Here is a 223,319-nt window from a genome sequence, read left to right on the forward strand (position 1 = left end):
TATCCGTGCAAGAGGCCGCTAATGGGCAAGAAGCGATCGCAATTTGGCAAGCATGGCAACCTCATCTTATCTGGATGGACATGAGAATGCCAGTGAAAGACGGTTACGAAGCAACTAGGGAAATTCGGCAGTTAGAGGCTGATAATCGCGGAAAAACGGTAATAATGGCCCTAACTGCCAGCGCTTTTGAAGAGGATCGCGCCTTGGTTATTGCCGCCGGTTGTGATGATTTCGTGCGTAAACCTTTCCGAGAGGAAGTTATTTGGCAAAAAATGGGCGAATATTTGGGATTAAAATATATTTATGCCGACAATGAGCCAAATCAACCCAATTATTCGCCAGTTTTCCTCGATTCCCTGCAATCCCTATTAAAATTAATCAATCCCGACTGGATTAGACAATTGCAACAAGCGGCGCGAGAATGTGATGATGAAAAAATTATCGCCCTAACCGCAGAAATTCCCCCCGATTATGCTACCCTTGCCCAAGGTTTACAACAGTTAGCCAGAGAATTTTCCTTTGATGCGATCGAAACCATAATTAGAGATTTAAACATATCTTAAGAGAGTATTTTATCTATATCTCAAAAACGTGATATTCTAAAGGCATAAATCCCTAAATATGGCAATTTTAAAGGATGAAACTGTTAAAAATGCTCATCGGTACTTTCTTAATACTACCGATTTTTTCCGTTCATGCTCAAGTTCCCTCGCTTCCCCCAATTAAGCAAAATTCCCCCAATCTTGGTGATCTACCCAATGATCCCACCCAGCAGAAAAATTGGCTTTGTAACCGAGGAGATCAACGCATTGCTGTGGCTGCCAAAGAAGAGAAAGGTTGGAAAGAATTAATTGAAAAACAAGGTTGGCAATGTGGTGAAGGAAATACCGATATACCCGATCAAACTCTCGGTTTTTCCTGTGAACCAGAACAAACCCTCGGCCTCTTGACAGTTTATTGGTTAAATGGTAGTAATGGTCAACAACAATTAAGCCAATGGCGAGATAAATTAGCGGCACAACAGGGGATGGTTTGTACCATTAATAACGTGCGGTTATTCGATACTCAAGAAAATATACCCAATCCATTACAACCATGATTAAATTAGCAGTTTTACCTCAATCTATCCTCCTGGGTATCAGTTTATTATTAAACAATTCTCTGCCCTTACTTGCCCAATCTACACCCCTGAGCGTCGATAATTTAAGAAACACCGTCTATAACATTCCCAATCGGGGTTCCGTAATTGTCAGCGATGGTATTTTTCAATCCAATGAGGGACAGATTTTAGGAGTGCAAGTCAGTCGAGAAGCTTTGATGGGGGACTATAATAATGATCAAAGGACTGATGGGATTGCCGTATTAAGAGTGATTACCAGAGAGCAACAGCAATTACATTATTTAGCCCTAGTGATCGATAATAACGGTACTGCCACTAACACCGATACTGTCCTGTTAGCAGATCGAGTAATTGTCGATAATCTGAGTGCCAAAGATGGTATGATCACCGTCAATATGAGAAGATTTCTCCCCCGGGATCCTTCCTGTTGTCCGTCGGGAGTTATCACCCAACAATTTGCGATTAATCCTAGTATTAATCAATTGACTTTACTGAGTACCAACGAAAGTCAACCCACCACCCCAAATGTGCAGGTAGTACCCGCTTCTCCCCTGAGAATTAATAATAATAATCTCCCCTTTCAACCTCCTGCTGGGGCCATCCAAATCCGCTTTTAACCCTGTTTTTGGTGCGTTACGCTGCCCTAACGCACCCTAGCTTTTTACTTAACAAAAAATGGCCTACAAATATCCCATCCAACGCTGGTATATTGCCGCAACTAATCCCGAAAAAATCGAGGGGTTAGCGCGAGAAATGGGACTATCATTCTTATTAGCAACTATCTTAATTAATCGCGGTATTGATACCCCCGAATTAGCTAAAACTTATATAGATCCTGAAGTGGATATCCTACCCTCTCCCCTAGGAGAATTTCCCGACTTAGAAAAAAGTGTTAATTTATTAGTAAAAGCGATCGCTAGACGCGATAAAATTGCTATCTGTGGGGACTACGATGCCGATGGCATGACCAGTACATCTTTACTGTTAAGAGCCTTGAGACATCTCGGTGCGGACGTGAATCATGCAATTCCCAGTCGCATGAAAGAGGGATACGGAATTAATCAGCGCATTGTCGAAGAATTTGCCGAATCGGGAGTCGGATTGATTCTCACCGTTGATAATGGTATTTCCGCTCACGAACCGATCGCCCTAGCGATAGAATTAGGATTAAAAGTTATTATCACCGATCATCACGATCTGCCGCCAATTTTACCAAATGCCTCCGCTATTCTCAACCCAAAATTATTAACCCCGAACTCTCCCTATCAGGGATTAGCGGGGGTGGGAGTCGCCTATATTTTAGCGGTGACAACTGCCCAAAAAATGGGTAAATTACAGGGATTAACCGAGTCATTATTAGCATTATTTACCCTAGGCACTATCGCAGATTTAGCCCCATTAATTGGGGTAAATCGTCGCTGGTTAAAACGGGGTTTAAGAAAATTACCCAAATCCCAATTAGTTGGCATTCAATCCCTGATGCAAATAGCGGGAATTAGCGAGGAACAAAAGCAATTACAACCGGATGATATTGGCTTTAAATTGGGACCGAGAATTAATGCCATTGGCAGAATTGGTGATCCCCAGATAGTTATTGAATTATTAACCACCGATGACGCAGGAATTGCCTTAGAAAGGGCGATGCAGTGCGAACAAATTAATCGTACTCGTCAAGAATTGTGCGAAAAAATTGAAGAAGAAGCGATTAAATTAGTGGAAAAAACGCCGATTCTTTGGCAACAAGATCGAGTTTTAGTGTTAGTCGAAAAAGATTGGCATCATGGGGTAATTGGTATTGTGGCCTCCCGTCTAGTGGAACGCTACGGAGTGCCAGTTTTTATCGGTACTTACGAGGAAGAAGATGCGGGTAAAATTCGCGGTTCTGCCAGAGGAATTGAAGAATTTCACGTTTTTGAAGCCCTGCAATTTTGCCAAGATTTACTAGGAAAATTTGGCGGTCATAAAATGGCGGGGGGTTTTAGTTTACCCACAGCTAATTTACTAGCATTTAAACAAAGATTAAGTCAATTTTCTCACAAAATTTTACAAATAGAACAATTAAAACCTTTAATTAAAATTGATACTATCATTGACTTTAAACAAATTACTCTCGAACTTTTTCAACAAATTGATAGTTTGCAACCCTGGGGAATTGGCAATGAATTACCCGTTTTTTGGACTCCTAACGTGCGGGTAGTGGAACAGAAAACTATCGGAAAAAATCATTTAAAATTATTACTAGCTCAAACCGATGATACCAGAATTAAGGCATTAGCTTGGCGTTGGGGCGAATATTGTCCTTTGCCAAATCGTTTAGATGTTGCCTATAAACTAAAAGAAAATACTTGGAACGGCAATACAACTATAGAAATTGAATTAGTGGGAGTGCGATTACCCCAAGAAAATAATAATATTAAAAAAGCAATTTTTATGCACGCCGAAAAAATGTATCAATGTAGTTTTTGGGGTGATTTAAACGAGATTCGCATCAAAAATGAACAGGGCGATATTTTAGTCGTGCAGAAAGGGCAACGCATTGGTTTATTAGGCAAAAATCGGCAACAAGCTAGAGAAGTCAACGTGACTGAACCCCGTTTTTATACTTTAATTAAAGTTGCCATCAAAGCTTTGGCTATCTAATCTCTAAATCAATAATAGCCGAAATTAGACTGACTGATTTAACCAGAGTAATTGAAATCCATTTGAGCGCCTGAATATTGGGAACATCAATTATTCTACACCAATAAAATTAGTCCTTCTCAGTGAACAGAATCAGTAACGGGTTTCCCCCCTCCAACCGACAGAATGAGCGGGTGCAGCCTATCTTGTCCTCAAGGGTTTGGAGACCAAGCTTTTACGTTTTTATGGCAATATATTCGTGTTTAATTTGGTTAGCGATCGCGTTGAGGGGCAGTCAAGGGAGAACGCAAAGGCGAATCCGACATACCGCGCCACAATCCCTCTTTTGTTTTATGATGGTTAATGAAAGCAAGAAAAACAATAAGGAAGTAAAGGCAGTAGCATGAAGAACCAGAGTGCTGTAGATATTGAGCAATTCCTAGAGTATTTAGAAACTTCTGAGACGGCTGATGACGTGCTTCCCGAAGAAATTAAAGCGGCAGAGAAAGCCTATCAGGAGTATCTAGAAGGGCGCGATCCTGGCAAATCCTTAGTAAAGTTAAAGGCTGAATTAGGATGTGGCGTTACATCATCTTAAAACCAGCCGAGCGTTACCTAAAACGGTTACAGCCTCGTAGCCAAGAGCGTATCTTAAATGAACTGGATCAATTGCTGGTTAGTCCTACTCAGACAGATTTCAAGAAACTCCAAGGGCGAGAGAGTTATCGTCTGCGAGTTGGTAATTATCGGGTATTAATGCAAGTCAATCGAGAAGAACGGCTTTTCATTATCACTGAGATCGGTTCTCGTGGTGATATTTATAAATAATACCGAATCCGACGTGCCGCGCCACAATCCCTCACGGAAGAGGATAGTTTGCCTGAGAAGGAGTAAAGCAGGGAAAACCACCTGAGACTCCTTCTCCTGTGAATCACTGCGATCGCACTGTTAGGATGCACTTATAAATGTGGTAAAATTTAAAATGAAATAATTAATGGCTACATATCTCAATTGACTTCTCCTATCAAAATAAAGAGCGACTGGTTATACAGCTTATGAATGTTAATGAAATTTTGAACACTATCTCTTGCCTTCCTGAAGAGGAGCAATATTTCATTGCTGATACTCTCAATAAAAGAATTCGTGAGCTAAGACGTTCCCAACTTGCTGCTAGAGGTAAACAAGCTGAGGAAAATTATGAGCAAGGTCATGTTACATCTGGTACGGTGGCTGACTTAATGAGTGCTTTGGATAGTGATGATTAATATTGTCTGGGATGAGCCATTTTTAAAAATTCTCAAGAAATGGAAGAAGAAACATCCAGATTTGATTGCAAAATTTGAGAATAAATTAACCTTATTTTGTTCTGAGCCATTTCACTCTTCATTAAAAACTCATAGATTAAGTGGAAATTTAAAAGGCTATTTGGCTTTTAGTATTACCTATGAATATCGGCTTATCTTCAAATTTATGGCTGAAAATAAGGTATTACTCGTAGATATAGGAACACACGATGAAGTTTACTAAATTCCATTGTCCCAGGTGAATCGCTGGTTGGGAGAGAAATATAAAGATTTTATTAAATTGTATCGTAGGATACAGTGCGGGGGGGGGTAATGTGTATTGTTGTTTTCAATCCCCTTTGGTGTTGGGTTGCGCTGTTGTTTGACCTGAGATATGAGGGGGGCGATCGCACTAAAATCTGGAACAGCTAAAATGAAAAACTCGACTTGTGCCTTGGTAGCGACAGCAAAAACTACATCAATAGTAACTGGAGTTTTAGCTTTTGGATGTTTTCTTTCTTCTTCCGTAAATGCTGCTACGCCTATATTAGGTTCTCCGGGAGATTTTCTTACTGGAATTGACAGAAATATTTTTAGTTTTTACAGTGGCACTGTCAATAATTTAGATTTAGATATAGGTTCTGGAATTATAAATACTGGAGAACTTAGTATTAGTTTAGATCCAGACTTGGAGTCATTCTTCGAATTTAATTATGATACGGGCACAGTTACTGCTGAATATAATTTATTAGCAACTGCTGTTGGATTTAGTGACCCTCTTACTATAACTCTTCAAGAAAACGGGAATATCTTATCTGCGACTAAGATAGGCGATGAAACATCAGGTGATCGTATATGGAACGATACATTTAAGGGAATATTCAGACAAGACGGACTACCAAACCAAAATTTTCAAGGAATAGGTACAGGGACGACAAACAGTAGTTATGTGTATCCTGCAACAATAGCGATATCTAATTTCACTACAGGGAACTTTAGCGTTAGTTCAAAAAAGAAACCAAAACCTCCAAAACCTTCGGGTGGTGGAGATATTTACAATTGCAATTTTTGTACTGTTAATAATAACAAGAAAACACTTCAAGATTTATTGCTGAATACACCAAGTAAAAATGTAGCCTTAGTGTCATTTAATGAAAGCAATGGTTTACCATGTGTTCCTGAACCCTCCTCCATCCTCAGTCTCCTAGCCCTCGGCACCCTCGGAGCAGCCTCAACCCTCAAACGCAAACTCAAGTCGTCCAAATCCTCAGAAAAGGAAACTACAAAAGTAGGCTAAATTGCTTCTAAAAATACCATAAATGCCCCTTCAATCAATCTTGAGGGGGTTTATTGTATAATTGAGGGATGATTAAACTAGATCAACTTACGCAATCTTGAGCTATAATCGGCAATGATGGAACATCCCAACAACGCTCAGAAAAAACTCCTGATTGCTGAACTTAACAAAGCAGGAATCAAACATACCCCAGAAAATATTATCAGAATTACTCAAGACCCTAAGGGGAAAATTATTTTTCTAGAAACCGGAAAAGGAGGAGAGAGAGGTTCTGGATTACTGCATATTCTAGAAAATCATCGAGAAGATTTTCTCCAGAGAGGTATTACCGAAGCACAAATTCCTGATTTAATTATAACAGCTATTAGTGAGGGGACAATTATTGGCATACAAGGAAAAAGTCGCATAATTTATCAAGTAGAAATCAATGGAATTATTCAGTATGTTTCTCTAGAAATTAGTCCTAATGGTTACTTAGTGAGTGCTAATCCAACTCCAACGCGATTAATTAATAAACTTATTCAGGAATGATAGTTATGGCAATCAGAATCAAACTTTGGGCAGATTATGGAAGTTACCCACTTTGGGGAGTAGATGAAATTGATAACATTGCTCCTGAAGAATTACCATTAAGTCAAGCAACCATTCAACGTTTAAACGCATGGCAGGATACTTACGATAAGACTTTAAATCAAGACTATCCACCTTTATCAGATTTTCCTAATCAGCAAGCTGAAATGGATTTTAAACAAGAAGGAATTAGTTTATGGAAACAGTTACTTCTTGAACTGGCACCAGATTATGAAGTTTTCTACCAAAATGAAGGTCAATTGTTCAGACATCCCAAGGAAATAACCAAAAAATATACAGTACAAAAAATAACAGTTTGAGTATCATCACCTTCGGCTCCGGCGCAGCTTCAACCCTTAAGCGCCAAATAAAACCCTCCCAATCCGAAGAAAAAGAGACCACAAAAGTAGGCTAAATTGCTTCTAAAAATACCATAAATGCCCCTTCAATCAATCTTGAGGGGGTTTATTTTTTTGCCCGTGTTTCCATTCATTAATTTTTATTAATTGATTGATCACAAGTAGTTTTGGCTCTTCTAGGTTCTGTGTGAGCATGGTATAATAGTAACACAGAACAGGAGGTGGGTTATGTGGATAAATTTTGATCAACTCCTCGATTTACCAAATGTAACAGTGGTCAATTATCAAAAAATTGAGCAGACAATTTTCCTAAAGCTCGCTCTTTTAAATGAAACAATTGAATGTCCGAATTGCCATGAAACCTTGGACAGAATCAATCAGACAGAGTATAATCTAGTCAGAGATTTGTCAATATTAGGCAATCGAGTATATTTAGAAGTACCACGCCGCCAGTTTCATTGTCAAAAGTGCCAAAAGTATATCAGCGAAAGACTGAGTTTTATGAGATTAAGACAGCATCATACAGTTCGCTATGAATCGATGATTTATGAGAGAGTAAAAAATTGTAGTATCGAAGAAATAAGTCGAGAAGAAGGGTTGGGATGGGAAGAAGTTGAGTTAATATTTAATCACTCTGCTAAAGAACTAGAAAAGGAAGAGTGGGAAGCACCAGAACGAATAAGCTTAGATGAGTTTAGTAACTTAAAAGGACATAAAGATTTCATAACAACGGTCGTAGATCTAGACAAGAAAATTTTACTAGATGTGATTAAAGGACATAAGCAAGAAGAATTAATGGAAGCCTTAAAAGCACAGCCAGACGCAGTTCGGGAGAAAGTGAAAGAAGTGAGCGTCGATATGTGGTCAGGATTTACAGCAGTGATCAAGGAATTATTTCCCAATGCTAAAATCATCTATGACCGTTTTCATGTAATGGCTATCATCAATGACGAGCTTAATAAATTGAGAAAGTTAATGGGGGTGCATGAAAAAGGATTACCTCATTTATTATGGAAGAATAAAGAGGACTTAAAGGACGAGCAAAAACAACAACTAGAAGTTATCTTAAAAGAACATCCCTGCTTGGGAATAGCCTGGGAAATGAAAGAAGAAATTAGACAAATTTATCAAAGTAGTAGAACGTTCAGAGGTGCTGAGAGAAAATTGGAAAAATGGATAAGAATAGGCGGAATATTATATCAAAGTAGTGCCAGTATGATCCAGAAGCATTTGCCTGGTATTTGTAATTACTTTGAAAATCAGACAACCAACGGATTAATTGAGGGAATGAATACCAAAATAAAGCTTATTAAAAGAATAAGTTATGGATTTACCAATTTTGAACATCTTCGACTTAAGCTGTTTGCTTGCTTTAATTCATAACAAAAATTAACACACGAAAACCAGAAGAGCCTAGTTTTTTGTGGTATGATAGCAACTCTCATATAAATATCGTAAAATTTCATGAGCATTTTGATTCCCAACGAAATTATACAAGCAACAGGAAAAAACGAGCAACTGTTGCGACTAGAACTGGCAATCATTATGTTTAGAGATTATCATATCAGTAGCGCAAAAGCGGCTGATTTTGCCAACTTATCTTTAATTGAATTTCGTCAAGAACTCGCTCAGAGAAATATTTGCGTAAATTATGATAGTGTAGATTGGCAACAAGAATTACAAACTCTAAAAACATTAGGCGATCTGTGATTGTTGTCAGTAACACCTCTCCGATTACCAGTTTAGCTGCTATCGGCTATCTTAACTTGCTCCATGATATTTATGGAACAATTATTATTCCCCTAGCTGTTTATGAAGAACTGACGGGATTAGGTTATGCTGTTCCTGGAACTATTGAAGTTCAAACCCTATCCTGGATAGAAAAGCGAGAGTTAGAAGATCGGTTATTATTGAAAGAGTTACAAAAAGAATTACATCGGGGAGAATCAGAAACGATAGCTTTAGCAATTTCTTTAAATGCTGATAGAGTCATTATAGACGAGAACCCTGGCAGAAAGAAAGCTATTAGTTTAGGATTAAATGTTATTGGGATTTTAGGTGTTTTATTAATTGCCAAAAAAAGAAGATTGATTTCTACCATTCAGCCGTTAATAGATGATTTGATTATTAAAGCAGGTTTTCGCGTTAATCAAAGATTGTATTTAGACATATTAAAATCAGCGCAAGAAATTGAGGAAAACCAATAACTAAAGCTCTCAAAACCTTTGGCTAATTTGTGTCCAAAAACACAACAAATTCCCCCTTCATTCAGTCAGATGAGTTTTTTTTGGATCAGCACAAGGCGACTATCCTGGGGCAATTTGTAAAGCAGGTTGAGGGGAACGGCGCACTAATCGCTCAGAATATTGATATTGAACTCGATATAAATATTCAGAGAGAATTTGGGGATTATCCTGGCAATCTTTTTCGATTTGATACCGAATTTGACGAATCTCTTCAAGGATAGGGTCTAACATTATACTTCTCCTACATTAATTCTTCAGGAGTACAAATAATCGGTGTCCAAAATCCCAATTGAGCATTAATTTCCTCAAGGGTTCTTCTCACTCTAGCACTAACAGTGTGGGTACAGTTCCAAGAAACCAAAAAATCCTGACTATACCAAGTCGCTAAGGCTAAATGATAAGCATCTAATCTCGCTTTTTCAGGAATTTGTAACCTAGAGAAATAAGTTTCAGCCAAATTAACTACTTCAGGAACAATTTCCACCAGTGGGAATTGGTCAACTTCTGCCAATCTCAATTGCGTTGTCGATAGACCTCGCATTTAGCTTTCACTGCGGTCAGAGTAAAGATGGGGGCAAAAACGGGTTAGGCTGAATAATATGGCTATGCTCGATAATTTGGCCAGACATATTTCTAGAGACGATGAACCAAACCATAGTGATCAAAATCGGTACTTCCAGTTTGACCGATAATGAAACCGGCCAATTATCCCTCTCCACGATCGCCGCTTTAGTGGAAGTCCTCACCCGATTGCGCGCTGCCGGTCATCGGGTGGTATTAGTATCTTCCGGGGCCGTGGGAGTGGGCTGCCGTCGTCTGGGAATACAGGAAAGACCGAAAAAAATCGCCCTCAAACAAGCGATCGCTGCCGTCGGTCAAGGTCGTCTGATGCGGATCTATGATGACCTCTTTACCAGTCTTGGTCAACCGATCGCCCAAATTTTGCTGACCCGTCCCGAATTGATGGAACGCACCTGTTATGTCAACGCCTATAATACTTTTCAGGCTTTGTTTGAATTAGGGGTGATTGCCATTGTCAACGAAAATGACACCGTGGCGATCGATGAGTTAAAATTCGGCGATAATGACACTTTATCAGCCCTTGTTGCCAGTTTAATCGAGGCTGACTGGTTATTTATCCTTACCGATGTGGATCGCCTCTACAGTGCCGATCCGCGACTATTTCCCGAAGCAGAAGCCATTGCCCGAGTTACTCCCGCAGAATTAGCGCAACTATCGATCGATGCCGGTAGTAGTGGCAGTCAGTGGGGGACCGGGGGTATGGCGACTAAATTGGCAGCGGCCCGGATTGCCACCAGTGCCGGTGTAGAAATGGCGATTACTAGGGGACGGCAGCCCAGCAATATCTTAAAAATTATGGCAGGAGAGGCGATTGGAACCCGTTTTGAGGCACAAAAACGCAGCGATAACGCCCGCAAACGCTGGATCGCCTACGGACTAATGCCCATGGGTAAAATCTATCTCGATGCTGGAGCGATTCAAGCCATTTGTCAGGGGGGAAAATCTCTCCTAGCGGCCGGGATTACCAAAGTGGAGGGGGAATTTAGCGCCTCGGAATCGGTGCAATTGTGCGATCGAGAAGGCCGGGAAATTGCCAGGGGAATTGTTAATTATAGTAGTGAGGAGATCGATCGAGTTAAAGGTGAACATTCCGGGCGTATTGCCAGTTTATTAGGTTATATGGCTGCAGAAACCATCATTCATCGCGATAATCTCGTTATTTTGAGCGCTTCGTCCACCACCTCGACTAATAAGGGATAATTCCGCGACTCAGAGCAAGTCCACCCAATGCCTTAAATGTAAAGAAATGTCTCAAAAAAACAACAAATTGTTAGACAAACAAGAGAGTTAGACTAGGGATGTCCCCCGAAGTTCAACCCTGTGAGATTATAAATAAAGCGAAACTCAAAAATGTCTTTATTGCTGTTGGGAGAAACTTAATAATGCGAGACGCGGTAACTAGCCTGATTAGAAAATACGATGTCACCGGACGTTATCTTGATCGAGATGCGATCGACAATCTTAAACAATATTTTGCCTCGGGAACTGCCCGTCTAGCTGCCGCCGCCCTAATTAACGCTAATTCGGCGGCGCTCGTGCGTGGGGCGGCGATTCGTCTATTTGAAGAAGTTCCCGAATTGATCCGCGCCGGGGGTAATGCCTATACCACCCGTCGTTATTCTGCCTGTCTGCGGGATATGGATTACTATCTCCGCTATGCCAGTTATGCCCTAGTAGCGGCTGATACTAATGTTCTAGATGAGCGGGTGCTGCAAGGACTGCGGGAAACCTATAATTCCCTCGGTGTTCCCATCGGTCCGACGGTGCGCGGTATCCAAATCATGAGCGAAATGATTCAAACCATGGCTACTGAGGCGGGTATTGCCGACACCTCTTTGATCGCTGAACCCTTTGATCATCTCACCCGCGAATTAAGCGAAGTCTCTATCTAAATTCAGTTATCAGTTATCAGTTTTGTTCGTTCAATCAATGAGTTGATTTTTTGCTTGCTAGAATTGAGTAAAGTCTTCCGTTGCCACGGTCAGATGACCGAGTTTCTTAGAGAATTACAGAGAATGATTGATCCTATAATAACGGGAAAATCCTCAGAGTGAGGAACTCGCATGAAACCAGCATCCCTGATCCAACTAACCGATAGTCTGAAAGCCCTTTATATCAAAACTGCCCAAAAGCTGAAAGGCAGTGACCGACGACAATTTATGGCAGAAGTGGTGCGCTCATTAGGGATTGGAGGGCAAACCTTTGCCGAACGAGAATTGGGATGGAATCGGCGAACAATCCGCAAAGGGATGGGGGAATTGACCAGTGGACAAGCACTCGAAGATGGTTATCATCGCAGTGGACGCAAGCGAGTAGAAGAAAAATTACCTAATTTGCTCGAAGACAGACGAGCCTTGGTAGAACCCCAGGCACAGACCGATCCTAGTTTCACCCAGCACCCGTTTATACAGCCGGATAAGTGCATCGCAAGTGCGTCGTCAATTGATAGAGCAGAAAGGCTACCATCCGGAGGAATTACCCAGTGAGGAGACAATTCGTTGCCGATTAAACGAGATGGGATATAGATTAAAACGAGTAGTCAAGGCGAAACCGCAAAAGAAAATACCGGAAACGGATGCCATCTTTGAGCAAATCCACTCGGTTAATCAACAAGCCGATGCTGACCCGCAGACCTTACGTATCTCAATGGATGCCAAAGTAGCGGTCAAAGTTGGAGAGTTTGACCTCGGAGGCAAAACGCGAGTGACCACTATTGCCTTAGATCATGATTTTGATGCGAGCACCTCTGTGACCCCCTATGGTATTTTCCTCCCCGAATACAATGAACTGTACTTGTTCTTTGTCAGCTCTAAACTGACCGCAGATTGTATTGTGGACTTGCTGGAGCAGTGGTGGGCGATGGTAAAAGACCGCTTTAGCCACATTCACAAATTGGTGATTAACCAAGACAATGGGCCGGAGAACCATTCTCGTCGTACTCAGTTTATGAACCGGATGGTAGCCTTTGCCCAGCAGTCGCAACTGAACATTGAGTTAGCCTACTATCCCCCCTACCACAGCAAGTACAATGCAGTAGAGCGTACCTTTGGTTGGTTGGAGCAGCATTGGAATGGGAGTTTACTCGATAGTGTGGAAACGGTGCTTCGATGGAGCCGAATCTTTGACCTTCAAAGGAAAAAATCCAGTTGTCAAGCTCATTGACAAGGTTTACCGCAATGGGGTGAAGTTGACCCAGGAGGCAATGGCAGAGTTGGAAAAACAGATTAATCGACTTCCCCATTTGCCAAAGTGGTTTGTGGAAATCCCTTATCAACCCACTTAACTATTGGATCATCTTTTTTATGGAGTTCTCTTAACGAAATCTGATCGAGAAGACCCCGCGCCCGAATCCCTAGCCATCGCCCTGATCCGCACCGACGGCGGTACACAACCGAGAGCGACGATTGATCGACTCACCGTCGCCGAATATGCCAAGGATATGCGTTCTGGTGATCTTTTTCCCCCCGTTTTGGTGTTCTACGACGGCAGCGATTATTGGTTGGCCGATGGGTTTCACCAGCTGCTGGCCGCGCAGTCTTTGGAATTACCCGCAATCGCCGTCGATATCCGTCAGGGAGCCAGACGGGATGCGATCCTCTACTCGGTCGGGGCGAATGCCCACCACGGTCTCAGACGTACTAATGCCAATAAACGAAGGGCGGTGTTGATGCTCTTGCGGGACGGGGAATGGTCACGCTACAGTAACAACCATATTGCCAAATTATGTTTTGTTTCCGCCGATCTGGTCAATCGTTTACGTCTCTCACTTAACGATTCGTTAAGTGAGAGACAAAGAATTTATCAGACCAAACACGGGACCATCTCGACCATGGACACCACTAACATCGGTCGGCATCGAAAATCGTTAAGTGAAATATCCCCTGAAGACGGGAAGTTAACGGAAAATTCGTTAAGTGAGGATGGGTCGGTTAAATCTACTCGGTTGACCGTGGGAAGTTTTGTCACCGTTGTCGGTGAGCATCCCAGAAAAGGACAGACGGGGGAGATAACCGCGTTGCCCAATCCCTACGCGGCCATCATCCTTTTTGACGATGGGAATAGGGAAATGTTAGTTTCGGACTTCCTTTCCCCAAAAACCATCGATGTGGCCGCTAAATTTCAGGTCAGGGAAGGGCTGAATTACAGGGCTGGTAATGGCTGTGAGTGGTATGTCAGGTTAGAACAGGCTACTTGGGAGCGGCTGCTACGATACCGAAATCGCATCGGTACGGCAACCATCGATGGAGCCATCAAACGAATGTTAGAAAGTATCGAGAACTGCCCACTCTAACGGAACCTTAACCCGGTTTGAGCTGCTCACTTAACGAATTTCTCGAATTCTTCACTTAACGATTCGTTAAGTGAGGGGAGTGGAAAATATAGCAAAGACCAAGGTGCTTAGGACAATCTATCGCTGAAACCCTGTTCAGATAAGAGTTTGAAAATTGAAAGCGTCCTAAATAACCCATTATTTGCTATATCTTATCGTTAGGCAGCGATCGATGACGTGGCGATCATCTTTCTGGGGGAGCATTGTGGGGTGGAAAAGGTGAAACACGGAACAATTACAGATTAGAGAAACCAATTTTCAATCACTAAACCCTTAAAATCTTTAAAATCATCAACATTATTTGTAACTAAAGTCAAATTGTTGGTAAAAGCAATAGACGCTATTTGACCATCGACAAAAGCAGGACTCTTGCCGACTTTAGACAACCTTGACCTTTCCCGTGCGTGATATTGGGCTGATTTTAAGTCATAATCGAATAAAGGTAGATTGGCTAAAATAACGTTATTCACATAATCCTCTAAGTCTTGGCGTTTTTTAGACAGAGGAAGTCGAAAACAACCAAATAATAGCTCATGGATTACTAGAGTAGCTGTGGCTATTTCCCGTTTAGATAATCGTAGCTTCGTCATGACCTTCTGATTCGGGTGAGGTCGTTTAGCCTCTGACAAAATATTAGTATCTAGCAAATATTTGAGAGTCATAAACGAACATCTCTCCCCGTTGACTTGTCCCGCAAATTATCAAAAGTATCATCATCAAGACTTGCCAAATCTACTCTTTGTCTAAAATCTTGCAAGGCTGACCAAAAATCATTAACCTTTCTAATTTCCACTAATACCTCTTCATTATCAGGAAAATCAACTTCCTCTAATAACTCAATAGTTTTGCCTTTTTTAATTCCTTTAACTAACATAACATCAACTCCTTCTAAGCTTAACTAGCTACCAGCAAAAATTGTTTCATCAATAAAATTCTAGCACTTAATAGAATAATTGAAGATTTCGGGAGTCACAGCGCTCCGAATTGTGAGAAAGATTGAGTTCAAACCATGTAATCATCCCTACCTAAGGGTACGCGCACCTAAAACGCTATTGACAATTACAATTTTGTGAGGCATTTCAAGTGACGAAGGTTTTTGTTGATACGGCAGCTTGGTTCGTTAAGTGAGGGGAGAATCACTCGGACTAATGTAGCCCCTCTAAATGAAGAAAATCAAGAGCCTGTCCTACTGGATTACTACGGCCAACCTCCTGAACAGCAGGTCGATAAATATGAAGAAAATTATTGAATTTTATTCTATTTTCTGAGTAGATTTTCCCAGAAAAAAGCAGATTTGCTATCATGAAATGCTTTTGATGTCAACTCTTATCAGGAAATTTCTCTTTGAGAGTTTTGCCAAAATAATATTGACACCAAAACTCGGCAATTTCTGCTACTAAAGGAGCGGATTCAGAAGTTAGTCCACTGCCACAACTTGAGTTATAGCGTTCAGCATAATCTCTCGCCATTTGGTAACTCCAATAAGCATAATCTGAACTTGTCATACACCGCAGTCCATCTTCAATTATTAAGGCATATTTGTTATTGATGACACGAATTGGTGTTCCAAATCTTATGTGTTTTTCCCAACCTTGAATTTGTTCTAGTTGGGTTAACAATTTATACAAATCTTGCCGTTTATCTGGAGTTGGTTCTTCTAGGTAATCTTCCATTTTTTCAACAGCATGGTTAATTAGTTGGCAGTGTTCTGTCCAAGCTTCTTCTCCAAGAAAAGACCTAGTAGTTTGATTAGATTCCATCTGTTTGATTACCAATTTAGCTAGGTAAAGCGCAAAATTAGCGGCGGCTTCCTCTTCTTGGCAAAGACTTTTGAGACTGGTGAGCCTTGTGACATTGAGGGCATATTTGGTTTGGTATAGTTCCCTCGCTGTCTCAGCCAATTTACGAATTTTAGGAGCAATATTCTTATTAGTTTTAGTATCCATTATTCGTTTCTCATTATTTTTATCATATCTTCTTAACGGTTCTTCGTTACTTGGTATGGTTCGATAGGGGGGCATAAATCGACTAAATCCTTATCTGGCAAGAGACTTAATTGATTAGTTCGCTCTAGACAAAAATAATTGACAAAAATCGCCAAATGCCTTTCTAAATAAGGGTTCCATCCTCTATAACCCCCGTTCATTGCATAACATAAACCGAAGAGCCAGCAATTGACAAAAATCGCTAAATGCCTTTCCATATAAGGGTTACATCCCTTATAACCCTGTCCGTTGCATAACACAAACTGAAGCACCGTTAATCACGACTATTGGTATAATTTATTGGTCTATTACTACTTTAGCTGATAATCAGCTTTATTTTTAGAGATGAATCTGATTTTATCAAGTAAAGCGGCCGAAAGACTTCAACAGGAAGTGCAGTCAAGAGAAGATTTTATCGCCGATATTAATACTTGGCGAATTGATGTCCTCGATCTCAGGAAGCGAGGTATTTTTCTTATTACTCAGGAAAAGAGTTTATATACCCTAATTTCTTCGTATAAGCAGGGAATTAAGGGGATTATCGCTCAAATTACCGCCATTGATCGGCATGAGGGCGATTCCCCTGAAATTCATTATCTCAAATCCGAGAATAGGAGTCTGGTAAGCTCCATGAATAACATGAAGAATTTAATCACTAAATTAGATCAGTACAATGCGGTTGATAACGAAAGATTTGCAGAATTAATTAATCAGACTTCCTTTAAATATTTATCTTACCGTACCCCGACCGAATGTTACCAAAATCTCTTGAATCAATCGAAGGGAGTACAATAAAACGGTCGCATTTTAATCTGTGGAAGCCCGTTTAAATAGCATACCTGATCGTCCATCACGTCAAATGTTTTCCCTCTATTTTCTGATGCTATTTGACCTCGTTCGTCGTCATTCCCCGACCATCGAGCGTCTGCGACCCCGTCTGACAACGGGACGTTGTCGGGATGTCGAACGTGATAATCTAGGTATCGTAAAGCAAGAATTCCTCTCCCTTGATCGGTTCGCTGCGCTCTCGCTGGTACTGCGCTACAAGGCTCATCTGCGGGATGAACGGGGACTAGCGGAAGCGACAAGAAACCGGCGCTTATCGGCGATCAAGTCCCTGGTGAGATTGGCCAATCAACTGGGGCAATGCGATTTCAATCTGTCCGAGGTATCGGGGGACAAGGTGGTGCGTTACCGCGACACCACCGGGGTGAGCAAGGAAGTGTACCGCGACCTGTTGGCCGTTCCCGACCGCTCGACTCTCAAGGGGAAACGGGACTACGCCATCCTGCGATTGCTCTGGGATAACGCCCTCCGGCGGGGGGAGATCGAGAGTGCGGACATCAAGGATCTCGATACCGAGGGTCGAACGTTGGCCATCTTCGGTAAGGGCCGGGGTCAACAGAAAGAAACCGTCAGCCTGTCGCGTCCGACCCTCGACGCACTTGTGGATTGGTTACAGGCCCGGCGGGAACTCGATATCCGTCAACCTCTCTTTATCGCCCTCGATCGCTGTAGTTGCGGCCATAGACTGACCGGCTCGGCGATCCATAAACTGGTGGCGAAAATCGCTACCGCGGCCGGGGTGAGCAAGAAAATGTCGCCCCACCGGGTACGTCATTCGGGAATAACCGCCGCTCTCGACGCAACGAACGGGGACGTGCGGCGGGTGCAGAAATTGAGCCGTCACGCCGATCTCAATACTTTAATGATCTACGACGATAACCGAAAAGACTTGCAGGGGGAAATATCCGACCTGTTAGCGGGGTTGGTCTGAGCCGGTCGCGAACTGGCTACACCATATCTACCCTATAGGGCTGGCAAAATTCCCGTAAAATGTAACTAAACAGTGGTTACTTGAAATGGTTATGGAAAAAGAATCGGTGACGATCCGATTCCCGTCCGAGTTGATGCGGCAGGCCAAGCGGCTCAAGTCGGGGAAAGAATCGTTTAACGAATTAGTGGTGGAGGCTGTGGAGCGAGAGGTGAGGCGGCGTAAAGCCTTAGAAGCTCACGAGACCATCCAGCGATTACGGGAACAGGTCAAACGGAGAACGGGAGTACACCCCGACCCGCTCCCGTCGCTTCGTCAATTGAGAGAGGGGGAATGGGAGCTTGAGTAGTTACTGCATCGATACCAGCGTTTTCTTGACATCCTCACCGCCGTAAACGGACGGTGATTCCCAAACCTCACGATTTAGGTTTCTGCTTCTTTCCCTTGCGGGGTTTCGCACCTGCCTTAACAGATTTACTCTGTTCTGGTCTTATGGTCGCTCTACAGACTGACACCGCAAGTCCTGCGGCCAAAATGTTTTTACTAGCGTTAATATCTCGGTCATGGTGCGTCCCACAGTCTGGACAATCCCATTCTCGAATATTTAACGGCATTTTCTCAGCAATATACCCGCAATTACTACACCTTTTAGAACTAGGAAACCATCTATCTATTTCGAGGTAATTTCTGCCGTACCAATGGCATTTATAGGCTAATTGTCGAGTGATTTCTCCCCAACTAACGTCAGATATTGCCTGAGATAATTTCGGGTTTCTGACCATATTCTTGACGGCTAAATTCTCAACCACAATCGTTTGGTTTTCACGAACTAATTGAGTGGTTAGCTTGTGTAAATGGTCTTTTCTACTATCGGTGATTTGAGCGTGAATCCTGGCTACTTTGATTCTCGCTTTTTCTCGATTTTTTGACCCTTTCTGTTTTCTAGAAAGATTTTTTGGGTCCTTTCGCAGTCTCCGATAATGCTTTTTAAAATGCTTAGGATTAGATACTTTATCGCCGTCGCTGGTAATCACAAGGCTACTAATTCCTAAGTCAATTCCGATGGCTTTATCTGTTACTGGTAGAGGCTTAATCGTTGGGTCATCAAATCTTATTGAGATATGCCAACGTCCTGAGGGATGTAATCTGACTGTTACTGTGCTTGGTTCACAAGCTTCTGGTATTTGTCTTGACCATCGAATAGGTAAAGGTTCTGTGCATTTGGCTAAATAGATTTGTTTGTCTTTAAATTTAAAAGCTGACTTAGTAAATTCGGCACTTCCTCCCTGATGTTTTTTCTTAAAGTTAGGATACTTAGTACGACCAGCAAAGAAATTAGTGAAAGCTGTTTGTAAATGTCTTAACCCTTGTTGTAAAGGTACACAGCTAACTTCATTGAGAAAGTCTAATTCTTCTTGCTTTTTCCAATCGGTCAACATTGAAGAAGTTTGAGCATATCCTACTCTTTCTTGTCTTTCGTACCATGCTTGTGTTCGTTCGTGGAGAGCTTTATTGTAAACTAATCTTACACAGCCCAAAGTGCGCCGCAATAGCGACTCTTGTTCGGGTGTGGGGTAAAATCGGTAAGAATAGGCTTTTTCCATGTCTCACATTTTAGCATATATTTGGTAAATGCGCTAGTATTTAACGGTAAAGCCGTCGTAGAACGACGGGGTTTCAGACCCAAAATTTTCGATGAAATGTTAGCTTCTGCGGGGCGCGGGGTAGAAGCGATCGAGGTGGAGGTAATCGAGTCTTCGCGACCGTTGAGTGAGGAGGAGGTCAGGGACAGGGAGCGGTTAGAGCGGACGGTAGAACGGGCTTTCTACCAGGCCGGCTCCGCCCTGCAAGAACTGCGAGATCGACGGTTGTACCGGGACGGGTACGACTCCTTCGAGGATTACTGTCGGGGGCGATTCGGTCACAGTCGTCAGAAGGCCAACTATTTAATTATGGGGGCGGCGATCTACCGAACCCTGAGTGCAGCCAACTGTCTGCTGCTGCCACCCTTGCGAGTATCAGGTGCGGCCGCTGGCCGTTCTTGCCCCGCAACGACAGCCGACCGTCTGGAACGAGGCCGTAGCGGAAGCTGGGGGCAAAGCACCCTCTAACCGAGTCGTTCGCGAGACGGTGGGCAAATACCAGGATAAAGGGAAAGCGAATGTTTTCGAGGTGGGGGAAGTGGTCGCTATCCTTGCCAAAGATAACCCGCGTCTGAAGGGGAAAAACAACTGTTGGGCGATCATTACTGCTGTTCACCAGCGCTCCTGCGACTTGCGACTTCACGACGGGGCGATCGATCTGGTTAAAATCGAATACCTCAAGGAGTTGGGCTACACCGAAGGGGACTGTCAGACGGTGCGGCGATTATGCGATCGATTGTCGAGACTGAGGGAACGGGAAGAACTGGAAGATACCGCCCTCGCCTTCTTGGGAATCTTGGGGAAACTGCAGCGACCTTATCTAAGCGAGTTAGAGGAAGAAATGCTGACTATGTTAGAGAAGTATTACGGGTTAGTGACCGAATAATTGCCGACCTTGATGGACTCGAATCGTTGGATCGAGGGTGAGATAACTGTTCAGCACGATATGGTGTTTAAAGCGATAACGCTCTTTTATCACTATGGGGAGATTAGAATTAAAAAAAAGCTCTGAAAGCGAGAGTTGGTATATGGTTAAGCCTCGACCCGCCGTGCCGACGGCGAAATTTATGTTTTCAGATCGGTGTCAAGTGAACGCCTGATATCTACCCTTGATGAGAACGAACTGTTCTTTGGGAATCCTCCGGACTGTAGCCAACATCACCAAAAAAGCAGAATGAACGAACCAAATTAAAGGTTTCTAGATCGAATTGAGCTAGGGTTATTCCACTCAGTAGAATTGTCGCGTCATGGTGTAGTCTTCTATATTCCCTTTGTAAGTGGGGAGCATCTTTCTCTTCTGAAGTATTCAGTAAAGACTCAAGAGTTTTTAACAAAGAATCTAGTAGTTTTAATTTTTGCATTTGTTGCTGCTTTTCTTCCTGTTTTAATCCCTCAAGCTGACTTTCTAATTCCTCGAACTGAATGTCTAAGTCATCAAATACTTCCCGTATTAAATCAGGATAGCACGCTGATAGAGAAAGAACGGACAAAATAGCTTTTGTTTGTTCATTACTTTTTAGCCCCACTTTGTTTGAGAGAACCTCAATGATTTTGAAAATCTTATAAATGTTGACCAACCGTTTAATCATTCTGGGCGGCAGATCGGTGTGTCGGCAACATTCTAGCAATATCTTAAACTCTTCAGACTTAAATTTTATCTTCTCTGGAGTCAGGATAGTAACTGACTTATCCCGATCGGAATCTAATAATTTACCACCAACTTTGTTTTCAGTAAAGTCTGTTTTATTAGATTGGGAATTATCAACGGATATGGTTGAAATATTTTCTGTAGAAACTGCCACATTACTCGTTTCCTCATCGCTTTCTTCTACTTCCATTTGCTGATGCAAGTAATTGGCTAAAGCTGAGTGAGCAACAGGTCGTATTCGGTAGGGAATTTGAATAATTTTTTCCAAGTAATCTGTACCGGAAGGTCGCCCTTGATGGAATAGCACTCCGGCATAGTATTTCTCTAAAGCACGAGTGACATAGCGTTCGTCAATTGCAACTACTGCAATAAATAGAGGAGTTTTAACCAGAAGCTGAACTGCTTCTAAAACTTCAACTACTCGGTCAGGTGGGCAACGATCCAGATCGTCAATAAAGAGAACAATACGTGCCGGACCTCTTGGAAAAGTTTTTTCTAGCTTGCTAAATTGTTCATCATTATCTTTCATTTTTGGATTATAATACAGACAATTAGTAAGCTCGGCGAGCTTGCGCTGCAACTGGTGAAGGTATCCTAGTTTTTTTTCGTATAACTCATTCCTAGAAAGATCCTCAAGAAGGGTATTTAGAGTCGGATAATTACTAACAAGACCAATTTGTTGTTGTAATTGTTCAATTTGGAGTTCATACCGCTTGATTTTGTTGAGATGCTGTTCAATGTCCCGATCTGATTGTAGAAATTCTTGCTGAAGAGTAACCCAAACATCCTTTCCGACTTCAAATTTTTCTTTTGCTTCTCCTGCAATCTGCTTCAAACGAGTAAAAATCTTTTCCTGTTCTTCTTGAGTTTTCTGTAATAAACTGATTCCTGTCCCTAATGCTGTAATAAATCCTCCTGTTTGTATTAAGGTCGTATATGTAGAAAGGACATCACTGAGCTTCTTAGGCAATTGATCTCTTAGTTGATCGGGTAATAGAGGAAAAACGACAATAGACAATCCCGCCAAAAAGGCCACGAGTGACAACCAATTTTTTTGCAAGAAATAACGTGGCACCTTCCGAAGAATTAGCCAGCGCAATTTTTGATTTTCCTTTCTTAGTCTTTCCTTTAAATTCTGTAATTCTGATTTCTCATTTTTACGGATATCACCAATTTTTTCCCACAAGGAACTAGAAAATTCTTGATCTGATTTGATCTTTTCTAGTTCATTGTAGGTTTGTTCTGAAAAGTTTGCTAATTCTCTGAGAGAGGCGGTACGATCAAACTCACTCATAGCATTAAGTGCTTTCCAAAATTTACCGCCTTCAAGCTGTGAGCGATTTACCTTTTTGAGCGATTGTTCAATTTCCTGTTCAAGCGTATATTGACGATTAAATTCATAAAAGATAGTTTGCGTCAAACTGTACCACAGATCTGCTTTCGCATAAGTCCAGGCATCAAACTTTATCTGATAAATATGCCCTACATAAGGAAAAGCTTCCTCCTCTTTACCCCATGTCTGTTTTTTAGTTAGAGATGCGCTACGAATCTCGTTCATTCTCTGCTGCATCAGATTCATGATAAAAGATTTTCCGCTTCCCCATCCCCCCAAGATTCCTACAGCCAATGGCGGTTCTAGATCCCGTAAAAGCAACATATCAGCTAAAGCGTCAGCCTCACTTTTAAGATTAAGGAGATCGTTTCCTTCTGCCAGATCATTCCATAGCTTTTGAGTGCGAACGTTTCTCCCTGTCAATAGAATTGGATTTCCGATATTTTTTATGAGATTTTTTTGCCAGTTGAATGCGTTTATTAGAGCATCTTCAAGGGTATAGTTGGTGATTAAATTTTTAATCTGCTTAACGGGATTCAAGCACGGCAATAAAGCATCTGTAAGAACACCATGAGTGGAGGTTTCTCCAGCATAACTATAATCAGCAGCAATAAAGCAACGATCATATTTTACTTCACTACTTGCTTGGGAAAACAAATCAATAAATAAATTACTGAAATCACTGTCTAGCCAAACAATTTGTTGTTTAACAGGACTTTTTTCAAGTTGATCGTGTAACCATGTCAGCGAAATACTTCTCGATGGGGGTTCAGATGTATGTTCAGATGAAGATTTGTTTAAAGGATTGGGGAAATCAGTTAGTAACAGGTCACCTTTTTGAGTTTCTTTTCCTTCAGCACCATTACCAGAGAAGTAAAATAGTGCCGTTTCCGTATCTCCATCTTGAGGATTAAAGAGTTGCTCTATCAAAATTTTTAATTGATCAGGTTCATAAGGATTTTTCTGACCTTCATCTTGATCTTCAAATTGATTGAGGAATATTTGAACTTGATCAAACTGACCAATTGTCCGCAGTAATTGTGCGATATCCTTAGCATCTTTCAGAGAATGTTGTGGGCAAGGAATACCCCCTTTGTATTGGTTGACTCCAATGACTAATGCTTTTCTTTTCATGATTTCACCTAGTTTCTGAGTTAAAAAAGTTGAACCTGAAAATTTTATTCGCTTGTAACTGATTTAGATAAAGGAGCGATCGTCTTCATATCGGGCTTCAGAATTGCGCTCGCATCTTGCCCTCCGAAGAAGCGAGCGCGAGATTTCAAGGAGACATCCTCAATACATCAACTGTAACGACCATTTCTCTAGTTTGCCCGTATCCAGCCGCTGCAGGTCTTTGACCCGTAAGGACCAGTTGCCTTGAATCTGTTGCCCGACCAAGGCTTCTAGGGCAGGAGTAGATGTCCGGTCGTAGGTCATCTTCAGATCGTCTTTACTGCCGCCTGACATATTATGTAGGGTGACACTCTGACCAGAGGGAGCCACAATTTCCACCAGTAAGTCGCCAATGTAAGTGTGGGGGATGACTACCCCTACAGAGATATCCTTGAGGGTTCCTGACTGGGCAATTGCGATGGCGCTGCTGATTCCTGTGGGAGTATTGTCGGGAATTGACAGGTTCGGACTCACTTCACCTCGGGCAACTTGCCCCGCTGACTCGTACTCAATTTCGATGTTCCAGCGATTGAGCCGGCCGATGTCACGGGAGGCCAAATCTCGCACCTTCAAGAGCCAATCTCCCGCAATCAATTCGCCGTTCAAAGCCGACAATGCAGTCGTGGAGCTTGAACTGTAGGTCTGTTGTAAATCTCGACGAGAGCCACCAGCACGGTCGTGGAGCAGGACTTTCTTGCCAGACGGGGACTGCAACTCCACTTGCAGGTCGCCAATGTAGGTGTGGGTGATGTCTACGCCGACAGACAGGCTTTTGACTTTACCAGCTTGGCTGATGGCGATCGCACTGCTAATTCCTTCAGGCTTGTTATCGGGAATGAGCAGGTCAGCAGTGACCGCTCCTGTCACCACGTTGGCGGGGACTAGCGAACCCACCTTGAGGCGGATCACCTCACCGGGTTCTGAGATATCGGCAAGAGCCAGCCCTGAATCAGAGCTATCCCAGCCCCGGGTCGAAGGGGTTGTGGCGTAAGACAAGGCCACGCCATCCACTCGTTTAAACAGATCGGTGCTATCTCCTTGGTTGCGATTGCTTTCGAGATCCAGATGCCCGTCTGCTTGAAGCAAGCCACATTGGTAGTGGCGCTCGCGGGTTCCCCCCTGCCACTCGTTCGACCCCAGAGTATCGCAGTGATAGACCGCCAGTCCGCTATCGGGGAGGTAGGCATCTAGGCCGCGTTGAGTGCGGTTTTCGATGATGAAGTATTCATTAGCCCGATGGGTTTCATATTTCATCAGGGTGCCGTAGTCCCCCTGTTTGGACTCATAGACACCGGGAGAGTTCAAGCGGACTTGGCGATCACACCACCCGACCAGAGCTCGCAAGTAACCGCAGATGGAAGCGGGGGTGCGGCCGTTGTTGAGGTGGTTGCCAGCGGACATCAGGCAGTAATACCCCATGCCAGCACTCTTCTCAAAATCGCCATCCCGAGAGCCGTAGTCGTATAAGTCTGGGAAGCGGCAGAGAAGGTGGCCGCTTTCATGGCAAAAGGTGCCGATGCTCAGGTCAACTCGCTGGCGGCCTAAGCTCTGGATCGTGTAGTAGCGAACTTTGATGCCGTTGTAGGTCAGGTTCAGTTCTGAGTTATGGGGCCAGAGGTCGCCTTCATAAACGGTGCGCCCGGCATACATGAAGCTCAGTGCATCGACGATGCCTTCACCGCGAGAGTCAAATTGAGACAGATCGATACCCAGTTGGTTGACCACTTTATCGAGGGCTTCCCGACAGAGGAGGTTCTGGACGTAGTAGCGATGGTTCTGGCTCAGTTTAATCGGCCCCACCACCACATTCGAGTAGTCCAATTTGCCGTTGGACATCAGGTGGTAGTATTCGCGCACCGAGCAGAAGTTGCCGTTTTCTCGATAGTTGGGGGCGTTTAACATCGCCTCCACGTCGGCGGCGGTAACTGCACTGGTGAGGTCGGCAAATTCAACCAGCACCGTTAAGCCGCGAATGTGTCCCTCACTGACGCGCCGCCCTTCCAGCAGCCCATTGTTAGGTCCGAGAGTCCTGGCCACGTTAGCAGCCGCACCGGGTTGTGGCGGTCGCAGGTCGGCATAGCGCCCTTCAAACTTTTCGTTGCGAATAGTTTCCGCTTCTTTCAGTCCCCGCCGGATGTCTGAGGGCGGGCGCTTGGAGATGGGAACGCCGCTGGAGGCAAATCGCCCACTCAGTAAGACGGCATAGCAGTAGAGTCCGCGCTCTGGATCGTAAACGGCGGTGTAACCATCCTTGGTTTCATAACGGGCATAGAATTCATCCCCGAAGACGACCAGTTCCACGTCGGGTCCATTGTCTTGTTGGAAGATTAGGGTTTCTCCAAATATGGCACTCATAATTTACTCCTTGTGTTGAGTTTAAATTTTCTCGAAAATCCAAAATCCAAAACGCCATGAGAATCACGATTGAGAAGGCAAGTCGGTATGAGACGGTCTCAGTTGGGTGTAACGCCGGGCAAATTTCTCCCGCCGGATGGGTTCAGCTTCCTCGAGGTGCGGCTGTAGTCCTGGCGATGGCGGTGCTGAGATGGGAATGCCACTGGAAGCAAATTCACCCTCGCACAAGATGGCGTAGCCATATTGCCCCAGTTTGTCGTCGTAGATGACGGTATAACCGTCCTTGGTTTCGCGACGGGAATAGAACTCGTCACCGAAGACCACTAGCTCGACTTCAGGACCGTTTTCCTGGGGGAAGGTTAAGGTTTCTCCAAAGATGGCACTCATGGTTGACTCCTGATTTGAATGGGCGCGGATATCTTCTGAACCTGAAAGGGAGTTTCGCTCCCGTCGCTCAATTCAGCCACGATAGGGATTGCTAGAAGATATGCGTCCCCGCTTGACGCTGACTTGGTAATAATCGGTTGCGGGAATGTTTTTCAGGTCAAAGGTTTGACCATTTCTGACTCGCCAAACGCGGTAATTTGAGAAACTAAGAGGCTTATTTCGCTCGCAGACTTCCGGTTGGTGGTCGCCGAGAATTAAATAAGCTGAACCGTCCCGCTCGTTGGCCATGACCTGAGCCATCCCTTGTTGATTAATTACCAAGGACGTTCCTTCATCGATGCCGATGGCTAGGGCGCGAGGGGTGATACCATCTCTGAGCAAGCGAGCCACAAAGGCCATCGCTCGACCCATGCGATCATCCTGGTAGAAGTGGGTATCGACAATGGTTCCCTTGAGCGCCAGCCATTGGAATAAGTTGTCAGTAAAGAGGATATCTTCATAGGGATCGGCCAGGGCATCATCAGAGATAACGGCATCCGAGCAAGCATTGAAAATCCACTCCCCCTGAATCATCGCCCCCGCGCTAGTTCCCCCGATCGCACCGCCTCTGGCCTGAACTGACTCAATGGCAGTTTCAATCGCCGTTCCTTTAAAGTTGCGGGCATATTTGCATTGATCGCCCCCAGCGAGAAAGACGACTTCGGCCTTCTCAATCGCCTCAGAGACATCGGGCTGTTCAGCCTCTTGGCGGGCGGGATTGGTAAAGACATAAGTTTCGATGGAGTCTAATCCTTGCAGCCGCTGTTGGGGGTCGAGCAAGAGGGAATGATATTTGAGGTAATCGTTTTTAATGTCAGGTTGTTTTTTTGACCGATCCCAGGCTTCCTGATCTTCGTCCGTCAGAAAGCGAAGCACGACTAGATCGACAGTTTTTGAGCAGTCCTGACAGCCTCGAACCTGGTCGATCGCCCATTGGATGGCTCGATCAACATCCGTCCCGCCGCCACCCAGGTCGTAAACCGGACCGACCAATGGCGGATTCACATCTTGACTATTGCCATTTGATTGATGCCAGACTTCAGCCCGGGCGGGGGCCGGGAAAAGCAGCAGCAGGCAACAGAAAACAACAGCCAAGGACATCAATTTTGATTTGGCGGGGAAAAGCTCTAGTACAGGTATCTTCATGGAAAGTTGACCTCCTCCTCAATCTAGGTTTAGGGACTTTCTTAAAGCCAAAAGTCAGGTTTAGAACAGGAGCGTCCATCCCTGCTTCTGAGCTTGTTCCTTGGTATAGGAAACCCCATGAACTTTGATGCTCCGAGCATTTAGCAGCGTGATGATGCCTCCCTCGTTGGACAGTTGTGCGTCCGCCCCGCTCAGTGGTACCGTCACGATGCCTCCTGCTTTGAGGCGGATGTCTTGTAAGCGAGACTTGCGTTTCTGCTTGTCTGCCAATGCCCAGCCTTTGAGATCGACAGCATCTGGCGAAACATTGATCAGTGTCACCGACTCCTTGCCTGGATCTGCTCCCAGGGGATTCACCAGTGCCGCCAGAATCCTCACGGCTGCCTCAACTGGAACCTCTGTAATCGCATCGCCCGTGCGATCATCGGTATGGAAAGATTGGGACTGGAACGCAAGAAAGATGCCGATCCATTGGTTGCGCGAGGGGAAATGAATCAGCAGTGCGCCATCCTGATAAACGCCGTTATCCTTTTGGAATCTGCCCACACTGCCCTGATTCATGTGGAGGTCGTGAATACCGCTGCCGGGGACAAAATCAAAGTATTGGTCGGGGTTTGTCGGTTCCGGCCCCCAAGAGGCTCCGAAGGCGTACAAAATCGCATCTTCAGCTTGAATAGCCCGCTGAAGGTACAAGTCAATCAACTCTTTCAAGTCATTGCCAGGTCCTGGAACGTCCGGGGGCAGTGGCTTCAAGTCTTCGGGACGGAACAAATTCCCGCGAATAAAATCCAGAGCCACACCTCCGGGTTGGCTTTCCAGTTTGTGGAATCCTAAACTGAAGTTCGCTAACTGATTTAAGATTGGGTGTTGAAAGGCATCATTGACTAGATACAGCAAATCCGAAGGGCTTTCTTGGGATTTGACGTTGATGGCGATGCGGTGTTTTTGAAGCCCATCGCTTACCAAAACCTGATAATGGGGCGAAGGATCGGTCTGGGGATCGATTTTGCGTTCCAAAGCCCGACATTTTAATACTCCATAGGTTGCTAGAGACATTTTCTCAATACCTCTCTTTTCTATTTATTTAGGGTTTGCTGAATAAATCTAAAAACCTTGTTGGGTAAAACTTTTAGACCTTTTGGCCATCAAAAAGTAATGGATCTGGGAGTGATCGGGGGAAAAATTCCTGGACTTTTTCCCTGAAAATTAGGTAATTGACCCCCTCAAAATCGGTAAAACCCTACACCCCACACCCCACACCCTACACCCTGCCCCCAGGAAAAACTTTTTCAGCAAACCCTATTTAGTCATAGCGATCGCCAAAGGCACTGCTTCCCAGGGCGCACTCCTGAATCTGACAGGTTGGTTTTGGAGATTTGGGGAGAGTAGCGATCGCTTGCTCTTGTAGGCCAGGTTGAACCTTGTGTAGTCTTTGCCGCCTTATCTAGCGACTTTCCCCTGGGTTACTTCTAGGACACTGGTTATTAATCCCACCACACCAAGAGTGATCGACCCAATCCCTAGGAATGTGACAGCAGGATCTCCAATGTATCCAGGAGCATCAATGGGTACGCCACACTTGATACAAAAAATCCACTTTGGCGTAATCATCAAACCTCCGATAATGATGATCCATGCCCAAGCTAAATAGCGAATAAGGTCAGGGAATCGGAGCGATACTTGTGTGGCACGGTTCAGGGCGCGCAAGACGTTGATGCGTCCATAGCCCATCTCCTGATTCCAGGTGCCGTTAGGATAGCCTGGCGTTTTCGCATAGGGTACTACCCCAACTTTGTCAGCCGTGCCCTCGATAATGTTGCGAACCTGAACGTTCGTCAGCCCAGGATTGACACTGAGGAGTAAGGCGACCAAGCCGGCAACGTGTGGTGTGGCTGCCGATGTCCCATTGAATGCCAAGTAATAATTGCCTGCCGCACCACTGTCTGTGTTGTAGCCATGGCTGCCTTGGCGGTCAGTCGTAGGAATGTGTACCCCAGGTGCAACCACCGATATTTGTGGCCCGTAATTTGATCCCCATTCTTCTCCATCTGGACTATCTGGAGTCTTGCGATTATCTACTTCATCAGACGCACCGCAGGCTATCACCAGAGGGTTCGTAGCCGGGTATGTGATCGCTCCATTGTGGTTGTGGGTTGCTACGCACATTACCAGCCCGTTATCGTAGGCGTTCTGGATGGCGGGATCGATAATGGCCGGCTCCCAAGCATTCCAACCAAAGCTCATGCTAATAACATCGGCGCCATTAGCTGTAGCGTAGTTGATGCCGGCAGCAACCTCGGTGTCCGACCAGGTAGAGAAGGCCAGCGGCATGATCCGACAGTTACCCGCGACTCCGGCGATCCCCTCGGCGTTGTTATCGCCTGCGGCTGCGATACCGGCACAGGCAGTTCCATGATTGTCAGTGGGACTACCGTCTGGCATCATAGTACCGAGATTGATGCCAGGGGTAGAAAATTGAAGATCGGGATGGGTGAGATCGCAGCCCGTATCCAGGACACAGATTACAACTGTATTTTTGCCCGTAGAGATGTCCCAACCAGTTGAGCCAGCACCACCGGCCTGAATTTGAGTCATGTCCCACTGCTGGGCAAATAGAGGATCGTTGGGGATAAACGCTGTCGGCACGACCATCGGCATACTCTCGAACTGAAGTTCCTGCACGAGTTGCGGTTCGGCATCCAGCAGTTGGTTGCGGATGTCGAAAGAGGATGCTGCTAGAGGATCGTCGAGGACAAAGTAGCGGTATTCTCCTAAATACCTTGATTTCTCAGTAACTTCGCTCAAACCGTACCGGCTCAGCAGTGCCGCCAGCTCTCCTCCTGTTTGGCTGGCTGTTGGCGTGGGTTTGACTAGAAGCACGTTGGGTAATGGACAGACAAATGCCCTCAGCCCCTCTTCATTTTCCAGTCGATACACAGGGCCAACCCAGTCCAGATTATCTCTGAAAGACTCTTGGACTCGCTCGACGATGTCTTCGGGTAAAGCTGTGGCGGCTGAACTGCGCATCCAATAACGGAATTCTGTATTGTTGATGACTTGGCTTTGACTTGTATCGGCAGCCCGTGCCGTTTCTCCTCCTTCGGGAACCAAACCTAGTTCTGAGACTGTTGACGACACAGCCAACTCTCTGGCTGGTCTTTCTTTGAAAGCCAACACTAGACGGGTCGGATCGAGAATTAAAGTGACACCCGGTCTTGGATTTAATTGTTGTGGATAGGTACTCATTATTTTTACCTCCTTCTTGTTCGCCAGTAGCACTTCTGTTTGTACTTATTAGCGCCGTCTCAGAGTAGGGCGACCTTACCGCCGAAACCTGCCCTAATTCAACTTCAGCCAACTGCACGGGGTTCAAATTTTCTGAACGAAACCCTCTACGTTTATTCTCAAAATTCGAGAACCTCTTTTGTTCATGGGTTTCGTCTTTTTTTGAAGCTCCTCATAGCAAGATTATACTTTAGACCCTTCAGCCATTTTTTCCTTAATTGCACCAGTATCTATTTCACAATTTGGTAAGGCATTCTGGATTTGTCTTAACCCTCCTTCACTTATTTTTGTATCCCAGAGATATAAAATCTTCAGGCTTTTTAATTTGATTAAAGTTTTAACACTGAGATCAGTTATCTCAAGGATTTTATCAAAAGTGGAACAAGCAATATATAGCTCTTGAAGATTATTTAAAGTTTCAAGATACTGAATTTCTGAGTCATTTTTATCCCAAGCATAGACGATTTCAAGTTTAGGAAAATGCTGCACGTACTCTAGGGATAAAGTTGACATAACCCCTAAATAACGTAGCTCTGATAATCCCTTTAATTGTTCAAGTCCCTTAACCGTAACCAGACTAATCCCATTCAAATTAAGAAACTGAAGTTTCTTTAAATTGAGCAGATACGGCAATCCTGTATCGGTAATTTTGGCGAAATTGCCCAAATCTAAATGTTCTAGATTGACCAATGGCGTGAGATAAAGGAGTCCATTGTCTGTAATCCTCGATGCTTCTGATGCTGCTGGGGCATGAAAGCTTAAACGTTTTAGGTTGACTAACCTTGACAGATAAGCAAGTCGAGCATCTGTCATTTGAGCCAGTTCCAGTTCTATCAAAGTAGTAAGTTTTGACAAAGATTCTAACCCTGTATCAATCACTGTACAGTGGTGTCCCCAACGAACCTTAACAGCATTTCCATGCTCATCTACTTCAACCGATGCGTAAAGCGATCTTAGGTATTCTATGGCTTGAGCTTGCCCCAGTTGAGATGTTGACATGGTAAAACCCTCCTTACAAAGCAAAAGTTATTAACGGTCTCCTTGACTTTCTGTCTGAGAGCTTTGTAGTTGTTCTTAGATGGATAATCGTTCCGATGCTGACGTTGCCACCAGCTTTTATAAACAGCCTTCCATCAGCTACCCCTGATTCTACAAAGTTTAGTCCTGGATTGCCGGCGAAATTTTGGTTGATATGCCACTTTGTTGTTCCTTGTGGATTTTCAAAGCTAATTAATTCTTCCGAGATTCCTTGCGCTCGAATTGCCAGAGGATTCCTCGTCCTTGTCGTTCCGATGCCAACTTTGCCAGATTGAGCGACATATAGTTTGGTTTCCGCCCCCCGGATTTCTCCATCTGCGCCATAAGCAATCTTGAATTGCTCGTCATCATCCATGCCAGCCATCCAGGAATTATTTCCTGTCTCACTGTTCTTGAATCGAAGGTAAACCTCATTACCTGAGCCACTTTGAAGAAGCGCAGAAACGTCGCCACTGGAACGGGTAAACGTGGCAACTGTTTCTATGTTGCCTATTACTGCAAGATTGTCATTAATTGTCTGAGTCATAATATCCTCCTGGATTAAATTGCTTGTTCCTTCTCAACTATTCAAAAATCACCAACCCTGATGCCGGAACGGTAATCAACACCGCTTTCCCATTCCGTGCTTCAACAGTCACCGACTGACCCACCTGCGCTACATCTGTCGAGTAGATGCACTTCAATACATCCCTGGTTTGGTGCAGTTCATTGTCGAGGGTCACCCAAGCCGTTTTGGGCTGGTCATAATCGGTGTTAATCGCCAGTAGCACCTCCTGGCCGTTGAAAATCCGTGACCAAGGCACCATCGATCGCAGTTGTCGATTCACCATCTCCGGCAAGCTGAAGCGGACTCCATCATCGGGTGCTGAAATCGGGCGCAGGTATTGGCGACCACGACGCAGGACGATGTTTTGTCGGCGGATTTCTAGAACTTTAGCGAGTTCTTGGTAAACCCGATTGTCTTCATTGAAGAAATGCAGCCCTCGCGTCCGAAACGCCCCAAATTCACCGCCGAACATCGACTCCCGGATGTAGCGATCGCTTCCTCCGCGCCCATCGAAACATTGTTCGCTGCCGTAGTAGATGCAGGGAATGCCCAAGGTTAAAGCATTCAAGGCTAAAACATTCAGCACTACTTTCGAGGCATGGGCATCGGCACAGAAACGAGCTTTCTGATTGCCTTTGCGTACCTGAATCGTGGTCGTCAAAGGAAGTCACCACCTTATTGCAGAACCAGAGGTGAGAGCCTTTGTTGACCAACTCCGAGTTGCGGAACAGGCTGAAATAGTCGTTCGGATTGCGGTATCCCTTGACCAAGTATTCCAACTTATCGGGTATATCATCAATTCCTAGCGCCGCACTGAGTCCAGTTAATTCCAGGGTTTCGTAGGCTCGTTTGCGCCCGCCGGTAATCTCGCCCAGCAGGAAGAAATTTTCCTTGCCAATGCTTTGGCTGAACTCGCGCATCACTGAGACAAAGTAGCGAGTTGCGCCAATGTCCATGTGCTTGACCGTATCGATGCGGAAACCATCGATGTCAGCGTAGGCGATCCAGTATTTGTAGGCTTCACACAAATGGCGCAGGGCATCAGATACTTGGTAATCATCAGCAGCACCGTACCCGTGATGAATGTCTTTCAGGTCAAAGAAGTCCCCCTCGCGGAATTCGGGGTTGTAGTCCCAATTTTTGATGTATCCTTTACGGGTAAAGGCATTGGGGTCTTGGAATTCAGCAGGAAATATTGCCCCCTCATAATCGGGCAGATTTTGCGGATTGGCTTTGACAAAGGGAATGGTAGGATTGCCCTGTCTGTCGTTGAAGCCATCAACCGAGTAAGTATTGCCAGTCCAAGGGGGATTGCGCTCTCCCGAATATGAAAAGACGTTGCCCGCATGGTTCAAAATGATGTCCAGAATCACATAGATGCCATTGGCATGGGCAATTCGCACCACTTCCCGCAAGTCTTCGCAGCTGCCAAAGTGGGGTTCTACCTCCAGAAAATTCTGGATGCCGTAGCCGTGATAAGTTTCCCGAAACCGAACCTGTTTAAAAATAGGGCTAATCCAGAGCGACGTCACCCCCAATCGTTTCAGATAGCCGATTTTGCTCTCTAACCCCTTGAGCGTCCCTCCCACATATTTGACTGCTGCTTCGCGCCAGCGGGCTGCATCCGCCTCGGTTTTCACGGCATTTTCCGCACCAGCCGGACTGTAGGGTGGGGTTGTCCCGCTCCGGACTAAATTCCCCTCGTTGTCCTTGTACCCGTTTTCACGACCATCGGAGAAGCGATCGAGCATCAAGAAATAGAACGTTTGGTCTTCCCAGGTGATCGGCGACGGGAACAATCCCCCTGCCGGTGATAGGGATGCAAAATTCAGTTCGCTTAAGCGTTGAACGGTTGTCGTCATGGGATTTTTCCTCTCAATCTTTCAAACTACTCATCCTGTCCGCCGCTCTTTTAATTCCTACTTAAAAAGCTTTTTTCTAGGCATGAGGTCGTTGGCTTATTCCCTCCTTGTTGACCGTCTTCATGTATATTTTTTGACTTTTTGATGTTCTTCTTCTAGGGTAAAGTGAAAGTATAGTAAAGTGCAGTTAAATTTTCAAAACTTAATTTTTCCTAGCCTGTCCACTCACTTATTTTTAACAAAAGTTAAGGACTCCCTCTCAAATAGTTTTTGGTAAGTTCGATTCTTTCTTTTGGCTTCCTGGTATCTTTTGAAGCTACACTTTCAGCGATACCGATCTGAAGCAATTCTCTTAAGATCGAATAATCGCAAAATCGGCGCTGCTATTTCCCGTTATCAACCCATCGACCGCCCGAAAATGCTTGTCATAGCTAAATCAAGCCAGATTATATTGTAGAGCGGTCGCCGCAATCCACATATCGTTAGTCGCAATCGGATTGCCCTTTTTCCTCAAGTAATAATAAACTCTAGAGTAATATTCGGCGGTATCGCAATCGATCGCAAAACAGTTAATTTTGGATATTTCCAAAAATTGCTTAAGTTTCCTTCGGTTATATTCTTCTCTAGAAGTCAACGCAAAACCACCATAAATTCTCCTAAAATTACACTATTTAAACCGATTAAAGGCGTGTTTCTAATAACCTCAAATGTTTCAAAAATATTACGTTTAAAAGTGGTATAAGCGTTGGTATCCAGTAGAATCGGTCTTAGCTCCGCAAACTTTCCTCAACTGCTCGAAAGGCTTCTGTATTTTGTAAAAAATCCATCTCATCCGCCTCTGTCCAAGTTCCAGCTAATTGAGATAATAAAGTCTGATCGGAATCGGCATTATTTGTTTCTGAATCCTGCAATAAAAATTTGATCAGTTTCAACTTTTCATGTCTCGATAAATTATGTAATTGCGATAATAAATTTTGGTTTTCGAGACCGTTGACAGGGCTTATGTGCCAATCTATTGCACGTCGGATGATCTCGGCCTCGCTGAGTCCCGTTCGTCGAGCGCTCTCTTTTAGTAAATTATCCTGTTCGGCTTCGATATAAATTTGCTTGCGGATTTTGCTGACCATAGCCGAATTTGATTATTTATATACATTACATTATACATTACTAGAACTATTGTCGCGGTAAAATAAGGAGGCGCGTTTCGATAACGGGATGTCAACGGAAGTGAACTCGTCCCACAATAGAGATGTCCCCGCGACCGATCGATCATGAAATTACATCATCTGTTAATTCCCCTCGGCTTTATCGCCTTAGCCGCCCTTGCGATCGGGGTCTATCAAGCTTCCAGCGCTCCCCTACCCGCAGGATTTCCGACCCCGACTCCGAACGGACGGATCGAGGTGAAGAACTATCCCGCCTATCGCGCCGCTACTTACCGCTATCGGGGTCAACTTTCCGAGGCGGCGAACCGGTCGTTTTATCCCCTGTACCAACACATCAGTTCCAACGAGATCTCGATGACCGCACCCGTTGAAACCCGTTACCCCGCAGACACGGGAGCGACATCGGGAGAGGCCGAAGTTTCCTTTCTCTACCGCGACACCGACACTTACCCGAAAGAGGTGGCCGATAATATTCGGATTGAGGATGTACCACCCATGACGGTGGTGAGCTTGGGATTACAGGGAGGTTACGATTTTGACAGTTACCAACAGGGATTGACCCGACTGAAAGAATGGCTGGCCGAACATCCGAGCTACCGGGCGATCAGTTCCCCCCGTCGCTTTTTCTATGATGGTCCCTACGTTCCCGATCCCCTGAAACGGAGTGAAATTCAAATACCCGTCGAGGCGGTATCGTCGAATCATTGAACTCATGGCCAATCCTGACTGGTATCGCAGAGGAAATGGTCGGCCATGATGTCCTCGAAGGTGAAAAGACAGTGAGAGGGAAAAGTCCGTATCGGTAAATCCGTGTCTCGCAAAGCCAAATCGACTCCGGCCTCGAAAGCATCGGATAAAGCCGTCGGTATCCGGGATAAACTAGGATTGCCCTGTAGATGCCGTCTGATCGCTCGTCTCTGTTCTCTAATCGTCAAAAACCAACTACGAGAACGTTTATCTGGCTGATATTCCCATTTGAGAAGATGTCCTACCAAAACGGTCAGACGGCTCACCAGTTCTCGATATTCTTGTTTACCCAAGGAAATGATTTCCTCCCGTAAGTTTTGCCAGTCCAGTGCTTCTACCTGTCGGTTGGCTAGAACGTTCGCTTGTAGCTCTGTCCAGCCGTAGAAGTCGGATTCATACAGGGCATTCGCTCGATCTGACCTATTGGAACTCATATCTGACCATATTTGTACTGGAACTAGAATAGGAGGATTAACATTTTGATTATGACAAAATGGCTATCCGGCGGGGAATGTCCCCACCGAATAAAGTTTACCAACCGCCGCAGCAGTGACGATACTCGTCATAGATTTCGTGTTGTCGTTCGAGGGCGGCGATTTCCTTCTCTTCTTGCCGTTGCCGAATGGTGCTATCAATGGCGGCCTTCATGATAGCGTTATCGCCGTGAGCGAGTCTGAGGGTGTAGAGTTCGACTGGGGATAGAGGAAAGAGGGTTCGTGTTAGTAGGGTGAGGTCGAGGTTGGGAAGCTGGGGGAATTGCCGGGAGAGGTAGTTCAATAAGGTTTGTTCTGTCATCGTTTTGTTTCTCGAATGATTTGCACCCGATGGCGTTAGCCTTTTCTCCCGTCTTTTTTTTCTTTTTCATCTCTGGCATCGGTTGTCTTCGCGGATATCCCATGAACCATCGACACGGAATAAAAATAAACAGCGTTTGGCGTTTGTTCCCTGGGCGGTCAGTGTCAGTCGGCCTAACTGTCCCCAAGAACCGCCCAGACCGCCTCTCGTGTCTGCCCAACTGACCCGGTAGAATCGTGCCGTTGTTTCCCCCGACACCGCTAACTCTTCTCAGGGTCGAATTAGCGGTGTCAATGCCGACCTCTGCCGTCAGAGACTGCCATTCACTGACCGTCTCGCAATCGTCGCTGGCTATCTTGGCCACCTCGATCCGTCCGTCGTCTTTCATGCAGAGGGTGGTGGGGGTGGTTCCACTTCCTGTTGCATCGAAGCGGGTAAACTTCCAATGTTGGGAGAGTTCAAAGGTGGCGGTGTTGAGACGAATTTCTGCTAGTAATCGGGAGAGCAGAGACAGACCGATGAGCAGCAGGATAGCGATTAGGGTTAAAGTGACGAGCAGTTCGAGAAGGGTGTGGCCGGATTGACGCATGGTGTTAACTCCCGTTGGTTTTCGACCGCACTCGACCGTTTTCTTTGTTTTCTTTTCCTATTTTTTGTATTCGTTGTCTCCCGACCGAGCTTTGTCTGAAAATTACTGGCGATCGTTTCCCTCGGTCAAAAAAGGCGATAGTCGCGACGACCATCGCCCAAGGGCAGAAAAAGTTTGATTTACCGATTAGAAATGAAGAGGATCGTCGCTGGGTTGCCAATTATCCGAAAGTTCTGGCTCATCTGGGTCGGGGTCGTCTTCTATTTCTGGTTCGGGACGGTAGATCGAGGCGTGAATACCTGACGGTAAATCCTCGGTCGGATCGTAATAATTATCGGAAAATTGTTGATATAGACGATAATCACGGAGGGTGTTAAGATAACTATCGAAAGTGTCGTTATCCATCGATTTTCTCGGAATATTTTACACCCCACCCCGAGAGTTTTTGTTATTTAATTTTTCTTTGATTTCTCCCTTCACCGAAGCAAAAAAAAGGAGAGGAAAACTCCTCTCCCATCACGTTAATTAACCTGGGTTCCAGTCTTGGGGAATGCTGTTATAGGAACCATATTTTTCTTCCCAAGCGCGACGGCGTTCCCAACTGCGTTTGTTGGCATCGATCAAGTCCTGCAAGGTCATATTGAATTTGCGAAGTGCATAATCCAGCAGTTGTTCGATCGTATAGGTTGGATTGTTGGGAGTGCCGAACGCTTCAGTGAATTTCTGTTTGAAGTCATCCCAACTGAAATCCTCGCCGTTGCGTTTCCGAGATAGCATACCCTGACGTTCCCGGATGGCATAGTACACTTGGGCATAAACCCGTTCTGAATGATCGGGGACGGCGAAGTTGCCGAGGGCTTCATCGGATACAGAGTTGACGGTTGTTTTCGGGACTGGCATGATTGTTTCTCCAGTTTCTAATGGTTTTCGCCAGTGATACCGTCTTTTTCGGTAATTTATATTGTTTTTATCTGTTTATCTGTCGTTTTTATCTTTTTGAGCGTTTAAACTAGACGGGGCTGGTTTACCTTGAAAAAGTTTAGTCAGTTGATAATGCTCTTTGATCGAGCGAATCGTTCCGAATGCTTCTAAACGGCAAAATAAGGTAGTGAAGTGTTCACCGAGGGAATAACAGGATAAGATTTTCATAGTTTAAGACCTCTGTTTGAATTTTCTCGACTAATACAGAGGTTTTCTTCAATGTTCTCTTTTTTTCTCTTTAAATCGGGTCTTCAAGCGACAAACCGCAAAATTCGCAATGGCGCTCGTTCCATGCCGCACCACAATCGGGACAACGGGGAGCGGTGTATGCGGTCGTGACCCGCCAGCGCCAGTAATTATCGAAAAAAATCGCCTCGATTGCCGTGACGGGTTCAGGTATGCGGTTGCCAATGCGATAAGGACAGTAAATGTGAAAGGTTTTCTGGTCGTCGGCATCGTAACCGACCCATATTCGGGCGTTGTCGGTTGTTCCCGTGACCGTTTGGATGACCCGAACGGTATTCGGTGGTGGTTGTTCGAGAAATTTTTCCGTGAAAGTGTTGTTCATGATTTTTCACAAATCGTTTTCACTTACGCCGGTCGGTTTTTTTGCTGTTTTCACCCTTTTTGTGGATGCCGTCTCCCGATTCTATTGCTATAGCTGGTCCGATTGCGGAAATAGGACGCTCCCGTAAGCGTCCATTGCGTGCTATTTTTCCAGTACCAATAATCTCGTTCTTACTCCCGTCGGTCGATCGCTTTCTAGAAATGCGTTATCAGGTAATACCATTTTTCAAAAAGTATGTCATACTTGGTAAAGGTATAGTTTGTGTGGTAAAAAGGCAATGAGTGGAGTCCCTAATATTAATGTTGCTGAGTCAGTAGAAGAATTAAAATCCTTGTTGAAGCAACAAGTAACCTCTTTAAACTTTGCTAAAGTACAATCCCTGTATCTACTAAAAATTAAGGAGGTAGAAACGGTTCGTCATCTCGCCGTGTTAATAGGACGCTCAGAAAGAACTATTCATCGCTGGTTAAGTTGTTATCGAGAAGGAGGAATAGAAAATCTCTTGTCAGAACCAGAAAAACTGGGAAGAACCAAAAAGATTTCAGTGGAAGAAGCCGCTCTAATTCAGAATGAATTAAAAGACCCAGAAGGATTTCAAAGTTATAAAGAAATTCATTTTTGGGTATCAATTGTTTTAGAAATACCCACCAGTTATAGAACTGTTTACCCTCTCGTAAGAAATGAATTACAAGCTAAATTAAAAGTGGCTCGACCTCACAATTTAAAACAATTACCAGGAGAAGTAAAAATATTCCAAAATAATCTATATGAACAGCTACAAGCTTTACTAGAAAAGGAATCTGAAAAAGTTAGTCAATATTTAAAAGTCCGCTTCTGCTGTCCAGATGAAAGTCGCTTCGGCTGTCCTACCATGGTCAGAAATAAAATAACAATTAAAGGCATAAAGCCCCTTGGTAATTTTCAGTATAATTTTCAATATCTCTGGCTCTATGGTTTAATAGAACCTCGAACAGGTAGCAGTTTTTTTTATGAATTCTCTCATTTAGATGGGGAATGTTTTAATCAATATTTAACGCTTTTTTCTCAAGCTTTTTCTGAGGAATTACATATTATTCAATTAGATAATGCTCCCGCACATACGGCGACCGACCTAGAAATACCTGATAATATTATCCTATTTTATCAACCTCCCTATTGTCCAGAAGTAAATCCAATTGAGAGAGTTTGGCTATATTTGAAAAACCTATTGGCCTGGGGCAATTTTAACTCCCTTGATAACTTAAGAAGTAAACTTTACCATCTTTTAAATTCTCTATCCAATGACACGCTCGGGTATTTGACGGGATGGTCTTGGATTTTAGAAGCTCTATGTCTGTCAGGAATTTAGAAAAATGGTATTACATTGAAATGGCAAACATTCTCTGGAAATATTTGCGGGCAGGACAATTGACGGCAAGCCAAGTTCAAGAGGCCTTGACCTTTCTAGAAGGTTATCCCCTGTGGGTTTTTTCTACTGTCCCTCTCATGAGAGAAGCTGTGAATCTCGGCATCGCCTATAATCTGACCGCCTACGATGGCTCTTATGTCGCCCTTGCCAAGCGACTAGACGCACCCTTGTTGACCTTGGATCGGAAGTTATTCGAGGCTTTGGCTACCAGTTCCCTTGCCGTTTTTTGGTTCGACGATTTCCCTATCCCCTAAAACAACACTATTAACTCGCCGTCGGCGATCGAGCCATTGTTGTAAAATAATCGCCGCCGCTTCCCGATCGATCGCTCCCTTATCCCAAGAGGAAAACTGTTTTTTGGCTTTTAAGAATTCTTCCGCCTCTAGGGACGTGCAGCGCTCATCAATGTATTCGAGGGGTAAATCCAAGGCGATCGCTAGTTTCCGGGCGTATTTTTGTACCTGTTTAGCCTGAAATCCTAGCTCTCCCGCCATGGTATAGGGCAGTCCCGCCACCAAAATCTTAATATTTCTTTTCTTGACAATTGCCTCAAACTGTGCTGTGTCAGCAACAAAGGAAGAACGGATAATCGTGGTCAAACCGGTGGCGATTAAACCTGTGCCGTCACATCCTGCCACTCCTACCCGTTTTTTGCCGATATCTAAGCCTAGGGCGGCGACTCTTTCCATCACACTGGATGCCCCTGATCGGGGGGTTCCGAAGGGGGTTTAGCGGGGGGAATTTCTCCCGGACTGTCGAGGGAGTCTAGGGGGGGATTATTGGGCCATTTTAACCAAGACATCCGACTAGGGATGGGAGTTCGCGGCACCGGTTGTAAACCCTGTAGCATTTCTGCCAGGGCGGAATTTTCTGGCTTAGTTTCGCGGATTTTGTGCCATACCGAGCGCGACATCATCAGGGTGTGGGAACTGCGGATCGCTCCCAATTGTTCCAGATATTCCCGTCTTTCGTGCTGATAATCAGCAGATATCAACTCTAGCGATCGAGGGGGATACTTGCGAGTGATCTGGGCCATCTGGATTAATAACTTAGGATAGAGCCAAGTGTAGGCAGGATGGACAATTAATTTCGCTTGATGGGGTCGCTCATCCTGATTGGATAGGATTAATTCAAAATAACCGATCGCCGCTTTTCGTTGTGGTTCAAAAACGTAACCGCGACTAATTGGCGGACCGCCGCAGCAACTTTGACAGCGATAGAGCAAACTATCAACTAAACTGATTTTAAAATCTTGGATATGGCGATCAAATACCTGACGTAGTAGCGGCGGCATAGACACACAATCTAATTGATAAAGCAATTGAGCGTCAGCATTGCTCACAGGCAGTAAATTCGGTAAATCTGCCTCTTGTTTCCCTAATTCCTGTAATAATTGCGGCGGTAAAGACCAATAGGTTAATTCTGCCAAAGGCTGAAAACCGTGTTGCCGGAAAAGTGCCAAACTGTCCTTTTGATTGATATTAACCTCTAACACCCAGGTGCGCGCTTCCCAAACCGTTTCTAGACAATAACGCAGTAATTGCGCCCCGATGCCCTTGGGTTCGCTTAAAGACTCCGCTGGATGCACCCGCACCTGTTCCACCCGCCAAGTGCTGCGACTACTATTAAAAGGGGTGACTTGGATTGCCCCGCGAATTTTCCCTTCTTCTCCCCGATTGACCAGGGACTCAGCCACATAGACATGAAAACGGTGTTGGAGAGGATTGGGAAAAAGACTGAGAATTTTAAACAACCCAAACCAAGGACGCACCTGTTGCACCTGCGTGCGGAAATTTTGGGCGCGACGATCAATATCCTCATCGAAGTCATCCAGGGTTAAAGCTTCAATGTCTTCCAAATCCCGATATTGTACGGGACGGATCTGGCGATCGCTAAAATCGTCCCCTTGGGGAACAGGAGAAGTGGTCATGGCTCTGGGGTAAATATCGTCTATGCACCTATCTTACAGCAGAATCTAGAGGCACTTCCCCACCAATAACAATTTCTGAGGGATCATAGGGGACCACCACAGAAAGAACACCTCGATGAGCAGCTGGGGTTTTCTGGCCAAATTTCCGATCATGACAATTTGATGCTACAATAACGGACGGTTAATCAGTCCGAATTTGCAGTAAAAGTCTTTGAGTCAATCTGTAGATACCACTAACACCCTAGACACTCTAGCTCAAGAACTAGCCGCCATTCAGCAGACCGGTTCTAAGCGCGTCGCTTTATTGGGTTCCCGTCACGTTCCCATCACGCACCAACAGTTGATCGAAATGATGGCCTATGCCCTCGTGCTGGCGGGCAATCGGATTATGACCTCTGGGGCGACGGGAACCAATTCCGCCGTCATTAAAGGGGCAATGCGGGCAGATCCTAATCTGTTAACCGTGATCTTACCCCAAAGTCTTGATCGCCAGCCCCTGGAATCCCAAGAACAACTCCAGCAGGTTATCCATCTGGTGGAATGTCCCGAAAATGATCATCTATCCCTAGGGGAAGCCAGCAGCCTCTGTAATCGCGAGATTATCAATCGTTGTCAACAGTTAATCTGTTTTGCTTTCCACGACAGTCAGACCCTTTTGCAAACCTGCGCGGAAGCGGAAGATCAACGCAAGCTAGTTACCCTATTTTATTTTGACTAAATTGAGCAATGAATCTCTCCGTCAGCGCCATTCTCCTCTATTCGATCCCGGCTGCGGCGATCTCTGTCTATCTACCTTTTCTTCTGGTCGCTTACGCTAGAGCTAAGGCGGGTTACGATACCTCCGCTCCCCGGGCAATGTTCGATCAACTCCCAGACTATGCTAAACGAGCAACTTGGGCTCATCAAAATGGTTTTGAAACCTTTATGATCTATAGTGCTGCTGCTCTGATCGCCTACGTTACAGGAGTCTCCTCATCCCTGGCTGCTAACTGTGCGATCGCTTTTGTGATCCTCCGGCTTTTATTTTCCCTTTTTTATATCACTAATATCCCGATCGCTCGTTCCCTGATGTTCGGCCTTGGTTCCCTCTGTACCTATACTCTCTTTGGGTTGAGTTTAGGCAAAATTCAGTAAAATTTCCCAAAACCTATGGAGGAGGGACGAGAAACGCTTCGGGAGCGGCGAAAACCCTGACGGGAAATCGGGGCAGAAGTTGCTTAACCCGAACTAGAATTAATGCGGTGAAAATTTTTTAGCCAATGTTTGAGGAACCGTAGAAGTGGATAATTGCGGAAAATTCCCCGGAACCTCTATGATGATCGGTAGCGATGGTAAGGAAATAAATACTGTGAGTAGCGTAACTGTCATTAGCGATCATACCTTTGAACAAGAGGTTTTTGAGGTCGAAAAACCTGTTTTAGTCTATTTTTGGGCCAGTTGGTGCGGTCCGTGTCGTCTGGTATCCCCCTCGATCGATTGGGTGGCGAAAACCTACGGCGAACGGCTAAAAGTAGTTAAACTAGAGGTGGACCCTAACCCCGACTCGGTGGCTAAATATAAGGTGGAAGGTGTTCCCGCTTTACGGATCTTTAAAGATAACAAACTTATTGCCACTCATGAAGGGGCGATCGGCAAACAACAATTACAATCTTTTATCGATACCTATGTCAGCTAATTAGGTATCTGTGGTTATGAATGACTTAACCCTAGCAAACCGCTTACAGGCACTGCAATCCAACGTTTTTGCCGATATGGATCGGGCAAAAGCTGCCAGTAGAGAAGCGGGTAATACCATTATCGATCTTTCGCTCGGTTCCTCCGATCTTGGTGCTGCTCCCCATGTTATCGATGCTATAGAGCGATCTCTCCACGATCCTCACACCCACGGCTATTTACTCCATAATGGTACGCGAGACTTCCGAATAACTGCCGCTAACTGGTATAGCGCTCGCTTTGGTGTCCCCGTCGATCCAGAAACGGAGGTTTTACCCCTAATCGGTTCTCAGGAAGGCACGGCCCATCTACCTTTGGCCCTTCTCAACCCCGGGGATTTTGCCCTACTCCTCGATCCGGGTTATCCCTCCCATTTGGGCGGTGTTGCCCTTGCAGGCGGTCAAATCTACGGAATGCCAATTTTGGCAAAAAATGACTTTCTGCCGGTTTTAGAGGACATTCCTGAGGCAGTGCTGGCACAATCGAAGCTGATGGTCTTGAGTTATCCCCATAATCCGACTACAGCGATCGCACCTTTGGCATTTTTCCAAAAAGCGGTTGATTTTTGCCGTCAGCATAATTTAGTCTTAATCCACGATTTTCCCTATCTAGACATCTTTTTTGCGGGAACATCGCCTCCCCCGTCAATTTTACAGGCCGATCGAGCTAAAACTAATTCGATCGAGTTTTTTACCTTCTCCAAGTCCTATAATATGGGCGGTTTTCGCGTCGGTTTTGCCATTGGCAACCGGCAGTTAATTATGGCTTTGCGACAGATTAAAGCTACGGTTGATTTTAATCAGTATTTGGGCATTCTCAATGGTGCGATCGCTGCTTTAACCGGTAATCAAGATTCAGTCAAAGAAACCGTCGCTATCTTCCAAAAACGCCGGAATGTGTTTATTAATGCCCTAAATCGCATCGGTTGGTCGGTTCCCACTCCGGCTGCCACTATGTACGTTTGGGCGAAAATTCCCCCCAGTTGGCCGGGTAATTCCGTCGATTTTTGTCGGCAATTGGTGGCCCAAACCGGTGTCGCTGTTTCCCCCGGTTCCGGTTTTGGTAAGGGTGGCGAGGGTTATGTGCGTTTTGCCTTAGTTCACGATCCCGATATTCTAGAGGCCGCCGTGGAGAAAATTGCGGCTTTTTTGGGATAAAACCGATATTCTAAGCAGTGGTTATGCTGCAATGGATAACTTTCGCCTTGTTGCTTCTGATATTTCGGGTGATATTGGTAATGTGTCCACGCCCGAACCTTCTGATATGATCGGACTAGGCATACTAGGTAGTGGTTTAGTGGTGTGTCGGTGTGGGGTGGGGAGACGGTGGGAAATTTTCCTAATTCCCCACCCTTTGCGGTTAAAAGCTTTAATTGTGCTGCTGTCTTTGTAATTCCTCGATAGTTGCCGGGGATAAATCGGTAAATCGGGCGATTTCTGAGATAGGAAAACCAGCAGATAGCATTTTCTGGGCAATTTGCCGAGCTTTTTCCTCTTTACCTTTTTGTAGTCCTTTTTCCTCGCCTTCTCGCCGTCCTTTTTCCTCGCCTTCCTCTAAAATATCTTGATAGATGACGGATTCTCTCATAATGTCACTCCGAAGGATTTTTTTAATCGTCTCTCGATTTAATACTAACCCAGCGAGAATACTGGTAGCGGCTGCGAGATTGCTTTGTACCTGTTTTTGGGAGATAGTTTCTAGAGAACGGGACACCAGACTTAACACCTGTTCGGGGTCATCAGTATTGCTGAGGACAGCAAAGGGTAATAAACCGGGATGATGGAAAAATTGTGGTGTCTTTTCTTCCCAAAGACGGATGACTTGGAAGGAATGAAAGGTTTCCCCCAGACGGAAGGTATTTTCTTGTACTAGGGGAGAATCACTACGTCGCAGATAAATTACCACTTGACGCATTGGTGTTTGGGGATGACGACGATAGACGCGAATGCGATAATCAAGCATTCGGAAAGGAATCTTAGAGTTGGGGTCGGTTTGAAATTCGGTATGGAGAATTAATTCCTCTGACTGCAAAAAAATCAGAGAATCAGCACGAATGGGGTCTAGTTGTAATTCCGTCGGGTCGAGGACGGTTAAGGAGAGGGGAGAACCTAATAACCAAGTGGCTAGATCATCGGAGAAGTTTTCGGCAATAAATTTACAAATATTATCAAACATCGTGAGCGTTTTGTCTTTTTAATTCCTCGATTGCGTTGGGGGATAAATCAGTAAATCGGGCGATTTCTGGGATAGAAAAACCAGCAGATAGCATTTTTAGGGCAATTTGCCGAGCTTTTTCGTCTTGACCTTTTTGTCGTCCTTCTTGTCGTCCTTTTTCCTCGCCTTCCTCTAAAATATCTTGATAGATGACGGATTCTCTCATAATGTCACTCCGAAGGATTTTTTTAATCGTCTCTCGATTGTAATTCCTCGATCGCGTCAGGGGATAAATCGGTAAATTGGGCGATTTCTGGGATAGAAAAACCAGCAGATAGCATTTTCAGGGCAATTTGTCGAGCTTTTTCCTCTTTACCCGCTTGCAATCCTTCTTGTCGTCCTTCTTGTCGTCCTTTTTCCTCGCCTTCCTCTCTGCCTTCCTCTAAAATATCTTGATAGATGACGGATTCTCTCATAATGTCACTCCGAAGAATTTTTTTAATCGTCTCTCGATTTAATACTAACCCAGCGAGAATACTGGTAGCGGCTGCGAGATTGCTTTGTACCTGTTTTTGGGAGATAGTTTCTAGAGAACGGGACACCTGACTTAACACCTGTTCGGGGTCATCAGTATTGCTGAGGACAGCAAAGGGTAATAAACCGGGATGATGGAAAAATTGCGGTGTCTTTTCTTCCCAAAGACGGATGACTTGAAAAGAATGAAAGGTTTCCCCCAGACGGAAGGTATTTTCTTGTACTAGGGGAGAATCACTGCGTCGCAGATAAATTACCACTTGACGCATTGGTGTTTGGGGATGACGACGATAGACGCGAATGCGATAATCAAGCATTCGGAAAGGAATCTTAGAGTTGGGGTCGGTTTGAAATTCGGTATGGAGAATTAATTGCTCTGACTGCAAAAAAATCAGAGAATCAGCACGAATGGGGTCTAATTGTAATTCCGTCGGGTCGAGGACGGTTAAGGAGAGGGGAGAACCCAATAACCAAGTGGCTAAATCATCGGAGAAGTTTTCGGCAATAAATTTACAAATATTATCAAACATCTTCAGGGATTACTTTCCGTTTCTCCTAGGATACCCTCGGTCGCTGGTGTTGACACACTGTATTCGCCGTAACTATTGCCGAAGAGAATCGTAGCACGGAATACATTATCGGCAAATCCATCACATCTTAACAGCAAATCTATCACATCTTAACAGCAAATTTATCACATCTTAACCAGAAATTTCTTGACAATTACTAAAGGAAGGACTAAGTTACAAACAGTTTAATTTTATGAAGTTTTATGCTATTAGCCAAACTTATCAATCATGGGGGGGGAGAAGCATAGCTTATCAAAGGCTCGGCTGAAATCCTTTTCTCTAGTCACGGCCACTGCGATCGGATGTATTAGTATCGCCAGCAGTGCCACTGCGGCCAGTTTTTCCTTCGCTTTCGGTAGCCAAGGTTCGGGGAACGGTGAGTTCTTTTTCCCCAACGGTATCGCCGTCGATGGCGGTGGTAATATCTATGTAGCTGATACGTTCAACAATCGCGTACAGGTATTCAACTCCAGTGGTGTCTTCCAGTCCACTTTCGGTAGCAACGGTTCGGGGAACGGTCAGTTCAATGCCCCCAACGGTATCGCCGTCGGTAGCGGTGGTAATATCTATGTAGCTGACACGGACAACAATCGCGTACAGGTATTCAGCCAAAGTCAGCCGCCGGTGTCCACTCCCGAACCTTCTGGTATTATCGGATTGGGCATACTAGGGGGTGGTTTAGTGGTGCGTCGCCTCGCTAAACGTCGTTAATCGGTGTGGGGTGGGGAGATGAGCCTAAATTTCCCTAATTCCCCTCCCTTTGCGGTTAAAAGCTTTAATTGTTGCTGAAATTGTTCAATCTAAGGCTTTTTTTTTAAATTTAACCATTGGTGCAAATCTTCCCAATCCGAAAAGTCCAATAAAGCAAGAGCTAAATTATCCAGTTGATTAGGATTTAACTGTTTAATTTTTTGTTCTACCTTTAAAGGAATAGAACCTAGTTTTAAATTTAGCTGACGCAAAATTAGGCTTTTTTTAGCGGATAATTCTCCTTCCTCTCTACCTCGTTCAATACCTTGTTCAATACCTTGTTCAATACCTTCCTCTAAAGCTTCTTGATAGACTTTAGTTTCTCTTAAATCACTTAAACTAAACATAGCTTCTATCTCCTTACGATTCATTTTCGGCAATTTATAAATGAGAATTGTCTCAATTAATTCTAGAATGTCCCGTCTTTTTAAAGACTCCTGGAATTGTTGTCTAACCTGTTGAATCAGTTCTTTTCCTTGTGCTAAGGTGTTTGGTTCCGATTCGACAATTAATTGTAACACTTTTACCCCCAGAGAATCCCCCTCATCTAACTGATTCAGATAATAACAGTTAACCCGACCTGACTGAAAGAATTCTTGATAACGAGATTTGGGACTGTTTTCAATTTCTGGATAAGGATAAATGATTACCCCTTGCCAATTGTTATTACTCTCACTCTGATGAAAATAGAGAAATATTTCACTAAAAAAGCGCGAGTAAAACCGTTCATCTTTTTGAAATTGTACCTCGACAAAGTAAATCGGGTCATTCAGGTTATCGGGAAGAAAGACCCCATCTAAACGAAAAGCTAGTTGTTTAACTTCTAGGGAGGAAAATTGATAATGATTGACGGTTTCTGGGGGAAGATTTAGCAAATCAAAGAAACTTTCAGGAAAAGTCTGAAAGAGACGATAGAAAATACTGTCCGTTTTCACTCAATTTTGTCCCTCAATGACTTGTTGTACTTGTTCAATTTCTAAGTCTAAAGCTTGGGCAATTTGTTCTCTAGTTAACCCTAAGACCGATAAACGGGGAATGGAGTTTAATTTAGCGGATAATTCTCCCTCTTGTCGGCCCCGTTCAATACCTTGTTCAATACCTTGTTCAATACCTCGTTCAATACCTCGTTCAATACCTTGTTCAATACCTTCCTCTAAAGCTTCTTGATAGACTTTAGTTTCTCTTAAATCACTTAAACTAAACATAGCTTCTATCTCCTTACGATTCATTTTCGGCAATTTATAAATGAGAATTGTCTCGATTAATTCTAGAATGTCCCGTCTTTTTAAAGACTCCTGGAATTGTTGTCTAACTTGTTGAATCAGTTCTTTTCCTTGTGCTAAGGTGTTTGGTTCCGATTCGACAATTAATTGTAACACTTTTACCCCCAGAGAATCCCCCTCATCTAACTGATTCAGATAATAACAGTTAACCCGACCTGACGCAAAGAATTCTTGATAACGAGATTTGGGACTGTTTTCAATTTCTGGATGAGGATAAATTATCACCCCTTGCCAATTGTTATTACTCTCACTCTGATGAAAATAGAGAAATATTTCACTAAAAAAGCGCGAGTAAAACCGTTCATCTTTTTGAAATTGTACCTCAACAAAGTAAATCGGTTCATTCAGGTTATCGGGAAGAAAGACCCCATCTAAACGAAAAGCGAGTTGTTTAACTTCTACGGAGGAAAATTGATAATGATTGACGGTTTCGGGGGGAAGATTGAGCAAATCAAAGAAACTTTCAGGAAAAGTCTGAAAGAGACGATAGAAAATACTGTCCGTTTTCACTCAATTTTGTCCCTCAATGACTTGTTGTACTTGTTCAATTTCTAAGTCTAAAGCTTGGGCAATTTGTTCTACACTTAGTCCTAAGACCGATAAACGGGGAATGGAGTTTAATTTAGCGGATAATTCTCCTTCTTCTCTACCTTCTTCTCTACCTTTTTCTCTACCTTCCTCTCTACCTTCCTCTAAAGCTTCTTGATAGACTTTAGTTTCTCTTAAATCACTTAAACTAAACATAGCTTCTATCTCCTTACGATTCATTTTCGGTAATTTATAAATGAGAATTGTCTCGATTAATTCTAGAATGTCCCGTCTTTTTAAAGACTCCTGGAATTGTTGTCTAACTTGTTGAATCAGTTCTTTTCCTTGTGCTAAGGTGTTTGGTTCCGATTCGACAATTAATTGTAACACTTTTACCCCCAGAGAATCCCCCTCATCTAACTGATTCAGATAATAACAGTTAACCCGACCTGACTGAAAGAATTCTTGATAACGAGATTTGGGACTGTTTTCAATTTCTGGATAAGGGTAAATGATTACCCCTTGCCAATTGTTATTACTCTCACTCTGATGAAAATAGAGAAATATTTCACTAAAAAAGCGCGAGTAAAACCGTTCATCTTTTTGAAATTGTACCTCAACAAAGTAAATCGGTTCATTCAGGTTATCGGGAAGAAAGACCCCATCTAAACGAAAAGCGAGTTGTTTAACTTCTACGGAGGAAAATTGATAATGATTGACGGTTTCGGGGGGAAGATTCAGCAAATCAAAGAAACTTTCAGGAAAAGTCTGAAAGAGACGATAGAAAATACTGTCCGTTTTCACTCAATTTTGTCCCTCAATGACTTGTTGTACTTGTTCAATTTCTAAGTCTAAAGCTTGGGCAATTTGTTCTACACTTAGTCCTAAGACCGATAAACGGGGAATGGAGTTTAATTTAGCGGATAATTCCCCTTGCTCTCTGCCTTCCTCTCTACCTTTTTCTCTACCTTCCTCTCTACCTTCTTCTCTACCTTTTTCTCTACCTTCCTCTCTACCTTCCTCTAAAGCTTCTTGATAGACTTTAGTTTCTCTTAAATCACTTAAACTAAACATAGCTTCTATCTCCTTACGATTCATTTTCGGTAATTTATAAATGAGAATTGTCTCGATTAATTCTAGAATGTCCCGTCTTTTTAAAGACTCCTGGAATTGTTGTCTAACTTGTTGAATCAGTTCTTTTCCTTGTGCTAAGGTGTTTGGTTCCGATTCGACAATTAATTGTAACACTTTTACCCCCAGAGAATCCCCCTCATCTAACTGATTCAGATAATAACAGTTAACCCGACCTGACGCAAAGAATTCTTGATAACGAGATTTGGGACTGTTTTCAATTTCTGGATGAGGATAAATTATCACCCCTTGCCAATTGTTATTACTCTCACTCTGATGAAAATAGAGAAATATTTCACTAAAAAAGCGCGAGTAAAACCGTTCATCTTTTTGAAATTGTACCTCAACAAAGTAAATCGGTTCATTCAGGTTATCGGGAAGAAAGACCCCATCTAAACGAAAAGCGAGTTGTTTAACTTCTACGGAGGAAAATTGATAATGATTGACGGTTTCGGGGGGAAGATTGAGCAAATCAAAGAAACTTTCAGGAAAAGTCTGAAAGAGACGATAGAAAATACTGTCCGTTTTCACTCAATTTTGTCCCTCAATGACTTGTTGTACTTGTTCAATTTCTAAGTCTAAAGCTTGGGCAATTTGTTCTACACTTAGTCCTAAGACCGATAAACGGGGAATGGAGTTTAATTTAGCGGATAATTCCCCTTGCTCTCTGCCTTCCTCTCTGCCTTCCTCTAAAATATCTTGATAGATGACGGATTCTCTCATAATGTCACTCCGAAGGATTTTTTTAATCGTCTCTCGATTGTAATTCCTCGATCGCGTCGGGGGATAAATCGGTAAATCGGGCGATTTCTGGGACAGGAAAACCAGCAGATAGCATTTTCAGGGCAATTTGTCTGGCTTTTTCTTCTTTACCTTTTTGTAGTCCTTTTTCCTCGCCTTCCTCTCTGCCTTCCTCTAAAATATCTTGATAGATGACGGATTCTCTCATAATGTCACTCCGAAGGATTTTTTTAATCGTCTCTCGATTTAATACTAACCCAGCGAGAATACTGGTAGCGGCTGCGAGATTGCTTTGTACCTGTTTTTGGGAGATAGTTTCTAGAGAACGGGACACCAGACTTAACACCTGTTCGGGGTCATCAGTATTGCTGAGGACAGCAAAGGGTAATAAACCGGGATGATGGAAAAATTGTGGTGTCTTTTCTTCCCAAAGACGGATGACTTGGAAGGAATGAAAGGTTTCCCCCAGACGGAAGGTATTTTCTTGTACTAGGGGAGAATCACTACGTCGCAGATAAATTACCACTTGACGCATTGGTGTTTGGGGATGACGACGATAGACGCGAATGCGATAATCAAGCATTCGGAAAGGAATCTTAGAGTTGGGGTCGGTTTGAAATTCGGTATGGAGAATTAATTGCTCTGACTGCAAAAAAATCAGAGAATCAGCACGAATGGGGTCTAATTGTAATTCCGTCGGGTCGAGGACGGTTAAGGAGAGGGGAGAACCCAATAACCAAGTGGCTAAATCATCGGAGAAGTTTTCGGCAATAAATTTACAAATATTATCAAACATCGTCAGGGATTACTTTCCGTTTCTCCTAGGATACCCTCGGTCGCTGGTGTTCACATCCTCCGTAACTATTGCCGAAGAGAATCGTAGCGCAGAATACATTATCGGCAAATTTATCACATCTTAACCAGAAATTTCTTGACAATTACTAGAGGAAGGGGTAGCTTACAATGAGTTAAATTGTATGAAGTTTTATGTCATTAGCCAAACTTATCAATCATGGGGGGGGGAGAAGCAGAGCTTATCAAAGGCTCTGCTGAAATCCTTTTCTTTAGTCACGGCCACTGCGATCGGATGTATTAGTATCGCCACCAGTGCCACTGCAGCCACAGCCACTTTTTCCTTCGCTTTCGGTAGCAACGGTACGGGGAACGGTCAGTTCGCTAACCCCAGAGGTATCGCCGTCGGTAGCGGTGGTAATATCTATGTGGCTGATGCTGGCAACAGTCGCGTACAGATATTCAACTCCAGTGGTGTCTTCCAGTCCACTTTCGGTAGCAACGGTACGGGGGACGGTCAGTTCGCTAGCCCCCTCGGTATCGCCGTCGGTAGCGGTGGTAATATCTATGTGGCTGATACGTTCAACAGTCGCGTACAGGTATTCAACCCTAGTGGTGTCTTCCAGTCCGCTTTCGGTAGCTTCGGTACGGGGAACGGTCAGTTCAGCTCCCCCTTCGGTATCGCCGTCGGTAGCGGTGGTAATATCTATGTGGCTGATACGTTCAACAGTCGCGTACAGGTATTCAACTCCAGTGGTGTCTTCCAGTCCGCTTTCGGTAGCAACGGTACGGGGAACGGTCAGTTCAGGTTCCCCAACGGTATCGCTGTCGATGGCGGTGGTAATATCTATGTAACTGATACTAACAACAATCGCGTACAGATATTCAACTCCAGTGGTGTCTTCCAGTCCACTTTCGGTAGCAACGGTTTGGGGGACGGTGAGTTCTTTAGCCCCGTCGGTATTGCCGTCGATGGCGGTGGTAATATCTATGTGGCTGATGCTGGCAACGATCGGGTACAGGTATTCAACTCCAGTGGTGTCTTCCAGTCCACTTTCGGTAGCTTCGGTTTGGGGGACGGTCAGTTCGCTAGCCCCGTCGGTATTGCCGTCGATGGCGGTGGTAATATCTATGTGGCTGATACGAACAACGGTCGCGTACAGGTATTCAGCCAAAGTCAGCCGCCGGTGTCCACTCCCGAACCTTCTGGTATTATCGGATTAGGGGTACTAGGGGGTGGTTTAGTGGTGCGTCGCCTCGCTAAACGTCGTTAATCGCGCTTGGGGTGGGGAGATGGTCGGAAATTTACCTAATTCCCCACCCTTTGCGGTTAAAAGCTTTAATTGTTGCTGAAATTGTTCAATCTAAGGCTTTTTTTTTAAATTTAACCATTGGTGCAAATCTTCTAAATCCGAAAACGCCAACAACGCAAGAGCTAAATTATCCAGTTGATTAGGATTTAATTGTTTAATTTTTTGTTCTACCTTTAAAGGAATAGAACCTAGTTTTAAATTTAGCTGACGTAAAATTAGGCTTTTTTTAGCGGATAATTCTCCTTCCTCTCTACCTCGTTCAATACCTTGTTCAATACCTTGTTCAATACCTTCCTCTAAAGCTTCTTGATAGACTTTAGTTTCTCTTAAATCACTTAAACTAAACATAGCTTCTATCTCCTTACGATTCATTTTCGGCAATTTATAAATGAGAATTGTCTCAATTAATTCTAGAATGTCCCGTCTTTTTAAAGACTCCTGGAATTGTTGTCTAACTTGTTGAATCAGTTCTTTTCCTTGTGCTAAGGTGTTTGGTTCCGATTCGACAATTAATTGTAACACTTTTACCCCTAGAGAATCCCCCTCATCTAACTGATTCAGATAATAACAGTTAACCCGACCTGACGCAAAGAATTCTTGATAACGAGATTTGGGACTGTTTTCAATTTCTGGATGAGGATAAATTATCACCCCTTGCCAATTGTTATTACTCTCACTCTGATGAAAATAGAGAAATATTTCACTAAAAAAGCGCGAGTAAAACCGTTCATCTTTTTGAAATTGTACCTCAACAAAGTAAATCGGTTCATTCAGGTTATCGGGAAGAAAGACCCCATCTAAACGAAAAGCGAGTTGTTTAACTTCTACGGAGGAAAATTGATAATGATTGACGGTTTCGGGGGGAAGATTCAGCAAATCAAAGAAACTTTCAGGAAAAGTCTGAAAGAGACGATAGAAAATACTGTCCGTTTTCACTCAATTTTGTCCCTCAATGACTTGTTGTACTTGTTCAATTTCTAAGTCTAAAGCTTGGGCAATTTGTTCTACACTTAGTCCTAAGACCGATAAACGGGGAATAGAGTTTAATTTAGCGGATAATTCTCCCTCTTGTCGGCCCCGTTCAATACCTTGTTCAATACCTTGTTCAATACCTCGTTCAATACCTCGTTCAATACCTCGTTCAATACCTCGTTCAATACCTTGTTCAATACCTTCCTCTAAAGCTTCTTGATAGACTTTAGTTTCTCTTAAATCACTTAAACTAAACATAGCTTCTATCTCCTTACGATTCATTTTCGGTAATTTATAAATGAGAATTGTCTCGATTAATTCTAGAATGTCCCGTCTTTTTAAAGACTCCTGGAATTGTTGTCTAACTTGTTGAATCAGTTCTTTTCCTTGTGCTAAGGTGTTTGGTTCCGATTCGACAATTAATTGTAACACTTTTACCCCTAGAGAATCCCCCTCATCTAACTGATTCAGATAATAACAGTTAACCCGACCTGACTGAAAGAATTCTTGATAACGAGATTTGGGACTGTTTTCAATTTCTGGATAAGGGTAAATGATTACCCCTTGCCAATTGTTATTACTCTCACTCTGATGAAAATAGAGAAATATTTCACTAAAAAAGCGCGAGTAAAACCGTTCATCTTTTTGAAATTGTACCTCGACAAAGTAAATCGGGTCATTCAGGTTATCGGGAAGAAAGACCCCATCTAAACGAAAAGCGAGTTGTTTAACTTCTAGGGAGGAAAATTGATAATGATTGACGGTTTCGGGGGGAAGATTGAGCAAATCAAAGAAACTTTCAGGAAAAGTCTGAAAGAGACGATAGAAAATACTGTCCGTTTTCACTCAATTTTGTCCCTCAATGACTTGTTGTACTTGTTCAATTTCTAAGTCTAAAGCTTGGGCAATTTGTTCTACACTTAGTCCTAAGACCGATAAACGGGGAATGGAGTTTAATTTAGCGGATAATTCCCCTTGCTCTCTGCCTTCCTCTCTGCCTTCCTCTAAAATATCTTGATAGATGACGGATTCTCTCATAATGTCACTCCGAAGGATTTTTTTAATCGTCTCTCGATTGTAATTCCTCGATCGCGTCGGGGGATAAATCGGTAAATCGGGCGATTTCTGGGACAGGAAAACCAGCAGATAGCATTTTTAGGGCAATTTGTCGAGCTTTTTCTTCTTTGCCCTTTTGTAGTCCTTTTTCCTCGCCTTCCTCTAAAATATCTTGATAGATGACGGATTCTCTCATAATGTCACTCCGAAGAATTTTTTTAATCGTCTCTCGATTTAATACTAACCCGGCGAGAATACTGGTAGCGGCTGCGAGATTGCTTTGTACCTGTTTTTGGGAGATAGTTTCTAGAGAACGGGACACCAGACTTAACACCTGTTCGGGGTCATCGGTATTGCTGAGAACAGCAAAGGGTAATAAACCGGGATGATGGAAAAATTGTGGTGTATTTTCTTCCCAAAGACGAATAACTTGGAAGGAATGAAAGGTTTCCCCCAGACAGAAGGTATTTTCTTGTACTAGGGGGGAATCACTGCGTCGCAGATAAATTACCACTTGACGCATTGGTTTTTGGGGATGACGACGATAGACGCGAATGCGATAATCAAGCATTCGGAAAGGAATCTTAGAGTTGGGGTCGGTTTGAAATTCGGTATGGAGAATTAATTGCTCTGACTGTAACAAAATCAGAGAATCAGCACGAATGGGGTCTAGTTGTAATTCCGTCGGGTCGAGGACGGTTAAGGAGAGGGGAGAACCTAATAACCAAGTGGCTAGATCATCGGAGAAGTTTTCGGCAATAAATTTACAAATATTATCAAACATCTTCAGGGATTACTTTCCGTTTCTCCTAGGATACCCTCGGTCGCTGGTGTTGACATCCTGTATTTGCCGTAACTATTGCCGAAGAGAATCGTAGCACGGAATACATTATCGGCAAAATTCAATTCTAATCATCGACTAAACTCTATAAATTTCAGCAAATTTATCACATCTTCCCAGAAATTTCTTGACAATTACTAGAGGAAGGGGTATAGTGGGAGCAAATTTTCTGAAGTTTTATGTCCCTATCTAAAGTTATCAATCACGGGGAGGGGGAGAAACATAGCTTATCAAAGGCTCTGCTCAAATCCTTTTCTTTAGTCACGGCCACTGCGATCGGATGTATTAGTATCGCCAGCAGTGCCACTGCGGCCGATTTTAAATTCGCTTTCGGTAGCCAAGGTTCGGGGAACGGTCAGTTCAATAACCCCTTCGGTATCGCCGTCGGTAGCGGTGGTAATATCTATGTAGCCGATACTGCCAACAACCGCGTACAGGTGTTCAACTCTAGTGGAGTCTTCCAGTCCACTTTCGGTAGCTTCGGTACGGGGAGCGGTCAGTTCAGTTCACCCAGTGGTATCGCTGTCGATGGCGCAGGTAATATCTATGTGGCCGATACTCTCAACAACCGCGTACAGGTGTTCGACTCTGGTGGAAACGTCCAGTCCACTTTCGATGGCTCTGCTTCGGTGGCGGGTCCGTTAAATTGGCCCCAAGGTATCGCCGTCGGTAGCGGTGGTAATATCTATGTAGCTGATACGCTCAACGATCGCATACAGGTGTTTAACTCCAGTGGAGTCTTCCAGTCCACTTTCGGGAACAGTTATTTGAGTATGCCCCAAGGTATTGCCGTCGGTAGCGGTGGTAATATCTATGTAGCCGACACTGCCAACAACAGCGTAGAGGTGTTCGACTCCAATGGATTCTTCCAGTCCACTTTCGGTAGCTTAGGTTCGGGGGACGGTGAGTTCATTTCACCCACTGGTATCGCTGTCGATAGCGATGGTAAGATCTATGTGGCCGATACTGTCAACAACCGCGTACAGGTATTCAACCCCAGTGGTGTCTTCCAGTACGCTTTCGGTAGCTCCGGTACGGGGAACGGTCAGTTCAATAACCCCTCCGGTATCGCTGTCGGTGGCGGTGGTAAGATCTATGTAGCTGATACGTTCAACAATCGTGTACAGGTATTCAGAACGCCCGAACCTTCTAGTATTATCGGATTAGGCATACTAGGGGGCGGTTTAGTGGTGCGTCGCCTCGCTAAACGTGGTTAATTGCGCTTGGGGTGGGGAGATGAGCCGAAATTTCCCTAATTCCCCACCCTTTGCGGTTAAAAGCTTTAATTGTGCTGCTGTCTTTGTAATTGCTTGATCGCGTTGGGGGATAAATCGGTAAATTGGGCGATTTCTGGGATAGGAAAACCAGCAGATAGCATTTTTAGAGCAATTTGTCGAGCTTTTTCTTCTTTACCCTTTTCCTCGCCTTCCTCTAAAGCTTCTTGATAGACCTTAGTTTCTCTTAAATCACTTAAACTAAACATTTTTTCAATAGAAATCGTGCAAGTTAATTATATGTTAGAATAGGGGGCTAACTAATTTTCCCAAAAAAATTAGTTATTCATTACGAATGTACTGAATAAGAACTTAAAGTTTAACTTTTAACTCAAAACTCTTTAGATATGCTTGAATTTGGTTCAGGGTAATCGCACGTCGTTTTGTAGAAAACGTAACAGACAGAGGTGACTGAATGTCATGCCTAGCAGGACGAGCTGATATAAGTTAATCTGAGAGGAAGCAAAAAGTTACATGGTGTAGCAGTTGAGCATGGCATCCGGTTTTGGTCTCCTAGTTTTAAACCCCAAGCAAGAGCGAGAGGCAAAGGTTTTAAGAAACAGTGTCTTGAAACATTTTCAGCATCTAGAAGACCCGAGGGCGGACAGGGGGCGCAATCATAGCCTAGTCTCGATAATTACCATAGCTATCTTGGCGGTATTAGCTGGTGCCGATGGGTTTGTCGCCATAGAAGCCTACGGACAAGCCAAGCAATCTTGGTTGGAAACATTTTTAGACCTACCGAATGGCATACCTTCCCACGATACCTTTGGCAGAGTGCTAGGGATGCTAGAACCCAAGCAATTACAGTCAGGATTCCTGGCTTGGATAGAGGAAATCACCGAGAAATTGAACATAGAACTAATCCACATAGATGGGAAAACGGCCAGAAATTCTTATGACCGAGAGGAAAAGCTGAAAGCTTTGCACACCGTCAGTGCTTGGAGTAGCGAACATGGGTTAGTCTTAGCCCAAGAAAAAGTGGACAGTAAATCCAATGAAATTACCGCCGTGCCGCACCTGCTGCAATTGCTCAATCTCAAGGGAGCGATAGTCACCTTGGATGCCATGGGAACCCAGACTGAAATTGCCCAACAAATCAAGTCTGGGGCTGGAGATTACGTCTTAGCCCTCAAAGGCAATCAGGGCAAGCTCTTTCAACAAGTAGAAGGCTGGTTTGACCAAGCTATAGCCGGGGATTGGCAAGGGATTGAATACAGCTACCACGAAAAGGTGGAGTCGGGGCATCACCGGCTCGAAACCCGTCAAATTTGGGTAGTGCCAGTGTCTCAATTACCGCCCCTGCATCGGCAGAGTCTCTGGCCTGGCCTAACCACCCTAGTCATGGTTCGCAGTGTCCGCCAATTATGGAATAAAACTACGACAGAAATTCGCTTCTTCATCAGTAGTTTAGCAGCCGATGCCCAAAAACAGGCCGAGGTGATTCGCAGGCATTGGAGTATCGAAAATAGTCTCCATTGGGTACTCGATGTTACCTTTAATGAAGATGCCAGTCGGATTCGTCTAGGCTATGGAGCGGAAAACCTAGGTCTGTTGCGCCGTTTAAGTGTGAATCTGTTAAAGCGAGAACCCTCAAAAATGAGCCTAAAGATGAAACGGTATAAGGCAGGCATGAACAATGATTTCATGGTGAAAATCTTAGCCGCCAGTGCCGTTGACAGAGAGGGGAGGTAGATGTTAATCTTGCAGTTGATCAGGAGTTTTGGGAATTTAAGGAACTGAGTAGATAAGCTCAGTTCGGGGTTTGTTAGGCCATAATGACTGGCAAAACCAGAGATTCGGTCGCCTTGTGCAGGTCAAAGCCTGAGTTGCCCATCGAATTTTAGACCTAACTCCTCGGAATTTGAGAACTCTATCAACATGCGATTACCCTGGAATTTGGTTATCAAAACCTCTTTATTTAAGCAGCGAAAACTATCTCAATTTTTATAATTGAGAATAAATTCTCCTTGACTTGATTAATGTTTGGCAACTTTTAAGAAGCAGCTATACCTATCCCAGGGTGAGAGCATCTCAAACGCTATTGACAATTGGCCAATTTTGTAATCCGCGCGGGCATTTCAAGTGATACCAGTCAATCAGAATAGTTACGAACTCGACCCATTTGATCGATTTTTGCTTAACAATTGAGATGGCAAATTCTCCTCAAATATGCCTGAATCGTGGGTAAGCAACCCACATAAAGTTCATTTTGTCAAGGATTGTTAAGATGCGCTTACCCTGATTACTTACCCCTCCTTCTCCTTCTAAGGGTAAGTCCGTCGCCATCCGAAATTCACTTTTACTTTCTAGATCACAAAACTCAACGATTCTTACCTCTACTTCTCTTTTTTCTGCTCCTAGTTTGACCATTTTCCAGCATTTCTAGCTTCAGATCATTTTTTACCCTTAAAACAAAGTGCTTGTCTTTTTTCTCTAATAATTTTCTGATTCTTTCATTAGAAGAAAAGCCTCTGTCCATTACCCCAAACCAATTTACAGGAATTTATTCGATAGTTTTTTGCCCTTATGAGCGAGTCATGTCCTTGACCAAAATTGATCACAATCCCCCCTACTTCTGTGGTGATAAGTAGTTGGACAAAAGTAAAGTTAACTGTCGGGTAAGGAGTCAGTAGTCAGGAGTCAGTAGTCAGTAAGAATTGCGGCAATTTACATTTCTTAAGATAGACAACAGAATTTATGTCCGACTACTTAATATTTAGTCCACAGAATAATTTTACTTGATGCGACCCTTTTGTACACAACAGTTTACTTGTCAGTGAGATTATTGTTGAGTCAATTGGAAATAAAGCTTGAGCTGCTTCTTTTCCTTTTTTGCTTACTAACCTTTTATTTAATTCATTTATGATTTTCTCAAATGGTTCTGTCTCTCGGATTTTACTCGCCTTAGAAAACGTTGACGTATTGACATTAATTCCTAGCATTTTTAGGCGTGCGCTTAAGTCTCTCATGCTAACGATACTTTTATCCAGCGCCAAACCTATCCAACAGGACACAAAGGAAATGTACTTAATGCAGGATAGTCGTTTTTGGGGAGTGGCTTGAGAAGCTCTTTCATTAGTTTTGGGAAAATTATCAGCATGGCTTATTCACAATTATTAGAGATTGGATTAAAAAGTTAAAGTAATCAAGCAGAACTATGTTGGTCGGGGTTTCATCCCATCGGTAAAACTGAGGAGCTTCACCCCGACATTTTAAGATAAAAATGTTCTTCCCAAAGAAGTTGTAGCTAACTACTTAACTGAATCTGGTAGGGTGCTATCACAGAATAGAAGACTACATCTATTAATTGCTGAGGTAAACTAAGTTTAACCGCTCTTTTTTAACTACTTCTATCGCTTTCGGGCAAAAAAATTAGGCATTTTCGGTTTACCATAGTCAAAGTGTGCTTTCTAGGCTGATGACTTTGACTAAAACTCCCGTGATCACAAACCGTCGTTTTTCCCTACGCAATCTCTTTGAGACTTGCATGGCCCTGTTGGTATTATGCAATTATATTCTTGTTATTTTCGATTTAACCTATATTCCCCTGCGAGATTTTTGGTTACAGGGACGCTTGCAAATAACCTTATTAAGATTTAATGAACCAATAAAACTCGGGACGATTTCCTTTCAAGAATTACAAATACCTCCCGATCAACCCCTAGAAATTCCCTTTGTTAAAGGAATCGCTAAGTATGATCTGGTGAAAGGGATTAAACCCTATCGCAGTACCAGTGAATATTTATATACGGTTAATAAACTGAATGAACTAATCAATCAAAAGGCATTTAATACAGAAGTTAATCGCCAAGAAGTCGAGAACATTTTGTCCAATTTGCGCCAAAAAAGTGTCGATATGATCGATAATAATCCCTTTGCCTCGGCGGAGAAAACTGGGACTTTAGAGAAGATTAAAAATAAAATGCGCTTGCGGGTTTTTAAAACGGAAAATGTTTCCGCAAAAGCAGCCTTTCAGAAGTTTTGGAGTTGGGATTATCTAAGTCAAAATGGCTGGGAAAAAGAGTTGAAATTTTTTAATCAAGAAATTCAACCTTTAATAGAAACTAATTATTTTCGTCCTCTCGGAGAAGATGGGAGACCGATAGATAACTTTGAGGCGATCGATTTTTTATTTGGTACCATCTTTTTCTGGGAATTTATGCTGAGAACTTGGTGGATTGCTCGCACTCATAAAGGCCTACGTTGGCGCGAGGCTATGTTATGGCGATGGTACGATATTTTTCTCTTTATTCCTATCTGGAGATGGTTGCGATTTATTCCTACCGTTATTCGCCTAGATCAAGTTAAAATTATTAACTTAAGAGTGATTAAAGAACAGGCAGTTCAAGGGTTAGTTGCTCTGATTTCTAAAGATATTACTGAGATAATTGTCCTGAGAATTATTAATCAAATACAGGAATATATTCGACGAGGACAAGTGGAGAAACTTCTCGATCAATCTCTCAATGGCGGCTATAATAATCTCAATGATACTAATGAAGTTGTCGAAATTTTTCGCCTAGTCATTAATAGTACCGTTGACAAGGTTTTACCGCAAGTTAAACCAGAAACAGAAGCTTTAATTAAATACAATATCGAGAAAATTCTCAGTCAAACTCCCGCTTATCAAAGCTTATTGCGATTACCCGGCATGAAAGGGTTAAAAACTGACTTGAGCAATCGCTTATCTAGTCAATTGTATCAATCCTTTGTTAATATAGCTGAAAAGATTACCCAGGAAGACGAAGTTTTTGAGCGTTTAGTGCAGCAATTGGTCCAGCGTTTCGGGCAATCTCTCGCCGGGGAATTACAATCCCGTCACAGTCTAGAAAGAATCGAGATGTTATTAATTATCTTCCTAGAAGAAGTCAAATTAAACTATGTACAAGAATTCTCGGATGAAGACTTAGAAACTATCCTCGAACAAACTCGCTTACTCAACTCTAAAAGTGCAGAAATTACCCCAGGAGAAACCAGAAATCCTCGTCGTCTTCCCTAAAAATTAGTGATCATTGATTAGGTAATATTGCTTGATCTTTTGATCACTTTTATACTAAAATATCCGATGGAATCCCATTACTCAATTAACCTAATTATCTACTCCCATGTTAACAAAAATTATTCTCGGTTTACTTTGGTTAGGCTTCGGATTATACGCTTTTTTACTAGCACCCCCTGACCAACCAGATACAATGAATTTAATTATCGATCTTTCCACTGGCAAATGGCAAGATATTAACCCGTTAATTATCGCTCTTTTTAACCTGATGGGAGTTTGGCCACTTATCTACACTAGCCTTTTAATTATCGATGGTCGTGACCAAAAAATCATCGCTTGGCCCTTTGCTTTTGCCTCCTTTGTCGTGGGAGCTTTCGCTATTTTACCCTATCTAACCCTCCGTCAACCCAACAGCAATTTTACTGGTAAAAAAAATCTGGTCATTAAACTTTTAGACTCTCCTTGGTTGGGAGTAATTGCTCTAATTACTGCGGCAATTTTAATCGCTTACGGATTAATCAACGGCAATTGGTCTGATTATTGGCATCAGTGGCAAACTAGCCGTTTTATTCAGGTTATGAGTTTAGATTTCTGTCTTTTAACCCTATTATGTCCAATTTTGCTGCAAGATGATCTAACCCGACGGGGATTAAAAAATCCTTTCCTGTTGCCAGTAATTTCCCTATTGCCTCTAATCGGTCCGGCAATTTATTTAATTATTCGTCCTCGCTTAGGGGAGAATTAGGGGTAAGGGGAAACTCAGCCTAGTTATCACTTATTTTTTCACTATTTCTTGACAAGAGAAGTTCATATTTAACAGAAATTATGCTGAGGTTCCCCTAAAATACGAACAAAGAGATTAATGTCCAGATTAGAAGGAGTATTTACCCTTGTTAGAGAGTCAAAAACCACCTCAGATTTACTGCTTTCAAGCTGATTATCTTGCCTGCCAACAATTTAACCCCCAAGAGATTCCCGCATGGTTATCCTTAGAAGTAAACTGGCAGGGTTATAGAATTCACACCCTACCCTGGGTAGCAGATGTAGCTAGGGTATTAGGATTATTAGCGATCGAAGATACCCCCCAAGGGTGGCAAGATTATTTAGAAAGCTTGGGATTAGCCAAAATTAGGTTAATGGACAGCGAGGAGTTTTTTGAGGATAAATCTTTATCGGGATGTTAAAAATGCCCTATAATTGGCAATTTAGTGATGATTCTACCGGTCAATTTATGCCCTATAAACTACTCTTCGTCTGTTTAGGAAATATCTGTCGTTCTCCCGCTGCCGAGAATATCATGAACTATCTGATTGAACAAGAAGGATTAGGCAATAAAATCCTCTGTGATTCTGCGGGGACTGCCGGTTATCATATCGGTTCTCCTCCCGATTCTCGCATGAATACGGCGGCCAAAAAACGCGGTATTCCTCTGCAAGGGACAGCTAGACAATTTACCCGCGAGGATTTCGAGAATTTTGATCTAATCTTAGCCATGGATAAAGCCAATTATCAAGATATTTTATCCCTAGATCGGACAGGAAAATATCAAGAAAAGGTCAAGTTAATGTGTGACTATGCTCGTTATCACCCAGAAAAAGAAGTTCCCGATCCCTACTACGGTGGTCGTGAAGGTTTTGACCGCGTAATCGAGCTACTTTTAGACTCCTGTGGCAGTCTTTTGGAGGACGTAAAAAGCAAAATTTAAGTTTTTCTTTCAGCTAATCGATTAATCTATGTTCGAGGGAAAAACGAACCAATTCGGCGCGATTGTTAGTAGTTGTTTTCCTGAGTAAACTGCTAACATATTTCTCGATCGTGCGAGAACTAAGATGCAGTTTTTGCCCAATTTCACTATTAGAAAGTCCCCGGGCTAGATGTTCTAACACTTCCCGTTCGCGATTAGTTAACTTAAAATCGTCCTGTAAAGAAGAAGTTAAAACAGCCGTAGTTTGGGGGCTTTCTTCTGGTTTTAATTTCTGGTATTGACGTTCACTTTGCACCATTTGCGCTCGCTCTAAAAGATTGCGAATAACTGCTTTTAATTCCTCCATCTCAAAAGGTTTAGGGAGATAGATATCACAACCCACTTGATAACCGCGAATTCTTTCCTCTGTTGACCCTCTTTCGGTTAAAAAAATTACCGGCAATAACCTAAATTCTGGCTGTTGCCGCACCTTAGTCACCAAAGAATAACCGTCTAAACGGGGCATTTTGATATCCGATACCAAAAGATGGGGATGATAGGTATCCAATAAAGTCAAAGCTTCCAAACCATTACTCGCCGCTAGCACACTATAACCTGCTAATTCTAAATAGTCTTTGACCGCTAGGCGGACACCGGGGTCATCATCGGCAATTAGAATCAAAAGAGGCATAGAAATTAACAGGACAAGGTTAAAAAAGTATTCATAGCCTACCATCCCCTGAGCTTTGCTATCGTCTAAAAAGCTACAGAGGCCGTTGTCACTGATATTATACTAGCAGTTAGCCGTCAGCTTTTTTCTCCCCATCTCCCCATCTCCCCCAACCCCTATCCCCTTTTTTGCTTTTTACTTAAGATGACAGATTATTTGGTTTCCCTGACAATTTGGGCGGGTATTTATGCGATTTTTGCCCTCGGTTTAAATCTACAATGGGGATTTACTGGCTTAATTAACTTTGGTCACGTTGCTTTTGCCACTTTAGGGGCTTATGCAACGGTTTTATTAACTTTACAGGGTGTACCGATGATTTTTGCCGCCATTGTCGGGGCGCTCCTAGGGGCGTTGTTGGGATTGGCTATCGGTTTTTCCACCCTGAGATTAAGAGCCGATTATCTAGCAATTGTCACCATCGGGGTGTCTGAGTTAATTCGTTTGCTGGTGCTTAACGAGGATTGGTTAACGAAAGGCAGTTTCGGACTACAACGTTATCCCCTACCTTTGGATATAAATGCCAGTTTTCCCGTCAAATTATTAATTATTGCCCTGTTTACCCTGCTTGCTATCTTTGCTCTCTGGCAATTGGGGCGCAATCTGCAACGACAATGGCGCGAAGCTGGGCAAATTAGCGGTAAAAGCTATCAACCGACGCAAAAGAGGGCTTTAATCTTTTGGGGGGCGTTAGGGGCGATAATCCTGCTTTTTCTGTATATAAACGGCGTAATTGCCTTGAATGACTATAATTACAAAGCCGGGCTGATGGTGGTAGTTTTAGTCCTCCTCGCTCTCGTTTATACTGGTTTAGAATTACTTTTGCGATCGCCTTGGGGACGCATCCTCAAAGCTATCCGGGAAGATGAAGAAATTCCCCGGGCTTTAGGAAAAAATGTCTTTTGGTATAAGTTACAATCTTTGATGTTAGGGGGTGCGATCGCTGGTTTGGCCGGGGCTTTTTTAGCATGGCAATTAACCACTATTTACCCAACTAATTTTGAACCATTATTGACTTTTAACGCTTGGATTATTATCATTCTCGGTGGCTCTGGTAGCAATGCCGGCACCTTACTAGGATCAATAATTTTCTGGGCCTACGATTCCCTGACTCGCTTTATTCTACCCCAATTAGAGATTTTTAATGATAGCCAATTAGGGGCTTTACGGATTATGATTATCGGCCTGCTGCTCATGGTTTTAATGATCTGGCGACCCCAGGGTATCCTGGGCAAAAAAGAGGAGTTAACTTTGGGAAAATAATTTCAGTTATCAGTTATCAGTTATCAGTTATCAGTTATCAGTGATTAGATTTGAATATTAAGTGAGCAGTATTAAATAGCAGTTTTCTAAGGACTTAAGCAAAATTAATTACACATTTAAATAACCCTATTGCCTATTGCAAGAGTGCCTATTGCCTGTCTCAACTAAGAAATTTATTTCCCACGACTACTTACTGTCTTTTCACTGATTACTGTTTAATGTTTACTGATAACTGATGTTTATCTGATCAATTATGTTACTTTCTGCCAAAGGATTATCGAAAAGTTTTGGGGGCATTTGCGCCGTCAATAATGCTTCTTTGGACGTGCCGCAGGGCAGCATCACCGGGTTAATCGGACCAAATGGAGCCGGCAAAACCACACTTTTTAACCTTTTATCTAATTTTATTCGCCCAGATAAAGGGGAAGTTTTTCTTGATGGTCAGCCGATTCATCAGCTGCCTCCCTATCAAATTGCCCTGAAAGGATGTGTGAGAACTTTTCAAGTAGCTAGGGTATTATCCCGATTAACAGTGTTAGAAAATATGCTCTTAGCTAGTCCGGGGCAAACGGGAGAAAATTTTCTCAAAGTCTGGTTTCAGGGGGCAAAAATTCGCCAACAGGAACAGGAAAATCGTCTCAAAGCTTTGGACATCTTAGATTCGATCGGTCTAGGGGAAAAAGCGCAGGATTATGCGGGAGCTTTATCGGGAGGACAGCGTAAATTATTAGAGATTGGCCGAGCGCTAATGACCGAGCCAAAATTAATTTTATTAGATGAACCGGCCGCCGGAGTTAACCCCACTTTAATCGCTCAAATCAGCGACCATATTATCGAGTGGAATCGTCAGGGAATTACCTTTTTAATTATCGAGCATAATATGGATGTGATTATGTCCCTTTGTCACTACGTTTGGGTATTAGCAGAAGGGACAAATTTAGCCGATGGCATTCCCAGCGAAATCCAAAAAAACGAGCGGGTTTTAAAGGCTTATTTAGGAGACTAAAGCTAATTTTTGCACCTGTTCAACAAAGTTAGCCAGAATTTTTAAGCCATTAGTCGAGGATTTTTCCGGGTGAAACTGCACCGCTACCAAACGATCACGAGCGATCGCTGCCGTCACCGTTTGACTGCCGTGGGTGACGGTGGCAGCAGTTAGATGACTATCAAGGGGATCGACATAATAGGAATGGACAAAATAGACGTGAGGATGCGGGGGTAATCCCTGCCAAAGAGCATGATCCGGCTGGGTGAAGTCTAACTGATTCCAACCCATGTGGGGAATGGTAATGCCAGGTTCCGAGCGAAAACGGCGCACTGTCCCCGGAATAACCCCTAAACCCGCCTCTTGACCTTCCTCCGATGTCTCAAAGAGAATTTGTAAACCGAGACAGATACCGAGAAAGGGTTTACCATTAGCGATCGCTGCTTTGATCGGTTTTTCGAGATGACGAGCGCGAATTTGCCGGACAGCAGGATCAAAAGAACCGACTCCGGGTAAGACAATAGCGTCAGCTTTTTCGAGATCGAGGGGAGAATCGGTAATTTTCGGCACTGCACCCACGGTTTCGAGTCCTTTACAGGCAGAGTGCAGATTTCCCATGTCGTAATCGATGACAGCGATTAAGGTCATTGCTATATACTGATCAAGCGATAACTTTAGTTTAGAGCAATCACGCCGCTAGATTAGGTCTTGACTCAGAAGTCGCCAGTTCAAAAATGAAACGCACGACTCCTCAAGAGTTGAGGAAGAAAGTCTCATCAGGTAATGTCTGGTCATGATCACAAAGAATCAGACCGACAAATTTCGATGAAGTGTAACCCAATTTGGTATCGACGACCGACTCCCCAAAACGAAAACTTCGTACCTCACCATTAAGATAACTGCTCTAATTATTAGACATAATACACAAAGCATAAAGCTTAAACTGGTATTTGTCTAAAGCCTTCTTGATGGCATCAAGAAATACCTCCCGACATTCCCGCTTCGATAGTTTGAACTCTCGGTTATTGCAGCGTGTGGTGACGTGGTAGGAATAACCAGCTTGAAGATTTCGAGGTTTTCTAGGCATATTTAAATTCTTTAAAACGGAGTAAGTTTTATGTTAATAACAAAACCCCGCTTTCAGACCTTTGCCGAATATCTACAATATGAGGATAATTCAGAGGAATATTATGAATTATTTAACGGAGAATTGGTAGAAATCCCACCCGAATCAGGACTTAACTTTCAAATTGCCAATCGTCTTTTTCTAGTCTTTGCTTTAATGCTAGGAACCGATAGAGTGAGAGGACATGGTTTGGAATTAGAAGTGAGAGGCGAACCGAAAAACCGTTACCCTGACTTAACCATTATTCGAGAAGAACATATTAAACTACTTTCCCAGAGAAATACGATTCTTCTTTCCATGTTACCCCCCTTATTAGTCTTTGAAGTGGTTAGTCCTGGGGAAATCCAAAGAGAGAGAGATTACATCGCTAAAAGAATTCAATATCAAGATTGTGGGATTCCCGAATACTGGATAGTTGATCCTCAAACTCAAACTATTTTAGTCTTAGAATTAAGAGGAAATACTTATACAGAATCTGGTAATTTTAGCAATAATGACTTAGTAAAATTATCTATATTTAATCAACTCAATTTAAAAGTTTCTGAAGTGTTTAATTAGGCAAATTAACCCCCATGATTACCGTCGAACCGATTATCTTAAACTTAAAATCCGTCAATTTAAGCGATGAGCAATTTTATCAACTTTGCCATAATAACGACGATTGGCGAATTGAACAAACTGCCCAAGGAGAATTAATTATTATGCCCCCGATTGGTGCTATTAGTGGGAATCGAGAATCAGATTTAAACGGCTTTGTTTGGTTATGGAATCGTCAAACCAAACTCGGTAAAGTCTTTAGTTATTCCACTATCTTTACCTTACCCAAGGGGGGTAAACGTTCCCCTGATGTCGCTTGGATTGCTAATGAACGCTGGGACGCTTTACCCCGAGAAGAACAATAAAAATTTGCCACAATTTGTCCTGATTTTGTGATAGAATTAAGGTTGCGTACTGATTCTTTAAGTCAACTCCAAGCAAAGATGCAGGAATATCTTGATAGTGGCTTAAGATTGGGTTGGTTAATTGATCCCATTAGTCAACAGGTAGCCATCTATCGCCAGAATCAGGAAGTAGAAATCGTCTCATTACCAACCACCTTATCTGGGGAGTACGTTTTACCCGGATTTACTTTAGAATTACCCATTTTTTGACGACAGGAAATACCAAAATGATAGCAACTGCAACAATTTCTCCTCAATTAACCATTCCACGCCTAGAAAATGGGGACAAGCTTACTCGTCGTGAATTTGAGCGTAGATATAAGGCTATGCCAAATCTAAAAAAAGCAGAACTCATTGAAGGAATTGTTTATATTATGGCTTCTCCCCTCAGAATTAAGAACCATGGTGAACCTCATGCTCAGATTGTTACTTGGCTAGGTTTTTATCAAGCCTTTACTCCCAATCTGCAATTAGGCGATAATTGTACGGTTCGTCTTGATGCTGATAATGAACCTCAACCCGATGCACTATTAAGAATTAAAAATGGTGGACAATCAACGATTAGTGAGGATGGCTATGTCGAAGGTGCGCCAGAGTTAATCGTCGAAATTGCAGCGAGTACCGTCTCCCTTGACTTACATCAAAAACTCAATGTTTATCGCCGTAACCAAGTGCAAGAATATTTAGTCTGGCGAGTCGAAGATGGAGAATTTGATTGGTTTAGATTAACCAATGAAGAATATATTAAACTTGAACAGAACTCAGAAGGGATAATTTGTTCCCAGATATTCCCTGGATTATGGTTAGATAGAGATGCTTTATTAGCCGGTGACTTAGCCCAGGTTTTAGATGTTTTGCAATTAGGAATAGCTACGCTCAAACATCAAGCTAGTTAGAGTAATCTAAATTTAACAAAAACTTCACGAAAATTCATAAAAAAACTATTGACTTGACGACCAAAGAAGGAGTAATGAAAACCGATAAAATCTTTTATACCCTATTTCAAGTCTTTCCCGAACTTCTCTTTCAACTGCTAGGAGAATCTCCCAATCTGGCGCAAAATTATCAATTTAAATCAGTCGAAATCAAAGAATTAGCTTTCCGACTCGATGGGGTATTTATTCCCGATGCAGACCACCCGGATTATCCGCTTTACTTTGTCGAAGTTCAATTTCAAAAAGACGAGGATTTTTATTGGCGATTTATGACTCAAATCTTCCTCTATCTCAAGCAGTATAAGCCTGAACGTACTTGCTGTCCCGTGATTCTGTGGGGAAAGCGCCGCTTGGACATTGGGTTTCCCATCGCTTACCAAAATTTGCTAAACTTAGAGCAGATGCAACGAATATATCTCGATGAAATCGAGGCTGAATCTCCTCCCTCTCTGGGGATAAGTATCCTCCAGTTTATCGTCATCAGCACGAAAAAAGCACCAAAACAGGTTCAATCCTTGATTGAGCAAACCCGCCAACAGATTATTGACCCTAACACTCAACGAAATGTTATCGAGTTAATCGAGAAGATTATTATCTACAAATTTCCGCAGAAAAGTCGCCAGGAGTTAGAAGCTATGTTTAATCTCACGGAATGGAAACAAACCAAGTTTTATCAAGAAGCTAAGGAAGAGGGGAAACTTGAAGGGAAACTTGAAGGGAAACTTGAAGGGAAACTTGAAGGAAAACTTGAAGGGAAAATGGAAACAATTCCCCTTCTGGTTAGGTTGGGACTTAATGAAGAACAAATTGCACGGGAATTAAATCTAAGAGTTGAGATTGTTCATCAATTTATTATCAATCAGAACAATTAAAACTTTTAAGAGATTGCTTCGGGGGGTGAAGAAGCAGGGGAGAGGGGGAGCAGGGGAGTACAGGTTGTTGCTCTCATAGTAGGTTGATTCATGAATCAACTGGCGTTGCTGATTTGAGATATGAATCTTCTTTTGTGGTATTTTTAAAACCTAGACCCAAACTAACTTTTGGATGGGTGCAAGGTTGTCATTCATACCTTGATTCAGCAACGCCCTCTTTCTTAACAAAAATTTACCTAAAAATTATTGACTTGGATTGGCAGTGCTGCTACAGTGTGAAAAACCAGAAGTGTTGAATGTTAAGATTTTGAGGATTTTGTACCTCTGACAGAATTACTTAAGCTATGATTAAGGTAAGATTTACTTACTCATACATCACAAATGACTCGAGTTACTATTGATTTACCAGTCAGTTTAGCTGAAACCGCCCAATGTTTAGGAAAGGCTACGGAACGAGAGTTATCAGAGGTTTTAATTGATACCTTAGAAATCATTTTACCTACCTTTAATAATCTCTCAGCAGTGGGCAATCATGTTGAAATTTCCCATCTGTTAGATACTGAAGTGATTGAATTAGCTAATTCAAAAATGGATGTTGTTCAAAATCAACGCTTGGGAGAGTTACAAGCTAAGGGAAAAAATACGGGTTTAACCGAAGCTGAAGGCTATGAATTATCAGTTTTAATCTCAATTTACCAAATGGGACAATTAAGAAAGTCAATAGCCTTGGCTGAAGCCGTTAAAAGAGGTTTGAGAGATCCTTTAATACCATGAGCTTTCTCACAGAAACTTTGCGCCAAAAAGTTAGACAACGGGCAGGAAATCGCTGTGAATATTGCCTCAGTCACCAGGATTATATTATGGGAAGATTACAAATTTATCATATCCAACCTTTAACTAAAGGTGGTGCTAATACAGAAGATAATTTATGTTTAGCTTGGGAATTATGTAATCAATATAAGTGGACACAAACTGAGGCTATTGATCCTGAATCTGAGCAGTTAGTTTCCTTATTTAATCCTCGCCTTCAAAAATGGCAAGAACATTTTTCTTGGAATCCAGACGGAACAGAAATTAAAGGGATAACGGCTTGTGGTCGTGCCACAGTTGTAGCTTTAAGATTAAACAATAATCTGGCTGTTGTTGTGCGTAAAAATTGGGTTAAAGCTGGTTGGCATCCACCTGATTAGTGAAGCAGGGGAGAGGGGGAACAGGGGAGAAAGTGTGATTCGCAAACTTTACTTTTCCTTAACAATAATTTACCTAAAACCTCTTGACATTGTTGGCACTGTCATAAATTTTTTTATCAAAAATAAACTTATTGGAGGATTTTACCCCATGAAAACCAAGAAACTGACACCCCGTAACTCTGTTCCTGTCCAACGGGAAAATGCCGCTACCGTCTCTCGTGATGGCAATGCGATTGCTCCCCAATGGCTCCGAGGGATTGCGCATCCCTTTGCGGGAGACGACGCGGAGTAATGCTCCCGATTAGAGCATCGAACTTCAAATCATGTCAAAAGTCTTTTTCTGCTTGCCAGGGTGCGCGGTTTGCCCCAACGAATTGACGTACAACCCTTGTTAATTCAGGGCTTTCTGTTACCTGGCACGCGGGAGAAGCTTTTGAGCGAAGTGATTAAAAAAGTCGGGGATTTTCTTAAACTCTGAGAATCAAAATCAAAGATTTACATAAATCCCCGACTTTTGATCTTTAATCTAACACTTGAAATTATGATAGTTGCCGAGATTCAAAAAAACTCTCTCAAAGAGCAAAGAATACAATTTATCCGTAATCATCAACAAGCTTTTGATGTTGAGCCGATTTATCCTCTGGGGCTGTTTGAAGATTTTGTTATGGAAGTTGAAGGCGATTGTAATATTGAAGCCTCCTGTAAGATAGAATTAGATAAACTCATTGCCTCACGGTTTATGCTCTTTTTTAAAGATCAGTCCCAAGAATGGCAAAAATGTCTAACTCAATCTTTAGCTTTTTTTCGGCAAGTTGAAAACCGAGTTGGTGTTCAATTAGATTATTCCTTATTACAGAAATTTTTAGGACATAACTTTGACTTTAGCAAACTAGAAGTTCTCAGTGCTGGACTTGATTTAAGAACTAATTTAGCTGATTCTAGTTTAAAAATACACATTAGAATTAAAGATTATCCTGAAAAGCTACAAACTGCTTTCGTTTTAAGTGATGGTGCTGCTGACAGTGATTATTTAAGTGAATTTGTTGAGTTAATTGGTTTTGATTTTTACTTTAATGGTAAAAGTGAAATCGAAATTTATGCCGAACTTCAAGAAGATGATTTTTTCAGACCAGAAACCATCAATTTAGTCTGGCGACATTTTCCTGATTCAGTCTTAAAACCTCTGCAAGGATCAAGTTTGTTTTTCACGGGTTTATCAAAAGCAAATAATAACCCAGTGCTTTACTACCATCTCAAAGGTCGTCAAGATTTAACCAATTATTTTAAGATTAATGATACAGCCCAAAGAGTTCACAGTTTTTATCAACATCAAGACATTTTACCCAGTATGTGGGTAGGTACTACTCAAAAAGAATTAGAAAAAACGAGAATTGAGAATATTCGGCTTTATTATTACAAATCCTTCAAGATGGAGTAAATTTTATGTTGATGATAGAAGTAAATGAATTAAAACAACTCTATGACGTTGATGATGATCAATGGCTGGAACAAACTATTAACTTACTGAAAAATCATCAATTCCCACAGCTAGATTTAGATAATTTAATTGGGGAGTTAGAGGATTTGGGTAGAGAGAAGAAAAATTGTGCCGCTAGTCTGTTAGAGCAAATTATTCGTCATTTGCTGTTACTGCAATATTGGACAACTGAAGCCGAATATAATGCTGTTCACTGGCAAGAAGAAATCTATAACTTTCGTACTCAACTGAGACGAAAAATCACGACTAATCTCCGCAAGTATTTAGAAGATGAATTAACCTCTATCTATCAAGATGCGCTAGGTTTTGTTAAAATTAAAACAACTAATTTAGTAACTTTTCCTACTGAATGCCCCTACTCCCTAGAACAATTACTTGATCGTTCTTGGTTGCCCAATCAAACCTATTAACTTATAACTAATAACTAAATAATGATTCCAGGATTGCAAGCATTACACAAACTAACCCAGGGTTCCCCAGAGATTACTGTTGCCATTCTTGATGGTGTCGTAGATACTCAGCATCCCTGTTTTCAGGGAGCAAAATTAACTCGACTGCCCACCTTAGTATTACATGGTGCAACCAGTGGGCAGATGTCCACCCATGGGACTCATATTGCTAGTTTAATTTTTGGACAGCCTAATACAGAAATCGAAGGAATTGCCCCTCAGTGTCACGGTTTACTCGTGCCAGTTTTTTCCGATGACCGACGGCGACTATCTCAACTAGATTTAGCCCGTGCGATTGAACAAGCCGCCGAAAATGGAGCGCACATTATTAGTATTAGTGGGGGGCGCTCACCGATATGGGAGAAGCAGAAGACTGGCTAGAGCGTGCCATTGAAATGTGTAGCCAGAGAAATATTCTTGTCGTTGCGGCTGCCGGAAATGATGGTTGCGAGTGCCTCCATGTTCCAGCCGCCCTTCCTGCTGTCCTAGCAGTGGGTGCTGTTGATGCTAGAGGGCATCCCCTCGACTTTAGTAATTGGGGGGAAACCTACCAAAATCAAGGCATCCTTGCCCCTGGAGAAAACATCTTAGGGGCAGAACCCGGCGGCGGGACAATACAAATGAGTGGCACTAGCTTCGCTGCGCCCATCGTAGCAGGAGTAGCGGCTTTATTACTCAGCTTGCAAGTGCAGCGGGGAGAAACACCTAATCCCCACGCAGTCAGGGAAGCATTACTAAAAAGCGCCCTTCCCTGTCCCTTGACAAACAGTGAAAACGAACCAAAATGTTTAGCCGGCCTGTTGAACATTTCGGGGGCAATTAAACACCTAACCGGAGAAACCATGTCCGAAACCATAGAAACCCAAGCAACAGTAGAAGCTTCCGGCTGCGGCTGCGGTGGTACACCTGAAACCACCGAGGTTCAACGCCAAAATCTCGAACTGAGTGCCGCAACCAGCGCACCGTTAATCCCCGTTGTTGCCGCCTAAATTCCCAACCCTGTAACAACCTCTCAAGGAGTATCCATGCCTGAAACTACCACTAAATCTGTTACCCCCAGTCAAGCTGCTGAACCCGCTGGCGGAATCGTCTATACCATTGGCACTTTGGGCTATGAATTCGGTACAGAAGCCCGTCGGGACACATTTAAACAACTGATGCCCACCGCCGTAATTGGTGGGATTGAAGTTCCCTCTAACCCCTACGATGCCCGCCAGATGGTGGATTATTTAGCGGATAACCTCTCAGAAGCCAAATCCTTAATCTGGACACCTTCCATTAATCTTCCGGTTCTATCCCCAAGGCCCTTAACTGTTCCGCTAGGCGCTCGGCTCGTTGTCGTTCCCGCTCGGCTCGTTGTCGCTCCTGTTCGGCTCGTTGTCGTTCCTGTTCAGTAGATTCCTGGGAAGTTAACAACAAGTTACCTTCCCCATCCCACCAGCGAAGCCAGGGAAAGAACTGATTTTGGTATTCCCCTTGCCAAATTCCTAACTCTACATTTAAAGGAGTAATAGGATAATGACCGCGCTGATTAGGAGTCATTTTTTGGTAACGACCATTAACTAACTGGTACATCTCGATCTGGGCCTTGTTAACTTCATAAATTCCATAAAAAGGAATTTGAATCGCTCGCTCATAGATCCAAAATTTACCCTTAACAGGCGTTTTATCCCGTTCTTCTTCACCATTGCCAGAGACAAATTCTAAGGCAATAACCGGTTCAATGGTTTCTTTCCACATCACAAAGGAACGGCGAACTTGACCATCAATAGTCGTGGGGACATGGGGAACATAAAACCAATCGGGAGCAACAGCACCCTTTTCTAGAGATTCTGGATGCTCTGGCAATCGCCAATAAATCCCACAATCTCGACCTAGGCAGTAATTACCGTCAGGATGTAATTGTTCTAAAAGGGGTGTAATAGTATCCGTTAAAAGGTCTGCTTGGGGAGGCTCTTGATAGTTTTTCACAAAACTTCCATCTTTATCGGGGAGTTGGGTGTGGTCGGGTAAAGGGGAAGCACAATACGCTGTGGTCGAAGGTTCCTGAATTGTGGTTGAGGATTGTACCGTTTGGGTCATTGCACTCATCTTTAATTCCCCTATTTTTGCTATCTAGCTTTTATTCTATAACTGTTCTTGAAAACCTGCAAAAACTATGCCTGATCTCAATGCTATCCCCGGAATGACCGCTCTTCGCTCCCATACCAAAGGCGATCCACGCATCAAAATCGCCGTTCTTGATAGACCAGTTGACTTAGATCGCGCCTGTTTTCAAGGAGCAAATATTACCCGTATTAATCCTTATTGGTCCGAAGAATTTCCCATCGATCCCCAACACTTACAATCCTTCTTAGAAATAGAAGCTAGTGGCAAAAGTGATGAAGAAAAAGAGGAAATGTTTAAGGAGGCGATTCCAGATGAAAATATCCGCCACAGTTTGCATTTGCGCTTCCATGCTAACCATATTATCAGCACCATTTGTGGACAGCCAGATTCACCGGTAGAAGGGATTGCTCCTAACGCAACGGTGATTAATATTCCCATTGCTTATGGGAATGACGATTTTATCAATCCTCTCAATCTTTCCCGGGCAATTAGTAACGCGATTGAACAGGGAGTTAATATTATCCATTGTGCCGCTTGTCACCCAACTCAAAGCGGATTAGCTCACGAATTTATTGATAAAGCGATTCGTCAAGCACAGGATAATAATATACTCGTTATTGCTCCTGGTGGTAATGATAAAGGAGAGTGTTGGTGTGTTCCTGCGGTGTTAGAAAATGTCCTGACCGTAGGAGCAATGAAAGATACAGGAGAGCCATTTAAATTCAGTAATTTTGGTGGTAAATATGCGACTCAAGGGATTCTTGCTCCCGGAGAGAATATTCTAGGATCTCAACCCGGAACTGATGACCCTATCCGCAAAAAAGGGACTAGCTGCGCTGCTCCAATTGTGACAGGAACGGCCGCTTTATTAATGAGTTTGCAATTAGAACAGGGTTTATCTCCTGATGCAGAAGCTGTGCGAGCAGCCTTGACTAATAGTGCCATTCCCTGTGATCCCAACGAAATAGAAGAACCAGAACGCTGTCTGTTGGGAAAAATCCACATCTCTGGAGCTTATGAATTGCTGACAGGAGAGAAATTACAAACTGTTGAAGCGGATAACAATTCGTCGAATAATATCATAGAATCGACGGTAACTCCAGTGACAGCGACAACCTCTGTTATTCCCTCTTGTTCAACCAAGATAGCGAATCAGGGAATAACTGCAACTATAGCAGCAACAAGACAACCAGCGATCGCTCCTAGCAATGCTTCAGAAAATATTTCCTCAACTGGATTAATAAAAAATCATCAAGCACATAACAATATTGTACTAAATAATGTTGTTCCTAGTCAACGCTCAAACCTCGTTTATGTGTTAGGAACCTTGGGTTATGATTTCGGTACAGAAGCACGTCGGGATACTTTTAAGCAGTTAATGCCAACCATCACAATCGATAATCTTGAATTACCTCCCAATCCCTACGATGCGCGGCAAATGGTAGATTATTTAGAAAGTAATCTATCAGAAACTAAGTCTTTAATTTGGACAGTGAATTTAGAACTAAATCCCATCTATGCTATTAAACCAGTGGGAGCTTTTGCTGCTGATATTTATCAAGTCATGCAATATATGTTAGCGGGTCAAATATTGCCAGAAGCTGACGAAGATTATATTGAAAGAGTGAGTATTCCGGGCATTCTCACCGATGAGACTGTGAAACTTTTTTCCGGTCAAATCATTCCTGTCCTCAAAGTCAATAGTCCCCGGGGAATGTATGGCTGGAAAGTTAATACTTTGATTGAATCAGCCATAGAAACTGTTAGCGCGGAACATGAAATCGCCGATGAAGCTAGGATGCGGCGTTCTCTGACAAGTTTCTTAAATCGTGTTTATTATGACTTACGCAACGTCGGACAAATAGCACGCGATCGCGCCTTAAATTTCGCTGCTACTAACGCCTTTCAAGCAGTACAAACCTTCTCCCAAGCAGTAGCAATAGGAATGGAATTACACAGTATTGAAGTGGAAAAAAGTCCCTTTTGTCGCTATGGTAGTGAATGTTGGGATGTGAAATTAAAATTCTTCGATCCCGAAAATGGTCTGCGCGCTAAACGAGTTTTTCGCTTTACCATTGATGTCAGCGATCGCACCCCTGTAACTTTAGGTGAAGTGCGTTCTTGGGCTGTTTCTAAATAGCCTGAGTCTGCTAAGTACCTAAGCAAAAAATGATTAATCAATAAGGACAGGGTTAACTTGTCAAAATTGTACCAAATGTACTTAGCAAAAATGTCGATCAAATTCAATTATAATTAACTTCTTATTCAAAATTTTAGTTAATTATGCGTTACAAACTTTTAGGTAATAGTGGTCTGCGAGTTTCCGAACTATGTCTAGGAACGATGACATTCGGGGAAGATTGGGGTTGGGGAGCGGATAAAGAGGAAAGTCGGGCGGTTTTTCAGGCTTTTGCGGAAGCGGGCGGCAATTTTCTCGATACTGCTAATATCTACACTAACGGAACCAGTGAAACATTAGTGGGGGAATTTGTCAAGGGCGATCGAGAAAAATGGGTAATCGCCACGAAATATTCTCTCAACACGCGCCCCGGCGATGTCAATGCCTGCGGAAATCATCGAAAAAACCTCTTTCAGGCGGTAGAAGCTAGTTTAAAGCGTTTAGGCACTGATTACATCGATTTACTCTGGCTTCATATTTGGGACTCTCTCACTCCTATGGAGGAAGTGATGCGTGCTTTCGATGATTTGGTCAGGATGGGAAAAGTGCTTTATATCGGCATTTCTGACAGTCCTGCTTGGATTGTCTCCCAAGCAAACACCCTGGCCACCCTAAGGGGATGGACACCCTTTATCGGACTACAAATAGAATATTCTCTCAAGGAACGCACCCCTGAACGGGAATTATTGCCTATGGCCAAAGCATTAAATATCGGGGTGACAGCTTGGAGTCCCCTAGGAGGAGGCGTTTTAACGGGAAAATATAATCAACCCAACCCCGTCGATGGTCGTTTAAGCATGACCGACCAACCTTTTCAAATTTTTGATCGCGATCTGAAAATTGCCGAGACTGTCCTAGAGATTGCCAGAGAAATCGGCAAATCGCCGGCACAAGTGGCGTTAAATTGGCTCAGAAATCGCCCTAACTCCGTAATTCCTATCATTGGCGCTCGAAAATTGTCCCAATTGCAGGATAATTTAGCCTGTGTGGATTTTAACCTGACTGGGGAACAGCTGCAACGACTCGATAATATCAGCGCCATTTCCCTCGGTTTTCCCCACGAACTTTTAGCCAGTCAATTTGTTGGCGATATCCTATTAGGAGGAGTAGCAGCACAATTGGACCGATGATGGAAGTTTTTGTTTATGGAACCCTGAAACCTAAGGAGAGTAACTATTCTGCCTACTGTGCAGGAAAAGTGATCAACTCTAAAACCGCCTATACAAAGGGGCATTTATACCATCTTACCGCCCTCGGTTATCCCGGACTGACCGAGGGGGATGGCTGGGTGAAGGGAATTTTATTGACTTTTAACGCAGATTATGATATGGGGCTTTTGGATAGTTTGGAAGATTATCAACCAGCAAGACCCCCAGAAGAAAACGAGTATCAGCGTCGCAGAATTCCTATTTATAATTTAGAGCGAGAATTAATCGGCGAAGCTTGGGGATATATGATGACACCGGCAAAAATAGCTTTTCATGGCGGTATTTGGCTGCCTTCCGGTTGCTGGACCAGTAGCGATCGAGAATAGGGATGAGGGGTCCGACTCTGTTAATATATATCAATTAAAAGCTTAATCGTGAAAAAATTATGTATCTACTCCTAGAAGTGGCCAGTGGCAAATTCCCCGTTTATTTTGTGGCAGTTTATGTGGTCGGTTTTCTCGCTGCTGTCAGCATCGGTTCGATCGCTTGGTATAATTCTAAACGCCCGGTCGGTTGGGAAGATGCCCAAAGACCCGATATTATCCCCGAAGTGAAGACCGAGGTAGATTCTGATTCTCAATCCTAGAAAAAGGCAGTTATCAGTCATCTGATGCAAGTTTTCAGTTCACTGTTTACTGTTCACTGATAACTGACAAATCGCCAACAACCCAGAAAATAATCGATATATTCGATCGATTTGGTGAATAAGTCCCCTATAATCACTAACATTGCCCATATCGATCTTCACAGAAGCGGGAACAGTATGCGAATTCTATTTGTGGGTGCCGAGGCCGCCCCAATTGCCAAAGTTGGGGGAATGGGGGACGTAATTGGGGCATTACCGAAAGTCTTGCGTCAGCTAGGTCATGACGTGCGGATTTTTCTGCCCTACTACGGTTTTCTTCAGGAAAAAATGGACATCCCTTCCGAACCCATTTGGTCAGGATTCGCCATGTTTCATGATTTTTTAGTCTATGAGACGGTTTTACCCGATACGGATATTCCTCTCTACCTCTTTGGTCATCTAGCTTTCTCTGGACGCAATATCTACGGAGGCGAAGATGAGGCCTGGCGATTTACCCTATTTGCGAATGGTGCGGCGGAATTCGCATGGAATTACTGGAAACCGCAAGTTATTCACTGTCATGATTGGCATACGGGCATGATTCCCGTCTGGATGCACCAAGACCCCGATATTAGCACCGTTTTTACTATCCATAATCTCGCCTACCAGGGGCCTTGGCGGGAGGCATTAGAAAAAATGACTTGGTGTCCTTGGTATATGCAGGGCGATAATACCATGGCCGCGGCGGTTCAATTTGCTAATCGCGTCACTACCGTTTCTCCCACCTATGCTCGTCAAATACAGACCCCCATTTATGGCGAAAATTTAGAGGGATTATTGTCCTATATTTCCGGCAATCTGGTGGGGATTGTTAACGGCATCGATACGGAGGTGTATAACCCAGCTAAAGATGTTTATCTTAAGCAGAATTTTACCCCAGAAACCATCGAAAAACGTCTGATCAATAAAATTGCCCTGCAAGAAGAAGTGGGGCTACAGGTCAGTAAAAGTGCCTTTGTCATGGCGATGGTGACGCGCTTGGTGGAACAAAAAGGTATTGATCTAGTGATGCAAATTTTAGATCGCTTTCTCACCTATACTGATGCTCAATTGATTATTTTAGGTACAGGCGATCGCTATTATGAAACCCAACTGTGGGAGATGACTTCCCGTTTCCGGGGGCGAATGTCCCTGCATCTTCTCTATAGTGATGCCCTTTCCCGTCGCATCTATGGGGGGGCCGATGCTTTGTTAATGCCTTCCCGTTTTGAACCCTGCGGCATTTCCCAATTAATGGCCATGCGTTATGGTTGTATTCCCATGGTACGCCGCACCGGTGGTTTAGTCGATACGGTATCTTTCCACGACCCGATTCAGGAAAAAGGAACGGGATTTAGTTTCGATCGCTATGAACCTTTAGACCTGTTTACCTGTATGATCCGGACTTGGGAAAGTTTCCGTTATAAACAGGATTGGCAAAAACTGCAGCAACGGGCAATGACTCAAGATTTTAGTTGGCATAAATCCGCTTTGGAATATCTAAAAATCTACAAACAAATCACCGGACAATCGGATCAATTATCCGATGAGGAAAAAGATAAATTGGTCGCCCTGACTAGCAGTTAAATCCTCCTTGAGTAGGGGTGATATATCCTCACCCCTACTCCGGCAGAAATTAACCAGTGATGGCGTTGAGAAGAACTTCCGCTAGGGTCATATCTTCCATATCATCGATAGTAATTGTGTCAACGATATCGAATTTGGCCCCCGCCGTTTCTAGTTGATCGTCTAAAGCTTTAAGAAATTCGGTTGCTTGTCGATCATGGCCTACTTGAATCAGAGAAATGGCCAATTCTTGATCGCTATCAAGTTTTCGAGAAGCTTCGATAATTTGACGCATCACCGCTTTGCGATCATCCGGTTCTCCGTCGGTAATCACCAGAATAGTTTCTCCGTTGGGTTTAGTTTTGCCGGCAGTTTTGCGCTGAAAATAATTATCAAGGGCATCTTGGAGAACAGCTGCTAGGTCTGTCCTCCCCATCGGTTCATTTTCTTGATAAATTCGTGTCACCTTATCGGAAGTAACATTATCATAGCGTCGGAAACGTCCAGAAAAAAGATAGATAGTGATGCCGTCCGGATCGATTTCCTCGCACTTTCTAGCCAAGGCAAGGGTGGATTCTTGGGCAATTTGCCAACGGGTTTTCTCACTGGGTTGATCAGCAGTGGACATACTGCCACTTTTGTCAATAATCAGAGTATAATCTCTGTCTTGTACAACACTTTCACTGGCCATAGGGGCTATACCTCCAAGGGATTTGCGCTCATCCTAGTCTAATAATTATTAAACTCTAGGATGGAAACTCTACCTCGATCGACTAGGGTTTTTTAACTATTGGGGGGGAGACAGCGTAACCAACAGCAGAAACTATCGGCAGAAAGCCGGTCGGGCTAAAATGAAAAAAGTATGAAAATTATTTCCTTAGCCGATGAGTGATAGCCAATCGATCGCCTCAACCGAGAAAAAGCCAGATAATCCACCTTCTTGGAGTTTTTGGACGGTGTTTAGTTCCACCTTCCTAACCATATTTTTGGCTGAAATCGGCGATAAAACCCAATTAGCCACCCTTCTGATCAGTGCTGAATCCCGATCCCCCTGGGTGGTTTTTGCCGGGGCAGCCACCGCTTTAATCACTACCAGTCTCCTCGGTGTCCTGATTGGTTATTGGATTGCCCGTCGTCTTTCCCCGAAAACTTTAGATATCGGTGTCGCTATCCTTCTCCTTTTGATCACCGGTTTACTGATCGGCGATATTCTCTAAGTGATCAGTGATCAGTGATCAGTTATCAGTGATCAGTTATCAGTGATCACTGATCAGTGATCAGTTATCAGTTATGAGTTCACTGTTTACTGTTTACTGTTTACTGAAAAAAAGCTTCCCACTTCCCCACTTCCCCACTTCCCCACCTCCCCACTTCCCCGCTTCCCCACTTCCCCACTTCCTGGAATTTATGAATTGGCAATTATTCGGACTGACATTTATCACGGTTTTTTTGGCAGAAATAGGCGATAAAAGTCAGTTAGTAGCGATCGCTCTCGGTGGCAGTTCCAAATCACCCAAAGCTGTCTTTTTTGGCTCAATTACCGCCTTAATCTGCACCAGTTTCTTAGGAGTGCTTGCGGGGGGCAGTATGGCGCAGTTATTCCCCGCTAAGATATTAAAAGCGATAGCGGCCATTGGTTTTGCGCTGCTTGCTGTCCGGCTGCTTTGGCCAGATTCGGATTGATAATTGGGTTTGCGGCAAAAAGCTTTTCCTGGGGGCAGGGTGTGGGGTGTGGGGTGTGGGGTGTGGGGTGTGGGGTGTGGGGTGTGGGGTGTAGGGTGTAGGGTGTGGGGTGTGGGGTGTCGGAAGAATAAATAGAAATAATCTCCTGCCTCCTGACTCCTGTCTCCCGACTCCTGCCTCCTGTCTCCCGACTCCTGATAGCTAAAAAACTGAGGCAAATTCCCGAAAAATAATTAATTTTTCCGAAAAAAGTAGTAAAATTTACAAAAAACATCGAAAAAGTAGCGAAAATTACAAAAAATCTGCTAACCTAGCCGTAATATCACACAGATATTCGTAGAAAGATTCCCGAAAATCTCCTCAGCAAAAACATCCGTGTGAAGTAGCTAATATTGTCAGCGAGGTTAGTTCAAGATCATCATGTCAAATTTAGGACGACGTAAATTTCTCCTGTACGGTTCTGCCACTTTGGGAACCAGTATTCTGTTAAAAGCTTGTGGTGGCAATCAAAACCAAACCCCCACGGCTAGTCCTAGCCCAGCTGCTAGTCCCGCCCCAACTTCTGGAGAGACAATTAAGGTGGGTATTCTGCACTCCCTCAGTGGCACCATGGCCATCAGTGAAACCAGCGTAGTCGATGCGGAAAAACTGGCGATCGAGGAAATCAATGCCGCCGGTGGTGTTCTTGGTAAACAGATCGAGGCAGTGGTGGAAGATGGTGCTTCCGATTGGCCAACTTTTACCGAAAAAGCCACCAAACTGATCGATCAGGACAAAGTTGTGACCGTCTTCGGTTGTTGGACTTCCGCCAGTCGTCAGGCGGTTTTACCCGTGTTTGAAGCCAAAAACCATATGCTTTGGTATCCCGTCCAGTACGAGGGTCAAGAGTGTTCTAGAAATATTTTCTACACTGGGGCTGCCCCCAACCAACAGATCGAGCCGGCAGTCACTTGGTTACTGGAAAACAAAGGGAAAAAATTCTTCCTTGTCGGTTCCGATTACGTTTTCCCCCGCACTGCCAACACGATTATTAAAGAGCAGTTAAAGGTAAAAGGCGGCGAAACCGTGGGCGAAGACTATCTACCCCTAGGTAACACGGAAGTTACCCCGATTATCACCAAAATTAAGACGGCTTTACCCGATGGCGGCGTTATTTTTAATACCCTCAACGGTGACAGTAACGTGGCTTTCTTTAAACAACTGCAAGCGGCCGGTTTAACTCCCGATAAATATCCAGTCATGTCGGTGAGTGTTGCTGAGGAAGAAGTTAAACAAATTGGTAAGGAATATCTCCTCGGTCAATACGCTTGTTGGAACTATTTCCAAACCGTAGATACCCCCGCTAACAAGAAATTTGTTGAGGCTTTTCGAGCTAAATACGGTCCCGATCGCGTCACTAACGACCCCATGGAAGCGGCCTACATCATGGTCTATCTCTGGAAGCAAGCGGTGGAACAAGCGGCAACCGCCGATGATCTCGACAAAGTTCGCGCCGCCGCCATCGGACAAAAATTCGATGCTCCCGAAGGACCGGTGCAAATGTTCCCCAATCATCATATCTCCAAAACTGTCCGGGTTGGTCAGGTGAGAGATGATGGTCTATTTGACATCATTTGGTCAACTCCGGGGGTGGTGGATCCGCAACCCTGGAACCAATTTGTCCCCGAAACTAAGGGCTTTGCCTGTGACTGGACGGATCCGGCCAAGGGCGGTAAATTCAAAATGGAAAAATCCTAGTTTGAGGAGTTTTTCCAGACAATAACGAGAGTGAGGTGGGCATTACTGCTCACCCCACTTTTTAAAGCTTAAAAATGCACAGGAATAACGAAAAGTGTCAGCATTATTAGAAGGATTATTTAATGGTATTAGCATCGGTTCTGTGCTATTGCTGGCCGCTTTAGGACTAGCGATTGTTTTTGGACTGATGGGGGTGATTAATCTCGCTCACGGTGAGTTAATGATGTTAGGGGCTTATACTACTTTTGTGGTGCAGAATATCTTTAAAGGTTTCGGTTCTCCCCTCTTTGATACGTATGTTTTATTTGCCCTACCGATCGCTTTTTTAGTGTCAGGATTGGCGGGATTATTATTAGAAAGGGGGGTGATTAGGTTCCTCTACGGCAGACCCCTAGAAACGCTGCTGGCCACTTGGGGAGTCAGCTTAATTCTGCAGCAATTTGTCAGAAGTGTCAACGGCTTATTAGTAATTAGTTTAATAGTTTTCTGTCTGTTATTTTTTGGGGCGATGACGGTGTTAAGTCGTCGCTTAGATTGGGAGAGAATTCGCAATTTAGCTATTGGTATCACCCTGCCTTTATCCCTAGCTATCGCTGGATTATTAGGCTATCTTTTATCTTTTAATCCCGTTCTCGCTAAACCCTGGTTTAGTGCCAGAAACGTCGATGTCACCGCTCCGGTTTGGTTACGGGGAGGTTTACCTTTACTGGGGTTTCAGATGCCCTATACCCGGATATTTATTATCATTTTAACTGCCATTTGTTTGTTAGGGACTTATTGGTTTTTAAATAAATCTTCTTGGGGTTTACGCATTCGTGCCGTCACCCAAAATCGCCAGATGAGTTCCTGTTTAGGTATTCCCACGAATCAAGTGGATGCTTTGACTTTTGCTCTCGGTTCGGGATTAGCGGGAGTTGCCGGTTGTGCGATTAGTTTCTTGGGTTCCGTCGGTCCAAATGTGGGACAAAATTATATCGTTGATACTTTTATGGTAGTGGTGGTGGGAGGAGTGGGTAATCTCCTAGGAACTATTATCGCAGCCATGGCGATTGGTGTGGCTAATTATTTAATTGGTTCGGGAACTTTTGCCCTGATGTCTGGTTCCGTGGCAGCACTAAAACCCCTAACGGATTTCTTCACCTTTTTCTCCACCACTAGCATGGCAAAAGTGATGATTTTTGCTTTAATTATTGCTTTCTTGCAATTCAAACCTGCGGGAATTTTTCCTCCTAAAGGACGTACTGCCGAGTTATAGATTATGATTACCGAAACCATCACTAGAAACGAATCCCGACAACGGGAAAAGAAAAAGTTAATCACGGAAATCGCTGTTATTGTTGGATTGGTGGTCATCTTTGCGCTGTTACTTCCCTTAGCTTTGTCGGCTTTCCGTTTGCGTTTATTGGGGCGATTTCTTTCCTTCGCTATTGTCGCTTTGGGGATAGATTTAATCTGGGGTTATACGGGTTTATTAAGTCTTGGTCATGGCATCTTTTTTGCCCTCGGTGGTTACGCTTTGTCCATGTACCTAAATCTTCAGTTACCCCCCGGACAAATGCCCGAATTTTTTACTCTCTACGGGGTGACAGAATTACCTTTTATTTGGCAACCTTTTTATTCCCTACCTTTGACAATTCTAGCCCTAATTATCGTACCAGCGATCGTGGCGGGATTGTTAGGTTATTTAATCTTCCGCAATCGCATTAAAGGGGTTTATTTCTCGATTTTGACCCAAGCGGCTTTACTGGTATTTTTTAACTTTTTTAACGGTCAACAAAAGTTAATTAACGGCACTAATGGCTTAAAAACCGATACCCAAACAATTTTCGGGTTACTGGTGGGTTCCGATGCCGTTCAAGTGGCCTTTTATTTACTCACAATTGTCTGTTTACTGGCTATTTATCTGCTCTGTCGTTGGTTAACCACGGGCAGATTTGGGCGCTTATTAGTCGCCATTCGCGATGATGAGGTGCGGGTGCGTTTTTCCGGTTATGATTCCTACTTGGTTTAAGGTGTTAGTTTTTGCCATTTCTGGGGCGATTGCTGGTGTTGCCGGCGCTCTTTACACCGTGCAAACGGGTATTATCACTCCTAACTCTATGGATGTGGCTTTTTCCATTGAAATGGTGATTTGGGTGGCTGTGGGGGGACGTGCTACCCTTGTGGGGGCAGTTATCGGTACTTTATTAGTACGCATGGCCCAAACTTTTTTAAGCGAACAATTTCCGGAAGTCTGGGTATTTTTCCAAGGGGCCTTATTCCTAATTGTGGTGACAGTGCTTCCCGATGGTATTCTCGGTGGAATTAAACGTTTGCTGACTCATTTTGGTTTCCGCAAAACTTTAATTACCTATCCTAGTATTGAGGAAGATCCAGAAGTGCAACTGGAAAAAGAACAATTAGAGCATAAGTGATCTTATTCTATTAGTATTCTCCGAGTCAGGGGTCGGTCGTCGGTCGTCAGGAGATAGGGTGATAGGGTGATAGGGTGTTGGGGTGATAGGGTGTTGGGGTGGTCACTGCGTACACGTTGCGGGGGGTGTTAGGGTTTTGGGGTGTTAGGGTGTTAGGGTTTTAGTTGAAATTCCCCCACTTCCCCACTTCCCCACTTCCCCACTTCCCCACTTCCCCACTTCCCCACTTCCCCACTTCCCCACTTCCCCACTTCCCCACTTCCCCACTTCCCCACTTCCCCACTTCCCCACTTCCCCACTTCCCCACTTCCCCACTTCCCCACTTCCCCACTTCCCCACTTCCCCACTTCCCCACTTCCCCACTTCCCCACTTCCCCACTTCCCCACTTCCCCACTTCCCCACTTCCCCACTTCCCCACTTCCCCACTTCCCCACTTCCCCACTTCCCCACTTCCCCACTTCCCCTATACCCTGTTCCCTCTTAGAAATTATGACTGGAAAAATCTTAGAAATCGAGAATCTTACCGTTAGTTTTGGGGGTTTTAAAGCTCTTAATAATCTTAATTTTAGTATGGATACGGGAGAATTGCGGGTGATTATCGGTCCCAATGGTGCGGGAAAAACCACTTTTTTAGATGTGATTACGGGGAAAGTGCAACCCACCATCGGACGGGTATTATTTAAAGGTCGAGATCTCCGCAAAATTCCTGAATATGCGATCGCTCGTTTAGGTATTGGTCGCAAATTCCAAACTCCTAGGGTATATTTAAATCTAACTGTGCGAGAAAATCTCGATTTAGTTAGCAACCGGAATAAAAATGTTTTCTCAACTCTTTTCGGTCGTCCTCCGCTAGAAGATAGCAAAAAAGTTATTGGTTTATTGGAAACTATCGGGTTAACTGCTAAAGCTGATTTACCCGCTTCTTTACTGTCCCACGGGGAAAAACAACGCCTAGAAATTGGTCAATTAGTAGCCCAGTCACCAGACTTACTGCTAGTAGATGAACCCGTGGCAGGATTAACCGATGAGGAAACGGAAAACGTGGGTAATTTGTTATTAAATTTAGCGGAAAGTCATTCAATTATTGTCATTGAACACGATATGGAGTTTGTCCGGCAAATTGCCCGTAAAGTCACGGTTTTACACCAAGGAACCGTTCTATGTGAGGGGAATATGGAGCAAATTCAAAATGATCCGAAAGTTATTGAAGTTTATCTAGGTTCCTCGGAAGAATAAAAAGTCAAACAATTAAAATTAGTTAAAAAGGGTTGACAATGTTACACATATCTGAACTCAATGTTTACTACGGAGAAAGTCATATTTTAAGAAATGTTGATCTTAACATTAATGCGGGAGAAATGGTCTGTTTAATCGGACGTAATGGCGTGGGTAAAACTACCCTATTAAAAACCCTAATGGGTATCTTAAAACCGCGAGCGGGAGTAATTAATTATGAGCAACAAAACCTGATTAATAAAACCTCAGATCAAAGAGCCAGATTAGGACTGGGTTATGTGCCGCAGGGTAGGGATATTATTCCCCGTTTAACGGTAAAAGAGAATTTAATTCTCGGTTTAGAAGCTTTACCCACAAGGAGAAAAAATGCCACAATTCCCGAAGAAATCTTTGATTTGTTTCCCGTTTTAAAAACCATGTTATCGCGGATGGGAGGAGATTTAAGCGGTGGACAACAACAGCAATTAGCCATCGCTCGCGCCTTAGTTGGGGAACCAAAATTATTAATTTTAGATGAACCCACGGAAGGAATTCAACCGTCAATTATTCTCGAAATTGAAGCAGCGGTACGGCGTATTGTTGCCAGTAAAGGAATCGCCGTTTTATTAGTAGAACAACACCTGCATTTTGTCCGCCAAGCTGATCGATATTACGCCATGCAGAAAGGGGGAATTGTTGCTTCTGGTTTCACGAGCGAATTAAGTCAAGAAGTCATTCAGCGATTTTTGGCGGTTTAAACTTAACTTTTTCCTTGATATATGACTCAAATAGTCGTAATTGGTGGCGGGGCAGCGGGATTTTTTGGCGCAATTAAAGCGGCAGAATCTCACCCAAAAGCTGGCGTTACTATCCTAGAAGCGGCAAAAGAACCCCTAGTTAAAGTGCGGATTTCGGGAGGGGGACGCTGTAATGTCACCCATTATTGTTTTGATGTTTCCCAATTGGTTAATTATTATCCTCGCGGTGGCAAAGCACTACGGGGTGCTTTTAGTCGGTTTCAACCCCAAGATACTATTAAATGGTTTGAATTGCGGGGGGTAAAACTCAAAACAGAAGCGGATGGACGAATGTTTCCCAGCACCGATAATTCTGAAACTATTGTTAATTGTCTGCGGGAAAGTGCGACTTTTGCTGGGGTTGATTTAAGGCTAAATTGTGCGGTTAAATCGGTAAAAAAACAGGAAGAAAGTTTTTTAATTGAATTAAAAAGAGAGGAGCAAATTAGGGCAGATAAGCTGTTAATTGCGACGGGAAGTAGTCCTTTTGGTTATCGCACCGCTCAAGATTTAGGTCATTCTTTAGTCTCTCCTGTCCCTTCTTTATTTACCTTTCAAATTGCCGATGCTCGTCTGAAAGATTTGTTAGGAGTTACTGTGGATAAAGTGCGAGTTCGTCTTGGGGGAAGCAAATTAGAACAAATCGGACCCTTGTTAATTACCCATTGGGGAGTTAGTGGACCGGCTATTTTAAAACTTTCTGCTTGGGGAGCGCGGTTACTTCATGATCATCATTACCGAATGCCTTTAATAATTAATTGGTTGGAGGATTATCATCCTGAAAAATTGCGAGAAATTATCTTACAAACTAAAAGTGAATATCCCAAAAGAAAACTCTTTAATTATTGTCCCTTTGAGCAGTTACCCAAGCGTCTTTGGCAGAGTTTATTAAGTTACTTGACTGTTAACTCGGAAACTCCCTGGGCCGAATTATCTAAAAATACTCTCAATCGATTAATGACTGAATTACAGCAAGGGGAATATCAAATCAAAGGAAAAGGGGTGTTTAAGGAGGAATTTGTCACCTCTGGGGGAGTGAATCTTCAGGAAGTGGATTTTAAAACTATGGAAAGTAAAATCTGTCCGGGGTTATATTTTGCTGGTGAGGTACTAGATATCGATGGAGTCACGGGGGGATTTAATTTTCAAAGCGCTTGGACCACTGGTTATCTTGCCGGACAAGCTATGGGCAATAGATAGCAGTATTGCCGGTGTATTAGGCAGCCCCAATACACCCGACGGCAATCAAACTCTGAGAAAATCTCACCTTAACTGATAGTTGATAACCGATTCCTTGATGTTGTTATTCCCAAATTGGACCGGCTGCAATGATTTCTTGGGAGGCAGTGGTAAATTGACGGAAATTTTCCACGAAACGATGGGCCAATTCTCGCGCCTGTAGGTCGTAGGATTCGCCATCTTGCCATGCTTGTCGCGGGTCGAGGATTTTTTTGGGAACTCCGGGGACAATTTCGGGGACGAGAACCTGAAAGATGGGATGAGGATGGAAAACCACTTCCTCTAAATCCCCATTTAAAGCAGCGGAAACCATAGCGCGGGTGTGTTTGATCGAAATGCGATCGCCGACTCCGTAGGGACCGCCGGACCAACCAGTATTAATCAGATAAACGGAGGTTTCGGGGTGTTGTTCTAAACGTTCCCCTAACATTTGGGCATAGACGAGGGGTGACAGCGGGAAAAAACATTGACCGAAACAACTGGAAAAAGTCACCTGTGGGGCAGTGATTCCCCGTTCCGTTCCCGCTAATTTGCTAGTATAACCGGAGAGGAAATGATACATCGCCTGGTTTGTGGTTAATTTGGCGATTGGTGGCAGTACCCCAAAAGCATCGGCAGTTAAGAAGATAATAGTTTTCGGGTGGGTTCCCATGCCGGATACGGCACAATTAGGGATATAACGCAGGGGATAGGCGGCGCGGGTGTTTTCGGTCAAACGTCCATCATCGTAGTCGGGAAGGCGATTATCGGGGGAAAGGATAACGTTTTCGAGAATAGTGCCAAATTGAATCGCCGCCCAGATTTGGGGTTCGTATTCGGCACTTAAACGGATGGTTTTAGCGTAACAACCGCCTTCAAAGTTAAAAATGCCGTCTTCTGACCAACCGTGTTCATCATCACCGATGAGGCTGCGTTTAGGATCGGCGGAAAGGGTGGTTTTCCCCGTACCGGAGAGACCGAAAAAGAGGGCTGTATGACCGTGTTTATCGATGTTAGCGGCACCGTGCATCGGTAAAACCCCTTGTTTGGTCATCAGGTAGTTCATCATCGAGAAGACGGATTTTTTGATTTCGCCAGCGTAGCGAGTGCCACCGATGAGAACGATTTTTTTGGCTAGGTTGAGGACGATAAAGGCTTCGCTGTTCAGGTCGTCATCCTCGGGATCTCCCTGTAACCCCGGCAGGGCAATCACGGTAAAATCAGTTTCATGGGCAGCTAGTTCGATCGCACTGGGCCGGAGGAATAACTGATGGGCAAAGAGGTTATGATAGGCGATTTCGGTGACGACGCGCACGCCAAAGCGATAATTAGGATCGGCCCCGACGTAACCATCGAAGATATATAGGTCTTTTCCCTGCACATAGGCGAGGACTTTTCGGTATAATTGCTGGAATTTTTCCTCGCTAATCGGAGCGTTATGCTGATTCCAGTCGATTTCTCCCTCGCTACTGGTTTCTTTGACAATGAATTTATCTTTGGGGGAACGACCGGTATATTTACCCGTTTCCACCACTAAAGCTCCATTATCGGCTAAAACGCCCTCATGACGTTCGATCGCCTGTTCGACTAATTGCGGTACGGAAAGATTGCGATAAACGCGACCGAGATTTTTCATGCCTAGGTTTTCGAGGCCGTAGGTGGAATGAAATTGATTTTCTAATTCGTAGTAGAAATTGACGTTTTCGGCGCGATCGGACAAGGGACAAGAGATACTATCATTGGTCAGCGTGTGTAGAGTCAGCATAATCCCAATTCTCCTGATAATTTAGTTGTCGGTTTAGAGCTAAGTTCCAAGTTTCTGATTAGTGCAGTCATAGAAACTAGAAAAACTCCGTTCTCTGTCTTTTTCACTCCCAGACACCTAAGAAGCTATATTGATTAGTTTATTTGACGATATTTGCCTGATTAATCTGGTCTTTCGCTGTCGGTAAGCCAATTTTAGAGCGGTAATTCAGGATTATTCGTTTATTTACCCTTCATCTCCCAGTCAGGGTTTTTACCTTTTCCCTCTTGCCGATCTAACTGCTTTTTTTAGCTATTTTTAGTCTAGCTGTACAATAGGATACAGACGATGTTTTTTTTACAAAAGTTAACAGCTATAGCGGTTTTCACAGGAACGAGGTAAGTAGGGTCTGCTGAAAAAGTTTGTTGGTGGGGACAGGGTGTGGGGTGTGGGGTGTGGGGTGTAGGGTTTTACCGATTTTGAGGGGGTCAATTACCTAATTTTCAGGGAAAAAGTCCCTGAAATTTCCCCCCGATCTCTCCCAGAACTGGTACTTTTTGATTGACAAAAGGTCTAAAAGTCTTATCCAACAAGGTTTTAAGATTTATTCAGCCAACCCTAGCTAGAGATGGGAAATTCTCTCCTATCGTCTTGGGGACAATCGCTTTGAGGCGTTGCTGATTTTAGATATGAATCTTCTTTTGTGGGATTTTTAAAACCTAGACCCAAACTAACTTTTGGATGGGTGCAAGGTTGTCATTCATACCTTGATTCAGCAACGCCCGCTTTGATGGGGTGAGCGTCGAATTAGGTCAGTTGAATCCCGTTAGTTGATATTAATTGTGTTTATAGCGTTTCCCAATCTCATGAGGTACACCAAAATCTTAACTCCTGACTCCTGAATCCTGAATCCTGACTCCTCAAAACCTAAGACTCTGCACCTCACAACTATGGGAATTGCTATAATTGAGTTTGCGATCGAGTTGAGGGACAGTCAAGGGAGAAGGCAAAGGCGAATGGGACATACTGCGTCACAATATCTCACGGAATGAGGATGGGAATCCCCAGCATGGAGAGATTGAAAGTCGCGACAGTTAAGGGTCAATAGGATGCGATCGGCATTTCTAGCATAGTCCAGAACTATGAAATCTGGCTGACTCATCAGACCAGCTTGGTTAACTGTAATCACTTCATGTCCAGCCTGTCGTAGCAATTTCACCAACACTTTATCTTGGGCATCTTCATCAATGAGTAACTTTAGGCTCAAGGGCTACTCCTCTCGCTTCTAGGTAACGGCGTTCTGCGTCTGCTTCCTGCTGCAACAGTTCTTGATGAGTTTGGCAGTATTCAATTGCTTCGAGAACGGCGGCTAAGGGTAATTCTTTGCTGTCGGCGACTTCTTCAGGAGTCATTTTGTTGGCGATCGCATCTGACCAAACAGTGAAAGCTGTCAGCTTGCTGCCTTTGACGTATAGTTGCTGTCGCCAGGAATGAGGACGTTTCTCTAAATACTGCCATTGAGTTTTCGCTACGTTGGTAGTCATGCTGAGGCCTTGATCAAAGCTGGTATCCCTAGTTTATCAGCTACTGAAGCAGCGCACCGTCGAAGGCGGATCTCTTCGAGATCGCACTAACCCAATGTTGTTTGGTGTTGTAACCCAATCGGATTCACAATAATTCTATCTTCCTGTTTTTTAACCTCAGCAAGATCGTAATTCATCTGGAGGCGCAGCCAGAAAGCAGGGGTACTACCGATTGTCTTTGACAAACGCACAGCCATTTCCGGGGAAATCCCCGCCTTGCCATTGATTAGGTTAGATAGTCTAGAGCGTGACACGTTCAGCATTTTTGCCGCAGCCGTAACGGTCAATTCAAGCTCTTCAATCGAACTTTTGACAATTCTGCCCGGATGTACGGGATTTTTCAGGGTCATCATGTTTTTTCCCTCAATGATAATCTACAAGGTCAATGTCGAGAGCGTTTCCATCTTCAAATCGGAAGACAATGCGCCAGTTACCTGTAACACGGACGCTCCAAAAACCTTTTAACTCTCCCGTCAGGGGGTGTAATCTGTAACCAGGGATATTAGCCTCCTCTACACTTTCCGCTGCCGACAAAATTGAGAGAATTTCCTCGATTTTGGGGATCATGTTGGGGCTTAATCCCCTGCGTTCTCCCCTTTCGTAAAACTGTTTCAGTCCTTTATGTTGAAAACTCTCAATCACTCAATTGTAGCCTGTAGCCTAACACTTTAATTTTGACTATTTGATTCGAGGAAATCAAGGAGATTAGCACAAGCGTACGCCACCACACCCATCACCCATCCTGAAAATCCCCAAATCACTGAAAATCCTGATGCTGACAAGGAAGTAGTGCAGATAGCAGCCTAAGCCATGAGGAAGAGGAATATAAAGATTTATTAAACTGTAGCTTTTGATACAGTTATGGGGGGGGTAATGTGTATGCTTGTTTTTGTTCGCCTTTGGAGTTGGCTTGGGGTGTTGCTTGACTTGGCTGGGAAGGAGGCGATCTAGCGATCTGTACTCGCACTCATTGAGGAGGACTTTACAATGCAAATCCTACGGACTATTACCCTCGTTCTTGGTTTCATGATGGTCACCGTGCCTGCGCTGGGCGCCTCAATCACTTGGAGGCCAGTAGAAGGCATTGCCAATAACTCGGCTGGCGAGGAAATCTTGACTACAGGGACTTACAAATTTGCTTGGAACGCACACGACAGCACGAGTACCACTCCAGGCGATCTCGTGGTGCAGGGTATCACGTTCTACGAAGACCCCGAGGCACTTCGGAGTGGCGGGGGGGTTTTTATCGACAAGTCGAGCTTGACTATTGCATGGACGAGCGGCACTGTTGGAAACTCCGTGAATACAGGATGGAGCGGTAACTTCCGGACACTCATGGACAGCACACTCGCCTCAGGGTCTGGAATTAATGCTGGAGTCAAGATAGCGAATCTGACCCCAGGCAATTCCTACCAAGTCCAGATTCTGCTGCATACAGAAGCTGCGGGAGGACTCACGCAGCCCCGTCCCGTCTGTGACACCGAGCTTTCCACGAATTGCACGCCAGCCATAACGCACTTTACCCTTCCTGCGGAGAGCGTGGTAGGAACCTTCACTGCTGATGCGTCTTTCCAACAGATTGTGTTCCCAAGCGCTGTAGGCCGTGCTGTCTTCAATGCCATAGCAATCTCAGAGGTTACAGCAGTCACCGCGGTTCCTGAACCCACCTCAGCCATCAGCCTCCTCGCTCTCGGCACCCTCGGCGCAGCTTCAACCCTGAAGCGCAAACTAAAATCATCCCAATCCACCGAAAAAGAAACCACAAAAATAGGCTAAATTGCATCTAAAATACCATAAATGCCCCTTCATTCAGTCAATTGAGGGGGTTTATTTTTTTATATCTCTTTTTTGGCAATAGATGCTATAATGAGGGATCAATATTTAAGATTACTTGCTTGATCGTGGACTTTGAGATTATCAGCGCTATCACGAATATCGAGATTATTGCCACAGGAACAGGAATTATTAGGTAAATGGAGAAAATTAAAGGGCATAGCCCAAGTTCAGCTTCCCAATGGTATAGTAAGGTTAGCTGAAGTCCATTGGTAGGAAGCTCATGGCATCGGCAAAAAAGAATTTAAGCTCAAGTTACCGTTTCTAGATTGACCATGAAAATAGAGTCATCTCCAACAAATAAGTTCGCAGTTTGTCTCAATAATGAAGGCTACGAAGCTTCACTAGAAGTTGGCAAAATATACCGCGTTATCCCTGATGAGACAGCAGAAATAAACAGTCTAATTCGGGTTATTGATGAAAGTGGTGAAGATTACGCTTTTTCTGTGAATCGGTTTCATGCTATTGAGTTACCAAAGCCAATAGAAGAAGCTTTATTATCAGTTGCTAACTAGAACTTTCCCAATCCACTGAAAAAGAAACTACAAAAATAGGCTAAATTGCTTCTAAAAATACCATAAATGCCCCTTCATGTTATCTTGAGGGAGCTTATTTTAGGGAATTTATTTTTACAATCCAAATCAATCATTAATGTTACCAGTGTAATACTAAATCTGGTTATTAAAAACTGATTATTTATTCTCCCTATTGCCTTTTGCCTATTGCCTTTTGCCTGTCCTGATATGTAGCCCATACTCAACGGATTTAGTATAAAATAAATAAGAGGGGTTATTCATAATGAGTCCACATCCCTATAACTTTGATAACTTTACTCTTCTGGAATAAACTGATAAACCAAACGATGCTGACAGAACAAATTAAACCTTTAGCCAAGCAAAAATATCCACTGCTGATATTGACCAACGTTCTAAACCTTTAATCACTGCTAAAGACTCATTATTTCCTTCAGTTGCAATATGTACTTTCGGTAATCCTGTTTGAAAAACGGTGACTGACTTTGCTGAAGGATCAATCAACCAACCTAATTCTGTTCCTTGTTGTAAACAGAAAATAATCTTTTCCATCCCTAAGGTAACAGATTGTTCAGGAGACATAATTTCAATAATCCAATCGGGATAACGTAAAAATTGATCGGCCATTTCTCCATCTAGATCTCTTGGCAAATTCTCCCAACGAATCACCGCAATATCTGGCACAATTGAACGTTCTGCAAAAGTACAACGCAATTCAGGTAGAGCATAAGCTAATTTTTGAGGTTTAGTCTGTTGATTAATGGCAGAGGCTAACTCAAATTGTAAGATGCTGTGTTTTCCTTTGGGCATAGGTTTTTGAGTGACAATTCCATGATAATATTCCCTAGCAGGCTTAGTTTCTGGAAGGGCAAGAAATACTTCGAGGGAAAGGGCTTGTTTATCTTCTATTGTGGCAAACATTAGATTGATTTCTCCGATCTTGAGTTATTTTCTATTATAAGCTCCTGACTCCTGACTCTCAGGACAATTTTTTATTCTTACCATAAGTCTAATCTAAAAATACGGGTTTTTCTTTAAGCTCTAGCATGAAAAATTTGATTAGCAGTGAGGTTTAACTCTGGAAAAACCCCTGAAATAAGACGTTGATCCTGTTTAAATAAATTACTTTGATATTCTCCATCGATTAATTGATAGATAGAAATGGTGGGTTCTTTGGGGCTGCCGATATATCGGGCCGAACCTTTAGCTAAATAATCGATAATCCAATATTCGGGAATTCCTAATTGTTCGTAGTCGTCGAATTTTTTCAGATAATCATCTCGCCAATTGGAACTGACAATTTCAATAATTAATTTAGCTGATGTTGCCAGAGAAATTGAGGAAGCGGTTTCCCAATAGGGATCATTAACTAGATTTTCTCTGTCTAAGACAATAATATCGGGTAGATAACCTGTATGGGGGCGAAGGGGTTTTACAGCGGCAGTATTGGGGATAAAATAGGGCAATTGCTGCCGATTTATCTCTAAGAATAGGGTTCCAGAAACAAATCCGCCAATTTCTTCGTGTTTTCCGATCGGTCGCATCATGGCCAATAATTTTCCTGCGATTAATTCGTATTGTTGTCCATCATCGGGATATTGGTTGATATAGTCATCAAAAGTCAACAATTCCGGGATAGTTTGGGTTGTGGTCATGGCAGTTAGGGTAAATAAGAGAGATGATTTTTCTAGATTATAACTCGATTAACGACGTTGCCACCAAGTCAATCCAGCTAGGGTAAATCCCACTAAAGGCATCACTACCATCCCTATCCAAAAAATAGCGTTAGCTTGCAGGGGATTTAAATTAATTCTTCTATTTTCTGGTTCCTTAGCCCGGATAGATAAGGTGGCTGTTTCACCACTGGCTAACCACTGCACAGAATTTAAAAATATATCTCCGTTTAACTGTTGTTCAAATAGTCCATCGCTGGCAAAGCTGGCATTACCAATCACGATTAATTTACCTTTTTTTCCCGTTAGAGCAACTCCTAGATCAAAGGGGCCAGCTAAATCTTTTTCAGGGTTAAACTGGAGATTCTGATCATTTAAATCACTCTCAGCCCACATTTTATCATTAGTAATCATTAAAGATACGGCTTCAATTCCTTCGATGGGAACGGTAGCGATGGGACGAGCAAAGGGAAAGATAGAAATACCGTTAGCAAAATCGCGAGTAATCGGATGATTACCGTAATTGGTAATAATGGGACTAGCCGGACCTAAACCGATGATTTCCCCCGCACCGGAAGCATCAATAATAATTCGATTATCTAGTTTCACACCCCAAGGGGTTAATAAGGGTTCTAATCCGGTTTCGGTTTGGGGGTCAATCAGTAATAAAATTTTGCCCCCTTGATTGAGATAGTTTTTTAAAGCGGTGACTTCCTGGGGAAATATTTTTCTTTTGGGACTGGCAATAATAATGACATCGGCATTATTGGGAATGGTGGAACGTTCCACTAGATTAAGTGGTTCTACTTGATAACCTTTTGCTTCTAAACTCTTGACTGCTTGTCCTAAACCTCCTTGAGGTTCTTTGATGGCATTTTCTCCATGACCTTGCAGAAAATAAGCGGTTAAAGTGCGATTGGTTTTAGCGGTTTCGATGGCATTACTCAGTTTCGCTTCCGTGAGACTTTCCTGTTCACTAATAGTTTTTAGGGGTTGTTTTTTGTCACCATACTGTAGATAGACTCTGGACAGATTATCATCAGCTAGTTTTTTAAATTCTTGGACAATATTGGGTTTTTTCTCCGGGTTAACTATCTCGTACTGAAATTGGGGATTTTTGCGTTGATAATTGGCTAAAAGTTCCTGTTCATTGCTACTGATTCCCCGGGTTGAAAAAATCCAGACTTTGACTGGTTTTGACAGATTGGTTAATAGTCTTTCGGTTTGGGGGGATAAACTAAAGATTTGGTTTTCGGTTAAATCAACTCGATAGGGATAACGGAGGGCGAGAAAGTTAATTAAACCGATAACGCTGAGGACAATAATAGTAGTAATGAGGGTTTGAGTGCCGGTGCGGGTACTTCTTTTTTGCCAAAAGTCTTTGTGAGTGATTACTAATAACAACAGCCACCCTAGAATCAGAATAGCCCCAGCAATTAATAACCCCAGAGAGAGGGATGACCATTGACCGGAGATTAACCCCACGGTTAAGCCGGCACTACCCAGAAAGAGGGCGGGTATATAGAGAAATTTACTGTATTTTTGCCAGTATCTCATAGTTAGTTTCTTTGATAACGGTCTGCTTCGATCGCTTGAGTAGTTAGGAAGATTCCCAGCAGAATATAACTGAGCAGGATGACTAAACTACTACTGTCAAAAATTCCCCGCACGAAATTGTTAAAGGGTTGATACCAAGATAGATGGGAGAGCAATTCTTTCAGGAAAAATCCGATCTGTTCTCCCACTTCTCCTCCGATACGATCTCGAAAGAAGGTTTCGGCATTGTTAGCAATTACATCCAGTATCCAGATAAATAAGATGGTGATAAAGGTGATGATGTAAGCAAGGATAGAACTATTGGTGAGGGAAGATATAAACATCCCGATGGCTAGGATGGCCGCTGCCAGTAAAATTAATCCTAGATGAGCTAGTAAAATACTGGCTATATTCACCGGGGGAACTGCGGCACTAAAAACTACTATTTCATAAATCCAAAAGGGGGTAATCATCACGGTAAAAAAGGCCAGCACTCCCAATAATTTACCGATGGCTATACTCCAATTAGTCAGGGGGGAAGTGGCTAAAAGTTCTAGGGTTCCCTGTTTTTTTTCCTCTGCGTATAATCCCATAGACAGGGCTGGCAAAATTACCAACAATAAAGAGGATAAAATCATGCCTATGAAAGTGGTCATAAATTCAGACACCGTATCTCTGGCTACCAGAAATCCCGATTGTTCCTGAATACCAATATCGAGAATAATGCCGTAGAGAAGGGAGTTAAAGAAAAATCCTGCTACTAACCAAAATATCCCCATAATTATATAGGCATTGGCGGCGGTAAAATAGCTTTGAAATTCCTTGCGAAAAATCGCCCAGATATTATTGATCATGTCTCTCCTCTTGCTGGTTACTTTCCCCGCTGCCGATTACTTCCAGAAAGATATCTTCTAGGGTTTTACGGGTGCGACGCATTTCTAATAGGTTATAACCATTGTTGACAACTATTCTAGCAAGTTCTGCCCCCAGGTTTGTTCCCGCTTGACCAACAATTTTGAGCAGGTTATCGCCGACTTTTGCCGCTTGTTCGACTTGGGGCATTTGTTGCAGGATTTCTAGCAGGGAATCCCTATCACCTTCGATCTCAATTTCATAACTGGAACCAGCAGGGGTAGCGGTAGTAATATTATTGGCTACGATGCGACCCCGATTAATAATTGTCGCTCGATCGCAGGTAATACTCACTTCTGGCAAAATATGAGTGGAGAGAATAATTGTATGTTCTCCCGCTAAACTTTTAATCAGATTTCTCACCTCGATAATCTGTTTCGGATCCAATCCTACTGTCGGTTCATCTAAAATAATTACCGGTGGATCGTGTACGATCGCTTGGGCAATTCCCACACGCTGTTTATAACCCTTGGACAACTTGCGGATAATAACTTTTCTTTTTTCTAGTAACTGACATTTGCTTAAAACTAAATCTACCCGCGCTTTTCTATCCCCCGATGAGATACCTTTGATCCGTGCGACAAAATCCAGAAAACTTTCTACGGTCATCTCTGGATACAAGGGGGGATTTTCGGGAAGATAACCAATGCGACGACGCACTTCTAAGGATTGTTGATGTACATCGTATCCTGCTATCCTTGCTGTTCCTGTTGTGGCAGGAATATAACCGGATAAAATCCTCATAGTGGTGGTTTTTCCGGCTCCATTGGGTCCCAAGAAACCGAGTATTTCTCCTTTTTCTACGGTAAAATCCACGTCACTAATTGCCGTGGTCGAACCATAAATTTTACTCAGATGTTCCACTTCAATCATAAGCTTTATCAGTTATCAGTTATCAGTTATCAGTTACCAGTTATCAGATGTGAGTTTTCAGTCAATAGTGTTAAGTGACAAGTTCGGAGCTTTCTTTTCACTGATTACTGCTCACTGATAACTGATTTTTCCCAGACTATGATCCTGATTAATTTCTACCACTAGCTCTGCTTGTTTGAGCAGGGGTGGGAGAAATAATTGCGGATGTAAACTTTTCCAAAAATACTTGACAAATTCCTCGATTTCTGATGGGTTCATACCTCCTTTTGTTTCGGCCGCCTGTCGCCATTGTAAACTGTAACGGTAGTCAAGGGGATAAAGAATCAGTAAGCGATCGATTTTTGACCAGAGGGGTAGATATTCTCGCAATCTTTGATTATTATCCCTGGCGAATTGTCGGTCTTCTTCGCTATTAATCGGATCGGGGGCATGATCAAAGACTGTTTCCTCTATTGGATTCATGCCCACAAACCAACCCTCGAAAAAAAGAATATCGACTCGTTCCACTTGTTCCGGTGCAATTCTATCTCCTTGTCCTCGATGCAGGGACTTGTCAAAACGCGGGATTAAAATCGGACTTTCCTGCTGACAAACCTGTTCTAAAACTTTAATTCCTAATTCTATATCATGAGTACCCGGTGGACCACGCCAGCGCAATCTTTTATCCTTTTGACGCAATTTTATTCGCTCATTATAGGTCTTATAAATATCATCTAAAGAGAGATTATTTACTTTTAAATCAAAATAGGCTAAAATAATCGACATTATAGATGTTATGGTGGTCTTTCCCGTGCCTTGGGGAGCTAAAATGCCTTGAATCAACGGTTTTGCGTGGTTGCGTAGCTCTAGCGCCCAGGGAATCCAGAAGCGCCAACAGCTGATCAAAATCTGATTTGGCTGATTTATCCCTAACTCCTGACATTTTTGCCAGACTCGCGGCCAGAGAATCGTTAATAGTTCCGCCCTTTCCTGTAGGATGAGAGGGTTAGTCTCCCTAAAATTTAAGGATTCGATCTCTAGTAAATCTTCTAGATCCGCCTGACTTAAGGGATTTTCGTCGATTAATCCCCGTAAAATCGTCAAAATCTTCATAGCTATTATCGGAATTAGGAAAAAACTGTCCCAGTGATTCAGGAGTAATTCTCTGGGTTATGGGTTCGCTCAAGATTTTTTTGTAAGAGTGTTTTTTAGGATTATTTGCCCAAAAATGAAGGGTTTGCAGGCAGGCACGGATTCCCATTATACATATAAGTATATGTCAAGTCCCGTTTTCAGTCAAGGGGTTTGGTCAAAAATCTCTAGCTTTGTCTCCAGTTTCTCAATCGGTTAGACTAAGAATTATTCACATTACTTAACAAAACAGCAGATGAATACAGCTGCTCTGACGACAAGGCAAAATTGGCAATGGCAAGGAAATTCTATACACTATGTGCAAGCGGGTACTAGAGTTGCGGGAAAACCCCCATTACTATTAGTCCACGGTTTTGGCGCTTCTACCGACCATTGGCGAAAAAATCTGCAAGGTTTAGCCTCAGAATGGGAGGTATGGGCGATCGATCTGTTAGGATTTGGTAGATCAGCTAAACCGGATCTGGTCTATAGTGGCAGTCTTTGGCAGCAACAATTAAAAGATTTTATCAAGGAAGTTGTGGGCCAACCGACGGTTTTAGCGGGTAATTCTCTGGGGGGTTACGCTTCTCTCTGTGTGGCTGCTAATCACTCTGAGAATGTTCGGGGATTAATTCTCCTCAATAGCGCAGGTCCCTTTAGCGATACAGAAAGCAATCGTCAGCCTAACTTAGCACAAAAATTACTGCGATCGATCTTGCTGCAACCTTGGGCCAGTTATCTCTTATTTCTCTATACCCGTCAACCAAAAACTATCCGCAAAACCCTAGAGAAAGTATATCTCGATCGCAGTGCCATTACTGAGCAGTTAATAGAAGATATCCGTCGTCCTTCCCTGGATGCGGGAGCAGCCAAAGTTTTTGCTTCTGTGTTTAAATCTCCCCGGGGGGAAAATGTGGATATTCTCCTGCAAAAGTTAAGTTGTCCCCTGTTGATGTTATGGGGTGAAGGGGACCCTTGGATGAATACTAGGGAACGCGGGGCCAAATTCCGTCAATACTATCCTTCTCTGACAGAATATTATCTCACTGCTGGTCATTGTCCCCACGATGAAATTCCCACAGAGGTTAACCGGTTGATTAGTGATTGGTTGAAAAGCTTATAGGTAGTTAGGGATCGGTTATCAGGTTTTTATTTTTTTGACGCTTATTTGACCTGAAAAAAGAGGGTTCGCAGGCAGGCACGGATTCCCATTCTATATATAAGAATCTGTCAAGTGCGGAGATTTGTCAAGGGTTTTTTGGGAAAAAATCTGCTGGAATTTGACCAGTAGAAAAGACAAGTGATCGCCAGATATTGGATAGGTGTAGAAACGCGGGATAAGAGATTGTTTCACTTTTCCCCGTGAGCTGCGGTAAGCAGATGAGCAAGAGGATAGGATTACAGGAGTTTTAACAATGCGGTTACTACGGGTTCAGGTTCCTGACTTTCGAGTGTTAAAGAATATTGATCTTAGTTTCGAGAAAGACTTTTTTCCTCAGATATTCCCTATCGGTAGTTTGGTATCTCGTAGGTTGGGTTAAGGAACGCAACCCAACTATGGGAAATGATCACCTCATTGTGGGTTACTGCGTGCCAACCTAAGTTCGATAGCCGATCACGATATAAACATTGTAACTGCTTTTTGGCCAATTGTCAAGTTACTGCGATCGTCTAAATTTCTACGGGAAATTTTTGTAAAATCCTTCTCGACTCTCTATTTTGAGAATTTCGATAACTTCGCCATCCCAAAAAATTCCAATACGATAGCTGTAGTCAAATTTAATGCGATAATATCCTGAGAAGCCTTTTAGTGCTTCAAGATCGGGTATTTCGGATAGTGATTGAGAATTTCCAATTGCTTCAATACATTTTCTAACTTTTGCAAGAATTTTTTGGTCGTTAATTTTATCTAAATCTTTTTTGAAGCGTTTGGCAATTTGATATTTCATTGAGGCAAACTCTCCAAGAGAGATTGAGACTCTAATTCAGATAAAAATCCTTCTTTTCGAGAATCTTCACAAGCTAAATAAAGGATAAAGTCTTCTAATTCAGAGGAATTATTTTGAAATAAAAGTTGTAGAAAGCCTTGTCGGATTTCTAGTGGTAAGGTTTGAAAGAGGTTATAGAAACCTGTGCTAGTTAGCAAAGAATCTGTAATTTCTGTTTGACTCACGGCTGTTTTTTCCTTTTTTACGCAGTCTTTATTTAAATTATATCACCATCAAGCTTTCTAAAAAATCAGCGTTGCCGAAGGCACTGCGAAGCAGACCGCACTTTCAAAAGCTAAAGCGATCGCAATTTTCAAGTTTAATCAACAAGATGACAGCGATCGCACTATTTAATTATCTATGGAATAATCAATACTAATGATTAAACCTGCCAATAATTCTCCCATAACTTGATTGGAAACAACTCCAATTTTATCGATAAATCGTTGCGTTGATAGGCTACGAATCTGTAAAACATTCCCCGCAGAATCTTGATTTAAGCCGTTGATTTTATCTTGCACAATTTTGACCATAAAAGGACGATTAACAAATTTATTTTGCCAAGTTGTTAATGGAATCACAATTCTTAAAGCAATCGGACTATATAAATCTGAACTAATAACAACAACAGGACGTTTTTTCCTAATTTCTTGTCCGATGGTTGGCTCAAGGTTAACTTGCCAGATTTCGCCTCGTTTTGGGTTAATCGTCATCGTTTTCTAATCCTTCTCCCTCAATTTCTGAAAAGAAATCTAGTTCAGGATCATTATTGACATCTTCAGCCATTTCTTGAATAAGAGGACGTAAAAGTTTATGTCTTTCTGATAGAGAAAGTTTAGCAATTTCTTGTAATGAAGGCAAAGAAGATTGAGCAATATTTTCATTAATAGTATCAATACTTAACATTTTGATTACCCCTAAAATCTTCATTTACCTATTGTACAACAAATCCCGCACTATGAAGACGGTAATATGAGATCGCATTAATAAACATCGCAAAAATCAGATGATTACGGTGAATAACAATTAATTTGGTGCGTTACATTTCATTAACGCACCCTACACGATCACCGACCATACTAACTGGTTGCTTGTCGAGAGCAATTTCAAATAAAAATTCAGGGGCAAAGTCTGCTCCGTTTGGCCATTCTATTGTCCGACTATTTACATATACTTTTTGAAATAAGCTTTGATCTTTTAAGGGTTCAAAGATTTCTCCATACAATTCTTTTTCTAAATCTACAATCCCTTCTATTCCATTATTAAAGGTTAGCTTTAATTGATACTTATCCAGATATTCCACACAGATAACGTGAAGAAATAGCTCCTTTTTAGGGAAGGGGATCGATTCTGTTAAGAGGTTTTCTTTGACGCGCATTTTCCCAGTTCTCCAATAGTTCAGATTGATGTAGATCAAGCCACTCCCATATTAAATTTAGTCCTCTTTTGGGCATTTGACCACAAACTTCACCTGTGTGAATCATTATAACCGCTTCATAATCTTGATACTCGGCATGGATAGGAGGCGGATTGTGATCGTTATAGTTCATGGTGATTTTTATTCCATAGAAGCTTGATAGAGTGGGCATGAGTAAGAATAGTAATAAAGGTTGCTTTCTAAAAGTTTGCCCCCTATTGTAAGCGATCGCCCTTGGTGTTCCTATCCCAAGCAATGACAATTTTAAAGTTTAATCAACAAGATAACAGCGATTACATTGAGCCTAGTCATAATGAAATTTACAACTAATAATAATAATTTTTGTCTCTGTTGGTTCCCCAATCCAATACATCTGTATGTCTTTGTCGCAGTTGTTTGGCCGTTTCTTCTAACCAAGCAAGATAGTCCTGTTCGTATAAGTCTTTAGTAGTGGTCAGGTATCAGGTTTTTATTTTCTTGACGCTTATTTAACCTGAAAAAAGAGGGGTCGCAGGCAGGCACGGATTTCCATTCTATATATAAGTATCTGTCAAGGGCGGGGATTTGTCAAGGGTTTTTCTGAAAAAATCTGCCAGAATTTGGCCGGTAGAAAAGACAAGTGATCGCCAGATATTGGATAGGTATAGAAACGCGGGATAAGAGATTGTTTCACTTTTCCCTGTGAGCTACAATAAGCAGATGAGCAAGAGGATAGGATTACGGGAGTTTTGACAATGCGGTTACTACGGGTTCAAGTTCCTGACTTTCGAGTGTTAAAGAATATTGATCTTAGTTTCGGGAAAGACTTTTTTCCTCAGATATTCCCTATCCGTAGTTTGGTAGGTTGGGTTGAGGCACGAAACCCAACGCCAGTTGCGTAAACACCAATCCAATAAATGTTATCCTAACTTGATGCAATACCGTAGAGCAAAAACACCACGAGCCACTTATTTTTTTACAGTTGTGACATACAATCGCCACAGAATTTTGTGTGAACCTGAAAATGTGGATTTACTACGAAATGCTTTTAAATATGTTATGCGACAACATCATTTTAAGATTGATGCTATTGTCATTTTACCAGATCACATTCATGCTCTTTGGATATTGCCTGAAACGGATGCAGATTTTTCAACTGGTTGGTGATTAATTAAAAGTTATTTTAGCCGTCAATGTCATTCTCAATATCAGGGTAAAATTTCAACATCTCGACAACATAAAGGAGAAAAAGCTATTTGGCAACGTCGCTTTTGGGAGCATCAAGTTCGAGATGGTCGCCAAGGGCGCGCCTACGGCGATCGAGATTTTGTTACTCATCTCGAATACCGTGCATCATGGATTAGTAAACGCTCCGAAAGATTGGCAATATTCCAGTTTTCACCGTTATATTGTTATGGAATAAAATGTAGAAGTGAAACCCAAAAAATTAAGGTAAGAAATAAAAGCAATGTTGGGTTTCGTCACCTCAACCCAACCTACAAGATCAGCGATCGCACTTTCAAGCCAAAATGATCGCGGTTTTCAAGTTTAATCAACAAGATGACGGCAATCGCATTATTTTTTTAGATATTTTGAGAAGAGGCCGTTCTCTCAGCAAAAAAATAGATTAAAATGAGTGTGTCAGCCTGATTAACAAAATGAGTTATGCCAACACCGACTATCATCGAAACGGATTTGCGCGAAGTTCTAGCAGAAATGAATCAGAAGCTAGATACAATTTCTAAAGATGTGAATCAAGTACAGATTCGATTGGCTACTGTAGAAACCAAAGTTGATAATGTAGAGAAACGATTGGATTCAATGGATAAGCGATTCGATAAAATGGAATTACAGATAGAAAAGGTAGACAGCAATCAGGGCAAGCAGGTTTGGGCTTCGATTGGGGTTTTGTTTACGGCGGTAGTGGCAACGTCTATCCGTTTTGTTTTAACAGCTTTACCCTAGATTTCAAAAGAAAACCTGATCGCGTTTTTAAGATTTAATCAACAAGAAAACAGCGATCACCGTTATCTCAAGTCATCTTCGGTCAGATCAGCATCTTTCAAAATACTCTTAAGAGTACCAATTGGTAAATCTTTATTGCCATGAACAGGAACGGATAAAATAACTTTCATTCCCTGTTTTGTATAAATATGATGACTACTACTAATGCGTTTTAACTGCCAACCATAACGTTCAATAATTTTACAAAGGGCTTTGCCAGAAATAGATTTCATAATGATAATTCGACTAGCTCTTTTTCTGCTTCAATTTCTGTTTCTTGACTTGCAACTTCAAGCCATCCTTGAACTGCATCTTGCAACATTTCTAATAATTGTTCGTAGCTTTCTCCCCAGGTATGACAGCCTGGCAATGCCGGTACGGAACCGCACCAAATACCATCTTCTTGCCAGATTAGAGCTTTAATTTTCATGTTATTTTCAAAATATTTGCCTAGTTTTACTATGATAATAGAAAAATACGATATGTGATCGCCATTCCCACATCACCCAAAAATGATCGCCTCTCCTCATCCAAATCGCCATTCCCAAAAAATTGACTCTCCAAAAACGATCGCCCCTCCTTATCCCCAAAAACGATCGCACTATTCCCAAAAAATTGCTCCTTCCAAAAACGACCACCCCTCCCCATCACAAAAAAAACGATCGCACTCCGTTACGTCGCAACGATATCGTTATTAGTCATCAATAATCCTGTGTTTAAAAGAGCGATTTGAACTTGGGCAGTACCTCCCAAACCGTCGGAATCGAAGAATAATGCACCGTTAACACTATCGTAAATAAAACGATGGGATGCAGTAGTAGCAGATGAGCCGATGCTGAATTGATTGCTTAGAATTGCACCACTGGAAGACAAACCGAATGCCGTCTTGTACACTAGAATGGTATCGTCAATGACAGAAAAATCGGTAATCCAGTCAACCCCATAAGTGGGGGAATAAAAATCAAAGAAATCAGCATTCGCCCCGCCTGTCAGAGTATCATTCCCTTGTCCTCCAGCTAGAACATCGATTCCCAAACCACCGATTAAAACGTCATTTCCCCAACCGCCCCCCAAAACATCATTTCCTGCGTCTCCGATGAGATAATCATCTCCCAGTCCACCAGTCAGGGTGTCGTCTCCAGCCCCCCCGCTCAAATAATCCTGACCGTCATCGCCGAAAAGTTTGTCATTTCCGTCCTCCCCATACAACCAATCATCTCCAATCCCCCCATAGGCATTATCACTTCCTGTTCCACCGTAAATAACATCATTTCCACCATTACCGTAAAGGTTGTCATGGCCAGCCTGTCCGTAAATTGTATCGCTGGACGAAGTTCCATTCAACGAATTGTTAGAATTGTTACCATAAATTGTAGCCATCGTTGTTTACTCCGCTATATTTCAAGAAATTGTTTATAGAGTCCATTTGGTATCTTTCCCAAAATCATTACCCAGTATGGATTAGAGCGAATTAGCCAAAATACCTGTAATTCTTACCCGTGAAGCGTCACAAGAGAGATACCAAATAGGTTCTATAGAGCTTCTCGCATCTGTGCGGCACAGTTAAACCCTTGCCGATCGCGATTATGCTGTTCAGGATTGGGAATGTACCTCTTGTGAATCAGAAACTCTATATTCCGAATTGTATTTTTAAACAAAGGAGTTGTCAAGTCCAGTTGCACAGGAGATAAGAGCTATCTAAGTCAACACGGCAATTAGCGATCGCCCCTCCTCATCAACAAGCGATCACACCATGAGAAGAAAACCTGATCGCACTAAAGTCCAAAATAATCGCAAATCAGATAATTATTGTTAAGAAAACAATTTGGTACGTTACATTTCATTAGCGTACCCTACACGATCACCGACCATCCTAACTGGTTGCTTGTCGAGAGCAATTTCAAATAAAAATTCAGGGGCAAAGTCTGCTCCGTTTGGCCATTCTATTGTCCGACTATTTACATATACTTTTTGAAATAAGCTTTGATCTTTTAAGGGTTCAAAGATTTCTCCATACAATTCTTGTTCTAAATCTACAATCCCTTCTATTCCATTATTAAAGGTTAGCTTTAATTGATACTTATCCAGATATTCCACACAGATAACGTGAAGAAATAGCTCCTTTTTAGGGAAGGGGATCGATTCTGTTAAGAGGTTTTCTTTGACGCGCATTTTCCCAGTTCTCCAATAGTTCAGATTGATGTAGATCAAGCCACTCCCATATTAAATTTAGTCCTCTTTTGGGCATTTGACCACAAACTTCACCTGTGTGAATCATTATAACCGCTTCATAATCTTGATACTCGGCATGGATAGGAGGCGGATTGTGATCGTTATAGTTCATGGTGATTTTTATTCCATAGAAGCTTGATAGAGTGGGCATGAGTAAGAATAGTAATAAAGGTTGCTTTCTAAAAGTTTGCCCCCTATTGTAAGCGATCGCCCTTGGTGTTCCTATCCCAAGCAATGACAATTTTAAAGTTTAATCAACAAGATAACAGCGATTACATTGAGCCTAGTCATAATGAAATTTACAACTAATAATAATAATTTTTGTCTCTGTTGGTTCCCCAATCCAATACATCTGTATGTCTTTGTCGCAGTTGTTTGGCCGTTTCTTCTAACCAAGCAAGATAGTCCTGTTCGTATAAGTCTTTAGTAGTGGTCAGGTATCAGGTTTTTATTTTCTTGACGCTTATTTAACCTGAAAAAAGAGGGGTCGCAGGCAGGCACGGATTTCCATTCTATATATAAGTATCTGTCAAGGGCGGGGATTTGTCAAGGGTTTTTCTGAAAAAATCTGCCAGAATTTGGCCGGTAGAAAAGACAAGTGATCGCCAGATATTGGATAGGTATAGAAACGCGGGATAAGAGATTGTTTCACTTTTCCCTGTGAGCTACAATAAGCAGATGAGCAAGAGGATAGGATTACGGGAGTTTTGACAATGCGGTTACTACGGGTTCAAGTTCCTGATTTTCGAGTGTTAAAGAATATTGATATTAGTTTTGAGAAAGACTTTTTTCCCCAGATCTTCCCTATCGGTAGTCAAAATGGCGGTGGCAAAAGTACCCTTCTACAATTAATTTTTATCCTGCTTCATTGTTCTGGTGATCCAGAAAAGATAGAATACGTTGTAAATTTACTGCATCGATGTCAACTAGAAGATGAGTTAGACCAGAAACCCTTGGCTATTTTTGAAATTTTAACCGACAATCGGGAAGAAGTGAAACTAGAATTTTTTATTTGCAGCGATGCCTATGTAAAAAATTTACTATCTAACCTTGACGGACAAAAAGAAGATTTAGATACTGTTAACGTTGATGATCGTCTTCTAGCAATGTTCAAAAATATTTTGGAAAGAAATGGGTTGGTATATCTTTGTCAAGCAAACAACCAGAAGAATGAAAAAATATTTTTGCTGTATAAATTTAGTCAAGCCATCCAAGAAGAATTTCAATTATTCATGAAAGAATTATCCTCAAAAATATTTTTAGCAGCACCTTCAACGCAAGTTTTTATCTTTTTACCTAAAGCTACAAACAAGAGTCTTTTTCAGATAAATCAAGGGAATACAGACTCTAGTAACTATTATTTAGCCATGGCAGATATTAAAAAGAAACTTAGCAACTTATTTACCTACGATTTTCTGCCCGTTGAGCTATTGATTAATTACTTTATCATGGCTCGTGATCAAGATTTTGCTCAAGCTATAGAAACGGGTGAATATGGAAATAATTATCAACTAATACGGCAAAACTTAAATTCAATTTTATCCGACAAAGAAATTAATTTAGATAAAGATATATCGGGGATTACCTTTAAATTCAAAGGAGATATAAACGGAGAAGAATTATATCCAGAGGATTTGAGTCATGGGGAACTGAAGCGATTAAGTATCTATCTGTGGCTAAAGTATCGTAGGATAAAAGATGCGATTGTATTGATGGATGAAATTGAGATTGCTCTCCATCCCGACTGGCAATATAAAATTATTGAGGACTTGCAGGAATGGGAACCTAGCAATCAATATATCTTAGCCACTCATTCCTATGAACTCTGTCAAGCTTTAACTCCCGCTCATGTTAAAGAGATAGAACCGAAACTATTTAAATAAAGATTGAGAAACTAACCCATGAGTCTTAGAGAAACGGAACTTTTAGAACATTGTCAATTTATTCTGGCAAACCGTCAAATTCGTAATAAATTTGTCATCCTCTGTGAAGGGGAAATCAAAAAAACTGCCGGCAGGTTATCTCCTCAATCCTATCGAGCTATGGAAGATTTTCCCGATGCTAATTTTTATAAAGCTTGTGTTCCTAGGGATTGGAGACAAAAGATACCGACTTTTTTTAACTGTGGTGATAGAAATGATGTTTTAAATACTTACTTTCATCTTTTGCGTTTGCATGAACAGAACCCAGAAGCTTCTTATTTAAATCCCCAGCAGCTTTTCGCTATCGTCGATTTGGACTTACAAAATAAAAGTTTAGATGATTCCTACCCATTTAAGTATTTAGAGGAAATTTTTGAGGACTTATATGAAAAATCACTGATTAAAGTCAATCAGGTTGGACAGCATAGAATCTGGGTAACGGGATTGATTCATAAAGAGTCCTATTTTATTTTCCCCGATATTCAATCAATTCTTAGCGAACATTCGGCTGTTTATCGAGATTCCGCTGCTAGACTAGAAAAGATTTATCTTGATATGGCAGATAAAATTAAGGATGATGCCGATTTAAAAAATAATTTTTCCAGAGTTAAAGGGAGAATCTCTCATTGTCAAAACCTAGAGCTATCGGAAGTGGAGAAATTACAGCTATCTTGGCAAAAACAATATCAAGTTAGCCACGACAATAGCCAATCGGAATTAGTGCTGGCTCTGTTGACTATCAAAAAAGCGAAGCAATACTGGTTACAAGTTGAACCTCCAGGGGACTATACATCACCCCCAGAAAGATATAGAGAACAACTGGCATTACAAATAGGAAGATTCTATTCCGACAATAGCGATAATCCCAGCTGCCATATTTCCCATCTCCTAAAACTGCTGAAGCTAGAATTAAACCCCAGGGAGCAGGAATAAATCTAATCGCATTATTTAACCTGAAAAAAGAGGGGTCGCAGGCAGGCACGGATTTCCATTCTATATATAAGTATCTGTCAAGGGCGGGGATTTGTCAAGGGTTTTTCTGAAAAAATCTGCCGGAATTTCAGGGGAGAAAATCGGAATCGAGGATTTGTTCGGGACTATAGGGGCAGCTTTCGGCAAAGATAGCGGCCGGCAATTCGCTTTTTTGTCGGACTCGCTTCACTGCTTTGGGGTAAATAACCGCAATTCTGGTTAAAAAATAGTTATAAAGGGTTTTTGACTCCAATAAAAGTTCTAATTCCACCCGAAAGTTACCGATTTCGTCCTGCCATCCCTTCGCACATCTTTCTCGTTCCCCCGGCCAGTATTGGTAGAGAAGCAGATGAATGAGTAATTGCAGGAGATAACTATCTACTTTATGTCTCTGTTCATTCCCCAAAGCTTCGATTTCTTCCCTGAGATGTTCCCAATCTAATACATCTGTCTGTCTTTGTCGCAGTTGTTTGGCCGTTTCTTCTAACCAAGCAGGATAATCTTGTTCGTATAAGTCTTTAATTGTCATCCCCTGTCTTCTTTATTCCTTGCGCTTATTTGACCTGAAAAAAGAGGGTTTGCAGGCAGGCACGGATTCCCATTCTATATATAACCGTATGTCAAGTGCGGGGATTTGTCAAGGGTTTTGACAGTAGAAAGGGAGAAACCTTTTAGCAATACACTTGTTCTAACATAGCGGCAGTGAGAGATTTTTGGCCGTGATAATAGAGACGACGATTGAGACAACCGATCGATTTAACATAGGTAGATAGGGTTCCCAGATCATGGGAAATAATTAAAATAGTCATCCACTCATTCAATTCTTGCAACAGGGAAAAAATACTAGCACGCATCTGGGGATCGACACTGGCAGTGGGTTCATCTAAAATCAAGAGACGGGGTTCTACTGCTAAAGCGCGAGCGATATAAACTCGTTGGCGCTGTCCTCCCGAAAGTTCAGCAATCGACCTTTTTTTCAACGCTAACATTCCCACACTATCTAAAGCTTTATCTACCCTTACCTCATCTTTTTTACTATAGCCTTGCCAGAGTTTTTTGCTGCTCAATCTCCCCATTTTCACCACCTCACCCACAGTGATGGGAAATGAGCGATCGCATTCGACAAACTGCGGCACATAACCGACTAATTCCCGACCTTTTTGGACACTTTGCCCCAAAATACTGACTTCTCCGCGCCAAGGTTTAATTAATCCCAGTAAAACCTTTAGGAGGGTAGTTTTTCCTCCTCCATTCGGGCCGATAATTCCCAGAAAATCCAGTTCTTGAATGGTTAAATTAATATCTTCGAGGATGGGTTCCTGTTCGTAGCCGGCCCAGAGATTACTAATGGTAATGATCGTTGACATATACAAACAATTACTGATTTAAAACTGTGGCCATTTTTTGGGAAACTTGTCGCAGGTTTTCACTCCAATTTTCAGCAAAGGCACTAATAGGGATTACCTGTCCCCCAATTTCCCTCGCAATAGTTTCGGCACTTTTTTGGCTAAATTCTGGTTGAGTAAAAATAACTTTTATATTCTCTTTTTTTGCCTGTTGGATTAGTTGACTCAACTGGGCAGCACTGGGTTCATTGCCTTCGATTTGGATTGCAATCATCTCTAAACCGTAATCTTGGGCAAAATAGCCCCATTCGGGATGAAATACCAGAAATTTTTTGTTTTTAATCCCTGCCAAGTTTTGCCGAATTTCTTGATCTAATGCGTCTAACTCCTGACGGAATTTTTCCAAGTTAGCCCGATAGATGGCTGCCTGACCCGGATCGAGTTGTGCTAGGGTTTGATAAATAGTCTCTGCTTGTGCTTTGACTCGTTTTGGGGATAACCAAATATGGGGATCTAGGGTGTTTTTTCCGGCTTGATGTTTTTCTTCCTTGCTGTGATCATGATCGTGATTATGTTCTGCTGTCAAAGGGATTTTATCTACCCCTTGACTGGTATCGACGATTAACATCTGTTGGTTAACACTGTTTAAGCGATCTTTCCAAGCATCTTCTAAGGATACACCGATTTTAAAGTAGGCTTGCGATCGGGCTGTGGTTTTTAATTGTTCGGGTTTTGGTTCATAGGTGTGGGGATCTGTCCCGGGTTGAATCATGGCATTAACACTGACTCTATCACCGCCGATGCGTTTGACGAAATATTCCTGCGGTAAGATACTCACTGTCACCTGTAGGGGTGTCTTTGCTTCCTTTTCCTTGACCGAGGGACCACTACAAGCGGTTAAGCTGGCTATAGTCATTGTTAAAGCAATCGCTGTTAACTGGAAATTTTTACCCATCGGAGTTAACTGAGTCTGATTATGATTCTCATCTTATCACAGTCGGTGAGAATCGTTATCATTCTGAAAATATTGCCAGTATAGATATACTATCTTTGCCATCAATTAAAAAATTTTTTCTTGCCAACCAACGCTTGACATGATATTATATAGATAATGGAAAATCCGTGCGCCTGCGACCCCCTCTGGTCAAGTCAAATAAAGCCCAAAAAAATTAGCCCCAAAAAGTAGTCGCTGAACTGAAAACTCACAACTGATACTCGTTAAGACTGCACCGGAGTGCCAGAGTTGGGAGAGGAAGCCTGAGCATTTGTACTAAAACTCCCAAGAGGCAGTGTAAATTCAGGAGAGCTTAACTAAAAACCGAGCGCCGATCACTAAAAAATGACTTTTGCCTCCGTTATTCGCAACATTGAAAAATCGCCTCTAACTGCCGAACTTATCCAAAAACTGGAGAAAAACGGCAATTTAACCCTAACTGGCCTTGCCCGCTTACCGAAAGGATTAATAAGCACAGCTTTTGCCCGTTGTCAAGGAAAAAATCTTGTAATTATCTGTGCCAATCTAGAAGAAGCGGCACGTTGGGCTGCCCAATTAGAAGCGATGACGTGGAAAGGTGTTTTCTTTTATCCCACCTCGGAAGCTTGCCCCTACGAGACATTTAATCGGGAATCCGAGATGATTTGGGGACAGATGCAGGTATTATCGGCAATCAGTCATCAAGATGCCGGAATTGCGATCGTTACCACCGAAAAGGCCCTGCAGCCCCATTTACCCCCTAGAGAGGTTTTCGAGCAATATAGCGATAATTTTGCGGTAGGAAGGGTTATAGAAGCCAAAAACCTCGATCTAACCCTAGCTAGATTAGGATATGAACGGGTTTCACTGGTAGAAACCGAAGGGCAATGGAGTCGTCGCGGCGATATCGTTGATATTTTCCCAGTTTCGGCAGAATTACCGGTCAGGTTAGAATTTTTCGGCGATGAATTGGAAAAATTGCGAGAATTTGACCCTGCAACCCAAAGATCGCTGGATTCTATCCCCAATCTGCTTCTTACTCCCACTAGCTTTGCGGCGATGATTGCCCCTTCTCTTCCCCCGACAGTGGCCGATTATCTGGGGGCCGAAGAGCGAGAAAAATTGGCTAATGGCATTTATCCAGAGGGAATTGAGCGATTTTTAGGCTTGTCCTTCAGTCAATCTGCTTCTTTATTGGATTATCTCCCTGAAAATAGTCTTATTGCCTTTGATGAACTAGAAAGCTGTCAAGCTAGAAGCGATCGCTGGATAGAATATATTGAGGAACGCTGGCAAGAGATAGAACCAGCTTTACCGAAAATTCACCGTTCTTTTGGCGAATCTCTGCAAATATCGGCCAAATTTACCCATCTCTACCTCTCGGAAATAGACGATCACCTGTCCGAAAATAGCCTTAATCTCTCCAGTCGTCCGATTCCCACCAATGCGGGACAATTCGCCAAACTAGCGGAAATTTTACGGGGAAAAAGAGAGATTTATAGCGGTATTAAAGTAAATAAGTATGCTACATGGTTAATATCTGCCCAACCCTCCCGCACAGTCTCGTTATTACAGGAACACGACTGTCCAGCCCAATTTATCCCCAATCCCCTCGATTTTGGGGCGATCGAGCGCTTAATCATTCAAAACACCGCTACAGCCCTAAAATACTCAGGATTAGCGGAATTAGAAGGTTTTATCCTCCCCACCTATCGCATAGTCGTCGTTACTGATCGAGAGTTCTTCGGACAACATCTTTTAAATACTGCCGGTTACGTCCGCAAACGTCGGCAAGCAGCCTCGGTACAGGTGGACGTGAATAAACTCCGTCCCCTGGATTTTGTAGTACATAAACACCATGGAGTCGGACAGTTTATCAAACTAGAAAAGCAGGAAAGCACAATTGGCGGAGTAGTGCAAGGTCGAGATTATCTAGTTATTAAGTATGCCGATGGATTATTGCGGGTTCCTGCCGATTCTCTTGATAATCTCTCCCGTTATCGTCATACAGGTAGTCAAGCACCCGAATTACATAAAATCTCTGGCAAAGCGTGGGAAGCGACGAAAGCCCGCGTTAGGAAGTCGGTTAAGAAGTTAGCGGTTGATTTAATCAATATTTACGCCCAACGCGCCCAAAAATCGGGTTTTGCCTATCCGATGGATAATCCCTGGCAGCGGGAGTTAGAGGATGCTTTTCCCTACCAACCCACTGCGGATCAACTGAAAGCGATACAGGATGTGAAACGGGATTTAGAAAGCGATCGCCCAATGGATCGCTTAGTCTGTGGGGATGTGGGTTTTGGTAAGACAGAAGTGGCCATTCGTGCTATTTTTAAAGCTGTCACCACGGGTCATAAACAGGTGGCTTTATTAGCACCAACAACGATTTTAACCCAACAACATTATCACACCCTGAAAGAACGTTTTGCTCCCTATCCCATTAATGTGGGTTTATTAAATCGTTTTCGCACCAATTCCGAGAAAAAAGATATCGTCCAGCGCTTGAAAACGGGGGAATTGGATATAGTGGTGGGGACGCAGTTGTTATTGAGTAAAGCGGTGGAGTTTAAAGATTTAGGATTATTGGTAATTGATGAAGAACAGCGTTTTGGGGTCAATCAAAAGGAGAAAATTAAGGCTTTTAAAAGTAATATTGATGTGTTAACTTTGAGTGCGACACCGATTCCCCGGACTCTTTATATGTCCCTTTCTGGGGTGCGAGAAATGAGTTTAATTACCACACCTCCCCCCTCTCGTCGTCCCATCCAAACCCACCTTTCTAGTTATAATTCTGATGTGATTAGAACGGCAATTCGCAATGAATTGGATCGGGGGGGACAGATTTTTTATGTAGTACCCAGAATCGAGGGAATTGAAGAAAAAGCGGCAGCAATTCAAGGGATGATTCCTGGTGCGAGAATTGCCATCGGCCATGGTCGTATGGATGAGTCCGAATTAGAGACCACCATGTTAGCATTTAATAATGGGGAAGCGGATATCTTAGTTTGTACGACTATTGTGGAGTCAGGGTTAGATATTCCCAGAGTTAACACGATTATCATTGAAGATGCCCAAAAATTCGGTTTAGCGCAACTCTATCAACTGCGAGGACGGGTGGGGCGATCGGGAGTACAAGCGCACGCTTGGTTACTTTATCCAGCTAAGGGAGAACTAACAGAAACCGCTCGGGAAAGATTAAAGGCAATTCAAGAATTTACCCAGTTAGGATCGGGGTATCAATTAGCGACTAGGGATCTGGAAATTCGCGGTGCGGGTAACTTATTGGGTGCGGAACAATCGGGACAAATGGAAGCGATCGGTTTTGATCTATATATGGAAATGTTACAGGAAGCTTTGCGGGAAATTCAAGGTCAAGAAATTCCTCAAGTGGAGGATACCCAAATCGATCTGAAATTAACGGCATTTATTCCTAATGATTATATATCCGATCTGGAACAGAAAATGGATGTTTATCGGGCGATCGCTACTGCCAATTCTCAGAAAACTTTAGGACAAATTGCTGCCGATTTAGTCGATAGATACGGGGCAATTCCTTCCCCAGTGGCACAATTATTTAAGGTAATCGAGTTAAAACATCTGGCTAAATCCCTCGGTTTTTCGCGCATTAAACCCGATGGAAAACAGCATATTATCCTAGAAACTCCCATGGAGGAACCAGCTTGGAAATTATTACAAGAACACCTACCCCAACATATACAATCACGCTTTGTTTATAGTCCCAAACAGGTGACGGTTAGGGGTCTAGGATTGGTAAAACCACCACAGCAGTTAGACAGTTTATTGGAGTGGTTAGCTAAGTGTAAAGATGGTTTACCGACGAGGAATTAGACTAAATCCTGTTTAAAAAGTATAGGAGAGTGGGTGATGGGGAAAAGATAATCAATAAGAGTAATCTCCTGACTCCTATACTCTAACTGCTATAAAAAGCACCTCATATCTAGGAGGTGCTTTGGGGACGGAGAGAGAGGGATTCGAACCCTCGTTAAAGTTACCCCTAAACAGCATTTCCAGTGCTGCGCCTTCAACCGCTCGGCCATCTCTCCAATTAAGGTCACGATTATCAATCCTACAGCAAATGCTGCCGATCTGTCAAATTATTTTTCTTTTTCCGACGATGACCGATCAGGTTAGGGACTTGCGCTTTGATAATGTACCTTTTGGGCGAACGCAGTTCGCCCCTACATTGTGGACAAAATCCGTTACTGTAGGGGCGCAAAGCTTGCGCCCTCCGATCGATTGGGATATTATTCCCACGCAAGTCCCTAAGCACATCCTAGATATTGATTTAAGATTGCGGCCGTAGCTAGACCGGTTTTTTGCCAACTAAACTCATTAGCTCGTTTTTTGCCTAGATAACTTAATTTTGACTGTAATTGTCGATCTTGAGCGATAATTTTTAGGGCATCGGCTATGCACTCGACTCGATAGGGATCGATTAAAATTGCCGCTGTTGCCGTAACTTCGGGCAAAGATGACAAATTTGAGGTAATGACGGGTGTACCGCAGGCCATAGCCTCTAAAACGGGCAATCCAAAGCCTTCCCAGAGACTAGGGAAGACTAAAGCAGTGGCTTGACTGATAACTTTGGGTAGGTGATCGTAGGGGATATAATCGAGAAATTTAATGCGATCGCTAACTGCCAATTCTCGCGCTTGTTGTTGTAAATTGGGGGTATAACGGCGATCAAAGCTGCCGGCAATCCAAAGATGATAATCTGTTAAATCTGGGGGCAGTTGGGCAAAAGCGGCGATTAAACGCGGTAAATTTTTATAGGGATTGGGACGACCGAGATAGAGAAAATAGGGATGTTCTGGCTTATTATCTTCCATAGGGTGAAAGTGATAATTATCGTAGGCTAGGGGAATAGAAGTAATTTTATTGGCGGGAATTTGATAATATTCAGTGATATCTTTGGCCGTTGCCTGAGAGTTACAGATAATATGTTTTGCCTGTTGTAATACCTGCGGCACATAATAACGGAAATAGTGGGTTAAGGGGGAAGTAAAACTGGGAAACCGCAGGGGAATTAAATCGTGTACCATGACGACAAAGCGACAGGGAGAATTTATCGGCGCTTCCGGAAGGGGAGAAAAGAGTAAATTCGCCTTTAATTGTCGGTAAATTGACGGTAACTGCCACTGAGTCCAGAGTAAGCGTTTTAAATGACCTTTCGCTCCTCGATCAGGGCCGAGACCTTTGGGGATAGAATAACAGTTAAAGTCGGGATAACTATTAGCTGTTAGTAGGGTTGGTTCTAAATTTTTCAGGTAGGGTAAGAGGTTAAGAATGTAGGTACTGATTCCCGTGGGTTGGGGAAAAAGTACCGAGAGATTAATTAATAGGTTATGCTTTGTATTCACTAATTACCCTGTTGATATTTGCTGAGGATTTCTGAGATATATTGGTAGCCTTCCAGTCCAATAGATTTAATCAGGGAGGAACGTTCCTGACTGAAAGTCTGTTCAAAAGCTGCGATATTTTTGCCACGAATAACCGTTAATAGACTAGCAGCTTGTCGCCATTCTACTGCACCGATTTCGTGGAGCCAATACATTCCTAGAGAACCCATATAAATTGCCTGTTCAAAATTTTTGTCTTGATAGTAAGCTTCGCCTAAATAAGTTAGTAATAAACCTTGCAGATATACATCTCCGTAGTATTTGGCCGATTCCAATCCTTGTAGGAGAATATTAATCGCCTCTTGGGGTCTTTCAAGGACAAGATATGCTAAACCTAAACTGCTACAACAAAGGGATTTACTCTGCCAATCTTGGAGACTTTCCGCTAACTTTAATCCCTGCTGTAAATACTCGATCGAACTTTGATAAATTTCGGGATCATATCTCTCTAACTGTTGCGCTTCCTGTACCTGACTATAACCCAAATTAGCTAAAGCGTTAGCCTGTCCTAAACTATTACCCTGTTGACGACTTAAAATTAAAGCTCTCTGACTTAAATTAATCGCTTCTGTATAGTTTTTCTGGATAGCATTGAGACGAGATAAATGGTTTAAATTAGCTATTTCACAAGCAGAATCCTGTTGTTGACGAGCAATTTCTAAAGCTTGTTGATGACATTCTCTGGCCTGTGGATAGTCGCCACGAATGCGATTAGAATAGGCAATTAAAGTTAAAATTCTCGCCTTTTCTCCCGTGCCTTCCACATAACGCAGAGGAATTGATAAATAATCTAATGCTTCCTTGAGATAACTGCCAGAAAAGGAGGCAAAAATTCCTCCGTATAAAGGAAAATAGTCCCGTTGAGCAAAGGTTCTCAGAATTTGTAAAGCCATCTGAAAACAGCCGCGACTATAGAGGGAATTTTTACTAACTTGCTCGAAACTATTGGTTAACAGCGACCAAATTAAAGCAAAGGTGAGAAAGGTAGAAATGGATAATTTGGCTCCCAGTTTTTCGCTATAGATGCGCTGATCAAAAAAGTTAATTAGTCCTCTTTGGATATATTGAAAAACAATGGCAGTTTCTACCCAATCGGTTAAAGTTAAATCCTGAGTAATAGAATCAAAAGCTTGTTGATTAGCTAAACTTTCTAAGACTCGTTTTAACCAAGAGGGATTAACTTTACTTGCCCAAATTTGCCAGGGAGTCACTCGCTTATTATCATTAGTAAAACCAAGATTGCGATTTTGTTCGTAGAGCCAACTGGTGAGATCATTCGATAAATTTGACCAAGTATTTAACCCCAGATTAATCCCTGTGGCAATTTGCCATAAATCCGCTTCTCCCCGCTGCTGAGAAACTGTCTGTAAATGCTTGGCTAACTGTTGTAATTGTTCTAGGGTTAAAGCATTATTTTGATTGGGATCAATTAAATTTACTAACGTCAGTAAACGATCCTCTTGATCGATTTTCACCAGATTATCGATCGCCGCTGCAGTGAGAGAATTTTGCTGATTGGTTTTTTGATATTTTTCCCATTCACTTTCGATCGTTTCCAAGGCCCGCAAAACCCTAGTTGCTTTAATTTTTGTTTCTAACTGTGAGCGAGTAACGATGATTTTTTCAGTTAAACAACGCTCAAAAATTTCTCCTGTGCCGTTTTTTACTCCCTCGGCCAAAAGGTTATAAACCTGTGATTTAGCTCTAATTTTTCCTTCTAAAGTTAGATTGACAATGCGCTCAATTAGTGCATTATAAGTTTCCTTGAAGTTATCTCTATTTTCTGTCATAAGTGGTTTTTTCAGTTATCAGTAAACAGTAAACAGTGAAAAGACAGTAGGAAACCTCTAAGCTGTACTGAATTTAAACTGCATATTAGAAATTTTAGTACAAATGCTCATGCTTGTTCTCCCTGCTCCCAACTCCGGCACTCCAGTGCAGTCTTAACGAGTAATTTAGATAGTCAACAGCTGATTTAATGCTGCACACTTAAAACTTAAATCTGATCACTGCTCACTGATAACTGATAACTGATCACTGATCACTGATCACTGATCACTGATAACTGATTCAAGACTGACTGCTGTTGACCAAAGTAATTACCGTCACTTCGGGGGGACAAAAAAGACGACCGGGAAAATAGGTTCCTAAGCCGCGATTCACATATAATTGATTTTCCCCGACTCGATGAAATCCCTCGGACCATTGCCAGTATCGGACTACCCTGCTAAACTGCCGAGGAAAGGGGACCCATTGACCATAGGGTTCGGGCAGCGATCGCATAAGTTTCTCTAAAACTATCGGTAGAGAACCGATACCGGGGATAGTCACTTGACCTCCGTGGGTATGACCGGATAACTGCAAATCCACGCGCCAATCTTTTAAAATCATGGCTGTATCGGGATTGTGGGAAAGGACGAGTCTGGGTATATCGGGGGAAATTTGCTCGAGGATTTGCGGTAAAAATTCCCCAGACCAATAATCGGCCAATCCGACGATGGGAAAATTTTCGCCGTAGGGTGTGGCGATTTCATTCCAGAGTACCCGAATTCCCACGCTAGTTAAGGCTGATCTGACCGTTTCCCTTGCTTGCGGAAGATAACTGTCATGATTTCCTAAACAAGCATAAATACCCCCTTGACTTTTGAGAGCTTTCATGCTTTCGACTAGGGCAAAAATTGGACTGGGACTATCGGTAATAAAATCCCCCGTCAGGAAGATGAGATCGGGTTTTTCCTGATTAGTAATGGCGATCGCTTCTTGCAGGACAGCTACAGGCAAATGCTGTGCATCGCAGTGCAGATCTGACCACTGCACTAACTTGATCCCTTGCAGATGTGCCGGTAGGCCAGCAACTGCGATCGTTAATCTTTCTACCTGTAAGGATTCTAACCAAAAGGGTCGCATCGGTGAGCCGTTGTCGGTGAGTAGTTAAGTAGTCTATCAATTCCCGATGGGGTTGTTGGGGGATGCTTCCGCAAACATCCCTCTCTTAACGATTAGCCTTGAAATTTACTGATAATTCTCTCCATAGCGGCCTCGACGTTGGCACGACTATTAAAAGCCGATAGTCGGAAATAACCCTCTCCGGCAGCCCCAAAGCCGGATCCAGGGGTTCCCACCACATTACAGGTATGTAGCAGTTTATCGAAGAAATCCCAACTCGATAGACCCTGGGGCGTTTTTACCCAAACGTAGGGCGCATTTACGCCACCATGGACTTCTAAACCGGCAGCGGTTAATTTTTCTCGGATAATTGTTGCATTTTGTAAATAAAACTTGACAAGTTCTTCTACTTGTGCTTGTCCTTCCGGGGAATAAACCGCCTCGGCCCCCCGTTGGACAATGTAGGAAACGCCGTTAAATTTGGTCGATTGCCGACGATTCCACAGTTTCCAGAGTTGCACATCAGTGCCGTCGGCCGCTTTGGCCGTGAGACTTTGGGGAACCACGGTTAAAGCGCAACGGGTCCCGGTAAAACCGGCATTTTTAGAAAAAGAGCGAAATTCGATCGCACATTGCCGCGCCCCCTCGATTTCGTAGATGGAATGGGGTAAACTGGCATCGGTGATAAAGGCCTCGTAGGCCGCATCAAAAAAGATAATCGCTCCGTTTGCCCTAGCATAATTGACCCAAGCTGTCAAGTGTTCTTTGGTAGCCGTGGCCCCAGTGGGATTGTTGGGAAAACAGAGATAGATTAAATCGACTTTTTCGGTTGGAATCTCGGCAGTAAAGTTATTTTCGGCGGTAATTGGCAGATAAATCAGTCCCTCGTATTCACCGCGGTCGTTGGCCTCTCCCGTGTGTCCGGCCATAACGTTAGTATCGACGTAAACGGGATATACTGGGTCAGTTACGGCGATCGAGTTATTATGCCCAAAAATATCGAGAATATTGCCCGTATCGCACTTAGAACCGTCAGAAATAAAGATTTCATCGGCACTTATATCACAACCGCGAGCCTGAAAATCATGAACGGCGATTTTCTCCCTTAACCAAGCATAACCCTGTTCGGGCCCGTAACCCTTAAAGCTAGAGCGATCGCCCATTTCCTCCACCGCTTTAATCATGGCCTCGCGACAAGCTTGGGGCAAAGGTTCGGTGACATCCCCAATCCCCAGACGGATAATATTAGCATCGGGATTGGCTGCCGCAAAAGCTTGGACTCGTCGGGCAATTTCCGGAAAAAGATAACCCGCTTTTAGTTTTAAGTAATTACTGTTAATGGTTGCCATAATTATTATTCTTGTTTCAGTCGCAACCTTTAATTCTATAATAGTCGGTCATCGGCCGTCAGTTTCGATCGCCCTCCTTCAGGGACTAGGATTGGGTGTGGTCTGTTGTCTTTCGATATACAATCAGAGAAAAACCTCTTAATAACTGACATTAGTATGGGTGAATCAAAACGTCGTCAATCGGCCCTGGGTGATAAATATGGACAGGAAGAAAATATCCTGCCTTGGCTACCGATTACCAAAAGTCAAGCGGCCCAAGCTTACAAGTTAACCACTAGGGGTGCCTGGATTGGTATAGGAGTTTTAGCCGGGGTTTGGGTGGTTATTCGCTTTGTCGGGCCGGCTTTCGGTTGGTGGAATGTCCAATGACTGGTTAAGGCTGCATCAGTTATCAGTTAGCTGAGTATCACTTAATTCTCTGCCATTATTATCGAAAATTGTCTCAAAGCTCTCATTTTTAAGCTTTTCTTTCAGTTGCTCTGGGTCATTGCGATCGCCGTAGATCTGTCGTACTCCGGCAACTGGAGCGGGTTTATTGCCACGAATGAACATCGGATTTTAGCAGGTCAAAAGCCTTATTTTAAAAGGTTTTTACCATTATTCAGCAACCCCTAATTAGTCAACAGAGGAGGTCAAAATTATGACTTTAGCAAAGGTAAAAAATCTGTATGATCAAGATTTTGCTTTGTGGATAGAGAAGACGGTTAAGCAATTAAAATCTGGGGATTTATCTCAGGTTGATTTAGAGAATTTGATCGAGGAGGTGGAATCTTTGGGAAGACGAGACAAAAGGGAACTAAAAAACCGTCTAATTACATTATTTGAACACGCTTTAAAACGCCGTTATCTTCCTTTATCCGACTGTTATCGAGGTTGGGAAGTAACAATTAAACGCTGTCAATCGAAGTTAAAAGATATCCTTAAAGATTCGCCTAGTTTATGCAGTTTTTTAACCGATATTTGTGATGATTGTTATCAGGAAGCGGTGGAGAATATGCGAATTAAATATGATGCTATTTTCCCCGATGTTTGTCCTTTTTCTAAGGATATTGATGGTTTATTAAATCATAAGTTTTGGAAAAGTTAAACTTTGATACTAAATCCGTTGAGTAGAGGCAATAGGCAATAGGGGGAATAAATAATCAGTCTTTAATAACCAGATTTAGTGTGATTTTCAAGGAATAAATTTAAGTTTAACAGGGAGAAAAATTATGACTTTAGCAAAGGTAAAAAATCTTTATGATCAAGATTTTGCTTTGTGGGTAGAGAAGACGGTCAAACAATTAAAATCTGGGGATTTATCTCAAGTTGATTTAGAGAATTTGATCGAGGAGGTGGAATCTTTGGGGAAAAGTCAACGCAAAGCGGTTGATAATTTTTTAACTCGTTTATTAGAACATTTATTAAAACGTTGTTATGTGGTTCTTCCCGATTGTTATCGGGGGTGGGAAATTGAAATTAGAAATTTTCGCAACGATTTAAAGAAGGAATTTAAGTATTCTCCTAGTTTGAAAAGGTTTATGATAGAGATTTTAGAAGAATGTTATCGAGAAGCTTTAGAAGCGGTGAAAGAGGATTATCCAGACTCTAATTTTCCCGATGTTTGTCCTTTTTCTAAGGATATTGATGGCTTATTAAATCAGAAGTTTTGGCAAGATGAAAAATATGCCAGTTCCTAATCCTTGGGGGGAATTGCCATCACTTGATTCTCATTAACCACAACCAATTTACCGCCCAATTTTTCGATATTTTCCTTGGCTAACTTGCGGGTTTCTTCTTCTTTGCTATTCAGCCAGACTAACATCCATGCACCGACTCTAGGGGCGCGACTATCAGGATTAGTTTCTAAAAATTTTACCGTTCCCCTAGCGGATTTTTCGATAAATTCATTACCGGCAATTTTCGCCCAATCGGCGGCCATTTGATTCGAGTTTTTTGCCGCGGGAATATCGCCTAAAAATAATAGTTCATCGACTCCTTTATATAGCCAAAGAAAATAGGCATCAGTAACATCAGGAGTGAGTTTTGATAAACCTTTATTCATAATCTCAATCGTTCTTTCGGGTTTGCCAGCATTCACGGAAGAAGCCACGGACATCATCAAATAGGCGCGGATAAATTTGGGGTCATTTTTGGTGACAATCTCCATAAAATCGGGACTTAAACCGTAACCAGTTTCCCGGCGAGCATCCACATCGCCATAATATTGAATAAACTGCAACATTGACCAATTAGCCAACATATTGCCAAAGCCAAAAGAAGGCATATTTTTTAATAACTGAACCTGAGTATTTTCTAGGCGAGATTCTTGACTATAATTTCTTTCTGATAACTTTTCTTTTGTCAAGGTTTTCACCTTTTCCTGTTGCATTTCGACAATGGCCACCATTAGCCCACCGATAACAGCGACTAAACCAAGAGTTTTAAGTAAGGATAGATTGAGAGATTTTTTTGTATTTAGCATAGCTTTAAAGAAAAGTTGTAACTACCGAGGTCTTGACAAATTAGGAAAAAACCAGAACTTCCCCCTTGAGAACTTGAGTTAAAACTTGTAGGATGTTTTGACCTTGTTTTCTGGTTGTAGAAATTAGAGAACAAATCAGGGTAAAATGCTCCACACCCGGCCAAGAACGGAAACCTCCACTGATTTTTTGACGACACTTCATCTTTAGGAGAAACACTGTAGCATTTAATTTAACAAATATTACCGAGTATGGCAATTAAAGTTAACTCTATTTCTGGAAAGGATTCAATAAAAATACTTTCACCTCGATAATATTTCTGAATAGCTTGATAACTACCATGCAGCGGATGGCGATAAACTTCTAAACATTCTTCCTTGAGATTGACAATCCAAACCTCTTGAATATTTGCCTCCGCATAAAGAGGGATTTTAGTATAGCGATCATAATCGAGGGTAGAATCGGAAACCTCAATAATTAAATAGATATCTTGGGGACAAGGATGGGCCAAAGCATAGAAATCTTCACGAGGTATTAGTAAACTTAAATCTGGTTCTGGTTGAGAATTATTATTTAATCTAATCGGATTTTGTACTCCTAAGAGAATAAGATCGCCAAATTTTCGATAAAATAACTGAGTTAATCGATAAATACCAGCAGCATGACGGGTTCCCATCGGTGACATTTTGATAATTTCTCCTCGAATTAATTCCACTTTTTCATCGGGTTTGATTATTCCCTGGGTTGTCATTTTTTCGTATTCTTCCACCGTAAACTTACGGGTAATCAGTGATAAAGACATTTCAACTAAACTCCTACTTTCTCTTTATTCTATCTGGACAGCCTTCCAACGGGTGAATTATCGGCATCTAAACCATTAATCGGGGGGATAAACTAACTTTTTGGGGACTTACTACTGATTGTTCGGGGAAAATCAGCGGTTGCCATGGTGACAAAACCGCTAAATCTAACGTCTAGAAAGCTGGGGTCGGATCGAAACTGCCCCAAAAAAGCTACTATAGGTCAGTTGTCGATGTTAAAAAAAATAGCCGTTCCCCTCAGGAACATTAAGTCGAGAAGTTTTATGGTTAAGCGAAAACAGCCTTATAGTTTAATTTATCTGCTCACTCTGGCGATCGGTTTAGTGATTGCGATCGCACCTGACGGACAAGCACAAACCCCCGACTCAAACACTCCTGCTAGTGATCCTAACGAATTAAAACCCTTAAATCAAGCCGATAGTGTCCTGAGTCTTCAGGGGGGACAACGTTTAGTGGAAGAAGCGAACGCCGCTATTAATGCCGCTAAATACGATGTCGCTGTGGACAAACTCAATCAAGCGCGCCGGATTTTTAACCAACTATCTAACTATCATCTGCAATTAGCTAATAGTTTCTCAGGAATTGACCCGAAAGTATTCGATTCTCAGCGTCAAAGTGCTTTAAACACCGGACAAATGCGGGATGAAGCCACCTATAAGCTTGCTTTGGTCCATAGGGCGCAAAATCAGCCAGAATTGGCGGTTCCTTTGTTAATTCAGGTGATTCAATCCCAAAACCCCACCAGTGAATTAGGACAAAAAAGCTATCAACAACTCTACGAAATGGGATTTGTCAGCACACCCATCTCTGCACCGACTCCCACCTCCGCAACTCCTAGCAATCCCCCCCCACAGCAGTGAATTTTGTCCCCATTGACGAGCTTTCGGTAACAATGGGATCAGAGTATCTTTAATTGTTTTGAGGAGTTAAGATGGTTGACTTTCGCCAAGTAGAAGCGATGATTCAAGAACAAATCCCCGATGCACAGGTGATGATTCGGGATTTAACGGGAGGTGGCGATCATTTGGAAGCGGTGGTTATTTCTGGCGAATTTGCCGGCAAAACCCGCGTTAAACAGCATCAAATGGTTTATGGCGCTTTACAATCGGCACTGGCTACCGAAGCCATCCATGCTTTGGCATTAAAAACCTACACTCCCGACAGTTGGGCAGCAGAAAAATAACAGTTATCAGTTATCAGTTATCAGTTAATTTTTTTCTGGTTTTGTTTGTGGCTAATTATCTTCACGCAACACAGTCTAATTTAATTACTTATGGTTAGTCCTTTACTAGAACCCTTTCGAGAAGCCTATCGCAATTTGGAACTTTTACCCCTGCGCTCGGATAAAGAATTAGAGCGTTTTGCTGTCAAATACGGCACAGAAATTATCGACGAATTAGAACAATTGGTAGAAGATAGTCCTTCGGAAGACGGAAAAATTATTCTAGCAGGACATCGGGGTTGTGGTAAATCAACCCTACTCTACGAATTTAAAAGAAAGTTAGATGATCGCTATTTTGTTGTTTTCTTCTCGATCTCAGACACGATCGAAATGTCAGACGTAAATCATGTTAATATTTTATTCTCGATCGCCGTTCAGATGATGTCAGAAGCGGAAGCCCAAAATTTAACTATTAAAGATTCTATTAAAAAAAGCTTTTATCAATGGTTTACTGAACAAATTCGCACCGAAACTAATCAAGCGGATGCCACTGTCGAAACAGGTTTTAACTTTTCTTCTTTACTAGCTCACATTAAAGGAATTCTCAAGATTAATTCGACTATTCGCGAGGAAATCAAACAAAAATATGAGCGGAGAATTACTGATTTAGTTGCCCAAATTAACATTATAGCTAGTGCGATCGAGTCCCAAAGTCAGAAAAAAATCTTGGTAATTGTTGATGACATTGATAAAATTGACTTAGCACAGGTAAGGGATATTTTTCAATCCCATATTAAAGCGATTATGTTGCCTAGTTTTCGGATTATTATGACTATTCCGATCGCCGCTTTAAGAGAAGTAGCTTTAAAGGCAACTCTCCAAACAGAAACTAATGATCAGATCGTACAAATGCCTGTATATAAACTCTTTGAAACAGGGAGAAATTAATTCACCTAATGCTATACCCGATCCGCAAATTATTGCTACTTTAACCGAGATTATTACTAAGCGCATCGATCCCGATTTAATCGATCCTGACACCCTCGAAAAAATTTGTCTTTATAGTGGGGGAGTGTTACGAGAGTTAATTCGCATTACTAATGCTTGCTGTCGGATTTGTTTGCGATCAGTTCGTCGTTATCCTGATGATAATACTCTAAAAATTAATCAAGCTGTTTTAGAACAATCAATCACAGAAATTAGTCTCGATTTTGCTGAAAGTATCGGTACAGCAGATGAGGAAATTATTAAAACTGTTTATGAAAAGTCAAAACCCACGGATCTCAAGGATCAAAATTTTCTAGATCTGTTGCAGGGTTTATATATTTTGGAATACCGCAATGGCGATCTCTGGTATAATGTGCATCCGATTGTGGTTGAGTTAATGAAAAAAAGAGGAACAATTTGAATGGGATATTATGAATAATGAAACATCTTCAATTATCGACCAAAATGAAAGAGAATACGAAGGTTTAATCGTGTCTCTAGAGGCAAATCAAAAGAGATTAAATATATTGATTTGTGTGTGTGATCAGGAAAAATTGCGAGAAGAAATTATTGATCGCTATAGCAAAGAATTAGAACCAGTAATCCCTTGTTATCGGATTGATTTAGATCAAAAAGAACCGAGTTTAAGAGCAGCAATTGCTAGTTTAGTCTCCAGAAAACCAGAGTTACTACAAAACAAAAACTCCGTGATCACAACCACAGGAGTGGAAAAATTACACTCGATCGAATGGCAACGGGAAAAATCGGAACTAGATAAATTTTTTGGTTATCTGCAATGGACAAGGGAAGGATTGCGAGAATTTCCCTATTCCATTGTTCTTTGGGTAACAAGCACAGTGGAAGTAAATTTACGCAAAAAGTCCCCCGATTTTTGGAGTTGGAGAAAAGGAGTTTTTCGCTTTATTTCTCCTCCAAGTAACTTTTTACCTTGTCAGGAATTTTTACCAATTTTACAATCTTTTGACGAAATTACTATAGATAAAGATATTCCTTTTATCTCTAAAGAAGACCTGTTAGAATTAATCGAGCAAATCGAGGTAAATAAAGGCAAAAAAGAGCCAAGATTAGCCAGTTTATATGCCAGTTTAGCTAAGATTTATAACCATCGTTTATTAGATTTGCCATTGTCAGATTATCGTCAGGAACAAGATTTAACGATCGAGTATTATCAAAAAGCGATCGATTTACAAAAAGAGTTAAATCTAGAACTTGATTTAGTTGCGAGTCTCGACTCATTAGCAGGTATTTACTATTCCCTAGGAGAAGACCAAAAAGCGATCGAGTTTTATCAACAGTCCTTAGCAATCTTTCAGAGAATCGGAGATCGCTGGAGAGAAGCAGATTCTTACAATAATTTAGGCAATGCTTATCATTCCCTAGGAGAATACCAAAAAGCGATCGAGTTTTATCAACAGTCCTTAGCAATCTTTCAGGAAATTGATGATATAAAGGGAGTAGCGTATTGTTACAATAATTTGGGCAATATTTACAATTCTCTAGGAGAATACCAAAAAGCGATCGAGTTTCATCAACAGTCTTTAGCGATCAAACGGGAAATCTCTGATATAACAGGAGAAGCTTATTCCTATCTAGGTTTGGGGAATGTTTACGGTTCCCTAAGAGAATACCAAAAAGCGATCGAGTTTTATCAACAGTCTTTAGAAATCTTTCAGGAAATGGAGTCTATCATAGGAGAACCAAAGACTCTGTTTAATCTGGGAGTTACCTACTATAAACTCAAACGTATAGCGGAAGCGAAAGAAGCATATCTTCAAGCGCGGAAATTATTTCAAGCATTGGGGTTAGCAGGATATGTTCAATATTGTGATCAGGCAATTCGGCAATTATAATTAACCAGTTGCGATCGAGTAAAAATTTGTTGCTTACCCCTTGACTTTTGCTTGTTTTAATGATAAGAATTAGCGGACTTGATTGCTTATCTCACCCGATTTTAAGCCAAAACTGGTTAAAAACCGCCATAACGTTCCTCTAACCAGGGATCACCTCGTCGATGGTAGCCATTAAGTTCCCAGAAACCCAATTGCTCTCGATCGAGAAATTCTAAGCCATTAATCCATTTAGAACTTTTCCAAGCGTAGAGATGGGGGACAACTAAGCGCAGCGGACCACCGTGGTCGGGGGGTAAAGGTTGACCAAACAGTTGAAAAGCGAAAAAATTATCCTCGTGCAGGAACTCCTCTAGGGTGAGGTTAGTCGTATAACCCCCATAACAGTGTTGCATGACGTGGGTAGCTTCCGGCAGCAGGTCAATTAAGGTCATCAAATCCAATACCTTAACTCCCGTCCAAGTCACATCTAATTTTGACCAACGGGTGACACAGTGAAAATCCTTGGTAAATTCCGACTGCGGTAGGGCCATAAAATCCGACCAGTTAAAAGTTTTAGTCGTGGCCACCTTTCCCCAAACCTTGAATAACCAGTTCTCGGTCTTGATTTGGGGAGTATCCCCGTAGGTAAGCACAGGAAAACCAGTAGCGAGATATTGGCCCGGGGGAACTCGGTCTTGATCGGGAGATGCTGGTTTTTTAAAGAATTTGCCTAACATTAGTTGAGACTCGCGACGAAAATTTTAAACAAATCTTAAAATATTAGGGAGCGAAAAGGTTTTCTCTACCTCACTCCCCACCATCAAGTTATTCCTCGTCTTCCCCTTCTTCTTCCTCTTTAGTGGGATAGACAAAGCTGTTAGAACGACCAGAAAGGACAGATTTACCCAAAGATAAGGCTTTTTGCGCTTCCCGAGCCGCTTGCTTTCTCCAGTGCGCTCTCCGTTGGTCGCGCTTGGCATTTGAGGTTTTCTTCTTGGGACAAGCCATAGTATTTTAACGATAGTTATAGACTCACAACCTTTCTATTCTACTCCCTATTTCCCTAAACGGAAAATTTATCCTGAATGATTTCCCCTTCGGGAGTAAAAGCAATATCTCCCAGGACAGTGACATACTTACCCGCTAAAATTTCCTGATTTAATTGTTGGCGAATTTGTTCGAGGGAAAGTGTACTGAGTTTATTTTTATCATCCACCCGTTTTAAGGCCTCGACAAAAACTTGAATTCCCGTAAAAGCTTGAGCGGTAAATTGGGGCGGTGCTTTTTGGTTTCAGACCCAAATTTTCGATGAGAAAATCGAGGGATTAATGGTACGGGTTGGTTATCAGGAATTTACCAACCGGGGGATTCTCTTCGCTGTGGTTGCCGTCTTGGGAGGTGCTGCTAAACTTTTTGGTTTTTTCCCCAATCCCTAAAAGTGGCTCCTAGAAACAGTTCCTTCCCTTATGATTATAATAAATGGCCGCTCAAAAACCCGAAAACCCCATAAAAGTATAGCAAAATGTCTAACGAAACTGTCAGCTATTCCCTTGAATCCGTCCTTAAGGAAATTAAAGACAGCATCAAGGAAGTCAACCAGAAAATGGACACCTTGCAACAGGATGTCAACCAAAAAATCGATACCCTGCAAAAAGATGTCAATCAAAAAATCGATACCCTGCAAAGAGATGTGAGTGATTTAAAGGTAGGACAAGCTAAACTAACCGAGAAAGTCGAAGGGATGGATAAAAGACTAGAAAAAGTAGAAAACGAGCAATACACTCTAGTTAAAGCTATTTCTGACCTACAGGGTTTTCGCGGTCTGATTGTTCCTATCCTTATAGGGGCCATGAGTGCCGCTATCGGTGCAATTATCACTGTTGCTATCCGAATTCTTTTCCTCGGTAACAATCCCTAAAATTCCCCAGTCTCACACCCCGAAAACTATTGATAACTTTGGGAGTCTAGCAAAATGTCTAACGAAACTGTCACCTATTCCCTAGAAGCTGTCCTAACTAGGATTGAGAGTAAAATCGACTCTCTGGAAAAACGGATGAATGAGAGATTTGACAAGGTAGAGGACCGGCTAACCAAAGTAGAAATCGGACAGGCCGAACTCAAGGCCGAGTTAAAAGGCGATATTAAAGTATTAGATGAGAAAATCGAGGGATTAACGGCACGGGTTGGTTATCAGGAGTTCACCAACCGGGGGATTCTGATAGCTTTGGTGGTCGCTGTCTTGGGAGGCGCTGCTAAACTTTTTGGTTTTTTCCCCAATCCCTAGAACTGGCTACTAGGCAAGGCTAGAGGCCTTATGATCATAATAAATGGCCGCTCAAAAACCCGAAAACCCCATAGGAGTATAGCAAAATGTCTAACGAAACTGTAACTTATTCCCTAGAATCCGTCCTCAAGGAAATTAAAGACAGCATCAAGGAAGTCAACCAAAAAATCGATACCCTGCAAAAAGATGTCACCGAGATAAAAATAGCCCAAGCAGAAATCAAAAGCGAAGTTAAAGACTTAAAAGAACAGGTTAGAGACATGAAAGGCGCTCAAAAAAATCAAATTTGGGCGTTAATTACCCTCTTGGGGGGTTCTTTAATCACCGTCAGTTTGCGAGTGCTATTTAGCAATAATCCCTGAAATTCCCAATTTTATCTTAGCCAATAACCCTAGGAGTCTAGCAAAATGTCTAACGAAACTGTCACCTATTCCCTTGAATCCGTCCTCAAGGAAATTAAAGACAGCATCAAGGAGGTCAACCAAAAAATCGATACCCTGCAAAAAGATGTCAATCAGAAAATCGATACCCTGCAAAAAGATGTCACCGAGATAAAAATAGCCCAAGCAGAAATCAAAAGCGAAGTTAAAGACTTAAAAGAACAGGTTAGAGACATGAAAGGCGCTCAAAAAAATCAAATTTGGGCGTTAATTACCCTCTTGGGTGGTTCTTTAATCACCGTCAGTTTGCGAGCGCTATTTAGCAATAATCCCTGAAATTCCCAATTTTATCTTAGCCAATAACCCTAGGAGTCTAGCAAAATGTCTAACGAAACTGTCACCTATTCCCTTGAATCCGTCCTCAAGGAAATTAAAGACAGCATCAAGGAAGTCAACCAAAAAATCGATACCCTGCAAAAAGATGTCACCGAGATAAAAATAGCCCAAGCAGAAATCAAAAGCGAAGTTAAAGACTTAAAAGAACAGGTTAGAGACATGAAAGGCGCTCAAAAAAATCAAATTTGGGCGTTAATTACCCTCTTGGGTGGTTCTTTAATCACCGTCAGTTTGCGAGCGCTATTTAGCAATAATCCCTGAAATTCCCAATTTTATCTTAGCCAATAACCCTAGGAGTCTAGCAAAATGTCTAACGAAACTGTCACCTATTCCCTTGAATCCGTCCTCAAGGAAATTAAAGACAGCATCAAGGAAGTCAACCAGAAAATGGACACCCTGCAAAAAGATGTCAACCAGAAAATCGATACCCTGCAAAGAGATGTGAGTGATTTAAAGGTAGGACAAGCTAAACTAACCGAGAAAGTCGAAGGGATGGATAAAAGACTAGAAAAAGTAGAAAACGAGCAATACACTCTAGTTAAAGCTATTTCTGACCTACAGGGTTTTCGCGGTCTGATTGTTCCTATCCTTATAGGGGCCATGAGTGCCGCTATCGGTGCAATTATCACTGTTGCTATCCGAATTCTTTTCCTCGGTAACAATCCCTAAAATTCCCCAGTCTCACACCCTGAAAACTATTGATAACCCTAGGAGTTTGGCAAAATGTCTAACGAAACCGTCACCTATTCCCTAGAAGCTGTCCTAACTAGGATTGAGAGTAAAATCGACTCCCTTGAAAAACGGATGGATGAGAAAATCGACTCCCTTGAAAAGCGGATGAATGAGAGATTTGACAAGGTAGATGAGAGATTTGACAAGGTAGAGGACCGGCTAACCAAAGTAGAAATCGGACAGGCCGAACTCAAGGCCGAGTTAAAAGGCGATATTAAAGTATTAGATGAGAAAATCGAGGGATTAACGGTACGGGTTGGTTATCAGGAGTTCACCAACCGGGGGATTCTGATAGCTTTGGTGGTCGCTGTCTTGGGAGGCGCTGCTAAACTTTTTGGTTTTTTCCCCAATCCCTAGAACTGGCTCCTAGAAACAGTTACTTCCCTTATGATCATAATAAATGGCCGCTCAAAAACCCGAAAAACCCCATAGGAGTATAGCAAAATGTCTAACGAAACTGTAACTTATTCCCTAGAAGCTGTCCTAACCAGAATTGAGAGTAAAATCGACTCCCTTGAAAAGCGGATGAATGAGAGATTTGACAAGGTAGATGAGAGATTTGACAAGGTAGAGGACCGGCTAACCAAAGTAGAAATCGGACAGGCCGAACTCAAGGCCGAGTTAAAAGGCGATATTAAAGTATTAGATGAGAAAATCGAGGGGTTAACGGTACGGGTTGCTTATCAGGAATTTACCAACCGGGGGATTCTCATCGCTTTGGTGGTCGCTGTCCTGGGAGGTGCTGCTAAACTTTTTGGTTTTTTCCCTAATCCCTAGAAGTGGCTCCTAGAAACAGTTACTTCCCTTATGATCATAATAAATAGCTGCTCGAAAAACTCAAAAATCTATAGGAGTTTAGCAAATGTCCAACGAAACCGTCACCTATTCCCTAGAATCCGTCCTGACAAGAATTGAGAGTAAAATCGACTCCCTTGAAAAACGGATGGATGAGAAAATCGACTCCCTTGAAAAACGGATGGGTGAGAGATTTGACAAGGTAGATGAGAGATTTGAGAAGGTAGATGAGAGATTTGACAAGGTAGATGAAAGATTTGACAAGGTGGACGACTGGCTAACCAAAGTAGAAATCGGACAGGCCGAACTCAAGGCCGAGTTAAAAGGCGATATTAAAGTATTAGACGAGAAAATCGAGGGATTAAAGGGAGAGTTAAAAGGAGATATTAAAGTATTAGATGAGAAAATCGAGGGATTAACGGTACGGGTTGCTTATCAGGAATTTACTAACCGGGGGATTCTGATAGCTTTGGTGGTCGCTGTCTTGGGAGGTGCTGCTAAACTTTTTGGTTTTTTCCCTAATCCCTAGAAGTTACCCCCGATACTTAAACCTAACCTGAAATGGGAACTTGGGGTTTTGGGGAATTAGGGTTTTGGGGATTTTGGGGTTTTTAGTAGCCATTTATCGGCATTATTAGTAATGATGACGATCAGTCCTAAAACCTTATTATACTGACCATAAAGTTTTCTACCAGTCTCAATATCTAAATATTGGCATTTAACAGCAAATTTTAACCATACTTGGCTTTCTGCCGCTTCTGCTTCCGCATCATTTAATCTCAGCAAAAATGAACCCTTATATCGTCTTCTACGCCATGCCTCCGCTAAATTAGCACAGACAGAACGAGAAGAACGTCGAATTTGGTCAATTAATGCATATTTTTCCGACCCAGGAAACTTTTTAGATAGTTCAAAGATTTCCATAGCCAGATTAAAGGCGATTTGATAAACTTCTAGGTCTTCATGGGTGTTCAGCAATTTCTTAGGTTTTTGCACCATAATTCCCCTTTCCTGATGGATGATTCTTACTTTCCCTTATAAATACCTCTTGTCAAACCTAAATTCAGGAAAATTCCCCACCACCCCATTCCCCCATTCCCCCATCACCCCATCACCCCATCACCCCACCACCCCACCACCCCATTCCCCCACCACCCCACCACCCCATTCCCCCATTCCCCCACCACCCCATCACCCCATCACCCCACCCCCCCACCACCCCATCACCCCATCACCCCACCCCCCCCACCACCCCATCACCCCATCACCCCACCACCCCATCACCCCACCCCCCCACCACCCCATCACCCCATCACCCCATTCCCCACCACCCCATTCCCCCAAAAAAAATTTTTCCAAGGGTGATAGGTTTCCTGAAACGGGTGGGTAAGTTGTTTGTAGGAAAAACAAAACACCTACCCACCACAAAGATACATCCATGAACTCTACTTTCAAATTCAAACTCATCCAAGCTCTCAACAAAAAGAACGGTAACAAAGGTTTCACCCTCATCGAACTCTTAGTTGTCGTTATCATCATCGGTGTACTCGCTGCTATCGCTCTCCCCAACCTCCTCGGTCAGGTAGCCAAAGGTAGACAAGCGGAAGCTCGCAACAACTTGGGTACTGTTAACCGCGCTCAACAGGCCTACCGCTTGGAAAACGCTATCTTTACCACTATGTCTAACTTGCCTGTCACCGTCACTAGCACCTACTATCAAGCCATTGCCACTCAGGGGACTCCCGATAGACTGTCGGCTGTTCAGAATGCGGTGGCTCTCGATGATTACACCAACGATATTCGCGACTACTCTTCTGCTGTTGGTCAAACTGCCGCTGGTGCTTTTGAAGCTGTTATCTGTGAAACAACTCACCCCACTACTGGTACTGTCACTGCGACTGTCACCGATGGTAACGTAAATGACTGTCCAACCGACAGCAAAGCTGTTAAATAGATATTTCTCCCAGATTGCCTAAAAGCTTTCTGGCATAACAACTCAAATCATACTCTAGCGGAAGGTGGCGGGGAAATATTCTCTTTGAAACCTTGCGCTTTTGCTTTTTTTGGGGAATGGGGATTTTTCAGTGAACAGTGAACAGTAAACAGTAATCAGTGAAAAGACCCGTTGCATAATAGAGATATGAATGGAGGAAATCAAAATGCAATGCCTTCAGCAACCCCTGAAAAGAAAGTTCCGAAGTTTTCACCTAACACTGTCTACTTAAAACTGCAATCTGATAACTGATAACTGATAACTGATAACTGATAACTGAAATCCCCCAACACCCAGAATATAGTCAATATTGCCAAGTCCTCACCATGAGATACCTTCTTTTTTTAGCAATCAAATCACAGGGAAAAAAAGCGAGGGGTTTTACTCTAATAGAATTGTTGATAGTGGTGATTTTATTTGGGGTTCTCGCTGCCATCAGTTTACCGAATCTCTTGGGACAAATCGCCAAAGGTAGGCAAGCAGAGGCGCGCTCGGCACTGGGATTGATCAATCGCGCCCAACAGGGTTATCGTTATGAAAAAGGGACTTTTGGTAGTTTATCCGACCTATCTCTGGAAGCTGCCACTATTTCCCTAACATTCTATACTATCAGCCCAGGAGGAATTCCCAATGCTTTTGGAGCCGCCTATAAAGCGAATGCAGTGCCTGAATTTGATAACGATATTAAAAATTATGCAGGAGCGGCCGGACAAACGGCAGCCGGGGCCTATACTGGCATTGTTTGTGAGGATGAAACTCCTTTAGAAGATAATGTTTCTACCAGTAATACCGACGGCAATCCTAGCTGTGTTAATGGCGTTAGAATTAATTAGGGTTTGCTGAAAAAGTTTTTCGTGGGGGTAGGGTGGAGGGTTTAGAACCTGCGTTCGTAACTTAACAGTGTATTTGTTAATAACATTGCCACCGTCATGGGACCGACACCCCCAGGGACAGGAGTAAGATAACTAGCTACTTCTAAAACCCCAGCATAGTCCACATCTCCCACCAAACGGTCAGCGACGCGATTAATCCCCACATCCACCACTACTGCACCAGGTTTTACCATATCCGGGGTGATTAAATTAGCTTTACCGACAGCAGGTAATAAAATATCGGCATTTCTGGTTATTTCTGCCAGATTTTCCGTGCGTGAGTGAGCAATAGTTACCGTAGCGTTTTCCTCCAATAACATTAAAGCTAAAGGTTTCCCCACTAGAATACTGCGACCCACCACCACCGCGTGCTTACCGGCTATGGGAATATTATATTCTTTCAGCAGTGCCATGACCCCCGCAGGAGTACAACTGCGGATACAGGACTCACCCCGCACTAAACCGCCTAAATTGAGAGGATGTAAGCCATCAGCATCTTTTTTCGGGTCAATTTGGTAGAGAAGGGAAACCGCGTCTAAATGCTTGGGTAAGGGTAATTGAATTAAAATCCCGTCCACCCGCTCATCTTGATTGAGACGGACAATTTCCGCTGAAATTTCTAGTTCACTTGTATCGGTAGGAAAATGACGACCAAAAGAGGCCATACCAATTTTAGTACAAGCTTTCTCCTTATTGCGGACATAAACGGCACTAGCGGGATTATCCCCCACCATCAACACCGCTAACCCCGGAGGTCTTCCCATTGAAGATTTTAGCGTCTGGATGCGCTCTCCTAGTCCAAGTTGGATTTTTTGAGCTAAGGCTTTCCCGTCGAGAATTTGGCAAGTAGTTACGGACATTCTATCTCAAGGTCGCAAGAGGACTCCCGTTAAATTTCTCCTTAATTAAAAATATACCAGAAATTAACGGGAGATGAATTGCCACCAGAATCTAAACTAACGCGACAGCGTTTCCTTATTGGGAAAAGCTTAATTCTCAAGGTATGTATAAGCTTGACATATTTAAGCGGTAAGTGTTATACTGAAAAATAACACAGATAGGGTCAGGCTGATGTTAAATGTTTTGAAAGTGAGAATATGCCCAAACAAAGAACAAGAACTAGCCCTAGCTAAAAACTTTGGTTGCGTTCGTTTTGTCTGGAATTACTACTTAAATAAAACTAACAATCAGTACCTAGAGACGGGTAAAGGAATGACCTACTGTGACATGGCAAAAGACCTCACCCAACTCAAGAAACAACCAGATTTTGAATGGTTAGCTGAGGCTACTGCCGCCACCTTGCAGCAATCATTGAAAAACTTAGAATCTGCTTTTAAGAACTTCTTCTCAAAAAGAACAAAATTCCCTAAGTTTAAAAGTAAGCACAAAAAACAATCAATCCGTTATCCTGAAAGTTGTTCAATTAGAAATAAGGGAATTAAGCTACCTAAATTAGGGGTAGTAAAAGCTAAGATTTCTCGAGGGATAAACGGCAAAATTAAATCCGTAACTGTTTCTCAAACCAGTACAGGTAAGTATTTTGCTGCTATCTTGTTGGAAATGGATGACTCACCCACCATTGAAAAACTAAAAATATCAGGGATAGACCTAGGTTTATCTACTTTGGTTACGGTTTTTGATGGTGAAACAACCTACAAGATTGACCCAATCAAACCTACCAGAAAATACGCTAAACGTTTAAAGCGGAGACAACAAGCATTGTCTCGTAAAGCCAAGGGTTCTAATAATCGCAAAAAAGCCATTAAGGAGGTAGCCAAAGTTCACGAAAAGATAGCAAATACTAGACAAGATTTTCTTCATAAACTATCCAGAAAGTTATGCGATGAAAACCAAATCGTTGTAGCCGAGAATCTGAATATTAAAGGGTTAGCAAGGACTAAATTAGCCAAATCAATACATGACGCTGGATTTGGTATGTTGCTTAATTTCTTGGATTACAAGCTAGAAAGAGAGGGAGGAAAACTTGTAGAAGTCGACAGGTTTTATCCGAGTACAAAACTCTGTTCTTGCTGTGGATTTAAAAATGATTTGTTGACTCTCAATATTCGTGAATGGATTTGTCCAGAATGTAAGAGTCATCACGATAGAGATGAAAACGCCGCCAAGAATTTAAGGGAAGAGGGTATGAGAATACTGTCAACAAATACCGATGGACAGTCGGAATTTCAAGCTTGGGGAGAAACTGTAAGACTCGTTGGTACTTGTACCCAAAAGCGGGTTTCTGCGAATCAAGAATCCCCTGTCACAGCGTCAGCTTGACGGGGGAGTGTCAAGATAATACCGAGAACAAAAATCTTTCGGATCCATTCTACGGTCAAAAAGATTGGCTAATCGCACTCGTTAAGGTTAAAGCAAGAATGTCTATCCAGACTCGTGTAGGGCGCATCGGCAGTTTATTATTATTGCTAGGGTTATTCGGTTGTAGTACCCTTGCTGACCTCGGTATTGCCGTTCCCTACACCGGTGATCCTCCCCTAACAGCGATCGAGCAATTACAGGAAAAACCAAAAGGCGCTTTAGTTTATCTTAGGGGAACCGTGAGCAATTATGCCCCTTTTTTAACTGGAGGAGCCTATCTTTTGCAGGATAGGTCGGGTAGGATTTGGATTCGCACCAATAGCAATAAATTACCCCGTCAAGGCGAGGAAATCGTCATTAAGGGCAAAATTGACTTTGAAGCTATTCCCCAGGGTTCTCAAACCGTTAACGAAATGTATGTGCTGGAATTAGAACAGATGGCAGTAGCGGTTAATTCGGTTCCCACTCCTTCCCCGTCCCCAGAAATTAAACCTTCCCCCACCTCAGAAGTTAAACCCCCAGAAAATAATTCTCCCCCAGTCTCCACTAAACCCCTGGAAAATCCCCGACAGGTGACAATTCCGGGCGCAGCTGAAACGAAACCCCCAGAAACTCCCGTCCTTACCCCCGTTAAACCCAATCCACCCGTGCAACCCGTCGCAGAAGCGATTCCCCCCAAACCCCCCACAGTGATTAAACCCGTCCAAGATCCCCTCGATGCTTTCTTTTTACCCCATAAACAAAGGGAGAAATAGCTAGGGTGTGGGGAAGTGGGGAAGTGGGGAAGTGGGGAAGTGGGGAGAAAATACAAATAATCTCCTGTCTCCTGTCTCCTGTCTCCTGTTTCCTGTCTCCCGATAACTAAAAAACTGATAACTGATGATATTTGTTGCTTTGGCGATTTTAGAACAGGACGGTCGCTTTTTAATGCAGTTGCGCGACGACATCCCGACGATTCTCTATCCGGGGGTGTGGGGTTTGTTTGGTGGTCACTTGGAAGCGGGTGAAAATCCAGAAATAGGGTTAAAACGAGAGTTACAAGAAGAAATTAACTACGAAGCACCTAGTTTACGCCATTTTCGCTGTTATAACGATGATAATCTCTCTCGTTATCTTTATCATGTACCCCTGACCCTGGAATTAGAAAAATTAGTGCAAACGGAAGGACAAGATTTAGCATTATTACCCCCGGCTGCCATCCGTCAAGGGGAATACTATTCCCAGAAGATTAATCAGACTCGTCCTTTAGGAAAAATTCATCGCCAGATATTGCTCGATTTTATAGAACTAGAATTATAGTGGATATTAGAGCCAGACAAGGAACTCCCTTATCTATACAGAAGTCGTAGTTAACACTGCTCCTCACCTCCCTCAAAGGCAAAATGCTCCCGCTTTTTGAATGGCTTTATCGAAACGTCAATCTTATTTTGGCTTTGTCTTTATGAACCAGTCGCGTCCCTCGTTCGTTTCCGTACAGAAACTCCTATCTGGAGGTGCGATCGCTACCCTAGCAGTTAGTTCCCTGATGGTCCTTACCCCCGCAGCCAAAGGGGAAAAACCCTTAGAAGATAACCCGAAAGCAGTCATCGACCAGGTTTGGCAAATTGTTAATAATGAATTTGTAGACCGTAGTTTTCATCAAATTGATTGGCAAAAAAAACGTCAAGAATTGTTAAGCAGAAATTATACTAATCCCCAACAAGCTTACACAGCAATTCGCGAAGCTTTAAAGGATTTGGGCGATACTTATACCCGTTTTTTAACTCCTAGTGAATTTTCTGTCCTCACCAGTCAAACTTCTGGGGAATTATCGGGAATTGGGGTACGTTTAGCCCTCGATAAACGCACTAGCGATCTGGTCGTTGTCGATACGGTGAAAAAATCCCCCGCTAGGGAAGCGGGAGTGAAAAGCGGCGATCGCCTGATCAGAATTAACGGCAAACCCACCGCTTTAATGACCTTAGAACAGGCAATGGAGGCACTACAGGGAGAAGTGGGTACTAGCGTTAGTTTACAGCTTGCCCGTCCCGATCAAGGGGTATTTGAAGTGACTTTGACCCGGGTAGATATCGAAATCCCCTCCGTTAGCTATACCCTTAAACAGGAAGGTGGGGTGAAAGTTGGTTATATCAAACTGGATGAATTTAGTTCCCACGCAGCCGAACAAATGAAACAGGCGATCGAGGAATTAAGTCAACAACAGATATCCGGCTATGTTCTCGACCTGCGGGGCAACCCCGGCGGTTTACTATTTGCTAGTGTCGATATCGCTCGCATGTGGATGAAACAGGGTAAAATCGTTAGCACCATTGATCGACGGGGCGGCGATCGTCAATTTATCGCCAATAACACCGCTATTACCGATTTACCCCTCGTGGTCTTGGTGAATAAAGGTTCAGCGAGTGCCAGCGAAATCCTCGCTGGGGCGCTAAAAGAAAATGGCCGGGCGACTTTAGTAGGTACATCGACCTATGGCAAGAGTACCGTCCAATCGGTACACACCCTCTCCGATGGTTCCGGTTTAGCGGTGACAATTGCCCGTTATTATCCCCCCAACGGCGAAAATATCTACAAAAAAGGCATTAAACCCGATGTGCAGATCGAGTTAACCCAAGAACAACAGCTGCGCTTCCGCGATGATCCTTCTTTGCTGGGAACTAAGGATGATCCCCAGTACCAACAAGCGATCTCACTGCTACAATCCCATAGTGTTAAACGTCCAGGCACTGGCAATCTCAATAATCCTTTGAGTAGTCGGGCCGAATAATTGTTCTAGTAAATCTGGGGAAACGGCGACTGTTTCGGCGAAATGGCGATTCTAGAACAGCCTTTAAAGCCTTTAACAGCGCTCTCTCTCGCTCCCGTGCAGTTGCTCGTGATTCCCCCCAAAGATTTCTGCAGCTACAAATTCTGAGACCAATCATAAGACGAAGTATAAAACTGTATCTTCGGATACGAATACTCGATTATTCGCCAAAAAGTCAACTGATCAAAACCTCATACTAAATCCGTTGAGTAACGCACAGAAAACGGGTTTCTCCGAGAAACCCGTTTTCTACTCATGCACTCATGCAAAACGGAGAATAAATAATCAGTTTTTAATAACTGGATTTAGTATCACACCCTGCTCTATAACTCCCGACGACCTTCTAAAGCTCTCGCTAAGGTTACTTCATCAGCGTATTCTAGATCGCCGCCCATGGGCAACCCGAAAGCGATCCGGGTAACTTTAGTGAAGGGTTTCAGTAAACCCCCGATATACAAAGTCGTGGTTTCCCCTTCGACACTGGGACTGATAGCTAAGATAACTTCCTGAATTTTTTTCTGGCTGACTCTGGTGACTAAAGACTGTATATTTAATTGATCCGGTCCAATGCCATCCATAGGTGAGATAACACCCCCTAAAACGTGATATTTGCCCGAATATTCCCTTGTTTTCTCCAAAGCAATCACATCTCTGGAGTCAGCTACCACACAGATAGTCCCCGTTTCTCGGTTAGGATTGCGGCAAATTTCACAAATCGGTTCGGCCGAAAGATGAAAACAAACCTGACATAATCCTACTTGTTTTTTGGCTGCCACGATCGCCTGGGCCAATTCTATCGCATCTTGTTCCGGTCGTTTGAGAATATACAGAGCCAGACGTTGAGCGCTTTTTGGTCCCACCCCGGGTAATTTTTGTAACTGCTCGATCAAACGAGCTAAAGGTGGTGTATAAATAGCAGTTAATCCTCTTATCAGTTATCAGTTATCAGTTATCAGTTATCAGTTATCAGATTTGAGTTTTCAAGTGAGCAGTGTTAAATAGAAGTTTCCTACTGTCTTTTCACTGTTTACTGATTACTGCTCACTGATTACTGTTTACTGGTCACTGTTTACTGCTCACTGTTTACTAACTAAGACCTTTTTGATAAACGGACATCGATAACACTGGTGTTGAAATTATAATTATCTCCTTCCAACTCGATTAAAGTGCCAATTTTCACCTTTTGACCGCCAACAACCGCACCGGTATCGGTAACTTCCGCTTGACCACTGAGAGTCATAATCATATCTTGAGAATAGTTTTCTGTGCGGGGATCGGGTAGGACTTTCACACTACCATCCGGCTGCGGAACTAAGACATTTCTCGATAAAGGTTTAACATTTTTTATATCCACTTGACCGGCTGGTTGATTACGAATAACAATATTAGTTTTCTTCTCGGTATTGAATTGATTAATCAAAGCGTTGGGATTGAGAACACTTAAACCCCGGACAATAACATCCACTTCTATGGGTTCTTTGGTGACTTGAGCGATCGTACTTTTACCACTCGTTCCAGGAACAACAAAAATACCGATAATTGTCAATAAAATTACTAAGGCCGCTCCAATATCAAGCAAGCTAAATTTACCGAATAAACGTCCTTTTGAGTCTAATAATTTCATAAGCGGTTCACTATAAAATTTCTGGTAGCAGGGAGAAGATAGTAATCAGTAATCATTGGGGAAGTGGGGAAGTGGGGAAGTGGGGAAGTGGGGAAGTGGGAAGAATAAATAAAAATAATCTCCTGACGACCGACTCCTGTTTCCTGTCTCCTGTCTCCTGTCTCCTGTCTCCTGTCTCCTGTCTCCTGACCCCTGACTGCCTCCTGTCTCCTGATGGCTAATAGATTCTATCACGATCGGAATCTTGGTCGCAGACAGGAAGTCTGACTTAAGATAGAAGATCGGAGTCTCACACGGAGCGATCGATAGACAATGGCCGGTAAAACTCAACTTAAGAAACAAGAAAAGCAATTATCTCCAGTCGATCTGACCCCTTCTGACGGTAACAACCTCGAAAAAGTTGCCCCCGTTAAACATTGGTCGATCGAAGATAGCGAAAATCTCTATCGCATCCGAGGATGGGGAGAACCCTATTTCTCGATCAATGCCGTAGGAAATATTACCGTTTCGCCCCAGGGAGAAAGGGGCGGTTCTTTGGACTTATACGAGTTAGTTTCGGCGATTAAGCGGCGAAATATCGGTTTACCCTTACTAATTCGGTTTAGTGATATTTTGGAGGATCGGATCGAGCGCCTGAATGCCTGTTTTAGCCGAGCGATCGCCCGTTATAATTATGCCAATGTCTATCGCGGTGTCTATCCGATCAAGTGCAATCAACACCGTCACATCGTCGAGTCTTTAGTGCGTTTTGGCAAACCCTATCAATTTGGGTTGGAGGCTGGTTCAAAACCAGAGCTAATGATTGCTTTAGCTACCCTAGAACCTGCCTTAAACAGCAAAAATGACAAAACACAACCATTGCTAATTTGTAACGGCTATAAGGACAAAGAATACATCGAAACCGCTCTTTTGACCACTCGTCTCGGTCATCGGCCTTTGATTGTGATCGAACAATTGGAAGAATTATATTTAACCCTGCGCGTCAGTCGTCAGTTAGGAATTGCCCCTCATTTGGGAGTGCGTGCGAAACTGGGGACAAAAGGGGTGGGTCGTTGGGGATGTTCCACGGGAGACCGGGCCAAATTCGGTTTAACTGTCCCGGAAATCCTAACGGTAGTGACGGAATTAGAAAAAGCGGGGATGTTAGATTGTCTGCAACTGCTGCACTATCATATCGGGTCGCAAATCTCCGCTATTAGCGTCATTAAGGATGCCATTCGCGAAGCTAGTCAGATTTATGTGGAATTAGCGAAATTAGGGGCAAATATGACCTATCTCGATGTGGGGGGTGGTTTAGGGGTTGATTACGATGGCTCAAAAACTAACTTCTACGCCTCGAAAAACTACAATATGCAGAATTATGCCAATGATATCGTGGCCGAGGTCAAGGAAGCTTGTGAGGATGCCCAGATTTCACCCCCAATTCTCATCAGTGAAAGTGGACGGGCGATCGCTTCTCATCAATCGGTGTTAGTCTTTGATATCTTGGGAAGTAGCGAGGTTCCCCAAAATCCCCCCGATCCCTGCAATGGGAAAGAACATCTTATCCTCCGTAATCTCTGGGAAACCTATACGGGTATCGATGAGCGCAATTATCAGGAAGCTTATCACGATGCGGGACAGTTCAAAGAGGAGGCAATTAGTCTGTTTAATTTCGGTTATCTCAGTCTCAAAGAACGAGCTAGAGCCGAACAATTGTACTGGGCTTCTTGTCACAAAATTCTGCAAGTGGCCCGACAACAGGATTATGTTCCCGATGACTTGGAAGACTTAGAGCAAATTATGGCCTCAATTTATTATGCCAATCTCTCGGTTTTTCAGTCAGTTCCCGATAGTTGGGCGATCGATCAACTATTTCCAATTATGCCGATCCATCGTCTCGATCGAGAACCTACCCAAAGAGGGATTCTCGCCGATTTAACCTGTGATAGTGACGGGAAAATTGCCCAGTTTATCGATTTGCGCGGGGACGTAAAATCAGTTTTAGAATTGCATCCGTTGGAGTACAAAAACGGGAAACATTCTCCAGAACCCTATTATCTAGGAATGTTTCTGGTGGGTGCTTATCAAGAGATTATGGGCAATTTACATAATCTTTTTGGCGATACTAACGTGGTACATATTCAGATGAGTCCCAAGGGGTACGATATCGAGTATCTAGTCAAAGGAGATACGATCACGGAAGTATTAAGTTATGTACAATATTCTGCGGAAGACTTGTTAGAAAGAATTCGTCTTCGTTGTGAACAAGCTTTACAGGAAAATCGCATGACTGTGGAAGAATCCCAATTACTACTACAGGATTATGAACGCAGTTTGCGACGTTATACCTATCTAGTGGGTGGTGATTGATAATTGCTCTTGCCGATCGAGTAATCGATCGAGGATGATGGAAAATAGACAAAATAGATAGGCAGTAAGGGGAAGCAGTGGAAAAGGGAACGCTGGTAGAATTTCGAGTGCAAGGAGAAAGGCGCTTAGGGGTGATCGATCGCCCAGAAGGTAAAAAAGATTGGATCGTCATCGATCAAGGGGGAAACCCGCATAAACTGCGTCCCCAACGCTTCGATTACATTGTCAAAGCAGGTCCATCCAACTATAAAGAGATTGGCAATTTTCTGCGGGAAGTCCAACCCTATCTAGATGCTAGTGGTTTAGAAGTGGCCTGGGAATTATTAGCCGGGGAAAATCAGTTAGTCACCCCCGAAACCATGGCCGAGATTCTCTTTTCCGATCGCAGTCCGCAGTTTTGCTATGCGGCCCATTGTCTCTTGAGTGATGATAAAGTTTATTTTAAAAATAAAGGGGATGGTTACGAGGCCCGCTCGGAAAATCAGGTAGAGGAAATCAAACACCAGCTAGAGGTGGAACAACAGCGTCAACGGGAAAAAAGCCAATTTCTCCAACGTCTCCAACAGTCCTTGGCCGGTGAAACGGTAGAATGGTCAGAAAGCGATCGAATTCGTCTGGAGTCTCTGGAAAAATATATCCTCCAACCCGAACAAAAATATCCGGCAGCCATGGACATACTCTCCCTGCTGGGCCGTTCCCAAACCCCCGAGGCTGCTTTTGAATTGTTAGTCGATTTGAAATGGTGGAGTAGTCACGAAAACCTTTTCCTGCGACGCAGTTCCTACCCTGTTCAATTCTCGAAAAAGGTACTTGATGTGGCGCGTCTTAATTTACTCAATCCCCCTGCGGATGCGGATGTCAACAATCGTCTCGATTTAACCCACCAAAAAATTTATACCATCGACGATGAAAGTACCGAGGAAATCGATGACGGATTATCGGTGGAAATGCTCGCGGATGGTGGCCATCGTCTCTGGATCCATATTGCCGATCCTAGCCGTTTAGTGCTTCCCGATGATGAATTAGACCTAGAAGCGCGTCGTCGCAGTACCAGTCTCTATCTTCCCACGGGAATGGTTCCCATGTTTCCCCTAGAATTGGCCGCAGGTCCGATGAGTTTGGTACAGGGTAAACTTTGTCCCGCATTGAGTTTTGGGGTAATCCTCGATGAAACAGGGGCGATCGCCGATTATCGTATCCATCCTAGTACAATTAAACCCACCTATCGCCTCACCTACGAAGATGTGGACGAAATGTTACATCTGGACCTGCAGCATGAACCGGAAGTGAGGATTCTCAACCGTTGGGCCAAACAACGCCACGCATGGCGTAAATCTCAGGGATCGATTAACATCCAAATGCCAGAATCATCCATTAAGGTGAAGGCTAACGACGAAATTATCGTAGAATTGCAGGAAGTTTCCCCATCTCGGCAATTAGTGGCGGAAATGATGATTTTAGCCGGAGAAATCGCCGGTCGCTACTGTCAGGAACACGAGATACCCGTGCCTTTCCGCGGACAACCACAACCGGAATTACCCCCCGATGAGGAGTTAATTTTACTACCCGCAGGCCCAGTGCGTTCCTGTGCCTTGCGTCGCTGTATGCCGCGCAGTGAGATGACGACGATTCCTAACCGTCATGCTAGTCTGGGATTGAATACCTATTCCCAAGTAACTTCGCCAATTCGCCGTTATACTGACCTTTTGACCCATTTTCAACTAAAAGCCCATCTCCGGGGCGATCAACTGCCTTTTACCCGGGATAGAATGCAGGAAATTCTCTATAGTGTCGCTAGTTCGGCCCAAGAGGCCACCTCGGTGGAACGACAAACTAATCGTTATTGGAGTTTGGAATTTTTGCGACGACAGGGAGATCAAGTCTGGCAAGCTTTGGTGTTACGCTGGCTGCGGGAAGAGGAAAATTTAGGCTTGATTTTATTGGAGGAATTGGGGTTAGAATTACCCCATCGTTTTGAGCGCTCGGTATCTTTAGGCGATCGCTTTCAAGTGCAAGTTAGTCGCTCTGATCCCCACCGGGATGAGATCCGTTTTCGCGAGTTATCGGGTTTTGTCTCCTCCCAAGCAAGTTAATCTCTCGCACAGACAGAATTCAGAAGTCGGGAGATAGGGTGATAGGGATTTAGGGGTTTAGGGAAATTTCAGCCAAATGCTCCACTACCCCACTACCCCGCACCCCTCTGATAGATCAAATCAACCTACGGGCGCAAATCTGCTGTAAAATGTTATTATCTAGCAGTTAAAAGAGCCAAAAACTTCTGCATAATCCCAACGTATGACCATAACAATACGATTTGATTTGCCTATTAATATCTCGGAATCTCTCCATTCACAAGCAGAGGAACAGGCTAAGATAGCATATATCATGACTTTGTTACAACATGGAGAAATTAGTAGTGGGATAGCCGGCAGGTTATTGGGAGTCTCTCGTTTAGAAGTTCTCGAACTTATGGGTCAATATGGGGTTGCCATCTTTCCCGACCAAAATCGAGAAGAGTTAGAACAAGAAATTACAGAAACCCTGCAATTATTGGAAGATTCTCCCCCGTGATTATTGTCTCTAATACCACTCCGTTAAGTGAGTTAGCTAAAGTTGGTCAACTTAACTTAGGGACTTGCGTGGGAATAATATCCCAGCTTTGAAAATCGCTCTGTAGAAGAATCAGACTAGCCAGATGGCACATTATCAAAGCGCAAGTCCCTTAGCTGCAGGGGTTCTCGAAGGCTCTCCCCCTACTTAGGGTGATCAGCAAACCCCCTCCGCGCGGAGGGCGCAAGCTTTGCGCCCCTACAGTAACGGATTTTGTCCACAATGTAGGGGCGAACTGCGTTCGCCCAAAAGGTACATTATCAAAGCGCAAGTCCCTTACTCCAAAAACTCTTTGGTAAAATTATCATTCCCCAAGAAGTTTATAATGAAGTCACCACGGGAAATCATCGCGCTGCTTCGGTTGTTCCTACTGCTCAGTGGGTTGAGGTATTTACCATTCAATCTCCCGCTCAATTATTACAATTGCAAATTCAGTTTAAACTCGATTTAGGTGAAGCGGCTACAATTATCTTGGCAGAATAATTAAAAGCGAATCGAGTCTTAATAGACGAAAAATTAGGACAAAAAGTCGCTCGGTCCAGAAATTTGCCTGTAACTGGAACAATTGGACTTTTATTAATTGCCAAGAAGAAAGGAATTATTATTGAAGTTAAACCCATTTTAGATCAGTTTTTGAGTCAAGGCAAAAGAATTAGCCCAATTCTTTATCAAGAAATATTAGGAATGGCTGAAGAAAGCTAGAAATTAATTCCAGACAGAAACCAGAAGAGCAAAACGTGACGGGAAAGCTAACTTAGATTTCGCTCCCCCTTGTTCTATCGATCGCATCCCCTAGCGATTTTTTCCCGGTCGAACCAGCGATCGATACTGCTCCGAATGCAACTGTTAGGGATTCGGGAAGTGATCGCTGTCCGGTTAGTAGATGTGTTCGGCAATGATGCCAGTGCCACGGTTGAGGTGAGGTAAAATTGAGAAACTTTTTCAGAAAGATGAGGTATAACCTGATTGGCTGTTGACAAGGATTTTCTGTGGCGTTAGATTTATTGGGGGTTTCTTTATTTTGTACCCAGTAACGGGCTGGCGGAAATTCTCTTAATCCCTCCTACAGCATAGGTTATGGCCTTTTGTCAACGGGGAAGTCTAGGTATAACCCAAGTTCGGTGGATTTAACCGTTATAAAATTTGCAATTGTATAATCATTGTCTTTGTGTTTTTGCTACTCTAAAAATTTCTTGAGCTGTTGCTGAACCGACAAAACGCCAATGCCAAGGTTCATAACTGACTCCTTGAGGGTTATTTTTCGGAAATGATAGTTCAAAGCCAAATTCCTTAGCATGAAGGGTTAACCATTTAAAAGCGTCAGTTTCAGCAAATTTGTAGGTAATATCATCTCTAGCCTTCAGATTCCCATCGGTTAAATCAAGGGCGTATCCTGTATGGTGTTCACTATAACCTGGTGGTGCGCTGATTTTGGCGGCAGCTTCCGGTGAACCTTGGCGCTGAATTTGAGATTGCCAGAGTTGATCTTGATGGGCAATAGTACGAAAACCAGAGACAGGAATAATCCATACTCGATCCTCTCTAGCTGCATAGATCAACTTCATTAAGGCTAAGGCTGTTTCTGGCGCAATCCTTTCAAATCTTTGATACTCATCCTGAGCGTAGCTGGCAATAATCATCATTTGTTGGGAGTCACCTTCTTGATAAGGCAAATGTCCCAATTTGGTTTGATTGACTGCTATCTGAATGGGTATTTTTGGTGACGGATTGACTAGAGATGTGGGAGAATTAATTGTTGTTGGTGGCGATGGGAGAATGAGAGTTGGCGATTGAGAAGATGTTATCGGTCGTGTCTGGTGAGTAGAAATTAATTGAGGTGTTTTCTGGCTGAAGAAGTGCAGGACTGCATAGCTATTGAGGGCGATACCTATAACGATTAGGATGATAGGTAGAGCAACAATTAATTTTTTCATTAATTTATTTCCTCACTATTAGCTACTTTCCAAATGCCATCATCTAACTGCAAAGTGAACCTATATGTTCCAGAGAGAGAGCGAGTATAATTAGGGTCTAAAACGCCTCCTTGATAACGTGTAACGGATTCCCTAGCTTGGATATTAATCACCACTTCGTTTCCTCGATCTAATACATCTCCCAAAGGCTCAACTGATGGTGTTACCCAAATTTCATAAGCATTATTTCGACGCAGCCATCCAACCTTGCCTAACTGCTTGTCTCTATAACCGTCTGTTGTGTATTGATAAACAACTTGCTCATTATATGTATTGCCAAAAGCTTGTGCTTTAACCTTTAACCAAGATTCGACAGCATTGACTGCTTGTTGTTTAGTCAGGCGTTGAATATTGGGTTGATCTGGATAAGGTGTTGGAGTAGTAGGGGAAATCTCTCGATCAGGTGGCTTATTTGGACTTGAACCAAGTTGAGAACGACTGAGTTGTGGATGATCATTAAGCGGCTCGATATTAATATTAATAACCTTACTGTCAGTCTGGTAATTTAAAGCACCAGGAGGATAAATAATTGCTTCCGGATTACTGGCTGATTTCCCGTTATCATTGATAGTTACAGTAAGAGTATCAATCCCATTGAAATCAGTCTGAGTCTGATAAGTGAGCGCCTGTTTATCTTTGAGAGTATTGTTAATTTGACTGACAGTACCATTCAGAATAATTACTCCTGGTTTATCTTCCCTAATATCTCTCCAAGTCAATCCATTATTGACATTATCTTTGACTGTTATAGAGCCATTATTTGTTTGGAGAGTAACCGTAATATTGTTGTCACCAGCATCATCATCTTTAACGCTAATTCCTGTGATGATTATCTGGCCATCTTCCTTAACTGTTTTAGTTTTAGGAACAGTGAGGAGCGGAACACTGTTAACTTTGTTAACGCTGATGATCTGAGTGAGGACTTTGCTAGTTCCTCCATCCCCATCAGTAATCTTAAATTCTACGATGCGCTCTCCTGGTTGTGAAGTCTCGGAAGTATTCTTATAAAGAATATTACTCAAGAGAATTCTGACTTTCTCAGCATCAGCATTTTTGTTGAAGGTTATTTCTAATGGTTGTGTTCCTATTCCCCCCGTAAAGTTACCGATGACTTGATTGTCAACCAAAACATCATTGCTGGTGGAGTTATTATTATTAGCTCCACTCTCATTAGCACTAATAAGTTGCTCAGAAATGAACAGGCGATCATTAGCAGTCGCTTTTCCTTTTAACTTAACTGTTAATTTACCTTGCTCGAAATTAAAGGAATCAATATCTGTGACTTCAACACCGCAGGCGATCGCCACAAAACCTGATCCTTCAGGACATTGAAGAACATTAGAAGACGAAGGAGAACCACCATCAATCTTCGGCGGTGAAGAAATCCATAATCTTCTTACACCTATTACAATGAATGAAATACCAATAACAATACCTAGAACGGCTATATACAAGTAACGTGGTATAGAAAAATCAAGAGTTTTAACAGGAAGAAAAACAGCATTCAATGCTGACAAAACTTCTTCTATATTATTGAATCTTTGCCCAGAACCTAACATTCGTGTCAGGACATCTTTACGCTGATCGCTAATTTGCTTAGATTTAGTCCAATCCCAACTATTACTCTCGCTATCGTAGAAATATTGTCCCGTTAGCAGTATCAGTGCAGTCAGCGCCAGATCGTGCAAATCATTTTGAAGATTTGTTACTTCTCCATCGTTGAGAGCAGGCAAAACTTGATTGAGTAACTGAACCACTACATACTCATTCAGAGGAAGTAGCGATCGCTGCAATTCTTGGGTCGGAGTTCCCTCGAAAGTCTTCTGCAAGATCAAAAGTCTTCCCCCCTCACCAAAAAGCTCTTCAGGTGGGGCAATACCTCCAAATTGACCTTGATTGATACTAGGAGGAAATTTCTTCTCAAGTTCGTATAGTACAATTTCTCTTTGTCCTGCATTTCTAAAGATAAATTGTGTTAGAAAGCAGGGTTTCTGACAGGACAAGTCTTTGACTGAGTAAACTTGCACAAAACTGCCACGATCAATAACTGTCTCGATGACGTATCGATGATCTAATACTAAGCCTGGTTGCAGATCGTCCTGATTTGTTACATTACTTAACATTATTGATAGTCTCTTCAGAAGATAAACAGATATTTTTACGGTACAATCCATATTATCTTAGTTGTTAAAATCTGATCGCTCAAAATGGGGAACTTAATGCTTGCGCTAGAGCAAACGGGTCATACTTGGACACTCGAAGCTGAAAACGGACGCAGCTACCAAGTTGGCAATCGTCCCAACTGTGACGTGTTCCTTCCCTATGTTAATTTTGCCTCTGACGTTAACCTAGAACTGAGCTACGACTCTCTGTGGTACGTCAGGGACTTAGGTAGTTTGAATGGTGCTTTGCTCAACAAAGTGCGCCTCAACCAAGAGCGAATTCCGATTGAAGAGGAGGCTCGAATCAGCTTCGGTGGAGGGATGGTTCTTGTAGCCAGACTAGATTCTAGTCCTATACCATCAAGAAAACCGGATGCTCTTATTACCCCTACTCGCTTACTATCGGGCTATGTCTATCTAGAAGGTTTAACCCAAGCGTTAGAAATACTTAATCAGTTACGCAGCGATCCCTACAAGGCTACTACTCCAGAAGACCCTAGCTTAGATTTAGACCAGGTAACTACTCATGCTGCTCAATCAGTAGTCATTTCATTAACATTTGCTGGTCTGGCTTTGATAATATTTTTAGTTGAATATTTGCTTATTCTAGCTCTTCAAGCGAAATTAGATTTAATGGCTTGGCTAATTATGGGAATTTTTCCTAGCTTTCTTATAGCTTTTGAATCTATTTATCTTCGCTGGTTCATGGCTCATCGTTTTCTGAGAAAGAAGTATGAAGATACTTATTATTATCCTAAATGGCTACCGAAATTTTTAAAAAACGCAGTCAACTTGTTGAAGAATTCAATTGTCAAAACTGCACAATTACAAAACATTATTACCTTTGCTGGATCTAACCCTTTTATTGGTTCTGGAGAAATCATTCCTGGCTCTAGCTGGACGGTTTCCATTACTCGCAAGAAGAAACATCAAGAAAAATCTGAAGAAGGAGAAAATTTTGAAGAAGGGGAAACTTCTCAAGAATACATTGAGATTGCCGTTGATCAGTTTTATCAAGTCACTGATCGAGAAATTGACAAGCTAAATTTACCAAATCTAGAAATATTGAGTCGCTTATATATTGATGGCTTTGAGCTAGAGCCTGATGGTAAGCTGCTGATGAACACCACTTCCCGTCCAGCCGTAATGTTTTTAGACGACCCACTTTTAATTAAAGAACAGAGTAATTTGGCTAGTAAAAAAAGAGCCTATCGTATTTATCGATATATTGACAGGGAAAGAGATTACATTCTCTCCTACTTTCTGCGCTTTTATAATGCAGGGAAAGTCACTTTTGTTGAGTCATCAGCCTATATCTTAACTGGAATTGATCGGCAAAGATTTAGTTTGAGTTCGCTTCTTGAAGATGATCAATTATCTCGGATACTAAAGATGCTATTAGGTACTATTATTTTTGCCTCTGGCATCTATTTAGGGTTGGCATTATGGTATGTCGTTGTATTTTCCTTCTACTTTTTTTACTGGAAGTCTAATGATGCTCGACAACAGCGGGCAGCAGAGTTTCAAGAAGAGTATAATTATGGATTAGAACAAACTTTTCGTGAGTTCATTGCAGAGCCTTTAGATTTAAGCCAAAGAGCTAGGAGACAACAAACAGTAAACTTGGCAAAAAATCCTCTAAGTCGTTCAATTAAAAACTTTAACAATCAACTTAGAACGACTCCTTTGGGCATCCTTATTCTGATTATTCTCATTTTATTTTTCTTGCCTTTATTCATTACTTTAGCTATTTTTAGCTTTTTTGCTAATCGTTACCGCCAATTAAATACTGATTTAAAAGTTAGTTTTGACTACTATGGTACTCAAGATGTACTGATGTACTGGAAATCGATACAAAATACGATTTTTTCCAGTACCATTAAACTGCTAAAGAGTCAGGGGATTGACTCATCTGAATTTGAAAGATCGGTCATAAGTATTATTAATAATGTTACGAGAATTACGGCAGGAAATATTACCAACAGCCAAATCGCTGTGGGATCTAGCTCTACTTTTTCCCAAAGTACAGGAACATCACAAACACAAAGCTCATGAGCATGAAAGGAGGTTATTATGAACCAGCGTAAAGACTATAAATTCGGTGATATTCATGGAAGCCAAGTTGCCATTGGTGATAATAGCAAAACAAGTCAGTATATGGAAACTAATGCTTCTGAAAAAAAGCAAACCCTAGCTGAAGCAGCAGCAGAGATCCAATCTTTACTAAAACAATTAGAGTCAACTTATCCTACTGATACCTATAAGGGTAAAGTCGCATTAGCTGATGCGGTTGTCGAGCAGATAGACAAAACCCCAAGTTTGACAAGAATATTTAGTGCTTTAAAAGCGGGTAGTATTAGTGCTTTAGATTCATTGCTAGACCATCCAGCTGCTAGTTTTGTTATCGGGGCTTTAGAAGACTGGCAAAATAACAATAGATCGAAAACAATTGACGAAAATCACTAAATTTTTGGTTCTTCGTTACTTGGTATGGTTTGAGCGGGGGGCATAAATCGACTAAATCCTTCACTCAGAGGCTGGCCAATTATCCCCCAGTTGAGAGATTGGGGAATAGAACTCTTGCAAATTAATTATATGTTATAATCGGAGATTGACTAATTTTCCCAAAAAAATTAGGGCTCTTCTGGTTTCTGTGTGGAAACGAGGTCTATACTGATAGAATATCCGCAAAATAGCGCTAAAAGTCTTGCCTGATAAGTATTTCACGATTCCATAAGCAAAAATTATAGCAAATAATGGGTTATTTAGGACGCTTTCAATTTTTCAACTCTTATCTGAACAGGGTTTCAGCGATGGATTGTCCTAAGTACCTTGGTCTTTGCTATATCACACAAAGTCGAGAAGAGCCCTAATTTGGGTTCTTCGTTACTTGGTATGGTTCGATCAGGGGGCATAAATCGGCTAAATCCTTATCCGGCAAGAGACTTAATTGATTAGCTCGTTCTAGATCGAAAACAATTGGCAAAAATCGAAGCAATGTCTTTCTATATAAGGGTTTCATCCCTTATAACCCCCCTCCATTGCATAACACAAACCGAAGAACCAAATTAGTTCATTAGTGCATTTGTTTTGGATGAAAACCTGAAGTTTAACTTTTAACCCAAAACTCTTTAGATATGCTTTAATTTGGTTGTCAAAACCTCTTTATTTCTGGACTTTCCTCGTATAAACATAATAGCTATGGCTAAAAGTCTTACAGAGCCTGACTTAAGTTCTTGGGCAGATAGGGCTTTAGTCAAAAATTTTCAAATTTGAACCTTCGATTATAGCTTGTTTCGGGGCAGAAAACCAGCAAAAAGAGGGAATCGCTGACTCTAGAGATTGATGACACTATCTGTTACGATCAAGTTAGCGATCGCTATACAGCGAACTCTAGGGAATCGCTCCACTCCAGATACAGTCAACGGTACAGCCATTTTCAAGCGAAAAATGTACCCAGTAGCCTCTTTTCAATTTTTTCTGAGAAGCTCCATAAGGGTTTTGTTAATTTTTTAGTATGTCTGTATGGGGGAAGTCCAGTTATTACAGGATTCAACGTTTCTGACCCTGATGTTCTCTATTCTCTGGTTACTCATCAACCCATTCAACTCTTACAAAAAAACCAGAATCAAGATTCTCTAAGTCAGGCAAATGTTTAGATTAACTTTATTGACTGGGAATTCAGATTGGGATGACTAATTAACGTAAGTTCGGGATAAGCTGAAACCCTTATTCTGTCATTGGCTGGAACACTGATTCCCTCGTTGAGGAAGTCTCAAAATAGCCTTAACGCGAACATCAGATTAATTTAACTACGAGTTGAGATCGCAAAAAAAGTGATTTTTTAATTATCGATACTTATCAAGGGATTCCAATTATCAATCCAGCCGAGTTTCTCGCTTTTTTCTAAGGTCGCTGAGATTTTTTTTAGGTTTAAAAAAGATGGCAAAAATAAGCCCCTTCAAGTGACTGAATAAAGAGGTAATTGTGAATTTTTAATTTATGGTTTTTAGGAGACTTTCGTGATTTCCTTTTCTGAGGCTTTGGATGGTTTTAGTTTGCGCTTGAGGGTTGAGGCTGCTCCGAGGGTGCCGAGAGCGAGGAGGCTGAGGTTTGATGTGGGTTCGGGAACTTTAACCGTAAAAAACTCTAGATTTAGGATCTTTTTAAGTTCATTATCTTTATTTCTAATCGTAGCTGTTTTCTTATCTATATCTAGGAGACCCACAGCATTGGCTCCTAATAATCCAGCAATACCTTTTGGAAAGTTGTTAGGTGTAGTTTGAACAAATGTTATAGTACCAATATCATCAAGTGTTCCCTGTACAATTGGAGCAGTCCCTGATGCAGCTCCACCTACTTTAGTCTCTTTTCCTGTGGATGTAAGACCTAGTTCAGTCGCTAATTCTGGTGTAATTGTACTTCCCCATCCCGCACCAGGATCTATTATAAATTTAACATCCTTCATCCCTTTGCCACCTTGAACTTTTATAGTTCCCACTAAATGTCCTGAAGGTAATTGTTCCAGTACAATATCAGGGTTTATTGTTAATAAGAGGTTGTCTATGTCAATAACAGTAGTATTTCCTATAAAAAATTCATTGCCAAGCATTCCCTGAACCCCAGCAGGTAAGGAAAGGTCTGCTACATTGAAATCAATAGGAATTGTTAATGGGTTTATAAGGATAGAAGCCCCAGTAAAAACTTCACCTCGAATAGATTGACCGTAAGTGAATAAAGCTTGGCTCGTCCCTGTTGGCGTTAATCCTACTTCATTGGCGACTTCAGGAGTAATGGAGGAATAATCTAAAGATGTATCTATTATAAATTTAAAGTTTTTTCCGTTTAATGGCACTTCAACTGTAGAGAAAGTATTTGTTTCGCCAGATGTATTTATTAGATATGCATTGGCAGGATTGACATGAAATCCAATCGTAGTAGCGATAGTAAGACTGACAAGTCCTACACCCTCTATTATTTTTTCAATGACTTTTGTTGATGGATTCATTTGCTTGTTTCTCCTTAAAAACTCAAAATTTTTCACTTTAAACCCCAACCAGTTAGAGAACTGGATTTTTGGGCAATCCACTAAGCATCAAAACCCTTACTGTCCAAGGATTACAGACCAATAATCAAAACTACAGGTTTCATCGTGGTTGGGGTTTAATAAGTACAACGTAACTTTTATCTTGTAGCCTAGGTCAAGCAACAGCCCAGCCCAACCCAACAACAAAGACGGACAACAGAACAATACACGCTCCCCCCCTAATAAAGTATCAAAAACTACAATTTTAACAAATCTTTATATTTCTCTCCCTAGCAGCGACTCCCAAAGAAAGGAGTCTCAGGTGGTTTCCCCTGTTTTACTCCTTCTCAGGCAAATCATCGTCTTCCGTAAGGGATTGTAGCGCGGTATGTCGGATTCGCCTTTGCGTTCCCCCTTGACTGCCCCTCAACGCGATCGCTAACCCAAATTAAGCACGATTATATTGCCATAAAGCCGAAGAGGCTTGGTCTCCAACCCCTTGAGGACAAGATAGACTGCACCTGCTCATTCTGTCGGCTGGAGAGGGGAAACCCGTTACTGATTCTGCTCACAGAGAAGGACTAATTTCATTGGTGTAGAATAGAGACAATTATTGAGAGAGAAAGAAAATGAGCACTATTTCCCTTGAAATCCCTGAAGAAATCTTAATTAGTCTCAAAGAAACTCCTGAAAATCTATCGAGAGAATTAAAAATATTGGCAGCCGTTAAACTCTTTGAACTTGACAAGTTATCTTCAGGACGTGCAGCACAATTAGCCGGAATGTCACGAGTAGAATTTTTAACTATTTTGGGGCGTTATCAAGTCTCCCCTTTTTCTTTAACGACTGAACAATTAGAACAAGATATTGTCAATGCCTAATCCTCAAGTCATTGTCAACACCTCTCCTCTACTGTACTTACATCAAGTGGGCTACTTGGAATTGCTCCAACGCTTGTATTCTCAAATCTTGACTCCTCCAGCAGTAATCGAAGAATTAGCAATCGGTAAAAATAAAGGAATTGATGTTCCCAATATTCAGGCGATTGAATGGATTTCAATTACTTCAGTCAAATCAGTCAGTCTAATTCCAGCTATTATTGATTTAGGGCAAGGAGAAGCAGAGGTCTTAGCTTTAGGATTAGAAAATCCAGGTAGTTTACTGATTTTTGACGATCAATTAGCCCGACGTATTGCCAATTTATATCGCTTAAAATATTCAGGAACGCTTGGTGTTTTAGTTAAAGCGAAGCAGCAGGGCTATCTATCTTCTGTTGCTCCCGTTATTGCTAAGTTACGCCATCAAGGAATGTGGCTAACTGATAAAGTTGTCAATGATGTTCTTCGATTAGCTGGAGAGTAAGTATGCTTAAAAAAAAGGCTCTTCGTTACTTGGTATGGTTCGATAGGGGAGCATAAATCGACTAAATCCTTATCTGGCAAGAGACTTAATTGATTAGTTCGCTCTAGACAAAAATAATTGACAAAAATCGCCAAATGTCTTTCTCTATAAGAGTTTCATTCCTTATAATCCTGTACGTTGCATAAGACAAACCGAAGAACCATCTGGGTTGTAATAAACCTACACCTGTCAGCATCCCACACCCCATCTTCCCACTTCCCCCGGTTGAGTTAGCGGGTTCGGCTTCGATCTGTCAGAATACAAGTATTGAAACAACCCTTTTAAGAGGCTTCATGGTGGAAGTTAAAGTCGTTCCCCCGAAACGCAATTGGGTTCAGACGTGGTGGCAATCCCTGAATTCCCTATCTCGCTTACTGGTGATTGCTCTAGCTGCACCACTTATAGTTCTGAATGCCTGGGCATTATCGGCAATTTTTGGCTATTTTGAATCTTTATTTGTTATTTTACTGATAGCGGCCGTTCTATCTTTTCTCTTGGGTTATCCGGTGACTTGGTTGGAACGTCAGGGATTAAAACGGGGTTTAGCTGCGATCGTGGTTTCCCTGATCACGATTTTAATTTTTGTGGCTGTGGGAATCACCCTAGTTCCCTTAGTCTTCACCCAAGCACAGCAATTTGTCAACAGATTGCCAGAATGGTTAGACTCGGGACAGCGCCAACTGATGCAACTAGATACCAAAATCGATATGATGAATCTACCGATTCCGATCAGTTTCGATGGTGTTATCGCTCAGTTTAACAGTCGTTTAGGGGCAGAATTGCAAATTCTAGCGGGAAGAAGCGTTAATTTAGCCCTTAATCTCACCGTTTTTACCGTGGTGCGAGTGCTTGATGTGCTGCTAACCATTATCCTCACCTTTTATCTACTTCTCCACAGTCCCGATATCTGGAGGAGTATTATCCAATGGTTGCCCAAACCCGTCCAACAACCCTTTTCCCTAACCCTACGCTTAAGTTTTCAGAATTACTTTGTCGGCCAGGTAATTTGTGCCACTTGCATGGCCCTGGGATTAGTCACGGCATTTTTATCGATTAAAGTCCCTTTTGGTCTCCTATTCGGCCTCTTGATTGGTACCATGGCCTTAATCCCTTTTGGGGGAACTGTAGGCATTGTCACGGTGACAGCTTTACTAGCTTTGCGCGATATTGGTTTAGCTCTGCAAGTTTTAGCCGTAGCTGTAGTGGTGCAGCAAATTGTCGAAAATGGCATTGCTCCCCGGATTTTGGGCAGTGTCACTGGGTTAAATCCCTTTTGGGTGTTAGTCTCGGTCTTGACCGGGGCGCGAGTGGGCGGTTTACTGGGGGTGATTATCGCGGTTCCCATGGCAGTAATGATCAAGGAAGCTTTGGAGGTTATCCGTCAAGTGACTCCAGAGGAGACAAAATACGGGATAATTAAACCCTCTCTCCCCCTAGAATCAGAATCCTCTAGCGAGGTGGTTTCTCGCTGAAGAATGACTGACGGCATCATCTGGGGCGATCTGAGCAGTAATCTTGGCTGGGAGAAATCGGCATTTTTCTCGCAGGTTCTTGGTTTTTCTCCCTCGATCGAGTTATGATATTTATATTGGTAGATTAATCCCACTTGCCCTGATCGCTGTCCCTGCGGGGGGCTGATTGGGAGATTATTACTAACCAATTGTCTCCAAACTCGGATAATTTCTGAGAAAAGGTGATTGTCTATCCCGATAAATAAGCAAAAAATCGATGTTTTGGTTAAATAGGCTACATTAACAGCCAGCTTTCTATCGTAAGCTCGAAGTTAAGACATAAAGTCAATATCACCCTCCGATTGCAATGAAAAAATGTTTGAATCGCTTAATATTTAAGCCTTTCAGACATTTTTTTTGTGGATTGAGTAGTAAACAACCTCAGTTCGGGATCAGACGACGAACACCAACAGACCATGATCTGGAGAGATCGTCAAGAAAAGTATCAGAGTGAACTGCTGGAAAAAAATGGGTAAAATATAATTAGTAGGGAGAGTATTGCTGTTAATGTTTCGCTTTTTAACGGGACATTAACCAAGCCCAAAAGCAAAAAAACAGCAGTAATTTGCTAAAAGCTCAAGGCCGATAGCTGACTGCTCTATATATCTCTCGTATTCTTTACTTGTCGAGTTCAACACGACCCCTTTATGGAATCAAGCAACCCGTCAGGGAAGACTTCCGAACCTCCTAGTCATAGGTGGGCCAATTTACTCGGAACCATGATCGCAATTCTGACCCTAACGTTACCCTTGTTAGCGATTGGATATAACTCCACGCCTAACTATACCGAAGAACCCCTTACCGGTAACACATCCTACTCCCTAACGAGGCAAATGAGGTGACAGAATTGAGATAGACGATTGCCAAAGTAAAATTTTTTTTCTTCGTCCCGATCCCCCTTATGGGTAAAATTTGGATCGGAGTCAATCGAAGTGTGTTTTAATTTTGCTTGCGCTTTTAGGTGACTCTAAAGGCGCTATTGTCTTGTATTTGGAGAAAGCTTGTGGATTTATCGCGCATTCCTGCCCAACCGAAACCCGGTTTAATTAACGTTTTAGTGGAAATTACGGCCGGTAGTAAGAATAAATACGAGTTTGATAAGGATTTAAACGCCTTTGCTCTCGATCGCGTTCTCTATTCTTCGGTACAATATCCCTGTGATTATGGTTTTGTTCCCAATACCCTCGCCGATGACGGCGATCCTTTAGATGGTATGGTGATCATGGATCAGCCTACTTTCCCCGGCTGTGTGATTACGGCGCGTCCTATTGGTATGTTAGAAATGATCGATGGTGGTGATCGCGATGAAAAAATTCTCTGTGTTCCCGCTAAAGATCCCCGTTATGCAGAGGTAAAATCTCTTAAAGATGTCTCTCCCCATCGCTTGGAGGAAATCGCCGAGTTTTTCAAAACCTATAAGAATCTAGAGAAAAAAGTCACAGAAATTCTCGGTTGGAAAGATGTGGACGCAGTAACCGCTTTAGTTGAACAGTGTATCGCTGCTTATAAGTAAGGTTTACTGAAAAAGTTTGTTGGTGGGGTTAGTTATCAGTTATCAGTTATCAGTTATCAGTTATCAGATGTGAGTTTTCAGTTCACTGATTACTGTTTACTGTTTACTGATCACTGAAAAAAGCTTCTCCCCACACCCCACACCCCACACCCCACACCCCACACCCCACACCCCAATTTATGCGAATAGAAACCTTAAAATCGGGTTTAATCGTCTCCTGTCAAGCACCAGTGGAGTCATCTCTGCACGATCCTGTAATTATTGCCGCCATGGCTCATGCTTGCGTGGATAGGGGTGCTTGTGGGGTCAGAATTGATAGTCCCGCTCATCTGAAAGCTACCCGTCAACAATTGCCGGATATACCGATAATTGGACTCTGGAAACGCAATTATCGCGATTGTTCGGTATACATTACTCCCAAATATCAAGATGCTCTCGCTATTGCCGATGCGGGTGCCGATATAATTGCCTTGGATGCTACCCCGAGAAAGCGTCCTAAGGATGAAAATTTAGCCACAATTATCGATCGTATTCATCGGGAAACTGGTAAATTAGTCATGGCAGATATAGACTCGATCGAAAGTGCTATTTATGCCGTGGCAGCCGGTGCTGATATTGTCGGTACAACTCTTTACGGTTACACAGAAGCCACTAAACATCTGCCACCGCCAAGTTTTTCTTTCCTAGAAGAATTAGTTAATAAGTTGTCAGTTCCTGTTATCTGTGAAGGAGGAATATCGACGCCAACAGAAGCTAAAAAAGCCCTAGAAGTTGGTGCATATTCGGTAGTTGTTGGCACGGCAATTACAGGGATTGATTTAAAAACTACTGCTTTTTTACAAGGAATTGTATCAAAAGATTAATGGTAGGAAAAAAAAAGTTTAGCTGCACCTCCTAAAAATAGCGACAAACAAAGCGATTATTCAGTTATCAGTTATCAGTTATCAGATTTGAATTTTAAGTGAGCGGTATGGATTAAGAGAGCAGTATTAAATGGCAGTTTTCTACTTTCTTTTCACCGATTACTGTTTACTGATCAGTGATCACTGATTACTGATTACTTTTAACTGGCTGTTAACTTAGTCATAACTTGGATAATATATAATCCCTATGTCAAGTGTCTGTAATAAAATTTAACCTAATCAAGGTCTGAACATCAGTTTTGACTTTATTAATGAAAATATGAGTATTTCTCGCCGTAATTTCCTCACCTTTTTAACTGCCACTGCCGGTGTCTCTTTTTTCAGTCTGCAAGAGAAAAAATATTCCTCTCTGGTGAGCAGTCCTGCGAGCGCTGCTAATAGTTTTGGGTTAAACTTTGCTGCAGTCAAACTGCCGATTCCGCTAAAAATTGACGGCATGAGCGATGAAAGCCAAAAAAATGCCTATCAAACCTATACAGTCCTAGATGATCTCGTTCTTCCGCAAGGATTCACCTATTATGTGGTAGCGCAGTGGGGAGATCAAGTAGGTGATTCCCGTTTCGGTTATAACAATGATTATCTATCTTTTATCGAAACCAGTCCGGGTCAAGGTTATCTAACCGTTAATTTTGAATATATCAGTGGTCGTACTTGGCTACAAACCTTTGAACAGGTGATTGGTAAAACCCTACCCGTCAAGGAAGTACGGGAAAAAACCAACGAAAAGGGCGAAATTGCCGCCTATAACCTGCAAGATGCCAGCTTAAAGGCAAAAATCGAGGAAATCTCCCTAGAAGGCTTAATTGATCAGGGAATTGGCGTAATTTCCCTCGCTAAAGATCAAACGGGAAAATGGCAACGTACCTATAGTAAAGCCGATCGCCGCATTACCGGTATCTCTGGACTAAAGGACGGTCATTACCTGAAAGCGACCGGTCCTGCTGTAGCAATTTTTACCAAAACCGATAAACTTGGCTACGATGACGGATTAGGGTCAAAAATTATCGGAACATTGCAAAATTGTGCCGGGGGAACAACTCCTTGGGGAACCGTATTTAGTGCCGAGGAAAACTTTCAAGACCAAGTGACCGAGGTAGTGTTAAAAGACGGTTCCTCTTTGCATCCCGATACTACTCCCTTTATTCTCAATAGTTCGGAAGTGGATGGCCGGGGTAATGTTTTCGGGTTAGCGGGAAATAAATACGGTTGGATGGTGGAGGTGGATCCGGCCAATCCCGACGATTACGGCACAAAACACACTTGGTTAGGGCGTTTTCGCCATGAAGCGGTCGCTTTTCTCGCTCAAACGGGGCAACCCTTGGCGGTTTATTCAGGATGCGATCGCAGAGGAGGTCATGTCTATAAATTCGTTTCCGAGGGCAAAATTAGCGATATTAAGCAGAAAAATAACTCAAAACTCCTAGAAAAAGGAATGCTCTACGGGGCCAAATTCAACCCCGATAAAACCGGTTATTGGATACCCCTAAATCCCGACACGGAGATAAATCCCGTCCTACCGAGTCAAATTGCCGCTAGTCGCGGGGATGGGGTAGTAGCTTTGCCAAATCCCGAAAGAACGGTCAATGAGACTAAATTACTGCTATTTAAGGACGATGAGGAGATTCTAGCCTACAAAGCTAAATATAAGACCCTCGCGGACCTGTATGAAGGTAATCCGACGGAAAAACAGGGAGCAATTCTCATCGATGCTCATTTTGCCGCTAACGCCGTTGGGGTCACTTGTACTGGTCGGCCAGAAGATACGGAAGTGGACGAGAATGGCACTTTATATATAACCTTTACCTCTGGTAGTCCCAGTGAAGCGGAGGGAGGAGCCGATAAGGAGATATTTAAGGGACCAAATGGCGAAATACCCTACGAATTTGGTTGGATTATCAGTTTAAGGGAAGATAATAATGATGCTGCTTCCTTAAGTTTTCGTTGGGATGTGGTCGCTTATGGAGGGGAACCGACAGAGAAAGGTCAGGGTTTTTCTAATCCCGATAACCTCGCTTTCGATCAACAGGGAAATCTCTGGATGGTTAGCGATATTTCCACGGGTGGGTTAAATCGAGAGATGAAAACTCGTTATCCCCAAGGGGTTCCGGTTAGTCAACGGGATTTATTGGGGATTTTTGGCAATAATAGTGCTTGGGTGTTTGCCAAGGGTCAAGAGCATCCCTATCCTTTTGCTATCGCTCCCATGGATGCGGAATTAACGGGATTGTACTTTACTCCCGACCAAGAGACGTTATTTTTGGCAGTACAACATCCGGGGGAAGCGGGGGGAATTCGTCGGGATTTGGCCTTTGAAAACCGCAAATTTGCCCTGAAAACCACTAATGGGCAGGAATTTGAACAAATGCGACAAGTACCCCTAGGGTCGAATTGGCCCAGTGGTCAAGTTAATCAACCTCCCCGGCCGGCAGTGGTGGCAATTCGGCGAATTGAGTCAAAATAGGAGAAGGGAGAGGGAAGTGGGGAAGTGGGAATTATGAATTATGAATTATGAATTATGAATTATGAATTGGGGAAGTGGGGGAAGTGGTAATTATGAATTATGAATTGGGGAATTGGGGAAGTGGGGAAGTGGGGAAGTGGGGAAGTGGGGAAGTTTCGGGAAAAATCGTTAAATTAAGGATTTTAAGAGCAAGGTTGCCATTAATATCTCACTTTTGCCGGAGATATATTGTGATTTTATCCTTGAGTTTCCCAAAGATGAGCGTACTATGAGAGTAGGGGGAAAAAGATAATTTTAGCGATCGATTAACAATGACTAGGGATCTCTGTAGGATTTTATTGATAGAGGATGAGCCGACGACTGTTAAACTAATCCAGAGATTGCTGTTAAAGGCCCCCCAATGTTCCTTGGCCAAGGGGTTGACTTTTACCCTCACCCAAGCTCAGGATCTACAGGAAACTGGCGAAAAACTAGCAGGGGAGAAATTTGATCTCATCCTCTTAAGCTTGGAAATCTCTGTCCCCCCCGGTTTAAATATCCTAGTCAAAACCAGAGAATTAGCCTCTGATCTACCGATAGTGGTTCAAACTACTAGCAATGATGAGAAATTAGTCGTTAAAGCCTTTCAACTGGGTGCTGATGGTTATATTCAGTTAAATAATATCGATAGTAGTCTTTTAGTCTATCAAATTCGTGTGGCGATCGAGCGTCAGCAATATATCCTCAATCTTAAACATCAACAACAGGAAGAGGAATTTCGCGAACTGGAACAGTTAATCAAGGGAGGACAAACTAGCATCACGGCGAAAATGTTCGGTTCTGAGGCAATAAGGCAAAGTATTCCCGATATTTTTCAAGAATTAGTCCAAAATTACGGAGAGTTGTTAGATTTAGCTTTAGAAGAACAAGCATATAAAGTGGAACATAATCTATCGGAACGACTGCGAAGCTTGGCCGATAAGTTAGGATTCTTAAAAGCTAGTCCTCGCGATGTGGTGGATATTCATACCACCACCCTACGCCAAAAAAATCAGGATGTCACCCTGGCCAAAGCGCAGGCCTACGTTAGCGAAGGTCGTCTTATGGTCTTGGAATTGATGGGTTATCTCGTCTCTTTCTATCGTAAATACTATATCGGTCTCAGCAACATTAAACTGTTCAATAACACGCAATCATGAGTCAATATCTTCTCAAACTCTACATTATGGGTGATTCAAGTAAATCCCAGAGGGCGATCGCCAATATTTTTCGGATCTGTCGCGAGGAGTTATCTGATCTTTATACGGTAGAAATAATTGATGTTCTCGAACAGCCGCAATTAGCGGAACAGGATAAAATTCTCGTAACTCCTACTTTAGTCAAACAACTTCCCCCACCCCTACAAAGAATTATCGGCGATATGTCCAATACCCAAAAGGTTCTCCTCGGTTTGGATGTTATACCCAAAGATTCCCATCTCAATTAGGATTTTTCCTCGCTAATAAGCTCTAATCTTGATTTTATTCGATCGCCTCAGCGATGTGTTTTAAAATCTGCAAAACTCTATATAGTTCTTCTCTGGAAATAAAGGGAGCAAATACCCTAGATAGGGCATAATGATGGGCATTAGCTCTCAATTTGACCAATAAAATATCATCTCCATTGGTGACGAGGGCAAAGCTAGGTTTTTCCGGCCGGGGATTAGCCATCAAATAGGCTAAGGTTTGCGGTAAGGCAGTCCAAACCGATAGGGCGGTTTTTTTTGATTCTACAATTACCACCCAAAACTGATTTAACCAGACTAAAACATCGATTCTACCCGATAGTATTTCTTCCCCATCATCGACGGTTAAGCTTACCGATTCCTCTGCGCGTACTCGAAAAGGCGGATCGTAAAAACCCGCAATCGCTAGTAACGGAGAAACTAACAATAAAGTCACGGTTCCTTCTAATAACTGTCCCGCCGATCTTTGGTATAAATACCTTTGTCTTAGTTCATCCAAACTCTTTTTTTCATGGCTAGATAGAGACAGTAAATCACTTTGCCATTCGGGAAAAAACGCCCCATCTTCTGTTAAGGAGAGATTAAATCTTGTCTCGGCCATGGCAATAGTCGTGATCGCTTCGGTAATAGCACTCGACATAAAAATTAGCTCACCAATCTAAACAAAATTTCTCGATGAATTAAAGCTCGATCGATTAAAAAATGTTTGCGATCGCTGGTTAATCCTTCTCCATTGGCATAAAAATCAATCCAAGCATTACTAATATCATTAACTGCCTCTGGTAACTGATCTAATTCCCAACCCTGCATCGGGACTTCGGCAATTAACCGCGAGACTTTCGGATCATAACTAAGGGCAAAACAACGACAATCTTCTGCCGCGGCCATAATTAAACTATGAAAGCGCATTCCGATCACCATTTCTACCCCGCGAAATAAGCCTTTTAACTGTCTTGGATCCTCTAAGCTAATGATTTGATAATTTTCTCTTAATTGACGGGCTACAGCTTCACAGAGGGGCAAATCCCGCAACTTTTGAAAAGGGACTAAGAGAATAAACGCCCCCGTACTGGTTTGCAAATGAATTAAAGCTTGGGTTAATTTATCTAATTTTGCTGGGGTTAATAGGGGATGGGGACGTAAATTGACGGCGATTCTTGGGGCAGGTAAATCCGATAATCCCTTGACGGATTGAGCGTCTAAAGCCCATACTGGATCGGGGGCAACAATGGGACTAATACCCCAATCAGCGACTAAATGAGCCGATACATCATCGCGCACAGTAACTAAACTACATTGTTTTAAGACTTTTTTGGTTAACCAACGAGTAAAAGGTCTATTTAATGGTCCAATTCCCTGGCCCCAAGCCATAGTTTTTAAGCCCAATAATTGAGCAAGAGCCATTAAACCACCGTAATAAATTGGACTGGCAAAACTGGTGACATCCTGCATTAAACTGCCGCCACCCCAGATAAATATATCGGCTTTTTTAAGAGTTTTAAAAACTTGCCACCAATCCCGACTAGGACAGGTTTCTACTCCATAACGTTGACTGGTTTCTCTGGGATTATTTGACAAAACAATAGGTTTAATTTCTGAGGGCAACATCTGCAATAGAGACACTAATAATGCCTCATCTCCTCCGTTTCCTCTCCCATAATATCCACAAATTACTGCACGCATATATCAGTTATCAGTTATCAGTTATCAGTTATCAGTCAACATTTGCCTGTTGTCTGTTCCAGTGTTTTCTTGAAAGTAGGGTTTCCCTTTTGGCTTTTTCCTTGAAAAATGTCTCTTAGTTTCTTAAGTTATGCCGTCAGCTACAAGTTAGCAATGACCAGTTTTATTGGATTCAGTGATCAGTTTATCTATTGTCTTATTCCCCCTCATAACTAATAACTTAAACCTGATCACTGTTTACTGATAACTGATCACTGATTTAGTCATCCATTTGCCAGGGTTCGGTGATGTTTTTTTCATCAAGGATATTTTTAGCCCTTAAAATCAAGACTAATTGACCTAAGATGGTGACATTGGGGGGACTATCAAACCATTGTAAAAAGACGGAATTATCTCTCTCTACTAGATAATAATTGTTCACGTCCCATTCGGCAAAAACTCGATCGATCACTAATAACACTTCCTCGGATCTGGTGGCAATCGATCGAGGTAATTGATCGCTAGGCCATAAAATAGCTATAGGATCGATCGCTTTGAGAATTGCTTGCCAACCGGGGAGAGGCACAATTGTTTGTTTATCCCCCACCGTTACCAGTCGAAAAGGTTCCTCGACGCTCAAACTTTCTGTGTGTTTTATATCAGTTACCGTCACCGGAAATCTTCCTACTAAAGGAATAATTCTGGCTAATTCGTCCTCATCCTGTAAACGATGGACGGGTAGCAGGGGAGCGCTACGGGTGGGAGTAACGGTAAAATCTTGTAGTAAAGACTCGATCGCCTGTCTGGCCGAGTCAGAATGGGCAAATTTCAAACCTTTAGCGATTAATTTCGCTCTTTCGGCTAAATCTCGCTTTTGTTTACCCCGTTTCCAACACTGGTAAGCGATCGCATCTCCAGGATGACGGGTAAATTCACTGGGAATCTGGGATAAACGGGAAAAATCTTGGATAGCTTTGGCGATATCGTGTGCTTCAGCCACCTCAATCCTTTTTTCTGCCGCTAATTTCGCTGCCCCCAATCTTTGTTCTTGGTTGAGAATTCGCAATTCGTATAGCACATCACTGCGCGGCCCGATGTAGTAACTTAACAAATCTTCAGCTGCTCCCGCTTTGATTAAACTCTCAAAAACTTGGGCAGCGACAATAATTAAATTTTGTTGGGCATTTTGAAACCCGGTTTGTTCAAAGATTAACTGGGAATCGTAGCCAGCTTTTTGCAGTTTTTGACATTTTTGCCCCCAATTCACCCAATTTCCTTCCTTATGAAGCAGCGATCGCATTAATTCGGTCGCTTCCGTTTCGCTGATTCGATCATCTGTACTGCGAGGCTGTTCTGTCATCGAAAATTTGGGTCTGAAACCCCGTCGTTCTACGACGGCTTTACCGTTAAATATTAGCACATTTACGAAATATATGCTAAAATGTGAGGCATGGAAAAAGCCTATTCGTTTCGATTTTACCCCACACCCGAACAAGAGTCGCTATTGCGGCGCACTTTGGGCTGTGTAAGATTGGTTTACAATAAAGCTCTCCATCTCAGAACACAAGCATGGTACGAAAAGCAAGAAAGAGTAGGATATACTGAAACCTCTTCAATGCTAACCGAGTGGAAAAAGCAAGAAGAATTAGACTTTCTCAACGAAGTAAGCTGTGTACCTTTGCAACAAGGGTTAAGACACCTACAAACAGCTTTCACTAACTTCTTTGCTGGTCGTACTAAGTATCCTAACTTTAAGAAAAAACATCAAGGAGGAAGTGCCGAATTTACTAAGTCAGCTTTTAAATTTAAAGACAGACAAATCTATTTAGCTAAATGCACAGAACCTTTACCTATTCGATGGTCAAGACAAATCCCAGAAGCTTGTGAACCAAGCACAGTAACAGTCAGATTACATCCCTCAGGACGCTGGCATATCTCAATTAGATTTGATGACCCAACAATTAAGCCATTACCAGTAACAGATAAAGCCATCGGAATTGACTTAGGAATTAGTAGCCTAGTAATTACCAGCGATGGTGACAAAGTGTCTAATCCTAAGCATTTTAAAAAGCATTATCAGAGACTGCGAAGAGCATCGAAAAGCCTTTCTCGAAAACAGAAAGGGTCAAAGAATCGAGAAAAAGCGAGAATCAAAGTAGCCAAAATTCACGCCCAAATTACTGATAGTAGAAAAGACCATTTACACAAGCTAACCACTCAATTAGTTCGTGAAAACCAAACGATTGTAGTTGAGAATTTAGCCGTCAAGAATCTGGTCAAAAACCCGAAATTATCTCAGGCAATATCTGACGTTAGTTGGGGAGAAATTACCCGACAATTAGCTTATAAATGCCGTTGGTATGGGAGAAATTACCTCGAAATAGATAGATGGTTTCCTAGTTCTAAGCGGTGTAGTAATTGCGGGTATATTGCTGAGAAAATGCCGTTAAATATTCGAGAATGGGATTGTCCAGACTGTGGGACGCACCATGACCGAGATGTTAACGCAAGTAAAAATATTTTGGCCGCAGGGCTTGCGGTGTCAGTCTGTAGAGCGACCATAAGACCAGAACAGAGTAAAACTGGGGCGGCAGGTGCGAAAAATCCTTCGGGACAGAAGCAGAAACCCAAATCGTGAGGTTTGGGAATCGCCGTCCGTTTTACGGCGGCGAGGATGTCAAAGACAACTTGATCAAGCTACAATAACTAAAATTTATCTAATCCCTCAAAAATCTTCAATAGCAATTAAGGTTAACAGGATAGACTAGATAGTAACAGGATAGCTGACAATCACCCCCTTCGTACCTGTTAGGGCAAGTTTATCTTCAATGTCTAGATTAAGAGTTAATGGAAGCACTCCCCCCTCGTCCACAACTAACCCCAGTCAAAGGACGATGAAAACCAAGCGTCACCCCAAAGATAGCGCCTTGGGTTTGGTCTCTACCCTCAGCTTTCCGGCGATCGTCGGGACGGCGGATATGATGCTAAAATCAGCAGAAGTTACCCTCGTGGGTTACGAAAAAATTGGCGGTGGTCACTGTACGGCGATCGTGCGTGGTAATATTGCCGATGTGCGGTTAGCAGTGGAAGAAGGGGCAAAAACCGCCGCACAGTTCGGACAATTGGTATCTAAATCCGTTATTCCCCGACCGATGCCCAATTTAGAGGTAATTTTCCCAATTGGTAGCCGTTTAGCCGAAATTGCCCAAAGTCAACGGGGGTTCAGCAAACTGAGCAATATGTCGATCGGTCTCTTGGAAACCCGCGGTTTTCCTGCTATGGTGGGGGCAGCCGATGCCATGTTAAAATCGGCCGATGTGCAGTTAGCTTCCTACGAAACAATTGGGGATGGTTTGTGTACGGCCATTATCCGGGGTTCCGTCGCTAATGTGGCCGTGGCCATTGATGCGGGAATGCGGGAAGCGGAGAAAATCGGTGAACTGCACGCGGTGATGATTATTCCCCGTTTATTGGAAGATTTAGAACATACCCTACCGGTGGCCAGCTACTGGTTAGAAACCCCCGAACCTCTACCGATGTTGTTACCCAATACTGTCCGGGAAAAACAACGGGAATTGGTCGCTTTACCGGAATTGGAAAAAACCAAAATACCGATTCGTCGCCAAGAAATGCAGGAAAAAGTGTTAGAAGAAGTGATTCCCGTGGAAGTTATCACCGATGAGGACAGTTATTAATTTTTATTTTCAACTTTGCTCCTGTGCTGCTAAAAGTACAGGACCAAAGGTTGAATTAGGGTTTGCATCAAAAAGTTTGTTGGTGGGTGTGGATTTCCCAGTAAAAAATCTTTACAGAGTCCCCCGACAATTGAACGAATCGAATAATTATAAATTTTTGTCAAGGGGTGCGGTCAGATCGAATAATCGTCGCTAGAATTAGCCTAGTTGTCAGGAATTTAGTTAAACAAGGTTTTTGGCAATATGCTAATCTGGCTAAACACGCTTTTGGGCGTGATATAGGGAAAAGTTCTGGCGATTGCGCCTAAATAGAGTGATATGCCGAAAGTTGACTCATACCGTTACTCTGGAGAGTGTTATACAGAAAGTTGACCTATAATATGTGGTTAGCCGCGTCCGAGGTAGAACAATGGCGGATCCGAAACGACTGATTGATATCCAATTGGAGATGCTTAACGCTGAACTGAACCATGTCGGTGAGGCGATCCGTCAACACGATGAGATCACCAAGTCGGTTAAGAACTGGGCTGTCGTGACATGGACAGCTAGCATTGGCTTGTCCCTCAAGGACCCAAATTTGCACTCACTCATCTGGTGGACAGCCATCCTGCCTTTGGTGTTTTGGATTGTGGATGGTTCCTTTCGCAGAATTCAGAGGAGTCTCATTAGTCGCATGCGGGAGATTTCAGACTACGTAAACTCGCCGATGTTCAGAACAGCAGCCGAGAACGGGTCTGCCTTGCAGTTCCCGCTGCTACTGATGCGAAGGAAGACCAAAGATTTCAAAAACACGCTTCCAGGCACGATGTTGTTTAAATCGGTATCGCTGCTCTATCTGGGTTTGGCGTTTTGCAGTTCGCTGCTCTGGCTGACTGTGAAGTGAGAATGAGGGGGCTAACCAAACGCTCCAGCCGACCGCTACGGCGGCGGCTGAGCGTTGACGTTAGGTTTCAAACCAACAGTGCAATCGCCTTTAGATTTATGCCAACCCTCTATAGTGAGATCGCAATCTTGTAGGGTGCGTTCCCTAAGGTGGTTCCTACTGCTCCAGCGATCGATTTTGGGGAACGCACCATGCACATTGATTGAAGCTGTGGGTTTAAGTGCGATAGCGAAGACACTGGATAGCACTCCTAGATGTCGTTAGGCATTCAATCTACTTACAGATCAGAGGCAGGCATTGACAATTAATGTAGGATTAGTTAGTATGATGGTCTAATCCTACCAAGCTGTCGTAAACAGTTTATGGCAATGAGTAAGAAAGTTAGCATAACCTTAGATGACGAAGTTTTGGACTTTGTAGATCAACTAGCAAGCAATCGTAGCAGCTTTATAAATGATGTTCTCTGGCAAGAGAAAAGAAGGGTTTTTATGAAAGAGCTAGAAGACGCTTATAAAGATCAGGCCAATGATCCAGAGATACAAGCAGAAATCTCTGTCTGGGATATTGCAGTGGGCGACGGTCTAAATGCCTAATGGAAGACTAACCTATAAGCGAGGAGAGATCTGGTGGATCGATCTGAAACCCGTTGTTGGTTATGAAACCGATAAAGAACGTCCTTGCCTGATTTTACAAAACGATATTGGCAATCAAAATGGAACAACGACAGTAGTTGCTCCATTGTTGCCCGGGAAAAGGACTTATCCTTTTGTTGTCAATATTACCCCGACAGTGCAGAATGGACTAGACGGAGATCGACACATCAACTTAAGTCAAATGAGGGCTGTAGATTCTCAAAGAATTAAGAATAAACAGGGTGTTTTAGAAGACGTTTATTGGGAAGAAATAGAGAAAGCAATATGTATTGAGCTCGGTTTCAGCAAATCCCTATCGCCGTAGGGTGCGTTCCCTAATGTAAGTCCTACTACTCCACTAATAGATTTTTGGGGAACGCACCATGCACATTGATTGAAGCTGTGGGTTAAAGTGCGATGTGGGCTAATCTGGCTAACACGCTTTTGGGCGTGATATAGGGAAAAGTTCTGGCGATTGCGCCTAAATAGAATAGCGAAAGTTGACCCATATCGTTACTCTGGAGAGTGTTATAGTCATTTCAGATAAGTCTGATACAGTCTAGACCGACAAAACCCTTATGAAATCTGGGATTGATATTCTCAATCTTAATTGAAATGACTATATATATAAAGTTTCCGTATAATTTTTAGTTATACATACATTATCTGTAACAGAAAGTGGCAGATTTAAGTAAAGAAAAGGCACAATATGACTAAAAAGAATCAATCAAAAAGATTAACGAATCAACATAAAGAGTCTAAAGGTGTGGTTGGTATATTTGGAGATGAAGCAAAATCACACGACATAACTGTTGGAAAAATTTCACTTTTTGTAATTGAACAGCTTGAAAAGGAGTTTCCTCAATATAGGTTAAAAATGGCAAGAAATGCAACAAACGAATTATTACAAAAAGCTAAAAAATCAAAAAGTGACGAGTTTTATACACAGCTTTCAGATATAGAAAGCGAATTACAGCATTATAAAAGTCATTTTGAAAATCAAGTAGTTTATTGCAATTGCGATGACCACCGAATTAGTAACTTTTTTAATTATTTTACCTCAAATTTCAATGAATTAGGTCTTAAAAAAATAATAACATCTTGTTATAGAGAGCAAGTAAAAAATTTATTTAATACAGAAGAAGATGAAAAAGGTTTTTTCTTTGAATATACAGGTACAGAAGGCGAAAAAAACAAACCAACGTCAACTGACCTAGTTTACTTTAATGGAGATGGTGATTTTCGTAGTTCGGAAAGCATTGAACTATTAAAGCAGTCCGATATTGTTGTTACCAATCCCCCATTTTCATTATTCAGAGAGTATGTAGCTCAATTGGTTAAATACGATAAAAAGTTTTTGATAATTGGAAATATTAATGCAATAACCTATAAAGAAATTTTCAAACTTATTAAAGAAAACAAGGCGTGGTTAGGAATAAATCTTGGTAGAGGTATTTCAGGTTTTATTGTACCTGAACACTATGAACTATATGGAACAGAAACTCGAATAGATAACTCTGGTAATAGAATAATCTCACCAAACAATTGTTTATGGCTTACTAATTTAGATAATTTTAAGCGGCACGAAGATATAGAACTTACAAAAAAATATTTTGGCAACGAAGTTCAATATCCAAAATATGACAATTATGATGGAATTAATATTAATAAAACACAAGACATACCAATAGACTATAAGGGATATATGGGAGTGCCAATAACATTTTTACATAAATTTAATTCCGACCAATTTGAAATAATTAAATTCAGGAAAGGGAATGATGATAAAGATTTATCAGTAAATGGGAAATGTCCGTATTTTAGAATAATAATCAAGAATAAACGAATACAAACTGAATATATTGATTTAACTGACAAAGAAAGATAATGTATAACAAATCGTTGTACCTGACATTTTTCCGCTACGATCCAAAATGTAGCGGTCGCAACGCGCTCGCTACGCGAGATCGCAATCTTGTAGGGTGCGCTCCCTAATGCAAGTCCTACTGCTCCAGCGATCGATTTTGGGGAACGCACCATGTACATTGATTGAAGTTGTGGGTTAAAGTGCGGTCGCCGATCTTAATAAGCTACATTAACAACAATACTTAAAGAGAAGGCTTAAAATGGTTAAATCAACTTTGTACACGACAGCAAAAGTCCTACCGGGAAATAGAATTGAAATTGAATCTCCAGATCTGACTGTAGGACAAACTGTTGAGGTAGTTATTTTGCTTGAAGAAGTTAGTTCTGATTCTTCTACCACCGAAGATATATCTCCATCCTTAAAACAGCGTCTTGCTTTTCTGAAGTTACCAATGACTGAACGGAGGAATATTCTCAAAAGTCAAGCCGATATAATGCTCTCTCACTATCAACAAGATTCTGAATGGCAGCAGTTAATGGCAGGTGACATCATTGACTATTAACCCTGAGCTGCCAAAACGTGGAGAAATTTGGTTAGTCAACTTCGATCCTACTGTGGGTGCAGAAATCAAAAAAGTGCGTCCTGCTGTCGTCATCAGTTCGGATGCAGTAGGAAAGCTTCCTATCAAGCTTATTGCTCCTATTACAGACTGGAAAACATATTTTTCCGCAAATTTCTGGCCCGTTAAAATTGAACCTAACAGTATCAATGGATTGAATAAAGATTCGGCAATTGATACCCTTCAACTAAGAGGGGTGGATTTACAAAGGTTTATTCGTAAATTAGGAGGCGTTTCTGAAATTACAATGCTGGAAATTGTAGCCGCCATTGCTACTGTAATCGAATTTGAGGTCTAACAAATCTTGCACCCGACCAACAAAAAGCCACTGATGCTGGAAAATAGACCAAAATGGCGGGGGAATTCAGCTGGTAGGGTGCGTTCCCTAATGTGGCTCCTACTGCTCCACTAATAGATTTTTGGGGAACGCACCATGTGTGATGTCGAAGGCACTGCGTAGAAGTACGCTGACGAGTGTAGGGTACGCTAATCAAATGTAATGCGCCATATTTTCATTGGTGAGGCCAGCAGAGTTGGGGGTGACATCTGGACTTCCCCCATACATAAATACTAAAAAATCAACAAAACCCTTACTGCATGGGGCTTCTCAGAAAAAGTTGACAAGCCACCACTGGGGACATTTTCCCGTTGAAAATGGCTGTACCGTTGACTGTATCTGGAGTAGAGCGATGACCTAGAGTTGGCTGTGTAGCGATCGCTAACCTAATTGCAACAGATAGTGTCATTAATCTCTAGAGTAAGCGATTTCCTCTCTTGTTTTTGCCAGTTTTCCGCCACAAAACGAGCTATAGGTCAGATGGAAAATTTTTGCCTCAAACCCTATCTGCCTAAGAACTTAAGTCAGGCTCTGTAAGACTTTTAGTCATTGCCAGTATATTTGTACGAGTAAGTCCAATTATACTAAATCCTGTTTAGAAGGTATAGGGGAGGGGGGAGCGGGTTTTTTAAAGTTCGATTGAGAGTTAGTTATACTATTAAAAGCAGATTTAGTATTATGCAACTCAGCAATATAAGTTAGGAATTTTGGGCTAATGTCACCTACTTTTACACCAATAAGACTCACGATTATCGATTTCCTTGGGGTTTTCCTTCCTGGAATGGTGTGGACTGTCTTATTTTTTACTCTCCGAGAGATGGTTTCTCCTCAATGGAATATAAAACCTACCGATCCTCTTAAAGTTGCTTTTTTTATTGCAACTCTTCCCAAAGAATTATCAGGGCATGAATACGGCGCACCCTTTTATGTTGGTCTAGCCTTATTATCAATTCTTATCGGCTATTTCAACATGGCTTTATCTACATATCCAGCAGAATGGATTTCTATTCGAGTTCCTAGTTTCATAATTATCATTATAATGATAATTAAGGTCTTATTTGTCTATTTATTTAAATGTCCATGCAAAATCCAAAAAATTCATCAAGAAATTCAGAAAAAAATAGATAATCGAGAAAATAAACCTAGAATTCTAGAATTTTTTCCCTTTAAGGATTATTACGAAAAAGAACAAAAATTTCTCTATTCAAGTATCAAAAAAATTGTAACCTCAGAGTTGCAAATTCAGGAAGAATCAGACAATGTTAAGATAGAGAAACTAGCTTCTTATCAACCTTTTGAAATCTGTAAGCGCCTTCTCAAGATTCGTCAGCCTGTTTTGTGGGAAGAAGCACAGTACAGGGAAGCTCAGGTGCGAATGTTAGCGTCTCTGTTTCTTGCTTCATTATTTAATCTTATACTATCTACACTGGCTATCAAAGAAGAACCAAGCTGGATATTCACATCCCTTGTCATCACGATCATTGTGGGACAAACTTTTAGAAAAAGGAGGTTCCGGGAGGTAGAGGATGTTTACATCTCAACCCTGCTCGTTAGGAATTCTGTACCTCCTTCATCGAATTCTAATTCTGATAAAATTAAGTAACCGATCCTGAGATATACTTTAGATGGTCATAATCTGAGATTTATTAAACTTGTGAAATCAGAAGGTGAGCAGGGAATCAAGTTCTTTTTTATGTTTCAGATGGGCATCATTCAGACATCCATAAATAGCCGAAAAAACTCGGAAAATTTTTCATAATATCTGGCTTTCCCATTGACAAAAAGCCATAACCTGTGCTGTAGGAGGGATTAAGAGAATTTCCGATCCCCCCTTACTGGGTACAAATTAAGGAAACCCCTAATAAATCCAACGCCGTACAAACTCCTCGTCAATAGCAAATCAGGTTATACTTCATCTTTCTGGGAAACGTCGGAGATTTTACCTCACCTCAACTGTAGCACTGGCATCATTGCCCAACACATCGACTAAGCAGACAGCGATCGCTGTCCGAATCCCTAACGGCTGCATTCGTGGCAAGATCGATCGCCGGTTCGACTGGGAAAAAATCGCTAGGGGATGCGATCAATAGAACAAGGGCAAGCGAAATCTAGGTTAGCTTTCCCGTCACGTTTTGCTCTTAGTTTTAAAGGGCTATACTCTACTGTATCAACGGGCATTACATCGCTCCAAAAACTCCAATAACTTTTCTTCCCACATTAATGACGGCTTTTTCTGTATTTTTCACCCAGTCATCCCCTTAAAGCTTTATTTCTGTTTGTATCACTTGTTACTTTTTGAAATGAGAATTGCTGCTACTCCAAAGCATACTAGCAAGAGAGCAGAGGGTTCTGGCACTTGTACTGTCTGTGCTATACCAAAGTGTAAGAACTCAAAACCATTATCAACGTTCCTGTAATCCACATGGATCTGTGCGATGTTCGTAGTTAAGCCGCCAAAGAAGAGATTTTTACTATTCTCTTGGTTCTGGATGTTTCCGTTTCCAACCATTAAGCCATTACTTGGATTCCACAAGTTCGGACCGGTATCACCTGAATATATTCTAAATTCCCCAAGTACCGTCCAAAAAGTCAGAGGAATCGGGTTGTTTGAACTGTCGAAGGCACTGATTACGAATTCATTCGTAGCTCTTAAATTTCCTAACGTAAAAATGGTGCCGCTGTCAGGCGAAACCCCACTAAAAGTGAAAGTGATCGAAGCATCTCCCGATTGGCTAACAAATAATCCCTCAACGGGGTTTCCAAACGGGAAGGTCGAATCTGGTGGGGTTACAGAGATAGGTAATACAGATTGAAATGAGTGTACGTAACTTACTGTTCCTGTGCCTGAGCTATTTGAAAAAGGCCGAGATGAACCCATCGTCCAATCAACCCAGATAACGGGGTTGACATATTTAAACAATGATTTTAATTGCCTCATATTTTTTCAGTAAAATTTGAGAACATGGGAGTGCGATGGTTGGCTTTAAGCAATACCGTCCTGTTTTGGAAACTGTGGCGGCAGTTCTGCTGGATAACTGTACCGTGACTTTATTAGCTGACCGAGGGTTTGAACATGGCTTTTTAATACGCTGATTAAGACAAAGGGACTGGTCTTAGTATATTCGCGTAAAATCTGAGCCACAAGTGACCTTGGCCACTGGGAAACAAGAGTCCGGAGCCACGGCTGTTGCCTGAGCTAGGACGAGCTAATTTGTTTGACTTATGTAGGAACAATAAAGGAATATGATCGGAAATGTTGAATCCGCACATAAAACTTTACAGACAAGCTGACGAGAACAGGCGTTCACCCAGAGATATACCTGGACTTCCCCGTTGACAAAAAGCCATAACCTGTGCTTTGGGAAAGATTAACAGAATTTCCGCCGCCCCGTTACTGGGTACAAATCAGAGAAACTCCTAATAAATCTAAAGCCGCACAAACTTCTCGTCAACAGTAAATCAGTTGATACCTGGACTTCCCCCATACAGAAATACTAAAAAATCAACAAAACCCTTACTGCATGGAGCTTCTCAGAAAAAATTGACAAGCCGCTACTGGGTACATTTTTCGCTTGAAAATGGCTGTACCGTTGACTGTATCTGGAGTAGAGCGATGACCTAGAGTTGGCTGTATAGTGATCGCTAACCTCATTGTAACAGATGGTGTCATTAATCTCTAGAGTCAGCGATTCCCTCTGTAGCCATGTTTTTGATGGTTTTCTGCCCCGAAACAAGCTATAATGGTCGAAAGGTCAAATTTGAAAATTTTTGCCTCAAACCCTATCAGCGTAAGGACTTCAGGAGTTTGTGTCCAGTAGTCCATTAGTATTATATGGCTTTAACTCAGGCTCTATAAGACTTTTAGCCATAGCTAGTATGTTTATACGGGGGAAGTCCAGTGATACGTCATCTTTCTGAGAAATGCTCTCACCTCACCTCAACTGTGGCACTGGCATCGCCGAACACATCGACTAACCGGACAGCGATCGCTCGTTTCCCTGCTCTCAACCCCGGTGCAGTCTTAACGAGTAATTTAGATAGTCAACAGCTTATCGATCCCATGTTTCCCTATTCTAAGCGCACAATCTCTCCACCTCTGGCTAGAGATAATTCTGCTGCCTGGAGGATTTTGACTAATTCCGTCCCTACCGATCCCGAAGATACAGGAGAATCGACACCCGTAGCCACCGACTCTAAAAAATGTTCGCACAATGCTTTCAGGGGTTCACCATCGGCAATAGGGATAGATTCCGTCTCCTGTCCTTGGGGAATAAAATAGGCTTCCTGACGTTCAAAATCGCCCTTTTGTCGGGTTAAAGGCGATCGAGAGTCTAATTCATTGAAAATTAAAGTCCCTTCGCTGCCAACTATTCCTAAGCGTCGCTGTTTATCGGGATTCAACCAACAAAGGTGAATAGTCGCTTGAAAACCATCGCCATAGATCAGGGTTAACCAGACTAAATCGGCTAGATTAGATTGTAGCCAAACTGTTCCTCGCGCTTGTACTAATACAGGTGTACTATTTAACCAATGATTAAAAATCGAGATATCGTGAATAGCTAGATCCCACAAAGCGGACACATCCTGACGAACCGGCCCCAGGTGGGTGCGAGTGGCATAACCATAAAGAGGTTTACCGATACCCCCAGATTGCAGGACTTTTTGTCCGGTGATAACGGCCGGATGAAAAAGATAGGTATGATCAACTAATAAAATACGCTGTTTTTGCACCGCTAATGCCGTTAATTCGGCACATTCTTGGGAATTGAGGGTTAAGGGTTTTTCGGCCAGAACGTGATAACCTAAATTAAGAGCATCTTTAATCAGGGGATAATGGCTGATGGCGGGAGTAACGACGACTACGGCCGAGATTTCGGGATGATTGCGAATAGATTCCCAGTCATTGGCTAAAATAACCTTATTAGTATCGAGATTAAATTGATCGCGACAGAGACGGAGTTTTTCGGGGGAGGGATCAACGATCGCCACTACTTGTGCTGAGGGATGTTGAGAAAAATGACGGACGTAATGCACTCCCCAACGTCCTACCCCTAAGATAGCGATTCCTGTGGACATTTTGCTTACTCAGATAGATCAATCTAGTTTATTTTAAAAGGATTAGGCACAATTGTTAACTGACTCTGAGAACTGGAAGGGATTATGTTAAAATTTTTTATCGATCGAGGGGGAACTTTTACCGATATCGTGGCGATAATCGATCGACCAGAAATTATCGAACGACTAGCTAGAGATGCCGCTAGATTTCTGATTGTTCCCCTTGCTGATCAACAGTGGATTGTTCTCTATAAACTGCTCTCGGAGAATCCCGAAAAATACCCAGATGCAGTCATGCAAGGGATTAAAGATATTAGCGGTTCCCTAGATAACATCGAAGTGATTAAAATGGGAACAACGGTAGCCACCAATGCGCTGTTAGAAAGGAAAGGAGAGCGCACGGTTTTGTTAATCACCAAAGGGTTTAAAGATGCCTTGAGAATTGGCTATCAAAATCGCCCCGATATTTTTGCCCGTCAAATTATTCTGCCTTCTTTATTATACGAACAAGTTATCGAAGTGGCCGAACGCTACGATAGTCAAGGACAAGAATTAATCGCCGTTAATCCCGCCCAAGTTAAAGCCGATTTAATACCAGTTTATCAAGCTGGTATCCGAAGTTGTGCGATTGTTTTTATGCACAGTTATCGTTATCCCGACCACGAAAAACAAGTGGCAGCTATTGCCGAAGAAATCGGCTTTACTCACCTAGCAATTTCCCACCAAGTCAGTCCTTTAATGAAACTGGTATCCCGGGGAGATACCACAGTGTTTCTGCCTATCTATCGCCAATTTTACGCCGATATGTTGATAGTATTAGCCAGCAATTACCGAAGACTAGCTTACTATTTATGAAATCCGATGGCGGTTTAGTCACCGCCGATAAATTTCAGGGTAAAGATAGCATTTTATCCGGTCCTGCGGGGGGAATAGTTGGGGCAGTACAAACCAGTTTAAGGGCAGGATTTAGCAAAATTATCAGTTTTGATATGGGAGGAACTAGCACCGATGTTTCTCATTTTCAAGGGGAATACGAGCGCCAAACAGATAACGAAATTGCTGGCGTAAGAATGCGAGCGCCGATGTTAAGTATTCACACCGTGGCCGCTGGTGGGGGTTCGATTTTAGTCTATGATGGTTATCGTTTTCGGGTTGGACCAGAAAGTGCTGGAGCTAATCCGGGACCTGCCTGTTATCGACGGGGTGGACCTTTAACAATTACCGATGCTAATGTTTTGTTAGGAAAAATTCAAGCCGCCTATTTTCCCGCTATTTTTGGACAAGAGGGAAATTTCCCCCTAGATAGAGAGATTGTGCTGACAAAGTTTCACGAATTAGCGGCAACAATGGGGGGTAATAATAGTCCTGAACTGCTGGCGGCGGGGTTTATTAAAATTGCTGTGGAAAATATGGCTAATGCGATTAAAAAAATCTCTCTACAAAAGGGTTATGATCTCAGTGATTATACTCTTTGTACCTTTGGCGGTGCCGGGGGTCAAGTGGCCTGTTTAATTGCCGATACTCTGGGAATGAAAAGCATTTTTCTCCATCCCTACGCCGGGGTTTTAAGCGCCTACGGCATGGGGTTGGCCGATTTGAGGGTAATTAAAGAAAAAGCGATCGAACAGTTGTTAAATGCCGATTTAATCGGGCAGTTACTGACGGAGATGAACGAATTAGAAGTTTTAGCTGGTCGGGAATTAGAGGGTTATAATCAGGTGCGGCAGCAAGTCAGTTTAAAATATCAAGGCAGTGATGCCACTTTAGCGGTTAATTTTAGCGATCAAATGCGTCAGGATTTTGAACGGGAACATCAAAGACGTTATGGGTTTAAGCAAGAACAAAAAGCTTTAATTGTTGAGTCGATTGCCGTGGAATTGATCGAGACTATGGACAGTCCCCAAGAAGCAATTTTAACTCGCACCCGTCCGATGGGAGAATTACCTCCTATCCTCGATCGAGTAGCGGTTTTTATGGCTAATCAATGGCGGGAAACGCCAATTTATCAGCGTTCAGATCTGCAACCTTTTGATTGTCTGGCTGGACCTGCAATTATTATCGAAAAAATTAGCACGATTGTGATTGAACCAGGTTGGATGGTAAAATTAACGGAGAAAAATCATTTAATTCTCTCCAAAGATTAACTAATTGAACTACTTAGAAATATCTACGGCAGTTATTCTAATTGATCAATTCTCATTTCGCCGAGGTATTTACGGAGACAGGGAGAAAAAACCTCGTAAATCAGGGTAAGGGGTTGGCGAGCGTGCCAAAATAGGTAATGACGACCCCAAAATGCTCCTTTTTCCCCAAAAGCTATTTCTAATTCTGGGGAATGACCGTAATAAAGTCCCTGCACATCGCGATACAATTCCGTGTGCAGCCGCGAGAGACTTTCCCAAATCGGTAGGGAACGATTTTCTAGATATTCGTCCACTTGATTGGCAGACCACCAAGAAGCAGCATAGGCTAACCTTTGACCACTAGCTGTGCGTAACCAGACTTGACGACGCAATCTCGGCCCCGGAATCAGGCTAATTTTCATCGGTGCGCCATCCTCATCATCGCCGATGGGGGACATATCGATCACATCTACTTCCGTTTTTTCACCAGTTAAAAGTTGTAAATGACGGGTGGGAGAACCATCACCGAGAATTAAAATCTGCCACGGGGGGGCAAGTTGGCTATGGGGTAAACCTTGTTTAACATCGGTTTCGTCTCCTTGCCAGAGAGGGGACAGGGAGTACCAAGGACGATTAAGCAGGGGCTTTTCTTGGGGGCGGAGGATAGCAGTCAAGGTTTGTTACAAAACTTTATGATTCTTCAATTAATCATATCTCATTCCTCCCATTAAACGTCAAGGAATAAGAGGATAGCGAGACTGAATTTCCTTTGGTACATTTCTAGTTGCTTCTCCAATAATGAGAAAATCATAGAGAACCGCTTTGATATTTGTTTGATTCTTGGTAAATTCCTCAAACGTTATTCCCTTTGTCCGCTGTTCAATTGCACTGATAAGTAGCGAGGCACAATTATTTGTAGGATGGGTTAGCGCACTTCGTAACATAATCGGGCGTTGGGTTTCATACTTCAACCGTTCGGCAAAAGCTCACGGCCGAAGCCCAACCTACGTTCATCTTATATTTAATTCCACCCACTCACTTAGATTCTAAAATCTCTTGAAGGCGAAGTCGCCAATCTCTAGAAGGCATTGATAACATCCTCAAGCACAGGTTCTGGTAAATGTTCTCTCAAGGCATCCTGAGTTCCCAAATCTACAGAACATCCCAGAATATCTTCTAAATAGGGTTTGCTGAATAAATCTAAAAACCTTGTTGGGTAAAACTTTTAGACCTTTTGGCCATCAAAAAGTAATGGATCTGGGAGTGATCGGGGGAAAAATTCCTGGACTTTTTCCCTGAAAATTAGGTAATTGACCCCCTCAAAATCGGTAAAACCCTACACCCCACACCCCACACCCTACACCCTGCCCCCAGGAAAAACTTTTTCAGCAAACCCTAAATAATACTGTATTTGCAGAAGTTGAAAAAAACCACTTTGTCGATCAAATTCTACTAACAAATCCACATCACTATCGCCATGAGCTTCATCCCTTGCAACTGAACCAAATAAAGACAAAGATTTTACCCCCAGTTTTTGTAACTGTTCTCGGTGTGCCTCTAGAATTGCCAGCACCTCATCTCGTTTCATCTGGTGTGTCCTGGAACCCGTCATCAGTATTATGCCATTTTTCTAAAGTCCTGACAGACATAGAGATTCTCAAATCCAAGACCATCCCGTCAAATACCTGATCGTGTCATTGGATAGAGAATTTAAAAGATGATAAAGTTTACTTCTTAAGTTATCAAGGAAGTTAAAATTACCTCATGCCAATAAGTTTTTTAAATATAGCCAAACTCTCTCAATGGGATTTACTTCTGGACAATAGGGAGGTTGATAAAATAGTAGAATATTATCGGGTATTTCTAAGTCGGTCGCAGTAGGTGCGGGAGCATTATCTAATTGAATAATATGTAATTCCTCGGGAAAATCTTGAGAAAAAGTGTTAAATTTTGATTAAAATATTCCCCGTCTAAATGGGAAAACTCATAGACAAAACTACTACCTGTTCGAGGTTCTATTAAACCATAAAGCCAGAGCTATTGAAAATTATACTAAAAATTACCAAGAGGCTTGATGCCTTTAATTGTTATTTTTTCTCTGGCAATATTGTGACAACCGAAGCAGGTTTTTAAATATTGACTAACTTTTTCAGATTCTTTGTCTAGTAAAGCTCGTAGCTGTTCAGTTAGATTATTTTTGAATATTTCTACTTCCCCTAGTACTTGTTTTAAGTTTTGAGGTCAAGCCACTTTCAATTTAGTTTGTAGTTCAGTTCTTATGAGACTGTAAATAGTTATATAACTGGTGGGTATTTCTAAAATAACTGATACTAAAAAATGAATTTCTCTATAACTTGGAAAGCCTTCAGGGTCTTTTAAATCATTCTGAAGCGGCTTCTTCTCCTGAAATCTTTTTGGGTCTTCCCAGTTTTTCTGATTCTGACAAGAGATTTTCTATTCCTCCTTCTCGATAAGAATTTAACCAGCGATGAAGGGTTCTTTCTGATCGTCCTATTAACACGGCTAGATGACGAACCGTTTCTACCTCCTTAATTTTTAGTAGATATAAGGATTGTACTTTAGCAAAGTTTAAAGAGGTTACTTGTTGCTTTAATAAGGATTTTAATTCTTCTACCGACTCAGCAATATTAAGATTAGGGACTCCACTCATTGCCTTTTTACTGCATAAATTATACCTTTCCCAAGTATAACATACTTTTTTTCAAAAAGTATAAGCTGTACTGCATTTAAACTGCATAGGGGAAATTTTAGGATAAATTCTTAAAATTCCTCTTTAATCTTCCACCGGCGCTTCGCCATCGTTCCGCTTATTTGAATGAGACCCTTGTTTAATTCTATTTACCCCTTAAATATTTCTACTTAAGTAGTCGTGCAAAATTAATTTCCTAGTCGAGACTCCGAGACTCCGAGACTCACAAGACAGCTATTAGGGATCGGATTTGAGTTTTCAGTTCACTGTTTACTGATCACAGCAGCAGTCTGACGGAGTAGTGGCTTAGATGTGTAATTAATTGTGCTTAGATACTTATGACCTAAGAGAGATGCTCCCGTATTTTCTTAAATGTATAGTAGGAGTATCTGGGAGCAAGTCACTTTCGCGAGTGCATAAATCTGACACTCGTGGGACAAGTCACTGAACACCTAAGACAAGGTTGTTTACTTCAAAGAAGGAGAAAAAAGATGTTAAAAATTACTGCGGATGTATATTCTGGACGAGCGAATCCGGAGTGGATTATCAGTGATGAACAGGAAATTCGCACTACCCTGCGGGAAATTGCTAATAATGCTAGTGTCATCGCTAAATCGGCACCAGCCAACGCTGGTCTAGGATTACGGGGATTTTTAGTAGAACCCCTCAACGATGAGTTAGGCCGCAATTACAATCTGTCTGAGAGTATTTATCTAGCGGCTGGACAGTATGCTATCAGTTCTAAAGCTAATGCTATTGCCGAAAGACTGGTCGGTTTAATGAATAGTGCTGAAATAACCACCAGAATGACCCCTGAAGAAGAAGCTCTATCTTTAGATGCAGATCTACAGGGGTTTTTGCAGGAACAATTATATGTAGGTGAGCGCTTGACGCTCCTCGATACGGAAGGATTAGAATTATCCCCCGAAGCTGTCGAAATGCCCCTCGAAACCCCCAAGGCCGCCTGCCAATACGAATTGGGAGCTTATAATCCCAATTTCTGGAACAACAACGCAACTATCCTGCGGAACAATAACTGCTACAATTACGCCAGTAACAAACGCACCGATACCTTTGCCCAACCCGGACGCGGTTGTGGTAATATCTACCGCTCGCTCACCTGTGCGGAAGTGACCCGAGCTTCCCTGTGTGATGGCTTACACGTACGTTATAATTGTTTCCCCGCCTCCGAAGCCCCTCGCTATCTGGTCGCCCTAGTTATAGCTCCAGGACGAGATTTCCACTGGTATCGACTGAATAAAGAGGGTTTCTGGAGTCATAAACCTGGTTCCACGCCGGTCAGAAATGTTGATAATAGTAACCGGGTGATTACAAATCCCGAAACCTGTAATCGCGGAATTTATACGCAATTTTGCGGCTATTTCTATACTTGTAAGAGCCAAAAAATTCGTTAAACGTTTCAACTCAGGTCAGTTAGATGGCTAAGATAGAACCTGAGGGAAGGAGGGGAAAGGTGGGAGTAATTGTGGCGATTGCCATACCCCTCTTTTGCCTGCTCGGCCTAATAGTTTACACTCAGACAGTGGAGCCCATTGTGCAAGTAGAACTCGATGTATTTAGTGGTCGTCCCAATCCCCATTGGACTCTTAACCAGCGCGATAGTCAGGAACTACTCCGGCGACTGCAGCGTTTGTCCCCTACCAACGCCGGTGAACCTAGTGGCAATTTGGGTTATCGAGGGGTGATCCTCAGTAATCCCGAAGGTGCGATCGCTGGATTCGAGTGGATCGTTTGTTCGAATGGATTAGTGGTCGGATACAAGGGAGACTCATCCCAGAAGTTTATCGATGCCAATCGTAACTTGGAACGTTGGTTAGTACAAACTGGTGAGACAACTTTGGGACCAGATATACTGCGCTCGCTCCGTCAAGAGTTCGGTGGTGATTTCTAGGCATATTTTTAGCTTTTCAAGAGTTGGTTGCCAGTATTCGCTAAAAACTAGGACTGGTGCGTTGACAAAAGTGCTGTCTTTGATCTCCTTTGACATTCTGGTAAATTCCCCTTATTGATACCAAATTAAATTGTATTCAGTGCAGATAGAGCATCAAGGATGAAGGGAAATCCTGTGAAAGAAGCAACCCTCTGGGGGTGTTAACTTCTTAAACAATTCATCTACTTTGACTTCCAAGTCCTCTCAAGTCTTAAAGCATGACCATTTGATCTCTTTTTTCAGTTCTTCCCCTAGTCTCTCTATTGGATTCAGTTCTGGAGAATAGGGAGGTGGGAATAACAATATTATGTTTTCGGGAATAATCAACTTCTTACTTGTGTGAAATCTCCGATTATCTACTTGCACAATATTAAGGCTATCTGAATAGGCTTTTGAGAACTCCTCTAAATAGGGTTTGCTGAAAAAGTGTATTGGTGGGGTTAGGAGTCAGTCCCGATGAAAAAATTTTCACCCCCACAGATGAAAGAGGTTTCCTTCCCTACACCCCACACCCGTTCGGCGGTTCGGCTGATCTCACCGTCGAAGCCTGAGATCACGGCCGAAGCCCACACCCTACACCCTCTTTCAAGTCAGGAGTCTCTGAGTCAGTAGCCGGTCGTTTCAGGCTTTGTTGCCCTCCTTTTTTGTACCAGTCTTGTACTAAAAAAGGATAATGCCAGGTTTTTGAATGTCCCAATCCTATATTCGCAGCATGAACATCGGATTTTAACAGGTCAAAAGCCTTATTTTAAAAGGGTTTTACCATTATTCAGCCAGCCCTAAATAGATGTAAAACATCTTTGCACATCTTAATTTTTTTTGCCAATTTCTGCTGCTTTTGATACAGATTTTTTGGCGTTTTTATAGTATGTGAGTCAGGCTTATTCCCTCAATATCAGAAAAAAAAGAGCCTCTCTTGGCTCTTGGCTGAAAAATGTTCACAATGTCACATTATGGGCGCAAGCAGTTCGATCAACTCACTGACCAGGTTGCGCCCCTACATTGCAGCTGCTGTGATTGGTAGGGGCGTATAGCGTACGCCCTTCATTTGGCATTTAGAACAGGTTTCTCGCCTGTTCTAACCTATGGCTGACTTAAGCCGGTCTTCCCTCCACCACCTTATCGATTAAACCGTAGGCGACCGCTTCCTCGGCGGAGAGGAAATAATCGCGGTCAGTGTCCTTTTCGATGCGTTCGATAGTTTGTCCGGTGCGATTAGCCATAATTTCGTTTAATTGCTGGCGAATACGCAGGATTTCCTTAGCTTCAATGTCGATATCCGTCGCTTGCCGGCGCCCGGTTCCGCCCATGGGTTGGTGAATCATAATCCGCGCGTGGGGAAGAGCGAGACGCTTACCCGGACTACCAGAAGCCAGTAAAAATGCCCCCATAGAGGCCGCTAATCCCACACAGATAGTCACCACTTCCGCTTTGATGTACTGCATGGTGTCGTAGATGGCCATGCCGGCGGTAACGGAACCCCCTGGCGAGTTGATATAGAGATAGATGGGTTTACTGGGGTCTTCCGAGTCGAGATAAAGCATTTGGGCCACAAGGGCATTGGCTAACCCGTCGGTGACTTCCTGCCCCAAAAAAAGAATGCGTTCCACCGAAAGACGGCTGTAAATGCTAATCCACTGTTCGTATTGGCTACCCGGCAGACGGTAGGGAACTTTTGGCACACCGATAGGCATAATTGGTAACAACTCCTGCTAATTTGTATTGACAGTCCCATCGCTAAAAACGAGGGATTCTTGGTTCAACGAGTTTTCTTAATCTGACAGGACTTGTCCAACCAAATCAGAGGAAATCTCTCCCCAAGCTTGAGTTCCGGTATGCCCTACCGTACTTAGTCCCTTTTTGAGAATATTGATAGCGGCGTTAATATCTCTATCTTCTACATAGCCACAATGGGGACAAACATGGGTTCTCGTAGATAGAGATTTAGGGACTTTTTGACCACAGTTAGAACAATTTTGACTCGTGTTATGGGGGGCTACTGCTACCGTAACCTTACCATATTTAAAACCAAAATATTCTAACCATTGTCGAAAAGTTGACCAAGCCACATCATTAATAGATTTAGCTAGTTTAGAGTTTTTTACCATGCCTTGAATATTTAAGTTTTCGTAAGCAATAAAATCGTTAGATTTAATGACGCGCAATGCCTCTTTTTCGACAAAGCCTCTACGTTGCCTACTTATTCTTAAATGTTTTCTTGCATATCTCTTTCTGGCCCTTTGGTAGTTGTTTGATTGGGGTTGACCTTTTCTAAACTTTTTAGATTTCTTCCGATTGAGACGATTTAATCTTTTTTCTGCCTTGCGATAGTATTGCGGTATTTCTACCGTTTCCCCATCACTGTTAGCGTAGAAAACTTTTAAACCTACATCCAATCCCACACATCTTTTTGTTGGTTCTAGGGGTTTAGCATATTCCCAAATATCAACGCTAAGACAGAATTGGACATAATAACCATCCGCTCGTTTAACAATCCTAACTCGTTTAATTTGGTCTAGAGGGTAAAAGTTTAAGTCTCTGGTTCCTTTCAGTTTAACCGTGCCAATGTTTTTCTTATCTGTGAAAGTTATTTTCTTTCTATCATCAGATAGTTGACCCCCAGAGTTTTTGTATTCCACAGAACGATTATTTCTCTGAAACTTAGGATAACCTTTTTTACCTTTTATTTTTTTCTTACAATTGTCATAGAAACGAGCAATAGCTGACCAGGCGCGTTCGGCTGATGCTTGTCTAGCCGTAGAATTTAGAGTATCAACAAACTTGAACTGTTTGGCGAGAACTGCACAATATTTATTGAGAGAATATTTATCGATTTTGTCTTCTCTCTTGGCATCCATCCAAAGCCTTAATGCTTTGTTTCTGATGAATTGTACTGTACGAATAGCCTCATCAATGGCAGAACATTGACTTGGTTTGACCACGGCTTTCATTTCTAAGACAATCATCGTTTATCGACCTCAAACAACTATTTTTAGGCTAACGCATCCGCACAAAATTGTCAAGGATTCAATCGTGCTTCGTGTCACTGAGCCTTTACATTGAGCAGCCCGAGTGAGCCTCGCCGAACTCCTGTCGAAATGTGTCGAAGTGCTTTTTTATACTGGTCGGGTTTCATCCCGTCAGTGAAACTGAGGGTCTTCACCCGACACTTAAGATAAATCTTAACTAACTTGGGCGAGGGGTTTTGGTAGTTCCTTGCGACTTTCGAGAACGCGATCGATCAACCCGTAGTCTTTCGCCTGTTGTGGGGTGAGATAGAAGGTGCGATCCATATCTTTCGCCAGTTTTTCGGTGGTTTGTCCCGTATTTTTCGAGAAAATCTCTAACATCGTCTGTTTGTTGGCGATTACCTCCTTGGCACGAATCTGGATATCGGTGGCTTGTCCTTGGGCCCCGGTGCGATTTTGGTTGAGAACAATGGTAGCGTGGGGTAAGGAGGCGCGAAAACCCTTGGTTCCCGCAGAAAGAATCATCGCTGCCGTTCCCATGGCCTGCCCGATACAGATAGTATGAACGGGAGGTTTAATGTAGTTGAGGGTGTCACAGATAGCGAAAGCTTCGGTTTCGTAACCGATCGCGTCCCCCGTGTACCAGGATGTGCCGGTAGAGTTGATATAGAAGAAAATCGGTTTTTCGGGATCGTCAAATTGCAGGTAAAGCAGTTGGGCGATAATTAATTCCGTCACATCCACTCCGACATTGCGCTTGACATCATCGGAGGAAAATAAAGGCAACCCCAGATAGACAATTCTCTCTTTGAGCAGGAGAGATTCCAAGTCCGGTGGTGGTGTCCGATAGGCTGCATCCCCATAATAGGCAGTTTGTACCGCTTTAATCGCTGAGTTCATCGAGTTTTTCCGTCATACACAGTATCCTGCTTTTGATTTTAACGTAATCAGGTTGACCGATTGCGTGGGGGTAGGTTCGTCCCCAGTAATCCCTCCACAGCTGCCCGTGCATCTTATAGGTAGCTAGACACAATTAAGGGATTTGCGCTTTGATAATGTACCTTTTGGGCGAACGCAGTTCGCCCCTACATTGTGGACAAAATCCGTTACTGTAGGGGCGCATTGACAATCTCCGAAACCCTCTCAGGTTGTACTTTTGACTTTTGAATAGACCTCTTGCAAAAATCAAAAATCTTCCGTTAGGTCAGGAGTCTCCGAGCCAGTAGTCAGTAGTCAGGAGAATTAAGAATGAGCATTAATCAATTAAATGCTTTATTTAGAGATTTTACGCAATTTTATGCCTATTTTTCTCATTTTTGCCCTCTCAACAATTAATTATGCAAGAACTCTACTTTTGACTTGCGCGTAGCGCTAGACATTTTGGCTGCCAGGAACCTGCGCCCAAATGCCTATTTTCAGGCTGAGCGCTCGATGAAAATCTCTAGTCAGGGACTTGCGCTTTGATAATGTGCCATTTAGGGCTGGTCTGATTCTTCTACAGAGCGATTTTCAAAGCTGGGATATTATTCCTACGCAAGTCCCTATAGCGTTTTTCAGTCTGCTGAGGTACAAAAGTTATGGGTTTTAGGCAAAAGGCAAAAGGCAAGAGGCAAAAGGGAAGAAAAATAGGTGTACCTCACTAGCTTAGGAAACGCTATAATTACACATAAGCTGCCCGCGTATTTAAATTGCTTGTTGAGATAAGGCAAGAGGCAACAGGCTTCGGCCTTGCTGAAACGCATCTAAGATGCGTTTTAGCTTACTTACCATTTTTACCATCGGGAGCCATTAGAATTTCCTGATTTAATTGTTGGCGAATTTGTTCAAGGGAAAGTTGACTGAGTTTATTTTTATCATCTACCCGTTTCAATGCCTTGACATTCCTACCTAAATGCTGTAGGGTACGGACGGCACTTCATAGGTTAAACAAGAGCTAGAATCTCTGGAAATGCCTTGCCAGAGAGACCCTGACAACGAGGTATCATATATAATTGACCGGCAGATTTCTAGTCAGTAATTAGGGCAATTTTCCCCGTCACCGAACCAGTTTCTAGCAATTGATGGGCGCTGATAGCTGCCGCTAAAGGGAAGGTTTGGGAGAGATGAATAGTTAACTTTTTCTCGTCAATTAAACGCGCCCCTTGCTTGAGAATTTCTGTTTGATATTTTTGCGCTTCTGGCAGTCCCATCAAAGCCGGGGTTAACATTAATTCTAAACTGATTCGCAAATTGCGATCGCGTGCTTCTTTCCAGCTGCCCGTAGGTTCCAAAATCGTCACCATATCGCCGTACACGCGCACCGCTCGGCAAGTTTGCCCAAAAGTTTCTCCTCCCACCGTATCAAAAGCGACATCTACCCCTTTCCCTGCGGTTTCTTGAAGTATCGCCGCGACAAAATCGGTTTGTTTGGATAAAATCGGGTAATCTGCCCCTAATTGCCGCACTAAACGCTCTTTATCGCTATTTCCCACCGTCGTATAAACTTTAGCCCCTTTCAGTTTCGCCAATTGAATTGCGACATGACCAACACCCCCGGCCCCGCCATGGATCAGGACGCTTTGTCCCGACTGAAGACGGGCGCGATCATAGAGTGCTTCCCAAGCGGTGATTAAAACCAAAGGTACAGCGGCCGCCTCGGCAAAAGAAAGAGATTTCGGCTTGTGGGCTAGATAATCCGCCTCGATCAGGGCATATTCAGCATAATTTCCCGTGCCGGCCTTGCCTAGTCCGCCGCTACAAAAGTACACTTCATCCCCAGGTCGAAAATCCTGCACTGCCGCCCCAACGGCCTCGACAATTCCCGCCCCGTCACAGCCCAAAATGGCCGGCATTTGCTCGGGGTAAAAAGTGCCGCGTTTACGAATTTTTGTATCAATAGGGTTGACACCAGCCGCTTTTAATGCTACCAAAACCTGATGCGATTGACTAATTTTCGGGGTGGGGACTTCCTGAAGCTGCAGGACATCCAAGGCGGTCATGAGGATAGCTTTCATTCTATCTATTCGGGATTAACCCACATTAACGTCTGGCCAAATTCTACCGGTTCACCGTTAGCGACGGCGATCTCAACGATTTGCCCGGCCACTTCCGCTTCGATTTCGTTCATCAACTTCATCGCTTCGATGATACAGACCGTTTGTCCGACCCGGACTCGATCATTTTTTTCCACGAAAGACGGTTCATCGGGAGCGGGAGCGCGATAAAAAGTGCCGACCATGGGAGAGGTAATCGCCAGCCATTTTTTATCAATAGCGGCGGCCGCGGGTTCGGCAGTGGGGTTTTCCGGGACCGGGGTGGGACTTGCGGCTACCACTGGAGGGGCGACCGGGGCTGTCACCACTGGCAAGGGAGCGGGGAGAGGCCCAAGGGCAGTATTAACGGTTCCTTTGCGGATATTTAGCTCTAAATCTGCACTTTTCAAGCTAAATTCACTGATATCCGTTGCTGCCAATGTTTTGATCAGTTCTCGAATTTCGTTGTAATCAATAGTCACCGCTCTGAAATCCCCTCGCAAATAAAAAGCAACAAATCCAAATTCGCACCCACCAAACTGTCGATTTTTTCCATCTAGCGGCTAAGTTTTGGGAAACAGGCTCAGAAAACTGGCTTTAGTCCTAAACCCGTCCCTAATGCCTCATTTCTGGGCTTCTGATCACAATTATTCCCGTCCCAGATAGGAACCATCCCGGGTATCCACTTTAATCCTTTCACCGATGGAAATAAACAGGGGAACCATTACCTGCGCTCCCGTTTCTACGATCGCCGGTTTCGTGCCACCGGTGGCCGTATCTCCCTTGACTCCCGGATCTGTATCGGTGATTTCCAAGATTACCGAGGTGGGCAATTCCACCTCTAGCACTTGCTCATTCCAAAAGAGAATATTGACTTCCATTCCTTCTTTGAGATACTTGGCTCGATCGCCCATTTGTGCCGGGGTGAGAGTTGCTTCCTCAAAAGTCTCCATGTCCATGAAGACAAACTGATCGCCTTCTTTGTAGGTGTGCTGCATGGTGCGCTTTTCGATCGTGGCTGAGGGCAAGGTTTCCCCTGCCCGGAACGTCCGTTCTACCACGTTGCCGGTCTGGACGTTTTTTAACTTGGTTCGCACAAAGGCCGATCCCTTACCCGGTTTGACGTGCAGGAATTCTACCACCCGCCAGACAGAGCCATCTATCTCGATGGTTGTGCCGCTCCGAAAGTCGTTACTCGAAATCATGAAATGCTGTTTAGGCCAAGAAAGATCAACATTCCATTTTACATACTCCTGTACCCAAAAAAACTTTTTTCCCGCCCGTGCAGGTACGGAGGAGGTGGGAGGTGGGGCAAGCAAGGGACAAAAGCTAACCACTTACCCTTTCTGCTACACATGGAATTTGAAGGGGAATTTAGGGGGATTTCCCCCCAAGTAGCAGTAAGTTGTGGTTACTTGCTCAGATTCGATCGCCCATTGCCACAATAATTCCTCTTGACAAAATCCCACCAATTGACATATACTCATTTATATAATGGGAATCTGTGCCTGCCTGCGACCCCCTCATTTTCAGGCAAGATAGACTGAAGAAAATTGAATTTATCTCCGTATTATAGCGTTTCCCAATCTCATGAGGTACACCAAAATCTTAACTCCTGACTCCTGACTCCTGACTCCTGACTCCTCAAAACCTAAGACTCTGCACCTCACAACTAGGGGAATTGCTATAAGTAGGGAGGCACAATTATTTGTAGGATGGGTTAGCGGTAGCGTAAACTATGCGGGCGTTGGGTTTCATGCTTCAACCCAACCTACGTTCATCTTATAAGCTGTTCGTAATTTAAATTGCTTGTTGAGATCAGGCGGTCGGCAGGGGGCAGGAGGCAGGAGGAAAAATCGAATATGCAATTTAGATTCAAAACAGCTTATTTAATTCCACCCACCTACTTAGGGTTTGCGGCAAAAAGTAGGGGCGAAGCATTCGGATAGAAAATCTCCGGTTTCACCGATAGGTTATTGCCCGAATGCTTCGCCCCTACAGGACGCGGGCCGATGAAGACGCAAGGTTTTGAAGCACGATTCTCTCAAAATCTTGCACCTGTTTCGCTCGTAAAGCCACAAAACCCCTACCTTGCCTACATTTCACATTTATTCAGCAGACCCTACTTAGAAGAATCAGACCAGCCAGATGGCAGATTATCAAAGCGCAAGTCCCTTACTAGAGATTTTCATCGATCACTCAGCCTGAAAATAGGCATTTGGGTGCAGGTTCCTGGCAGCCAAAATGTCTAGCACTACGCGCCAGTCAAAAGTACAACCTGAGAGGGTTTCGGAGATTGTCATGTCCTAACCGCCGATTCGGTTGCGATAACATCTCGAAGGCTCTCCCCCTACCTAGGGTTTGCGGCAAAAAGCTTTTCCTGGGGACAGGGTGTGGGGTGTGGGGTGTGGGGTGTGGGGTTTGAGCGATTTTCAGGTGGTCAACTACCTAATTTTCAGGGAAAAAGTCCTGGAATTTTCCCCCCGATCCCCGCCATGGGGCACTTTTTGAGGGGAAAAAAGTCTAAAAGTCTTATCCAACAAGGTTTTTAGATTTATTCAGCCAACTCTACTTAGGGTGATCAGCAAACCCCCGCAGCGCGGAGGGCGCAGGTTGCTTGCGCCCCTACAGTAACGGATTTTGTCCACAATGTAGGGGCGAACTGCGTTCGCCCAAAAGGTACATTATCAAAGCGCAAATCCCTAATATCATTGTCGGGAGCGATTGTATTCGCCCTCTTTAACGGGGAATAATAATACAATTGAGAATGCAGTCAATCCCCTTAATCTCGATGGTCAATAAACTATACTACGGTGATAACCTAGAAGTGCTGCGGAAATATATCAAAGATGAATCGATCGATCTTTGTTATATCGACCCACCCTTTAATTCTAAACGCAATTACAACCAAATTTATAACAACTTAGGCAAGGAAGATCAAGCACAAGCACAAGCGTTTGTGGATACCTGGACATGGGATAATCACGCTAACGAAGCTTTAGAGGAAATTCAAAGCAACTATCAGGGTAAATTTACCAGTCAGACTATCGATTTAATTGACGGTTTGACTAAAGTTTTAGGAAAAGGTAGTCTTCTCGCTTATCTGGTGAGTATGACTCTGAGGATCGTGGAAATCCATCGAGTTTTAAAATCTACTGGTAGCTTTTATCTCCACTGCGATCCCACTGCTAGTCATTATTTAAAAATAGTTTTAGATACGGTTTTTTGCTCTCAGGGTGGTGATTATATTGCTGAAATTACTTGGGAAAGAACATCTGCTCATTCAGATTCCAAAACTTTTGCTAACACTACTGATGTTATTTTTTTATATTCCAAGCTAATTTTGATGTTTAATCAACAATTTAAGCCATATTCAGAAGAATATCTGAAAAAATATTATAAGCATCAAGATGGCAAAGGAAGATTTTTAGATAGAGATTTGACTGCTGGTGGACTGTCAGGTGGTGGTTATAACTATGATTGGAAGGGAATTAAAAAGCTGTGGAGATGCCCTATAGAAACAATGCAGAAATACGAAGAACAAAATAAATTATATTATACAAGAAATGGTACTCCTAGATTAAAGCAGTATTTAGAAGAAATGCCAGGAGTACCACTGACAAATTTATGGAATGATATTCCTCCAATTAACTCACAAGCATCTGAAAGATTGGGTTATCCCACGCAAAAACCAGAGGCATTATTAGAAAGAATAATCAAAGCAAGTAGCAATAAAGGAGATGTAATTTTAGATGCCTATTGTGGGTGTGGAACGACTATCGCTGTAGCAGAGAGATTAGAGAGAAACTGGATTGGAATTGATATAACCTATCAGAGTATTAGCTTAATATTAAAGCGATTAGAGGACTCCTTTGGTAAAAATGTTTTAGATAAAATTGAACTGAACGGTATTCCTAAAGACATGGAATCAGCGCAAGCATTAGCCACTAAACCCGATGATCGTACCCGCAAAGAATTTGAGAAATGGGCGGTTTTAACCTATAGTAATAACCGGGCTGTGATTAATGACAAAAAAGGGGCAGATAAAGGAGTCGATGCTATTGCCTATTTTCAGGGAGATAAGGACAACCGCGAGAAAATGATTTTTCAAGTAAAATCCGGTAATGTCAAATCGGGAGACATCAGAGATCTACAGGGAAACATGACACTACAAGGGGCAGCCTTGGGTATATTTATCACCTTGAAACCTCCTAGCAAAGATATGGTTCAAACGGCCAAATCTGCGGGAATTTATCGCGGTCGTTACATGAGTCAAAGTGTGGATAAAATTGAGATTGTGACAGTACAAGAAATCCTTGAACAGAAAAAACGTCTCGATGTTATCCTCACCTTTGAAGTCCTGAAAGCTGCCGAAAAACAAAGGGAAACCCAAGGACAACAAATGAGTTTAGATATACCCTTCCCCGATTAAAGTTTTTTTCTATTTTTCTAAAAAAGACTTGACAAAATCCCCGGACTTGACTCATACTCTCTGAGGGTACGGGTAGAAGGTGGAGGCTATCAGTCTCTTGTCCACACCAGTCCGTTAGATGGTCGGTAATCTCGATTTCCTCCCTACTGATTCGGGGAGGGGCAGAAAAACCGCATCTTTTCTCGATTTATTTTTTTATCTCCCAGAAAATGCGTAAACTCTTTTCCGCTTTCTTCCTCGCTGCCTTAATCACCACCCCCGTTATCCTACCTTCTCCAGCCTTAAGCGAAGTTCGTAAAGAACGGGTACAATTCAAAGCAGGAACATCTGGAACAACCATTCAAGGCAAAATCAAGGGAGGACAGGTCGTTCAGTACCTAATTCGCGCTAATGCTGGGCAGAATATCTCCCTTGCCTTCAATAGCGATAATGGGGGTGCTTCTTTCAACCTTTTTGCACCGGGTAAAGTCCCCGGCAAGGATGCGGCGATGGTTATCGGGTCTAATGCCGGTAACGCTTATGAAGGAATCCTACCAGCGGATGGCGATTATACGATCCAAGTGGGTTTGATCCGCAATTCAGTGCGTAATAATGAGGTAGCTAATTATCGCTTAAAAATCTTTATTTCCAATTATTACAACCAAAGCGATGCCAAAGTACCCGGGACAAATTACCATGCTACGGGTAGTGTTACCTGTTCTATGGGCGACGGAAAACCGGCGGGATCTTGTCCCTTTGGTGTCACTCGTCGAGGTAACGGTAGTGCAGATGTCACTGTCACCAAACCCGACGGCCGCAAGCGTATCATTTTCTTTGAAAAAGGGAAAGCGATCGGCTACGATGTTAGTCAGGCGGACTCTGGGGCGTTTAGTGCCTCGAAAGAGGGCGATATTTATTTTATTCGCATTGGCAAAGAACGCTACGAGATTTTTGAAGCTATCATCTTTGGGGGTTAGGTGCTGCTTTTCGTAAGCGCCAAGCATAAAATCTCCATTTAGGATAGTTTGAAGCACATCTTGGCCTTTAGGAAGGTTTTAAAACCTCCTTTGGTTATTTTTAGGGATAGGGTGATAATTTTGTTAAAATATAGGTCAGCCTTAACCTATAATTGAATTGAAAATGTATGATTCTACCTGTAAATTTATCGCCCTTGAATATTCGAGAGACTTGGCCACTTGGTTACTGGGTAAACCCTTAGAATTAACAGAAATTAAACCCTCGGAATTATCCCTAGAGCCAATTAGAGCCGATACTTTAATCTTTTTGGAGTCGGAAGAATTAATCTTACATATCGAGTTCCAAACCGAACCTAAAGAAGATATTCCCTATAGAATGCTAGATTATGCCACCAGACTCTATCGACGCTATCCCGATAAACCTATCCATCAAGTGGTTATTTATCTGAGGAAAAGTGACTCCCCCAAAGTCCGACAAAATGATTATAAACAAGGGAAAACCTCTCATCAATTTGAAGTGATTAGACTCTGGGAACAACCCTCGGAACCCTTATTAAAGGCTCCCGGACTGTTTCCCTTTGCCATACTCGCTCAAGCTGAGAAACAAGAAAACTTGCTGCGGCAAATTGCCCAAGAAATCGAGCAAATCAGCGATAGTCGAGAACAAAGTAATCTGGCTGCATCTACCGCTATTCTAGCTGGGTTAGTATTAGAGAAAGACATCATTCAACGATTATTGAGGAAAGACATCATGAAAGAATCAGTTATCTATCAAGAAATCTGGTCGGAAGGTTTACAAGAGGGACGACAAGAGGGACGACAAGAAGGAGAAGCTAACCTAGTTTTACGTCAATTAAATCGGCGGATAGGGGACATTTCTCCCGAATTATTGCCCAATATTCGCAGTCTTGACCTAGAACAGTTAGAAAACTTGGGAGAAGCTTTGTTAGATTTTCAGTCACCACAAGATTTAGAACAATGGCTGGAAAATTGCCGAGCAAGTTAGTACAAATAAACTAAATGCGGTCTATCCATTCCCATGGAAGCAGCAAGCTCTCAACTCCCTTGAGAGTAGTTCGCATTTTAATCTATTCCCCGGTAGAGATCGGCGATCGCTAACTCTAGGTTAATACTTGGCAGGATCACCCGATCGCCTGTCTCGTAAATAGTCGTTTCCCATGTCCCCAGAGAATTACGACGACGGCATTCCACGCGCTGGATTTCTTGGGAAATTAATACATATTCTTCTAACGTTTCTATCTGTTGATAATCTTGGAATTTTTCGCCCTTGTCAAAAGCGGCCGTACTGGGGGAAAGCACTTCCGCGATCAGTTTCGGATAGCGTTTCAGATAACGGTCTTGGCGATCGCGAGGATCGCAGGTAACAAAAGCATCGGGATAGTAATAAAACTGATCTTGATAGTTAACCTTGACATTACCCGAGTGAAACCGACAGTCTGTAGAGTCGCCTAAATGTTCGTCAATTACTTTGAGAAAATTGAAGGCAATGCGCTCGTGATTATCCGTACCGCCGGCCATCGCATAAACCAAACCACGTCGGTATTCATGGCGGATCTGGCTCTGGCGCTCGATAGCGAGATATTCTTGGGGACTGATGTAGTTGGGAACCGCGATCATAATTTCTAGGGGAAGCCTACTATTAATTATAGTACGAGAATGGCTCTTCTCCACTTTGTGTGATAAGTTTTGCTTATAGAACGTGAAATGCTTATCGGGCAAGACTTTTAGGGCTATTTTGATGATCAGCGATGCTCAGACGTTCGGCGATGCTCAGTCGAACCGTCGGGCCGCGGAAGAAACTATCAGTATAGACCTCGTTTCCACACAGAAACCAGAAGAGCCAAATTTCCAATACTCAGTTTAAATTCAGTACAGCTTAACCAGATTACTTGGAGTAGATAAAATCTCTGCAAAACGGGTTTGAGTCTCAGCCAAAAATTTAGAAATCGTCTCTCCTTTTCAACAAATATCTGATGTTTTGCCTCCACAGGATTGACAGTTTTTCCTTCTTAGCTGAAACTGTCTTGCTTAGTATTAATCCAGCCCCTTATTTAGTTGTAATCCGTGAAGATTTGCGATTAACTTCTCCTGCCACTGGTAAAGATTTAACATGAGAACCTTGAAACTTTTCCATATTGCTGACTCGCCACATAGACAGAGGAAAAGTAATCGCAAATAAACCAAAAACTCCCACTAATATCCAGACGATATCGTGCATTTTCCGCGAGGAAACCTTTCTAACTTGAGCGTCCATTTTGTCACCTCCTAGACTTTAAGTTAAAGGTAAATAGGGAAATAGTGGATGCCATGACATGGCCGTGGCGGCAATCATGAGGGCAAAAAACCAAAAGAGAATGGTCTTAGCTTTTATCTGGCGATCTTTCCAAAGATAATGCAGTATCGGCCAACTGACTAACCAGCCAATTAATAACATCGTTTCTTTGCCGGTATAACTGCCAATATTACCCCACATTTTGCTAGGATTTTTACTGCCAGGTATCCAACTGCCCAAATTCCCAAGAAAAGTTTCTACGGTTTTTGAATGGTCTGCATCGGAAAAATGGTGAGAAACCATCATTAAAAAACAGCCAATACCAGCACTAATAATTGCCGCTGCTGCTGGGCCAGAAGTGGCGGGGGAACGTTTGGCACCTTCGGCTAAACCTTGGGGAAATTGTTTTAAAAAAGCCCAGATTTTTCCATACCAAGGACTATCGACGTAACGTTGGGTCATCAGATTTGTTCCTATTTTTTTCGTAACTGTGTGAAACCGAAAAGTCCCACCGCTAAGAGTCCCATAATGGCACTAGGTTCGGGAACAGACTCTAGGAGAAAAGCCCGGGTTTCCTGCTGTCCTAATCCATTGGTAAAAGTGCCAAAACCGATAATTTGGCCGCTTTCATTAATCCCGGTGGCTTGATTTAAAACCCATCCCGTACCATTGACAAGTAAATCATTCAGGTCTGATAGTTGACCATTTTGCCAGAGAGTGGCGTGGGCGACTCCACTAGCAAGATTAGAAAAGCCCACAATTTGACCAGATTCGTTAATACTTAAAGCATCGCCTTGCGTACCACCAAGACTGCCTAAATTAATCAAATTGCCGTTATCCCAGAGGAATCCGCTAGAGGTTAAAGTGGCTCCTGAACCATTAGTCGCTTGAACAATAACTAAGCCATTTTCGTTAAGATCTCGGGCAAAACTTTGGGCGAATCCGTTGGGAATTCCTAGATTAGTCAGGACAAAATTACCATTGGCATCCTGCTCCCAAAAAGCGGCACTGTAAACATTAGTTCCGTTCACTACAGTATCGGAGTCCACATAACCAACGATTTCGGTGTTGTCACTGATAGCTAAACCGAAATTTTGATCGCCACCCAGACTAGGTAAGTCGTTAAGAGTGCCATTTTCCCAGAAAATAGCGTTTCTTCGATTGGTTGCAAAGATATGATAACCAGCAATCTGATTGCTGTTGTTGATGTCGATAAAATAACTTTCCAGGCCACCAAAGTTATAAATGTTGAGGTCGTAACCCCCGGAACCGTTAGGAGTCCACAATAACGCCCGGTCTGTGGGTCCGGCGGTTTCATCTCCCGCACCGACAATCATCCCTGCGTCATTAATAGAACGAGATAAACCACCGCGACCAGGGAGAGTGACGGCGGTGCCGCCATTAACTGGGCCAGTAAGGGGTAACGCTGTTATCGTGCCGTTTTCCCAGATATAGCCGCTAGAAGCGGTATTACCGGCGGTGCGGGAACGACCGACGATTTGACCTTGGTTGTTAATGCTGGCTGCCCTCGTATCCGTACCATCGGGGCTGAGTGTACCCAAGTCGGTGATTTTATACATCGAACCCGCTAGGGCAGGAGACACAGTATGTAAGCCGAAAACAGTGGCTAGAACGAGCGAAAGTTGAATTTTAGTCATTTTTGAGGTGAATAAGCAAATAAGGGTTTACAGAGCCTGAATTTTGGCGACACCGAGGCCGCTAACGAGACCACCCATAGCAAAAAACATCATTGCCATCAGAGCAATGCAAGTGGCTGTTAACACCGGTCGGTTAGCTTTGTCTAAAATTGAGTCGCCGTATTTCCAGAGAATCCAAGTGCAGGCCACGCCTAGGGGCAAGGTAAACAAGACGCTGAATTCGTGGTATTCCATGAGGACGTATTGACCGAGGGGCGAATTTTCTTTTAACCAAGCGCGCGCGCCGCCAAATTCTGAACCGGCCCGATAGCGCATATAGGCTAAATTACCAGTGGCGATCGCTAAAAAAGCGAGGACGCTGGACCAGAAGCTGAGGGTTCGCATTTGCCGCAAGAGTTTGCTAGAACCTCTTAACAGGGGAAAAGCGAGGTGGCCTGCGTAAACAATGACGACTAGGGCTAATAAAGAGCCAAAACCGTGAATTGTGCCTAACCATCGCTGCCACGGACTCGGATGCAGGAGATTGACGAAGGGCAGGAATAAAAATAAGCCCGCCGAGAGGATTCCTAGCCCATAAACGCAAACGGTGGCGATATCTAGGGTTTTGGGGAAATCAATTTTTTCTGATTCTGTGGTATGAGATGACATCGGTTTCTCCTTAACGGTCTAGAGAAGCTAAATGAGAAATTATCTCAATTAGGTCGAACTTTGATCAAAAAAGTCCATTGAATACCTGTGTCCAACCATCAAAGGATTTTTAGACTCAAGTTGACGCTAAATAACGTCAAGACTAGAATTTAGACATAGACAAAGCTGGCGCTAAATGATTCTAGTAATCACTTAGCCTCAACTATGCACTGCTAAAGGAGCGACTGGCATCGCTTCTTTGGTTTAATCAGGCTCTAGACTAATTTTCTTGTCAACCATTCAGTCTAGGGCTTTTTTTTAGCCAAGTCTAGTATCAACAATATTTTTTAATAATTGAGAATAATTCTTAACTGCTTGGAAGCTATTCCTAAGGGCGTCACACTACGGCTATCGGTCTTCTCCCCACTCCCCCCCCGCAACGCTCACGAAGTGGTCTCCCCACTGCGGTAAACTAAATGAGATGATCCACGGGAGTTATGACTATGACCACTCACTTTATTAGTGCCGAAATCGACCTACAGGAAACCCCGCAACAACTGCAGCAAGAAATCGAAAAAGAATTGGCCAAACGCGGTGAACCCTTGCGTTGGGCAATCACAGAAGTAGATACCGAGAATAATCAGGTAAAAGTCGAAGCGATTGTCACCACTGCCTCGTGAATTCCCGTCCCTATACCGCCGTACTAATTATTCCCACCGGCATCGGGGCAGCGATTGGCGGTTATGCTGGGGATGGCATTCCCGTGGCCAGAGCGATCGCCCAAGTCTGCGATCGCCTAATTACCCATCCCAATGTCCTCAACGGCGCACAACTGTACTGGCCTCTAGCCAACACCTATTATGTGGAGGGTTACGCTTTAGATCGTTTTGCTCAGGGGGATTGGGGATTAAGTCCCGTCCATCAAAATCGCATCGGGTTACTATTTGATCGCGCCATTGAATTTGACCTCTTGCAAAGACACCTTCAGGCTGCCGATGCTGTCCGGGCCACCCTAGGCTTAGATCTCACCGATTACCTTATCACCGATGCCTCCTTAAATGTGCAGTTGCGAGAGGCAGCCTCTGGGGCCAGTTGGGGAACAATTGGCAATCCCGACAGCTTGCTGCGGGGAGCAGAAAAACTGATTAAGCAAGGCCGGGCAGAAGCGATCGCCATTGTTGCCCGTTTTCCCGACGATCCCGATAGCATTGCCCTGGCTAATTATCGCCATGGTCAGGGGGTGGATCCCCTTGCCGGGGCCGAAGCGGTGATTTCCCATCTGGTGGTGCGACAATTCCAAATACCGGCGGCCCACGCTCCCGCTTTAAGTCCGCTGCCCCTGGATCCGCAACTTTCCCCCAAGGCCGCAGCCGAAGAAATCGGTTATACTTTTTTACCCTGCGTTTTGGTGGGTTTAAGTCGCGCCCCCCAATTGGTCAAGCAGCCCGGTCCCGATGCTATTTGGAGCCGCGAGGTGGACGCGCTGATCGTTCCCGCCAGTGCTTGTGGCTCTGCCACAGTTTTGGGTTTTTGTCAAGAGAAAACTGTACTGATTGCCGTACAGGAAAATAGTACAAGAATGAAGGTGGCCCCGGAACCTCTGGGGGTGAAAGCAATTAGGGTACACTCGTATATGGAGGCAATCGGTGCGATCGTTTGTCAACGGGCCGGGGTTAGCCTCCCATCTCTTCGCCCTCATTTAAACTCTTTACGCTGTTTATCCGAGAATCCGTGACTAATTCCCCTAATTCCGAATTTGACCCCCTGACACGCACACAAGTCCTCACCATTATGGCGGTAACGGCGATTATCTTGCTGGTAGTCGCCAAAGTCTGGCAATATTTCGGTGCGATCGCTATTCCCGCCATTCGCTGGACCCTTCCTGATTTCCTGTTCGGATTAGCCTTAGCGGGGGCGATTAGTGGAATTAGTGGGCTTCTCTATCGTTTTTGGCCTAGTTATCGCCATAGTGCTAACGCTTACTTAGAATTAGTCATTAAACCTTTAGCATGGCCCGATTTAATTTGGGTTGGATTACTGCCGGGGTTAAGTGAAGAATTATTATTTCGCGGGGTGATTTTGCCGGCTTTGGGCTTAAATATCTTTGGTTTAACCGTTTCTAGTCTGATTTTTGGTATCCTCCATTTTAGCGGTTCCCAACAATGGCCCTATGTTATCTGGGCAACTGTTGTCGGTTTTGCCCTCGGTTATACCGTCATCATCACCGGTAATTTATTAATCCCGATCCTCGCTCATATTATCACCAATCTCCTCGCTAGTTTTCTCTGGAAATTACAGCATAGTAATCAGTAATCAGTTATCAGTGGGGAAGTTATCAGTGGGGAAGTTATCAGTGATCAGTAATCAGTAATCAGTAATCAGTGACTACTCCCTACTCCTGTCTCCTCTAAAAAATATGGAAGTACAATTTCGCGAATTTAATCCTTTTGATGTCTGGTTTTGGCTGGAATTTTCGACGGTTCCCTCGAATATGGAACAGCAATATGTAGAAGAAGTTTTTGCCTCTTGGTTTTATTTGGGTAAATTAGGGGCTTTCAATGCGGAAAACCTACAGGTACAGGAGGTGGGAGTCGATATTAGTTATATGGAATACGATCCAGATCTGGCCGAAAATGCCTTTATGTCACCGATGCACAATATGACCGATTTTGAATACTTAGGTACTTGGGGACGTTGTTGGTTTGACCTTGGTACTAGCGATCCTATTGCTTTAGATATTTTAATCAATGCCTTGACCCAATTAAGTAGGGATTTTGTCGATATTAAACGGTTAATTATCGGTGGAGAAAATCAAGATTGGCCAGTTAGCGATCGCAGCAATTATCTCTTTAGCGAATAATTAGGTTTTACTGAAAAAGTTTCTTGGTGGAGTCAGTATTCAGTATTCAGGAGGAGATAGGGTGATAGGGTTTTGGGGTGATAGGGTGATAGGGTTTTGGGGTGATAAGGTGATAGGGTTTTGGGGTGATAGGGTGATGAGACAGCTTCCCCACTTCCCCACTTCCCCACTTCCCCACTTCCCCACTTCCCCACTTCCCCACTTCCCCACTTCCCCACTTCCCCACTTCCCCACTTCCCCACTTCCCCACTTCCCCACTTCCCCACTTCCCCACTTCCCCACTTCCCCACTTCCCCACTTCCCCACTTCCCCACTTCCCCACTTCCCCACTTCCCCACTTCCCCACACCCCACTTCCCCACTTCCCCACTTCCCCACTTCCCCACTTCCCCACTTAACAACATCTATGCTTAATCTCATCTCCCTTCCAGAAATTCCCGCCGCTGCTTGGAAACGTCCTCTGGGCAAAGGTTGGGAAAAACCCTACAGCGTCCGCTACGCCAGCAATTTAGATGATGGTCCTTGGCATGGGATGCCCCTAGGAGGATTTGGGGCCGGTTGCATCGGACGTTCCCCCAAAGGTGACTTTAACCTCTGGCATCTGGACGGTGGTGAACACAGTTTTAATCGCCTTGCGGCCTGTCAATTTAGCATTTTTGAACAAACAGAAGACGGAAGCGCCCAAGCCTACGCTATGGCGACGGAAAGCCCCAAGGATGGAACTTTATCGCGCTGGTCGTGGTATCCAGCCGAAAAGGGAAACTATTCGTCCCTTTATCCCCGCAGTTGGTACGAGTACAAAGATGTTTTTCAGACTCAATTAATTTGCGAACAATTCTCACCGGTTTGGGCGCATAATTATCAAGAAAGTAGTTATCCTATTGCCCTATTTGAATGGACGGCTCATAATCCCACCGATAAACCAATTACTATTAGTATTATGCTGACTTGGCAAAATACAATCGGTTGGTTTACTAACGCGATTAAATCCCCGGTGGTTAAAGTGAGAGATGATGGTAGTCCCGTCTATGAATATCAATCAAAATGGGGGGAAAGTGAGGGTAATTATAATCAATGGATTGTCGATAATTTCCGCGTTGGCTGTCTAATGCGTCGGGATTACGAAAACCCCGGGGAAGGGGATGGACAGATGGCGATTGCCAGTATCACTAATCCGAGTCTAGAGGTATTTTATCTGGGTAAATGGAACCCTGCCGGCGATGGGGGCGAAGTTTGGGATTATTTCGCCATGAATGGCTCTTTACCGGATATTGAGGACGAAACCCCCGCCCAAAAAGGGGAACAAACGGCCACGGCCATGGCGATTCGTTTTACCATTCGTCCGGGTAAAACTGGCAAAATTCCTTTTATTTTAGCCTGGGATTTACCCGTCACGGAATTTGCTCAAGGAATTAACTATTATCGTCGTTATACGGACTTTTTCGGTCGCAATGGTCAAAATGCTTGGGCGATGGTACGCACGGCTTTAAAACACGGCGATACATGGCGAGAAAATATTATTAACTGGCAAAAACCGATCCTAGAACGCAGCGATCTGGCCGATTGGTTTAAAATGGCTTTATTTAACGAATTATACCTCCTAACTGACGGCGGGACTCTCTGGACGGCAGCCACGGAACAGGATCCTATCGGTCAATTTGGGGTCTTAGAATGTATTGATTATCGTTGGTATGAAAGTCTGGATGTGCGTCTCTATGGTTCCTTTGGGTTATTGATGTTATGGCCGCGCTTAGAAAAGGCCGTCATGGAAGCTTTTGCCAGGGCAATTCCCACCCACGACGACACTCCTCGGATTATCGGTTATAACCAAGCTAGTGCCATTCGTAAGGCTAAAAATGCCACTCCCCACGATTTAGGTGCGCCCAATGAACACCCTTGGCAAAAGAGTAATTACACCAGTTATCAAGATTGTAATCTCTGGAAAGATTTAGGCAGTGATTTTGTTTTATTAGTCTATCGGGATTATTTATTAACGGGGGCTAAAGATGAGGATTTTCTGCGGGAATGTTGGCCGTCAATTGTCCTGACTTTGCAATATTTAAAAACTTTTGACCTTGATAACGATGGGATTCCCGAAAATTCCGGCGCACCAGACCAAACCTTTGATGATTGGCGTTTACAGGGAATTAGTGCCTATTGTGGTGGTTTGTGGATAGCGGCACTAGAAGCGGCGCTTAAAATTGGGGCAATTCTTGGGGAAGATACGGCAATTTTTGCCAGTTGGTTACAGCAATCTCGCGCTATTTATCATGAGACTCTCTGGAATGGAGAATATTATAATTTAGATAGTGGCAGTGGTTCCGATGTGGTGATGACTGACCAATTATGCGGTCAATTTTATGCCGGTTTATTGAGTTTACCAGATGTGGTAGAAAATCAATACACCCAATCAGCTTTAAGCAAGATTTATGAGGTTTGTTTTCTCAAGTTTCATGGGGGAAAATTTGGGGCTGCTAACGGTTTAAAACCCGATGGTACTCCCGAAAATCCTGACGCTACCCATCCCCTAGAAGTGTGGACAGGAATTAATTTTGGATTGGTGGCTTTTTTGATGCAAATGGGACTGGAAAAGCAAGGATGGCAAATTACCGAAGCGGTGGTGCGACAAATTTATGAAAATGGCTTACAATTTCGCACCCCGGAAGCGATTACATCGGTGGGAACTTTTCGCGCCTGTCATTATCTGCGCGCCATGGCTATCTGGGCAATCTATGGGGTTTTGACGGAATTTCAGGGATAAGTTTTCTTGGAGATATCTCTCTTTCCTCAACTTCAATTAAGTATTTAAGGCTCTCTTGGGGTTATGGTGATCAGCAAATCTTGTCGAAAAAAGGGCGTACGCTATACGCCCCTACCAATCACACCACGCGCGGCGGTAGGGGCGCATAGTGGTCAGTGAGTTGATCGAACTGCTTGCGCCCATAATGTAACATGGTGAACATTTTTCAGCCAATGTCCAAGAGAGCCAATAAAACTAACTGTAACTTAGCTAAATGGATTGAAAAGCAAAATCTCGCAGCCTTCAAAGTCACGAATATTGCGCGTTACTAAAGTCAGTTTATGACTTTTAGCTGTTGCGGCAATTAGCATATCAGCTTGAGAACGAGTATGGATTAGAACGATCTTGGCGAGGAGGAACTTCTATATTATAGTTTTCTTCAGCACAAATTTGTCGCAATTCTGCTAAAGCTTGGGATAGGTTATCAAAATTTGTTTGAGTTTCATGGGCAGCTAATTTACTCTCTAAGAGCAATCTTTCTTCTTCAGAAAGGGATTGGATAATTTGGACGAGAGATTCAATCAATTTGGCATTCATGGTTTTTTCCTCTTTCCCCTCATATTTCTGTTACCCAAAACGAAAAGATAACTGCTGTATTTAAATGGTTACAGTTTATTTTAAATAAATCAAGAGATTTAACCCCGGAATCGTGCGCGAGAGAGTCCAGATAAGGAGAGTGATATAAAAGATGCCGATACCCCATTGATACCAAACTAAAAAAGAAACAATAGCGGGTAATTCTTGATCGCGAACTCGCCAATCATTAAAGCCTAATTTTAGCAAATTATTGAGACTTAAATCATAATAATTTAACCAATTCCAACGCTTTTGCCAAGGAATAGGAGTATAACGATCGCGAAAGAGGGGAAATTCGGGAACCACGGGTAAACGGGTGATTAATAATCGTAATTGTCGCATACTACTATCTTGCAGAAAATAGGAACTATCCATTAAATCGTGATAGCGTCCCCGACGATAAAGTTCGATAACTAAAATTAAGGGTAAGGGGACAAGAATTAGGGCAATAGCTGTTAAAGTTAGCAGGGGACGACTAGCAGATTGAAGGATATTAAACACACCTGAAAGGGTTAGAATAATATAGCTAGTTACCATACAAAGGATTTCATAACCATTAGGAATTACTGGTTTAGGAGTGAGACGACGCACGCGATCAATTAACCAAAATAAACAGCCAAAATAGGCAAAAATTATGATTCCTGTGCCGAAAACTAAACTAAAATTTGTACCATCTTGACTTAAGAGTAATAGTAAAGTAAGGAAAGAAGTATGCAGAAAATCAGCTACCCAAGTGAGATTAATTAGGCGAATAAATGAGATATTATTTAGCTTTTGTTTTAACTGTTGTAATCGCAATTTTTCGGTTTTGTATTCAATTTGGTTAGCATCGGCAATTTGTTCTAGGGAGCGAAAATTACGAACTAAATTTCTTAAAACTGTTTCATTTCCTGCTAGGGTTGGTAAATAAATTGCTTGACCAATTACCCCCCTATCTCCCAGTATTTTCGCTTTATCGGAATCAAAAGCTAATCCTGATACACTTAAATAACTATTTTTAGTAAAAGTGGAATTACTAAAATCTACCTGATCTAAAAGTTTCACATCTTGAAAACTAACCACACCATTAAAATAACTAGACCGGAAAGCACCCGATTTTTCAAAAGTGGCATTTCTAAAGGTTAATAAACTTAAAAATCTACTCTTAGAAAATAGCGGACGATCTCGCCATTGACTTTGGGAAAAATTGGCTTCTTTTTCCCAGAAAGTACGGGTAAAATCGGCGGTTTTATCGTATTTGGTTTGATCAAAATAAGCTTCGGCAGTAAAATGACTGCCATGGAAGTTAGTAATACTTTTAAAATGGGCCGTGCGAAAGATGGCTTTATTTAAAAATTGACTTTGACTAAAATTTACATCTCCCATAAAAGTGGCTTTGCTAAATTTCGCTACCCTCGCAAAACGGGATTCTAACCAATTACTTTCACGACTAAATTTTGCTGCCATTGCTTCGACAATTTGCAGAAAAAAAGTCTTAGAAAAGTCCACTTCTCCCATAAATACGGTTCCCTGCAACTTCACCGGTCCGCGAAATACTGTGACATTAAAAACTGGTTCGTCGCTATCGAATAAAAAATTTTCGTCCTGTTGTAATAACTGTTCTTCCGTGGGTGATAATAAGGTAGCGAGAGCTACTTTTGTTAAAGGAGTCGGTAAACCCAGACGGGAAGCGATAAAATTGCCTTGAATTAAGGAATTACTAAAATCTAAACCTAGGGGTTGTTTAGCGCGATTAATTTGACCTTGAATCTGTTGATAAAATTGTTCTTGCAGTTCTTTATTTTCATCGCGGATATCGATAACTAAATTGGCTAAATCGATAGTAGTCATCCCTTCTTTAAGGACGGGTGCGCTTAAACGTTCCTGCAATAAAGTTACTGTTAAGGGAACCCTATCCACTACTGCCAAACTAGGGAGAGAATGTACACAGAAAAACAGAAAAACAATAATTAGTAACCAGCAGCCTTTCAACAACGCACCCACGACAGTTATTTTCCTAAACAAGCTTGGATAGCTATTTCTAAGTCCTCTTGGTTTAAATCGGTGATAACAAAGACTTCCTGCACACTTTTTCCTGTCCTCGCAATCAGCTTAAAACCACCACGAATTGGCACTGAGATACGCAATTGTAACCGCGGACAATGACCTTTTGAGCGAGAAAGTACCCCCGGGGTGACAGTGGTGATTCCTTGATAGGTAATTAACTTTTCTAATACCGCAATCAACCCCGGAATATGAGTAGAATGATTCCAAACTAAGCGACCATTATTCATAATTATGCGGCCTCTAGGGGAGCCATGGTTAATCCTTCCCGTCGTAATTGTTGGTGATAAAGTTCCGCTTGTTCTTGGGGACCTGTCCAGACAATTGCTTGTCCTTGGTAGTGAACTTGATTAGTTAATTCCCAAGCTCGATCGGTAGTCATATCCGGGATATATTTAATTAAACAATTGGCCACATGATCGAAGGTGTTAAAGTCATCGTTGAGAACAATAACTTTATAGTTGGGATAAGTCTTTTTGATAACTTGGGTGGACTTATCTAAGGTGGTACTAGGTGCGCTGGCCATAAAAGTTACAATAGGTCAAGGTTTTTGCGGTTAAATTCGAGCATTTTGACAACAATTAAGCGGCAAAAGCCACAGAATTATTATTCAAAACCCGGTGATAGTAATTTAATAACTGTTTGGTGGCCGCTTGCCATGCCCATTTTTCGGCTTCTAGACGCGCATTTCGTCGTAATTCCTCTCTTTCCGCCTTGGCGGTTAGTAATCTTTGGGTGGCACTAATTAAACCTTTTTCATCCCTAGGATCGAAGAGATGACCATTAACTCCATCGGTGACAATATCAGGAATTCCCCCTGAATTTGCCGCCACTACCGGACAACCGGCAGCCATGGATTCTAAGAGTACCAAACCGAGGGTTTCTGTGCGTGAGGGAAAAAGAAAAGCATCTGCGGAAGCAAAAGCGGAGGCTAATTCTAACCCCTGTAAATAACCGACAAAATGGGTATTTGTCTCAGCAAAATGACTTGTTAAAGCTTCCCGATGGGGACCATCTCCCACAATAGCAAATCTTGCTTCGGGAATCGCTTCTAATACTGGTTTAATGCGATCAATTTCTTTTTCGGCCGAGACCCGACCAACGTATAATAAGAGGGGACTATCGGGGTTATTTTGGGATAATTTCAGTCTCATAGCTGGGGATTTTAAATGAGGTTGAAATAATTCCGTATCGACTCCCCTTTGCCAAAGCTCTACCTTTTCAATGCCACGACTAGATAATTCTTGCACCATAGCAGTGGAAGTGCAGAGATTTAAACTTGCTTGATTGTGGGCCAGTTTTAATAATTCCCAGAGTAATCCTTCTAGGGAACCTAACCCGTAGTGTTGTAGGTATTGGGGGAGATGGGTATGATAGGAAGCGACGAGGGGAATGTTCATAGTTTTGGCAAAATAAATGCCTCCCAATCCTAAAACAGCCGGGTTAACCACATGAATAATATCGGGTTTGAACCTCTCTAAAGCTTGACCGACTGAAGGCCGGGGGAAAGCCATTTTTAATTCCGGATATAGGGGTAAGGGAATCCCTGTAACTCCATGAATTTTAGCACCTTTGTACTCTTTTAAACCGCCATCGGGAGAGAAAACTAATACCTGATGACCTAATCTTTGTAGGTGTTCAACGGTATGTTTAAGACGGGTGACAATTCCATCGATTTTCGGTAAGAAAGTTTCTGTAAAAAGAGCAATTCGCATAGAGAAAACAAGATTAAGTAATAATTAAGGGCAAGCTTTTTGAGATAGCTAGGAATAATTACTGAATTCCTCAAGGCAATTAACTCCCCAATTAATCATAGATCAGAAAGGCCAAAGGTTTTAATCACTCGATCGCTACCTTCGATAACCACCGTTGCTCGATAATTATCGCCGATTGCTGCGGTCCATAATTGCCATTCCCCCGCCACATTGTCTAATTTTAAGGGATTGAGGCCCACTTCCACTCGATCGAGTCCCCCGCTAATTCCCGTTCCCAGTGCCTTCAAATAAGCCTCTTTTGCCGTCCATAACTGAAAAAATAACTTTTCCTTCTCGGCGGACTTTTCAACAAGCTCATGTTCCCTAGCACAAAAAAACCTTTTTGTCAAGCTATCTAAATCTTTCATCTGGCGCATTTTCTCTAAATCTACCCCAATGCGAGCGGTTAAAGTCAAGCCACAGATTGCCATCTCCTCGGAATGGGAGAGATTAAACTGCAATTGGTAGTTAATACTCGGTTTTCCCCGTTCACTGTAGATAAACTCGATTTTTTCGGGACTTATCGCCAAATATGACCCTAAAATCTCCCGTAAACATCCCCTAGCCACCAAAAAACGCCGCTTGTGTTCGGGAAAATGGTAACGATTAGCTCTAATTATTTCATCTTCAGAGAGCAAAGAAGCCAGTTTTTCTCGTCTATCCCCAGACGGATCGAGACTGATAAAATAGAGATGAACCTCATCGGTAGATATAAACATTAAACTCAGAAGCGATCAAATAATTAATTATCGGTAAATTTTACCGTAAAATGAGAATTGCCGACTCAAGAATTTATCCACCTTCTAACTCTTGACTTTGCAGCACACCTATGAACTTTTTTCATACTGAAGACCACCTCCAACAGTTCGGTACAGATATTTTAGCAACAACTTGGCGAGAATTTCCCCAATTAGCTCAAGAACAAATTGCCCTAACTTGGATAGTATATGATCCTCCTGTTATCGTCAACACGGGGGGAGCAATTTCTCACGAAGAATTCTGGAAATATTCCCCCCGCGGATTTAGCTATCGCGGACAAGAAAGAACCTATCCCGCTAGTTTAGTGAAATTATTTTATCTAGTAGCAATTCATGAGTGGTTAGAGGGTGGAATGATTCCCGAAAGCAGCGAATTAAATCGCGCCATTCGTGACATGATTGTTGACTCTAGTAATGATGCTACCAGTTTAGTTGTAGATCTGGTCACGGGAACCACTAGCGGTCCAGAAATTGCTGCCGGTCCTTTTGAAACTTGGAAGCAACAACGCAACATAGTTAATCGTTATTTTCAATCCCTAAGTTGGCCAGAATTAGCGACAATTAACGTTAATCAAAAAACTTGGTCTGATGGTTCCTATGGACGTGAACGCGCTTTTTTAGGGGAGTTAATGGAGAATCGCAATATGTTAACTAGCAATGCAGTGGCGCGTTTAATTCATACTATTATCGGGGGAATTGCGGTTTCTTCCCAACGTTCCCAGATGATGATGTCTTTACTAAAACGCAGTCTTAATCCTGCTGATTGGACAAGTCAAGGAGATGATACACAAATCTTAGGATTTTTGGGACAAGGATTACCAGAAAATAGTCAAATTTGGTCAAAAGCTGGTTGGACAAGTCAAGTACGTCACGATGCAGCCTATATTGAAATTCCCCATCATACTCCCTATCTTTTGGTGGTATTTACCGAGGGAAAAGATAACAGTCAAAATCGCTCAATTTTACCTTTTATTTCCCAGAAAGTAGCCGAGAAAATTATGCAGTTCAATTAATTGAAGCTGTCAGTAGGATGGTTTTCTCTCCCGGGTGCATCTCAATTTTGTAGAAGTATCTATATTGCATTTGGAACCATGCGATATTACATTTGGGCGCAGGCAATATTACATTTGGGCGCACGCGATGCGCCCCTACCATTGGCGCGATAATATTATTGTAGGGGCGAATTGCATTCGCCCTCTTTTAATAACTTCTGCTGCTCACCATAAGTGAGAGATGGGGTTTGTTCTTGCAGCTGAAATACTCGATTAAGTAAGGATTTAGTCTGTGCTTCACCTTGACGAGAAGGGCTATGACCATTTAAACTAACAATAAGTTGTTCTTAAGTATTTCCTCAAATGTGTGACTTTCAATCCTAGCCATTGTCATAACGAAAGGGAAGTGGAGAGTAAATTAATCGTCCAGTATTTACTCCCAAAACTAGGCTACAATGCCGAACATTGGTATCAACAAGTTAGCTTCGGTAAAGTACGCTTAGATTTCCTTGTTTCCGCTCAAAAACCTATCAATAAAAGGCAGTTTTTTCCCTCTCACTGTCTAATTATCGAGGCTAAAAATCCCAGAGAAAAGCTCATCAATCATCGTCACCGCTTAGGTTATTATCTCAACTACTTTAAAGTGCAGTGGGGATTATTAACCAACGGCTATGAGATTCAACTTTATCGAAGAAAACCCGATAGAATTTATCCAGTTTTTAGATGTTCTGGGTTAGAAATTGCCTCTCACTTAGAACAGTTAAAATCTCTGATTGGCTACGAAACCTTATCCCTAGGTATTCCACCGCTAAATTCTCCAACAATCAACCACAGAAACCCTATGAAAACCATCGCAATTTATCATCATAAAGGTGGTGTTGGTAAAACCACCGTCGCTACCAATCTAGCGGCAGCTTTGAGTAAAAAAGGCAAGCGAGTATTATTAATTGATATTGATGCTCAAGCTAATAGTACCTTTGCCGTTGGTTTAATTAAGTTTCAATTCGATGATGACGATGATTTAAAAGATAAAAATGTCTTTCATTTACTAAATGATGGAGACATAACTTTTGTGCCAAGTGTTGTCAGAAAATCTCAGGGATTTAACCATCCAGAAATCGATGTAATTCCCGCTCATATTAGCTTAATTGAAAAACAAACTACCCTAACCAGATACGGAACCTCTAACACAAGATTATCGAAAAAATTAGATAAAGTTAGAGATGATTATGACTTTGTTATTATTGACACACCGCCATCCTTAGATTTTTATGCTCAAGCTGGTTTGATTGCCTCTGACTATCTGATAATTCCTTCCGATCTTAAACCATTTTCTAATCAAGGTTTAAATAGTGTAAAAAATTTTATCAAGGAAGCAATTAACGAAAGTCGTGAAAATTTAGGTAAAGAACCCCTAAAAATTTTGGGTGTTTTACCTTCCAAAATTTCTACCCACGCTCAATACTTAAAACACACATTTCCCCAACACAAACAAGTGATTCCAGACAAATATGGTTTACCTTTGATGGACTCGACTATCTCGGAAAGAATGCCTTTATCTCGCTGTATAAATCAATACGTTACCGTGGGAAGTTTACAAATTCCTGCCCCCCAATCTATAATCGATTATGCCGCAAATCAAGCTGATGCGGGAGTATCGGCGGCAGAATTTCAAGCCTTAGCACTGGAAGTTTTAGCTAAAATAGGAGTTAAGTAAATGTGGGATTTTTTACTAATTGATTTACAGGACGTGGTAGCTACTAAAGAGCGTTCTTATTTTCCAGAAACAGATTTACAAAACTTAGCTAATCTTATTGTAGCAATGAAGGGCTTAATGCGTCCTGTCATTCTCAAAAAAATTGGCTTTGAACGCTTCCAGATTATTGAGGGAAATTTAGAGTATTATGCCTGTTTAATTGCTAAAGAAAAAGAACGCAGCCTAGAAACTATTAACGCTTTTGTGGTTGATAAAGAAGCGGAGAATATCGCTTTACAGCAAATGCAGTTATTATCTCCAGATAAAATAATAGATAATCCTCTAGAATTGAGGATGAGTAATCTTGAAAAACGATTAGAAACCCAGTTACAAGCAATCCGAGAGGAGTACCAAAAAGAAATCAAAAGACTGGAAGAAAAAATTATTGTTCCTCCTCCTCCTCCTCATCCTAAGCCAATTTTAGAGCTTTTGAATACCTGTGATGCTAATCAACTTAAAAAAGCGGGAATTCCACCTGCATCTGTTAATGACTTTCTGAAAAAACGTTCAGAAAAGCCCTTTGATTCTGTGGAAGATATACAGCGAGGAGTGACAGGAATTGGGCAAGTAAGGTTGGCTAAACTTATCGATTATTTGCTGACTTACAATTAATTTTTGTGGGTGTGTTGAGCTAGTTTAACACACCCAACCGATCGATGTTATAATAATGGAAGATCAGTAAAAAAGCCTGATCCGATAGCGGGCAAAGATTAACAAGAAGACGAGTGAAAAGAGAGAACTTATGATAACTACCCCAGTAATAGCTGCTTCTTTAATAATTCCTCCCCTAGAAAACGGCGATAAATTAACTCGATGGGAATTTGAACGACGTTATCAAGGGATGCCCCATCTCAAAAAAGCGGAATTAATTGAAGGAATTGTTTATATGGCATCTCCCCTCAGATTTGAAAGTCACGCCGAGCCTCATGCTAATATGATCGGATGGTTAGCTCTCTATAAAGCGGCGACTCCTGGTGTTAGATTGGGTGATAATGCCACCGTGAGATTAGATATTGATAACGAACCCCAACCGGATGCCCTATTAAGAATTGAAAAGGGAGGACAATCGACAATTAGTCAAGATGATTATGTAGAAGGCGCGCCGGAATTAATTGTCGAAATTGCCGCTTCTAGTGCTTCCTACGATGTGCATCAAAAATTAAATGTCTATCGTCGCAATCAAGTCCAAGAATACCTAGTCTGGCGGTTTTATGAACAAGAAATTGATTGGTTTCGGCTACAGGCAGGAGAATATATTA

General features: G+C 42.7%; 247 protein-coding genes, 1 tRNA gene and 20 pseudogenes (2 of these 268 running past the window's edge). 137 read left to right on the forward strand and 131 right to left on the reverse strand.

All coding sequences use genetic code 11. The features are described 5' to 3' along the window. The 14 genes from GQR42_RS08250 to GQR42_RS08315 all read left to right on the forward strand — a co-directional run. On the forward strand, positions 1 to 563 hold the end of the coding sequence (locus GQR42_RS08250) for a GAF domain-containing hybrid sensor histidine kinase/response regulator (protein ID WP_158199592.1). It extends 1,447 nt beyond the left edge of the window; the window shows 563 of its 2,010 coding nt (coding positions 1,448-2,010); its start codon lies beyond the left edge, outside the window; the stop codon is at positions 561 to 563. A 74-nt stretch (positions 564 to 637) separates the two neighbouring features. Beyond that, positions 638 to 1,099, forward strand: coding sequence for a hypothetical protein (locus tag GQR42_RS08255; protein ID WP_158199593.1), 462 nt, complete (start codon positions 638 to 640; stop codon positions 1,097 to 1,099). Then, positions 1,096 to 1,737, forward strand: coding sequence for a hypothetical protein (locus tag GQR42_RS08260; RefSeq protein WP_158199594.1), 642 nt, complete (start codon positions 1,096 to 1,098; stop codon positions 1,735 to 1,737). The genes GQR42_RS08255 and GQR42_RS08260 overlap by 4 nt, the downstream gene beginning before the upstream one ends. Positions 1,738 to 1,795: 58 nt before the next feature. After that, entirely contained in the window at positions 1,796 to 3,760 is a 1,965-nt protein-coding gene (gene recJ / locus GQR42_RS08265; protein ID WP_158199595.1) for a single-stranded-DNA-specific exonuclease RecJ, read from the forward strand. A gap of 382 nt (positions 3,761 to 4,142) precedes the next feature. Beyond that, positions 4,143 to 4,337, forward strand: coding sequence for a hypothetical protein (locus GQR42_RS08270; protein ID WP_158199596.1), 195 nt, complete (start codon positions 4,143 to 4,145; stop codon positions 4,335 to 4,337). Further along, on the forward strand, positions 4,316 to 4,567 hold the full coding sequence (locus GQR42_RS08275) for a type II toxin-antitoxin system RelE family toxin (RefSeq protein WP_158199597.1): 252 nt from the start codon (positions 4,316 to 4,318) through the stop codon (positions 4,565 to 4,567). The genes GQR42_RS08270 and GQR42_RS08275 overlap by 22 nt, the downstream gene beginning before the upstream one ends. 245 nt (positions 4,568 to 4,812) lie before the next feature. After that, positions 4,813 to 5,004 carry a hypothetical protein gene (locus tag GQR42_RS08280; RefSeq protein ID WP_199273292.1) on the forward strand — a complete coding sequence of 64 codons (192 nt, stop codon included), beginning with the start codon at positions 4,813 to 4,815 and terminating at the stop codon, positions 5,002 to 5,004. Next, positions 4,997 to 5,266 carry a type II toxin-antitoxin system RelE/ParE family toxin gene (locus tag GQR42_RS08285; RefSeq protein WP_158199599.1) on the forward strand — a complete coding sequence of 90 codons (270 nt, stop codon included), beginning with the start codon at positions 4,997 to 4,999 and terminating at the stop codon, positions 5,264 to 5,266. Before GQR42_RS08280 ends, GQR42_RS08285 begins: the two co-directional genes overlap by 8 nt. Before the next feature lie 189 nt (positions 5,267 to 5,455). Next, the gene (locus tag GQR42_RS28505; RefSeq protein ID WP_233271324.1) at positions 5,456 to 6,319 is read left to right on the forward strand and encodes a PEP-CTERM sorting domain-containing protein; all 864 of its coding nucleotides are present in this window, start codon (positions 5,456 to 5,458) and stop codon (positions 6,317 to 6,319) included. Positions 6,320 to 6,433: 114 nt separating this feature from the next. Further along, on the forward strand, positions 6,434 to 6,850 hold the full coding sequence (locus GQR42_RS08295; RefSeq protein ID WP_158199600.1) for a hypothetical protein: 417 nt from the start codon (positions 6,434 to 6,436) through the stop codon (positions 6,848 to 6,850). 5 nt (positions 6,851 to 6,855) lie between these two features. Beyond that, positions 6,856 to 7,209 (forward strand): hypothetical protein, encoded by a 354-nt coding sequence (locus GQR42_RS08300; protein ID WP_158199601.1) that lies wholly within the window; start codon positions 6,856 to 6,858, stop codon positions 7,207 to 7,209. Between the two features lie 267 nt (positions 7,210 to 7,476). Next, positions 7,477 to 8,631, forward strand: a complete 1,155-nt coding sequence (locus GQR42_RS08305) for an ISL3 family transposase (protein ID WP_158199602.1) — start codon at positions 7,477 to 7,479, stop codon at positions 8,629 to 8,631. Between the two features lie 81 nt (positions 8,632 to 8,712). Further along, on the forward strand, positions 8,713 to 8,958 hold the full coding sequence (locus tag GQR42_RS08310) for a UPF0175 family protein (RefSeq protein WP_158199603.1): 246 nt from the start codon (positions 8,713 to 8,715) through the stop codon (positions 8,956 to 8,958). After that, positions 8,955 to 9,455: a DUF3368 domain-containing protein gene (locus GQR42_RS08315; RefSeq protein ID WP_158199604.1), complete on the forward strand. Its 501-nt coding sequence runs from the start codon at positions 8,955 to 8,957 to the stop codon at positions 9,453 to 9,455. The genes GQR42_RS08310 and GQR42_RS08315 overlap by 4 nt, the downstream gene beginning before the upstream one ends. 99 nt (positions 9,456 to 9,554) lie before the next feature. On the opposite strand, the gene GQR42_RS08320 is transcribed toward GQR42_RS08315, so the two are convergent. Together GQR42_RS08320 and GQR42_RS08325 are read right to left on the reverse strand one after the other, a co-directional pair. After that, on the reverse strand, positions 9,555 to 9,725 hold the full coding sequence (locus tag GQR42_RS08320; protein ID WP_158199605.1) for a hypothetical protein: 171 nt from the start codon (positions 9,723 to 9,725) through the stop codon (positions 9,555 to 9,557). Positions 9,726 to 9,735: 10 nt separating this feature from the next. Beyond that, positions 9,736 to 10,035, reverse strand: a complete 300-nt coding sequence (locus tag GQR42_RS08325) for a hypothetical protein (protein WP_158199606.1) — start codon at positions 10,033 to 10,035, stop codon at positions 9,736 to 9,738. Positions 10,036 to 10,136: 101 nt separating this feature from the next. Between GQR42_RS08325 and proB the strand changes: the two genes are divergently transcribed. The 4 genes and pseudogenes from proB to GQR42_RS08345 all read left to right on the forward strand — a co-directional run bounded on the left by proB (position 10,137) and on the right by GQR42_RS08345 (position 14,367). Next, complete coding sequence (proB, locus tag GQR42_RS08330; protein ID WP_158199607.1) at positions 10,137 to 11,276, forward strand: glutamate 5-kinase; 1,140 nt, start codon at positions 10,137 to 10,139, stop codon at positions 11,274 to 11,276. A gap of 98 nt (positions 11,277 to 11,374) precedes the next feature. Then, the gene (apcB, locus tag GQR42_RS08335; RefSeq protein WP_004266814.1) at positions 11,375 to 11,968 is read left to right on the forward strand and encodes an allophycocyanin subunit beta; all 594 of its coding nucleotides are present in this window, start codon (positions 11,375 to 11,377) and stop codon (positions 11,966 to 11,968) included. 189 nt (positions 11,969 to 12,157) lie between these two features. Then, positions 12,158 to 13,359: pseudogene (locus tag GQR42_RS29895) on the forward strand (ISAzo13 family transposase). Between the two features lie 3 nt (positions 13,360 to 13,362). Continuing rightward, positions 13,363 to 14,367 (forward strand): hypothetical protein, encoded by a 1,005-nt coding sequence (locus GQR42_RS08345; protein WP_158199608.1) that lies wholly within the window; start codon positions 13,363 to 13,365, stop codon positions 14,365 to 14,367. A 281-nt stretch (positions 14,368 to 14,648) separates the two neighbouring features. On the opposite strand, the gene GQR42_RS08350 is transcribed toward GQR42_RS08345, so the two are convergent. The 3 genes from GQR42_RS08350 to GQR42_RS08360 all read right to left on the reverse strand — a co-directional run bounded on the left by GQR42_RS08350 (position 14,649) and on the right by GQR42_RS08360 (position 16,352). Further along, positions 14,649 to 15,068 (reverse strand): type II toxin-antitoxin system VapC family toxin, encoded by a 420-nt coding sequence (locus tag GQR42_RS08350; RefSeq protein WP_158199609.1) that lies wholly within the window; start codon positions 15,066 to 15,068, stop codon positions 14,649 to 14,651. Further along, entirely contained in the window at positions 15,065 to 15,280 is a 216-nt protein-coding gene (locus GQR42_RS08355) for a hypothetical protein (RefSeq protein WP_158199610.1), read from the reverse strand. The genes GQR42_RS08350 and GQR42_RS08355 overlap by 4 nt, the downstream gene beginning before the upstream one ends. Before the next feature lie 445 nt (positions 15,281 to 15,725). Next, entirely contained in the window at positions 15,726 to 16,352 is a 627-nt protein-coding gene (locus GQR42_RS08360) for a hypothetical protein (RefSeq protein WP_158199611.1), read from the reverse strand. Between the two features lie 384 nt (positions 16,353 to 16,736). On the opposite strand from GQR42_RS08360, the gene GQR42_RS08365 reads away from it, so the two are divergent. The 3 genes from GQR42_RS08365 (at position 16,737) to GQR42_RS29720 (ending at position 18,514) form a co-directional block, all read left to right on the forward strand. Beyond that, on the forward strand, positions 16,737 to 17,186 hold the full coding sequence (locus GQR42_RS08365; protein ID WP_158199612.1) for a DUF6933 domain-containing protein: 450 nt from the start codon (positions 16,737 to 16,739) through the stop codon (positions 17,184 to 17,186). Positions 17,187 to 17,250: 64 nt separating this feature from the next. Next, on the forward strand, positions 17,251 to 18,168 hold the full coding sequence (locus GQR42_RS08370; protein WP_158199613.1) for a tyrosine-type recombinase/integrase: 918 nt from the start codon (positions 17,251 to 17,253) through the stop codon (positions 18,166 to 18,168). Between the two features lie 91 nt (positions 18,169 to 18,259). After that, positions 18,260 to 18,514, forward strand: coding sequence for a YlcI/YnfO family protein (locus tag GQR42_RS29720; RefSeq protein WP_305848825.1), 255 nt, complete (start codon positions 18,260 to 18,262; stop codon positions 18,512 to 18,514). 67 nt (positions 18,515 to 18,581) lie between these two features. On the opposite strand, the gene GQR42_RS08375 is transcribed toward GQR42_RS29720, so the two are convergent. Beyond that, on the reverse strand, positions 18,582 to 19,769 hold the full coding sequence (locus GQR42_RS08375; RefSeq protein ID WP_158199614.1) for an RNA-guided endonuclease InsQ/TnpB family protein: 1,188 nt from the start codon (positions 19,767 to 19,769) through the stop codon (positions 18,582 to 18,584). 21 nt (positions 19,770 to 19,790) lie between these two features. On the opposite strand from GQR42_RS08375, the gene GQR42_RS28515 reads away from it, so the two are divergent. Together GQR42_RS28515 and GQR42_RS28520 are read left to right on the forward strand one after the other, a co-directional pair. Continuing rightward, complete coding sequence (locus GQR42_RS28515; protein WP_233271325.1) at positions 19,791 to 20,276, forward strand: hypothetical protein; 486 nt, start codon at positions 19,791 to 19,793, stop codon at positions 20,274 to 20,276. After that, positions 20,188 to 20,694, forward strand: coding sequence for a hypothetical protein (locus GQR42_RS28520; protein ID WP_233271326.1), 507 nt, complete (start codon positions 20,188 to 20,190; stop codon positions 20,692 to 20,694). The genes GQR42_RS28515 and GQR42_RS28520 overlap by 89 nt, the downstream gene beginning before the upstream one ends. A 217-nt stretch (positions 20,695 to 20,911) precedes the next feature. Here GQR42_RS28520 and GQR42_RS08385 read toward each other — a convergent pair whose 3' ends face one another. From GQR42_RS08385 to GQR42_RS08435, 12 genes are all read right to left on the reverse strand, one after another. Then, entirely contained in the window at positions 20,912 to 23,923 is a 3,012-nt protein-coding gene (locus GQR42_RS08385) for a P-loop NTPase fold protein (RefSeq protein ID WP_158199615.1), read from the reverse strand. 159 nt (positions 23,924 to 24,082) lie between these two features. Beyond that, positions 24,083 to 26,317: a M6 family metalloprotease domain-containing protein gene (locus tag GQR42_RS08390; protein WP_158199616.1), complete on the reverse strand. Its 2,235-nt coding sequence runs from the start codon at positions 26,315 to 26,317 to the stop codon at positions 24,083 to 24,085. 63 nt (positions 26,318 to 26,380) lie between these two features. Continuing rightward, positions 26,381 to 26,704, reverse strand: a complete 324-nt coding sequence (locus GQR42_RS08395) for a hypothetical protein (protein WP_079208491.1) — start codon at positions 26,702 to 26,704, stop codon at positions 26,381 to 26,383. A 72-nt stretch (positions 26,705 to 26,776) separates the two neighbouring features. Further along, complete coding sequence (locus tag GQR42_RS08400; protein WP_158199617.1) at positions 26,777 to 27,889, reverse strand: cyanophycinase; 1,113 nt, start codon at positions 27,887 to 27,889, stop codon at positions 26,777 to 26,779. A gap of 60 nt (positions 27,890 to 27,949) precedes the next feature. Further along, on the reverse strand, positions 27,950 to 28,945 hold the full coding sequence (locus GQR42_RS08405) for a DUF2278 family protein (RefSeq protein ID WP_158199618.1): 996 nt from the start codon (positions 28,943 to 28,945) through the stop codon (positions 27,950 to 27,952). 384 nt (positions 28,946 to 29,329) lie between these two features. Then, entirely contained in the window at positions 29,330 to 31,135 is a 1,806-nt protein-coding gene (locus GQR42_RS08410; protein WP_158199619.1) for a S8 family serine peptidase, read from the reverse strand. A 222-nt stretch (positions 31,136 to 31,357) separates the two neighbouring features. After that, positions 31,358 to 32,173 carry a hypothetical protein gene (locus tag GQR42_RS08415; RefSeq protein WP_158199620.1) on the reverse strand — a complete coding sequence of 272 codons (816 nt, stop codon included), beginning with the start codon at positions 32,171 to 32,173 and terminating at the stop codon, positions 31,358 to 31,360. A 13-nt stretch (positions 32,174 to 32,186) separates the two neighbouring features. Then, complete coding sequence (locus tag GQR42_RS08420; protein ID WP_158199621.1) at positions 32,187 to 32,738, reverse strand: hypothetical protein; 552 nt, start codon at positions 32,736 to 32,738, stop codon at positions 32,187 to 32,189. A gap of 37 nt (positions 32,739 to 32,775) precedes the next feature. Continuing rightward, a complete protein-coding gene (locus GQR42_RS28525) occupies positions 32,776 to 33,231 on the reverse strand; it encodes a hypothetical protein (protein ID WP_233271327.1) in 456 nt (151 codons plus the stop codon). Further along, positions 33,218 to 34,621, reverse strand: coding sequence for an alpha-amylase family glycosyl hydrolase (locus GQR42_RS08425; RefSeq protein WP_233271328.1), 1,404 nt, complete (start codon positions 34,619 to 34,621; stop codon positions 33,218 to 33,220). Before GQR42_RS08425 ends, GQR42_RS28525 begins: the two co-directional genes overlap by 14 nt. 436 nt (positions 34,622 to 35,057) lie before the next feature. Next, positions 35,058 to 35,255, reverse strand: coding sequence for a hypothetical protein (locus tag GQR42_RS28530; protein WP_233271329.1), 198 nt, complete (start codon positions 35,253 to 35,255; stop codon positions 35,058 to 35,060). Between the two features lie 133 nt (positions 35,256 to 35,388). Then, entirely contained in the window at positions 35,389 to 35,748 is a 360-nt protein-coding gene (locus GQR42_RS08435; protein ID WP_002757532.1) for a CopG family transcriptional regulator, read from the reverse strand. Positions 35,749 to 35,892: 144 nt separating this feature from the next. On the opposite strand from GQR42_RS08435, the gene GQR42_RS08440 reads away from it, so the two are divergent. Continuing rightward, positions 35,893 to 36,495 (forward strand): heme-binding protein, encoded by a 603-nt coding sequence (locus GQR42_RS08440; RefSeq protein ID WP_158199622.1) that lies wholly within the window; start codon positions 35,893 to 35,895, stop codon positions 36,493 to 36,495. 2 nt (positions 36,496 to 36,497) lie between these two features. Here GQR42_RS08440 and GQR42_RS08445 read toward each other — a convergent pair whose 3' ends face one another. The 7 genes and pseudogenes from GQR42_RS08445 to GQR42_RS08475 all read right to left on the reverse strand — a co-directional run bounded on the left by GQR42_RS08445 (position 36,498) and on the right by GQR42_RS08475 (position 39,467). After that, positions 36,498 to 36,968: a DUF29 domain-containing protein gene (locus tag GQR42_RS08445; RefSeq protein ID WP_158199623.1), complete on the reverse strand. Its 471-nt coding sequence runs from the start codon at positions 36,966 to 36,968 to the stop codon at positions 36,498 to 36,500. 97 nt (positions 36,969 to 37,065) lie between these two features. Further along, the gene (locus GQR42_RS08450) at positions 37,066 to 37,329 is read right to left on the reverse strand and encodes a hypothetical protein (protein ID WP_158199624.1); all 264 of its coding nucleotides are present in this window, start codon (positions 37,327 to 37,329) and stop codon (positions 37,066 to 37,068) included. A 66-nt stretch (positions 37,330 to 37,395) separates the two neighbouring features. Beyond that, positions 37,396 to 37,918 (reverse strand): annotated as a pseudogene (locus tag GQR42_RS08455) (prepilin-type N-terminal cleavage/methylation domain-containing protein). Between the two features lie 186 nt (positions 37,919 to 38,104). Then, positions 38,105 to 38,323, reverse strand: a complete 219-nt coding sequence (locus tag GQR42_RS08460; protein ID WP_158199625.1) for a hypothetical protein — start codon at positions 38,321 to 38,323, stop codon at positions 38,105 to 38,107. A gap of 120 nt (positions 38,324 to 38,443) precedes the next feature. Next, positions 38,444 to 38,818, reverse strand: coding sequence for a hypothetical protein (locus GQR42_RS08465; RefSeq protein ID WP_158199626.1), 375 nt, complete (start codon positions 38,816 to 38,818; stop codon positions 38,444 to 38,446). Between the two features lie 75 nt (positions 38,819 to 38,893). After that, the gene (locus tag GQR42_RS08470; protein WP_158199627.1) at positions 38,894 to 39,067 is read right to left on the reverse strand and encodes a hypothetical protein; all 174 of its coding nucleotides are present in this window, start codon (positions 39,065 to 39,067) and stop codon (positions 38,894 to 38,896) included. Positions 39,068 to 39,137: 70 nt separating this feature from the next. After that, positions 39,138 to 39,467 (reverse strand): hypothetical protein, encoded by a 330-nt coding sequence (locus tag GQR42_RS08475; protein ID WP_158199628.1) that lies wholly within the window; start codon positions 39,465 to 39,467, stop codon positions 39,138 to 39,140. A gap of 277 nt (positions 39,468 to 39,744) precedes the next feature. On the opposite strand from GQR42_RS08475, the gene GQR42_RS08480 reads away from it, so the two are divergent. Continuing rightward, complete coding sequence (locus GQR42_RS08480) at positions 39,745 to 40,815, forward strand: IS630 family transposase (RefSeq protein WP_158199629.1); 1,071 nt, start codon at positions 39,745 to 39,747, stop codon at positions 40,813 to 40,815. Further along, a complete protein-coding gene (locus GQR42_RS08485; RefSeq protein WP_158199630.1) occupies positions 40,797 to 41,129 on the forward strand; it encodes a type II toxin-antitoxin system VapC family toxin in 333 nt (110 codons plus the stop codon). Before GQR42_RS08480 ends, GQR42_RS08485 begins: the two co-directional genes overlap by 19 nt. On the opposite strand, the gene ruvX is transcribed toward GQR42_RS08485, so the two are convergent. Both ruvX and GQR42_RS08495 read right to left on the reverse strand, forming a co-directional pair. Next, a complete protein-coding gene (gene ruvX, locus GQR42_RS08490; RefSeq protein WP_233271398.1) occupies positions 41,064 to 41,564 on the reverse strand; it encodes a Holliday junction resolvase RuvX in 501 nt (166 codons plus the stop codon). The genes GQR42_RS08485 and ruvX overlap by 66 nt on opposite strands. After that, complete coding sequence (locus GQR42_RS08495) at positions 41,564 to 42,805, reverse strand: GNAT family N-acetyltransferase (RefSeq protein ID WP_158199632.1); 1,242 nt, start codon at positions 42,803 to 42,805, stop codon at positions 41,564 to 41,566. The genes ruvX and GQR42_RS08495 overlap by 1 nt, the downstream gene beginning before the upstream one ends. A gap of 211 nt (positions 42,806 to 43,016) precedes the next feature. Here GQR42_RS08495 and GQR42_RS08500 point away from each other — a divergent pair, with 211 nt between their 5' ends. The 5 genes from GQR42_RS08500 to GQR42_RS28535 all read left to right on the forward strand — a co-directional run bounded on the left by GQR42_RS08500 (position 43,017) and on the right by GQR42_RS28535 (position 45,910). Then, entirely contained in the window at positions 43,017 to 43,523 is a 507-nt protein-coding gene (locus GQR42_RS08500) for a hypothetical protein (protein WP_002741066.1), read from the forward strand. A gap of 8 nt (positions 43,524 to 43,531) precedes the next feature. Then, complete coding sequence (locus tag GQR42_RS08505; RefSeq protein WP_158199633.1) at positions 43,532 to 43,939, forward strand: MAPEG family protein; 408 nt, start codon at positions 43,532 to 43,534, stop codon at positions 43,937 to 43,939. Between the two features lie 178 nt (positions 43,940 to 44,117). Then, entirely contained in the window at positions 44,118 to 44,480 is a 363-nt protein-coding gene (locus GQR42_RS08510; RefSeq protein WP_158199634.1) for a thioredoxin family protein, read from the forward strand. 16 nt (positions 44,481 to 44,496) lie between these two features. Next, positions 44,497 to 45,675 (forward strand): LL-diaminopimelate aminotransferase, encoded by a 1,179-nt coding sequence (locus GQR42_RS08515; RefSeq protein ID WP_158199635.1) that lies wholly within the window; start codon positions 44,497 to 44,499, stop codon positions 45,673 to 45,675. Positions 45,676 to 45,706: 31 nt separating this feature from the next. After that, complete coding sequence (locus tag GQR42_RS28535) at positions 45,707 to 45,910, forward strand: PEP-CTERM sorting domain-containing protein (RefSeq protein ID WP_233271330.1); 204 nt, start codon at positions 45,707 to 45,709, stop codon at positions 45,908 to 45,910. Here the strand turns inward: GQR42_RS28535 and GQR42_RS08525 are convergent. From GQR42_RS08525 to GQR42_RS08540, 4 genes are read right to left on the reverse strand one after another with little or no spacing between them, the layout of a single operon-like run. After that, positions 45,887 to 46,693, reverse strand: a complete 807-nt coding sequence (locus tag GQR42_RS08525; RefSeq protein WP_158199636.1) for an Rpn family recombination-promoting nuclease/putative transposase — start codon at positions 46,691 to 46,693, stop codon at positions 45,887 to 45,889. The two genes, GQR42_RS28535 and GQR42_RS08525, sit on opposite strands and share 24 nt — an antisense overlap. Then, positions 46,686 to 46,898: a hypothetical protein gene (locus GQR42_RS08530; protein ID WP_233271331.1), complete on the reverse strand. Its 213-nt coding sequence runs from the start codon at positions 46,896 to 46,898 to the stop codon at positions 46,686 to 46,688. Before GQR42_RS08530 ends, GQR42_RS08525 begins: the two co-directional genes overlap by 8 nt. Positions 46,899 to 46,920: 22 nt before the next feature. Further along, positions 46,921 to 47,736 carry an Rpn family recombination-promoting nuclease/putative transposase gene (locus GQR42_RS08535; RefSeq protein WP_158199637.1) on the reverse strand — a complete coding sequence of 272 codons (816 nt, stop codon included), beginning with the start codon at positions 47,734 to 47,736 and terminating at the stop codon, positions 46,921 to 46,923. A 2-nt stretch (positions 47,737 to 47,738) separates the two neighbouring features. Next, positions 47,739 to 47,882 carry a hypothetical protein gene (locus GQR42_RS08540; protein ID WP_158199638.1) on the reverse strand — a complete coding sequence of 48 codons (144 nt, stop codon included), beginning with the start codon at positions 47,880 to 47,882 and terminating at the stop codon, positions 47,739 to 47,741. Between the two features lie 96 nt (positions 47,883 to 47,978). Here GQR42_RS08540 and GQR42_RS08545 point away from each other — a divergent pair. Continuing rightward, positions 47,979 to 48,447: pseudogene (locus GQR42_RS08545) on the forward strand (6-bladed beta-propeller); the annotation flags it as partial. A 128-nt stretch (positions 48,448 to 48,575) separates the two neighbouring features. Here GQR42_RS08545 and GQR42_RS08550 read toward each other — a convergent pair. Genes GQR42_RS08550 through GQR42_RS08575 form a run of 6 tightly spaced genes read right to left on the reverse strand, consistent with a single transcriptional unit; the run spans position 48,576 to position 53,004 of the window. Next, positions 48,576 to 49,460, reverse strand: coding sequence for an Rpn family recombination-promoting nuclease/putative transposase (locus tag GQR42_RS08550; RefSeq protein ID WP_158199639.1), 885 nt, complete (start codon positions 49,458 to 49,460; stop codon positions 48,576 to 48,578). Next, positions 49,461 to 50,318 carry an Rpn family recombination-promoting nuclease/putative transposase gene (locus tag GQR42_RS08555; RefSeq protein WP_158199640.1) on the reverse strand — a complete coding sequence of 286 codons (858 nt, stop codon included), beginning with the start codon at positions 50,316 to 50,318 and terminating at the stop codon, positions 49,461 to 49,463. Next, a complete protein-coding gene (locus GQR42_RS08560; protein WP_158199641.1) occupies positions 50,319 to 51,140 on the reverse strand; it encodes an Rpn family recombination-promoting nuclease/putative transposase in 822 nt (273 codons plus the stop codon). Further along, positions 51,141 to 51,998 carry an Rpn family recombination-promoting nuclease/putative transposase gene (locus GQR42_RS08565; protein WP_158199642.1) on the reverse strand — a complete coding sequence of 286 codons (858 nt, stop codon included), beginning with the start codon at positions 51,996 to 51,998 and terminating at the stop codon, positions 51,141 to 51,143. Continuing rightward, a complete protein-coding gene (locus GQR42_RS08570) occupies positions 51,999 to 52,190 on the reverse strand; it encodes an aspartate aminotransferase (RefSeq protein WP_158199643.1) in 192 nt (63 codons plus the stop codon). Between the two features lie 22 nt (positions 52,191 to 52,212). Continuing rightward, on the reverse strand, positions 52,213 to 53,004 hold the full coding sequence (locus GQR42_RS08575) for an Rpn family recombination-promoting nuclease/putative transposase (protein WP_158199644.1): 792 nt from the start codon (positions 53,002 to 53,004) through the stop codon (positions 52,213 to 52,215). Positions 53,005 to 53,195: 191 nt separating this feature from the next. On the opposite strand from GQR42_RS08575, the pseudogene GQR42_RS08580 reads away from it, so the two are divergent. Next, positions 53,196 to 54,274 (forward strand): annotated as a pseudogene (locus GQR42_RS08580) (6-bladed beta-propeller). Positions 54,275 to 54,364: 90 nt separating this feature from the next. On the opposite strand, the gene GQR42_RS08585 reads toward GQR42_RS08580, so the two are convergent. Genes GQR42_RS08585 through GQR42_RS08600 form a run of 4 tightly spaced genes read right to left on the reverse strand, consistent with a single transcriptional unit; the run spans position 54,365 to position 57,125 of the window. Continuing rightward, on the reverse strand, positions 54,365 to 55,249 hold the full coding sequence (locus GQR42_RS08585) for an Rpn family recombination-promoting nuclease/putative transposase (RefSeq protein ID WP_158199645.1): 885 nt from the start codon (positions 55,247 to 55,249) through the stop codon (positions 54,365 to 54,367). Beyond that, entirely contained in the window at positions 55,250 to 56,131 is an 882-nt protein-coding gene (locus GQR42_RS08590; RefSeq protein WP_158199646.1) for an Rpn family recombination-promoting nuclease/putative transposase, read from the reverse strand. Continuing rightward, entirely contained in the window at positions 56,132 to 56,323 is a 192-nt protein-coding gene (locus tag GQR42_RS08595) for an aspartate aminotransferase (RefSeq protein WP_158199643.1), read from the reverse strand. It lies immediately after the preceding gene. A 22-nt stretch (positions 56,324 to 56,345) separates the two neighbouring features. Beyond that, entirely contained in the window at positions 56,346 to 57,125 is a 780-nt protein-coding gene (locus GQR42_RS08600; protein WP_158199647.1) for an Rpn family recombination-promoting nuclease/putative transposase, read from the reverse strand. Positions 57,126 to 57,361: 236 nt separating this feature from the next. Between GQR42_RS08600 and GQR42_RS08605 the strand changes: the two genes are divergently transcribed. Further along, positions 57,362 to 58,399, forward strand: coding sequence for a 6-bladed beta-propeller (locus tag GQR42_RS08605; protein ID WP_158199648.1), 1,038 nt, complete (start codon positions 57,362 to 57,364; stop codon positions 58,397 to 58,399). A gap of 65 nt (positions 58,400 to 58,464) precedes the next feature. Here the strand turns inward: GQR42_RS08605 and GQR42_RS08610 are convergent, their stop codons facing one another. After that, positions 58,465 to 58,665: a hypothetical protein gene (locus GQR42_RS08610; RefSeq protein WP_158199649.1), complete on the reverse strand. Its 201-nt coding sequence runs from the start codon at positions 58,663 to 58,665 to the stop codon at positions 58,465 to 58,467. Positions 58,666 to 58,948: 283 nt separating this feature from the next. On the opposite strand from GQR42_RS08610, the gene GQR42_RS08615 reads away from it, so the two are divergent. After that, on the forward strand, positions 58,949 to 60,151 hold the full coding sequence (locus GQR42_RS08615; RefSeq protein WP_233271010.1) for an ISAs1 family transposase: 1,203 nt from the start codon (positions 58,949 to 58,951) through the stop codon (positions 60,149 to 60,151). A gap of 471 nt (positions 60,152 to 60,622) precedes the next feature. Here GQR42_RS08615 and GQR42_RS28540 read toward each other — a convergent pair whose 3' ends face one another. After that, positions 60,623 to 60,829: a hypothetical protein gene (locus tag GQR42_RS28540; protein WP_233271451.1), complete on the reverse strand. Its 207-nt coding sequence runs from the start codon at positions 60,827 to 60,829 to the stop codon at positions 60,623 to 60,625. Then, on the reverse strand, positions 60,780 to 60,938 hold the full coding sequence (locus tag GQR42_RS28545; RefSeq protein WP_233271334.1) for a transposase: 159 nt from the start codon (positions 60,936 to 60,938) through the stop codon (positions 60,780 to 60,782). The genes GQR42_RS28540 and GQR42_RS28545 overlap by 50 nt, the downstream gene beginning before the upstream one ends. 939 nt (positions 60,939 to 61,877) lie before the next feature. Here GQR42_RS28545 and GQR42_RS08625 point away from each other — a divergent pair. The 4 genes from GQR42_RS08625 (at position 61,878) to GQR42_RS08640 (ending at position 65,163) form a co-directional block, all read left to right on the forward strand. Continuing rightward, positions 61,878 to 63,458: a hypothetical protein gene (locus GQR42_RS08625; protein ID WP_158199650.1), complete on the forward strand. Its 1,581-nt coding sequence runs from the start codon at positions 61,878 to 61,880 to the stop codon at positions 63,456 to 63,458. 106 nt (positions 63,459 to 63,564) lie between these two features. Continuing rightward, positions 63,565 to 64,203, forward strand: coding sequence for a DUF2834 domain-containing protein (locus GQR42_RS08630; protein WP_158199651.1), 639 nt, complete (start codon positions 63,565 to 63,567; stop codon positions 64,201 to 64,203). A gap of 145 nt (positions 64,204 to 64,348) precedes the next feature. After that, positions 64,349 to 64,642, forward strand: coding sequence for a hypothetical protein (locus GQR42_RS08635; protein WP_158199652.1), 294 nt, complete (start codon positions 64,349 to 64,351; stop codon positions 64,640 to 64,642). A 2-nt stretch (positions 64,643 to 64,644) separates the two neighbouring features. After that, positions 64,645 to 65,163: a low molecular weight protein-tyrosine-phosphatase gene (locus GQR42_RS08640; RefSeq protein ID WP_158199653.1), complete on the forward strand. Its 519-nt coding sequence runs from the start codon at positions 64,645 to 64,647 to the stop codon at positions 65,161 to 65,163. A gap of 13 nt (positions 65,164 to 65,176) precedes the next feature. Here GQR42_RS08640 and GQR42_RS08645 read toward each other — a convergent pair whose 3' ends face one another. Then, positions 65,177 to 65,833, reverse strand: coding sequence for a response regulator transcription factor (locus tag GQR42_RS08645; protein WP_158199654.1), 657 nt, complete (start codon positions 65,831 to 65,833; stop codon positions 65,177 to 65,179). 183 nt (positions 65,834 to 66,016) lie between these two features. Here GQR42_RS08645 and GQR42_RS08650 point away from each other — a divergent pair, with 183 nt between their 5' ends. Together GQR42_RS08650 and GQR42_RS08655 are read left to right on the forward strand one after the other, a co-directional pair. Next, positions 66,017 to 67,132, forward strand: a complete 1,116-nt coding sequence (locus GQR42_RS08650; RefSeq protein WP_158199655.1) for a branched-chain amino acid ABC transporter permease — start codon at positions 66,017 to 66,019, stop codon at positions 67,130 to 67,132. 253 nt (positions 67,133 to 67,385) lie between these two features. Next, positions 67,386 to 68,138 carry an ABC transporter ATP-binding protein gene (locus GQR42_RS08655; RefSeq protein ID WP_158199656.1) on the forward strand — a complete coding sequence of 251 codons (753 nt, stop codon included), beginning with the start codon at positions 67,386 to 67,388 and terminating at the stop codon, positions 68,136 to 68,138. On the opposite strand, the gene hisH is transcribed toward GQR42_RS08655, so the two are convergent. Beyond that, complete coding sequence (gene hisH, locus GQR42_RS08660; RefSeq protein ID WP_158199657.1) at positions 68,127 to 68,765, reverse strand: imidazole glycerol phosphate synthase subunit HisH; 639 nt, start codon at positions 68,763 to 68,765, stop codon at positions 68,127 to 68,129. The two genes, GQR42_RS08655 and hisH, sit on opposite strands and share 12 nt — an antisense overlap. Before the next feature lie 256 nt (positions 68,766 to 69,021). Next, a complete protein-coding gene (locus tag GQR42_RS08665; protein ID WP_233271335.1) occupies positions 69,022 to 69,204 on the reverse strand; it encodes a transposase in 183 nt (60 codons plus the stop codon). Between the two features lie 30 nt (positions 69,205 to 69,234). Here GQR42_RS08665 and GQR42_RS08670 point away from each other — a divergent pair, with 30 nt between their 5' ends. The 10 genes and pseudogenes from GQR42_RS08670 to GQR42_RS30285 all read left to right on the forward strand — a co-directional run. Further along, entirely contained in the window at positions 69,235 to 69,801 is a 567-nt protein-coding gene (locus GQR42_RS08670) for a Uma2 family endonuclease (protein ID WP_158199658.1), read from the forward strand. A gap of 14 nt (positions 69,802 to 69,815) precedes the next feature. After that, positions 69,816 to 70,394, forward strand: a pseudogene (locus tag GQR42_RS08675) (Uma2 family endonuclease). A 17-nt stretch (positions 70,395 to 70,411) separates the two neighbouring features. Beyond that, complete coding sequence (locus GQR42_RS08680; RefSeq protein WP_158199659.1) at positions 70,412 to 71,080, forward strand: Uma2 family endonuclease; 669 nt, start codon at positions 70,412 to 70,414, stop codon at positions 71,078 to 71,080. Positions 71,081 to 71,154: 74 nt separating this feature from the next. Further along, the gene (locus GQR42_RS08685) at positions 71,155 to 71,991 is read left to right on the forward strand and encodes an Rpn family recombination-promoting nuclease/putative transposase (RefSeq protein ID WP_158202430.1); all 837 of its coding nucleotides are present in this window, start codon (positions 71,155 to 71,157) and stop codon (positions 71,989 to 71,991) included. A gap of 381 nt (positions 71,992 to 72,372) precedes the next feature. Then, positions 72,373 to 72,765 carry a hypothetical protein gene (locus tag GQR42_RS08690; protein ID WP_158199660.1) on the forward strand — a complete coding sequence of 131 codons (393 nt, stop codon included), beginning with the start codon at positions 72,373 to 72,375 and terminating at the stop codon, positions 72,763 to 72,765. After that, on the forward strand, positions 72,762 to 73,181 hold the full coding sequence (locus GQR42_RS08695) for an HNH endonuclease (protein WP_158199661.1): 420 nt from the start codon (positions 72,762 to 72,764) through the stop codon (positions 73,179 to 73,181). Before GQR42_RS08690 ends, GQR42_RS08695 begins: the two co-directional genes overlap by 4 nt. Positions 73,182 to 73,329: 148 nt before the next feature. After that, complete coding sequence (locus GQR42_RS08700; RefSeq protein ID WP_158199662.1) at positions 73,330 to 73,473, forward strand: anacyclamide/piricyclamide family prenylated cyclic peptide; 144 nt, start codon at positions 73,330 to 73,332, stop codon at positions 73,471 to 73,473. A gap of 249 nt (positions 73,474 to 73,722) precedes the next feature. Further along, on the forward strand, positions 73,723 to 74,619 hold the full coding sequence (locus tag GQR42_RS08705; RefSeq protein WP_158199663.1) for a DUF5838 family protein: 897 nt from the start codon (positions 73,723 to 73,725) through the stop codon (positions 74,617 to 74,619). A gap of 11 nt (positions 74,620 to 74,630) precedes the next feature. Next, positions 74,631 to 75,089 (forward strand): DUF29 domain-containing protein, encoded by a 459-nt coding sequence (locus tag GQR42_RS08710; protein ID WP_158202431.1) that lies wholly within the window; start codon positions 74,631 to 74,633, stop codon positions 75,087 to 75,089. Between the two features lie 21 nt (positions 75,090 to 75,110). Next, positions 75,111 to 76,438 (forward strand): annotated as a pseudogene (locus GQR42_RS30285) (PatA/PatG family cyanobactin maturation protease); the annotation flags it as partial. Here the strand turns inward: GQR42_RS30285 and GQR42_RS08720 are convergent. Further along, the gene (locus GQR42_RS08720) at positions 76,407 to 77,219 is read right to left on the reverse strand and encodes a Uma2 family endonuclease (protein ID WP_158199664.1); all 813 of its coding nucleotides are present in this window, start codon (positions 77,217 to 77,219) and stop codon (positions 76,407 to 76,409) included. The pseudogene GQR42_RS30285 and the gene GQR42_RS08720 sit on opposite strands and share 32 nt — an antisense overlap. A 67-nt stretch (positions 77,220 to 77,286) precedes the next feature. On the opposite strand from GQR42_RS08720, the gene GQR42_RS08725 reads away from it, so the two are divergent. From GQR42_RS08725 to glgA, 5 genes are all read left to right on the forward strand, one after another. Continuing rightward, entirely contained in the window at positions 77,287 to 79,377 is a 2,091-nt protein-coding gene (locus GQR42_RS08725; protein ID WP_158199665.1) for a S8 family peptidase, read from the forward strand. 143 nt (positions 79,378 to 79,520) lie between these two features. After that, entirely contained in the window at positions 79,521 to 80,546 is a 1,026-nt protein-coding gene (locus tag GQR42_RS08730) for an aldo/keto reductase (RefSeq protein ID WP_158199666.1), read from the forward strand. Next, a complete protein-coding gene (locus GQR42_RS08735) occupies positions 80,543 to 80,950 on the forward strand; it encodes a gamma-glutamylcyclotransferase family protein (RefSeq protein WP_158199667.1) in 408 nt (135 codons plus the stop codon). Before GQR42_RS08730 ends, GQR42_RS08735 begins: the two co-directional genes overlap by 4 nt. A 59-nt stretch (positions 80,951 to 81,009) precedes the next feature. Beyond that, a complete protein-coding gene (gene psb35 / locus GQR42_RS08740; protein ID WP_045358758.1) occupies positions 81,010 to 81,210 on the forward strand; it encodes a photosystem II assembly protein Psb35 in 201 nt (66 codons plus the stop codon). A 177-nt stretch (positions 81,211 to 81,387) separates the two neighbouring features. Continuing rightward, entirely contained in the window at positions 81,388 to 82,815 is a 1,428-nt protein-coding gene (glgA, locus tag GQR42_RS08745) for a glycogen synthase GlgA (RefSeq protein WP_158199668.1), read from the forward strand. A 49-nt stretch (positions 82,816 to 82,864) separates the two neighbouring features. Here glgA and GQR42_RS08750 read toward each other — a convergent pair whose 3' ends face one another. Continuing rightward, complete coding sequence (locus GQR42_RS08750; RefSeq protein WP_158199669.1) at positions 82,865 to 83,485, reverse strand: vWA domain-containing protein; 621 nt, start codon at positions 83,483 to 83,485, stop codon at positions 82,865 to 82,867. A gap of 193 nt (positions 83,486 to 83,678) precedes the next feature. Between GQR42_RS08750 and GQR42_RS08755 the strand changes: the two genes are divergently transcribed. Both GQR42_RS08755 and GQR42_RS08760 read left to right on the forward strand, forming a co-directional pair. Beyond that, positions 83,679 to 84,011: a TMEM165/GDT1 family protein gene (locus tag GQR42_RS08755; RefSeq protein WP_158199670.1), complete on the forward strand. Its 333-nt coding sequence runs from the start codon at positions 83,679 to 83,681 to the stop codon at positions 84,009 to 84,011. A gap of 190 nt (positions 84,012 to 84,201) precedes the next feature. Continuing rightward, on the forward strand, positions 84,202 to 84,477 hold the full coding sequence (locus tag GQR42_RS08760) for a TMEM165/GDT1 family protein (protein WP_002732425.1): 276 nt from the start codon (positions 84,202 to 84,204) through the stop codon (positions 84,475 to 84,477). Here the strand turns inward: GQR42_RS08760 and GQR42_RS28555 are convergent. Beyond that, positions 84,401 to 84,751 carry a hypothetical protein gene (locus GQR42_RS28555; RefSeq protein ID WP_158199671.1) on the reverse strand — a complete coding sequence of 117 codons (351 nt, stop codon included), beginning with the start codon at positions 84,749 to 84,751 and terminating at the stop codon, positions 84,401 to 84,403. The genes GQR42_RS08760 and GQR42_RS28555 overlap by 77 nt on opposite strands. A gap of 146 nt (positions 84,752 to 84,897) precedes the next feature. Between GQR42_RS28555 and urtA the strand changes: the two genes are divergently transcribed. From urtA to urtC, 3 genes and pseudogenes are all read left to right on the forward strand, one after another. Further along, entirely contained in the window at positions 84,898 to 86,214 is a 1,317-nt protein-coding gene (gene urtA, locus GQR42_RS08770; RefSeq protein ID WP_158199672.1) for an urea ABC transporter substrate-binding protein, read from the forward strand. A 94-nt stretch (positions 86,215 to 86,308) separates the two neighbouring features. Beyond that, a complete protein-coding gene (locus GQR42_RS08775; protein ID WP_158199673.1) occupies positions 86,309 to 87,469 on the forward strand; it encodes an ABC transporter permease subunit in 1,161 nt (386 codons plus the stop codon). A 3-nt stretch (positions 87,470 to 87,472) separates the two neighbouring features. Further along, positions 87,473 to 88,628, forward strand: a pseudogene (urtC, locus tag GQR42_RS08780) (urea ABC transporter permease subunit UrtC). A 144-nt stretch (positions 88,629 to 88,772) separates the two neighbouring features. Here urtC and GQR42_RS27620 read toward each other — a convergent pair. Beyond that, positions 88,773 to 89,087 (reverse strand): hypothetical protein, encoded by a 315-nt coding sequence (locus GQR42_RS27620; RefSeq protein WP_199273382.1) that lies wholly within the window; start codon positions 89,085 to 89,087, stop codon positions 88,773 to 88,775. Positions 89,088 to 89,118: 31 nt separating this feature from the next. Between GQR42_RS27620 and urtD the strand changes: the two genes are divergently transcribed. The 3 genes from urtD to GQR42_RS08800 are packed head-to-tail and all read left to right on the forward strand — an operon-like array spanning position 89,119 to position 91,841. Then, the gene (gene urtD / locus GQR42_RS08790) at positions 89,119 to 89,865 is read left to right on the forward strand and encodes an urea ABC transporter ATP-binding protein UrtD (RefSeq protein WP_158199674.1); all 747 of its coding nucleotides are present in this window, start codon (positions 89,119 to 89,121) and stop codon (positions 89,863 to 89,865) included. 38 nt (positions 89,866 to 89,903) lie between these two features. Further along, positions 89,904 to 90,602: an urea ABC transporter ATP-binding subunit UrtE gene (urtE, locus tag GQR42_RS08795; protein WP_158199675.1), complete on the forward strand. Its 699-nt coding sequence runs from the start codon at positions 89,904 to 89,906 to the stop codon at positions 90,600 to 90,602. A 21-nt stretch (positions 90,603 to 90,623) separates the two neighbouring features. Then, the gene (locus GQR42_RS08800) at positions 90,624 to 91,841 is read left to right on the forward strand and encodes an NAD(P)/FAD-dependent oxidoreductase (RefSeq protein WP_158199676.1); all 1,218 of its coding nucleotides are present in this window, start codon (positions 90,624 to 90,626) and stop codon (positions 91,839 to 91,841) included. A 103-nt stretch (positions 91,842 to 91,944) separates the two neighbouring features. On the opposite strand, the gene pckA is transcribed toward GQR42_RS08800, so the two are convergent. After that, positions 91,945 to 93,624: a phosphoenolpyruvate carboxykinase (ATP) gene (pckA, locus tag GQR42_RS08805; RefSeq protein WP_158199677.1), complete on the reverse strand. Its 1,680-nt coding sequence runs from the start codon at positions 93,622 to 93,624 to the stop codon at positions 91,945 to 91,947. A 418-nt stretch (positions 93,625 to 94,042) separates the two neighbouring features. On the opposite strand from pckA, the pseudogene GQR42_RS29900 reads away from it, so the two are divergent. Further along, positions 94,043 to 94,229 (forward strand): annotated as a pseudogene (locus tag GQR42_RS29900) (hypothetical protein). A gap of 368 nt (positions 94,230 to 94,597) precedes the next feature. Here the strand turns inward: GQR42_RS29900 and GQR42_RS08810 are convergent. The 4 genes from GQR42_RS08810 to GQR42_RS08825 form a co-directional block, all read right to left on the reverse strand. Then, positions 94,598 to 94,870: a DUF5615 family PIN-like protein gene (locus GQR42_RS08810; RefSeq protein WP_158199678.1), complete on the reverse strand. Its 273-nt coding sequence runs from the start codon at positions 94,868 to 94,870 to the stop codon at positions 94,598 to 94,600. Beyond that, positions 94,848 to 95,147, reverse strand: a complete 300-nt coding sequence (locus GQR42_RS08815; protein WP_158199679.1) for a hypothetical protein — start codon at positions 95,145 to 95,147, stop codon at positions 94,848 to 94,850. The genes GQR42_RS08810 and GQR42_RS08815 overlap by 23 nt, the downstream gene beginning before the upstream one ends. 86 nt (positions 95,148 to 95,233) lie before the next feature. Further along, positions 95,234 to 95,539, reverse strand: a complete 306-nt coding sequence (locus tag GQR42_RS08820; RefSeq protein ID WP_008202213.1) for a HigA family addiction module antitoxin — start codon at positions 95,537 to 95,539, stop codon at positions 95,234 to 95,236. Positions 95,540 to 95,549: 10 nt separating this feature from the next. Further along, positions 95,550 to 95,828 carry a type II toxin-antitoxin system RelE/ParE family toxin gene (locus GQR42_RS08825; RefSeq protein WP_158199680.1) on the reverse strand — a complete coding sequence of 93 codons (279 nt, stop codon included), beginning with the start codon at positions 95,826 to 95,828 and terminating at the stop codon, positions 95,550 to 95,552. A 345-nt stretch (positions 95,829 to 96,173) separates the two neighbouring features. Here GQR42_RS08825 and GQR42_RS28560 point away from each other — a divergent pair, with 345 nt between their 5' ends. Together GQR42_RS28560 and GQR42_RS08835 are read left to right on the forward strand one after the other, a co-directional pair. Next, the gene (locus GQR42_RS28560; protein WP_233271337.1) at positions 96,174 to 96,962 is read left to right on the forward strand and encodes a PEP-CTERM sorting domain-containing protein; all 789 of its coding nucleotides are present in this window, start codon (positions 96,174 to 96,176) and stop codon (positions 96,960 to 96,962) included. 332 nt (positions 96,963 to 97,294) lie between these two features. Then, complete coding sequence (locus GQR42_RS08835) at positions 97,295 to 97,534, forward strand: hypothetical protein (RefSeq protein WP_002751846.1); 240 nt, start codon at positions 97,295 to 97,297, stop codon at positions 97,532 to 97,534. 363 nt (positions 97,535 to 97,897) lie between these two features. Here GQR42_RS08835 and GQR42_RS08840 read toward each other — a convergent pair whose 3' ends face one another. The 6 genes from GQR42_RS08840 to GQR42_RS08865 form a co-directional block, all read right to left on the reverse strand. After that, positions 97,898 to 98,473 (reverse strand): Uma2 family endonuclease, encoded by a 576-nt coding sequence (locus GQR42_RS08840; protein ID WP_158199681.1) that lies wholly within the window; start codon positions 98,471 to 98,473, stop codon positions 97,898 to 97,900. A gap of 113 nt (positions 98,474 to 98,586) precedes the next feature. Beyond that, a complete protein-coding gene (locus GQR42_RS08845) occupies positions 98,587 to 99,207 on the reverse strand; it encodes a Uma2 family endonuclease (protein ID WP_158199682.1) in 621 nt (206 codons plus the stop codon). Positions 99,208 to 99,255: 48 nt separating this feature from the next. Further along, positions 99,256 to 100,782, reverse strand: a complete 1,527-nt coding sequence (locus tag GQR42_RS08850; protein WP_158199683.1) for a GldG family protein — start codon at positions 100,780 to 100,782, stop codon at positions 99,256 to 99,258. Between the two features lie 2 nt (positions 100,783 to 100,784). After that, a complete protein-coding gene (locus tag GQR42_RS08855; protein WP_158199684.1) occupies positions 100,785 to 101,615 on the reverse strand; it encodes an ABC transporter permease in 831 nt (276 codons plus the stop codon). Continuing rightward, positions 101,605 to 102,546, reverse strand: coding sequence for an ABC transporter ATP-binding protein (locus tag GQR42_RS08860; protein ID WP_158199685.1), 942 nt, complete (start codon positions 102,544 to 102,546; stop codon positions 101,605 to 101,607). The genes GQR42_RS08855 and GQR42_RS08860 overlap by 11 nt, the downstream gene beginning before the upstream one ends. 111 nt (positions 102,547 to 102,657) lie before the next feature. Next, complete coding sequence (locus GQR42_RS08865; RefSeq protein WP_158199686.1) at positions 102,658 to 103,638, reverse strand: ABC transporter ATP-binding protein; 981 nt, start codon at positions 103,636 to 103,638, stop codon at positions 102,658 to 102,660. A 274-nt stretch (positions 103,639 to 103,912) separates the two neighbouring features. Between GQR42_RS08865 and GQR42_RS08870 the strand changes: the two genes are divergently transcribed. After that, positions 103,913 to 104,779 carry an alpha/beta fold hydrolase gene (locus tag GQR42_RS08870; RefSeq protein WP_158199687.1) on the forward strand — a complete coding sequence of 289 codons (867 nt, stop codon included), beginning with the start codon at positions 103,913 to 103,915 and terminating at the stop codon, positions 104,777 to 104,779. A gap of 556 nt (positions 104,780 to 105,335) precedes the next feature. Here the strand turns inward: GQR42_RS08870 and GQR42_RS08875 are convergent. The 7 genes and pseudogenes from GQR42_RS08875 to GQR42_RS29465 form a co-directional block, all read right to left on the reverse strand. Then, positions 105,336 to 105,605 (reverse strand): type II toxin-antitoxin system RelE/ParE family toxin, encoded by a 270-nt coding sequence (locus tag GQR42_RS08875; protein ID WP_158199688.1) that lies wholly within the window; start codon positions 105,603 to 105,605, stop codon positions 105,336 to 105,338. Next, entirely contained in the window at positions 105,602 to 105,829 is a 228-nt protein-coding gene (locus GQR42_RS08880; protein ID WP_158199689.1) for a hypothetical protein, read from the reverse strand. Before GQR42_RS08880 ends, GQR42_RS08875 begins: the two co-directional genes overlap by 4 nt. A 165-nt stretch (positions 105,830 to 105,994) precedes the next feature. Further along, positions 105,995 to 106,357 carry a type II toxin-antitoxin system PemK/MazF family toxin gene (locus GQR42_RS08885; protein WP_158199690.1) on the reverse strand — a complete coding sequence of 121 codons (363 nt, stop codon included), beginning with the start codon at positions 106,355 to 106,357 and terminating at the stop codon, positions 105,995 to 105,997. Continuing rightward, positions 106,347 to 106,550 (reverse strand): hypothetical protein, encoded by a 204-nt coding sequence (locus tag GQR42_RS08890; RefSeq protein WP_158199691.1) that lies wholly within the window; start codon positions 106,548 to 106,550, stop codon positions 106,347 to 106,349. Before GQR42_RS08890 ends, GQR42_RS08885 begins: the two co-directional genes overlap by 11 nt. 133 nt (positions 106,551 to 106,683) lie before the next feature. Beyond that, a complete protein-coding gene (locus tag GQR42_RS08895; RefSeq protein WP_158199692.1) occupies positions 106,684 to 107,022 on the reverse strand; it encodes a DUF2442 domain-containing protein in 339 nt (112 codons plus the stop codon). Further along, entirely contained in the window at positions 106,976 to 107,233 is a 258-nt protein-coding gene (locus tag GQR42_RS08900) for a DUF4160 domain-containing protein (RefSeq protein ID WP_257792626.1), read from the reverse strand. The genes GQR42_RS08895 and GQR42_RS08900 overlap by 47 nt, the downstream gene beginning before the upstream one ends. Before the next feature lie 187 nt (positions 107,234 to 107,420). Then, positions 107,421 to 107,519 (reverse strand): annotated as a pseudogene (locus GQR42_RS29465) (DUF29 family protein); the annotation flags it as partial. 454 nt (positions 107,520 to 107,973) lie between these two features. Between GQR42_RS29465 and GQR42_RS27625 the strand changes: the two are divergent. The 3 genes from GQR42_RS27625 (at position 107,974) to GQR42_RS08915 (ending at position 109,005) form a co-directional block, all read left to right on the forward strand. Continuing rightward, positions 107,974 to 108,207, forward strand: a complete 234-nt coding sequence (locus GQR42_RS27625) for an REP-associated tyrosine transposase (RefSeq protein ID WP_199273296.1) — start codon at positions 107,974 to 107,976, stop codon at positions 108,205 to 108,207. Positions 108,208 to 108,331: 124 nt separating this feature from the next. Next, on the forward strand, positions 108,332 to 108,463 hold the full coding sequence (locus GQR42_RS29470) for a hypothetical protein (RefSeq protein WP_257792627.1): 132 nt from the start codon (positions 108,332 to 108,334) through the stop codon (positions 108,461 to 108,463). 242 nt (positions 108,464 to 108,705) lie between these two features. Beyond that, complete coding sequence (locus GQR42_RS08915) at positions 108,706 to 109,005, forward strand: hypothetical protein (protein ID WP_158199694.1); 300 nt, start codon at positions 108,706 to 108,708, stop codon at positions 109,003 to 109,005. A 62-nt stretch (positions 109,006 to 109,067) separates the two neighbouring features. On the opposite strand, the gene GQR42_RS08920 is transcribed toward GQR42_RS08915, so the two are convergent. The 6 genes and pseudogenes from GQR42_RS08920 to GQR42_RS29480 form a co-directional block, all read right to left on the reverse strand. Further along, positions 109,068 to 109,277: a type II toxin-antitoxin system HicA family toxin gene (locus GQR42_RS08920; RefSeq protein WP_158199695.1), complete on the reverse strand. Its 210-nt coding sequence runs from the start codon at positions 109,275 to 109,277 to the stop codon at positions 109,068 to 109,070. Beyond that, positions 109,274 to 109,474 carry a type II toxin-antitoxin system HicB family antitoxin gene (locus tag GQR42_RS08925; protein WP_002735173.1) on the reverse strand — a complete coding sequence of 67 codons (201 nt, stop codon included), beginning with the start codon at positions 109,472 to 109,474 and terminating at the stop codon, positions 109,274 to 109,276. Before GQR42_RS08925 ends, GQR42_RS08920 begins: the two co-directional genes overlap by 4 nt. Positions 109,475 to 109,716: 242 nt before the next feature. Continuing rightward, the gene (locus tag GQR42_RS08930; RefSeq protein ID WP_158199696.1) at positions 109,717 to 110,424 is read right to left on the reverse strand and encodes a calcium-binding protein; all 708 of its coding nucleotides are present in this window, start codon (positions 110,422 to 110,424) and stop codon (positions 109,717 to 109,719) included. A 453-nt stretch (positions 110,425 to 110,877) separates the two neighbouring features. Then, a complete protein-coding gene (locus tag GQR42_RS08935) occupies positions 110,878 to 111,216 on the reverse strand; it encodes a DUF2442 domain-containing protein (protein WP_158199697.1) in 339 nt (112 codons plus the stop codon). Further along, positions 111,170 to 111,427, reverse strand: coding sequence for a DUF4160 domain-containing protein (locus GQR42_RS08940; RefSeq protein ID WP_257792626.1), 258 nt, complete (start codon positions 111,425 to 111,427; stop codon positions 111,170 to 111,172). Before GQR42_RS08940 ends, GQR42_RS08935 begins: the two co-directional genes overlap by 47 nt. Positions 111,428 to 111,614: 187 nt before the next feature. Beyond that, positions 111,615 to 111,713, reverse strand: a pseudogene (locus tag GQR42_RS29480) (DUF29 family protein); the annotation flags it as partial. 276 nt (positions 111,714 to 111,989) lie between these two features. Between GQR42_RS29480 and GQR42_RS08950 the strand changes: the two are divergent. Together GQR42_RS08950 and GQR42_RS08955 are read left to right on the forward strand one after the other, a co-directional pair. After that, the gene (locus GQR42_RS08950; RefSeq protein WP_158199698.1) at positions 111,990 to 113,159 is read left to right on the forward strand and encodes an AAA family ATPase; all 1,170 of its coding nucleotides are present in this window, start codon (positions 111,990 to 111,992) and stop codon (positions 113,157 to 113,159) included. Between the two features lie 18 nt (positions 113,160 to 113,177). Beyond that, entirely contained in the window at positions 113,178 to 114,131 is a 954-nt protein-coding gene (locus GQR42_RS08955) for a hypothetical protein (protein ID WP_158199699.1), read from the forward strand. A gap of 127 nt (positions 114,132 to 114,258) precedes the next feature. Here GQR42_RS08955 and GQR42_RS08960 read toward each other — a convergent pair whose 3' ends face one another. The 3 genes from GQR42_RS08960 to GQR42_RS08970 form a co-directional block, all read right to left on the reverse strand. After that, the gene (locus tag GQR42_RS08960) at positions 114,259 to 114,699 is read right to left on the reverse strand and encodes a DUF29 domain-containing protein (RefSeq protein ID WP_158199700.1); all 441 of its coding nucleotides are present in this window, start codon (positions 114,697 to 114,699) and stop codon (positions 114,259 to 114,261) included. Between the two features lie 142 nt (positions 114,700 to 114,841). Then, a complete protein-coding gene (locus GQR42_RS08965; RefSeq protein WP_158199701.1) occupies positions 114,842 to 115,537 on the reverse strand; it encodes a metal ABC transporter ATP-binding protein in 696 nt (231 codons plus the stop codon). A 10-nt stretch (positions 115,538 to 115,547) separates the two neighbouring features. Continuing rightward, positions 115,548 to 116,471 carry a metal ABC transporter solute-binding protein, Zn/Mn family gene (locus tag GQR42_RS08970; protein ID WP_158199702.1) on the reverse strand — a complete coding sequence of 308 codons (924 nt, stop codon included), beginning with the start codon at positions 116,469 to 116,471 and terminating at the stop codon, positions 115,548 to 115,550. Positions 116,472 to 116,855: 384 nt separating this feature from the next. Here GQR42_RS08970 and mfd point away from each other — a divergent pair, with 384 nt between their 5' ends. Further along, positions 116,856 to 120,338 (forward strand): transcription-repair coupling factor, encoded by a 3,483-nt coding sequence (mfd, locus tag GQR42_RS08975; protein WP_158199703.1) that lies wholly within the window; start codon positions 116,856 to 116,858, stop codon positions 120,336 to 120,338. A 128-nt stretch (positions 120,339 to 120,466) separates the two neighbouring features. Here mfd and GQR42_RS08980 read toward each other — a convergent pair. From GQR42_RS08980 to GQR42_RS09000, 5 genes are all read right to left on the reverse strand, one after another. After that, positions 120,467 to 120,553, reverse strand: a tRNA-Ser gene (locus GQR42_RS08980). Positions 120,554 to 120,772: 219 nt separating this feature from the next. Further along, positions 120,773 to 121,870 (reverse strand): glycosyltransferase family 4 protein, encoded by a 1,098-nt coding sequence (locus tag GQR42_RS08985; protein WP_158199704.1) that lies wholly within the window; start codon positions 121,868 to 121,870, stop codon positions 120,773 to 120,775. Continuing rightward, positions 121,870 to 123,699 (reverse strand): tetratricopeptide repeat protein, encoded by a 1,830-nt coding sequence (locus tag GQR42_RS08990; protein WP_158199705.1) that lies wholly within the window; start codon positions 123,697 to 123,699, stop codon positions 121,870 to 121,872. Before GQR42_RS08990 ends, GQR42_RS08985 begins: the two co-directional genes overlap by 1 nt. Positions 123,700 to 123,979: 280 nt before the next feature. Next, positions 123,980 to 124,816: a metallophosphoesterase gene (locus tag GQR42_RS08995; RefSeq protein WP_158199706.1), complete on the reverse strand. Its 837-nt coding sequence runs from the start codon at positions 124,814 to 124,816 to the stop codon at positions 123,980 to 123,982. A gap of 92 nt (positions 124,817 to 124,908) precedes the next feature. Beyond that, complete coding sequence (locus GQR42_RS09000; protein ID WP_158199707.1) at positions 124,909 to 126,144, reverse strand: LL-diaminopimelate aminotransferase; 1,236 nt, start codon at positions 126,142 to 126,144, stop codon at positions 124,909 to 124,911. 156 nt (positions 126,145 to 126,300) lie between these two features. Between GQR42_RS09000 and GQR42_RS09005 the strand changes: the two genes are divergently transcribed. Then, a complete protein-coding gene (locus GQR42_RS09005) occupies positions 126,301 to 126,513 on the forward strand; it encodes a DUF2839 domain-containing protein (protein WP_002737353.1) in 213 nt (70 codons plus the stop codon). Between the two features lie 30 nt (positions 126,514 to 126,543). On the opposite strand, the pseudogene GQR42_RS09010 reads toward GQR42_RS09005, so the two are convergent. Further along, positions 126,544 to 126,696: pseudogene (locus tag GQR42_RS09010) on the reverse strand (NAD-dependent epimerase/dehydratase family protein); the annotation flags it as partial. 88 nt (positions 126,697 to 126,784) lie between these two features. On the opposite strand from GQR42_RS09010, the gene GQR42_RS09015 reads away from it, so the two are divergent. Together GQR42_RS09015 and GQR42_RS09020 are read left to right on the forward strand one after the other, a co-directional pair. Continuing rightward, the gene (locus GQR42_RS09015) at positions 126,785 to 127,231 is read left to right on the forward strand and encodes a DUF29 domain-containing protein (protein ID WP_158199708.1); all 447 of its coding nucleotides are present in this window, start codon (positions 126,785 to 126,787) and stop codon (positions 127,229 to 127,231) included. Positions 127,232 to 127,355: 124 nt separating this feature from the next. Then, positions 127,356 to 127,823, forward strand: a complete 468-nt coding sequence (locus tag GQR42_RS09020; RefSeq protein WP_158199709.1) for a DUF29 domain-containing protein — start codon at positions 127,356 to 127,358, stop codon at positions 127,821 to 127,823. Here the strand turns inward: GQR42_RS09020 and GQR42_RS09025 are convergent. Genes GQR42_RS09025 through GQR42_RS09035 form a run of 3 tightly spaced genes read right to left on the reverse strand, consistent with a single transcriptional unit; the run spans position 127,820 to position 129,408 of the window. Then, complete coding sequence (locus GQR42_RS09025; protein ID WP_158199710.1) at positions 127,820 to 128,608, reverse strand: hypothetical protein; 789 nt, start codon at positions 128,606 to 128,608, stop codon at positions 127,820 to 127,822. The two genes, GQR42_RS09020 and GQR42_RS09025, sit on opposite strands and share 4 nt — an antisense overlap. A 40-nt stretch (positions 128,609 to 128,648) precedes the next feature. Further along, positions 128,649 to 128,810 (reverse strand): hypothetical protein, encoded by a 162-nt coding sequence (locus GQR42_RS09030; protein ID WP_158199711.1) that lies wholly within the window; start codon positions 128,808 to 128,810, stop codon positions 128,649 to 128,651. Between the two features lie 28 nt (positions 128,811 to 128,838). Then, on the reverse strand, positions 128,839 to 129,408 hold the full coding sequence (locus GQR42_RS09035; protein WP_158199712.1) for a Uma2 family endonuclease: 570 nt from the start codon (positions 129,406 to 129,408) through the stop codon (positions 128,839 to 128,841). Positions 129,409 to 129,639: 231 nt separating this feature from the next. Between GQR42_RS09035 and GQR42_RS09040 the strand changes: the two genes are divergently transcribed. The 4 genes and pseudogenes from GQR42_RS09040 to GQR42_RS09055 all read left to right on the forward strand — a co-directional run bounded on the left by GQR42_RS09040 (position 129,640) and on the right by GQR42_RS09055 (position 133,447). Further along, positions 129,640 to 130,287 carry a hypothetical protein gene (locus GQR42_RS09040; RefSeq protein WP_158199713.1) on the forward strand — a complete coding sequence of 216 codons (648 nt, stop codon included), beginning with the start codon at positions 129,640 to 129,642 and terminating at the stop codon, positions 130,285 to 130,287. 71 nt (positions 130,288 to 130,358) lie between these two features. Continuing rightward, entirely contained in the window at positions 130,359 to 130,610 is a 252-nt protein-coding gene (locus GQR42_RS09045; protein WP_002737239.1) for a BolA family protein, read from the forward strand. A gap of 90 nt (positions 130,611 to 130,700) precedes the next feature. Next, a pseudogene (locus GQR42_RS29905) lies at positions 130,701 to 131,997 on the forward strand (P-loop NTPase fold protein). A 10-nt stretch (positions 131,998 to 132,007) separates the two neighbouring features. Continuing rightward, on the forward strand, positions 132,008 to 133,447 hold the full coding sequence (locus GQR42_RS09055; protein ID WP_158199714.1) for a tetratricopeptide repeat protein: 1,440 nt from the start codon (positions 132,008 to 132,010) through the stop codon (positions 133,445 to 133,447). Between the two features lie 116 nt (positions 133,448 to 133,563). On the opposite strand, the gene GQR42_RS09060 is transcribed toward GQR42_RS09055, so the two are convergent. The 3 genes and pseudogenes from GQR42_RS09060 to GQR42_RS09070 all read right to left on the reverse strand — a co-directional run. Next, positions 133,564 to 134,163, reverse strand: a complete 600-nt coding sequence (locus GQR42_RS09060; protein ID WP_158199715.1) for a sulfite oxidase-like oxidoreductase — start codon at positions 134,161 to 134,163, stop codon at positions 133,564 to 133,566. An 88-nt stretch (positions 134,164 to 134,251) separates the two neighbouring features. Continuing rightward, entirely contained in the window at positions 134,252 to 134,434 is a 183-nt protein-coding gene (gene rpmF / locus GQR42_RS09065; protein WP_002742494.1) for a 50S ribosomal protein L32, read from the reverse strand. A 55-nt stretch (positions 134,435 to 134,489) separates the two neighbouring features. Next, positions 134,490 to 134,717: pseudogene (locus tag GQR42_RS09070) on the reverse strand (branched-chain amino acid ABC transporter substrate-binding protein); the annotation flags it as partial. Between the two features lie 7 nt (positions 134,718 to 134,724). Here GQR42_RS09070 and GQR42_RS28580 point away from each other — a divergent pair. From GQR42_RS28580 to GQR42_RS09115, 10 genes and pseudogenes are all read left to right on the forward strand, one after another. Continuing rightward, positions 134,725 to 134,862 (forward strand): annotated as a pseudogene (locus GQR42_RS28580) (DUF4164 domain-containing protein); the annotation flags it as partial. Between the two features lie 86 nt (positions 134,863 to 134,948). Then, positions 134,949 to 135,344, forward strand: a complete 396-nt coding sequence (locus GQR42_RS09075; RefSeq protein ID WP_158199716.1) for a shikimate dehydrogenase — start codon at positions 134,949 to 134,951, stop codon at positions 135,342 to 135,344. Positions 135,345 to 135,398: 54 nt separating this feature from the next. Further along, entirely contained in the window at positions 135,399 to 135,710 is a 312-nt protein-coding gene (locus GQR42_RS09080) for a DUF4164 family protein (protein ID WP_002772590.1), read from the forward strand. An 86-nt stretch (positions 135,711 to 135,796) separates the two neighbouring features. Next, positions 135,797 to 136,072 carry a hemolysin XhlA family protein gene (locus GQR42_RS09085; protein ID WP_158199717.1) on the forward strand — a complete coding sequence of 92 codons (276 nt, stop codon included), beginning with the start codon at positions 135,797 to 135,799 and terminating at the stop codon, positions 136,070 to 136,072. A 45-nt stretch (positions 136,073 to 136,117) separates the two neighbouring features. Continuing rightward, complete coding sequence (locus tag GQR42_RS09090) at positions 136,118 to 136,426, forward strand: DUF4164 domain-containing protein (protein WP_158199718.1); 309 nt, start codon at positions 136,118 to 136,120, stop codon at positions 136,424 to 136,426. Positions 136,427 to 136,471: 45 nt separating this feature from the next. After that, the gene (locus GQR42_RS09095) at positions 136,472 to 136,747 is read left to right on the forward strand and encodes a hemolysin XhlA family protein (protein ID WP_158199719.1); all 276 of its coding nucleotides are present in this window, start codon (positions 136,472 to 136,474) and stop codon (positions 136,745 to 136,747) included. 45 nt (positions 136,748 to 136,792) lie between these two features. Next, positions 136,793 to 137,155 carry a shikimate dehydrogenase gene (locus GQR42_RS09100; protein ID WP_158199720.1) on the forward strand — a complete coding sequence of 121 codons (363 nt, stop codon included), beginning with the start codon at positions 136,793 to 136,795 and terminating at the stop codon, positions 137,153 to 137,155. A 54-nt stretch (positions 137,156 to 137,209) separates the two neighbouring features. Continuing rightward, positions 137,210 to 137,575: a DUF4164 family protein gene (locus tag GQR42_RS09105; protein WP_158199721.1), complete on the forward strand. Its 366-nt coding sequence runs from the start codon at positions 137,210 to 137,212 to the stop codon at positions 137,573 to 137,575. 87 nt (positions 137,576 to 137,662) lie between these two features. After that, positions 137,663 to 137,995, forward strand: coding sequence for a DUF4164 family protein (locus tag GQR42_RS09110; protein ID WP_158199722.1), 333 nt, complete (start codon positions 137,663 to 137,665; stop codon positions 137,993 to 137,995). An 85-nt stretch (positions 137,996 to 138,080) separates the two neighbouring features. After that, positions 138,081 to 138,542 carry a DUF4164 family protein gene (locus GQR42_RS09115; protein WP_158199723.1) on the forward strand — a complete coding sequence of 154 codons (462 nt, stop codon included), beginning with the start codon at positions 138,081 to 138,083 and terminating at the stop codon, positions 138,540 to 138,542. Positions 138,543 to 138,598: 56 nt separating this feature from the next. Here GQR42_RS09115 and GQR42_RS09120 read toward each other — a convergent pair whose 3' ends face one another. Further along, positions 138,599 to 139,012 carry a four helix bundle protein gene (locus GQR42_RS09120; protein ID WP_158199724.1) on the reverse strand — a complete coding sequence of 138 codons (414 nt, stop codon included), beginning with the start codon at positions 139,010 to 139,012 and terminating at the stop codon, positions 138,599 to 138,601. Positions 139,013 to 139,204: 192 nt separating this feature from the next. Continuing rightward, positions 139,205 to 139,372, reverse strand: coding sequence for a hypothetical protein (locus GQR42_RS09125; RefSeq protein WP_158199725.1), 168 nt, complete (start codon positions 139,370 to 139,372; stop codon positions 139,205 to 139,207). 79 nt (positions 139,373 to 139,451) lie between these two features. Here GQR42_RS09125 and GQR42_RS09130 point away from each other — a divergent pair, with 79 nt between their 5' ends. Together GQR42_RS09130 and GQR42_RS09135 are read left to right on the forward strand one after the other, a co-directional pair. Continuing rightward, the gene (locus GQR42_RS09130; protein WP_158199726.1) at positions 139,452 to 139,967 is read left to right on the forward strand and encodes a type IV pilin protein; all 516 of its coding nucleotides are present in this window, start codon (positions 139,452 to 139,454) and stop codon (positions 139,965 to 139,967) included. A gap of 365 nt (positions 139,968 to 140,332) precedes the next feature. After that, positions 140,333 to 140,839: a type IV pilin protein gene (locus GQR42_RS09135; RefSeq protein WP_158199727.1), complete on the forward strand. Its 507-nt coding sequence runs from the start codon at positions 140,333 to 140,335 to the stop codon at positions 140,837 to 140,839. A gap of 41 nt (positions 140,840 to 140,880) precedes the next feature. Here the strand turns inward: GQR42_RS09135 and folD are convergent, their stop codons facing one another. Continuing rightward, positions 140,881 to 141,738, reverse strand: coding sequence for a bifunctional methylenetetrahydrofolate dehydrogenase/methenyltetrahydrofolate cyclohydrolase FolD (gene folD, locus GQR42_RS09140; protein ID WP_158199728.1), 858 nt, complete (start codon positions 141,736 to 141,738; stop codon positions 140,881 to 140,883). Positions 141,739 to 141,949: 211 nt separating this feature from the next. On the opposite strand from folD, the gene GQR42_RS09145 reads away from it, so the two are divergent. From GQR42_RS09145 to ctpB, 4 genes are all read left to right on the forward strand, one after another. After that, complete coding sequence (locus tag GQR42_RS09145; protein WP_158199729.1) at positions 141,950 to 143,158, forward strand: RNA-guided endonuclease InsQ/TnpB family protein; 1,209 nt, start codon at positions 141,950 to 141,952, stop codon at positions 143,156 to 143,158. A 98-nt stretch (positions 143,159 to 143,256) separates the two neighbouring features. After that, positions 143,257 to 143,952 carry an OB-fold nucleic acid binding domain protein gene (locus tag GQR42_RS09150; protein WP_158199730.1) on the forward strand — a complete coding sequence of 232 codons (696 nt, stop codon included), beginning with the start codon at positions 143,257 to 143,259 and terminating at the stop codon, positions 143,950 to 143,952. Positions 143,953 to 144,076: 124 nt separating this feature from the next. Continuing rightward, entirely contained in the window at positions 144,077 to 144,496 is a 420-nt protein-coding gene (locus GQR42_RS09155) for an NUDIX hydrolase (RefSeq protein WP_158199731.1), read from the forward strand. Between the two features lie 142 nt (positions 144,497 to 144,638). Continuing rightward, complete coding sequence (gene ctpB / locus GQR42_RS09160; RefSeq protein ID WP_334310615.1) at positions 144,639 to 145,964, forward strand: carboxyl-terminal processing protease CtpB; 1,326 nt, start codon at positions 144,639 to 144,641, stop codon at positions 145,962 to 145,964. Between the two features lie 362 nt (positions 145,965 to 146,326). Here the strand turns inward: ctpB and recR are convergent, their stop codons facing one another. After that, positions 146,327 to 146,917: a recombination mediator RecR gene (recR, locus tag GQR42_RS09165; RefSeq protein WP_043999193.1), complete on the reverse strand. Its 591-nt coding sequence runs from the start codon at positions 146,915 to 146,917 to the stop codon at positions 146,327 to 146,329. A gap of 176 nt (positions 146,918 to 147,093) precedes the next feature. Further along, positions 147,094 to 147,627 carry a DUF4330 domain-containing protein gene (locus tag GQR42_RS09170; protein WP_158199733.1) on the reverse strand — a complete coding sequence of 178 codons (534 nt, stop codon included), beginning with the start codon at positions 147,625 to 147,627 and terminating at the stop codon, positions 147,094 to 147,096. A gap of 71 nt (positions 147,628 to 147,698) precedes the next feature. Here GQR42_RS09170 and GQR42_RS09175 point away from each other — a divergent pair, with 71 nt between their 5' ends. The 5 genes from GQR42_RS09175 (at position 147,699) to GQR42_RS09195 (ending at position 153,291) form a co-directional block, all read left to right on the forward strand. Further along, positions 147,699 to 147,848 (forward strand): hypothetical protein, encoded by a 150-nt coding sequence (locus tag GQR42_RS09175; RefSeq protein ID WP_199273297.1) that lies wholly within the window; start codon positions 147,699 to 147,701, stop codon positions 147,846 to 147,848. A 91-nt stretch (positions 147,849 to 147,939) separates the two neighbouring features. Next, positions 147,940 to 149,979, forward strand: a complete 2,040-nt coding sequence (gene speA, locus GQR42_RS09180; protein ID WP_158199734.1) for a biosynthetic arginine decarboxylase — start codon at positions 147,940 to 147,942, stop codon at positions 149,977 to 149,979. A gap of 77 nt (positions 149,980 to 150,056) precedes the next feature. Then, positions 150,057 to 152,072, forward strand: a complete 2,016-nt coding sequence (locus tag GQR42_RS09185; RefSeq protein WP_158199735.1) for a ribonuclease catalytic domain-containing protein — start codon at positions 150,057 to 150,059, stop codon at positions 152,070 to 152,072. Positions 152,073 to 152,274: 202 nt separating this feature from the next. Beyond that, on the forward strand, positions 152,275 to 152,550 hold the full coding sequence (locus GQR42_RS09190) for a UPF0175 family protein (protein WP_158199736.1): 276 nt from the start codon (positions 152,275 to 152,277) through the stop codon (positions 152,548 to 152,550). Positions 152,551 to 153,135: 585 nt separating this feature from the next. After that, entirely contained in the window at positions 153,136 to 153,291 is a 156-nt protein-coding gene (locus GQR42_RS09195) for a DUF3368 domain-containing protein (protein ID WP_158199737.1), read from the forward strand. Positions 153,292 to 153,746: 455 nt separating this feature from the next. Here GQR42_RS09195 and GQR42_RS09200 read toward each other — a convergent pair whose 3' ends face one another. Continuing rightward, positions 153,747 to 154,523: a M15 family metallopeptidase gene (locus tag GQR42_RS09200; RefSeq protein ID WP_158199738.1), complete on the reverse strand. Its 777-nt coding sequence runs from the start codon at positions 154,521 to 154,523 to the stop codon at positions 153,747 to 153,749. After that, entirely contained in the window at positions 154,523 to 156,685 is a 2,163-nt protein-coding gene (locus GQR42_RS09205; RefSeq protein ID WP_158199739.1) for an IMS domain-containing protein, read from the reverse strand. The genes GQR42_RS09200 and GQR42_RS09205 overlap by 1 nt, the downstream gene beginning before the upstream one ends. Before the next feature lie 84 nt (positions 156,686 to 156,769). Between GQR42_RS09205 and GQR42_RS09210 the strand changes: the two genes are divergently transcribed. Both GQR42_RS09210 and GQR42_RS09215 read left to right on the forward strand, forming a co-directional pair. Continuing rightward, positions 156,770 to 158,779, forward strand: coding sequence for an FHA domain-containing protein (locus GQR42_RS09210; protein WP_158199740.1), 2,010 nt, complete (start codon positions 156,770 to 156,772; stop codon positions 158,777 to 158,779). A gap of 18 nt (positions 158,780 to 158,797) precedes the next feature. Further along, on the forward strand, positions 158,798 to 159,190 hold the full coding sequence (locus GQR42_RS09215) for a hypothetical protein (protein ID WP_002785269.1): 393 nt from the start codon (positions 158,798 to 158,800) through the stop codon (positions 159,188 to 159,190). Positions 159,191 to 160,733: 1,543 nt separating this feature from the next. On the opposite strand, the gene GQR42_RS09220 is transcribed toward GQR42_RS09215, so the two are convergent. After that, positions 160,734 to 161,732, reverse strand: a complete 999-nt coding sequence (locus tag GQR42_RS09220; protein WP_158199741.1) for a pepsin/retropepsin-like aspartic protease family protein — start codon at positions 161,730 to 161,732, stop codon at positions 160,734 to 160,736. Positions 161,733 to 162,379: 647 nt separating this feature from the next. Here GQR42_RS09220 and GQR42_RS09225 point away from each other — a divergent pair. Together GQR42_RS09225 and GQR42_RS09230 are read left to right on the forward strand one after the other, a co-directional pair. Continuing rightward, positions 162,380 to 162,631: a UPF0175 family protein gene (locus GQR42_RS09225; protein ID WP_002764591.1), complete on the forward strand. Its 252-nt coding sequence runs from the start codon at positions 162,380 to 162,382 to the stop codon at positions 162,629 to 162,631. Continuing rightward, positions 162,624 to 163,112: a DUF3368 domain-containing protein gene (locus GQR42_RS09230; protein ID WP_158199742.1), complete on the forward strand. Its 489-nt coding sequence runs from the start codon at positions 162,624 to 162,626 to the stop codon at positions 163,110 to 163,112. The genes GQR42_RS09225 and GQR42_RS09230 overlap by 8 nt, the downstream gene beginning before the upstream one ends. Here GQR42_RS09230 and GQR42_RS28585 read toward each other — a convergent pair. Then, positions 163,052 to 163,246, reverse strand: coding sequence for a hypothetical protein (locus GQR42_RS28585; protein ID WP_233271340.1), 195 nt, complete (start codon positions 163,244 to 163,246; stop codon positions 163,052 to 163,054). The two genes, GQR42_RS09230 and GQR42_RS28585, sit on opposite strands and share 61 nt — an antisense overlap. Positions 163,247 to 163,444: 198 nt before the next feature. Between GQR42_RS28585 and GQR42_RS09235 the strand changes: the two genes are divergently transcribed. From GQR42_RS09235 to GQR42_RS09265, 7 genes are all read left to right on the forward strand, one after another. Then, positions 163,445 to 164,623 carry an AI-2E family transporter gene (locus tag GQR42_RS09235; protein WP_158199743.1) on the forward strand — a complete coding sequence of 393 codons (1,179 nt, stop codon included), beginning with the start codon at positions 163,445 to 163,447 and terminating at the stop codon, positions 164,621 to 164,623. A gap of 1,042 nt (positions 164,624 to 165,665) precedes the next feature. Further along, positions 165,666 to 166,175 carry an inorganic diphosphatase gene (locus GQR42_RS09240; protein ID WP_002760578.1) on the forward strand — a complete coding sequence of 170 codons (510 nt, stop codon included), beginning with the start codon at positions 165,666 to 165,668 and terminating at the stop codon, positions 166,173 to 166,175. 179 nt (positions 166,176 to 166,354) lie between these two features. After that, entirely contained in the window at positions 166,355 to 167,038 is a 684-nt protein-coding gene (locus tag GQR42_RS09245; RefSeq protein ID WP_158199744.1) for an N-acetylmannosamine-6-phosphate 2-epimerase, read from the forward strand. A gap of 319 nt (positions 167,039 to 167,357) precedes the next feature. Continuing rightward, a complete protein-coding gene (locus tag GQR42_RS09250; RefSeq protein ID WP_158199745.1) occupies positions 167,358 to 169,559 on the forward strand; it encodes a PhoX family protein in 2,202 nt (733 codons plus the stop codon). A 92-nt stretch (positions 169,560 to 169,651) separates the two neighbouring features. Next, positions 169,652 to 169,831, forward strand: coding sequence for a hypothetical protein (locus GQR42_RS09255; protein WP_158199746.1), 180 nt, complete (start codon positions 169,652 to 169,654; stop codon positions 169,829 to 169,831). A 39-nt stretch (positions 169,832 to 169,870) separates the two neighbouring features. Continuing rightward, positions 169,871 to 170,737: a response regulator gene (locus GQR42_RS09260; protein ID WP_158199747.1), complete on the forward strand. Its 867-nt coding sequence runs from the start codon at positions 169,871 to 169,873 to the stop codon at positions 170,735 to 170,737. Next, positions 170,734 to 171,024 (forward strand): circadian clock KaiB family protein, encoded by a 291-nt coding sequence (locus GQR42_RS09265; protein WP_002752661.1) that lies wholly within the window; start codon positions 170,734 to 170,736, stop codon positions 171,022 to 171,024. Before GQR42_RS09260 ends, GQR42_RS09265 begins: the two co-directional genes overlap by 4 nt. A gap of 34 nt (positions 171,025 to 171,058) precedes the next feature. Here the strand turns inward: GQR42_RS09265 and GQR42_RS09270 are convergent, their stop codons facing one another. The 3 genes from GQR42_RS09270 to GQR42_RS09280 form a co-directional block, all read right to left on the reverse strand. Next, the gene (locus tag GQR42_RS09270) at positions 171,059 to 171,682 is read right to left on the reverse strand and encodes a type I restriction endonuclease subunit R (protein ID WP_199273383.1); all 624 of its coding nucleotides are present in this window, start codon (positions 171,680 to 171,682) and stop codon (positions 171,059 to 171,061) included. 5 nt (positions 171,683 to 171,687) lie between these two features. After that, positions 171,688 to 172,725 carry a polysaccharide pyruvyl transferase CsaB gene (gene csaB / locus GQR42_RS09275; protein WP_158199749.1) on the reverse strand — a complete coding sequence of 346 codons (1,038 nt, stop codon included), beginning with the start codon at positions 172,723 to 172,725 and terminating at the stop codon, positions 171,688 to 171,690. 259 nt (positions 172,726 to 172,984) lie between these two features. Further along, positions 172,985 to 174,064: a RuBisCO accumulation factor 1 gene (locus tag GQR42_RS09280; protein ID WP_158199750.1), complete on the reverse strand. Its 1,080-nt coding sequence runs from the start codon at positions 174,062 to 174,064 to the stop codon at positions 172,985 to 172,987. A gap of 90 nt (positions 174,065 to 174,154) precedes the next feature. Between GQR42_RS09280 and GQR42_RS09285 the strand changes: the two genes are divergently transcribed. The 8 genes from GQR42_RS09285 to GQR42_RS09320 all read left to right on the forward strand — a co-directional run bounded on the left by GQR42_RS09285 (position 174,155) and on the right by GQR42_RS09320 (position 180,698). Beyond that, a complete protein-coding gene (locus tag GQR42_RS09285; protein ID WP_158199751.1) occupies positions 174,155 to 175,342 on the forward strand; it encodes an RNA-guided endonuclease InsQ/TnpB family protein in 1,188 nt (395 codons plus the stop codon). Positions 175,343 to 175,598: 256 nt separating this feature from the next. Continuing rightward, on the forward strand, positions 175,599 to 176,399 hold the full coding sequence (locus GQR42_RS09290; protein ID WP_002775137.1) for a carbon dioxide-concentrating mechanism protein: 801 nt from the start codon (positions 175,599 to 175,601) through the stop codon (positions 176,397 to 176,399). Between the two features lie 409 nt (positions 176,400 to 176,808). Further along, positions 176,809 to 177,282 carry a hypothetical protein gene (locus tag GQR42_RS09295; protein WP_158199752.1) on the forward strand — a complete coding sequence of 158 codons (474 nt, stop codon included), beginning with the start codon at positions 176,809 to 176,811 and terminating at the stop codon, positions 177,280 to 177,282. A gap of 368 nt (positions 177,283 to 177,650) precedes the next feature. Then, positions 177,651 to 177,875 carry a type II toxin-antitoxin system MazE family antitoxin gene (gene mazE / locus GQR42_RS09300; protein WP_158202433.1) on the forward strand — a complete coding sequence of 75 codons (225 nt, stop codon included), beginning with the start codon at positions 177,651 to 177,653 and terminating at the stop codon, positions 177,873 to 177,875. Beyond that, on the forward strand, positions 177,868 to 178,239 hold the full coding sequence (locus GQR42_RS09305; RefSeq protein WP_158199753.1) for a type II toxin-antitoxin system PemK/MazF family toxin: 372 nt from the start codon (positions 177,868 to 177,870) through the stop codon (positions 178,237 to 178,239). The genes mazE and GQR42_RS09305 overlap by 8 nt, the downstream gene beginning before the upstream one ends. 384 nt (positions 178,240 to 178,623) lie before the next feature. Beyond that, the gene (locus GQR42_RS09310; protein WP_158199754.1) at positions 178,624 to 179,802 is read left to right on the forward strand and encodes an adenine-specific methyltransferase EcoRI family protein; all 1,179 of its coding nucleotides are present in this window, start codon (positions 178,624 to 178,626) and stop codon (positions 179,800 to 179,802) included. A 238-nt stretch (positions 179,803 to 180,040) separates the two neighbouring features. After that, positions 180,041 to 180,343: a hypothetical protein gene (locus tag GQR42_RS09315; RefSeq protein WP_158199755.1), complete on the forward strand. Its 303-nt coding sequence runs from the start codon at positions 180,041 to 180,043 to the stop codon at positions 180,341 to 180,343. Further along, positions 180,324 to 180,698: a type II toxin-antitoxin system PemK/MazF family toxin gene (locus tag GQR42_RS09320; protein WP_199273298.1), complete on the forward strand. Its 375-nt coding sequence runs from the start codon at positions 180,324 to 180,326 to the stop codon at positions 180,696 to 180,698. Before GQR42_RS09315 ends, GQR42_RS09320 begins: the two co-directional genes overlap by 20 nt. A 292-nt stretch (positions 180,699 to 180,990) precedes the next feature. On the opposite strand, the gene GQR42_RS09325 is transcribed toward GQR42_RS09320, so the two are convergent. After that, entirely contained in the window at positions 180,991 to 181,146 is a 156-nt protein-coding gene (locus tag GQR42_RS09325) for a hypothetical protein (protein ID WP_158199757.1), read from the reverse strand. 306 nt (positions 181,147 to 181,452) lie between these two features. Here GQR42_RS09325 and GQR42_RS09330 point away from each other — a divergent pair, with 306 nt between their 5' ends. Further along, on the forward strand, positions 181,453 to 182,340 hold the full coding sequence (locus GQR42_RS09330) for a hypothetical protein (protein ID WP_158199758.1): 888 nt from the start codon (positions 181,453 to 181,455) through the stop codon (positions 182,338 to 182,340). A 57-nt stretch (positions 182,341 to 182,397) separates the two neighbouring features. On the opposite strand, the pseudogene GQR42_RS29910 reads toward GQR42_RS09330, so the two are convergent. From GQR42_RS29910 to GQR42_RS09340, 3 genes and pseudogenes are all read right to left on the reverse strand, one after another. Next, positions 182,398 to 182,540: pseudogene (locus GQR42_RS29910) on the reverse strand (IS630 family transposase); the annotation flags it as partial. A gap of 478 nt (positions 182,541 to 183,018) precedes the next feature. Next, positions 183,019 to 183,675, reverse strand: coding sequence for a choice-of-anchor K domain-containing protein (locus tag GQR42_RS09335; protein ID WP_158199759.1), 657 nt, complete (start codon positions 183,673 to 183,675; stop codon positions 183,019 to 183,021). A 1,130-nt stretch (positions 183,676 to 184,805) separates the two neighbouring features. Next, on the reverse strand, positions 184,806 to 185,813 hold the full coding sequence (locus GQR42_RS09340) for a Gfo/Idh/MocA family protein (protein ID WP_158199760.1): 1,008 nt from the start codon (positions 185,811 to 185,813) through the stop codon (positions 184,806 to 184,808). An 84-nt stretch (positions 185,814 to 185,897) separates the two neighbouring features. Between GQR42_RS09340 and GQR42_RS09345 the strand changes: the two are divergent. Next, positions 185,898 to 187,936: pseudogene (locus GQR42_RS09345) on the forward strand (hydantoinase/oxoprolinase family protein). 32 nt (positions 187,937 to 187,968) lie between these two features. Here the strand turns inward: GQR42_RS09345 and GQR42_RS09350 are convergent. The 4 genes and pseudogenes from GQR42_RS09350 to GQR42_RS09365 form a co-directional block, all read right to left on the reverse strand. After that, positions 187,969 to 188,589 (reverse strand): chorismate lyase, encoded by a 621-nt coding sequence (locus tag GQR42_RS09350; protein ID WP_158199761.1) that lies wholly within the window; start codon positions 188,587 to 188,589, stop codon positions 187,969 to 187,971. A 63-nt stretch (positions 188,590 to 188,652) separates the two neighbouring features. Continuing rightward, positions 188,653 to 188,859, reverse strand: a pseudogene (locus GQR42_RS09355) (HepT-like ribonuclease domain-containing protein); the annotation flags it as partial. Between the two features lie 452 nt (positions 188,860 to 189,311). Further along, positions 189,312 to 189,503: pseudogene (locus GQR42_RS09360) on the reverse strand (nucleotidyltransferase family protein); the annotation flags it as partial. A 69-nt stretch (positions 189,504 to 189,572) separates the two neighbouring features. Further along, positions 189,573 to 190,586 (reverse strand): annotated as a pseudogene (locus GQR42_RS09365) (IS630 family transposase). A gap of 530 nt (positions 190,587 to 191,116) precedes the next feature. On the opposite strand from GQR42_RS09365, the gene GQR42_RS09370 reads away from it, so the two are divergent. Next, a complete protein-coding gene (locus GQR42_RS09370) occupies positions 191,117 to 192,040 on the forward strand; it encodes a hypothetical protein (protein ID WP_158199763.1) in 924 nt (307 codons plus the stop codon). A gap of 140 nt (positions 192,041 to 192,180) precedes the next feature. Next, positions 192,181 to 192,537, forward strand: coding sequence for a hypothetical protein (locus tag GQR42_RS09375; protein WP_158199764.1), 357 nt, complete (start codon positions 192,181 to 192,183; stop codon positions 192,535 to 192,537). Between the two features lie 243 nt (positions 192,538 to 192,780). Here GQR42_RS09375 and GQR42_RS29915 read toward each other — a convergent pair whose 3' ends face one another. From GQR42_RS29915 to GQR42_RS09415, 8 genes and pseudogenes are all read right to left on the reverse strand, one after another. Continuing rightward, the gene (locus GQR42_RS29915) at positions 192,781 to 193,008 is read right to left on the reverse strand and encodes a transposase (RefSeq protein WP_158202434.1); all 228 of its coding nucleotides are present in this window, start codon (positions 193,006 to 193,008) and stop codon (positions 192,781 to 192,783) included. 662 nt (positions 193,009 to 193,670) lie between these two features. Further along, positions 193,671 to 194,270 (reverse strand): ATP-dependent Clp protease proteolytic subunit, encoded by a 600-nt coding sequence (locus GQR42_RS09385; protein ID WP_158199765.1) that lies wholly within the window; start codon positions 194,268 to 194,270, stop codon positions 193,671 to 193,673. A gap of 65 nt (positions 194,271 to 194,335) precedes the next feature. Beyond that, positions 194,336 to 195,542, reverse strand: a pseudogene (locus GQR42_RS09390) (RNA-guided endonuclease InsQ/TnpB family protein). Positions 195,543 to 195,758: 216 nt separating this feature from the next. After that, positions 195,759 to 196,445: an ATP-dependent Clp protease proteolytic subunit gene (locus GQR42_RS09395; RefSeq protein WP_045360910.1), complete on the reverse strand. Its 687-nt coding sequence runs from the start codon at positions 196,443 to 196,445 to the stop codon at positions 195,759 to 195,761. Between the two features lie 1,106 nt (positions 196,446 to 197,551). Next, positions 197,552 to 198,538: a zinc-dependent alcohol dehydrogenase family protein gene (locus tag GQR42_RS09400; RefSeq protein WP_158199767.1), complete on the reverse strand. Its 987-nt coding sequence runs from the start codon at positions 198,536 to 198,538 to the stop codon at positions 197,552 to 197,554. A 5-nt stretch (positions 198,539 to 198,543) separates the two neighbouring features. Further along, the gene (gene accB / locus GQR42_RS09405; protein WP_158199768.1) at positions 198,544 to 199,038 is read right to left on the reverse strand and encodes an acetyl-CoA carboxylase biotin carboxyl carrier protein; all 495 of its coding nucleotides are present in this window, start codon (positions 199,036 to 199,038) and stop codon (positions 198,544 to 198,546) included. A 165-nt stretch (positions 199,039 to 199,203) separates the two neighbouring features. Then, positions 199,204 to 199,761 carry an elongation factor P gene (efp, locus tag GQR42_RS09410; RefSeq protein ID WP_002788532.1) on the reverse strand — a complete coding sequence of 186 codons (558 nt, stop codon included), beginning with the start codon at positions 199,759 to 199,761 and terminating at the stop codon, positions 199,204 to 199,206. Positions 199,762 to 199,905: 144 nt separating this feature from the next. Then, positions 199,906 to 200,043: a hypothetical protein gene (locus GQR42_RS09415; protein ID WP_158199769.1), complete on the reverse strand. Its 138-nt coding sequence runs from the start codon at positions 200,041 to 200,043 to the stop codon at positions 199,906 to 199,908. Positions 200,044 to 201,347: 1,304 nt separating this feature from the next. Between GQR42_RS09415 and GQR42_RS09420 the strand changes: the two genes are divergently transcribed. From GQR42_RS09420 to GQR42_RS09430, 3 genes are all read left to right on the forward strand, one after another. Beyond that, entirely contained in the window at positions 201,348 to 202,988 is a 1,641-nt protein-coding gene (locus GQR42_RS09420) for a DNA methyltransferase (protein WP_158199770.1), read from the forward strand. 209 nt (positions 202,989 to 203,197) lie between these two features. After that, positions 203,198 to 203,944, forward strand: a complete 747-nt coding sequence (locus GQR42_RS09425; protein ID WP_158199771.1) for a hypothetical protein — start codon at positions 203,198 to 203,200, stop codon at positions 203,942 to 203,944. Between the two features lie 163 nt (positions 203,945 to 204,107). Further along, positions 204,108 to 204,950 (forward strand): Rpn family recombination-promoting nuclease/putative transposase, encoded by an 843-nt coding sequence (locus GQR42_RS09430; RefSeq protein WP_158199772.1) that lies wholly within the window; start codon positions 204,108 to 204,110, stop codon positions 204,948 to 204,950. Positions 204,951 to 205,027: 77 nt separating this feature from the next. Here the strand turns inward: GQR42_RS09430 and GQR42_RS09435 are convergent, their stop codons facing one another. From GQR42_RS09435 to GQR42_RS09455, 5 genes are all read right to left on the reverse strand, one after another. Continuing rightward, a complete protein-coding gene (locus GQR42_RS09435) occupies positions 205,028 to 205,582 on the reverse strand; it encodes a Uma2 family endonuclease (RefSeq protein WP_158199773.1) in 555 nt (184 codons plus the stop codon). Positions 205,583 to 206,012: 430 nt separating this feature from the next. After that, positions 206,013 to 206,219, reverse strand: coding sequence for a hypothetical protein (locus tag GQR42_RS09440; RefSeq protein WP_158199774.1), 207 nt, complete (start codon positions 206,217 to 206,219; stop codon positions 206,013 to 206,015). A gap of 18 nt (positions 206,220 to 206,237) precedes the next feature. Continuing rightward, the gene (locus tag GQR42_RS09445) at positions 206,238 to 206,699 is read right to left on the reverse strand and encodes a hypothetical protein (RefSeq protein ID WP_158199775.1); all 462 of its coding nucleotides are present in this window, start codon (positions 206,697 to 206,699) and stop codon (positions 206,238 to 206,240) included. A gap of 11 nt (positions 206,700 to 206,710) precedes the next feature. Beyond that, positions 206,711 to 207,895 (reverse strand): PEP-CTERM sorting domain-containing protein, encoded by a 1,185-nt coding sequence (locus GQR42_RS09450; RefSeq protein ID WP_158199776.1) that lies wholly within the window; start codon positions 207,893 to 207,895, stop codon positions 206,711 to 206,713. Positions 207,896 to 207,922: 27 nt separating this feature from the next. Continuing rightward, positions 207,923 to 208,543 carry a hypothetical protein gene (locus tag GQR42_RS09455; RefSeq protein ID WP_158199777.1) on the reverse strand — a complete coding sequence of 207 codons (621 nt, stop codon included), beginning with the start codon at positions 208,541 to 208,543 and terminating at the stop codon, positions 207,923 to 207,925. 482 nt (positions 208,544 to 209,025) lie between these two features. On the opposite strand from GQR42_RS09455, the gene GQR42_RS27630 reads away from it, so the two are divergent. The 4 genes from GQR42_RS27630 to GQR42_RS09470 all read left to right on the forward strand — a co-directional run bounded on the left by GQR42_RS27630 (position 209,026) and on the right by GQR42_RS09470 (position 211,382). Next, positions 209,026 to 209,202 (forward strand): hypothetical protein, encoded by a 177-nt coding sequence (locus tag GQR42_RS27630; protein WP_002734354.1) that lies wholly within the window; start codon positions 209,026 to 209,028, stop codon positions 209,200 to 209,202. Beyond that, a complete protein-coding gene (locus GQR42_RS09460) occupies positions 209,199 to 210,257 on the forward strand; it encodes a DUF3326 domain-containing protein (protein ID WP_158199778.1) in 1,059 nt (352 codons plus the stop codon). Before GQR42_RS27630 ends, GQR42_RS09460 begins: the two co-directional genes overlap by 4 nt. Further along, a complete protein-coding gene (locus tag GQR42_RS09465; RefSeq protein ID WP_158199779.1) occupies positions 210,254 to 210,835 on the forward strand; it encodes a CPBP family intramembrane glutamic endopeptidase in 582 nt (193 codons plus the stop codon). The genes GQR42_RS09460 and GQR42_RS09465 overlap by 4 nt, the downstream gene beginning before the upstream one ends. Before the next feature lie 103 nt (positions 210,836 to 210,938). Continuing rightward, the gene (locus GQR42_RS09470; RefSeq protein WP_158199780.1) at positions 210,939 to 211,382 is read left to right on the forward strand and encodes a DUF3531 family protein; all 444 of its coding nucleotides are present in this window, start codon (positions 210,939 to 210,941) and stop codon (positions 211,380 to 211,382) included. 32 nt (positions 211,383 to 211,414) lie between these two features. On the opposite strand, the gene GQR42_RS28590 is transcribed toward GQR42_RS09470, so the two are convergent. Then, positions 211,415 to 211,801: a hypothetical protein gene (locus tag GQR42_RS28590; RefSeq protein WP_233271341.1), complete on the reverse strand. Its 387-nt coding sequence runs from the start codon at positions 211,799 to 211,801 to the stop codon at positions 211,415 to 211,417. Between GQR42_RS28590 and GQR42_RS09480 the strand changes: the two genes are divergently transcribed. Then, positions 211,788 to 214,142, forward strand: coding sequence for a GH116 family glycosyl hydrolase (locus GQR42_RS09480; RefSeq protein ID WP_158199781.1), 2,355 nt, complete (start codon positions 211,788 to 211,790; stop codon positions 214,140 to 214,142). The two genes, GQR42_RS28590 and GQR42_RS09480, sit on opposite strands and share 14 nt — an antisense overlap. 245 nt (positions 214,143 to 214,387) lie before the next feature. On the opposite strand, the gene GQR42_RS29920 is transcribed toward GQR42_RS09480, so the two are convergent. The 7 genes from GQR42_RS29920 to GQR42_RS09515 form a co-directional block, all read right to left on the reverse strand. After that, the gene (locus GQR42_RS29920; protein ID WP_334310584.1) at positions 214,388 to 214,492 is read right to left on the reverse strand and encodes a plasmid stability protein stbB; all 105 of its coding nucleotides are present in this window, start codon (positions 214,490 to 214,492) and stop codon (positions 214,388 to 214,390) included. A gap of 1 nt (position 214,493) precedes the next feature. After that, complete coding sequence (locus GQR42_RS09490; protein ID WP_158199782.1) at positions 214,494 to 214,718, reverse strand: hypothetical protein; 225 nt, start codon at positions 214,716 to 214,718, stop codon at positions 214,494 to 214,496. A gap of 75 nt (positions 214,719 to 214,793) precedes the next feature. Next, positions 214,794 to 216,740 carry a pentapeptide repeat-containing protein gene (locus tag GQR42_RS09495; RefSeq protein WP_158199783.1) on the reverse strand — a complete coding sequence of 649 codons (1,947 nt, stop codon included), beginning with the start codon at positions 216,738 to 216,740 and terminating at the stop codon, positions 214,794 to 214,796. A 5-nt stretch (positions 216,741 to 216,745) separates the two neighbouring features. Next, positions 216,746 to 217,030: a DUF2103 domain-containing protein gene (locus GQR42_RS09500; RefSeq protein WP_158199784.1), complete on the reverse strand. Its 285-nt coding sequence runs from the start codon at positions 217,028 to 217,030 to the stop codon at positions 216,746 to 216,748. Positions 217,031 to 217,032: 2 nt separating this feature from the next. After that, entirely contained in the window at positions 217,033 to 217,326 is a 294-nt protein-coding gene (gene clpS, locus GQR42_RS09505; RefSeq protein ID WP_150975477.1) for an ATP-dependent Clp protease adapter ClpS, read from the reverse strand. A 55-nt stretch (positions 217,327 to 217,381) separates the two neighbouring features. Next, positions 217,382 to 218,515, reverse strand: coding sequence for a glycosyltransferase family 4 protein (locus GQR42_RS09510; RefSeq protein ID WP_158199785.1), 1,134 nt, complete (start codon positions 218,513 to 218,515; stop codon positions 217,382 to 217,384). Between the two features lie 95 nt (positions 218,516 to 218,610). Then, positions 218,611 to 219,273 carry a 4'-phosphopantetheinyl transferase family protein gene (locus GQR42_RS09515; protein WP_158199786.1) on the reverse strand — a complete coding sequence of 221 codons (663 nt, stop codon included), beginning with the start codon at positions 219,271 to 219,273 and terminating at the stop codon, positions 218,611 to 218,613. 110 nt (positions 219,274 to 219,383) lie between these two features. Between GQR42_RS09515 and GQR42_RS09520 the strand changes: the two genes are divergently transcribed. The 4 genes from GQR42_RS09520 to GQR42_RS09535 form a co-directional block, all read left to right on the forward strand. Next, entirely contained in the window at positions 219,384 to 220,325 is a 942-nt protein-coding gene (locus tag GQR42_RS09520) for a serine hydrolase (RefSeq protein ID WP_158199787.1), read from the forward strand. Positions 220,326 to 220,671: 346 nt separating this feature from the next. After that, on the forward strand, positions 220,672 to 222,021 hold the full coding sequence (locus tag GQR42_RS09525; RefSeq protein WP_158199788.1) for a ParA family protein: 1,350 nt from the start codon (positions 220,672 to 220,674) through the stop codon (positions 222,019 to 222,021). Further along, positions 222,022 to 222,672, forward strand: a complete 651-nt coding sequence (locus GQR42_RS09530; RefSeq protein ID WP_158199789.1) for a chromosome partitioning protein ParB — start codon at positions 222,022 to 222,024, stop codon at positions 222,670 to 222,672. It begins immediately after the preceding gene. Between the two features lie 130 nt (positions 222,673 to 222,802). Then, positions 222,803 to 223,319 carry the 5' portion of a Uma2 family endonuclease gene (locus GQR42_RS09535; protein WP_158199790.1) on the forward strand. The gene runs 176 nt beyond the window's last position, so only the first 517 of its 693 coding nucleotides appear in the window; it begins with the start codon at positions 222,803 to 222,805; its stop codon lies off the right edge, out of view.

This window comes from Microcystis aeruginosa FD4, from assembly GCF_009792235.1.
GTDB lineage: Bacteria > Cyanobacteriota > Cyanobacteriia > Cyanobacteriales > Microcystaceae > Microcystis > Microcystis viridis.

Excerpts from the sequence above, each read along its gene's own strand:
- GQR42_RS08255 (WP_158199593.1), top strand. The coding sequence starts at position 638 with ATGAAACTGTTAAAAATGCTCATCGGTACTTTCTTAATACTACCGATT.
- GQR42_RS08260 (WP_158199594.1), top strand. The coding sequence starts at position 1,096 with ATGATTAAATTAGCAGTTTTACCTCAATCTATCCTCCTGGGTATCAGT.
- recJ (WP_158199595.1), top strand. The coding sequence starts at position 1,796 with ATGGCCTACAAATATCCCATCCAACGCTGGTATATTGCCGCAACTAAT.
- GQR42_RS08270 (WP_158199596.1), top strand. The coding sequence starts at position 4,143 with ATGAAGAACCAGAGTGCTGTAGATATTGAGCAATTCCTAGAGTATTTA.
- GQR42_RS08275 (WP_158199597.1), top strand. The coding sequence starts at position 4,316 with ATGTGGCGTTACATCATCTTAAAACCAGCCGAGCGTTACCTAAAACGG.
- GQR42_RS08285 (WP_158199599.1), top strand. The coding sequence starts at position 4,997 with ATGATTAATATTGTCTGGGATGAGCCATTTTTAAAAATTCTCAAGAAA.
- GQR42_RS28505 (WP_233271324.1), top strand. The coding sequence starts at position 5,456 with ATGAAAAACTCGACTTGTGCCTTGGTAGCGACAGCAAAAACTACATCA.
- GQR42_RS08295 (WP_158199600.1), top strand. The coding sequence starts at position 6,434 with ATGATGGAACATCCCAACAACGCTCAGAAAAAACTCCTGATTGCTGAA.
- GQR42_RS08300 (WP_158199601.1), top strand. The coding sequence starts at position 6,856 with ATGGCAATCAGAATCAAACTTTGGGCAGATTATGGAAGTTACCCACTT.
- GQR42_RS08305 (WP_158199602.1), top strand. The coding sequence starts at position 7,477 with ATGTGGATAAATTTTGATCAACTCCTCGATTTACCAAATGTAACAGTG.
- GQR42_RS08310 (WP_158199603.1), top strand. The coding sequence starts at position 8,713 with ATGAGCATTTTGATTCCCAACGAAATTATACAAGCAACAGGAAAAAAC.
- GQR42_RS08320 (WP_158199605.1), bottom strand. The coding sequence starts at position 9,725 with ATGTTAGACCCTATCCTTGAAGAGATTCGTCAAATTCGGTATCAAATC.
- GQR42_RS08325 (WP_158199606.1), bottom strand. The coding sequence starts at position 10,035 with ATGCGAGGTCTATCGACAACGCAATTGAGATTGGCAGAAGTTGACCAA.
- proB (WP_158199607.1), top strand. The coding sequence starts at position 10,137 with ATGAACCAAACCATAGTGATCAAAATCGGTACTTCCAGTTTGACCGAT.
- apcB (WP_004266814.1), top strand. The coding sequence starts at position 11,375 with ATGTCCCCCGAAGTTCAACCCTGTGAGATTATAAATAAAGCGAAACTC.
- GQR42_RS08350 (WP_158199609.1), bottom strand. The coding sequence starts at position 15,068 with ATGACTCTCAAATATTTGCTAGATACTAATATTTTGTCAGAGGCTAAA.
- GQR42_RS08355 (WP_158199610.1), bottom strand. The coding sequence starts at position 15,280 with ATGTTAGTTAAAGGAATTAAAAAAGGCAAAACTATTGAGTTATTAGAG.
- GQR42_RS08360 (WP_158199611.1), bottom strand. The coding sequence starts at position 16,352 with ATGGATACTAAAACTAATAAGAATATTGCTCCTAAAATTCGTAAATTG.
- GQR42_RS08365 (WP_158199612.1), top strand. The coding sequence starts at position 16,737 with ATGAATCTGATTTTATCAAGTAAAGCGGCCGAAAGACTTCAACAGGAA.
- GQR42_RS08370 (WP_158199613.1), top strand. The coding sequence starts at position 17,251 with ATGTTTTCCCTCTATTTTCTGATGCTATTTGACCTCGTTCGTCGTCAT.
- GQR42_RS29720 (WP_305848825.1), top strand. The coding sequence starts at position 18,260 with ATGGAAAAAGAATCGGTGACGATCCGATTCCCGTCCGAGTTGATGCGG.
- GQR42_RS08375 (WP_158199614.1), bottom strand. The coding sequence starts at position 19,769 with ATGGAAAAAGCCTATTCTTACCGATTTTACCCCACACCCGAACAAGAG.
- GQR42_RS08385 (WP_158199615.1), bottom strand. The coding sequence starts at position 23,923 with ATGAAAAGAAAAGCATTAGTCATTGGAGTCAACCAATACAAAGGGGGT.
- GQR42_RS08390 (WP_158199616.1), bottom strand. The coding sequence starts at position 26,317 with ATGAGTGCCATATTTGGAGAAACCCTAATCTTCCAACAAGACAATGGA.
- GQR42_RS08395 (WP_079208491.1), bottom strand. The coding sequence starts at position 26,704 with ATGAGTGCCATCTTTGGAGAAACCTTAACCTTCCCCCAGGAAAACGGT.
- GQR42_RS08400 (WP_158199617.1), bottom strand. The coding sequence starts at position 27,889 with ATGAAGATACCTGTACTAGAGCTTTTCCCCGCCAAATCAAAATTGATG.
- GQR42_RS08405 (WP_158199618.1), bottom strand. The coding sequence starts at position 28,945 with ATGTCTCTAGCAACCTATGGAGTATTAAAATGTCGGGCTTTGGAACGC.
- GQR42_RS08410 (WP_158199619.1), bottom strand. The coding sequence starts at position 31,135 with ATGAGTACCTATCCACAACAATTAAATCCAAGACCGGGTGTCACTTTA.
- GQR42_RS08415 (WP_158199620.1), bottom strand. The coding sequence starts at position 32,173 with ATGTCAACATCTCAACTGGGGCAAGCTCAAGCCATAGAATACCTAAGA.
- GQR42_RS08420 (WP_158199621.1), bottom strand. The coding sequence starts at position 32,738 with ATGACTCAGACAATTAATGACAATCTTGCAGTAATAGGCAACATAGAA.
- GQR42_RS28525 (WP_233271327.1), bottom strand. The coding sequence starts at position 33,231 with ATGTTCGGCGGTGAATTTGGGGCGTTTCGGACGCGAGGGCTGCATTTC.
- GQR42_RS08425 (WP_233271328.1), bottom strand. The coding sequence starts at position 34,621 with ATGACGACAACCGTTCAACGCTTAAGCGAACTGAATTTTGCATCCCTA.
- GQR42_RS08435 (WP_002757532.1), bottom strand. The coding sequence starts at position 35,748 with ATGGTCAGCAAAATCCGCAAGCAAATTTATATCGAAGCCGAACAGGAT.
- GQR42_RS08440 (WP_158199622.1), top strand. The coding sequence starts at position 35,893 with ATGAAATTACATCATCTGTTAATTCCCCTCGGCTTTATCGCCTTAGCC.
- GQR42_RS08445 (WP_158199623.1), bottom strand. The coding sequence starts at position 36,968 with ATGAGTTCCAATAGGTCAGATCGAGCGAATGCCCTGTATGAATCCGAC.
- GQR42_RS08450 (WP_158199624.1), bottom strand. The coding sequence starts at position 37,329 with ATGACAGAACAAACCTTATTGAACTACCTCTCCCGGCAATTCCCCCAG.
- GQR42_RS08460 (WP_158199625.1), bottom strand. The coding sequence starts at position 38,323 with ATGGATAACGACACTTTCGATAGTTATCTTAACACCCTCCGTGATTAT.
- GQR42_RS08465 (WP_158199626.1), bottom strand. The coding sequence starts at position 38,818 with ATGCCAGTCCCGAAAACAACCGTCAACTCTGTATCCGATGAAGCCCTC.
- GQR42_RS08470 (WP_158199627.1), bottom strand. The coding sequence starts at position 39,067 with ATGAAAATCTTATCCTGTTATTCCCTCGGTGAACACTTCACTACCTTA.
- GQR42_RS08475 (WP_158199628.1), bottom strand. The coding sequence starts at position 39,467 with ATGAACAACACTTTCACGGAAAAATTTCTCGAACAACCACCACCGAAT.
- GQR42_RS08480 (WP_158199629.1), top strand. The coding sequence starts at position 39,745 with ATGAGTGGAGTCCCTAATATTAATGTTGCTGAGTCAGTAGAAGAATTA.
- GQR42_RS08485 (WP_158199630.1), top strand. The coding sequence starts at position 40,797 with ATGTCTGTCAGGAATTTAGAAAAATGGTATTACATTGAAATGGCAAAC.
- ruvX (WP_233271398.1), bottom strand. The coding sequence starts at position 41,564 with ATGGAAAGAGTCGCCGCCCTAGGCTTAGATATCGGCAAAAAACGGGTA.
- GQR42_RS08495 (WP_158199632.1), bottom strand. The coding sequence starts at position 42,805 with ATGACCACTTCTCCTGTTCCCCAAGGGGACGATTTTAGCGATCGCCAG.
- GQR42_RS08505 (WP_158199633.1), top strand. The coding sequence starts at position 43,532 with ATGAATCTCTCCGTCAGCGCCATTCTCCTCTATTCGATCCCGGCTGCG.
- GQR42_RS08510 (WP_158199634.1), top strand. The coding sequence starts at position 44,118 with ATGATGATCGGTAGCGATGGTAAGGAAATAAATACTGTGAGTAGCGTA.
- GQR42_RS08515 (WP_158199635.1), top strand. The coding sequence starts at position 44,497 with ATGAATGACTTAACCCTAGCAAACCGCTTACAGGCACTGCAATCCAAC.
- GQR42_RS28535 (WP_233271330.1), top strand. The coding sequence starts at position 45,707 with ATGGATAACTTTCGCCTTGTTGCTTCTGATATTTCGGGTGATATTGGT.
- GQR42_RS08525 (WP_158199636.1), bottom strand. The coding sequence starts at position 46,693 with ATGTTTGATAATATTTGTAAATTTATTGCCGAAAACTTCTCCGATGAT.
- GQR42_RS08530 (WP_233271331.1), bottom strand. The coding sequence starts at position 46,898 with ATGAGAGAATCCGTCATCTATCAAGATATTTTAGAGGAAGGCGAGGAA.
- GQR42_RS08535 (WP_158199637.1), bottom strand. The coding sequence starts at position 47,736 with ATGTTTGATAATATTTGTAAATTTATTGCCGAAAACTTCTCCGATGAT.
- GQR42_RS08570 (WP_158199643.1), bottom strand. The coding sequence starts at position 52,190 with ATGAGAGAATCCGTCATCTATCAAGATATTTTAGAGGAAGGCAGAGAG.
- GQR42_RS08575 (WP_158199644.1), bottom strand. The coding sequence starts at position 53,004 with ATGTTTGATAATATTTGTAAATTTATTGCCGAAAACTTCTCCGATGAT.
- GQR42_RS08595 (WP_158199643.1), bottom strand. The coding sequence starts at position 56,323 with ATGAGAGAATCCGTCATCTATCAAGATATTTTAGAGGAAGGCAGAGAG.
- GQR42_RS08600 (WP_158199647.1), bottom strand. The coding sequence starts at position 57,125 with ATGTTTGATAATATTTGTAAATTTATTGCCGAAAACTTCTCCGATGAT.
- GQR42_RS08605 (WP_158199648.1), top strand. The coding sequence starts at position 57,362 with ATGTCCCTATCTAAAGTTATCAATCACGGGGAGGGGGAGAAACATAGC.
- GQR42_RS08610 (WP_158199649.1), bottom strand. The coding sequence starts at position 58,665 with ATGTTTAGTTTAAGTGATTTAAGAGAAACTAAGGTCTATCAAGAAGCT.
- GQR42_RS08615 (WP_233271010.1), top strand. The coding sequence starts at position 58,949 with ATGGCATCCGGTTTTGGTCTCCTAGTTTTAAACCCCAAGCAAGAGCGA.
- GQR42_RS28540 (WP_233271451.1), bottom strand. The coding sequence starts at position 60,829 with ATGGTCAAACTAGGAGCAGAAAAAAGAGAAGTAGAGGTAAGAATCGTT.
- GQR42_RS28545 (WP_233271334.1), bottom strand. The coding sequence starts at position 60,938 with ATGGACAGAGGCTTTTCTTCTAATGAAAGAATCAGAAAATTATTAGAG.
- GQR42_RS08625 (WP_158199650.1), top strand. The coding sequence starts at position 61,878 with ATGACTTTGACTAAAACTCCCGTGATCACAAACCGTCGTTTTTCCCTA.
- GQR42_RS08630 (WP_158199651.1), top strand. The coding sequence starts at position 63,565 with ATGTTAACAAAAATTATTCTCGGTTTACTTTGGTTAGGCTTCGGATTA.
- GQR42_RS08640 (WP_158199653.1), top strand. The coding sequence starts at position 64,645 with ATGCCCTATAATTGGCAATTTAGTGATGATTCTACCGGTCAATTTATG.
- GQR42_RS08645 (WP_158199654.1), bottom strand. The coding sequence starts at position 65,833 with ATGCCTCTTTTGATTCTAATTGCCGATGATGACCCCGGTGTCCGCCTA.
- GQR42_RS08650 (WP_158199655.1), top strand. The coding sequence starts at position 66,017 with ATGACAGATTATTTGGTTTCCCTGACAATTTGGGCGGGTATTTATGCG.
- GQR42_RS08655 (WP_158199656.1), top strand. The coding sequence starts at position 67,386 with ATGTTACTTTCTGCCAAAGGATTATCGAAAAGTTTTGGGGGCATTTGC.
- hisH (WP_158199657.1), bottom strand. The coding sequence starts at position 68,765 with ATGACCTTAATCGCTGTCATCGATTACGACATGGGAAATCTGCACTCT.
- GQR42_RS08665 (WP_233271335.1), bottom strand. The coding sequence starts at position 69,204 with ATGCCTAGAAAACCTCGAAATCTTCAAGCTGGTTATTCCTACCACGTC.
- GQR42_RS08670 (WP_158199658.1), top strand. The coding sequence starts at position 69,235 with ATGTTAATAACAAAACCCCGCTTTCAGACCTTTGCCGAATATCTACAA.
- GQR42_RS08680 (WP_158199659.1), top strand. The coding sequence starts at position 70,412 with ATGATAGCAACTGCAACAATTTCTCCTCAATTAACCATTCCACGCCTA.
- GQR42_RS08685 (WP_158202430.1), top strand. The coding sequence starts at position 71,155 with ATGAAAACCGATAAAATCTTTTATACCCTATTTCAAGTCTTTCCCGAA.
- GQR42_RS08690 (WP_158199660.1), top strand. The coding sequence starts at position 72,373 with ATGACTCGAGTTACTATTGATTTACCAGTCAGTTTAGCTGAAACCGCC.
- GQR42_RS08695 (WP_158199661.1), top strand. The coding sequence starts at position 72,762 with ATGAGCTTTCTCACAGAAACTTTGCGCCAAAAAGTTAGACAACGGGCA.
- GQR42_RS08700 (WP_158199662.1), top strand. The coding sequence starts at position 73,330 with ATGAAAACCAAGAAACTGACACCCCGTAACTCTGTTCCTGTCCAACGG.
- GQR42_RS08705 (WP_158199663.1), top strand. The coding sequence starts at position 73,723 with ATGATAGTTGCCGAGATTCAAAAAAACTCTCTCAAAGAGCAAAGAATA.
- GQR42_RS08710 (WP_158202431.1), top strand. The coding sequence starts at position 74,631 with ATGATAGAAGTAAATGAATTAAAACAACTCTATGACGTTGATGATGAT.
- GQR42_RS08720 (WP_158199664.1), bottom strand. The coding sequence starts at position 77,219 with ATGAGTGCAATGACCCAAACGGTACAATCCTCAACCACAATTCAGGAA.
- GQR42_RS08725 (WP_158199665.1), top strand. The coding sequence starts at position 77,287 with ATGCCTGATCTCAATGCTATCCCCGGAATGACCGCTCTTCGCTCCCAT.
- GQR42_RS08730 (WP_158199666.1), top strand. The coding sequence starts at position 79,521 with ATGCGTTACAAACTTTTAGGTAATAGTGGTCTGCGAGTTTCCGAACTA.
- GQR42_RS08735 (WP_158199667.1), top strand. The coding sequence starts at position 80,543 with ATGATGGAAGTTTTTGTTTATGGAACCCTGAAACCTAAGGAGAGTAAC.
- psb35 (WP_045358758.1), top strand. The coding sequence starts at position 81,010 with ATGTATCTACTCCTAGAAGTGGCCAGTGGCAAATTCCCCGTTTATTTT.
- glgA (WP_158199668.1), top strand. The coding sequence starts at position 81,388 with ATGCGAATTCTATTTGTGGGTGCCGAGGCCGCCCCAATTGCCAAAGTT.
- GQR42_RS08750 (WP_158199669.1), bottom strand. The coding sequence starts at position 83,485 with ATGGCCAGTGAAAGTGTTGTACAAGACAGAGATTATACTCTGATTATT.
- GQR42_RS08755 (WP_158199670.1), top strand. The coding sequence starts at position 83,679 with ATGAGTGATAGCCAATCGATCGCCTCAACCGAGAAAAAGCCAGATAAT.
- GQR42_RS08760 (WP_002732425.1), top strand. The coding sequence starts at position 84,202 with ATGAATTGGCAATTATTCGGACTGACATTTATCACGGTTTTTTTGGCA.
- GQR42_RS28555 (WP_158199671.1), bottom strand. The coding sequence starts at position 84,751 with ATGTTTTTTGTAAATTTTACTACTTTTTTCGGAAAAATTAATTATTTT.
- urtA (WP_158199672.1), top strand. The coding sequence starts at position 84,898 with ATGTCAAATTTAGGACGACGTAAATTTCTCCTGTACGGTTCTGCCACT.
- urtD (WP_158199674.1), top strand. The coding sequence starts at position 89,119 with ATGACTGGAAAAATCTTAGAAATCGAGAATCTTACCGTTAGTTTTGGG.
- urtE (WP_158199675.1), top strand. The coding sequence starts at position 89,904 with ATGTTACACATATCTGAACTCAATGTTTACTACGGAGAAAGTCATATT.
- GQR42_RS08800 (WP_158199676.1), top strand. The coding sequence starts at position 90,624 with ATGACTCAAATAGTCGTAATTGGTGGCGGGGCAGCGGGATTTTTTGGC.
- pckA (WP_158199677.1), bottom strand. The coding sequence starts at position 93,624 with ATGCTGACTCTACACACGCTGACCAATGATAGTATCTCTTGTCCCTTG.
- GQR42_RS08815 (WP_158199679.1), bottom strand. The coding sequence starts at position 95,147 with ATGACTACCAACGTAGCGAAAACTCAATGGCAGTATTTAGAGAAACGT.
- GQR42_RS08820 (WP_008202213.1), bottom strand. The coding sequence starts at position 95,539 with ATGATGACCCTGAAAAATCCCGTACATCCGGGCAGAATTGTCAAAAGT.
- GQR42_RS28560 (WP_233271337.1), top strand. The coding sequence starts at position 96,174 with ATGCAAATCCTACGGACTATTACCCTCGTTCTTGGTTTCATGATGGTC.
- GQR42_RS08835 (WP_002751846.1), top strand. The coding sequence starts at position 97,295 with ATGAAAATAGAGTCATCTCCAACAAATAAGTTCGCAGTTTGTCTCAAT.
- GQR42_RS08840 (WP_158199681.1), bottom strand. The coding sequence starts at position 98,473 with ATGTTTGCCACAATAGAAGATAAACAAGCCCTTTCCCTCGAAGTATTT.
- GQR42_RS08845 (WP_158199682.1), bottom strand. The coding sequence starts at position 99,207 with ATGACCACAACCCAAACTATCCCGGAATTGTTGACTTTTGATGACTAT.
- GQR42_RS08850 (WP_158199683.1), bottom strand. The coding sequence starts at position 100,782 with ATGAGATACTGGCAAAAATACAGTAAATTTCTCTATATACCCGCCCTC.
- GQR42_RS08855 (WP_158199684.1), bottom strand. The coding sequence starts at position 101,615 with ATGATCAATAATATCTGGGCGATTTTTCGCAAGGAATTTCAAAGCTAT.
- GQR42_RS08860 (WP_158199685.1), bottom strand. The coding sequence starts at position 102,546 with ATGATTGAAGTGGAACATCTGAGTAAAATTTATGGTTCGACCACGGCA.
- GQR42_RS08865 (WP_158199686.1), bottom strand. The coding sequence starts at position 103,638 with ATGAAGATTTTGACGATTTTACGGGGATTAATCGACGAAAATCCCTTA.
- GQR42_RS08870 (WP_158199687.1), top strand. The coding sequence starts at position 103,913 with ATGAATACAGCTGCTCTGACGACAAGGCAAAATTGGCAATGGCAAGGA.
- GQR42_RS08875 (WP_158199688.1), bottom strand. The coding sequence starts at position 105,605 with ATGAAATATCAAATTGCCAAACGCTTCAAAAAAGATTTAGATAAAATT.
- GQR42_RS08885 (WP_158199690.1), bottom strand. The coding sequence starts at position 106,357 with ATGACGATTAACCCAAAACGAGGCGAAATCTGGCAAGTTAACCTTGAG.
- GQR42_RS08890 (WP_158199691.1), bottom strand. The coding sequence starts at position 106,550 with ATGTTAAGTATTGATACTATTAATGAAAATATTGCTCAATCTTCTTTG.
- GQR42_RS08895 (WP_158199692.1), bottom strand. The coding sequence starts at position 107,022 with ATGCGCGTCAAAGAAAACCTCTTAACAGAATCGATCCCCTTCCCTAAA.
- GQR42_RS08900 (WP_257792626.1), bottom strand. The coding sequence starts at position 107,233 with ATGCCCACTCTATCAAGCTTCTATGGAATAAAAATCACCATGAACTAT.
- GQR42_RS27625 (WP_199273296.1), top strand. The coding sequence starts at position 107,974 with ATGCAATACCGTAGAGCAAAAACACCACGAGCCACTTATTTTTTTACA.
- GQR42_RS29470 (WP_257792627.1), top strand. The coding sequence starts at position 108,332 with ATGGTCGCCAAGGGCGCGCCTACGGCGATCGAGATTTTGTTACTCATC.
- GQR42_RS08915 (WP_158199694.1), top strand. The coding sequence starts at position 108,706 with ATGCCAACACCGACTATCATCGAAACGGATTTGCGCGAAGTTCTAGCA.
- GQR42_RS08920 (WP_158199695.1), bottom strand. The coding sequence starts at position 109,277 with ATGAAATCTATTTCTGGCAAAGCCCTTTGTAAAATTATTGAACGTTAT.
- GQR42_RS08925 (WP_002735173.1), bottom strand. The coding sequence starts at position 109,474 with ATGAAAATTAAAGCTCTAATCTGGCAAGAAGATGGTATTTGGTGCGGT.
- GQR42_RS08930 (WP_158199696.1), bottom strand. The coding sequence starts at position 110,424 with ATGGCTACAATTTATGGTAACAATTCTAACAATTCGTTGAATGGAACT.
- GQR42_RS08935 (WP_158199697.1), bottom strand. The coding sequence starts at position 111,216 with ATGCGCGTCAAAGAAAACCTCTTAACAGAATCGATCCCCTTCCCTAAA.
- GQR42_RS08940 (WP_257792626.1), bottom strand. The coding sequence starts at position 111,427 with ATGCCCACTCTATCAAGCTTCTATGGAATAAAAATCACCATGAACTAT.
- GQR42_RS08950 (WP_158199698.1), top strand. The coding sequence starts at position 111,990 with ATGCGGTTACTACGGGTTCAAGTTCCTGATTTTCGAGTGTTAAAGAAT.
- GQR42_RS08955 (WP_158199699.1), top strand. The coding sequence starts at position 113,178 with ATGAGTCTTAGAGAAACGGAACTTTTAGAACATTGTCAATTTATTCTG.
- GQR42_RS08960 (WP_158199700.1), bottom strand. The coding sequence starts at position 114,699 with ATGACAATTAAAGACTTATACGAACAAGATTATCCTGCTTGGTTAGAA.
- GQR42_RS08965 (WP_158199701.1), bottom strand. The coding sequence starts at position 115,537 with ATGTCAACGATCATTACCATTAGTAATCTCTGGGCCGGCTACGAACAG.
- GQR42_RS08970 (WP_158199702.1), bottom strand. The coding sequence starts at position 116,471 with ATGGGTAAAAATTTCCAGTTAACAGCGATTGCTTTAACAATGACTATA.
- mfd (WP_158199703.1), top strand. The coding sequence starts at position 116,856 with ATGACTTTTGCCTCCGTTATTCGCAACATTGAAAAATCGCCTCTAACT.
- GQR42_RS08990 (WP_158199705.1), bottom strand. The coding sequence starts at position 123,699 with ATGACAGAAAATAGAGATAACTTCAAGGAAACTTATAATGCACTAATT.
- GQR42_RS08995 (WP_158199706.1), bottom strand. The coding sequence starts at position 124,816 with ATGCGACCCTTTTGGTTAGAATCCTTACAGGTAGAAAGATTAACGATC.
- GQR42_RS09000 (WP_158199707.1), bottom strand. The coding sequence starts at position 126,144 with ATGGCAACCATTAACAGTAATTACTTAAAACTAAAAGCGGGTTATCTT.
- GQR42_RS09005 (WP_002737353.1), top strand. The coding sequence starts at position 126,301 with ATGGGTGAATCAAAACGTCGTCAATCGGCCCTGGGTGATAAATATGGA.
- GQR42_RS09015 (WP_158199708.1), top strand. The coding sequence starts at position 126,785 with ATGACTTTAGCAAAGGTAAAAAATCTGTATGATCAAGATTTTGCTTTG.
- GQR42_RS09020 (WP_158199709.1), top strand. The coding sequence starts at position 127,356 with ATGACTTTAGCAAAGGTAAAAAATCTTTATGATCAAGATTTTGCTTTG.
- GQR42_RS09025 (WP_158199710.1), bottom strand. The coding sequence starts at position 128,608 with ATGCTAAATACAAAAAAATCTCTCAATCTATCCTTACTTAAAACTCTT.
- GQR42_RS09030 (WP_158199711.1), bottom strand. The coding sequence starts at position 128,810 with ATGAAGTGTCGTCAAAAAATCAGTGGAGGTTTCCGTTCTTGGCCGGGT.
- GQR42_RS09035 (WP_158199712.1), bottom strand. The coding sequence starts at position 129,408 with ATGTCTTTATCACTGATTACCCGTAAGTTTACGGTGGAAGAATACGAA.
- GQR42_RS09040 (WP_158199713.1), top strand. The coding sequence starts at position 129,640 with ATGTTAAAAAAAATAGCCGTTCCCCTCAGGAACATTAAGTCGAGAAGT.
- GQR42_RS09045 (WP_002737239.1), top strand. The coding sequence starts at position 130,359 with ATGGTTGACTTTCGCCAAGTAGAAGCGATGATTCAAGAACAAATCCCC.
- GQR42_RS09055 (WP_158199714.1), top strand. The coding sequence starts at position 132,008 with ATGAATAATGAAACATCTTCAATTATCGACCAAAATGAAAGAGAATAC.
- GQR42_RS09060 (WP_158199715.1), bottom strand. The coding sequence starts at position 134,163 with ATGTTAGGCAAATTCTTTAAAAAACCAGCATCTCCCGATCAAGACCGA.
- rpmF (WP_002742494.1), bottom strand. The coding sequence starts at position 134,434 with ATGGCTTGTCCCAAGAAGAAAACCTCAAATGCCAAGCGCGACCAACGG.
- GQR42_RS09075 (WP_158199716.1), top strand. The coding sequence starts at position 134,949 with ATGTCTAACGAAACTGTCAGCTATTCCCTTGAATCCGTCCTTAAGGAA.
- GQR42_RS09080 (WP_002772590.1), top strand. The coding sequence starts at position 135,399 with ATGTCTAACGAAACTGTCACCTATTCCCTAGAAGCTGTCCTAACTAGG.
- GQR42_RS09085 (WP_158199717.1), top strand. The coding sequence starts at position 135,797 with ATGTCTAACGAAACTGTAACTTATTCCCTAGAATCCGTCCTCAAGGAA.
- GQR42_RS09090 (WP_158199718.1), top strand. The coding sequence starts at position 136,118 with ATGTCTAACGAAACTGTCACCTATTCCCTTGAATCCGTCCTCAAGGAA.
- GQR42_RS09095 (WP_158199719.1), top strand. The coding sequence starts at position 136,472 with ATGTCTAACGAAACTGTCACCTATTCCCTTGAATCCGTCCTCAAGGAA.
- GQR42_RS09100 (WP_158199720.1), top strand. The coding sequence starts at position 136,793 with ATGTCTAACGAAACTGTCACCTATTCCCTTGAATCCGTCCTCAAGGAA.
- GQR42_RS09105 (WP_158199721.1), top strand. The coding sequence starts at position 137,210 with ATGTCTAACGAAACCGTCACCTATTCCCTAGAAGCTGTCCTAACTAGG.
- GQR42_RS09110 (WP_158199722.1), top strand. The coding sequence starts at position 137,663 with ATGTCTAACGAAACTGTAACTTATTCCCTAGAAGCTGTCCTAACCAGA.
- GQR42_RS09115 (WP_158199723.1), top strand. The coding sequence starts at position 138,081 with ATGTCCAACGAAACCGTCACCTATTCCCTAGAATCCGTCCTGACAAGA.
- GQR42_RS09120 (WP_158199724.1), bottom strand. The coding sequence starts at position 139,012 with ATGGTGCAAAAACCTAAGAAATTGCTGAACACCCATGAAGACCTAGAA.
- GQR42_RS09130 (WP_158199726.1), top strand. The coding sequence starts at position 139,452 with ATGAACTCTACTTTCAAATTCAAACTCATCCAAGCTCTCAACAAAAAG.
- GQR42_RS09135 (WP_158199727.1), top strand. The coding sequence starts at position 140,333 with ATGAGATACCTTCTTTTTTTAGCAATCAAATCACAGGGAAAAAAAGCG.
- folD (WP_158199728.1), bottom strand. The coding sequence starts at position 141,738 with ATGTCCGTAACTACTTGCCAAATTCTCGACGGGAAAGCCTTAGCTCAA.
- GQR42_RS09145 (WP_158199729.1), top strand. The coding sequence starts at position 141,950 with ATGTTAAATGTTTTGAAAGTGAGAATATGCCCAAACAAAGAACAAGAA.
- GQR42_RS09150 (WP_158199730.1), top strand. The coding sequence starts at position 143,257 with ATGTCTATCCAGACTCGTGTAGGGCGCATCGGCAGTTTATTATTATTG.
- GQR42_RS09155 (WP_158199731.1), top strand. The coding sequence starts at position 144,077 with ATGATATTTGTTGCTTTGGCGATTTTAGAACAGGACGGTCGCTTTTTA.
- ctpB (WP_334310615.1), top strand. The coding sequence starts at position 144,639 with ATGAACCAGTCGCGTCCCTCGTTCGTTTCCGTACAGAAACTCCTATCT.
- GQR42_RS09170 (WP_158199733.1), bottom strand. The coding sequence starts at position 147,627 with ATGAAATTATTAGACTCAAAAGGACGTTTATTCGGTAAATTTAGCTTG.
- speA (WP_158199734.1), top strand. The coding sequence starts at position 147,940 with ATGGCCGGTAAAACTCAACTTAAGAAACAAGAAAAGCAATTATCTCCA.
- GQR42_RS09190 (WP_158199736.1), top strand. The coding sequence starts at position 152,275 with ATGACCATAACAATACGATTTGATTTGCCTATTAATATCTCGGAATCT.
- GQR42_RS09200 (WP_158199738.1), bottom strand. The coding sequence starts at position 154,523 with ATGAAAAAATTAATTGTTGCTCTACCTATCATCCTAATCGTTATAGGT.
- GQR42_RS09205 (WP_158199739.1), bottom strand. The coding sequence starts at position 156,685 with ATGTTAAGTAATGTAACAAATCAGGACGATCTGCAACCAGGCTTAGTA.
- GQR42_RS09210 (WP_158199740.1), top strand. The coding sequence starts at position 156,770 with ATGGGGAACTTAATGCTTGCGCTAGAGCAAACGGGTCATACTTGGACA.
- GQR42_RS09215 (WP_002785269.1), top strand. The coding sequence starts at position 158,798 with ATGAACCAGCGTAAAGACTATAAATTCGGTGATATTCATGGAAGCCAA.
- GQR42_RS09220 (WP_158199741.1), bottom strand. The coding sequence starts at position 161,732 with ATGAATCCATCAACAAAAGTCATTGAAAAAATAATAGAGGGTGTAGGA.
- GQR42_RS09225 (WP_002764591.1), top strand. The coding sequence starts at position 162,380 with ATGAGCACTATTTCCCTTGAAATCCCTGAAGAAATCTTAATTAGTCTC.
- GQR42_RS09230 (WP_158199742.1), top strand. The coding sequence starts at position 162,624 with ATGCCTAATCCTCAAGTCATTGTCAACACCTCTCCTCTACTGTACTTA.
- GQR42_RS09235 (WP_158199743.1), top strand. The coding sequence starts at position 163,445 with ATGGTGGAAGTTAAAGTCGTTCCCCCGAAACGCAATTGGGTTCAGACG.
- GQR42_RS09245 (WP_158199744.1), top strand. The coding sequence starts at position 166,355 with ATGCGAATAGAAACCTTAAAATCGGGTTTAATCGTCTCCTGTCAAGCA.
- GQR42_RS09250 (WP_158199745.1), top strand. The coding sequence starts at position 167,358 with ATGAGTATTTCTCGCCGTAATTTCCTCACCTTTTTAACTGCCACTGCC.
- GQR42_RS09255 (WP_158199746.1), top strand. The coding sequence starts at position 169,652 with ATGAATTATGAATTGGGGAATTGGGGAAGTGGGGAAGTGGGGAAGTGG.
- GQR42_RS09260 (WP_158199747.1), top strand. The coding sequence starts at position 169,871 with ATGACTAGGGATCTCTGTAGGATTTTATTGATAGAGGATGAGCCGACG.
- GQR42_RS09265 (WP_002752661.1), top strand. The coding sequence starts at position 170,734 with ATGAGTCAATATCTTCTCAAACTCTACATTATGGGTGATTCAAGTAAA.
- GQR42_RS09270 (WP_199273383.1), bottom strand. The coding sequence starts at position 171,682 with ATGTCGAGTGCTATTACCGAAGCGATCACGACTATTGCCATGGCCGAG.
- csaB (WP_158199749.1), bottom strand. The coding sequence starts at position 172,725 with ATGCGTGCAGTAATTTGTGGATATTATGGGAGAGGAAACGGAGGAGAT.
- GQR42_RS09280 (WP_158199750.1), bottom strand. The coding sequence starts at position 174,064 with ATGACAGAACAGCCTCGCAGTACAGATGATCGAATCAGCGAAACGGAA.
- GQR42_RS09285 (WP_158199751.1), top strand. The coding sequence starts at position 174,155 with ATGGAAAAAGCCTATTCGTTTCGATTTTACCCCACACCCGAACAAGAG.
- GQR42_RS09290 (WP_002775137.1), top strand. The coding sequence starts at position 175,599 with ATGAAAACCAAGCGTCACCCCAAAGATAGCGCCTTGGGTTTGGTCTCT.
- GQR42_RS09295 (WP_158199752.1), top strand. The coding sequence starts at position 176,809 with ATGGCGGATCCGAAACGACTGATTGATATCCAATTGGAGATGCTTAAC.
- mazE (WP_158202433.1), top strand. The coding sequence starts at position 177,651 with ATGAGTAAGAAAGTTAGCATAACCTTAGATGACGAAGTTTTGGACTTT.
- GQR42_RS09305 (WP_158199753.1), top strand. The coding sequence starts at position 177,868 with ATGCCTAATGGAAGACTAACCTATAAGCGAGGAGAGATCTGGTGGATC.
- GQR42_RS09310 (WP_158199754.1), top strand. The coding sequence starts at position 178,624 with ATGACTAAAAAGAATCAATCAAAAAGATTAACGAATCAACATAAAGAG.
- GQR42_RS09315 (WP_158199755.1), top strand. The coding sequence starts at position 180,041 with ATGGTTAAATCAACTTTGTACACGACAGCAAAAGTCCTACCGGGAAAT.
- GQR42_RS09325 (WP_158199757.1), bottom strand. The coding sequence starts at position 181,146 with ATGACACTATCTGTTGCAATTAGGTTAGCGATCGCTACACAGCCAACT.
- GQR42_RS09330 (WP_158199758.1), top strand. The coding sequence starts at position 181,453 with ATGTCACCTACTTTTACACCAATAAGACTCACGATTATCGATTTCCTT.
- GQR42_RS09335 (WP_158199759.1), bottom strand. The coding sequence starts at position 183,675 with ATGAGGCAATTAAAATCATTGTTTAAATATGTCAACCCCGTTATCTGG.
- GQR42_RS09340 (WP_158199760.1), bottom strand. The coding sequence starts at position 185,813 with ATGTCCACAGGAATCGCTATCTTAGGGGTAGGACGTTGGGGAGTGCAT.
- GQR42_RS09370 (WP_158199763.1), top strand. The coding sequence starts at position 191,117 with ATGTTAAAAATTACTGCGGATGTATATTCTGGACGAGCGAATCCGGAG.
- GQR42_RS09385 (WP_158199765.1), bottom strand. The coding sequence starts at position 194,270 with ATGCCTATCGGTGTGCCAAAAGTTCCCTACCGTCTGCCGGGTAGCCAA.
- GQR42_RS09395 (WP_045360910.1), bottom strand. The coding sequence starts at position 196,445 with ATGAACTCAGCGATTAAAGCGGTACAAACTGCCTATTATGGGGATGCA.
- GQR42_RS09400 (WP_158199767.1), bottom strand. The coding sequence starts at position 198,538 with ATGAAAGCTATCCTCATGACCGCCTTGGATGTCCTGCAGCTTCAGGAA.
- efp (WP_002788532.1), bottom strand. The coding sequence starts at position 199,761 with ATGATTTCGAGTAACGACTTTCGGAGCGGCACAACCATCGAGATAGAT.
- GQR42_RS09415 (WP_158199769.1), bottom strand. The coding sequence starts at position 200,043 with ATGAGTATATGTCAATTGGTGGGATTTTGTCAAGAGGAATTATTGTGG.
- GQR42_RS09420 (WP_158199770.1), top strand. The coding sequence starts at position 201,348 with ATGGTCAATAAACTATACTACGGTGATAACCTAGAAGTGCTGCGGAAA.
- GQR42_RS09425 (WP_158199771.1), top strand. The coding sequence starts at position 203,198 with ATGCGTAAACTCTTTTCCGCTTTCTTCCTCGCTGCCTTAATCACCACC.
- GQR42_RS09430 (WP_158199772.1), top strand. The coding sequence starts at position 204,108 with ATGTATGATTCTACCTGTAAATTTATCGCCCTTGAATATTCGAGAGAC.
- GQR42_RS09435 (WP_158199773.1), bottom strand. The coding sequence starts at position 205,582 with ATGATCGCGGTTCCCAACTACATCAGTCCCCAAGAATATCTCGCTATC.
- GQR42_RS09440 (WP_158199774.1), bottom strand. The coding sequence starts at position 206,219 with ATGGACGCTCAAGTTAGAAAGGTTTCCTCGCGGAAAATGCACGATATC.
- GQR42_RS09445 (WP_158199775.1), bottom strand. The coding sequence starts at position 206,699 with ATGACCCAACGTTACGTCGATAGTCCTTGGTATGGAAAAATCTGGGCT.
- GQR42_RS09450 (WP_158199776.1), bottom strand. The coding sequence starts at position 207,895 with ATGACTAAAATTCAACTTTCGCTCGTTCTAGCCACTGTTTTCGGCTTA.
- GQR42_RS09455 (WP_158199777.1), bottom strand. The coding sequence starts at position 208,543 with ATGTCATCTCATACCACAGAATCAGAAAAAATTGATTTCCCCAAAACC.
- GQR42_RS27630 (WP_002734354.1), top strand. The coding sequence starts at position 209,026 with ATGACCACTCACTTTATTAGTGCCGAAATCGACCTACAGGAAACCCCG.
- GQR42_RS09470 (WP_158199780.1), top strand. The coding sequence starts at position 210,939 with ATGGAAGTACAATTTCGCGAATTTAATCCTTTTGATGTCTGGTTTTGG.
- GQR42_RS09480 (WP_158199781.1), top strand. The coding sequence starts at position 211,788 with ATGCTTAATCTCATCTCCCTTCCAGAAATTCCCGCCGCTGCTTGGAAA.
- GQR42_RS28590 (WP_233271341.1), bottom strand. The coding sequence starts at position 211,801 with ATGAGATTAAGCATAGATGTTGTTAAGTGGGGAAGTGGGGAAGTGGGG.
- GQR42_RS29920 (WP_334310584.1), bottom strand. The coding sequence starts at position 214,492 with ATGCTAATTGCCGCAACAGCTAAAAGTCATAAACTGACTTTAGTAACG.
- GQR42_RS09490 (WP_158199782.1), bottom strand. The coding sequence starts at position 214,718 with ATGAATGCCAAATTGATTGAATCTCTCGTCCAAATTATCCAATCCCTT.
- GQR42_RS09500 (WP_158199784.1), bottom strand. The coding sequence starts at position 217,030 with ATGAATAATGGTCGCTTAGTTTGGAATCATTCTACTCATATTCCGGGG.
- clpS (WP_150975477.1), bottom strand. The coding sequence starts at position 217,326 with ATGGCCAGCGCACCTAGTACCACCTTAGATAAGTCCACCCAAGTTATC.
- GQR42_RS09510 (WP_158199785.1), bottom strand. The coding sequence starts at position 218,515 with ATGCGAATTGCTCTTTTTACAGAAACTTTCTTACCGAAAATCGATGGA.
- GQR42_RS09515 (WP_158199786.1), bottom strand. The coding sequence starts at position 219,273 with ATGTTTATATCTACCGATGAGGTTCATCTCTATTTTATCAGTCTCGAT.
- GQR42_RS09520 (WP_158199787.1), top strand. The coding sequence starts at position 219,384 with ATGAACTTTTTTCATACTGAAGACCACCTCCAACAGTTCGGTACAGAT.
- GQR42_RS09530 (WP_158199789.1), top strand. The coding sequence starts at position 222,022 with ATGTGGGATTTTTTACTAATTGATTTACAGGACGTGGTAGCTACTAAA.